Source organism: Paracoccus sp. DMF-8 (genome assembly GCF_029309835.1).
Taxonomy (GTDB): domain Bacteria; phylum Pseudomonadota; class Alphaproteobacteria; order Rhodobacterales; family Rhodobacteraceae; genus Paracoccus.
In genome coordinates this window covers 56,435-279,068 of the sequence record NZ_JARJHL010000014.1, presented here as the reverse complement: position 1 = coordinate 279,068, position 222,634 = coordinate 56,435, and the positions used below count along the sequence as shown (strand labels likewise).

225 protein-coding genes, 1 tRNA gene, 13 pseudogenes and 1 riboswitch (2 of these 240 cut by a window edge) are annotated in these 222,634 nt (G+C 64.4%); of the genes and pseudogenes, 83 read left to right on the top strand and 156 right to left on the bottom strand.

The window, feature by feature from the left end; translation table 11 throughout:
• The 4 genes and pseudogenes from PE067_RS15670 to cobF form a co-directional block, all read left to right on the top strand.
• Window positions 1-25 carry the 3' end of a cobalamin biosynthesis protein gene (locus PE067_RS15670; RefSeq protein ID WP_346429707.1) on the top strand. 374 nt of this gene lie to the left of the window's left edge, so only the last 25 of its 399 coding nucleotides appear in the window; the start codon falls outside the window, past its left edge; the stop codon is at window positions 23-25.
• Window positions 22-813 carry a precorrin-4 C(11)-methyltransferase gene (cobM, locus tag PE067_RS15665; protein WP_276190634.1) on the top strand — a complete coding sequence of 264 codons (792 nt, stop codon included), beginning with the start codon at window positions 22-24 and terminating at the stop codon, window positions 811-813. The genes PE067_RS15670 and cobM overlap by 4 nt, the downstream gene beginning before the upstream one ends.
• A gap of 151 nt (window positions 814-964) precedes the next feature.
• A pseudogene (locus tag PE067_RS15660) lies at window positions 965-2,283 on the top strand (cobyrinate a,c-diamide synthase).
• Window positions 2,280-3,068: a precorrin-6A synthase (deacetylating) gene (gene cobF, locus PE067_RS15655; RefSeq protein ID WP_276190633.1), complete on the top strand. Its 789-nt coding sequence runs from the start codon at window positions 2,280-2,282 to the stop codon at window positions 3,066-3,068. Before PE067_RS15660 ends, cobF begins: the two are co-directional and overlap by 4 nt.
• A gap of 19 nt (window positions 3,069-3,087) precedes the next feature.
• Here the strand turns inward: cobF and PE067_RS15650 are convergent, their stop codons facing one another.
• The 3 genes from PE067_RS15650 to metH all read right to left on the bottom strand — a co-directional run bounded on the left by PE067_RS15650 (window position 3,088) and on the right by metH (window position 7,636).
• On the bottom strand, window positions 3,088-3,558 hold the full coding sequence (locus PE067_RS15650; protein WP_276190632.1) for a hypothetical protein: 471 nt from the start codon (window positions 3,556-3,558) through the stop codon (window positions 3,088-3,090).
• A 129-nt stretch (window positions 3,559-3,687) separates the two neighbouring features.
• A tRNA-Leu gene (locus PE067_RS15645) sits at window positions 3,688-3,774 on the bottom strand.
• Window positions 3,775-3,880: 106 nt separating this feature from the next.
• On the bottom strand, window positions 3,881-7,636 hold the full coding sequence (gene metH / locus PE067_RS15640) for a methionine synthase (RefSeq protein ID WP_276190631.1): 3,756 nt from the start codon (window positions 7,634-7,636) through the stop codon (window positions 3,881-3,883).
• Between the two features lie 148 nt (window positions 7,637-7,784).
• On the opposite strand from metH, the gene lipB reads away from it, so the two are divergent.
• From lipB to PE067_RS15620, 4 genes are all read left to right on the top strand, one after another.
• Window positions 7,785-8,435, top strand: coding sequence for a lipoyl(octanoyl) transferase LipB (lipB, locus tag PE067_RS15635; protein ID WP_276190630.1), 651 nt, complete (start codon window positions 7,785-7,787; stop codon window positions 8,433-8,435).
• A gap of 185 nt (window positions 8,436-8,620) precedes the next feature.
• A complete protein-coding gene (locus PE067_RS15630) occupies window positions 8,621-9,091 on the top strand; it encodes a cytochrome C (protein ID WP_276190629.1) in 471 nt (156 codons plus the stop codon).
• Window positions 9,092-9,399: 308 nt separating this feature from the next.
• A complete protein-coding gene (ctaD, locus tag PE067_RS15625) occupies window positions 9,400-11,076 on the top strand; it encodes a cytochrome c oxidase subunit I (RefSeq protein ID WP_276190628.1) in 1,677 nt (558 codons plus the stop codon).
• Between the two features lie 97 nt (window positions 11,077-11,173).
• Window positions 11,174-11,674 carry a DUF2244 domain-containing protein gene (locus tag PE067_RS15620; protein ID WP_276190627.1) on the top strand — a complete coding sequence of 167 codons (501 nt, stop codon included), beginning with the start codon at window positions 11,174-11,176 and terminating at the stop codon, window positions 11,672-11,674.
• Between the two features lie 62 nt (window positions 11,675-11,736).
• On the opposite strand, the gene PE067_RS15615 is transcribed toward PE067_RS15620, so the two are convergent.
• Both PE067_RS15615 and PE067_RS15610 read right to left on the bottom strand, forming a co-directional pair.
• Window positions 11,737-11,931 carry a DUF3008 family protein gene (locus tag PE067_RS15615; protein WP_276190626.1) on the bottom strand — a complete coding sequence of 65 codons (195 nt, stop codon included), beginning with the start codon at window positions 11,929-11,931 and terminating at the stop codon, window positions 11,737-11,739.
• Window positions 11,928-12,392: a GatB/YqeY domain-containing protein gene (locus tag PE067_RS15610; RefSeq protein WP_276190625.1), complete on the bottom strand. Its 465-nt coding sequence runs from the start codon at window positions 12,390-12,392 to the stop codon at window positions 11,928-11,930. Before PE067_RS15610 ends, PE067_RS15615 begins: the two co-directional genes overlap by 4 nt.
• Before the next feature lie 164 nt (window positions 12,393-12,556).
• Here PE067_RS15610 and carA point away from each other — a divergent pair, with 164 nt between their 5' ends.
• Both carA and PE067_RS21920 read left to right on the top strand, forming a co-directional pair.
• Window positions 12,557-13,705, top strand: coding sequence for a glutamine-hydrolyzing carbamoyl-phosphate synthase small subunit (gene carA / locus PE067_RS15605; protein ID WP_276190624.1), 1,149 nt, complete (start codon window positions 12,557-12,559; stop codon window positions 13,703-13,705).
• 104 nt (window positions 13,706-13,809) lie between these two features.
• Window positions 13,810-14,292: pseudogene (locus tag PE067_RS21920) on the top strand (hypothetical protein); the annotation flags it as partial.
• Here PE067_RS21920 and PE067_RS15595 read toward each other — a convergent pair.
• Complete coding sequence (locus PE067_RS15595) at window positions 14,199-14,555, bottom strand: hypothetical protein (protein ID WP_276190623.1); 357 nt, start codon at window positions 14,553-14,555, stop codon at window positions 14,199-14,201. The pseudogene PE067_RS21920 and the gene PE067_RS15595 sit on opposite strands and share 94 nt — an antisense overlap.
• Window positions 14,556-14,800: 245 nt before the next feature.
• Here PE067_RS15595 and PE067_RS15590 point away from each other — a divergent pair, with 245 nt between their 5' ends.
• Window positions 14,801-15,904, top strand: coding sequence for a glycosyltransferase family 2 protein (locus tag PE067_RS15590; RefSeq protein ID WP_276190622.1), 1,104 nt, complete (start codon window positions 14,801-14,803; stop codon window positions 15,902-15,904).
• Window positions 15,905-15,959: 55 nt separating this feature from the next.
• Here the strand turns inward: PE067_RS15590 and PE067_RS15585 are convergent, their stop codons facing one another.
• Complete coding sequence (locus PE067_RS15585) at window positions 15,960-18,782, bottom strand: glutamine-synthetase adenylyltransferase (protein WP_276190621.1); 2,823 nt, start codon at window positions 18,780-18,782, stop codon at window positions 15,960-15,962.
• 276 nt (window positions 18,783-19,058) lie between these two features.
• On the opposite strand from PE067_RS15585, the gene PE067_RS15580 reads away from it, so the two are divergent.
• The 3 genes from PE067_RS15580 to ilvN all read left to right on the top strand — a co-directional run bounded on the left by PE067_RS15580 (window position 19,059) and on the right by ilvN (window position 22,433).
• The gene (locus PE067_RS15580; protein ID WP_276190620.1) at window positions 19,059-19,868 is read left to right on the top strand and encodes an arginyltransferase; all 810 of its coding nucleotides are present in this window, start codon (window positions 19,059-19,061) and stop codon (window positions 19,866-19,868) included.
• A gap of 190 nt (window positions 19,869-20,058) precedes the next feature.
• Window positions 20,059-21,813, top strand: coding sequence for an acetolactate synthase 3 large subunit (locus PE067_RS15575; RefSeq protein ID WP_276190619.1), 1,755 nt, complete (start codon window positions 20,059-20,061; stop codon window positions 21,811-21,813).
• 59 nt (window positions 21,814-21,872) lie between these two features.
• Complete coding sequence (gene ilvN, locus PE067_RS15570) at window positions 21,873-22,433, top strand: acetolactate synthase small subunit (protein ID WP_276190618.1); 561 nt, start codon at window positions 21,873-21,875, stop codon at window positions 22,431-22,433.
• Window positions 22,434-22,502: 69 nt separating this feature from the next.
• Here the strand turns inward: ilvN and PE067_RS15565 are convergent, their stop codons facing one another.
• The 3 genes from PE067_RS15565 to PE067_RS15555 all read right to left on the bottom strand — a co-directional run bounded on the left by PE067_RS15565 (window position 22,503) and on the right by PE067_RS15555 (window position 24,717).
• Window positions 22,503-22,874, bottom strand: a complete 372-nt coding sequence (locus PE067_RS15565) for a hypothetical protein (protein ID WP_276190617.1) — start codon at window positions 22,872-22,874, stop codon at window positions 22,503-22,505.
• A gap of 258 nt (window positions 22,875-23,132) precedes the next feature.
• Window positions 23,133-23,889, bottom strand: a protein-coding gene (locus PE067_RS15560) for an IS5 family transposase (protein ID WP_276190616.1) whose coding sequence is annotated in 2 segments (ribosomal slippage) — window positions 23,133-23,559 and window positions 23,558-23,889 — 759 coding nt in all. Because the reading frame shifts where the segments join, the coding sequence is not laid out codon by codon here.
• Between the two features lie 63 nt (window positions 23,890-23,952).
• Window positions 23,953-24,717, bottom strand: coding sequence for a M48 family metalloprotease (locus tag PE067_RS15555; protein WP_276190615.1), 765 nt, complete (start codon window positions 24,715-24,717; stop codon window positions 23,953-23,955).
• A 146-nt stretch (window positions 24,718-24,863) separates the two neighbouring features.
• On the opposite strand from PE067_RS15555, the gene PE067_RS15550 reads away from it, so the two are divergent.
• Window positions 24,864-25,106 (top strand): hypothetical protein, encoded by a 243-nt coding sequence (locus PE067_RS15550; protein WP_276190614.1) that lies wholly within the window; start codon window positions 24,864-24,866, stop codon window positions 25,104-25,106.
• On the opposite strand, the gene PE067_RS15545 is transcribed toward PE067_RS15550, so the two are convergent.
• Complete coding sequence (locus PE067_RS15545) at window positions 25,103-25,351, bottom strand: DUF167 domain-containing protein (RefSeq protein WP_276190613.1); 249 nt, start codon at window positions 25,349-25,351, stop codon at window positions 25,103-25,105. The two genes, PE067_RS15550 and PE067_RS15545, sit on opposite strands and share 4 nt — an antisense overlap.
• Before the next feature lie 47 nt (window positions 25,352-25,398).
• Here PE067_RS15545 and PE067_RS15540 point away from each other — a divergent pair, with 47 nt between their 5' ends.
• Genes PE067_RS15540 through PE067_RS15530 form a run of 3 tightly spaced genes read left to right on the top strand, consistent with a single transcriptional unit; the run spans window position 25,399 to window position 27,761 of the window.
• Window positions 25,399-26,493 carry a class II histone deacetylase gene (locus PE067_RS15540; RefSeq protein ID WP_276190612.1) on the top strand — a complete coding sequence of 365 codons (1,095 nt, stop codon included), beginning with the start codon at window positions 25,399-25,401 and terminating at the stop codon, window positions 26,491-26,493.
• On the top strand, window positions 26,494-27,063 hold the full coding sequence (locus PE067_RS15535) for a nitroreductase (RefSeq protein ID WP_276190611.1): 570 nt from the start codon (window positions 26,494-26,496) through the stop codon (window positions 27,061-27,063).
• Complete coding sequence (locus tag PE067_RS15530; RefSeq protein ID WP_276190610.1) at window positions 27,060-27,761, top strand: EI24 domain-containing protein; 702 nt, start codon at window positions 27,060-27,062, stop codon at window positions 27,759-27,761. The genes PE067_RS15535 and PE067_RS15530 overlap by 4 nt, the downstream gene beginning before the upstream one ends.
• On the opposite strand, the gene PE067_RS15525 is transcribed toward PE067_RS15530, so the two are convergent.
• Complete coding sequence (locus PE067_RS15525) at window positions 27,727-27,987, bottom strand: DUF1467 family protein (RefSeq protein ID WP_276190609.1); 261 nt, start codon at window positions 27,985-27,987, stop codon at window positions 27,727-27,729. The two genes, PE067_RS15530 and PE067_RS15525, sit on opposite strands and share 35 nt — an antisense overlap.
• Window positions 27,987-28,391: a methylmalonyl-CoA epimerase gene (gene mce / locus PE067_RS15520; RefSeq protein ID WP_276190608.1), complete on the bottom strand. Its 405-nt coding sequence runs from the start codon at window positions 28,389-28,391 to the stop codon at window positions 27,987-27,989. The genes PE067_RS15525 and mce overlap by 1 nt, the downstream gene beginning before the upstream one ends.
• A 141-nt stretch (window positions 28,392-28,532) precedes the next feature.
• Between mce and PE067_RS15515 the strand changes: the two are divergent.
• Window positions 28,533-29,244 (top strand): annotated as a pseudogene (locus PE067_RS15515) (response regulator); the annotation flags it as partial.
• Here PE067_RS15515 and PE067_RS15510 read toward each other — a convergent pair.
• The 8 genes and pseudogenes from PE067_RS15510 to PE067_RS15475 all read right to left on the bottom strand — a co-directional run bounded on the left by PE067_RS15510 (window position 29,232) and on the right by PE067_RS15475 (window position 38,459).
• The gene (locus tag PE067_RS15510; protein WP_276190607.1) at window positions 29,232-29,948 is read right to left on the bottom strand and encodes a GNAT family protein; all 717 of its coding nucleotides are present in this window, start codon (window positions 29,946-29,948) and stop codon (window positions 29,232-29,234) included. The pseudogene PE067_RS15515 and the gene PE067_RS15510 overlap by 13 nt on opposite strands.
• Before the next feature lie 39 nt (window positions 29,949-29,987).
• A pseudogene (locus PE067_RS15505) lies at window positions 29,988-31,162 on the bottom strand (DUF1501 domain-containing protein).
• Window positions 31,163-31,166: 4 nt separating this feature from the next.
• The gene (locus tag PE067_RS15500) at window positions 31,167-32,537 is read right to left on the bottom strand and encodes a DUF1800 domain-containing protein (protein ID WP_276190606.1); all 1,371 of its coding nucleotides are present in this window, start codon (window positions 32,535-32,537) and stop codon (window positions 31,167-31,169) included.
• 73 nt (window positions 32,538-32,610) lie between these two features.
• On the bottom strand, window positions 32,611-34,386 hold the full coding sequence (aspS, locus tag PE067_RS15495) for an aspartate--tRNA ligase (RefSeq protein ID WP_276190605.1): 1,776 nt from the start codon (window positions 34,384-34,386) through the stop codon (window positions 32,611-32,613).
• A gap of 59 nt (window positions 34,387-34,445) precedes the next feature.
• On the bottom strand, window positions 34,446-35,102 hold the full coding sequence (locus tag PE067_RS15490; RefSeq protein ID WP_276190604.1) for a CPBP family intramembrane glutamic endopeptidase: 657 nt from the start codon (window positions 35,100-35,102) through the stop codon (window positions 34,446-34,448).
• Window positions 35,078-35,866: a GH25 family lysozyme gene (locus PE067_RS15485; RefSeq protein ID WP_276190603.1), complete on the bottom strand. Its 789-nt coding sequence runs from the start codon at window positions 35,864-35,866 to the stop codon at window positions 35,078-35,080. The genes PE067_RS15490 and PE067_RS15485 overlap by 25 nt, the downstream gene beginning before the upstream one ends.
• Before the next feature lie 158 nt (window positions 35,867-36,024).
• The gene (locus PE067_RS15480) at window positions 36,025-37,398 is read right to left on the bottom strand and encodes an FAD-linked oxidase C-terminal domain-containing protein (protein WP_276190602.1); all 1,374 of its coding nucleotides are present in this window, start codon (window positions 37,396-37,398) and stop codon (window positions 36,025-36,027) included.
• Between the two features lie 95 nt (window positions 37,399-37,493).
• Window positions 37,494-38,459 carry a DUF808 domain-containing protein gene (locus tag PE067_RS15475; RefSeq protein WP_276190601.1) on the bottom strand — a complete coding sequence of 322 codons (966 nt, stop codon included), beginning with the start codon at window positions 38,457-38,459 and terminating at the stop codon, window positions 37,494-37,496.
• 288 nt (window positions 38,460-38,747) lie between these two features.
• Between PE067_RS15475 and cobS the strand changes: the two genes are divergently transcribed.
• The 4 genes from cobS to PE067_RS15455 are packed head-to-tail and all read left to right on the top strand — an operon-like array spanning window position 38,748 to window position 43,850.
• A complete protein-coding gene (cobS, locus tag PE067_RS15470) occupies window positions 38,748-39,725 on the top strand; it encodes a cobaltochelatase subunit CobS (protein WP_276190600.1) in 978 nt (325 codons plus the stop codon).
• Window position 39,726: 1 nt separating this feature from the next.
• Window positions 39,727-40,122 (top strand): hypothetical protein, encoded by a 396-nt coding sequence (locus PE067_RS15465; RefSeq protein WP_276190599.1) that lies wholly within the window; start codon window positions 39,727-39,729, stop codon window positions 40,120-40,122.
• Entirely contained in the window at window positions 40,119-41,978 is a 1,860-nt protein-coding gene (cobT, locus tag PE067_RS15460; RefSeq protein ID WP_276190598.1) for a cobaltochelatase subunit CobT, read from the top strand. Before PE067_RS15465 ends, cobT begins: the two co-directional genes overlap by 4 nt.
• Before the next feature lie 51 nt (window positions 41,979-42,029).
• Complete coding sequence (locus PE067_RS15455; RefSeq protein ID WP_276190597.1) at window positions 42,030-43,850, top strand: aminopeptidase P family protein; 1,821 nt, start codon at window positions 42,030-42,032, stop codon at window positions 43,848-43,850.
• A 54-nt stretch (window positions 43,851-43,904) separates the two neighbouring features.
• Here the strand turns inward: PE067_RS15455 and PE067_RS15450 are convergent, their stop codons facing one another.
• The gene (locus PE067_RS15450; protein ID WP_276190596.1) at window positions 43,905-44,969 is read right to left on the bottom strand and encodes a DUF475 domain-containing protein; all 1,065 of its coding nucleotides are present in this window, start codon (window positions 44,967-44,969) and stop codon (window positions 43,905-43,907) included.
• A 109-nt stretch (window positions 44,970-45,078) separates the two neighbouring features.
• On the opposite strand from PE067_RS15450, the gene PE067_RS15445 reads away from it, so the two are divergent.
• The gene (locus PE067_RS15445) at window positions 45,079-45,768 is read left to right on the top strand and encodes a DUF1045 domain-containing protein (RefSeq protein WP_276190595.1); all 690 of its coding nucleotides are present in this window, start codon (window positions 45,079-45,081) and stop codon (window positions 45,766-45,768) included.
• Here PE067_RS15445 and PE067_RS15440 read toward each other — a convergent pair.
• Window positions 45,746-46,702, bottom strand: a complete 957-nt coding sequence (locus PE067_RS15440) for a magnesium transporter CorA family protein (protein ID WP_276190594.1) — start codon at window positions 46,700-46,702, stop codon at window positions 45,746-45,748. The two genes, PE067_RS15445 and PE067_RS15440, sit on opposite strands and share 23 nt — an antisense overlap.
• 159 nt (window positions 46,703-46,861) lie before the next feature.
• Here PE067_RS15440 and PE067_RS15435 point away from each other — a divergent pair, with 159 nt between their 5' ends.
• Entirely contained in the window at window positions 46,862-48,004 is a 1,143-nt protein-coding gene (locus tag PE067_RS15435) for an alkylphosphonate utilization protein (protein ID WP_276190593.1), read from the top strand.
• A 154-nt stretch (window positions 48,005-48,158) separates the two neighbouring features.
• On the opposite strand, the gene PE067_RS15430 is transcribed toward PE067_RS15435, so the two are convergent.
• From PE067_RS15430 to PE067_RS15415, 4 genes are read right to left on the bottom strand one after another with little or no spacing between them, the layout of a single operon-like run.
• The gene (locus PE067_RS15430; RefSeq protein WP_276190592.1) at window positions 48,159-49,112 is read right to left on the bottom strand and encodes a D-glycerate dehydrogenase; all 954 of its coding nucleotides are present in this window, start codon (window positions 49,110-49,112) and stop codon (window positions 48,159-48,161) included.
• Window positions 49,112-49,459 (bottom strand): tRNA-binding protein, encoded by a 348-nt coding sequence (locus tag PE067_RS15425; protein ID WP_276190591.1) that lies wholly within the window; start codon window positions 49,457-49,459, stop codon window positions 49,112-49,114. Before PE067_RS15425 ends, PE067_RS15430 begins: the two co-directional genes overlap by 1 nt.
• On the bottom strand, window positions 49,456-50,271 hold the full coding sequence (proC, locus tag PE067_RS15420) for a pyrroline-5-carboxylate reductase (RefSeq protein WP_276190590.1): 816 nt from the start codon (window positions 50,269-50,271) through the stop codon (window positions 49,456-49,458). The genes PE067_RS15425 and proC overlap by 4 nt, the downstream gene beginning before the upstream one ends.
• A 19-nt stretch (window positions 50,272-50,290) precedes the next feature.
• On the bottom strand, window positions 50,291-50,794 hold the full coding sequence (locus PE067_RS15415) for a YbjN domain-containing protein (protein ID WP_276190589.1): 504 nt from the start codon (window positions 50,792-50,794) through the stop codon (window positions 50,291-50,293).
• Window positions 50,795-51,070: 276 nt separating this feature from the next.
• Here PE067_RS15415 and cobD point away from each other — a divergent pair, with 276 nt between their 5' ends.
• Window positions 51,071-52,039, top strand: coding sequence for a threonine-phosphate decarboxylase CobD (cobD, locus tag PE067_RS15410; RefSeq protein ID WP_276190588.1), 969 nt, complete (start codon window positions 51,071-51,073; stop codon window positions 52,037-52,039).
• Here cobD and PE067_RS15405 read toward each other — a convergent pair.
• The 3 genes from PE067_RS15405 to PE067_RS15395 form a co-directional block, all read right to left on the bottom strand.
• Window positions 52,036-53,097: a 5-(carboxyamino)imidazole ribonucleotide synthase gene (locus PE067_RS15405; protein WP_276190587.1), complete on the bottom strand. Its 1,062-nt coding sequence runs from the start codon at window positions 53,095-53,097 to the stop codon at window positions 52,036-52,038. The genes cobD and PE067_RS15405 overlap by 4 nt on opposite strands.
• Window positions 53,090-53,575, bottom strand: coding sequence for a 5-(carboxyamino)imidazole ribonucleotide mutase (purE, locus tag PE067_RS15400; protein WP_276190586.1), 486 nt, complete (start codon window positions 53,573-53,575; stop codon window positions 53,090-53,092). The genes PE067_RS15405 and purE overlap by 8 nt, the downstream gene beginning before the upstream one ends.
• 116 nt (window positions 53,576-53,691) lie before the next feature.
• Window positions 53,692-53,910: a DUF465 domain-containing protein gene (locus PE067_RS15395; protein WP_276190585.1), complete on the bottom strand. Its 219-nt coding sequence runs from the start codon at window positions 53,908-53,910 to the stop codon at window positions 53,692-53,694.
• A gap of 160 nt (window positions 53,911-54,070) precedes the next feature.
• On the opposite strand from PE067_RS15395, the gene PE067_RS15390 reads away from it, so the two are divergent.
• Both PE067_RS15390 and PE067_RS15385 read left to right on the top strand, forming a co-directional pair.
• Entirely contained in the window at window positions 54,071-54,496 is a 426-nt protein-coding gene (locus tag PE067_RS15390; protein WP_276190584.1) for an Hsp20 family protein, read from the top strand.
• Entirely contained in the window at window positions 54,493-54,720 is a 228-nt protein-coding gene (locus tag PE067_RS15385; RefSeq protein ID WP_276190583.1) for a DUF1150 family protein, read from the top strand. Before PE067_RS15390 ends, PE067_RS15385 begins: the two co-directional genes overlap by 4 nt.
• A gap of 136 nt (window positions 54,721-54,856) precedes the next feature.
• Here PE067_RS15385 and PE067_RS15380 read toward each other — a convergent pair whose 3' ends face one another.
• From PE067_RS15380 to trxB, 3 genes are all read right to left on the bottom strand, one after another.
• Window positions 54,857-55,633, bottom strand: coding sequence for a hypothetical protein (locus PE067_RS15380; protein ID WP_276190582.1), 777 nt, complete (start codon window positions 55,631-55,633; stop codon window positions 54,857-54,859).
• Window positions 55,634-55,736: 103 nt separating this feature from the next.
• A complete protein-coding gene (locus PE067_RS15375) occupies window positions 55,737-57,446 on the bottom strand; it encodes a bifunctional sulfate adenylyltransferase/adenylylsulfate kinase (RefSeq protein WP_276190581.1) in 1,710 nt (569 codons plus the stop codon).
• A 244-nt stretch (window positions 57,447-57,690) separates the two neighbouring features.
• Window positions 57,691-58,701: a thioredoxin-disulfide reductase gene (trxB, locus tag PE067_RS15370; RefSeq protein WP_276190580.1), complete on the bottom strand. Its 1,011-nt coding sequence runs from the start codon at window positions 58,699-58,701 to the stop codon at window positions 57,691-57,693.
• Window positions 58,702-58,897: 196 nt separating this feature from the next.
• Here trxB and PE067_RS15365 point away from each other — a divergent pair, with 196 nt between their 5' ends.
• On the top strand, window positions 58,898-59,395 hold the full coding sequence (locus tag PE067_RS15365) for an Lrp/AsnC family transcriptional regulator (protein ID WP_276190579.1): 498 nt from the start codon (window positions 58,898-58,900) through the stop codon (window positions 59,393-59,395).
• A 27-nt stretch (window positions 59,396-59,422) separates the two neighbouring features.
• Here PE067_RS15365 and PE067_RS15360 read toward each other — a convergent pair whose 3' ends face one another.
• From PE067_RS15360 to lgt, 4 genes are all read right to left on the bottom strand, one after another.
• Window positions 59,423-60,085 carry a TenA family protein gene (locus PE067_RS15360; RefSeq protein ID WP_276190578.1) on the bottom strand — a complete coding sequence of 221 codons (663 nt, stop codon included), beginning with the start codon at window positions 60,083-60,085 and terminating at the stop codon, window positions 59,423-59,425.
• An 80-nt stretch (window positions 60,086-60,165) separates the two neighbouring features.
• A riboswitch (TPP riboswitch) is annotated at window positions 60,166-60,285 on the bottom strand.
• 49 nt (window positions 60,286-60,334) lie between these two features.
• Complete coding sequence (gene pgeF / locus PE067_RS15355) at window positions 60,335-61,090, bottom strand: peptidoglycan editing factor PgeF (RefSeq protein ID WP_276190780.1); 756 nt, start codon at window positions 61,088-61,090, stop codon at window positions 60,335-60,337.
• Window positions 61,083-62,147: an SAM-dependent methyltransferase gene (locus PE067_RS15350; RefSeq protein ID WP_276190577.1), complete on the bottom strand. Its 1,065-nt coding sequence runs from the start codon at window positions 62,145-62,147 to the stop codon at window positions 61,083-61,085. The genes pgeF and PE067_RS15350 overlap by 8 nt, the downstream gene beginning before the upstream one ends.
• A complete protein-coding gene (gene lgt / locus PE067_RS15345; protein ID WP_276190576.1) occupies window positions 62,134-63,024 on the bottom strand; it encodes a prolipoprotein diacylglyceryl transferase in 891 nt (296 codons plus the stop codon). Before lgt ends, PE067_RS15350 begins: the two co-directional genes overlap by 14 nt.
• 96 nt (window positions 63,025-63,120) lie before the next feature.
• Here lgt and PE067_RS15340 point away from each other — a divergent pair, with 96 nt between their 5' ends.
• Entirely contained in the window at window positions 63,121-63,378 is a 258-nt protein-coding gene (locus tag PE067_RS15340) for an accessory factor UbiK family protein (RefSeq protein ID WP_276190575.1), read from the top strand.
• Here PE067_RS15340 and PE067_RS15335 read toward each other — a convergent pair.
• On the bottom strand, window positions 63,375-63,695 hold the full coding sequence (locus PE067_RS15335; RefSeq protein WP_346429706.1) for a DUF6476 family protein: 321 nt from the start codon (window positions 63,693-63,695) through the stop codon (window positions 63,375-63,377). The two genes, PE067_RS15340 and PE067_RS15335, sit on opposite strands and share 4 nt — an antisense overlap.
• Between PE067_RS15335 and PE067_RS15330 the strand changes: the two genes are divergently transcribed.
• From PE067_RS15330 to PE067_RS15320, 3 genes and pseudogenes are all read left to right on the top strand, one after another.
• Complete coding sequence (locus PE067_RS15330) at window positions 63,694-64,713, top strand: pseudouridine synthase (RefSeq protein ID WP_276190574.1); 1,020 nt, start codon at window positions 63,694-63,696, stop codon at window positions 64,711-64,713. The genes PE067_RS15335 and PE067_RS15330 overlap by 2 nt on opposite strands.
• A gap of 102 nt (window positions 64,714-64,815) precedes the next feature.
• Window positions 64,816-65,723 (top strand): annotated as a pseudogene (gene rpoH / locus PE067_RS15325) (RNA polymerase sigma factor RpoH).
• A 227-nt stretch (window positions 65,724-65,950) separates the two neighbouring features.
• Window positions 65,951-66,970, top strand: coding sequence for a hypothetical protein (locus PE067_RS15320; protein ID WP_276190573.1), 1,020 nt, complete (start codon window positions 65,951-65,953; stop codon window positions 66,968-66,970).
• Window positions 66,971-66,974: 4 nt separating this feature from the next.
• On the opposite strand, the gene PE067_RS15315 is transcribed toward PE067_RS15320, so the two are convergent.
• The 6 genes from PE067_RS15315 to PE067_RS15290 all read right to left on the bottom strand — a co-directional run bounded on the left by PE067_RS15315 (window position 66,975) and on the right by PE067_RS15290 (window position 72,689).
• Entirely contained in the window at window positions 66,975-68,117 is a 1,143-nt protein-coding gene (locus PE067_RS15315; RefSeq protein WP_276190572.1) for a hypothetical protein, read from the bottom strand.
• Between the two features lie 85 nt (window positions 68,118-68,202).
• Window positions 68,203-68,835: a uracil phosphoribosyltransferase gene (upp, locus tag PE067_RS15310; RefSeq protein ID WP_276190571.1), complete on the bottom strand. Its 633-nt coding sequence runs from the start codon at window positions 68,833-68,835 to the stop codon at window positions 68,203-68,205.
• Window positions 68,832-69,791, bottom strand: a complete 960-nt coding sequence (locus PE067_RS15305) for an adenosine deaminase (RefSeq protein WP_276190570.1) — start codon at window positions 69,789-69,791, stop codon at window positions 68,832-68,834. The genes upp and PE067_RS15305 overlap by 4 nt, the downstream gene beginning before the upstream one ends.
• Window positions 69,788-71,008 carry a phosphopentomutase gene (locus PE067_RS15300; RefSeq protein WP_276190569.1) on the bottom strand — a complete coding sequence of 407 codons (1,221 nt, stop codon included), beginning with the start codon at window positions 71,006-71,008 and terminating at the stop codon, window positions 69,788-69,790. The genes PE067_RS15305 and PE067_RS15300 overlap by 4 nt, the downstream gene beginning before the upstream one ends.
• Window positions 71,005-72,297 carry a thymidine phosphorylase gene (locus tag PE067_RS15295; protein WP_276190568.1) on the bottom strand — a complete coding sequence of 431 codons (1,293 nt, stop codon included), beginning with the start codon at window positions 72,295-72,297 and terminating at the stop codon, window positions 71,005-71,007. Before PE067_RS15295 ends, PE067_RS15300 begins: the two co-directional genes overlap by 4 nt.
• A complete protein-coding gene (locus tag PE067_RS15290; RefSeq protein WP_276190567.1) occupies window positions 72,294-72,689 on the bottom strand; it encodes a cytidine deaminase in 396 nt (131 codons plus the stop codon). Before PE067_RS15290 ends, PE067_RS15295 begins: the two co-directional genes overlap by 4 nt.
• Before the next feature lie 124 nt (window positions 72,690-72,813).
• Here PE067_RS15290 and PE067_RS15285 point away from each other — a divergent pair, with 124 nt between their 5' ends.
• Together PE067_RS15285 and PE067_RS15280 are read left to right on the top strand one after the other, a co-directional pair.
• Window positions 72,814-75,093 (top strand): NADP-dependent malic enzyme, encoded by a 2,280-nt coding sequence (locus PE067_RS15285; protein ID WP_276190566.1) that lies wholly within the window; start codon window positions 72,814-72,816, stop codon window positions 75,091-75,093.
• 140 nt (window positions 75,094-75,233) lie between these two features.
• Complete coding sequence (locus PE067_RS15280; protein WP_276190565.1) at window positions 75,234-77,123, top strand: propionyl-CoA synthetase; 1,890 nt, start codon at window positions 75,234-75,236, stop codon at window positions 77,121-77,123.
• Between the two features lie 42 nt (window positions 77,124-77,165).
• Here PE067_RS15280 and aroA read toward each other — a convergent pair whose 3' ends face one another.
• From aroA to uvrA, 28 genes and pseudogenes are all read right to left on the bottom strand, one after another.
• The gene (gene aroA, locus PE067_RS15275) at window positions 77,166-78,497 is read right to left on the bottom strand and encodes a 3-phosphoshikimate 1-carboxyvinyltransferase (protein ID WP_276190564.1); all 1,332 of its coding nucleotides are present in this window, start codon (window positions 78,495-78,497) and stop codon (window positions 77,166-77,168) included.
• Window positions 78,498-78,512: 15 nt separating this feature from the next.
• Window positions 78,513-79,211, bottom strand: a complete 699-nt coding sequence (locus PE067_RS15270) for a tRNA (guanine(46)-N(7))-methyltransferase TrmB (RefSeq protein WP_276190778.1) — start codon at window positions 79,209-79,211, stop codon at window positions 78,513-78,515.
• Between the two features lie 45 nt (window positions 79,212-79,256).
• Window positions 79,257-80,933 (bottom strand): ribonuclease J, encoded by a 1,677-nt coding sequence (locus tag PE067_RS15265; RefSeq protein ID WP_276190563.1) that lies wholly within the window; start codon window positions 80,931-80,933, stop codon window positions 79,257-79,259.
• Complete coding sequence (locus PE067_RS15260) at window positions 80,926-81,705, bottom strand: type III pantothenate kinase (protein WP_276190562.1); 780 nt, start codon at window positions 81,703-81,705, stop codon at window positions 80,926-80,928. Before PE067_RS15260 ends, PE067_RS15265 begins: the two co-directional genes overlap by 8 nt.
• Window positions 81,705-82,427: a biotin--[acetyl-CoA-carboxylase] ligase gene (locus tag PE067_RS15255; protein ID WP_276190561.1), complete on the bottom strand. Its 723-nt coding sequence runs from the start codon at window positions 82,425-82,427 to the stop codon at window positions 81,705-81,707. Before PE067_RS15255 ends, PE067_RS15260 begins: the two co-directional genes overlap by 1 nt.
• A gap of 103 nt (window positions 82,428-82,530) precedes the next feature.
• Entirely contained in the window at window positions 82,531-83,997 is a 1,467-nt protein-coding gene (gene nuoN / locus PE067_RS15250; protein WP_276190560.1) for an NADH-quinone oxidoreductase subunit NuoN, read from the bottom strand.
• A 9-nt stretch (window positions 83,998-84,006) separates the two neighbouring features.
• A complete protein-coding gene (locus tag PE067_RS15245) occupies window positions 84,007-85,551 on the bottom strand; it encodes an NADH-quinone oxidoreductase subunit M (protein WP_276190559.1) in 1,545 nt (514 codons plus the stop codon).
• A gap of 1 nt (window position 85,552) precedes the next feature.
• Window positions 85,553-87,667: an NADH-quinone oxidoreductase subunit L gene (gene nuoL, locus PE067_RS15240; RefSeq protein ID WP_276190558.1), complete on the bottom strand. Its 2,115-nt coding sequence runs from the start codon at window positions 87,665-87,667 to the stop codon at window positions 85,553-85,555.
• A 6-nt stretch (window positions 87,668-87,673) separates the two neighbouring features.
• Window positions 87,674-87,979 (bottom strand): NADH-quinone oxidoreductase subunit NuoK, encoded by a 306-nt coding sequence (gene nuoK / locus PE067_RS15235; RefSeq protein ID WP_276190777.1) that lies wholly within the window; start codon window positions 87,977-87,979, stop codon window positions 87,674-87,676.
• Window positions 87,980-88,078: 99 nt separating this feature from the next.
• Window positions 88,079-88,681, bottom strand: a complete 603-nt coding sequence (locus tag PE067_RS15230; RefSeq protein WP_276190557.1) for an NADH-quinone oxidoreductase subunit J — start codon at window positions 88,679-88,681, stop codon at window positions 88,079-88,081.
• Complete coding sequence (locus PE067_RS15225; RefSeq protein ID WP_276190556.1) at window positions 88,678-89,082, bottom strand: carboxymuconolactone decarboxylase family protein; 405 nt, start codon at window positions 89,080-89,082, stop codon at window positions 88,678-88,680. The genes PE067_RS15230 and PE067_RS15225 overlap by 4 nt, the downstream gene beginning before the upstream one ends.
• A complete protein-coding gene (nuoI, locus tag PE067_RS15220; RefSeq protein WP_276190555.1) occupies window positions 89,079-89,570 on the bottom strand; it encodes an NADH-quinone oxidoreductase subunit NuoI in 492 nt (163 codons plus the stop codon). Before nuoI ends, PE067_RS15225 begins: the two co-directional genes overlap by 4 nt.
• Before the next feature lie 66 nt (window positions 89,571-89,636).
• Window positions 89,637-90,671, bottom strand: a complete 1,035-nt coding sequence (gene nuoH / locus PE067_RS15215) for an NADH-quinone oxidoreductase subunit NuoH (protein ID WP_276190554.1) — start codon at window positions 90,669-90,671, stop codon at window positions 89,637-89,639.
• A 21-nt stretch (window positions 90,672-90,692) separates the two neighbouring features.
• On the bottom strand, window positions 90,693-91,469 hold the full coding sequence (locus PE067_RS15210; RefSeq protein WP_276190553.1) for a hypothetical protein: 777 nt from the start codon (window positions 91,467-91,469) through the stop codon (window positions 90,693-90,695).
• A gap of 4 nt (window positions 91,470-91,473) precedes the next feature.
• On the bottom strand, window positions 91,474-93,513 hold the full coding sequence (gene nuoG, locus PE067_RS15205) for an NADH-quinone oxidoreductase subunit NuoG (protein ID WP_276190552.1): 2,040 nt from the start codon (window positions 93,511-93,513) through the stop codon (window positions 91,474-91,476).
• A 16-nt stretch (window positions 93,514-93,529) separates the two neighbouring features.
• Complete coding sequence (locus PE067_RS15200) at window positions 93,530-93,967, bottom strand: hypothetical protein (protein ID WP_276190551.1); 438 nt, start codon at window positions 93,965-93,967, stop codon at window positions 93,530-93,532.
• 8 nt (window positions 93,968-93,975) lie between these two features.
• Window positions 93,976-94,392: a DUF5333 domain-containing protein gene (locus PE067_RS15195; protein ID WP_276190550.1), complete on the bottom strand. Its 417-nt coding sequence runs from the start codon at window positions 94,390-94,392 to the stop codon at window positions 93,976-93,978.
• A 177-nt stretch (window positions 94,393-94,569) separates the two neighbouring features.
• Window positions 94,570-95,864 (bottom strand): annotated as a pseudogene (gene nuoF, locus PE067_RS15190) (NADH-quinone oxidoreductase subunit NuoF).
• 14 nt (window positions 95,865-95,878) lie between these two features.
• A complete protein-coding gene (locus tag PE067_RS15185; protein ID WP_276190549.1) occupies window positions 95,879-96,106 on the bottom strand; it encodes a DUF5337 domain-containing protein in 228 nt (75 codons plus the stop codon).
• Entirely contained in the window at window positions 96,103-96,690 is a 588-nt protein-coding gene (locus PE067_RS15180; RefSeq protein WP_276190548.1) for a hypothetical protein, read from the bottom strand. The genes PE067_RS15185 and PE067_RS15180 overlap by 4 nt, the downstream gene beginning before the upstream one ends.
• Window positions 96,691-96,723: 33 nt before the next feature.
• Entirely contained in the window at window positions 96,724-97,497 is a 774-nt protein-coding gene (gene nuoE, locus PE067_RS15175) for an NADH-quinone oxidoreductase subunit NuoE (protein WP_276190547.1), read from the bottom strand.
• A 115-nt stretch (window positions 97,498-97,612) separates the two neighbouring features.
• Complete coding sequence (locus PE067_RS15170) at window positions 97,613-98,851, bottom strand: NADH-quinone oxidoreductase subunit D (RefSeq protein WP_276190546.1); 1,239 nt, start codon at window positions 98,849-98,851, stop codon at window positions 97,613-97,615.
• Window positions 98,852-98,869: 18 nt separating this feature from the next.
• Window positions 98,870-99,307, bottom strand: coding sequence for a sulfotransferase domain-containing protein (locus PE067_RS15165; protein WP_276190545.1), 438 nt, complete (start codon window positions 99,305-99,307; stop codon window positions 98,870-98,872).
• Window positions 99,308-99,335: 28 nt separating this feature from the next.
• Window positions 99,336-99,956, bottom strand: a complete 621-nt coding sequence (locus PE067_RS15160) for an NADH-quinone oxidoreductase subunit C (protein ID WP_276190544.1) — start codon at window positions 99,954-99,956, stop codon at window positions 99,336-99,338.
• A 3-nt stretch (window positions 99,957-99,959) separates the two neighbouring features.
• Window positions 99,960-100,484: an NADH-quinone oxidoreductase subunit B gene (locus PE067_RS15155; protein ID WP_276190543.1), complete on the bottom strand. Its 525-nt coding sequence runs from the start codon at window positions 100,482-100,484 to the stop codon at window positions 99,960-99,962.
• The gene (locus PE067_RS15150) at window positions 100,484-100,849 is read right to left on the bottom strand and encodes an NADH-quinone oxidoreductase subunit A (protein ID WP_276190542.1); all 366 of its coding nucleotides are present in this window, start codon (window positions 100,847-100,849) and stop codon (window positions 100,484-100,486) included. Before PE067_RS15150 ends, PE067_RS15155 begins: the two co-directional genes overlap by 1 nt.
• A gap of 249 nt (window positions 100,850-101,098) precedes the next feature.
• Window positions 101,099-101,473: a DUF4260 domain-containing protein gene (locus tag PE067_RS15145; RefSeq protein ID WP_276190541.1), complete on the bottom strand. Its 375-nt coding sequence runs from the start codon at window positions 101,471-101,473 to the stop codon at window positions 101,099-101,101.
• Window positions 101,470-104,352 (bottom strand): excinuclease ABC subunit UvrA, encoded by a 2,883-nt coding sequence (gene uvrA, locus PE067_RS15140; protein ID WP_276190540.1) that lies wholly within the window; start codon window positions 104,350-104,352, stop codon window positions 101,470-101,472. Before uvrA ends, PE067_RS15145 begins: the two co-directional genes overlap by 4 nt.
• A 175-nt stretch (window positions 104,353-104,527) precedes the next feature.
• Between uvrA and PE067_RS15135 the strand changes: the two genes are divergently transcribed.
• On the top strand, window positions 104,528-104,881 hold the full coding sequence (locus tag PE067_RS15135) for a GFA family protein (protein WP_276190539.1): 354 nt from the start codon (window positions 104,528-104,530) through the stop codon (window positions 104,879-104,881).
• Here the strand turns inward: PE067_RS15135 and moaA are convergent, their stop codons facing one another.
• Window positions 104,882-105,883, bottom strand: coding sequence for a GTP 3',8-cyclase MoaA (moaA, locus tag PE067_RS15130; RefSeq protein ID WP_276190776.1), 1,002 nt, complete (start codon window positions 105,881-105,883; stop codon window positions 104,882-104,884). It abuts the gene before it with no gap.
• A 122-nt stretch (window positions 105,884-106,005) separates the two neighbouring features.
• Here moaA and PE067_RS15125 point away from each other — a divergent pair, with 122 nt between their 5' ends.
• Window positions 106,006-106,521, top strand: coding sequence for a hypothetical protein (locus PE067_RS15125; protein WP_276190538.1), 516 nt, complete (start codon window positions 106,006-106,008; stop codon window positions 106,519-106,521).
• An 81-nt stretch (window positions 106,522-106,602) separates the two neighbouring features.
• Here the strand turns inward: PE067_RS15125 and PE067_RS15120 are convergent, their stop codons facing one another.
• Together PE067_RS15120 and PE067_RS15115 are read right to left on the bottom strand one after the other, a co-directional pair.
• The gene (locus tag PE067_RS15120) at window positions 106,603-109,092 is read right to left on the bottom strand and encodes an FAD-dependent oxidoreductase (protein ID WP_276190537.1); all 2,490 of its coding nucleotides are present in this window, start codon (window positions 109,090-109,092) and stop codon (window positions 106,603-106,605) included.
• 141 nt (window positions 109,093-109,233) lie between these two features.
• Window positions 109,234-110,245: pseudogene (locus tag PE067_RS15115) on the bottom strand (D-glycerate dehydrogenase).
• A gap of 390 nt (window positions 110,246-110,635) precedes the next feature.
• Here PE067_RS15115 and PE067_RS15110 point away from each other — a divergent pair.
• Window positions 110,636-111,097 carry an SH3 domain-containing protein gene (locus PE067_RS15110; protein WP_276190536.1) on the top strand — a complete coding sequence of 154 codons (462 nt, stop codon included), beginning with the start codon at window positions 110,636-110,638 and terminating at the stop codon, window positions 111,095-111,097.
• Here PE067_RS15110 and PE067_RS15105 read toward each other — a convergent pair.
• The 7 genes and pseudogenes from PE067_RS15105 to infC form a co-directional block, all read right to left on the bottom strand.
• A complete protein-coding gene (locus tag PE067_RS15105) occupies window positions 111,043-111,195 on the bottom strand; it encodes a hypothetical protein (RefSeq protein ID WP_276190513.1) in 153 nt (50 codons plus the stop codon). The genes PE067_RS15110 and PE067_RS15105 overlap by 55 nt on opposite strands.
• Complete coding sequence (locus tag PE067_RS15100) at window positions 111,192-111,464, bottom strand: hypothetical protein (protein WP_276190511.1); 273 nt, start codon at window positions 111,462-111,464, stop codon at window positions 111,192-111,194. Before PE067_RS15100 ends, PE067_RS15105 begins: the two co-directional genes overlap by 4 nt.
• A gap of 17 nt (window positions 111,465-111,481) precedes the next feature.
• Window positions 111,482-113,520: pseudogene (locus PE067_RS15095) on the bottom strand (M3 family metallopeptidase).
• Window positions 113,521-113,601: 81 nt separating this feature from the next.
• The gene (gene moeB / locus PE067_RS15090; RefSeq protein ID WP_276190509.1) at window positions 113,602-114,552 is read right to left on the bottom strand and encodes a molybdopterin-synthase adenylyltransferase MoeB; all 951 of its coding nucleotides are present in this window, start codon (window positions 114,550-114,552) and stop codon (window positions 113,602-113,604) included.
• Window positions 114,522-114,644 (bottom strand): hypothetical protein, encoded by a 123-nt coding sequence (locus PE067_RS15085; protein ID WP_276190507.1) that lies wholly within the window; start codon window positions 114,642-114,644, stop codon window positions 114,522-114,524. Before PE067_RS15085 ends, moeB begins: the two co-directional genes overlap by 31 nt.
• A gap of 18 nt (window positions 114,645-114,662) precedes the next feature.
• Window positions 114,663-115,124: a dUTP diphosphatase gene (dut, locus tag PE067_RS15080; RefSeq protein WP_346429705.1), complete on the bottom strand. Its 462-nt coding sequence runs from the start codon at window positions 115,122-115,124 to the stop codon at window positions 114,663-114,665.
• 57 nt (window positions 115,125-115,181) lie between these two features.
• The gene (infC, locus tag PE067_RS15075) at window positions 115,182-115,721 is read right to left on the bottom strand and encodes a translation initiation factor IF-3 (RefSeq protein WP_346429711.1); all 540 of its coding nucleotides are present in this window, start codon (window positions 115,719-115,721) and stop codon (window positions 115,182-115,184) included.
• 25 nt (window positions 115,722-115,746) lie between these two features.
• Here infC and PE067_RS15070 point away from each other — a divergent pair, with 25 nt between their 5' ends.
• Together PE067_RS15070 and PE067_RS15065 are read left to right on the top strand one after the other, a co-directional pair.
• Entirely contained in the window at window positions 115,747-116,478 is a 732-nt protein-coding gene (locus tag PE067_RS15070; RefSeq protein WP_276190503.1) for a hypothetical protein, read from the top strand.
• Entirely contained in the window at window positions 116,475-117,353 is an 879-nt protein-coding gene (locus PE067_RS15065) for a glycosyltransferase family 2 protein (RefSeq protein WP_276190501.1), read from the top strand. The genes PE067_RS15070 and PE067_RS15065 overlap by 4 nt, the downstream gene beginning before the upstream one ends.
• 211 nt (window positions 117,354-117,564) lie before the next feature.
• On the opposite strand, the pseudogene pheT reads toward PE067_RS15065, so the two are convergent.
• Window positions 117,565-119,917: pseudogene (pheT, locus tag PE067_RS15060) on the bottom strand (phenylalanine--tRNA ligase subunit beta); the annotation flags it as partial.
• Between the two features lie 141 nt (window positions 119,918-120,058).
• On the opposite strand from pheT, the gene PE067_RS15055 reads away from it, so the two are divergent.
• Complete coding sequence (locus tag PE067_RS15055) at window positions 120,059-120,373, top strand: TM2 domain-containing protein (RefSeq protein WP_276190499.1); 315 nt, start codon at window positions 120,059-120,061, stop codon at window positions 120,371-120,373.
• Window positions 120,374-120,467: 94 nt separating this feature from the next.
• On the opposite strand, the gene PE067_RS15050 is transcribed toward PE067_RS15055, so the two are convergent.
• From PE067_RS15050 to pyk, 9 genes are all read right to left on the bottom strand, one after another.
• Entirely contained in the window at window positions 120,468-120,710 is a 243-nt protein-coding gene (locus PE067_RS15050) for a hypothetical protein (protein ID WP_276190497.1), read from the bottom strand.
• A 75-nt stretch (window positions 120,711-120,785) separates the two neighbouring features.
• Window positions 120,786-121,541 carry an IS5 family transposase gene (locus PE067_RS15045; RefSeq protein ID WP_276187255.1) on the bottom strand — a complete coding sequence of 252 codons (756 nt, stop codon included), beginning with the start codon at window positions 121,539-121,541 and terminating at the stop codon, window positions 120,786-120,788.
• Window positions 121,542-121,910: 369 nt separating this feature from the next.
• A complete protein-coding gene (pheS, locus tag PE067_RS15040; protein ID WP_276190774.1) occupies window positions 121,911-122,984 on the bottom strand; it encodes a phenylalanine--tRNA ligase subunit alpha in 1,074 nt (357 codons plus the stop codon).
• A 78-nt stretch (window positions 122,985-123,062) separates the two neighbouring features.
• Window positions 123,063-123,407, bottom strand: a complete 345-nt coding sequence (locus tag PE067_RS15035) for an arsenate reductase family protein (RefSeq protein WP_276190495.1) — start codon at window positions 123,405-123,407, stop codon at window positions 123,063-123,065.
• A gap of 56 nt (window positions 123,408-123,463) precedes the next feature.
• Entirely contained in the window at window positions 123,464-124,825 is a 1,362-nt protein-coding gene (locus PE067_RS15030) for a cytochrome P450 (protein ID WP_276190493.1), read from the bottom strand.
• A 91-nt stretch (window positions 124,826-124,916) separates the two neighbouring features.
• The gene (gene rplT / locus PE067_RS15025) at window positions 124,917-125,276 is read right to left on the bottom strand and encodes a 50S ribosomal protein L20 (RefSeq protein ID WP_276190491.1); all 360 of its coding nucleotides are present in this window, start codon (window positions 125,274-125,276) and stop codon (window positions 124,917-124,919) included.
• Between the two features lie 12 nt (window positions 125,277-125,288).
• On the bottom strand, window positions 125,289-125,489 hold the full coding sequence (rpmI, locus tag PE067_RS15020; protein WP_020949155.1) for a 50S ribosomal protein L35: 201 nt from the start codon (window positions 125,487-125,489) through the stop codon (window positions 125,289-125,291).
• Between the two features lie 109 nt (window positions 125,490-125,598).
• Window positions 125,599-125,919 (bottom strand): hypothetical protein, encoded by a 321-nt coding sequence (locus PE067_RS15015; RefSeq protein ID WP_276190489.1) that lies wholly within the window; start codon window positions 125,917-125,919, stop codon window positions 125,599-125,601.
• Between the two features lie 44 nt (window positions 125,920-125,963).
• Window positions 125,964-127,409: a pyruvate kinase gene (gene pyk / locus PE067_RS15010; RefSeq protein ID WP_276190487.1), complete on the bottom strand. Its 1,446-nt coding sequence runs from the start codon at window positions 127,407-127,409 to the stop codon at window positions 125,964-125,966.
• 137 nt (window positions 127,410-127,546) lie between these two features.
• Between pyk and PE067_RS15005 the strand changes: the two genes are divergently transcribed.
• The 3 genes from PE067_RS15005 (at window position 127,547) to PE067_RS14995 (ending at window position 129,312) form a co-directional block, all read left to right on the top strand.
• Complete coding sequence (locus tag PE067_RS15005) at window positions 127,547-128,299, top strand: N-formylglutamate amidohydrolase (RefSeq protein WP_276190485.1); 753 nt, start codon at window positions 127,547-127,549, stop codon at window positions 128,297-128,299.
• 88 nt (window positions 128,300-128,387) lie between these two features.
• Window positions 128,388-128,741, top strand: a complete 354-nt coding sequence (locus PE067_RS15000) for a cation transporter (protein WP_276190483.1) — start codon at window positions 128,388-128,390, stop codon at window positions 128,739-128,741.
• The gene (locus tag PE067_RS14995) at window positions 128,713-129,312 is read left to right on the top strand and encodes a cation transporter (RefSeq protein WP_276190481.1); all 600 of its coding nucleotides are present in this window, start codon (window positions 128,713-128,715) and stop codon (window positions 129,310-129,312) included. Before PE067_RS15000 ends, PE067_RS14995 begins: the two co-directional genes overlap by 29 nt.
• Here the strand turns inward: PE067_RS14995 and PE067_RS14990 are convergent, their stop codons facing one another.
• The 6 genes and pseudogenes from PE067_RS14990 to PE067_RS14965 form a co-directional block, all read right to left on the bottom strand.
• Window positions 129,313-130,008, bottom strand: coding sequence for a class I SAM-dependent methyltransferase (locus PE067_RS14990; protein WP_276190479.1), 696 nt, complete (start codon window positions 130,006-130,008; stop codon window positions 129,313-129,315). It abuts the gene before it with no gap.
• 157 nt (window positions 130,009-130,165) lie between these two features.
• A complete protein-coding gene (locus PE067_RS14985; RefSeq protein WP_276190477.1) occupies window positions 130,166-130,549 on the bottom strand; it encodes a hypothetical protein in 384 nt (127 codons plus the stop codon).
• A 47-nt stretch (window positions 130,550-130,596) separates the two neighbouring features.
• The gene (locus PE067_RS14980) at window positions 130,597-131,286 is read right to left on the bottom strand and encodes a hypothetical protein (RefSeq protein ID WP_276190476.1); all 690 of its coding nucleotides are present in this window, start codon (window positions 131,284-131,286) and stop codon (window positions 130,597-130,599) included.
• A gap of 132 nt (window positions 131,287-131,418) precedes the next feature.
• Window positions 131,419-133,623: pseudogene (locus PE067_RS14975) on the bottom strand (primosomal protein N').
• Window positions 133,624-133,638: 15 nt separating this feature from the next.
• Window positions 133,639-133,761, bottom strand: a complete 123-nt coding sequence (locus PE067_RS14970; protein WP_276190474.1) for a hypothetical protein — start codon at window positions 133,759-133,761, stop codon at window positions 133,639-133,641.
• A 100-nt stretch (window positions 133,762-133,861) separates the two neighbouring features.
• Entirely contained in the window at window positions 133,862-134,002 is a 141-nt protein-coding gene (locus tag PE067_RS14965; protein WP_276190472.1) for a hypothetical protein, read from the bottom strand.
• 192 nt (window positions 134,003-134,194) lie between these two features.
• Between PE067_RS14965 and fsa the strand changes: the two genes are divergently transcribed.
• Genes fsa through PE067_RS14945 form a run of 4 tightly spaced genes read left to right on the top strand, consistent with a single transcriptional unit; the run spans window position 134,195 to window position 137,371 of the window.
• Window positions 134,195-134,848 (top strand): fructose-6-phosphate aldolase, encoded by a 654-nt coding sequence (gene fsa, locus PE067_RS14960; protein WP_276190470.1) that lies wholly within the window; start codon window positions 134,195-134,197, stop codon window positions 134,846-134,848.
• Entirely contained in the window at window positions 134,848-135,627 is a 780-nt protein-coding gene (locus PE067_RS14955) for a DUF484 family protein (protein ID WP_276190468.1), read from the top strand. Before fsa ends, PE067_RS14955 begins: the two co-directional genes overlap by 1 nt.
• A complete protein-coding gene (locus PE067_RS14950; RefSeq protein WP_276190466.1) occupies window positions 135,624-136,574 on the top strand; it encodes a tyrosine recombinase XerC in 951 nt (316 codons plus the stop codon). The genes PE067_RS14955 and PE067_RS14950 overlap by 4 nt, the downstream gene beginning before the upstream one ends.
• 38 nt (window positions 136,575-136,612) lie before the next feature.
• Window positions 136,613-137,371 (top strand): TSUP family transporter, encoded by a 759-nt coding sequence (locus PE067_RS14945; protein WP_276190464.1) that lies wholly within the window; start codon window positions 136,613-136,615, stop codon window positions 137,369-137,371.
• Window positions 137,372-137,391: 20 nt separating this feature from the next.
• Here PE067_RS14945 and PE067_RS14940 read toward each other — a convergent pair whose 3' ends face one another.
• Window positions 137,392-137,622, bottom strand: a complete 231-nt coding sequence (locus tag PE067_RS14940) for a hypothetical protein (protein ID WP_276190462.1) — start codon at window positions 137,620-137,622, stop codon at window positions 137,392-137,394.
• 131 nt (window positions 137,623-137,753) lie between these two features.
• Window positions 137,754-138,740 carry an asparaginase gene (locus PE067_RS14935; RefSeq protein WP_276190460.1) on the bottom strand — a complete coding sequence of 329 codons (987 nt, stop codon included), beginning with the start codon at window positions 138,738-138,740 and terminating at the stop codon, window positions 137,754-137,756.
• A 148-nt stretch (window positions 138,741-138,888) separates the two neighbouring features.
• On the opposite strand from PE067_RS14935, the gene PE067_RS14930 reads away from it, so the two are divergent.
• The gene (locus PE067_RS14930; protein ID WP_276190458.1) at window positions 138,889-139,416 is read left to right on the top strand and encodes an invasion associated locus B family protein; all 528 of its coding nucleotides are present in this window, start codon (window positions 138,889-138,891) and stop codon (window positions 139,414-139,416) included.
• Window positions 139,417-139,570: 154 nt separating this feature from the next.
• Window positions 139,571-140,773: a 23S rRNA (adenine(2503)-C(2))-methyltransferase RlmN gene (gene rlmN, locus PE067_RS14925; protein ID WP_276190457.1), complete on the top strand. Its 1,203-nt coding sequence runs from the start codon at window positions 139,571-139,573 to the stop codon at window positions 140,771-140,773.
• A 122-nt stretch (window positions 140,774-140,895) separates the two neighbouring features.
• Here rlmN and PE067_RS14920 read toward each other — a convergent pair whose 3' ends face one another.
• Window positions 140,896-141,837 carry a metallophosphoesterase gene (locus PE067_RS14920; protein WP_276190455.1) on the bottom strand — a complete coding sequence of 314 codons (942 nt, stop codon included), beginning with the start codon at window positions 141,835-141,837 and terminating at the stop codon, window positions 140,896-140,898.
• 160 nt (window positions 141,838-141,997) lie between these two features.
• On the opposite strand from PE067_RS14920, the gene gpmI reads away from it, so the two are divergent.
• The 4 genes from gpmI to PE067_RS14900 are packed head-to-tail and all read left to right on the top strand — an operon-like array spanning window position 141,998 to window position 146,614.
• Complete coding sequence (gene gpmI, locus PE067_RS14915) at window positions 141,998-143,521, top strand: 2,3-bisphosphoglycerate-independent phosphoglycerate mutase (protein WP_276190453.1); 1,524 nt, start codon at window positions 141,998-142,000, stop codon at window positions 143,519-143,521.
• Complete coding sequence (locus PE067_RS14910) at window positions 143,518-144,705, top strand: peptidoglycan DD-metalloendopeptidase family protein (RefSeq protein ID WP_276190451.1); 1,188 nt, start codon at window positions 143,518-143,520, stop codon at window positions 144,703-144,705. Before gpmI ends, PE067_RS14910 begins: the two co-directional genes overlap by 4 nt.
• Entirely contained in the window at window positions 144,702-146,120 is a 1,419-nt protein-coding gene (locus PE067_RS14905) for a S41 family peptidase (RefSeq protein WP_276190449.1), read from the top strand. Before PE067_RS14910 ends, PE067_RS14905 begins: the two co-directional genes overlap by 4 nt.
• The gene (locus tag PE067_RS14900) at window positions 146,117-146,614 is read left to right on the top strand and encodes an RNA pyrophosphohydrolase (RefSeq protein WP_276190447.1); all 498 of its coding nucleotides are present in this window, start codon (window positions 146,117-146,119) and stop codon (window positions 146,612-146,614) included. Before PE067_RS14905 ends, PE067_RS14900 begins: the two co-directional genes overlap by 4 nt.
• Before the next feature lie 180 nt (window positions 146,615-146,794).
• Here PE067_RS14900 and PE067_RS14895 read toward each other — a convergent pair whose 3' ends face one another.
• The 3 genes from PE067_RS14895 to PE067_RS14885 all read right to left on the bottom strand — a co-directional run bounded on the left by PE067_RS14895 (window position 146,795) and on the right by PE067_RS14885 (window position 154,266).
• Window positions 146,795-151,309, bottom strand: a complete 4,515-nt coding sequence (locus tag PE067_RS14895) for a translocation/assembly module TamB domain-containing protein (RefSeq protein ID WP_276190445.1) — start codon at window positions 151,307-151,309, stop codon at window positions 146,795-146,797.
• Window positions 151,309-153,174 (bottom strand): autotransporter assembly complex family protein, encoded by a 1,866-nt coding sequence (locus tag PE067_RS14890; RefSeq protein ID WP_276190444.1) that lies wholly within the window; start codon window positions 153,172-153,174, stop codon window positions 151,309-151,311. The genes PE067_RS14895 and PE067_RS14890 overlap by 1 nt, the downstream gene beginning before the upstream one ends.
• Before the next feature lie 168 nt (window positions 153,175-153,342).
• Window positions 153,343-154,266 (bottom strand): glucokinase, encoded by a 924-nt coding sequence (locus PE067_RS14885; RefSeq protein WP_276190442.1) that lies wholly within the window; start codon window positions 154,264-154,266, stop codon window positions 153,343-153,345.
• Window positions 154,267-154,543: 277 nt separating this feature from the next.
• On the opposite strand from PE067_RS14885, the gene ahcY reads away from it, so the two are divergent.
• Both ahcY and PE067_RS14875 read left to right on the top strand, forming a co-directional pair.
• Window positions 154,544-155,947 carry an adenosylhomocysteinase gene (gene ahcY, locus PE067_RS14880; RefSeq protein ID WP_276190440.1) on the top strand — a complete coding sequence of 468 codons (1,404 nt, stop codon included), beginning with the start codon at window positions 154,544-154,546 and terminating at the stop codon, window positions 155,945-155,947.
• A gap of 101 nt (window positions 155,948-156,048) precedes the next feature.
• On the top strand, window positions 156,049-156,390 hold the full coding sequence (locus PE067_RS14875) for a DUF2853 family protein (protein WP_276190438.1): 342 nt from the start codon (window positions 156,049-156,051) through the stop codon (window positions 156,388-156,390).
• Window positions 156,391-156,494: 104 nt separating this feature from the next.
• Here PE067_RS14875 and PE067_RS14870 read toward each other — a convergent pair whose 3' ends face one another.
• Window positions 156,495-157,121 carry an enoyl-CoA hydratase/isomerase family protein gene (locus PE067_RS14870; protein ID WP_276190436.1) on the bottom strand — a complete coding sequence of 209 codons (627 nt, stop codon included), beginning with the start codon at window positions 157,119-157,121 and terminating at the stop codon, window positions 156,495-156,497.
• A gap of 127 nt (window positions 157,122-157,248) precedes the next feature.
• On the opposite strand from PE067_RS14870, the gene PE067_RS14865 reads away from it, so the two are divergent.
• From PE067_RS14865 to PE067_RS14850, 4 genes are all read left to right on the top strand, one after another.
• Entirely contained in the window at window positions 157,249-158,718 is a 1,470-nt protein-coding gene (locus tag PE067_RS14865; RefSeq protein WP_276190433.1) for a DUF2125 domain-containing protein, read from the top strand.
• Window positions 158,719-158,877: 159 nt separating this feature from the next.
• Window positions 158,878-160,230 carry a TldD/PmbA family protein gene (locus PE067_RS14860; protein ID WP_276190431.1) on the top strand — a complete coding sequence of 451 codons (1,353 nt, stop codon included), beginning with the start codon at window positions 158,878-158,880 and terminating at the stop codon, window positions 160,228-160,230.
• Window positions 160,217-160,993: a 3'(2'),5'-bisphosphate nucleotidase CysQ gene (locus tag PE067_RS14855; protein WP_276190429.1), complete on the top strand. Its 777-nt coding sequence runs from the start codon at window positions 160,217-160,219 to the stop codon at window positions 160,991-160,993. Before PE067_RS14860 ends, PE067_RS14855 begins: the two co-directional genes overlap by 14 nt.
• Before the next feature lie 44 nt (window positions 160,994-161,037).
• Window positions 161,038-161,595 carry a flavin reductase family protein gene (locus PE067_RS14850; RefSeq protein WP_276190427.1) on the top strand — a complete coding sequence of 186 codons (558 nt, stop codon included), beginning with the start codon at window positions 161,038-161,040 and terminating at the stop codon, window positions 161,593-161,595.
• A gap of 8 nt (window positions 161,596-161,603) precedes the next feature.
• On the opposite strand, the gene PE067_RS14845 is transcribed toward PE067_RS14850, so the two are convergent.
• From PE067_RS14845 to PE067_RS14820, 6 genes are all read right to left on the bottom strand, one after another.
• Window positions 161,604-161,789: a hypothetical protein gene (locus tag PE067_RS14845; protein ID WP_276190425.1), complete on the bottom strand. Its 186-nt coding sequence runs from the start codon at window positions 161,787-161,789 to the stop codon at window positions 161,604-161,606.
• The gene (locus PE067_RS14840) at window positions 161,786-162,247 is read right to left on the bottom strand and encodes an ABC-type transport auxiliary lipoprotein family protein (RefSeq protein WP_276190424.1); all 462 of its coding nucleotides are present in this window, start codon (window positions 162,245-162,247) and stop codon (window positions 161,786-161,788) included. The genes PE067_RS14845 and PE067_RS14840 overlap by 4 nt, the downstream gene beginning before the upstream one ends.
• A 107-nt stretch (window positions 162,248-162,354) precedes the next feature.
• Window positions 162,355-164,364 (bottom strand): MlaD family protein, encoded by a 2,010-nt coding sequence (locus PE067_RS14835; RefSeq protein ID WP_276190422.1) that lies wholly within the window; start codon window positions 164,362-164,364, stop codon window positions 162,355-162,357.
• A complete protein-coding gene (locus PE067_RS14830; protein ID WP_276190773.1) occupies window positions 164,361-165,056 on the bottom strand; it encodes a paraquat-inducible protein A in 696 nt (231 codons plus the stop codon). The genes PE067_RS14835 and PE067_RS14830 overlap by 4 nt, the downstream gene beginning before the upstream one ends.
• Window positions 165,057-165,133: 77 nt before the next feature.
• Window positions 165,134-165,367 (bottom strand): paraquat-inducible protein A, encoded by a 234-nt coding sequence (locus tag PE067_RS14825; RefSeq protein WP_276190420.1) that lies wholly within the window; start codon window positions 165,365-165,367, stop codon window positions 165,134-165,136.
• The gene (locus tag PE067_RS14820) at window positions 165,265-165,828 is read right to left on the bottom strand and encodes a paraquat-inducible protein A (protein WP_276190419.1); all 564 of its coding nucleotides are present in this window, start codon (window positions 165,826-165,828) and stop codon (window positions 165,265-165,267) included. Before PE067_RS14820 ends, PE067_RS14825 begins: the two co-directional genes overlap by 103 nt.
• 91 nt (window positions 165,829-165,919) lie before the next feature.
• Between PE067_RS14820 and PE067_RS14815 the strand changes: the two genes are divergently transcribed.
• From PE067_RS14815 to PE067_RS14790, 6 genes are all read left to right on the top strand, one after another.
• On the top strand, window positions 165,920-167,512 hold the full coding sequence (locus PE067_RS14815; RefSeq protein ID WP_276190417.1) for a GMC family oxidoreductase N-terminal domain-containing protein: 1,593 nt from the start codon (window positions 165,920-165,922) through the stop codon (window positions 167,510-167,512).
• Window positions 167,513-167,581: 69 nt separating this feature from the next.
• Window positions 167,582-168,382 carry a flagellar motor protein MotB gene (locus tag PE067_RS14810; RefSeq protein ID WP_276190414.1) on the top strand — a complete coding sequence of 267 codons (801 nt, stop codon included), beginning with the start codon at window positions 167,582-167,584 and terminating at the stop codon, window positions 168,380-168,382.
• A gap of 75 nt (window positions 168,383-168,457) precedes the next feature.
• The gene (locus tag PE067_RS14805) at window positions 168,458-169,801 is read left to right on the top strand and encodes a flagellar hook-basal body complex protein (RefSeq protein WP_276190412.1); all 1,344 of its coding nucleotides are present in this window, start codon (window positions 168,458-168,460) and stop codon (window positions 169,799-169,801) included.
• A gap of 39 nt (window positions 169,802-169,840) precedes the next feature.
• Window positions 169,841-171,286 carry a flagellar hook-associated protein FlgK gene (gene flgK, locus PE067_RS14800; RefSeq protein WP_276190411.1) on the top strand — a complete coding sequence of 482 codons (1,446 nt, stop codon included), beginning with the start codon at window positions 169,841-169,843 and terminating at the stop codon, window positions 171,284-171,286.
• A 62-nt stretch (window positions 171,287-171,348) separates the two neighbouring features.
• Entirely contained in the window at window positions 171,349-172,299 is a 951-nt protein-coding gene (locus tag PE067_RS14795) for a flagellar hook protein (RefSeq protein WP_346429704.1), read from the top strand.
• Window positions 172,299-173,399 (top strand): flagellar basal body P-ring protein FlgI, encoded by a 1,101-nt coding sequence (locus PE067_RS14790; protein WP_276190406.1) that lies wholly within the window; start codon window positions 172,299-172,301, stop codon window positions 173,397-173,399. The genes PE067_RS14795 and PE067_RS14790 overlap by 1 nt, the downstream gene beginning before the upstream one ends.
• Here PE067_RS14790 and PE067_RS14785 read toward each other — a convergent pair.
• Entirely contained in the window at window positions 173,313-173,765 is a 453-nt protein-coding gene (locus tag PE067_RS14785; RefSeq protein ID WP_276190404.1) for a hypothetical protein, read from the bottom strand. The genes PE067_RS14790 and PE067_RS14785 overlap by 87 nt on opposite strands.
• Between PE067_RS14785 and PE067_RS14780 the strand changes: the two genes are divergently transcribed.
• Window positions 173,752-174,132, top strand: a complete 381-nt coding sequence (locus PE067_RS14780; RefSeq protein WP_276190402.1) for a hypothetical protein — start codon at window positions 173,752-173,754, stop codon at window positions 174,130-174,132. The two genes, PE067_RS14785 and PE067_RS14780, sit on opposite strands and share 14 nt — an antisense overlap.
• On the opposite strand, the gene PE067_RS14775 is transcribed toward PE067_RS14780, so the two are convergent.
• The 21 genes from PE067_RS14775 to PE067_RS14675 form a co-directional block, all read right to left on the bottom strand.
• Window positions 174,090-174,497, bottom strand: a complete 408-nt coding sequence (locus tag PE067_RS14775; RefSeq protein WP_276190400.1) for a helix-turn-helix domain-containing protein — start codon at window positions 174,495-174,497, stop codon at window positions 174,090-174,092. The two genes, PE067_RS14780 and PE067_RS14775, sit on opposite strands and share 43 nt — an antisense overlap.
• Window positions 174,498-174,662: 165 nt before the next feature.
• Window positions 174,663-175,835 (bottom strand): hypothetical protein, encoded by a 1,173-nt coding sequence (locus PE067_RS14770; RefSeq protein ID WP_276190399.1) that lies wholly within the window; start codon window positions 175,833-175,835, stop codon window positions 174,663-174,665.
• Window positions 175,829-176,440: a hypothetical protein gene (locus PE067_RS14765; RefSeq protein WP_276190397.1), complete on the bottom strand. Its 612-nt coding sequence runs from the start codon at window positions 176,438-176,440 to the stop codon at window positions 175,829-175,831. Before PE067_RS14765 ends, PE067_RS14770 begins: the two co-directional genes overlap by 7 nt.
• Window positions 176,437-177,306, bottom strand: a complete 870-nt coding sequence (locus tag PE067_RS14760) for a vWA domain-containing protein (RefSeq protein ID WP_276190395.1) — start codon at window positions 177,304-177,306, stop codon at window positions 176,437-176,439. The genes PE067_RS14765 and PE067_RS14760 overlap by 4 nt, the downstream gene beginning before the upstream one ends.
• Window positions 177,303-178,229 carry a VWA domain-containing protein gene (locus PE067_RS14755; RefSeq protein WP_276190393.1) on the bottom strand — a complete coding sequence of 309 codons (927 nt, stop codon included), beginning with the start codon at window positions 178,227-178,229 and terminating at the stop codon, window positions 177,303-177,305. Before PE067_RS14755 ends, PE067_RS14760 begins: the two co-directional genes overlap by 4 nt.
• Window positions 178,226-178,555 carry a hypothetical protein gene (locus PE067_RS14750; RefSeq protein WP_276190391.1) on the bottom strand — a complete coding sequence of 110 codons (330 nt, stop codon included), beginning with the start codon at window positions 178,553-178,555 and terminating at the stop codon, window positions 178,226-178,228. The genes PE067_RS14755 and PE067_RS14750 overlap by 4 nt, the downstream gene beginning before the upstream one ends.
• Window positions 178,542-179,393: a DUF58 domain-containing protein gene (locus tag PE067_RS14745; protein WP_276190389.1), complete on the bottom strand. Its 852-nt coding sequence runs from the start codon at window positions 179,391-179,393 to the stop codon at window positions 178,542-178,544. Before PE067_RS14745 ends, PE067_RS14750 begins: the two co-directional genes overlap by 14 nt.
• A complete protein-coding gene (locus tag PE067_RS14740) occupies window positions 179,387-180,349 on the bottom strand; it encodes an AAA family ATPase (protein WP_276190387.1) in 963 nt (320 codons plus the stop codon). The genes PE067_RS14745 and PE067_RS14740 overlap by 7 nt, the downstream gene beginning before the upstream one ends.
• Window positions 180,350-180,469: 120 nt before the next feature.
• Window positions 180,470-181,651: an HPP family protein gene (locus tag PE067_RS14735; RefSeq protein ID WP_276190385.1), complete on the bottom strand. Its 1,182-nt coding sequence runs from the start codon at window positions 181,649-181,651 to the stop codon at window positions 180,470-180,472.
• 29 nt (window positions 181,652-181,680) lie between these two features.
• The gene (locus PE067_RS14730; protein WP_276190383.1) at window positions 181,681-182,793 is read right to left on the bottom strand and encodes a class I SAM-dependent RNA methyltransferase; all 1,113 of its coding nucleotides are present in this window, start codon (window positions 182,791-182,793) and stop codon (window positions 181,681-181,683) included.
• Window positions 182,794-182,953: 160 nt separating this feature from the next.
• Window positions 182,954-183,322 (bottom strand): hypothetical protein, encoded by a 369-nt coding sequence (locus PE067_RS14725; RefSeq protein WP_276190381.1) that lies wholly within the window; start codon window positions 183,320-183,322, stop codon window positions 182,954-182,956.
• Between the two features lie 8 nt (window positions 183,323-183,330).
• Window positions 183,331-184,485 carry a flagellar type III secretion system protein FlhB gene (locus PE067_RS14720; protein ID WP_276190380.1) on the bottom strand — a complete coding sequence of 385 codons (1,155 nt, stop codon included), beginning with the start codon at window positions 184,483-184,485 and terminating at the stop codon, window positions 183,331-183,333.
• Window positions 184,485-185,012, bottom strand: a complete 528-nt coding sequence (locus PE067_RS14715; protein ID WP_276190378.1) for a flagellar biosynthetic protein FliR — start codon at window positions 185,010-185,012, stop codon at window positions 184,485-184,487. Before PE067_RS14715 ends, PE067_RS14720 begins: the two co-directional genes overlap by 1 nt.
• Window positions 185,000-185,197, bottom strand: a complete 198-nt coding sequence (locus PE067_RS14710; RefSeq protein WP_276190772.1) for a flagellar biosynthetic protein FliR — start codon at window positions 185,195-185,197, stop codon at window positions 185,000-185,002. The genes PE067_RS14715 and PE067_RS14710 overlap by 13 nt, the downstream gene beginning before the upstream one ends.
• A gap of 35 nt (window positions 185,198-185,232) precedes the next feature.
• Window positions 185,233-187,314, bottom strand: coding sequence for a flagellar biosynthesis protein FlhA (locus PE067_RS14705; protein ID WP_276190377.1), 2,082 nt, complete (start codon window positions 187,312-187,314; stop codon window positions 185,233-185,235).
• Window positions 187,311-187,580, bottom strand: a complete 270-nt coding sequence (locus tag PE067_RS14700; protein ID WP_276190375.1) for a hypothetical protein — start codon at window positions 187,578-187,580, stop codon at window positions 187,311-187,313. The genes PE067_RS14705 and PE067_RS14700 overlap by 4 nt, the downstream gene beginning before the upstream one ends.
• Window positions 187,577-188,443 (bottom strand): flagellar motor stator protein MotA, encoded by an 867-nt coding sequence (gene motA / locus PE067_RS14695; RefSeq protein ID WP_276190373.1) that lies wholly within the window; start codon window positions 188,441-188,443, stop codon window positions 187,577-187,579. Before motA ends, PE067_RS14700 begins: the two co-directional genes overlap by 4 nt.
• Before the next feature lie 13 nt (window positions 188,444-188,456).
• A complete protein-coding gene (locus PE067_RS14690) occupies window positions 188,457-188,996 on the bottom strand; it encodes a hypothetical protein (RefSeq protein ID WP_276190371.1) in 540 nt (179 codons plus the stop codon).
• Window positions 188,986-189,201 carry a hypothetical protein gene (locus PE067_RS14685; protein ID WP_276190369.1) on the bottom strand — a complete coding sequence of 72 codons (216 nt, stop codon included), beginning with the start codon at window positions 189,199-189,201 and terminating at the stop codon, window positions 188,986-188,988. Before PE067_RS14685 ends, PE067_RS14690 begins: the two co-directional genes overlap by 11 nt.
• Window positions 189,202-189,253: 52 nt before the next feature.
• A protein-coding gene (locus PE067_RS14680; protein WP_276188865.1) for an IS5 family transposase occupies window positions 189,254-190,010 on the bottom strand; the annotation gives its coding sequence in 2 pieces (ribosomal slippage) (window positions 189,254-189,680 and window positions 189,679-190,010; 759 coding nt in all).
• 165 nt (window positions 190,011-190,175) lie between these two features.
• Window positions 190,176-190,652: a flagellar basal body-associated FliL family protein gene (locus PE067_RS14675; protein WP_276190367.1), complete on the bottom strand. Its 477-nt coding sequence runs from the start codon at window positions 190,650-190,652 to the stop codon at window positions 190,176-190,178.
• Between the two features lie 134 nt (window positions 190,653-190,786).
• Between PE067_RS14675 and PE067_RS14670 the strand changes: the two genes are divergently transcribed.
• Genes PE067_RS14670 through fliP form a run of 6 tightly spaced genes read left to right on the top strand, consistent with a single transcriptional unit; the run spans window position 190,787 to window position 193,880 of the window.
• Window positions 190,787-191,434 carry a hypothetical protein gene (locus PE067_RS14670; RefSeq protein WP_346429703.1) on the top strand — a complete coding sequence of 216 codons (648 nt, stop codon included), beginning with the start codon at window positions 190,787-190,789 and terminating at the stop codon, window positions 191,432-191,434.
• The gene (locus PE067_RS14665) at window positions 191,431-192,156 is read left to right on the top strand and encodes a flagellar M-ring protein FliF C-terminal domain-containing protein (protein WP_276190365.1); all 726 of its coding nucleotides are present in this window, start codon (window positions 191,431-191,433) and stop codon (window positions 192,154-192,156) included. The genes PE067_RS14670 and PE067_RS14665 overlap by 4 nt, the downstream gene beginning before the upstream one ends.
• Window positions 192,157-192,166: 10 nt before the next feature.
• Window positions 192,167-192,343 (top strand): hypothetical protein, encoded by a 177-nt coding sequence (locus PE067_RS14660; RefSeq protein ID WP_276190364.1) that lies wholly within the window; start codon window positions 192,167-192,169, stop codon window positions 192,341-192,343.
• Window positions 192,340-192,897 (top strand): hypothetical protein, encoded by a 558-nt coding sequence (locus PE067_RS14655; RefSeq protein WP_276190363.1) that lies wholly within the window; start codon window positions 192,340-192,342, stop codon window positions 192,895-192,897. The genes PE067_RS14660 and PE067_RS14655 overlap by 4 nt, the downstream gene beginning before the upstream one ends.
• 12 nt (window positions 192,898-192,909) lie before the next feature.
• Window positions 192,910-193,167: a FliM/FliN family flagellar motor C-terminal domain-containing protein gene (locus PE067_RS14650; protein WP_276190362.1), complete on the top strand. Its 258-nt coding sequence runs from the start codon at window positions 192,910-192,912 to the stop codon at window positions 193,165-193,167.
• Window positions 193,164-193,880: a flagellar type III secretion system pore protein FliP gene (gene fliP, locus PE067_RS14645; protein ID WP_276190361.1), complete on the top strand. Its 717-nt coding sequence runs from the start codon at window positions 193,164-193,166 to the stop codon at window positions 193,878-193,880. Before PE067_RS14650 ends, fliP begins: the two co-directional genes overlap by 4 nt.
• Before the next feature lie 74 nt (window positions 193,881-193,954).
• Here the strand turns inward: fliP and PE067_RS14640 are convergent, their stop codons facing one another.
• The 11 genes and pseudogenes from PE067_RS14640 to PE067_RS14590 form a co-directional block, all read right to left on the bottom strand.
• Window positions 193,955-194,584 carry a CoA transferase subunit B gene (locus PE067_RS14640; RefSeq protein WP_276190360.1) on the bottom strand — a complete coding sequence of 210 codons (630 nt, stop codon included), beginning with the start codon at window positions 194,582-194,584 and terminating at the stop codon, window positions 193,955-193,957.
• Window positions 194,584-195,288: a CoA transferase subunit A gene (locus PE067_RS14635; protein ID WP_276190358.1), complete on the bottom strand. Its 705-nt coding sequence runs from the start codon at window positions 195,286-195,288 to the stop codon at window positions 194,584-194,586. Before PE067_RS14635 ends, PE067_RS14640 begins: the two co-directional genes overlap by 1 nt.
• A 66-nt stretch (window positions 195,289-195,354) precedes the next feature.
• Complete coding sequence (gene ggt / locus PE067_RS14630) at window positions 195,355-197,073, bottom strand: gamma-glutamyltransferase (protein WP_276190357.1); 1,719 nt, start codon at window positions 197,071-197,073, stop codon at window positions 195,355-195,357.
• 194 nt (window positions 197,074-197,267) lie between these two features.
• Window positions 197,268-198,794 carry a topoisomerase C-terminal repeat-containing protein gene (locus tag PE067_RS14625; protein WP_276190356.1) on the bottom strand — a complete coding sequence of 509 codons (1,527 nt, stop codon included), beginning with the start codon at window positions 198,792-198,794 and terminating at the stop codon, window positions 197,268-197,270.
• A pseudogene (locus tag PE067_RS14620) lies at window positions 198,745-199,475 on the bottom strand (DNA topoisomerase). The gene PE067_RS14625 and the pseudogene PE067_RS14620 overlap by 50 nt, the downstream one beginning before the upstream one ends.
• 259 nt (window positions 199,476-199,734) lie before the next feature.
• Window positions 199,735-200,016, bottom strand: a pseudogene (locus PE067_RS14615) (toprim domain-containing protein); the annotation flags it as partial.
• 144 nt (window positions 200,017-200,160) lie between these two features.
• Window positions 200,161-201,000 (bottom strand): ferredoxin--NADP reductase, encoded by an 840-nt coding sequence (locus tag PE067_RS14610; RefSeq protein ID WP_276190355.1) that lies wholly within the window; start codon window positions 200,998-201,000, stop codon window positions 200,161-200,163.
• Window positions 201,001-201,052: 52 nt separating this feature from the next.
• On the bottom strand, window positions 201,053-201,424 hold the full coding sequence (locus PE067_RS14605) for a DUF934 domain-containing protein (RefSeq protein WP_276190354.1): 372 nt from the start codon (window positions 201,422-201,424) through the stop codon (window positions 201,053-201,055).
• On the bottom strand, window positions 201,421-202,152 hold the full coding sequence (locus PE067_RS14600) for a phosphoadenylyl-sulfate reductase (RefSeq protein ID WP_276190353.1): 732 nt from the start codon (window positions 202,150-202,152) through the stop codon (window positions 201,421-201,423). Before PE067_RS14600 ends, PE067_RS14605 begins: the two co-directional genes overlap by 4 nt.
• Window positions 202,145-203,806 carry a nitrite/sulfite reductase gene (locus PE067_RS14595; protein WP_276190352.1) on the bottom strand — a complete coding sequence of 554 codons (1,662 nt, stop codon included), beginning with the start codon at window positions 203,804-203,806 and terminating at the stop codon, window positions 202,145-202,147. Before PE067_RS14595 ends, PE067_RS14600 begins: the two co-directional genes overlap by 8 nt.
• A complete protein-coding gene (locus PE067_RS14590) occupies window positions 203,799-204,161 on the bottom strand; it encodes a DUF2849 domain-containing protein (protein ID WP_276190351.1) in 363 nt (120 codons plus the stop codon). The genes PE067_RS14595 and PE067_RS14590 overlap by 8 nt, the downstream gene beginning before the upstream one ends.
• A gap of 122 nt (window positions 204,162-204,283) precedes the next feature.
• On the opposite strand from PE067_RS14590, the gene PE067_RS14585 reads away from it, so the two are divergent.
• Complete coding sequence (locus PE067_RS14585; protein ID WP_276190350.1) at window positions 204,284-204,766, top strand: Lrp/AsnC family transcriptional regulator; 483 nt, start codon at window positions 204,284-204,286, stop codon at window positions 204,764-204,766.
• 78 nt (window positions 204,767-204,844) lie between these two features.
• Here PE067_RS14585 and PE067_RS14580 read toward each other — a convergent pair whose 3' ends face one another.
• Window positions 204,845-205,957, bottom strand: coding sequence for a pyridoxal phosphate-dependent aminotransferase (locus tag PE067_RS14580; RefSeq protein ID WP_276190348.1), 1,113 nt, complete (start codon window positions 205,955-205,957; stop codon window positions 204,845-204,847).
• 84 nt (window positions 205,958-206,041) lie between these two features.
• On the opposite strand from PE067_RS14580, the gene PE067_RS14575 reads away from it, so the two are divergent.
• A complete protein-coding gene (locus PE067_RS14575) occupies window positions 206,042-206,614 on the top strand; it encodes a hypothetical protein (RefSeq protein WP_276190347.1) in 573 nt (190 codons plus the stop codon).
• Here the strand turns inward: PE067_RS14575 and cydX are convergent.
• The 9 genes from cydX to PE067_RS14530 all read right to left on the bottom strand — a co-directional run bounded on the left by cydX (window position 206,578) and on the right by PE067_RS14530 (window position 216,717).
• Window positions 206,578-206,715: a cytochrome bd-I oxidase subunit CydX gene (gene cydX, locus PE067_RS14570; RefSeq protein WP_276190771.1), complete on the bottom strand. Its 138-nt coding sequence runs from the start codon at window positions 206,713-206,715 to the stop codon at window positions 206,578-206,580. The two genes, PE067_RS14575 and cydX, sit on opposite strands and share 37 nt — an antisense overlap.
• A 25-nt stretch (window positions 206,716-206,740) precedes the next feature.
• Complete coding sequence (gene cydB, locus PE067_RS14565) at window positions 206,741-207,904, bottom strand: cytochrome d ubiquinol oxidase subunit II (protein ID WP_276190346.1); 1,164 nt, start codon at window positions 207,902-207,904, stop codon at window positions 206,741-206,743.
• A complete protein-coding gene (locus PE067_RS14560) occupies window positions 207,901-209,487 on the bottom strand; it encodes a cytochrome ubiquinol oxidase subunit I (RefSeq protein WP_276190345.1) in 1,587 nt (528 codons plus the stop codon). The genes cydB and PE067_RS14560 overlap by 4 nt, the downstream gene beginning before the upstream one ends.
• A gap of 30 nt (window positions 209,488-209,517) precedes the next feature.
• The gene (locus PE067_RS14555) at window positions 209,518-211,125 is read right to left on the bottom strand and encodes an ATP-binding cassette domain-containing protein (RefSeq protein ID WP_276190344.1); all 1,608 of its coding nucleotides are present in this window, start codon (window positions 211,123-211,125) and stop codon (window positions 209,518-209,520) included.
• Window positions 211,118-212,794: an ATP-binding cassette domain-containing protein gene (locus PE067_RS14550; protein WP_276190343.1), complete on the bottom strand. Its 1,677-nt coding sequence runs from the start codon at window positions 212,792-212,794 to the stop codon at window positions 211,118-211,120. The genes PE067_RS14555 and PE067_RS14550 overlap by 8 nt, the downstream gene beginning before the upstream one ends.
• Window positions 212,795-212,935: 141 nt before the next feature.
• Window positions 212,936-213,172 carry an Lrp/AsnC ligand binding domain-containing protein gene (locus PE067_RS14545; protein ID WP_276190342.1) on the bottom strand — a complete coding sequence of 79 codons (237 nt, stop codon included), beginning with the start codon at window positions 213,170-213,172 and terminating at the stop codon, window positions 212,936-212,938.
• 33 nt (window positions 213,173-213,205) lie between these two features.
• Window positions 213,206-214,579 carry an MATE family efflux transporter gene (locus tag PE067_RS14540; protein ID WP_276190341.1) on the bottom strand — a complete coding sequence of 458 codons (1,374 nt, stop codon included), beginning with the start codon at window positions 214,577-214,579 and terminating at the stop codon, window positions 213,206-213,208.
• Window positions 214,580-214,848: 269 nt separating this feature from the next.
• Window positions 214,849-215,511, bottom strand: a complete 663-nt coding sequence (locus PE067_RS14535; protein WP_276190340.1) for a L,D-transpeptidase family protein — start codon at window positions 215,509-215,511, stop codon at window positions 214,849-214,851.
• Between the two features lie 21 nt (window positions 215,512-215,532).
• Window positions 215,533-216,717 (bottom strand): PatB family C-S lyase, encoded by a 1,185-nt coding sequence (locus PE067_RS14530; protein WP_276190339.1) that lies wholly within the window; start codon window positions 216,715-216,717, stop codon window positions 215,533-215,535.
• A gap of 71 nt (window positions 216,718-216,788) precedes the next feature.
• On the opposite strand from PE067_RS14530, the gene def (PE067_RS14525) reads away from it, so the two are divergent.
• The 4 genes and pseudogenes from def (PE067_RS14525) to fmt all read left to right on the top strand — a co-directional run bounded on the left by def (PE067_RS14525) (window position 216,789) and on the right by fmt (window position 220,462).
• A complete protein-coding gene (gene def / locus PE067_RS14525; RefSeq protein WP_276190338.1) occupies window positions 216,789-217,310 on the top strand; it encodes a peptide deformylase in 522 nt (173 codons plus the stop codon).
• A gap of 255 nt (window positions 217,311-217,565) precedes the next feature.
• Window positions 217,566-218,771, top strand: a complete 1,206-nt coding sequence (locus PE067_RS14520) for an MFS transporter (RefSeq protein ID WP_276190337.1) — start codon at window positions 217,566-217,568, stop codon at window positions 218,769-218,771.
• Window positions 218,772-219,053: 282 nt separating this feature from the next.
• Entirely contained in the window at window positions 219,054-219,554 is a 501-nt protein-coding gene (gene def, locus PE067_RS14515) for a peptide deformylase (RefSeq protein WP_276190336.1), read from the top strand.
• A gap of 9 nt (window positions 219,555-219,563) precedes the next feature.
• A pseudogene (fmt, locus tag PE067_RS14510) lies at window positions 219,564-220,462 on the top strand (methionyl-tRNA formyltransferase).
• Between the two features lie 144 nt (window positions 220,463-220,606).
• Here the strand turns inward: fmt and PE067_RS14505 are convergent.
• A complete protein-coding gene (locus PE067_RS14505) occupies window positions 220,607-221,023 on the bottom strand; it encodes a hypothetical protein (protein ID WP_276190335.1) in 417 nt (138 codons plus the stop codon).
• 238 nt (window positions 221,024-221,261) lie between these two features.
• Between PE067_RS14505 and PE067_RS14500 the strand changes: the two genes are divergently transcribed.
• From PE067_RS14500 to PE067_RS14485, 4 genes are all read left to right on the top strand, one after another.
• A complete protein-coding gene (locus PE067_RS14500; protein WP_276190334.1) occupies window positions 221,262-221,546 on the top strand; it encodes a hypothetical protein in 285 nt (94 codons plus the stop codon).
• Window positions 221,519-221,689: a hypothetical protein gene (locus tag PE067_RS14495; protein ID WP_276190333.1), complete on the top strand. Its 171-nt coding sequence runs from the start codon at window positions 221,519-221,521 to the stop codon at window positions 221,687-221,689. Before PE067_RS14500 ends, PE067_RS14495 begins: the two co-directional genes overlap by 28 nt.
• A 201-nt stretch (window positions 221,690-221,890) precedes the next feature.
• On the top strand, window positions 221,891-222,280 hold the full coding sequence (locus PE067_RS14490) for a DUF308 domain-containing protein (protein ID WP_276190332.1): 390 nt from the start codon (window positions 221,891-221,893) through the stop codon (window positions 222,278-222,280).
• Complete coding sequence (locus tag PE067_RS14485) at window positions 222,168-222,575, top strand: DUF308 domain-containing protein (RefSeq protein ID WP_276190331.1); 408 nt, start codon at window positions 222,168-222,170, stop codon at window positions 222,573-222,575. The genes PE067_RS14490 and PE067_RS14485 overlap by 113 nt, the downstream gene beginning before the upstream one ends.
• On the opposite strand, the gene PE067_RS14480 is transcribed toward PE067_RS14485, so the two are convergent.
• Window positions 222,500-222,634: the final stretch of an ATP-dependent helicase C-terminal domain-containing protein gene (locus PE067_RS14480; RefSeq protein WP_276190330.1), read on the bottom strand. Its footprint extends 363 nt past the window's final position; the window shows 135 of its 498 coding nt (coding positions 364-498); its start codon lies off the right edge, out of view; it ends in the stop codon at window positions 222,500-222,502. The genes PE067_RS14485 and PE067_RS14480 overlap by 76 nt on opposite strands.

Sequence of the window (222,634 nt, the reverse complement as noted above, 5' to 3'; positions counted from 1 at the left end):
CTCGACCATCAAGGGGGAAACGTGACCGTCCATTTCATCGGCGCCGGTCCCGGCGCGCCCGACCTGCTGACCCTGCGCGGGCGCGACCTGATCGCGGCCTCGCCCGTCTGTCTTTACGCGGGCTCGCTGATCCCCGAACAGGTGCTGTCGCATTGCCCGGCGGGCGCGCGGATCGTGAACACCGCGCCGATGTCGCTGGACCAGATCATCGCGGAAATCGCGGATGCCCATGCGGCGGGCCATGATATCGCGCGGCTGCATTCGGGCGACCTGTCGGTGTGGTCGGCGATGGGCGAACAGTTGCGCAGGCTGGATGCGCTTGGCATTCCCTATGACGTGACGCCCGGCGTGCCGTCATTCGCCGCAGCCGCAGCCGCGCTTGGGGCGGAACTGACGCTGCCGGGGCTGGCGCAATCGGTGGTGCTGACCCGCACATCCGGCCGGGCGACGGGGATGCCCGAAACCGAAACGCTCGAAGCCTTTGCCGCCAGCCGCGCGGTTCTGGCGATCCATCTGTCGATCCATGTCGCGGATCAGGTGCAGGCGCGGCTGCTGCCCCATTACGGCCCCGATTGCCCGCTCGCGGTGATCTGGCGCGCAAGCTGGCCCGACCAGCAGATCGAGCGTGGCGCGCTGCGCGACCTGACCGCCCTTGCCGCGCGCGGGGCCGAACGCACGGCGCTGATTCTGGTCGGCGAAACGCTGGCCCGCACGGGTGCCGATTTCGGCGAAAGCCGGTTGTATGCAGGCGATTACGACCGCCGTTTTCGCCCCGTCGGCGCCGCGCCGCGTTTCCCCGAGGGGCAGGAATGACCCGCCCCCTGACAAGCCAATCTGCGCGGCCGGGAACCATCGCCCTCACGCGCGAACACCACGGCCGGATGCCCGGATCGTTCCAACCGGCACCCGTGGCGCGCCCTCTGGCGATGGCGACCCGATGCCACAGACCGCACGAGGGCAACGCATGACGCAAATTGCAGGGAAACCGGGCCTGATGATCGCCGCGCCTGCCTCGGGGACGGGCAAGACGACGGTGATGCTGGGGCTTTTGCGGGCGCTGCGCGACCGGGGTCTGGCGGTGCAGCCGTTCAAATGCGGGCCGGATTACATCGACCCGGCCTTTCACCTTGCGGCCTCGGGGCGGCAGTCCTTCAATCTGGATGGTTGGGCGATGGGGCGCGGGCTGATCGGGCAACTGGCCGGGATCGCGGGCGATGCCGATCTGTCGATCGCCGAGGGCTCGATGGGGCTGTATGACGGGGTGCTGCGCAGTGGCGCCTTCAGCAACGGATCCAGCGCCAGTATCGCGCGGGAATTCGGCTGGCCGGTGGTGCTGGTCATCGACTGTTCGGGACAGGCGCAATCGGCGGCGGCGACGGGCTTGGGCTTTGCGCGGCTCGACCCGGATCTGCCCTTTGCCGGAGTGATCCTGAACCGCGTCGCATCCCCGCGCCATGAAAGCCTGCTGCGCGCCGCATTCGCGGATCTGGGCATGACGGTCTTTGGCTGCCTGCCCCGCCGTCACGATCTGGTGCTGGCCGAGCGTCACCTTGGGCTGGTGCAGGCGGTCGAACATCCCTCGCTGGAGCAGGCGGTGCAGGATTACGCCCGGATGCTGGCCGATCACGTCGATCTGGACGCCCTGCGCGCAGCGGCCGGGGCGCGGGCCGGGGTCCCGGCGCACGGCCGCATCACGCCCCCCGCCCAGCATATCGCGCTGACGCGGGACGAAGCCTTTTCCTTTACCTATCCCCATCTGCTGCAGGGCTGGCGCGACGCCGGGGCACAGATCAGCTTTTCTCGCCCCTCGCCGACGAAGCCCCGGCGCCGGACGCAGATATGGTCTGGCTGGCGGGCGGCTATCCCGAATTGCACGCGGCGCGCATCGCGGCCAACCGGGGCTTTCTGGACGGGCTGCGGCGCTTTGCCGAAACCCGCCCGGTGCATGGCGAATGCGGCGGCTATATGGTGCTGGGCCGCGCATTGACCGATGCGCAGGGCGCGACGCATGAGATGGCGGGTCTGCTGGGGCTGCGCACCTCATTCGCCAAGCGCAAGCTGAACCTTGGCTATCGCCGCGCCGCGCTGCTGACCCCGGTCGGGGCCTATGCGGCAGGCACCTGCCTGCGCGGGCATGAGTTCCACTATTCCTCGATCCTCGACCAGCCCGACGCGCCGCTGGCCGATGTCACCGACGCCAATGGCGAGACGGCGGCACAAAGCGGGTCGCGGCGCGGCCATATCACCGGCAGCTTTTTCCACATGATCGCCGAGGACGCATGACCACCCCCGACCTGACCCTTTCTCTGATCGGCATCGGCTGCGGCAATCCCGATCACCTGACCCTGCAGGCGATTGCCGAAATCAACCGCGCCGACCTGATCCTGATCCCCGACAAGGGCGCGGGTAAGGGCGAGCTGGCGCAACTGCGCGACACGATCCTGTCGCGGCACCTGCACGCCCGGGCAAAGGTCCGGCGCTTTGCCATGCCGGTGCGTCGGGACAGCGGCGATTACCTGTCGGCGGTCAGCGACTGGCACGACGCCATCGCCCGCGCGTGGCTGGAGGCGATTGCCGCCGAACCCGGCACGCGCCGCGTGGCCCTGCTGGTCTGGGGCGATCCCTCGCTTTACGATAGCACCCTGCGCATCGCCGAACGCCTCTCCGGGATCCGGCTGCGCGTGGTGCCGGGCATCACCTCGATCTCGGCGCTTTGCGCGGCGCATGGCATTGCGCTGAACGATCTGTCAGCCCCGGTCGCGATCCTGCCCGCCCGTCACCTGCGCGACCACGGCTGGCCGCAGGGCATCGCGACCATCGCGGTCATGCTGGACGACGGCAGCGCGCTGGCGGGTTGTCCGGGACCGGCGCGGATCCATTGGGGCGCCTATCTGGGCATGGCGCAGCAGGATCTGATCCGGGGCGACCTGGACGATCTGCGCGACACGATCCTGTCGCGCCGCGCTGCGCTGCGGCAGCAACACGGCTGGATCATGGATGCCTATCTGCTGACAAAGCCCCGCGACGGGATCGCGGGGCCAGACAGGATCGCGGAGCCAAAGGAATAAGATCAGCGTTTTCGGGCAGTTATTCGGCTTTTGCGCCTTGGTGCGCACCTTCCCGAACCAGCGCCCTGTTGATCATGCGGCGCACCATCGCCTCGATCACCTCGTTGAACTGCGTGCGCAGTTCGGGCTTGGGGGCGGCGACCTTCTTCAGGCCGAAGGTCACGCAGATCCGGCGCATTTCCAGATCGGTCCAATCGGGCGAGACATTGCGCCGCTCGCGGAATTCCTCGCGCATGCGCATCAGGATGCGTTTTTTGCCGTTCCAGTAGTCGTCGGCGGTCTGGCCCTGCCTGATGATCGGCCAGTTGCTCAGCGTTTCCGAAGACAGCAGCACATCGCCCTCAAGCGCGTTGACGCGGCTGACAAAAGCCCGCGTCGCATCGATGCGCTGTGGTTCGGCCGTGAAAAAGCCGTGCAGGGAGTTGTAATGGCTGACCTTGTTGCGGTCGTCGGCCTCGACCTCGGGGTAGGTCAGACCGGCCTTGAGCAACTATGGGCCAACGCCGCCTGAATCGTGGTCGTTCCGGTTTTCTGGGCGCCGATATGCAGGTAAAGCGTCATGTTCCGCAGAGTCAGATTAAGAAACATCCGACATGGAAACAGCCCTCGTGAGGGCTGATGGTGCGGTCGAAAAGACTCGAACTTTCACTCCGGTTAAGGAACAGCGACCTCAACGCTGCGCGTCTACCAATTCCGCCACGACCGCATCCGTGTCAGCCCGCGTTCTTTAGACGGTTGCGCTGCGCTTGAAAAGGGGCAAACGCAGCGCGTCATCAGAATTTCAGCGGGTTTCCCCGGTGTGTTTCAGCCCCCTATTCGGCAGCCACCGCAGGGGCCGGGATATAGTTCAGGACCGGCGCCAGCCAGCGTTCTGCCTGCGCCAGCGTCATGCCCTTGCGCGATGCGTAATCCAGCACCTGATCGTGTTCGACCTTGGCCACGCCAAAGTAATAGGCGTCGGGATGGCCGATATAGATGCCGCTGACGGATGAGCCCGGCCACATCGCCATGCTTTCGGTCAGTTCGACCCCCGTCGCCGCCGTCGCATCCAGCAGGTCGAACAGCGCGACCTTTTCGGTATGGTCGGGCTGGGCGGGATAGCCGGGCGCGGGGCGGATGCCCTGATAGGGTTCGCCGATCAGTTCGTCGGGGGTAAAGGTTTCCCCCGCCGCATAGCCCCAATAGTCGCGGCGGACCCGTTCATGCATCAGTTCGGCAAGCGCCTCGGCATAGCGGTCGGCAAGCGCCTGAACCATGATCGCGGAAAAATCGTCGTGCTGGGCCTTGAAGCGGTCGGCGATTCCGATTTCCTCGGGGCCTGCGGTGACGACAAAGCCGCCGACGTAATCGACCAGCCCCTCGGGCGCGACGAAATCGGACAGGGCGACATTCGGGCGGTTGTCGCGCTTGGTGACCTGCTGGCGCAGCGTGTGCAGGGTCGCCAGCGCCGCGCTGCGGCTGTCGTCCTTCCACAGGCGGATATCGTCGCCGACGCGATCTGCGGGCCAGAAGCCGATGACCGCGCGCGGGGTGAACCATTTTTCGTCAATGATCCGCTTCAGCATCGCCTGCGCATCGGCAAACAGCGCCCGCGCGGCCTCGCCCTGTTTCGGGTCGTCCAGAATGCGCGGATAGACGCCTTTCAGTTCCCATGTCTGGAAAAACGGCGTCCAGTCGATATAGCGGGCGATTTCGGCCAGATCGAAATCGTCGATAATGCGCGCGCCCAGGAATTGCGGGGTTTTCGCCTGCCAGCCCGTCCAGTCGATTTTCACGGCATTGTCGCGGGCCGTCGCCAGCGGCAGGCGGCGCTTGTCCGCCTCGGCCTTGGCGTGCTTGTTCGCCACGTCCTGATATTCGACGCGGATATCGTCGACATAGGCATTCTTGCGCCCCGACAGCAGGGTCGAAACCACCCCCACTGCGCGGCTGGCATCGGTGACATAGACGGCCTGCCCCTTGGCATAGCGCGGGTGGATTTTCACCGCCGTATGCACACGGCTGGTCGTCGCGCCGCCAATCAGCAGCGGGATGTCGAATCCCTCACGCTCCATTTCGGACGCGACATGGACCATTTCATCCAGCGAAGGCGTGATCAGCCCGGAAAGCCCGATGATATCGACATTCTCGGCCTTGGCGGTTTCCAGGATTTTCGTCGCCGGGACCATCACGCCAAGGTCGATGATTTCGTAATTGTTGCAGGCCAGAACGACGCCGACGATGTTCTTGCCGATGTCATGGACATCGCCCTTGACCGTCGCCATCAGAACCTTGCCCGCCGAATTCGACCCGCCCGTCGCGGCCTTTTCGGCCTCCATATAGGGCAGCAGATGGGCGACGGCCTGTTTCATCACGCGGGCCGATTTCACCACCTGCGGCAGAAACATCTTGCCCGAGCCGAACAGGTCGCCGACGACGTTCATCCCGGCCATCAGGGGGCCTTCGATGACATGCAGCGGGCGTTCGGCGTTCAGCCGCGCCTCTTCGGTGTCGTCGTCGATATATTCGGTGATGCCGTTGACCAGCGCATGTTCCAGACGCTTTTCGACCGGCCATTCACGCCATGTCAGATCCTTTTCGCGGGCCTTGGCACCGCCTTCGCCGCGATAACGCTCGGCCAGTTCCAGCATACGCTCGGTCGAATCGCCACGCCGGTTCAGGACGACATCTTCGCAGGCCTCGCGCAATTCGGGGTCGATCTGGTCATAGACGGCAAGCTGACCGGCATTGACGATACCCATGTCCATGCCCGCCTGAATGGCGTGATACAGGAACACGGCATGCATCGCCTCGCGCACGGGTTCGTTGCCGCGGAAGCTGAACGACAGGTTCGACACCCCGCCCGAGACATGGACATGCGGCAGTTGCTGGGTGATGCGCCGCGTCGCGCCGATGAAATCAAGGCCGTAGTTGTTATGTTCCTCGATCCCCGTCGCCACGGCGAAGATATTCGGGTCGAAAATGATATCCTCGGGCGGGAAGCCGACCTGATTGACCAGAATGTCATAGGCGCGGGCGCAGATTTCGACCTTGCGGTTTTCCGTATCGGCCTGCCCCACCTCGTCAAAGGCCATGACGACGACCGCCGCGCCGTAGCGGCGGCACAGGCGGGCGTGATGCAGGAATTGTTCCTCGCCCTCTTTCAGGCTGATCGAGTTCACGACGGGCTTGCCCTGCACGCATTTCAGGCCGACCTCGATCACCTCCCATTTCGACGAATCGATCATCACCGGAACGCGGGCAATATCGGGCTCGGATGCGATCAGGTTCAGATAGTCGATCATCACCTGTTTCGGATCGATCAGCCCTTCGTCCATGTTGATGTCGATGATCTGCGCGCCGTTTTCGACCTGATCGCGGGCGATATCCAGCGCGGTCGCGTAATCGCCCGCCGTGATCAGTTTGCGGAATTTCGCGGATCCCGTGACGTTGGTGCGCTCGCCGACGTTCATGAATGGGATGTCGTCGGTCTTGGTGAACGGCTCCAGCCCCGACAAGCGCAGGCGGGGTTCGATTTCGGGGATCGGACGCGGCGCGAATTCGGCCACGGCGGCGGCAATCGCGCGGATATGGTCGGGGGTCGAGCCGCAGCAGCCGCCGACGATATTGATCAGCCCTTCAGCCGCGAATTCGCGGATCTGGGCGGCCATCTGGTCGGGGGTTTCGTCATATTGGCCCATTTCATTGGGCAGGCCCGCGTTCGGATAGGCGCAGATCAGTGTATCCGACACGGCGGACAGTTCCGCCAGATGCGGACGCATCGCGGCGGCGCCAAGCGCGCAGTTCAGCCCGATGGACAGGGGCCGGGCGTGGCGCATGGAATACCAGAAGGCGGTCGGCGTCTGGCCGGTCAGGGTGCGGCCCGACAGGTCGGTGATCGTGCCGGAAATCATCACCGGCAGGCGGATGGATTTTTCCTCGAACACTTCCTCGCAGGCGAAGATCGCGGCCTTGGCGTTCAGCGTGTCGAAAATCGTCTCGATCAGGATGATATCGGCGCCGCCATCCATCAGCCCCCGGATCTGTTCGGCATAGGCGATGCGCAGATCGTCAAAGGTAACAGCACGATAGCCGGGGTTGTTCACGTCCGGGCTGATGGATGCGGTGCGGTTGGTCGGCCCAAGCGCGCCCGCGACGAACCGCTCGCGCCCGTCTTCGGCGGTGGCGCGGTCCATCGCCTTGCGGGCGATCCGGGCGCCGTGCAGGTTCAGGTCATAGACCGCTGATTGCATGCCATAATCGGCCTGCGCGATCGAGGTTGACGAAAAGGTGTTGGTTTCCACGATATCGGCGCCCGCCTTGGCATAGCGATAGTGGATTTCCTCGATCGCGGCGGGTTGGGTCAGGGTCAGCAGGTCGTTGTTGCCCTGTTGCGGATGGTTGGTGTCGCCGATGGGATGGCAGCCGCAACCGCAACCCGAACCGTGGCCGGCGAAATCCGCCTCCGACAGGCCAAGCTGCTGGATCTGCGTGCCCATCGCCCCGTCCAGAATCAGGATGCGCTCCGCCGCCGCCTTGCGCAGGCGGTCGAAAGCCGGGGACGGGACGGGATGGCTGGGCTGGGTCATGTGGTCGGTTCCGCGCATATATGGGTCTGGCCTTATAGCCTGCCCTGCCCATTTAGTGAAATTCATCATCTGCACAATGATCTTGCAGAAAACTCATAACATCACCCGCGCCCTTGCAGGGGCGGCGGCTCTGGGGCAAGGAGCCCGCATGCCAGATTGGATTGTCGAGCCAGGACTGACCGATTACGAGACCGCCGTCCGCCGGATGGAGGCGCGCGTCGCCGCGATTTCCGCAGGCACGGCGGATGAGCTGATCTGGCTGGTCGAACACCCGCCGCTGTATACCGCAGGCACCAGCGCACGGGACGAAGACCTGACCGATCCCGGCCGCTTTCCCGTCCATGCCGCAGGGCGCGGCGGGCAATATACCTATCACGGCCCCGGCCAGCGCGTCGTCTATGTCATGCTGGACCTGAACCGGCGCGGACGCGATGTGCGCCAATTCGTCGCGGCGCTGGAAAGCTGGGTGATCGACGCGCTTGCGGAATTCAATCTGAAAGGCGTCATCCGCCCCGGCCGTGTCGGCGTCTGGATCGAACGTCCCGACCTGCCCCCCCTGCCCGATGGGTCGATGCGCGAGGACAAGATCGCGGCCATCGGCGTCAAGCTGCGCAAATGGGTCAGCTTTCACGGGATTTCCATCAATGTCGAACCCGACCTGTCGCATTATGCCGGGATCGTGCCCTGTGGAATCGCGGGCCATGGCGTCACCAGTCTGGTCGATCTGGGCCTGCCGGTGACCTTGCCGGATCTGGATGTGGCGCTGCGCAAACGCTTTTCCGACAGCTTTCCCGGCTGAATCCGGCGCCCCGACCTCTGCCCCGACCGCTGCCACCTCCGCTCACGCGAATTTCAACCGATCTGCGATGAAAGTCGCGATGCAAAAACGTCCCTTGATTTGCTATGCCCGCCCATGGACAGGGAGAGGTCCACTGGTCGCACAGACCTGACCAGCGGAGTCCCGCTACCGGAGGAAAACGAGAAATGAAGACCAGCCCGATTGCCATTCTTGCGGCGCTGCTTGTTGCCGCGCCGTCGCTTGCCCAGGACGCAGCCAATGGGGAAAAAGAGTTCCGCAAATGCAAGGCCTGCCACATGATCCAGTCGCCGGACGGCACGGATGTGGTCAAGGGCGGCAAGACCGGACCGAACCTTTACGGCATCGTCGGCCGCGCGGCAGGCCACGAAGAAGGCTATAAATACTCGGACGCGCTGATCAAGCTGGGCGAAACCGGCGAAATCTGGAATGCCGCCGATCTGGAGGCCTATATCACCGACCCGAACACCTTCGTCGAGGAAAAGGTCGGCGATGCCAGCCTCAAGACCAAGATGACCTTCAAGATGAACCGCAACCAGGCGGATGTCGTGGCCTTCCTGGCCCAGCATTCGCCCGACGCGGGCGGCGAAGCCGCAGCAGAGGCCCCGGCGGAAGCCGCCGAAGCCCCGGCCGAATAAGCCGCCCCGGAAACCCGAGGCCGGGCCCCTGCGCAGCATCTCTGCACAGCATCGAATCGCAGGCAGGCCCGGCCAGATCGTCGCAGGAACGTTTGGGGGATGGCGGTGACCGCGACGGCGCAGGCCCACAGGCCCGGCACCGTCACGGTATTGTCGCCTGCCCGCCCTCAAAGGCATGGAATTCGCCCTTGGACAGCATCAATTCAGCCTTCCGGTGCATTGCCGCGCGCGTTATTGTGATCTAAACAGCACCCTGAGTCCGCCGACCCCTCCGAGGTCGGCCAGCCGAATGTCGAGGGAGATCGCGCATGGCAGACGCAGCCGTCCATGGCACGGATGACCACCACGATACCCGTGGGTTTTTCACCCGCTGGTTCATGTCAACTAACCACAAGGACATCGGGGTCCTTTATCTGTTCACGGCAGGCATCGTCGGCCTGATTTCCGTCTGTTTCACCGTCTATATGCGGATGGAACTGCAGCACCCCGGCGTCCAGTACATGTGCCTTGAAGGCGCGCGCTTCATCGCCGATGCGACACAGGAATGTACCCCGAACGGGCATCTGTGGAACGTGATGATCACCTATCACGGCGTCCTGATGATGTTCTTTGTCGTCATCCCCGCCCTGTTCGGCGGTTTTGGCAACTATTTCATGCCGCTGCAGATCGGCGCGCCGGACATGTCCTTTCCGCGCCTGAACAACCTGTCCTACTGGATGTATGTCTGCGGCGTCGCGCTTGGCCTGGCCTCGCTGTTTGCACCGGGTGGTGCGGATCAGGCGGGTTCGGGCGTGGGCTGGGTCCTGTATCCGCCGCTGTCCACCAACGAAGGCGGCTATTCGATGGATCTGGCGATCTTCGCCGTCCACGTTTCGGGTGCCTCGTCGATTCTGGGTGCGATCAACATCATCGCGACCTTCCTGAACATGCGCGCCCCCGGCATGACCCTGTTCAAGGTGCCGCTGTTCGCCTGGTCGGTGTTCATCACCGCATGGCTGATCCTGCTGTCGCTGCCGGTTCTGGCCGGTGCCATCACCATGCTGCTGATGGATCGCAACTTCGGCACCAACTTCTTCAACCCGGCCGGTGGCGGCGACCCGATCCTGTATCAGCACATCCTGTGGTTCTTCGGCCACCCGGAAGTGTATATCATCATCCTGCCCGGCTTTGGCATCATCAGCCATGTCATCTCGACCTTTGCCAAGAAACCGATCTTCGGCTACCTGCCGATGGTTCTGGCCATGGCCGCGATCGGTGTCCTGGGTTTCGTCGTCTGGGCGCACCACATGTATACCGTCGGCATGTCGCTGACCCAGCAAAGCTATTTCATGCTGGCCACGATGACGATCGCCGTGCCCACGGGCATCAAGGTCTTTTCGTGGATCGCAACGATGTGGGGCGGCTCGATCGAGTTCAAGACGCCGATGCTCTGGGCCTTCGGCTTCCTGTTCCTGTTCACCGTGGGCGGCGTCACCGGCGTCGTCCTGAGCCGTGCACCGCTGGACCGCGTCTATCACGATACCTACTATGTCGTCGCGCACTTCCACTATGTGATGTCGCTTGGCGCGGTGTTCGCGATCTTTGCCGGTGTCTATTACTGGATCGGCAAGATGTCGGGCCGTCAGTATCCGGAATGGGCGGGCAAGCTGCATTTCTGGATGATGTTCATCGGTTCGAACCTGATCTTCTTCCCGCAGCATTTCCTGGGCCGTCAGGGCATGCCGCGCCGCTATATCGACTATCCGGTCGAATATGCGTATTGGAACAATATCTCTTCGCTTGGGGCCTATCTCTCCTTCGCGTCCTTCCTGTTCTTTATCGGCATCGTGTTCTACACGCTGTTCGCCGGGCGCAAGGTTGGTGTTCCGAACTACTGGAACGAACATGCCGACACGCTGGAATGGACCCTGCCTTCGCCCCCGCCGGAGCATACGTTCGAACAGCTTCCGAAACGTGAGGACTGGGATCGCAGCCACGCGCATTGATCCACGAACCGACATGAAAAACGGCCCCGGATTTCCGGGGCCGTTTCCATTTTCGGGACGGGTCCGATAGGATGGGGCGAACATACAATCAGCCGCGATGCCCTATCACTGGTCCAGATCCGAAACCCCGACAGGCCCGCAGGTCGAACTGCATCTGTGGCCCTATCGGTCCCTGCCCCGTCGCGGCTTTGTCTGGGTCATCAGCCTGACGGCCGGGGCGCTGGCCCTGCCGCTGCTGGCGGTGCTGGGAAATCGCGTGCTGTGGGGGCTGCTGCCCTTTGCGCTGGCCGTGATCTGGGCCTTGTGGTTCGCGATCCAGCGCAGCTATGACAGCGCGGCGACGCATGAACATCTGATCCTGACCCGCGACAGCCTGACCGTCACCCGGCAGGATCCCGGCCACGAGGACCGGATCTGGCAGACCAACCCCTATTGGGCGCGCAGCAATCTGCGCGGCAGCGGTCCGGTCGAACATTACCTGACCCTGACCGACGGCAAACGCGAAATCGAACTGGGCGCCTTTCTGTCGCCAGAGGAACGTCAGGACCTGCGCCGCCAACTGGATCGCGAACTGGCCGCGATGCGTCAGACCGAATGAACCACCCATGAAAAAGCCCGCCGGATCACCGGCAGGCCCATATGCGTCAGGGATAAAGGCCCCTATTCCCCGGCCTTGTCGACATGTTCGGGCAGGCCGTCCAGACTGGTCGAGGCCAGATCTTCCAGTTCTGCCTCGCTCATCTGATCGAACATCTCTTTGGACGCGCCAATCAGATCGGCAGGTTTCGTCTCGCCGCGCTTGGCGGATAGCGCGGCACCTGCGGCACGTTGCTGGGCGCGGCTGACGGCTTTCATGACATCAACCTGTCCTTGATCATCGGGCCGACCGCGCCGAAATCCATCTGGCCCGCGAAACGGCCCCGCAATTCGCCCATCACCCGGCCCATGTCGCGGACCGAGGACGCGCCCAGTTCCTTGATGACCTTGTCGATGGCCGCGCGGACTTCATCCTCTGCCAGCTGACGCGGCAGGTAATCCTGGATGATCCCGATTTCCGCGGCCTCTTTTTCGGCCAGTTCCAGCCGCCCGCCCTCTTCATAGGCACGGGCCGATTCCTGACGCTGCTTGACCATCTTGGACAGAATCGCGATCAGGTCGCCATCGTTCAGGCCGGGATGTTCGGGCCGTTCGGAACGCGCGGCAATCTCGCGATCCTTGATCGCGGCACTGATCAGCCGCAGCGTCGACAGCCGCGCCGTGTCCTTGCTTTTCATCGCCTCTTTCGTATCCGCTTGGATGCGTTCGCGAAGTTCCATGGCTTCCTCTCTGACAGATCAGCGCGTCTGTGCCCGCACCGCCGCGATGCGTCAACCCGGACCCGGTCGCAAAGTTCCACATGCAACCCGTCACGCGGCAATCAGAGCCTTGACGCCCCCGCCCCCGACCCCTAGGTTCCGGCCGATTTACCCGGAGAGCGATGATGGCACAGAAACCGACCGCATGTCTTGCACTGGCTGACGGAAGCGTTTTCTATGGCCGGGGCTTCGGCGCCACCGGCGAAGTGGTCGCCGAGCTGGTCTTCAACACCGCGATGACCGGCTATCAGGAAATCATGACCGACCCGTCCTATGCAAGTCAGGTCGTGACCTTTACCTTCCCCCATATCGGCAACACCGGCGTCACGGCGCAGGATGACGAAGCCGCCGAGCCTGTCGCCCCCGGCATCGTGGTGAAATGGGACCCGACCGAGCCGTCGAACTGGCGTGCCAGCGCCGATCTGGTCGCGTGGATGGAAAAGCGCGGCCGCATCGGCATCGGCGGTATCGACACCCGCCGCCTGACCCGCGCGATCCGCCAGCAGGGCGCGCCGCATGTCGTTCTGGCGCATGACCCCTCGGGCAATTTCGACATCGCCGCACTGGTCGCCCGCGCCCGCGAATGGCAGGGTCTGGTCGGTCTGGACCTCGCCAAAGAGGTGACCTGCGCTCAAAGCTATAACTGGACCGAAGGCACCTGGGCATGGCCGGGCACATTCGTGACGCCGGAAACCAGCAGGCCGTTCCGCGTGGTTGCCGTCGATTATGGCGCGAAACGCAATATCCTGCGCTCGCTGGCCGCGACCGGGGCCGAGGTGACGGTCCTGCCCGCCACCGCCACCGCCGATGAGATTCTGGCCCGCGAACCCGAAGGCGTGTTTCTGTCGAACGGCCCCGGCGACCCGGCCGCGACCGGCGTCTATGCCGTGCCGATGATCCGCGAGCTCCTGGACCGCGACCTGCCGATCTTCGGGATTTGCCTTGGCCATCAGATGCTTGCGTTGGCGCTTGGCGCCAGGACGATCAAGATGAACCACGGTCATCACGGCGCGAACCACCCGGTCAAGGATGTCGAAAGCGGCAAGGTCGAAATCACCTCGATGAACCACGGTTTCGCGGTCGATGCCCAGACCCTGCCCGAAGGCGTGATCGAAACCCATGTCAGCCTGTTCGACGGCTCGAACTGCGGGCTGCGCATTGCCGACAAGCCGGTGTTTTCGGTCCAATACCACCCCGAAGCCAGCCCCGGCCCGCAAGACAGCGCCCATCTGTTCACGCGCTTTGCCGACGCGATGCGCGCGCGCCGCGCGTGACGCGACGACGCCAGGCCCCTGGTTTTTCAACACCGGCCCGGCATTAACGCGATTTTAACCCCGACCATGCCAGACAGGGCGAAAGTTCCAGATGGAAATCGCCCATGTCCGCCATCAGCGTTGCCCAGAAATCGACGGAACCCGCTCAGGTCCGGCTGCGGCTGGTCCCTCAGAATCGCGATGATTCGCGACCGGACCAGTCCGCCCCGCTGCCCGATCCGCACCCGGTCATCGACAGCCGTGACCAGCGCCCGCTTGGCCAGATCCTGATCGAAGACGATGCTGTCGAACAGCGCAACCTGCTGAAGGCGCTGGTCATGCGCAAGCGGCAGACCGTGCCGCTTGGGGAAATCCTGCTGGCCCATGGCTGGGTGACCGAAGACGCGCTGACCCGCGCCCTGACCCGGCAGTGGCGCACGACGCGGCTGGATCTGGCCCGCATGCCCCCCGATCCCCGCCTGATCGACAAGGCGGGCGCCGACTTCTGCCTGACTCATGGCATCGTGCCCTGGCGCCGGGTCGGTGGCGTGACATGGGTCGCGACCTCGCGCCCCGAGGAATTCGCCCGGTTACAGCCGCGCCTGCCCGCCGAATTCGGCCATATCCGCATGCTGCTATGTTCCGAAACCGACATGTCCGACGCGATTCTGGGCACGCGACGGACCGCGCTGATCCGCACCGCCGAAACCCGCGTGCCCGCCCGCGAAAGCTGCCGGACGCAAAGCAAGGGGCTGGCGACGCGGCTGGCCTTGCTGGGCATGGCGGCGATGGCTGTGGGGCTGGCGCTGGCCCCGCTCGCGGTCTTCAGCCTGCTGACCTTCTGGGCGGTGCTGACCCTGATCGCGACCATGGGGCTGAAGCTTGCGGCCTTTCTCAAGGTACTGCGCAGTGCCTCGGACCCGGTCCCGGATCATGCCGGTCGCGATATGGCCGCTGCCTTGCCGGTGATTTCGGTGATGGTGCCGCTGTTTGCCGGATCGGATATCGCGGACCGTCTGATCGGCCGTCTGTCACGGCTGACCTATCCGCGCGAATTGACCGATATCCTGCTGGTGGTCGAGGAAACCGACCGCATCACCTGCGAGGCGCTGGAAGATGCCGAGGCTTCCCCGCTGGATCCGCGTCGTCAAGGTGCCCGACGGCCCGATCAAGACCAAGCCGCGCGCCCTGAATTATGCGCTGAATTTCTGCCGTGGCCAGATCGTCGGGGTCTGGGACGCCGAAGACCGGCCCGAACCCGACCAGTTGCACAAGGTCGCCCGGCATTTCCACTTTGCCGCCCCCGATGTCGCCTGCGTGCAGGGGATTCTGGATTATTACAACCCGCGCACGAACTGGCTGGCCCGCTGTTTCACCATCGAATATGCGTCCAGGTTCCGCGCCAACCTGCTGGGCGTGGCGAGGCTTGGGCTGGTCGTGCCGCTTGGGGGCACCACCCTGTTCTTCCGCCGCCACGCGCTGGAAGCCGTGGGGTGCTGGGATGCGTGGAACGTGACCGAGGATGCCGATCTGGGCGTCCGCCTGGCCCGTCGCGGCTGGCGGACCGAGATGATCGACACCATCACCCACGAAGAGGCGAATTGCCGCGCCCTGCCCTGGATCCGGCAACGCTCGCGCTGGCTCAAGGGTTATGCGATGACCTGGGGCGTTCATATGCGCGATCCCGTGGCGCTGTGGCGCGATCTTGGCCCGCGCCGCTTTCTGGCCTTTCAGATCCAGTTTCTGGGCACCATCTCGCAATATCTGCTGGCCCCCGTGTTGTGGAGCTTCTGGCTGCTCAGCCTTGGCCTCTTCCACCCCCTGCGTGAACCCTTGGGCGGCATATGGGAGGGCGCGGCGGTTCCCGCCCTGTTCGGCCTGTTCGTCGCGTCAGAGATCCTGAACATCATCGTCGCGGGTTGGGCGGTGCGCGGGCCGGAACATCGCCACCTGCGCCTGTGGGTGCCCAGCCTGCATTTCTACTTTCCACTGGGCTGTCTGGCTGGATGGAAGGCGATCTATGAGGTGGTGACCCGTCCCTTTTACTGGGACAAGACCGCGCACGGCATCTATGACGCGACCAGCGAGGCCGAGGCTCAGCCCCCTGCCACGGTCCCGGCGCGCTATCAATATATCGCCGCAGATCAGGTCCAGCCCACGCAGCCCGGCCATGTCCAAGGGGACAAGAAACAGATCCCGGTTCTGGGGCATGTCGGCTAGGCAGACCGTGGCTTTATCCACCCCGAACGGTCAACCGCCCTCCGCCACGGCGCCCCTAGGGCTGCCCCGCAGGTTCGGCAACCTGGCCAAGCGCCTTCTCGATGATGGCGGCGGATTTTTCGACGGTATCATCAAAGGCTTTCGCAAGATCCGAAACACTGTCCGCACCGCTTTCGCGCAGCAGAAAGTCACGCCCGGCCTGTCCCAGATCGTCGAAATCCACCCGCTTTTCGCCCAGAAGGCGCCCAGTGCCGTGAATGTTCCACAGCAACCGATGGGCCGATGCAAGGTTGCGGGCATCTTCGGCGGAGATCAGCCCCGCGCGCTGTCCGGCGCGCAGCTGCGCCGCCGCGCCCCGCACCGGCGATGCCGCACGCAGGGCAAGGGATTGGGCGAAAAGCTCGATATCCTGCAGACGTCCGCGACCGGTCCCGGCATCCCATTTCCCGTCCGAGCCCTTGGCGGCAAAGATCCGGGCGCGCATCTCGGCCAGATCGGGCAGGACGCGTTCGTCCTGCCCACGCGCGCCCAGAACCTTGATCCGCAAGGCTTCGACATCACGGGCCAGATCGGCGCCGCCATCGCCGCAGCTTGCGACAATACGGGCGCGGGTCAGGGCCAGATGTTCCCGAGTCCAGGCCTCGGTCATCTGATAATCGCGAAACGACTGGACCGAGGTCGCAACCGGCCCCTGCCGCCCCGAGGGCCGCAGGCGCATATCGACCTCGAACAGCCGCCCCGCGGCCGTCGGCGCCGATACCGCCGTGATCATGGCCTGCGTCAGGCGTGCATAATAAGGACGCGCGGCCAGGGGCTTTTGCCCGTCAGAGCTTTCCTGTCCGGCACTGTCATAGATCACGATCAGGTCCAGATCCGAACCCGCATTCAAAAGCCGCGCCCCCAGCGAGCCCATGCCGATCAGCACGGCACCGCGACCGGGGGCTGCGCCATGTCGCCGCGCGAATTCACCTGCGACCAGCGGAAACAGCGCCCCCAGAACCGCATCGGCGATATCGGCGTATTGCTGACCGGCCTCATCCGCACCGATCAGCGCGCGCAGATGGTGGACGCCGGTGCGGAACTGCCATTCATGCGCCCAGCGCCGCGCCGTATCCAGCGCGCGTTCATATCCGCCATCGGCCGCCGCCATGACGGTATCCAACTGATGCTGCAGCATCTGGCGAAGGCCGTTCGGCCCCGGCCATTCGGCAAAGAAACTACCGCCCAGAACCGCATCCAGCACCTCGGGGTGGCGCGAGGAATAGCTGGCCAGACCGGGCGCGGTGCCGCAGATATCGACGATCAGATCGACCAGCTGGGGGTTCGCCTCGAACAGCGAAAAAAGCTGAACACCGGCAGGCAACCCGGCCAGAAAGGCGTCGAAATGGCTCAGGGCGTTCAGCGGATCGGCGGCGCGGGTCATGCGCGTCAGCAGATCCGATCCGATGCGCCCGAAAATCTGCTGGGCGCGTTGCGAGCGCAGCGCGGGATAATCCGGCCAGCGGGCGGCGATCGCCTCGGCCTCGGGTGGCAGATCGGGGCGCTGCTGACGCTCCGATGGCGCGAAAAAATCGCTGGTCAGGGTTTCGACACGTTCAAGCCGCGCCTGCAGGTCGCCTTGCCAGGCGGCGGTATCCGCAGCGCCCATCAGACGGGCAATCGTATCGATCCCCTCCGGATTTGCCGGAATGCTGTGCGTTTGCGCGTCATTCACCATCTGCACGCGATGTTCGACCTCGCGGTGCAGGCGATAATGTTGGGTCAGCTCGGTCGCGACCTCGGGCGGGATCCAGCCTTTTTCCGCAAGCCGGGCCAAACCTTCGACGGTGCCCCGGACACGCAGGTCGGGATCGCGCCTGCCCGCGATCAGCTGCCGGGTCTGGGTAAAGAATTCGATTTCGCGGATCCCGCCGGGGCCGAGCTTCATGTTATGGCCCGGCACGGTCAACCGCCCCTGCAGGCCCTTGTGTTCGCGGATACGCCTGCGCATGTCATGGGCATCCTCGATGGTGGCGAAATCCAGATGGCGGCGCCAGACAAAGGGGCGCAATTCATCCAGAAACCGCTGCCCCGCCGCCAGATCTCCGGCGCAAGGCCGTGCCTTGATATAGGCGCTGCGTTCCCGGGTGCGGCCCTCGGCTTCGTAATAGCCAAGCGCGGCGCTGGCCGAAATGCAGACCGGCGTGACCGAGGCATCGGGGCGCAGGCGCAGATCCGTGCGGAAAACATAGCCCTGGGCGGTGTTGTCCGACAGCGTCCCGACGGCCTTGCGGACCGCGCGGATCAGGGCAGCGCGGGCCTCGTGCTGGTCGGCGGGATCATAGGCGCTGTCATCGCAAAGGATGATCAGGTCGATGTCGGAACTGTAGTTCAGTTCGGCCGCGCCCATCTTGCCCATGGCCAGCGCAATGATCCCCCCCGCATCCGCCTGCGTGGGCGGCAGTTTGCCGCGCGCGATCTCGGTCCCGATATGGGCGCGCAGCGCCAGATCGGTCGCCCGGTCCGCCAGATCGGTCAGCGCCCCCGTCACTTGTTCGAGCGTCCAGACGCCACCCAGATCGGCCAGCGCGGTGATCAGCGCAACGCGGCCCTTGGCGCGACGCAGCGCCGGCGACAGGGCGTCGGGGGAAAGATCCGCGAAATCAGCCGTTTCGTCCCCGACGATCGCGGCCGGGAACAGGTCGGACCGCATCAGGGTCGCGGCCAGCCATTCGGCCTCGCGTTCGATCAGACCGGCCAGATAGGGGCTGCACCCCGCTGTCCCCCGGATCAGATCGGCCGCCGCACCCGGCGCCAGCCCAAGCGTATCCAGCGCGATCTGGCCACGCTGCGGATCAAGGGGAATCGGAAGGCGGGTGATATCGTCTGCAAGGCTCATGGCGCTACCCTAGTGCGGCATCTGGCGGTTTCAATCATCAAAGGCACCGCATTTCGCACCCCCGACACCGGTTTCCGCGCTTGGCCTGTCACGGATCTGTTGCTACGCTCTGCGCCAAGCCCACAGTTTATTCCGTTCCGCAGCCGGTCAAGACGCAATGAGCGATAATCTGCACCTGTCCCGTTGGCCCGAAGGCGACCTGTCAGCCCAGCGCGGCGCAGGTCTGCGGCGGCGTTGCGCGCGCATGCCGGAACGATCTGAAAGGGACCGGGCCTGATGCGGCACAACCTGCCCAATGCTCCGCAATTCTATGTGACCGCGCCGCAGCCCTGCCCCTATCTGCACGGCCGGGCAGAGCGCAAGCTGTTCACCGCGCTGGTCGGCGACAGCGCGGTCGAGCTGAACAACGTCCTGTCCCGTCAGGGCTTTCGGCGTTCGCAGAATGTCCTGTATCGGCCAAGCTGCGAAAGCTGTGTCGCCTGCATGTCCGCGCGGATCCGGGTCAGCGATTTCGCCCCCTCGCGCACGCAGCGCCGCATCTCGCGCCGGAATGAGGATGTCGAAAGGCTGGCGACATCCGCCTGGGCGACCGAGGAACAATATGAGCTGTTCCGCCGCTATCTGGACCGTCGCCACGCCGATGGCGGCATGGCCGATATGGATATCTTCGAATTCGCCGCCATGATCGAGGAAACGCCCGTCCGCACCCGTGTCATGGAATATCGCGACGCAGGCGACAACCTGCTGGCCGTCTGCCTGACCGATGTGCTGGATGACGGGCTGAGCCTTGTCTACAGCTTCTACGATCCGGATTCGGAAACGCGCAGCCTGGGCAGCCATATGATCCTGGACCATATCGCGCTGGCCCGTTCCGCCCGCCTGCCCTTTGTCTATCTGGGCTATTGGGTGCCCGGCAGCCGCAAGATGGATTACAAGGCCCGCTTCGGCGCGCTGGAAATCTACAAGGGCGGGGTCTGGCAGCCGATCGGCGATCCGGAATCGCATAATGCCGATATCCACCCCCTGTCGATCGACCCGATCATCGAACAGGTCGCGCGCATTTCCCTGCCCCCCGGCAAGAACTGACGCGGCAAGGGTTGATTGCGCAGGCATGGCAATTTTTGAAATATAGTTTCACAAAAATGCCGGTAAGGGTCATTTTTGTCGTCCGACCCCATTGACCCCGCCTGACAAGCCCCATAGCTTGCGGCGTCGCGGCATTTCCCGCTAAGTGCGGTAACGCGAAAAACATCTGCAAGTATAACGGAGATTGGGCATGTCCCGAACCATGACCGGTGCAAGAATGGTGATCGAAGCTCTGCGTGATCAGGGCGTCGACACAGTATTCGGCTATCCGGGTGGTGCGGTCCTGCCGATCTATGACGAACTGTTCCAGCAAAACGATATCCAGCATATTCTGGTCCGCCACGAACAGGGCGCCGTCCACATGGCCGAAGGTTATGCCCGTTCGACCGGCAAACCCGGCGTGGTGCTGGTGACCTCGGGGCCGGGCGCGACCAATGCGGTGACCGGGCTGACCGATGCGCTGATGGATTCGATCCCGCTGGTCGTGCTGTCGGGTCAGGTTCCGACCTTCCTGATCGGCACCGATGGCTTTCAAGAGGCCGACACCGTCGGCATCACGCGCCCCTGCACGAAACACAACTGGCTGGTCAAGGAAACCGACGAACTGGCCCGCACGATCCACCGCGCGTTTCACGTCGCGACCTCGGGTCGTCCGGGGCCGGTTCTGGTCGATATCCCCAAGGACGTGCAATTCGCGACCGGCGAATATGCCGGTCCGAAACAGCTTGACCTGACCTCGTATCAGCCGCCGCGCAAGGGCGATCTGGCCCAGATCACCCGCTTGGTCGAGGCGATGGAAAAGGCCGAGCGTCCGATTTTCTACACCGGCGGCGGCGTCATCAACTCTGGTCCCGCGGCCAGCCAGTTGCTGCGCGAACTGGTCGAGGCGACGGGATTTCCGATCACCTCGACGCTGATGGGGCTTGGCGCCTACCCGGCGACCGGCAAGGCCTGGTTGGGCATGCTGGGGATGCATGGGTTGTATGAGGCGAATATGGCGATGCATGACTGCGATCTGATGATCGCTATCGGCGCCCGTTTCGACGACCGCATCACCGGCCGCGTCGCCGATTTCAGCCCCGGTTCGGTCAAGGCGCAGATCGACATCGACGCCAGCTCGATCAACAAGGTCATCCGGATCGACATCCCGATTCTGGGCGATGTCGGCCATGTGCTGGAAGACATGCTCAAGGTCTGGAAATCGCGCGGCCGCAAGACGAACAGCGCCGCGGTTCAGGCCTGGTGGGCGCAGATCGAACAATGGAAGGCGGTCCAATGCCTGTCCTATCGCAATTCGGACAAGGTCATCAAACCGCAATACGCGCTTCAGCGCCTGCACGAACTGACCAAACACCGCAAACCCTATATCGCGACCGAGGTCGGCCAGCATCAGATGTGGGCCGCGCGGTATCTGCACTTCGATGATCCGAATCACTGGATGACCTCGGGCGGGCTGGGGACGATGGGCTATGGCCTGCCTGCCTCGATCGGGGCGCAGGTGGCCCATCCCGACGCGCTGGTCATCAACGTCGCGGGCGATGCCTCCTGGCTGATGAACATGCAGGAAATGGGCACGGCCGTGCAGTTCCGTGCGCCGGTCAAGCAATTCATCCTGAACAATGAACGGCTTGGTATGGTGCGCCAGTGGCAGCAACTGCTGCATGGCGAACGCTACAGCCAAAGCTGGTCGGACAGCCTGCCCGATTTCGTCAAGCTGGCCGAGGCCTTCGGCTGCAAGGGGCGCGTCGTATCCGACCCTGCGGAACTGGACGCGGCGATTCAGGAAATGCTGGATTACGACGGCCCCTTCATTCTGGATGTGCTGGTCGAAAAGCATGAAAACTGCTTCCCGATGATCCCCTCGGGCAAGCCGCATAACGAAATGTTGCTGGGCGAAGCCTCGACCGAGGGTGCGATCACCGGCGCGGGCGGCGCGCTCGTCTGAACCATGGCGGGGGCGTCAGCCCTCGCGTTTCGACCAATACAGCAAGGAACGGGGCCATCATGGCGGCACTGAAAATCCAAAAAGGCGCATCCAGCCATTCGGCTTATGACCTGCGCGACCCGAATGCCGAGATCATCGAAAGCCACACCCTCGCGGTTCTGGTCGATAACGAGGCCGGGGTTCTGGCCCGTGTCATCGGCCTGTTTTCCGGGCGCGGCTACAACATCGACAGCCTGACCGTGGCCGAGGTCGATCACACCGGCCACCGCTCGCGCATCAATATCGTGACGCGCGGCACGCCTGCGGTCATCGAACAGATCAAGGCGCAGCTTGGCCGGATCGTGCCGGTTCACGAAGTCCATGACCTGACCGTCGAAGGCCCGTCCGTCGAACGCGAACTGGGGCTTTTCAAGGTCAAGGGTCAGGGAGACAAGCGTGTCGAGGCGCTGCGGATCGCCGAAATCTTTCGCGCCAATGTCGTCGATTCGACGCTGGAAAGCTTTGTCTTTGAAATGACCGGCACATCCGAAAAACTGGACGCCTTTGCCGATCTGATGCGCCCGCTTGGCCTGACCGAGGTTGCGCGCACCGGTGTCGCCGCATTGGCGCGCGGGCATTAACACAACACCCGCAAATCACGAATTGACCGGCAACCCGGTCAATTTTCCGTCCCCAATCCGAACGGAAACCTAAAGACGGACCTGACCGGCACCCAGTGCCAGCAGCGTCGGAGCCCTGACGGCGTCTTCGGGCTTGGCCGGCAGCTCCTGCGAGGACACGATCCGCAAGGCAGGGCGCGCAGGTGCCGGGGTCGCACCCAGATCACGCAAAAGTTCGGGCAGTTCGGTAAACTTGCCTTCGGTCAGAATGCGGACGTTGAATGCGTGGCGCAGATCCTTGCGGACCTCGGTTTCCAATTCGACCATATCACCGGCTTCGGGCCAGCCATTGTCGCCGAGGATATTGTCGTTTCCCTGTAAATAAGCCAGTGCGCCCTGATCCTCGCACCAGATCACAGCCTTTAATTTCGCTGCACTGCTCCAAACAATCACGCCAATCATGGACGCTCCTTGAATCAATTTTGTTGGGCCCCAGGCCCCAATAGGCAACAACTTGCCGATGCAAGTTACCAGATGTCCACCTCGGTTAAAGAAGTTTTTTAACCTCGGGCGAATTTAAACTGACAAGATGGCGGAACGTCATCAGATCAAATGCCGCAAACGGCAAAAATCAAGCCATTCCAAAAAAGTATAAACAACCACAGGCTGACGAAGCCGCAAAAAAATCGCACGTTTCCTAGGGTCTGGACTCATTGAGTTTCAAAGCCAGTAGATGACGAGGGCAGCAAGTGCGATTGCTGACAAGAATACCTTGGGGCAACGGTCGTACCGGGTCGCCACACGCCTCCAATCCTTGAGCCTGCCGAACATGATCTCGATCCGGTTGCGCCGTTTGTACCGGCGCTTGTCGTACTTGACGGTTTTCTTCCGCTGCTTCCGGCCTGGGATGCAGGCGCGTATCCCTTTGTCTTTCAACGCTTCTCTGAACCAGTCGGCGTCATAGCCGCGATCCCCGAGCAGCCAATCGACATCCGGCAGGCTGCTCAGCAATGCCCGCGCGCCGATGTAATCGCTGACCTGTCCGGCAGTGACGAACAGGTTGAGGGGGCGCCCCTGGCTGTCGCAGATGGCGTGCAACTTGGTGTTCATGCCGCCCTTGGTGCGACCAATCAGGCGCCCACGCCCCCTTTTTCACGCCCATGCTGGTCGCGGTGCGGTGGGCCTTCAGGTAAGTGGCGTCGATCATCACGGTCTTCTCTTCGCCGTGCCCGGCCGCCAGACCCGCCATCATTTGGGCAAAGATGCCCTTGTCGCTCCACCGCTTCCAACGGTTGTATAGTGTCTTGTGCGGGCCATAGGCTGCCGGGGCATCGCGCCACCGTAAGCCATTGCGATTGATGAAGATAATCCCGCTTAACACGCGTCGATCATCGACGCGAGGCTTGCCGTGGGACTTGGGGAAGAAAGGCTCAAGACGCGCCATCTGCGCGTCCGTCAACAACAAAAGATCAGACATGGTCACCGCTCGCTTTTCGAACCGTGAATCACGCCGCCAGTCGGAAATCAATGGGTCCTGAGCCTAGCGGAATCGCCCAGCCCTGTAATCGCCGACCGCCCGGGTTACCTGCGCCATTCGTGCCGCCCTTGCCGGGTGGGTGCCTAAAATTCGATCACCCGGGTCCGGGATCCTGGCAAAAAACTGCGCGCCATTCTCGGGGTCCAGCCCGGCATTCAGCGTGATGATCGCGCCAAGATAGTCGGCCTCCAGCTCCCAGTCCTTGGAATAATAGCGCGCGCCGAACTGCGCGCCCAGTTCCTGCGCGCTCTGAATGGCGGAATCATTGCCGCCATAGGCGCTGGCCAGCCCGCCCAGAATCACCGCCCCGACCGTCGCAGCCGAGGATTTGCGGTTGATATGGCCCAGAATATGGTGGCTGGCCTCATGCCCGACGACAAAGGCCAGCTCGTCCGCATTGCGCGCCTCGGCGATCAGCGACAGGGTAAAGCCGATGATCGGACGGCCCGCGCTGTCGATGGTCTGAAAGGCGTTCGGCTCTTGCCCCGGACGATCATCGACGACGAACTGGAAATCGCAGTTGATCGGCTGCGTGCGACGCTGGACGCATTCGCGTTCGACGGCCGACTCCATCCGGCAGATCACGGCGGAAAAGGCGCGGGCGGATTCGTTCGGCCCGCCGGAAAAATCCGGCGCCGGCGTGATCGCGGTCTGCTGCGGCGCAGGCGCGATCCCGTCCTGCGGCAGGGGCATCTGGCTGACGGTTGCGCAACCGCCAAGTCCCAACGCCATCGCACATGCAAGGCCCATGCCGGTCGTCTTGCGCATCTTGCCGTCCCTCGTCGCGAACACCGGGACCATGTATCCTGTTGCCATACGACCCGCCAAGCCCGGAGAATGCACAAGCCGGACATTTCACGGGAATGTTGGCGAAAGCGGCACAACCGCACGAACAGGCAGGAAAAGGACAACGGATGTTCACCATCGAGCATGAATTCGACGCCACCGTCATCACCCTGATCGACGAGGCCGGTGACGGCCAGCGTCCGCTTTTAGAGGATATCACCATCCAGACCTTTGACGACCGGGTGGTCGTCGAACAGGCCGATGCCGATGGTCAGGCGGTGGCCAGAATCGTTTTCAGCATCGAACAACTGGACGAATTGCGCGCCGCGCTGGACCTGCCCGAAGGCAATTACCGGCTGGAACGCAGCTAGTCGATCCGAAACAGCTTGTCGCGCCCGGTTGCCCCGCGCAGCAGCACCAGCCGGGTTTTCGCGATGTCAAGCGCCTTTGCCAGATGTTTGACGACCTCGGCATTGGCCTTGCCGTTTTCGGGGACGGTGGTCACGCAGACGCGCACGACCTCACCGTCCAGGGTGACGGAATTGCGCGCGGCGCGGGGCGTGACGCGCACGGCAATCGTCCGGCCGGGTTGCACAAGATGGGACAGATCGGTCATCCTGACCTTGAACCCCGAGACACAGCCGAAATCAATAGACCGACATCATGCAACCCACCGCCTTTTTCCATGACGAGCGTTGCCTTTGGCACGGCGGCGGCGACTATGTCCTGACCGCGCCGGTGGGCGGGCTGGTCCAGCCCGGCGGCGGCCTGCCCGAAAGCCCGGAGACCAAGCGGCGGCTGGTCAATCTGCTGCATATCACCGGGCTGATGGACCGGCTGGCGCTGCAAACCGCCCCTGCGGCAACGCGGGAGGATCTGCTGCGCGTCCATCCCGCCAGCTATCTCGACGCCTTTCAGGCCATGTCCGATGCGGGCGGCGGAGAGCTGGGCCTGCGCACCCCCTTTCTGCGCGGCGGCTATGAGATCGCGGCGCTGTCGGCGGGTCTGGCCCGCGCGGCGCTGTTTGCCGTGTTGCAGGGCCGCGCCGGGGACGCCTATGCGCTGTCGCGTCCGCTCGGACACCACGCCCTGCCCGATTTCCCGAACGGGTTCTGCCTGCTGAACAATATCGCCATCGCGATCCGCGCCGCCCGCGCCGCCGGTCTGGCACGGCGTTTCGCGGTGGTGGATTGGGACGTTCACCACGGCAACGGGACCGAGACGATCTTTCTGGACGACCCCGATGTCCTGACCATCTCGATCCATCAGGACCGCAATTACCCGCTGGATACCGGCAGCGCCGATATTCGCGGCGTGGCGCAGACGAATGTGAACATCCCGCTTCCTGCGGGGGCGGGCCATGCGACCTATATGCAGGTGATGGAACGGATCGTCTCGCCCGCCCTGCGCCGCTTTGCGCCCGATATCATCGTGATCGCCTGCGGTTACGATGCCTCGGCCGTCGATCCGCTTGGGCGGATGGTGCTGGGGGCGGACAGCTTTGACGCGATGACGGCCAGCGTGATGCGCGATGCCGATGATCTGTGTCAGGGCCGTCTGGTCGCCGTCCACGAAGGCGGCTATTCTGAACTGCATGTGCCCTTTTGCGGCCATGCCGTGATATCGCGGCTGTCGGGGGCGGGCATTTCCGCGCCCGATCCGTTGCAAGCGGCCATTCTGGCCCGCCAGCCATCGCCCGCATGGAACAATCACCTGTCGGCCCATGTTTCCGAACTGGCCGGTTTCTTCGAGGTCTGAATGAAATACCTGAATGTCGATGCGCTGGCTTTCCTGCGCCAACGCCGCTCTCATCCGCCGAAGCTGCTGAAAGGCCCGGCACCCGACCGGCAAGAGCTGATGAACCTGCTGGAACTGGCCGCCCGCGTGCCCGACCACGGCAAGCTGGAGCCGTGGCGCTTCATCGTGCTGGAACGCGCGGCGCTGGACCGGCTGGCCCCGGTTCTGGGCGATCACGTCGCGGCCCGGGGCGGGGATGAGGCGGCGGTGACCAAGGCGCGCTCGGGTTTTGCATCGCCCCTGATCGTCGCGGTCGTTTCGGCCCCGGTGGACAGTCCCGAGGTGCCGGAATGGGAACAGTTCCTGTCGGCGGGCGCCGTCTGTCTGGAACTGGTCAATGCCGCGCTGGCGGCAGGTTACGGCGCCGCATGGCTGACCGGCCCGGCGGCGCAGGCGGATTTCGCGGGCGCGCATCTGGGCATCGGCCAGGGCGAAAAAGTCGTCGGCCTGATCCATATCGGCCAGCGCGGCGACACGCCCCCCGACCGCCCGCGCCCCGATATCGCCGCCCGGACGACCTTTCTGGAATGAGCCTGCGCGCCCTGATCTCGGCCTGGCAGGACCTGCTGCGCCCGCGCATCCTGGGCCTCGTGCTGACCGGGGTCGGGCTGACGCTCGTGCTGTTCGTGGCGCTGCAGGCGGTCATCTTCTGGGCGATCCGCTGGTTCGCGCCCGAAGCGATCACCCTGCCCTGGATCGGGCCGGTCAGCGTCAGCGGCTGGCTGTCATGGGGCTCGCTGGCGCTGTTTCCGGTGATGGGCTTTTTCCTGATGGCCCCGGTCGCGGCGGCCTTTTCCGGCCTGTTCGCCGAACGCGTCGCCACCCAGGTCGAGGCCATCCGTAACCCGCACCACCGCGGCCAGCCGCTGGATTTCTGGGACGGCGTGCTGGAATCGCTGGCCCTTCTGGGACTGATCCTGCTGGTCGGGATCGGGTCGCTGCTGCTGACGCCGGTGCTGGGGCCTTTGGCGCCGCTGCTGTTTTACAGCGCGAACGGCTGGTTGCTGGGGCGCGAGTTTTTCCAGATGTCCGCCCGCATGCACCTGGCCGAGGAACGCGCCACCGCGCTGCGCCGCGACCTGTCAATGCAGGTCACGGGCCTTGGCGTGCTGATCGCCTTTCTGCTGACGGTCCCGGTTCTGAATATCGTCGTTCCGGTGCTGGCGGCGGCAGGGTTCACCCACCTTTACCATCTCAGCCGAATATCGCGTTCAGATCGGCGCGGGTGATGATGCCGCCCAGAATGATCCAGGCGATGATCCCCCACAGAACGGTGGTGATCGCCGTGGCCCACCAGGATTTTTTCCTGATCTGGGGCTCATGCGGTGCGCCTGCGGGCGTGCCGGGCGTCACCTCGCCGACATCGGCCTGACTTTTCTGGCCGATCGGCAGCAGCACGAACAGCACCAGAAACCACAATACGGCGTATAGGACGATGCCTCCGGTCAGGTTCATCAGACTTGTTCCAGTTCGATCAGGCAGCCGTTGAAGTCGCCAGGGTGCAGGAACAAGACCGGCTTGCCATGGGCGCCGATCTTGGGCTCGCCTGTGCCCAGGACACGCGCGCCCTCGGCCTTCAGGCGGTCGCGGGCGGCGATGATGTCCTCGACCTCGAAACACATGTGATGGATCCCGCCCGAGGGGTTCTTTTCCAGAAAACCGTTGATCGGGCTGTTTTCGCCCAGCGGATACAGCAGTTCGATCTTGGTATTGGGCAGTTCGATAAAGACGACGGTCACGCCACGATCGGGCTCGTCCTGCGGCGCGCCGACCGTGGCGCCCAATGTGTTGCGATATTGCGCCGAGGCCGCGTTCAGGTCGGGAACGGCGATGGCGACATGGTTCAGGCGTCCGATCATGGTGCTTTCTCCGGGTTTTGTGCCCGATGTTCTAGGCCGCATTGCCGCGCAGGGAAAGGGAAACCGGGGCGTGGTTAACCTGATCTTGAGAAAATGCCCGCAATCTTGGTGAAACAGGCGATTCTTTTAAGAGGTATCAAGATGAATGGATATGGGAAGTCGCTTTCCGGGCCGATTGCCGCGCCTTGCGCCGCAGCCACGCTGCCCGACCGCCCGCTGACCGGCCTGACCGTTCTGGTGGTCGAAGATTCGCGCTTCGCGTCCGAAGCATTGCGGCTGCTGTGCCTGCGTTCCGGCGCGCGCATCCGCCGCGCCGATACGATCAAGGCCGCGATGCGGCATATGCAGACCTATCGGCCGGGCGTGCTGATCGTCGATATGGGCCTGCCCGACGGCAACGGCGCCGAACTCATCCAGGGTTTTGCCCGCATCACGCCGCGCGTTCCGGTGATTCTGGGCATTTCGGCCGAGCCCGACAATGAACAGATCGCCTTTGACGCAGGCGCCGACGACGCTCCTGTCCAAACCCATCGAAAGCCTTGCCGTCTTTCAACAGGCGATCCTGTCCGCCCTGCCCGAAGATGAGCGTCCGCGCGGGCTGCGCCTGCTCAGCGACGAAATCATCTGCCCCGACCGCGCCGCGCTGCGCGACGATCTGGCCCATGTCGCCGATGTGCTGGCAACGTCGCAGGACACCTCGACCATCGACTATATCGCGCGTTTTCTGGCGGGCATCGCCCGTTCCGTCCATGATCGCCAACTAGAGGACGCCGCCGTGTCGCTGTCGCGGACCGAAGGTCAGGCGATGGCCTCGGATCTGGCCCGGATCAGCGGTTTGGTTCAGGACCGCCTGCTGGCGGCGCAGAACAGCTGGGCGATGGCCGTGGTCAGGGACGACAGGCTGGTCCTTTGCCGCCCCTCGGCGTCGAAATTCGCGGGGTCCAGCCAACGCCGATGGGCCTCGCGCAGCCGCTGCCAATCCTGATCCGTGATCGCAAACCAGGCGGTGTCGCGATTGCGCGATTTATAGATCGCATGCTGGCGAAACGTGCCTTCGTAGACGAAGCCAAAGCGTCGCGCGGCGGTCATGGATGCCGCATTCAGCGCATCGCATTTCCATTCGACACGGCGATAGCCCTGTTCGAAGGCCCATGAAATCATCGCCGAAATCGCCTCGGTCGCGGCGGGGGTGCGTTGCAGCCGGGGGGCGATCATGATGAAGCCGATCTCGATCACGCCATGTTTCGGCTCGATCCTCAGATAGGACGCAAAGCCGCCGGCCCGGCCGGTCGCACGGTCGCGGATCGCGTAGAAGAAGGGATCCGTCCCATCCTGAACGCTGCCCAGCCATGCGTCGAAGGCCCGGGCATCGGCAAAGGGGCCGCTGCCCATATAGTCCCAGACCCAGTCGTGCCCCTGCAAGGCGGCGAACAGATCAGCGCCGTGACGCGCCGCCTCCAACCGCTCCAGCTGCATATGCTGCCCGGCAATCAGCGGCGGACCCGGCGGCGGCAGGGCCTGAAAATCGTCCAGCGCAAAACCGATCGGCCGATCCATCCGCCCCCCGTTCAGACCGCGCAGCAAAACCCGCGCCTGTCAGGCAAGGAAACCCGGATCCTCGCCAAGTTCAAGGCCGGGAAAGATCGACCGTTCCAGCGTGCTGCCCTGAACCCCGAACAGATCGCGCAGCGCCCAGGCGGAATAGGCCCGGATGTCGCGCGTCGGCAAAAGGTCGCGCCCGGCGTAAAGCTGGTTATCGGCCAGCCCCGGCCAATCGCCATAGGCGCGCTTGCCCTTGACCGCGCCCCCGGCCATCAGCAGGGCGCCCGCCGTGCCGTGATCCGTGCCGCCCGTGCCATTTTCGCGCACCGTGCGTCCGAATTCCGTCATCGCCAGCACCGTCGTTTTGGCCCAATTCGCGCCCAGCCCCTCTTTCAGGGCAAGGATCGAGGCCGCAAGGCGTTCCAGCGCCCGGCTCAGCACCTGCGCCTGCCGGGCGTGGCTGTCCCAGCCGGCCAGCGAAAACGACGCGATCCGGGTATCGGCGTTCAGCCGCGTCGCCGCGAACAGGCCAAGCGCGCGGGCATCGCCGGTCGGGCCCTTTTCGCGGCCCATGCCTTCGCCCGCCAGATCGCCCGCATCCATCGCCGCATCGCGAAACAGCGGGTCATCGTGGTAAATCTGATCCAGCAGCAGTTGCGCCTGCGCCGACAGCTTCAGATCGGCATCGGGCGACCAGCTTTTCACCCGCGCGCGGCCGCTCAGGATCTTCATCTCATCCGTGCCGACCGCATAGGCGGTTTCGGATGTTGCGCCCGGCATTTCCTGCAGCAGCCGGTTCAGCCAGCCGCCAATCCGGTGGCCTTCGCCGACATCGTCGCCGGTTCCCGCCTCCAGCAGGTCCTGACCATCGAAATGGCTGCGCTTGTCGCGGTAAGGGGTTGAAACGGCCTGGGCAAAGGCCAGTTCCCCGCCCTGCCACAGCGGCATCAGCGATTGCAGGCTGGGGTGCAGCGCATAGAAACCGTCCAGATCCGCCGCGCCGCCTTCGGGACCGACGGAAATCGTCTGGCGCAGCTTGCGCAGCATCGGATCGCCATAGGGCTGGAACACGTCGATCCCGTCCATCGCGCCGCGCAGGATGATCACCACCAGCCGGTTTTCACCGGGGCCGAGGCAAAAGTCATCGTCGTCAGCATGGGATGCGCCGCCGCCGAACAGCCGATCAGGGCGCTGCTTTTCAGGAACATGCGTCGGTTCAGCAAGGACATCGTGTCACCGCCTGTTGAAATCGTTCGAGGCCAGGATCAGCGCGACACCTTCGCGCTGGCTTTCCGCCTTGGGCACGGCCCAGGCCAGCGCATCGGATTGCGTCCCGCCAAGCGCCACATCCAGCAGGTTGCGCGGATCGGGCAGTTCAGGCAGCAGAAGACGCGGCACGGTCATCGCCCAGGTGATCCGCGCGGCCAGAGCGGGCGGGTTGATCCAGGCCTCGGCCTCTTCGGGCCAGCCGTTCGGACCCGAGGGCGTGCCCCATCGCTGCCCCATGCGCTGGATCGGATTGACCAGGAAGCGGTTCTGGTCGCGCTGCTCAAAACCCATGATCTGCTGCCCCGTCACGCCAAGCGCGCGCAAGGACGTTGCAATGTAATCAAATGGTTGACGTGCCTTTTGACGAAAGCTGTCGGCCAGCGCGGGATGGGTGACCAGCACGCGATAGACCTGCGGCAGATCGCCCCCGGTGTCGCGCCAGACCGCCGCCATCGCATCGACCACGCCCTGATCGGGGTCATCCGACAGGAAATGCGCGGCCAGCTTGCGCGCGAGATGTGCCGCCGTTTCGGGCCGCCGCGCAAGGTCGCGGAACACCGCGCGGATGTCGTCAAGGCTGGCCGGCCCGTCGCCGCCATAGCTTTTGCCCAGCACGGTTTCGGCGCCCGGCTCGGCCATGCCGGGGCGAAAGATCTCGAGGTTGCGGGCGTTATAGGCCAGGCCGGTCAGCAACTCGGCCAGTTCGCGCACATCCTGCTGCGAATAGCCCGCGCCGACGCCAAGGCTGTGCAGCTCCAGCGCCTCGCGGGCCAGGTTTTCGTTCAGGCCAAGCGGCCGGTCGGGCCGTCGCTGGCGAAAGGGCGAATTGGGGCCGATGCTGCCGTTCTGGTTCAGATAGATCAGCATCATCGGATGGGTATCGGCCGCGAAAAGCATGTCTTCGAAACGGCCGTTCAGATGCGGGCGGATCGCCTCATCGACAAAGGACAGCACCAGCGGTTGCTGCGCCGCGCCATTCCCCCGGACAGTGAAGTGATCGGCCCAGAATTGCACCAGCCTTTCGCCGAAACCCGAATGCGCATCGACGGCGCGGGCGGTGCGGCGTTGCAGGTCCAGCCAGTTCATGCGCCCGAGTTCACGCCCGAAATCGTCATAGGCCATCTTTTCGGCCTCGCCGCCCGCATCGCGGGCATCGCTCAGGTCCTTGCGTTTCTGCCAGGCGTCGCGGGCGTCCTGAAGCGTATAGGCGTCCGGTCCGGGCGCGGCATCCGCCACCCCTGCCAGCAATTCATCCGCCGTGGCAGGTGGTTTCATATGGGGCGAAAGCCCGTAGCCAAGCCGGATGGCGGCCAGTTCGGGAAAGCCGAATTCCACGTGTCACCTTATCACTGCCGGGACGCTTTGCCGTCCCGGAGAGGTTATCGCATGGAAGCGGATCGGTGTCAGATCACTCTTTTGGCAAGACCCGCAGCCGCAACTCGCGCAGCTGTTCGTTCAGCGGTTCCGAGGGCGCGCCCATCATCAGGTCTTCGGCGCGCTGGTTCATCGGGAACATGATGACCTCGCGGATGTTCTGCTCATCGGCCAGCAGCATGACGATACGGTCGATGCCCGCAGCACAACCGCCATGCGGCGGCGCGCCATAGCGGAAGGCCTTGACCATGCCGCCAAAGCGTTTTTCGACCTCGTCATGGCCATACCCCGCCAGTTCGAATGCCTTGAACATGATTTCAGGGCTATGGTTGCGTATCGCGCCGGAAATCAGTTCATAGCCGTTGCAGGCAAGGTCATACTGGTAACCCTTGATCGCCAGCGGATCGCCGTTCAGCGCCTCCAGCCCGCCCTGCGGCATGGAAAACGGGTTGTGGCTGAAGTCGATCTTGCCGTCGTCGCCGCGTTCATACATCGGGAAATCGACGATCCAGGCGAATTTGAACTGGTTTTCATCGGTCAGACCCAGTGCGCGGCCGATTTCGTTGCGGGCGCGACCGGCCACGGCTTCGAAGGTTTCGGGCTTGCCGCCCAGGAAAAAGGCGGCGTCGCCTTCGCCCAGACCCAGTTGCAGGCGGATCGCCTCGGTCTTTTCAGGGCCAAGCGCCTTGGCGATGGGACCGGCGGCCTCGGTCGAGCCATCCTCGGCCTTGCGCCAGAAGATATAGCCCATCCCCGGCAGCCCCTGCTGTTGGGCAAAGGCGTTCATGCGGTCGGCGAATTTGCGCGAGCCGCCGGTGGGGGCGGGAATGGCGCGGATCTCGGTCCCGTCCTGTTCCAAGAGTTTCGCGAAAATGCCAAAGCCGGAACCGCGGAAGTGGTCGCTGACCACCTGCATTTCGATCGGGTTGCGCAGGTCGGGCTTGTCGCTGCCGTATTTCAGCATCGCTTCCGCATAGGGGATCAGCGGCCATTCCGCATCGACGCGGCGGCCGCCCCCGAATTTCTCGAACAGCCCCTGAATGACCGGCTGGACGGCGTCAAAGACGTCCTGCTGTTCGACAAAGCTCATTTCCAGATCAAGCTGGTAGAAATCGGTGGGGCTGCGGTCGGCGCGCGGGTCTTCGTCGCGAAAACAGGGCGCGATCTGGAAATAGCGGTCGAAACCGGCGACCATGATCAGCTGCTTGAACTGCTGCGGCGCCTGCGGCAGGGCATAGAATTTGCCCGGATGCAGCCGCGAAGGCACCAGAAAGTCGCGCGCGCCTTCGGGCGAGGACGCCGTGATGATCGGCGTCTGGAATTCGGTGAAACCCTGATTCCACATCGCGTCCCGCAGCCATTTGATGACGCGCGAACGCAGCATGATGTTGTTGTGCAGGCTGTCGCGGCGCAGGTCGAGGAAACGATAGGCCAGCCGGGTTTCCTCGGGGTAGTCCTGATCGCCAAAGACCGGCAGGGGCAGGTCCTCCGCAGGGCCAAGGATTTCGGTGTCGGTGGCGTAAACCTCGATCTCGCCGGTGGGCAGCTTGGGGTTGATCAGGCTGGCGTCGCGCAGCTTGACCCGGCCGTCGATGCGGATGACGGTTTCGGCGCGCAGCCTTTCCAGCGCGGCAAAGGCGGGGCTGTCGCTGTCGGCGATGACCTGCGTGATGCCGTAATGGTCGCGCAGGTCGATGAACAGCACCCCGCCGTGGTCCCTGACGCGATGGACCCAGCCCGAAAGGCGGATGGTTTCACCGGCATTCTTGGCGGTCAGCTGGCCGCAGGTATGGCTGCGATAGGCGCTCATCATCATTCCCCTTGTGTCGCGTCCGCATGAACCGCGACAGTGCCGGGAAGTCAAGCGTGTCAGAAGGGCCGAACCACGTTGCCCGAGTAAAAATAGGCCCCCATGCCCATCGCGAACAGCATGTTTCCGGCAATGCCATGCAGCACCCAGGCCGAGGGAAAGCCCTGACGCAGATAGGCGCGGGCAAAGATCCAGCCGCCCACAAAGGTCATGACCGCCACCACCCATGACCAATACATCAGATGGGCGAATGAAAAGACCAGGGCATTGACCAGCAGGGCCGTGCGTTCATCGCGAAACAGGCTGCCATAGCGGTGAAAGAACAGCGGGCGAAAGATCAGTTCCTGCGGCAGCGCCGACAGCAGCGGATACAGCGTCCAGACCATCACCAGAAAGCGCAGCCTTTCGACGGTCAGGGGACGGATATAACCGGGGCGGGTCAGTTGCATGATGACCCATGCGATCACACCGACGGACAGGGCAAAGACCAGCACCTTCAGCCAGGGCACATTGCCCCAGCCCCGGATCAGGCTGCGCCAGTCGAAACCGCCGGTGAACCACAGCAGGATCAGCCCCGCGACCATCAACAGGCCAAGCGCCGGAAACAGCAGGCGACCGGGCATGAACAGCGCAATCAGCAGCGGCGCTGCAAGATACAGCGCCGCGAATTCGATGCTCAGGCGCCAGCGCCTTATTGCATCCGTCTGGTCAACCATTGCCGCCATTGCTGCGGGCTCCCGGCAAAGACGTTGAGATCGACGTTCCCCTGAACGCCCGGAACGATGCCCGTGCCGGTATATTGCCAGAACGTCCAGCGCTGGCCCGGATAGACATATTGCGGATGGCCCGCGACGCTGCGCAGCCAGAATTCCTCGGGCCAGGAACCCAGATTGTTGTCACGGTAGAAATCGACCGTGGTGTAGATGATCGGACGCTGGCCGTAATGGCGGTGCAGGATGTCCTTGAAGATCTTGGCCTCGCGCAGGACCTCGTGGCTGGGCGGGCGGCGCGGACAGGTTTTCGACGCGGTCCATTCCAGATCCAGCACCGGCGGCGGCGCGCCGCGTTCGCGCGGGACATTGGCGATGAACCATGCCGCTTGCTGCGCGCCCGAACGGCAGAAGTAGAAATAGTGATAGGCGCCACGCGGGATCTGCGCCTGCCCGGTTTCCGCCCAATAGCGGCGGAAATTCGGATCGGCATGGTCGCCGCCCTCGGTCGCCTTGATAAAGACAAAGCTGACGCCGGATGTGCGGACCGCGTTCCAGTTGATGCTGCCTTGCCAGCGCGAAATGTCGATACCATGGACCGGGTGATTATAGGGATGGCCGCCAACCCATTGATGTGGCGCGGAATCGCCAAACCTTGGGCCGGTCCCCTGCCCGGCCACCACCGCCGGCCCACGCGGCGCGGGCGCGCCGCCGCAGGCCGCCAGCGCGACCAGCATGACAGCCGCCACAATCTTGCTGAGATATCTCATTTTCGGTTTACCGCCCCAGTTGCCCCTTTGCGCCCTTGCCCGGCGCTTTGGTTTCTTATCGCAAAGGGCCGCGACAAAGTCACGACGCCGTGACTCACGAATGTGTCAGGCCAGGTGGCAAATTGCTGCGGTTTTCGCGGGTGCGCGGGGCTGGCGTGTCAGTCGGGGATCAGCTTGCCCGGATTCATGATGCCATTGGGGTCCAGCGCGGATTTGATCGCGGCCATGACCTCGATCGCGTCGCCATGCTGGTCGCGCATCAGCGGGCGCTTGCCCAGACCCACGCCATGTTCGCCGGTGATCGTGCCGCCGACGGCAATGGCGCGTTCGGCCATGCGGTGCGCGATCCGCTTGGCACTGGCGATTTCGGCGTCATTGCCCGATTCGACCAGCAGGGTGGCGTGGAAATTGCCGTCGCCGACATGGCCAAGGATCGGGCCCAGCATCCCTTCGGCGCGGATATCGTCGCGCGCCGCCGCAACCGCTGCCGCCAGTTCCGACATCGGCACGCAGATATCGGTCACGACCGCCGTCGCGCCCGGACGCAGCGACAGGCAGGCGGGATAGGCACCGTGCCGCATCTTCCACAGGCGGGTGCGATCCTCGGCCGTGGTCGCCCAGTCAAAGCCGTGGCCGCCGAAATCGCCCGCGATATCGCCGAACCGCGCCGCATCGGCCCGCACGCTTTCCGCCGAGCCGTGGAATTCGATCAGCAGATGCGGCTTTTCGGGCAGCTCCGCGCCCGCGTAATGGTTAAAGGCCCGCGCGGTATCATCGTCGATGAATTCGATCCGCGCCATCGGAATGCCCGACTGGATCGTGGCGGTGACACATTCGACCGCATCCTCCAGCGTATCAAAGGCGCAGACGGCGGCCGCCACGTCATCGGGCTGGCCGTGCAGGCGCAGGGTCAGTTCGGTGATGATCGCCAGCGTGCCCTCGGACCCGACCAGCAGCCCGGTCAGGTCATAACCCGCGCTGGATTTCGCGGCGCGCGTGCCGGTGCGGATGACGCGGCCATCGGCCAGCACGGCCTCCAGCGCCAGGACATTGTCGCGCATCGTGCCATAGCGCACCGCCGTCGTGCCGCTGGCCCGGGTCGAGGCCATGCCGCCCAGACTGGCATTCGCGCCGGGATCGACCGGAAAGAACAGGCCGGTGGCGCGCAGATCGGCGTTCAGCGCCTCGCGCGTGACGCCGGGCTGGACGACGGCCAGCATGTCTTCGGGGCGCAACTCGACCACGCGGTCCATGCGGGACAGGTCCAGCGTGATCCCGCCCTGCGGGGCCAGCGCCTGCGCCTCCAGCGAGGTGCCGGTGCCCCAGCCGATGACCGGGATGTCGTTCGAATTGCACAGCGACAGGATAAAGCTGACCTCGGCCGTGGTTTCGGGCCAGACCACCGCATCGGGGGGCGGGGCGCGATGAAAGCTTTCCGATTGCGCATGCAGGTTGCGTTCGGCCAGCGCCACCGAAAAGCGGTCGCCAAGACGCGCGGCAAGTTCGTCTGTCACATGTTCCGGTATCGTCATGGCACTCTCCCTGTATTCGGCCCCTGTATTCGGCCCCTGATGTCTGGCCCGGATATCTGGTGATGGCAGGGTTGCTACACCTTGCCACCCTGACGTCAACCCGCCTTGCCCTCGCGCGTGAACAGCCCGAACAGCGGCGTCACGATATGGGTCGCGACCGGGATCAGGATCAGCCCCCAGATCAGGCCAAAGATCCCATCGAACAGCGCCGTGACGAACCATTCGACCGCAGCGGCGGCCTGCGGCACGGCGGCGGCAGCCGCCCCGGCCGTGTGCTTGATCCATTCATAGGGCTGGTGCTGGCCCAGTTCGTGCAGCCCGTGGATGACGATATTGCCACCGACCCAGATCATCGCGGCGGTGCCGACGATGGTCAGCGTCTTCATGAAACCCGGCATGACCCGCACGATGCCGCGCCCGAGCGGCCCGGTCACCGGCCCGTCGCGCCGTGCCAGCCGCAGGCCGAAATCATCCGCCTTGACGATCAGCGCGACGAAACCATAGACCGCCGCCGTGATCAGGATGGCGACGACGATCAGGATCATCGCCTTCATCCAGATCGTGTCGGCGGCCGGGATCGCGGCCAGCGCAATCGTCATGATCTCGGCCGACAGGATGAAATCGGTCTTGACGGCCCCCTTCACCCGCGCCTCCTCCAGCGCGGCGCCGTCGCCTTCGGGATGGATATGGCTTTCGGCATGTTCCTGGGGATGCAGCGCGTGCCAGATCTTTTCCGCGCCTTCGAAACACAGATAGCTGCCGCCCAGCATCAGCAGGGGTGAAATCAGCCAGGGCGCAAAAGCCGACAGCAGCAGCGCCGCGGGCAGCAGGATGACCAGCTTGTTGAACAGCGAGCCCACGGCGATCTTCCAGACGATGGGCAACTCGCGTTCCGCCTTGAAGCCATGGACATATTTCGGCGTCACGGCGGCATCGTCGATGACCGCCCCCGCGGCCTTGGCGCTGACCTTGACGGCCTGTCCGGTCACGTCGTCGATGGATGCCGCCGCGACCTTGGAAATCGCCGCCACATCGTCCAGCAAGGCTAGAAGTCCACTCATCCCCGTTTCCTTTTCAAGGCACGGGGTTCGCCCCCGGTGCCGGTCTGTTCAGCAATACGATACCGAATTCCGGCCATCGTCACGCCCATGATCAACAGGATACAACCCGCCCGGGTTGCCGCCCACCCCGATTGCGGCGCATGACTCTGGCGGCGATCGGCCGGAAACTGCCGATCCGGAACCCCGCCGCCAATCCCGGCCTGACCCTGGGTCAATGCGCGATGTCTTGCGCAACACGGCAGAATGCGCGACAGAGAACAGCAACATTTCCGACGAAAGAGGCGGGCCATGGCCAATCTGGATCCGAACGCGAAACCGACCGAGGATATCGACCTGCGCGAGGTCTTTGGCCTTGACAGCGACATGAAGGTCAAGGGTTTCGCCGAACGAACCGATCGCGTTCCCGACCTTGACCCGACCTACAAGTTCGACCCCGACACGACGCTGGCGATTTTGGCGGGCTTTGCCTACAACCGCCGCGTCATGATCCAGGGCTATCACGGCACCGGCAAATCGACCCATATCGAACAGATCGCGGCGCGGCTGAACTGGCCCTGCGTGCGGGTGAACCTGGACAGCCACGTTTCCCGCATCGACCTGATCGGCAAGGATGCGATCAAGCTGGTCGACGGCAAGCAGGTCACCGTTTTCCACGAAGGCATCCTGCCCTGGGCGCTGCGCAACCCGACCGCCATCGTCTTTGACGAATATGACGCGGGCCGGGCGGATGTGATGTTCGTCATCCAGCGCGTGCTGGAGGCCGATGGCAAGCTGACCCTGCTGGACCAGAACGAGGTCATCACGCCGAACCCGTATTTCCGCCTGTTCGCGACGGCGAACACCGTAGGTCTGGGCGACACGACGGGCCTGTATCACGGCACGCAACAGATCAACCAGGGCCAGATGGACCGCTGGTCGCTGGTCAGCACGCTGAATTATCTGTCGCATGACGCCGAAACCAATATCGTTCTGGCGAAAAACCCGACCTACAACACCGAAAAGGGCCGCAAGCAGATCAGCCAGATGGTCGCGCTGGCCGACCTGACCCGCACCGCCTTCATGCAGGGCGACCTGTCCACGGTCATGTCGCCCCGGACGGTGATTTCATGGGCGCAGAACGCGCGGATTTTCGACAACGTGGGCTACGCCTTCCGCCTGACCTTCCTGAACAAATGCGACGAGCTGGAACGCCAGACCGTGGCCGAGTTCTATCAGCGCCTGTTCGACGAGGAACTGCCGGAAAGCGCGGCGGCAAAGGCGGGGTAAGATGTCGCACATCAACCCAACAGAACCACCCGATTGGTATCTAGAAGGTTTGATGCGGCGCTATCAGCACCTTGTCGATGAATTGGAATCCTTGACTGTCCGGGGGGCATTGCGTCGGACCCGTTGGGATGGCGCAGCTTTCGGGGCAGTCTTGCTGTATATGGCAATCGGAAACCTTTGGGCGGCCATGCTTGCGCCGCTTGTGGCATTTTACTTAGCTCAGGCGGATAAACGGCAGCGTGTGTTCATTGTCTGCTTGGAAATGATGCAGATCTCTGCCGAGTTCCCAAATGTCTGTGCGAACGTCGCTTGGCCAGAATCCCTAAAAGGATTCAATAAAATGGCGCTCAATCGGGTAGAAATCTCGCCAACTCGTGCGACAGGTCAAACATCATGAAAAAATCCGACAACCCCGCCGATCCGTTCAAGAAAGCCCTGACCGAGGCGACCCGCGCGCTGGCCGAGGAACGCGAGCTGAACGTGACCTTTACGGCCGACCCTTCGGGGGTGGCCGGGGATACGATGCGGCTGCCTCAGGTCAGTCGCCGGATGACGCGCGATGAAATCCTGCTGGCGCGGGGCACGGCGGATGCCTTGGCGATGCGCCTGCGCCACCACGACGCGCCCACCCATGCGAAATACGTCCCCGCTGGCCCGATGGCCCGCGAGTTGTATGAGGCGATGGAAACCGCGCGTTGCGAGGCGCTTGGCGCGCGCGACATGCCCGGCGCCCTGTCCAACATCGACGCGAAAATCAACGCCGATGCTGAGCGCAAGGGCTATGGCCAGATCAAATCCGCGACCGAGGCGCCGCTGGCCGCCGCCGCCGGTTACATCGTCCGCGAAATGGCCACCGGCCGCAACCTGCCCGCCGCCGCCCATCACGTCGCCGATCTGTGGCGCCCCTTCGTCGAGGAACAGGCGGGCGCCACGCTGGAAAACATCAATGACCTGATCGCCGATCAGGCGGCTTCTGCGCGGCACTCGCGGCAGGTGATTTCCGATCTGGGCTATGGCGACCAGCTTGGCGAAGACCCCGACCAGCCCGAAGACGACGCCGAGGACAGTGCCGAACAGGACGAAGAGGCAGGCGACAACCAGTCCCGCGACCAATCCCAAGAAGACGAGGCCGAAGCCAGCCCCGAACGCGCGCAGGAACAGCAGCAGGACGAGCGTCAGGCGCAGGTCAGTATGGACGACATGTCCGACGAGGAAATGGCCGATGAGGCAGAGGCGTCAGAGGCCGACACCCCCGACGACCTGCCCCCTCCGGTCAGCGATGCCAGCGCGGATTACAAGGTCTATACGCAGGAATTCGACGAAGAAACCCGCGCCGAGGATCTGGCCGACCCCGATGAGCTGGAACGGCTGCGCGCCTATCTGGACAAGCAGCTTGAACCCCTGCGCGGCGCCGTCAGCCGTCTGGCGAACAAGCTGCAGCGCCGTCTGCTGGCGCAACAGAACCGTTCACGGGAATTCGACAAGGAAGAAGGCGTCTTGGACGCGGGCCGTCTGGCGCGCGTGGTGGCGAACCTGACGACGCCCCTGTCCTTCAAGATCGAAAAGGACACGGAATTCCGCGACACGGTCGTGACCCTGCTGATCGACAATTCCGGGTCGATGCGGGGGCGCCCGATTTCCATCGCCGCGATCTGCGCCGATGTTCTGGCCCGCACGCTGGAACGCAGCCAGGTCAAGGTCGAGATCCTGGGCTTTACCACCCGCGCCTGGAAAGGCGGGCAAAGCCGCGAAAAATGGCTGGCGAACGGCCGCCCCGCCGCGCCCGGCCGTCTGAACGATCTGCGCCATATCATCTACAAAGGGGCCGATGCGCCCTGGCGCCGCGTGCGTCCGAACCTTGGCCTGATGATGAAGGAAGGTCTGCTCAAGGAAAACATCGACGGCGAGGCGCTGGAATGGGCGCATCGCCGCATGGTCAGGCGCCCCGAGGCGCGCAAGATCCTGATGGTGATTTCCGATGGCGCGCCGGTCGATGATTCGACGCTGTCGGTCAACCCGGCGAACTATCTGGAAAAGCATCTGCGCGACGTGATCGCCATGGTCGAAAAGCGCAAGCAGGTCGAACTGCTGGCCATCGGCATCGGCCATGACGTGACGCGCTATTACGAACGCGCGGTGACGATCACCGATGTCGATCAACTGGCCGGTGCGATGACCGAACAGCTTGCCGCGCTGTTTGACGCCGACCCGCGAAAACGCGCCCGCGCCCTTGGTGGCCGCCGGGCCGGTTGACGGCTGGACATGGGCGACCGGCGGGCAGATAGTCCCCGCCGGAGGTGCCCCATGGCCGCAGATACAGCATTTCAGGACTTCACCGTTCAGACCCGCCCGCAGGACGGCCTGCCCCGCTCGGCGGCGCTGCGCGCCCTGCTGCGCGACCGGGGTCTTGACGCCGTCATCGTGCCGCGCACCGATGCCCATCAGGGCGAATATGTCACCGACCGCGACGCGCGGCTGCGCTGGCTGACCGGCTTTTCCGGCAGCGCCGGTTTTGCCGTGGTGACACAGGACCGCGCGGGCGTCTTTGTCGATGGCCGTTACCGGGTGCAGGTGAAATCCGAAATCGCGCTGGACCATTTCACCCCCGTCGACTGGCCCGAAACCACGCTGGCGGCATGGCTGCGTCAGGCCCTGCCCTGGGGCGGGCGCGTGGCCTATGACCCCTGGCTGCACACGCGCCACGAAACCCTGCAACTGGAAAAGGCGCTGGAAGGGGCGAATATCGCGCTGGTCCCCGGCGACAATCTGGTCGACACGATCTGGACCGACCGCCCCGAGACCGCGCCCGGCCCCGTGCGCCTGCATGACGACGCGCTGGCCGGCCGCACCGCCGCCGAAAAGCGCGCGGCGCTGGCTGCCGAACTGACGGCTGCGGGACAGGCCGCGACGGTGCTGACGCTGGCCGATTCCATTGCGTGGCTGCTGAACATCCGCGGCGCCGACCTGCCCCGCAACCCGGTGGTGCAGGGCTTTGCCGTCGTCGATCATCACGGGCAGGTGCAGCTTTTCTCGGACCCCGGCAAATTCGGCCCCGAGGTGCGCGAGAAACTGAGCAACGAGGTCTCGATCATCCATGCCGAGGCCCTGCCCGCCGCGCTGACGACCATCGCGGGGCCGGTGCGGCTGGACCCGGAAACCGCGCCCGACCAGATCTTTCGCCTGATCGAGACCAGCGGGGCCACGATCATACAGGCCCGCGACCCGGTCATCCTGCCCAAGGCGATCAAGACCGAGGCCGAGATCCAGGGCATGCGCGACGCCCATCTGCGCGACGCGGTCGCCATGGTCGAAATGCTGGCATGGCTGGAGGACCAGCCCATCGGCAGCCTTGATGAAATCGCCGTGGTGCGCAAACTGGAAAGCCTGCGCCGGGCGCAGGGCGCGCATGACATCAGCTTCGACACGATCAGTTCGACCGGCCCGAATGCGGCGATCAACCATTACCATGTGAATGAACAGACCAACCTGCCGATCCGCGACGGCGATCTGCTGTTGCTGGATTCCGGCGGGCAATACCGCGACGGCACCACCGACATCACCCGCACCATCCCGATCGGCGCGGTCCCTGCCGGGCGCAGGACCTATTACACGCTGGTCCTGAAAGGCATGATCGACCTGTCCCGCCTGCGCTTTCCGCGCGGGCGCGCGGGCCGCGATCTGGACCCGGTGGCGCAGGCGCCCCTGTGGACGGCGGGGCTGGATTTCGACCACGGCACCGGCCACGGCGTCGGGGCGGCGCTGTGCGTTCACGAAGGCCCCGCGCGGATTTCCCGCATCTCGGAAATCCCGCTGGAGCCGGGGATGATCCTGTCCAACGAACCCGGCTATTACCGCGAGGGCGCATTCGGCATCCGCATCGAAAACCTGATCGTGGTGAGCAGGGCGGACAGCCCCGACGGGCGCGACATGCTGGGGTTCGAAACCCTGACGCTGGTTCCCATCGACACAAGGCTGATCGACACCGACCTGCTGTCGCGCGATGAAATCGACTGGCTGGACAGCTATCACGCCCGCGTCAGGGCCGAGGTCGGCCCGCTGCTGCCGGCCGGGCTGCGCGACTGGCTGGATCAGGCGACCCGGCCCCTGACCCGCCCCCTGTCCTGACATCAAAAAGCCCCGCCAAGGCGGGGCTTTTCAACTCCGGGGGCCGGTCTTGCCCTAGTGCAGATGGGCGCTGTCTTCGTCCGGGTGGCGGCGGCGCCGAGCCAGCGAATTGGCGAATGCCACACCGATGAACACCGCGCCCAGCAGGCCGGTGATGACTTCGGGGATGTGATACAGCGTCTGCACGAACATGATGATCGACAGGGTAAAGATCGACCAGAAGGCGCCATGTTCCAGATAGCGGAACTGCGCCAGCGTGCCGCGCTCGACCAGCATGACGGTCATCGAACGCACATACATCGCGCCGATGCCCAGACCGATGGCGATCAGGAACAGGTTCTGCGTCAGCGCGAATGCCCCGATCACGCCGTCGAAACTGAAGGATGCGTCCAGAACCTCCAGATACAGGAAGCCGCCCAGACCGGCCTTGGCCAGATCCCCGTCCGAGGATTTGCCGCCCCATTTGTCCAGCACATGGCCAAGCGCATCGACCAGCAGATAGGTCACGACACCCCAGATCGCGGCGATGATGAAGGTGTGTTCCTTGTCGGCGGGCAGGAAATGGATGACGATCAGCATGCAGATCAGGACAAAGCCGACCTCGGTGCCGCGCACGGAACCGACCTTGCGCAACCCTTCCTCTATGACGCGGATCCAGTCCACGTCCTTGCCCTGATCAAAGAAATAGCGCAGCGCGACCAGCATCAGGAACGACCCGCCAAAGGCCGCAATCGGCAGATGCGCGTCGGAAATGATATCCGAATAGCGTTCGGGCTGGGTCGCGGCCAGAACCACCGCATCCCAGGGCGACAGGCTGGCGGCGACCACGACGATCAGCAGCGGAAAGACGACCCGCATGCCGAACACGGCAATGACGATCCCCCAGGTCAGAAAGCGGTGCTGCCATTCGGGGGTCATCGTCTTCAGCTTTTGCGCATTGACGATGGAATTGTCGAAGCTGAGCGAGATTTCCAGCACCGCCAGCACGGCGGCGATCAGGAAAAAGGACATGACACCCGAAGCCGTGCCAGTGTATTCCCAGCCGATAAAGGCGGCAAGCGCCAGTCCGGCGGCCGTGACGATGAACGGCCATTTCATGTAGCTGAGCGTTGTGCGCATCATGTCCCTCTGGTGTTCGGCGATGGCGCGAGACATAGGATTGTCGCCCCATGCTCACAAGTGCGTAAACGCCGGGACCGGCCAGATTCCGCCCCAGTCAGAGGTCAGAATGCATTTTTTCCGCTATGCGATCTATCATCTGCCCGATGGCGCGCTTGGACGATGGGGGGCCGAATGGCTGGGTTGGGATGCCCGGCGCGGGCGCGCCCTGCCCCATCCCGACATCGCCGGGCTGGATCCGGCGACCCTGACCGCAACGCCCCGCCGCTATGGTTTTCACGCGACGATGAAAGCGCCCTTTCACCTGGCCGAAGGGGTCGGCCCCGATGATCTGGCCGACGCATTGCAGGTGCTGGCAGGCCGACATGCGCCCTTCGATATGGCGCTGCACCTGTCGCAGGACTGGGGCTTTCTGGCGCTGCGCCCCGCCGCGACGCCGCCAACGGCACTGGCCGCGCTGGAATCGGCGCTGGTGCGCGGGCTGGACCGTTTTCGCGCGCCGCTGACCGCCCGCGACATCGCCCGCCGCCGCCCCGAGGCCCTGCCGCCACAGGCGCGCGCGCATCTGGGGGATTGGGGCTATCCCTTTGTGCTGGACCTGTTTCACTACCACCTGACGCTGACCGGCGCCCTGCCCGCCGCCGATCTGACGCGTATCAGCGCGGCGCTGGCCCCGCAGTTGCCCGGATTGCTGGCCCGGCCGATGCCCGTCGCGGCAATGGCGCTGGCGGGCGAAGATCAGGACGGCTTCTTTCACCGGATCGCGGAATTCCCGCTTACAGCCAGTTCCGCCATCTGAACAGCAGATAGGTCACGACCGACGACAGCACCATGCAGGCCAGCACCGCCGGATAGCCCCATGCCGAGGTCAGTTCCGGCATCGACTGGAAATTCATCCCATAGGTGCTGGCGATCAGCGTCGGCGGCAGGAACAGCGCGGCGACGACCGACAGCGCCTTGGACGTGGTGTTCTGCTGCAGGTTGATCATGCCAAGCGTCGCATCGACCGACAGGCTGACGCGCGAAGACAGGAAATCCGAATGCACCTCCAGCGCATGGATATCGCGGTGGATCGCCTCGACCGTGCCGCGCAGGCGGGCGGCATTCGAATGTTTCGGGGTCAGCGACTGGTGATAGGCCAGCATCCGTTCCAGCGTCATCAGGCACAGGCGGACACGGCTGTTCTTTTCCGCGGCCTGTCCGATGCGGACCAGCAGGGCGCGCAGCTTGGCGGCGGTGCTTTCATCCGGTCCCAGCACCTCGGCCGAGGCCTGATCCAGAATCGCGCCCACGGTTTCCAGCATGTCGGCCAGTCGCCCGACGATTTCCTCGACCAGACCCAGAAAGATCCGTTCGGGGTCCGAGGCGCCGCAACTGCTGCGGTCGGCGCGGGCGGGAAAGGTCTCGAACGGGCGGGGGGAATGGTGGCGCACGGTGACCAGCCGGTTTTCGTCCAGAATAAAGGCGACGGGGCTGGTGTTCACGCGCCCCGCACCATCCGGCACCGGCAGGACGCCGGTCATATAGGCCATGCCGTTTTCGGTATAAAGGCGGTTGGAAACCTCGATCTCCTCCATATCGGCAAGGGTCGGCACATCCACCCCCAACCGGGCCAGCGCGGCGATGTCATCGGGCGAAGGCTGCAAGGCGTCGATCCAGGCGGCGGTCCGCAACCTCGCGCCTTCGGGCAAAAGGCTCAGCCCATGGTCCGAGGCCAGATAGGCGGTCAGCATCGCAAGGCTCCTGCGCCGGTGGTCAGCCGCAGCCTGCCCATGCCGCCCCTTTCCCGTCAAGCGGGTGGTGGGTGTGGCGCGTCTTTTGCCCGTAATGTCACGCTTGTTTCACAGATTGCGGCCAATATCCCTGAAAGAACCAAGGAAAGAGTCGGCCCGATGCGGCAGCTTCCCCCCCTGCGGCTGACCGGAGCCACGATCCTGCGCGACAACGAATTGCGCCAGCGCTCGGTTGCGATCGTGCGGGGGCGCATCAGCAAGGGGCCGCTGCCCGCCATCGACCTGTCGGGCTATCTGATCCTGCCCGGCATCATCGACCTGATGGCCGAAATCCCCTTTGCCCCCGGCCCCGAAGGGATTTCGCCTTCGGTCCGCATCAAGCTGGCGCAATCGCGCGCGGCGGCCTCGGGCGTCACCACCGCCTGGATGGTCGCGCCCTGGTCATGGGCGCGCGGCTTTGGCGATCCAGCCATCGCCTGCCTGCTGCTGTCGGCGCTGGCGCGCAACAATGGCGCGACCGACCTGCGCCCCGCCATGCGGATCGAGGTGTCGCGCATCGACAATCAGGCCGAATTGCTGGACACGATCCGCCGCTTTCAGCCCGGCATCGTCTATCTGGAAAACCGCAATGAGCGCCTGTTCGAACTGCTGAACCGCGACCCGGACGGCTTTGTCCGGCAGGCGCGGCTGTTCGGTCTGGGCGCGGATGCGCTGGCCGCCTCGATCCGGCAGGAACGCGAACGCCAGCGCGAAGTCCCGCGCCACCTGTGCCGCATCGCCGAAACGCTGGACGAGGTCGGCGCGATCTATGCCAGCCTTGACGACAGCGGCGGCGATGTGCGCGAAACCTATTCGATGCTGGGCGCCAGCATCGCCGCCTGCCCCGAGGTCTATTCCGCCGCCGCCGCCGCCCGCGCCATGGGCGGGCCGGTGCTGTTGCCCCTCAATGCCTCGCCTCTGGCCGAGGATGTGCTGCGCGCCGGGATCTGCGATGCGATGGTGTCGCGCGGGCTGCAACGCGCAATCGTGCCGCGCCTGATGTCGCTGGCCGGGCCGGGGTTGCGCGACCTGCCGAAACTGTGGCGCATCGTGTCGTCGCGCCCCGCCGATATCGCGGGGCTGGCCGATCGCGGCACGCTGGATTATGGCCGCCGCGCCGATCTGGTCGTCATCCGCCGCGACACATTGCAGATCGAGGCGACGATCTGTGCCGGCCGCCTGACCCATCTGACCGGCGAGGCGGCCAATCGTTTCCGCAAGGCGGGCGACGACCTGCCGACGATGGCCGTTGCCGCCGAATGATCCGCGCAACTGCGCGTGAGATGGCAACCCACGCCCGGCCCTGCGGGTTGACCCGTCAGGAGCGCGTCGACGGTTCAAACAGCAGTTGTGAACAATCGGTCGTCAGGGATGCGCCAAAGACGCATCCCTTTGTCATTTCGTGATCTTGCGGGGCTCAGGCGATTTCGTCAGGCGCCGCGCGGCCTTCGGAAACGGCGATCAGGTTGTCCAGCGCGCGCATGGCCATGGCGGTCCGCGCCTCTTCCGTGGCGGTGCCCAGATGGGGCAGCAGCGTCACATTGTCCAGCGCGGTCAGTTCGTCAGGGACCAGCGGCTCGCGTTCATAGACATCCAGCCCCGCGCCCGCGATGCGGTTGTCGCGCAGGGCGTCGATCAGCGCGGCTTCGTCGATGACATCGCCCCGCGCGATATTGATGATGAAACCCTGCGCGCCAAGCCGGTTCAGCTCCTCGGCCCCGATCAGGTGGCGGGTTCCGGCACCGCCCGGCACGGCGACCACGACGAAATCGCTTTGCCCCAGCATGTCATGCAGCGTGTCGATCTGTTCCGCCGGGAAATCCAGCGCGGAAACCGGCGAGCGGTTGAAGAACACCACCCGCATGTCGAAACCGAAATGACAGCGCCGCGCGATGGCCTTGCCGATGCGGCCCATGCCGATGATGCCGACGGTCTTGCCGCTGACATGGCTGCCCAACAGCTGCGTCGGCTGCCAGCCCCGCCATTCGCCCGCGCGCAGGATGCGTTCGCCCAGGCTGGCGCGGCGCGCGGTCATCAGGATCAGCGTCAGCGCAATGTCTGCGGTCGGGTCGGTCACCACATCCGGCGTGTTCGACACGGTGACGCCCGCCGCCCGGGCCGCCGCAACGTCGATGTGATTGTAGCCCGCCCCGAAATTGCCCAGCATCCGGCAGCGCAGCGGCGCGCCCTGAAAGGCCTCGGCCGTGAAACGGTCGCCAAGCGTCGGCATGATATAGTCATATTCGCGCAGCGCCGCCGCCGCCTGATCCGGGGTCAGGCCGGCGGTTTCATCGCGAAACTCCGCCTCGAACCGGCTGGAGATGGCGCGTTCGGCGCGTGGCGTCATCCGTCGTGTGACCAGCAGTTTCATCAAAACATCCTTCCGCCAAGGGGGACGGTGCGGTCGGGCGACAGCAGCACGACCTCGCCCTGTTCATCGGGAACGCCCAGCACCAGCACCTCGGACCGGACGGGGCCGATCTGGCGCGGGGGGAAATTCACCACCGCGACGACCTGCTGGCCGATCAGCGATTCCGAGTCATAGTGATGGGTGATCTGGGCCGAGGATTTGCGTTCGCCCAGTTCGGGGCCAAAGTCGATCCACAGGCGAAACGCCGGTTTGCGCGCCTCGGGGAACGGCTCGACGCGGGTGATGCGGCCGGTGCGGATATCGACGCGGGCGAAATCGTCATAGGTGATCTGTTCGCTGACGCTCATTTGCCCAACTCTCTGCCGCGCGCGGCGGCGGCGGCGACGGTGCGGTTCATCAGCGGGCCAAGGCCCGACTGATCGTCCATCAACTGTTTCAGCCCGGCCTCGGTCGTGCCTGCGGGCGATGTCACCTGACGGCGCAGAACCGAGGGGTGATCGTCGCGCGCCATCGCCAGCGCGCCCGCGCCCGCGACGGTCGCGCGTGCCAGATCCAGCGCCATGTCGCGCGGCAGGCCCTGCGCCTCGCCCGCGGCGGCCATCGCCTCGATCATGTAAAAGACATAGCCGGGACCGGAACCGGACAGCGCGGTCACGGCATCCATCTGATCCTCGGAGGTCAGGCGCACGACCGGACCGACCGCGCCCATCAGCATTGCCGCCAGATCGACCTGCGCGGGCCCCGCCTTGGCATTGCCGATGATCGCGGAAATCCCCTGACCGATGGCGGCGGGGGTGTTCGGCATCGCGCGGACCACCGGGGCATTCGGGAAAGCGGCTTCATAGGCGGCGATGGTGACGCCTGCGGCAACGGTCAGGACCAGCGTATCGCCCCGGTCATGGGCCTGCAGGGTCGGCAGCACATCGGCCATCATCTGCGGCTTGACCGCGATGACCAGAACCGCCGGATCGGTCGGCAGATCGCCATTCACACGAACGCCCGCTGCCGCCAGTTCGGCGCGGGGATTGGGGTCGATGACGCCGACCGACGCGGGCGCCAAACCGCCCTTCAGCCAGCCCTGCAACAAGGCCCAGCCCATCGCACCACAGCCGACCAGCACAAGGCCACGTTCGTTCAGCGCCGCCAGTTCCTGCCCCATCGCATCCCCCTTAAATGGCTCAGGCCCGTCCGTAGGCCTGGCCAAGCGCGATGTCCAGCGCCCGCGCAGGCACCGCGTCGCCCCAGCACACCATCTGGAACGAAGGATAGAACCTTTCGCTGCAATCAACCGCGCTGCGGATCATCTGGTCGATCTGTTCGGGCACGGCCATCGCCTCGCCCCCGAGGATCAGCCCGTAGCGCCAGACCATCAGCCGCTGTTCGGTCCAATAGGTGAAACCGCCGTTCCAGACCTCGTCGTTCACGAGGTTCAGGGTTTCATACAGAACCGGCAGCCGCGCGGACGGCGGGTCCATGTCGAAGGTGCAGATCAGCCGCAGCACCTCTTCGCGCGGGGCCCAGGCCAGCGTGATCGAATAGGCGCGCCATTGGCCCTCTATCGTCATGGAAATCTGGTCGTCGGTCAGACGGTCGAATTCCCATGCGTGATGCGTCGCCACGTTTTCGGCGACGTCGATCGGATGGATCTCGTCGCTGTGGATATACTGCTCGAGCGGTGCCATCTCGCCCCTCCTTGGCTTGGCCGGTTAACCCCGGCCTGTTCTTGCCTCAATGCCTTGCCTCAATATGTGGTCGCCTGAACTACCACCGGCGGTTTCCGCCTTTTTGTCACACAAGATATCGTGTTCCCAATACCCTGAGGTGTAAAGCGAATTTTCCGTGACGGCATCCGCTTATTCTTTTTCATCCACAACTTTCTTGTGTTGCAGCCTGGTTTTGCGCGCCGTTCTTGACGTAGGGCGGTCCGACGCTTCTAAAGGCGAAAACCGGAGGGGACAATGCGCGATCACGGCGGGGATATCGACCGGGCGAAAGCCCGCTTTGGCGGCGCGGACTGGATCGACCTGTCGACGGGCATCAACCGCGCGCCCTGGCCCGTCCCCGGATTCTCGCCGGATGCGCTGCAGGCGCTGCCGACGCAGGCCGCGGTGGACCGGCTGCGCCATGTCGCGGCGGGCTGGTTCGGCTGTGCGCCGCAGATGGTCCTGCCGCTGGCCGGGGCATCCGCCGCGATCCAGTTGTTGCCGCAGATCCTGCCGCGCCCCCATCAGCCGGGCCGCGCCGCCGTGCTGTCGCCGACCTATAACGAACATGCCGCCAGCCTGCGCGCGGCGGGCTGGCAGGTGACCGAGCCGGTGACGCTGCAAGCCCTGCATGGCGCCGATCTGGCCGTGGTCGTGAACCCCAACAACCCCGATGGCCGGACCCTGTGGCCGTCCGAGATCGCGGAGCTGGCCACCTATGTCGGCCATCTGGTCGTCGATGAAAGCTTTGCCGACCCCCGCCCGGAACTGTCGGTGGCCGATGCCCCGCCCGCGAATGTCACGGTGCTGCGGTCATTCGGGAAATACTGGGGGCTGGCCGGGCTGCGCCTTGGCTTTGCCGTCGCGCATGAAGGGATCATCCGCGCGCTGGCCGAACGCGCCGGTCCCTCGGCGGTCAGCGGGCCTGCGCTGGAAATTGGCGCCTTGGCCATGGCAGATCACGACTGGTCGCGCCACGCCAACACCTGGCTGGCCGAGGCCGCGCTGCATCTGGACCAGATCATGCTGGACGAAGGCTGCGAACTGGTCGGCGGCACCCATCTGTTCCGGTTGTATGACACGCGCGACGCGGCGGGTCTGCGCGACCGGCTGGCGCGGGGCGGGATCTGGGGACGGGTCTTTCCCTATAACCCGCGCTGGCTGCGCCTTGGCCTGCCCGGAAGCAGCGCCGAATTCGACCGGCTGAAATCGGCGCTGGCCTAAAGCACCCGGTTGACGTGGCCCATCTTGCGGCCGGGGCGGGCGTCGCCCTTGCCATACAGATGGATCTGGGTGCGCGGCTGCGCCAGCAGTTCGGGGAAGCGGTCGATATCGTCGCCGATCAGGTTCTGCATTTCGACATCGGCATAACGCTGACCATCGCCAAGCGGCAGCCCCGCAACCGCGCGGATATGCTGTTCAAACTGGTCGACCACGCAACCCGCCTGCGTCCAATGGCCGGAATTATGCACGCGCGGGGCGATTTCATTGACGACCAGCCCGGCGGGCGTCACGAACAGTTCGACCCCCATGACGCCGATGTAATCCAGCGCATTGACGATTTTCGCGGCCAGCAGCACCGCATCGGTCAGCAGCGCCCCGGACAGGCCGCAAGGCACGGTCGTCGTGCGCAGGATCCCCTGCTGGTGGACGTTCAGGCCCGGATCATAGGCCGCAACCTGACCATCCGCCCCCCGCGCCACGATCACGCTGATTTCGGCCGAAAAATCCACGAAACCCTCCAGCACGGAAGGCGCGCCGGTCCATTCGGCGCTGGCGGCATCGGTGATGCGCACCTGCCCCTTGCCGTCATAGCCCAGACGCCGGGTCTTGAGGATCGCGGGGGCGCCGATCCCGGCAATCGCGCCCGCCAGATCGGATTCGGTTTCGACATTGCGATAGGGCGCGGTGGTCAGGCCGATCCCGGTCAGGAAATCCTTTTCCGTCAACCTGTCCTGCGACACCGCCAGAGTGCGGCGGTTCGGGCGGATCGGGCGCAGGCTTTCGATCAGGTCAAGCGCATGGGTCGGGACGTTTTCGAATTCATAGGTCACGACATCGACGGATTCGGCGAATGCGCGCAGCGCGGCCTGATCCTCATAAGGGGCGTTGGTGACGCGATGGGCGACATCGCCAGCGGGGGCCGCGCCTGGTTCATAGATATGGCTGCGATAGCCAAGCCGGCTGGCCGCGACCGACAGCATCCGGCCCAGCTGGCCACCGCCCAGAATGCCGATCACGGCACCGGCTTTCAGGGGCGCGAGATTTTGGGGTTCATTCATCTTGCGGCTCCTCGGCGATGGATGCGGACAGGGCGTCGCGCCAGGCGTCAAGGCGCACGGCCAGCACGGGGTCGGTGATGGCCAGGATCGCCGCCGCCATCAGCCCGGCATTGGCAGCACCCGCCGCGCCGATGGCCATGGTCGCGACCGGAAAGCCCTTGGGCATCTGCAGGATGGAATAGAGCGAATCGACCCCGTTCAGCGCGCGGGTCTGGATCGGCACGCCGATCACCGGCACGCGGGTCTTGGACGCCATCATGCCGGGCAGATGCGCCGCCCCGCCCGCACCCGCGATGATCACCTTCAGCCCGCGGTCCACGGCGCTCTTGCCGTAATCCCACAGCCGGTCAGGGGTGCGATGGGCGCTGACGATTTTCTTTTCGTAAGCGATGCCCAGCTCGTCCAGAATGGCCGCCGCCTCGCGCATGGTCGACCAGTCGGACTGGCTGCCCATGATGATGCCCACGGGTTTTTCCATCGCTTTTCCCCCATTCGCGCCGCGTATTTCCGGCGGTTTCCACGGTAGATGCACGGGCCGGGGACCGGCCCCCGCGACTGAGATGCCGCATTAGCGCGCGCGGCAGACCGGCGCAATCACGCGATGATGTCGGGGGTCAGGTCGTCCTCGATCCGGGCGATGCGGTCTTTCAGCACGAGTTTCTGCTTTTTCAGGCGCTGCAGGGTCAGGGACGAGGTCAGGCTCTGCCCCGACAGGGCGGCGATCGCCTCGTCCATATCGCGATGCTCGCGGCGCAGGACCTCCAGCCTGGCGCGGGCGATTTCTTCGTGGGACATTTCGTGTTGCGAGGTCATCTGGCTGGCCTTGGCTGAACTTACGCCTTTATAGCGCCCTGTTTACGGCCTGTTAACACCCCTGCCCCATCTTGTGCAAAGCCAATTGCGTTCACATATTGGTCCTGTCGGTCCGCCATGATGGGGGCCGATGCGCAGTCGCTTATCAAGGGCTAGAGCAATGTCGAAAATCAGTCTGGCCGCCCATCCCTTCCTGCTGGGCTTCGATCAGCTGGAACGTCTGGCCGAACGTGCGGCCAAGGGCGCCGAGGGGTATCCCCCCTATAATATCGAACATGTGGGGGCGAACGGCTTTCGCATCACGCTGGCCGTCGCCGGTTTCGCCGAAACCGATCTGGCGATCACGCTGGAAGAGCGCCAGTTGGTGATTCGCGGCCGTCAGGCCGAAATCGACGAATCCCGCGTCTTTCTGCACCGGGGCATCGCCGCCCGCGCCTTTCAGCGCAGTTTCGTGCTGGCCGACGGGGTCGAGGTGCTGGCAGCCAGCATGGAAAACGGGTTGCTGAACATCGACCTGCACCGCTCTGCCCCCGACAGCATTGTCCAAACCATCCCGATCAGCCGCTCAGAAAGGGGATCGCAATGAATACCAAATATGATTTCGGCTCTGAACCCGCCGACAACACCGTCTATATCCGTCAGGTCCCGGTCGAAACCCTGCCGCAGGAACTGCGCGATCAGGTTTCCGGCAGCGACGGTCTTTATGCCGTCCACGGCGCCGATGGCGCGCGTCTGGCACTGGTGCAGGGGCGCGGCCTGGCCTTCATGCTGGCGCGCGAACATGAAATGACGCCGGTCAGCGTCCATTGATGCAGATGTCAGGCGGCCCGCGCAAGTTCGTGCGGGCTGCCAGATTCATCGCCGCGCTTGCTGTGCCGCCGGACAGGCCAGCACCATCACGCCCGAAACGGAATTGTCGTCCAAGGCGGTGGTGACAGGCATGGCGTCACCCCATCCACGCGCGGCGCAGCCAGTCGATATTGCCGATGCGCCGATACCATGTGTTGCCACCCCCGGAAAAGACTTCGGACATCTTGGGGTTTCCCGCGAACAGGACGATCCGCGCGCCCGCTGGCAGCGAGGGCGCGCGCAGATAGCTGGCCAGATGGCGCGGCACGCAGTCATTCTTGAAACTGACGCACAACCCGCGCGGCCAATAGGCCAGCAAGCCACGCTTTTCCAGTTCCGCGCTTAGAAATTGCTGTTCGTGTTCATAGGCTTGCGCGGCGGCAGCGGGATCGGCAAGGTAATTGTCCAGCACATGGCCATGCGCCCCGACCTGATAGCGGAACACCGAAGAATTGCCGACCATATGCAGAAACCGGTCGCGTTCCGGGTTGATGCGGCGCAGCGGTTTCGGGCGGAACAGATCGTCATCGCGGATGATCAGGAAATCGCCCGGCAGCTCGAAAAACGGCGCCAGATCGTCGACCACCACCAGATCCAGATCCAGAAACAGCGCGGTCCCCGACAGCCCGGCCAGATCATGGCGAAACAACGCCAGCTTGCGCCAGCGCGTGTCGTGATTGCCGGGCGGCAGGCCCAGTTCGGGCAAGGGCAGCGCCTCGATCCCGGCGTCCAGCCCGGCGGCATCATCGGTGAAACAGATGAAGCGATGCGGGCGGTGCAGGTGGCGGCGCACGCCAGCCGCCAGCCGGTTCACATCCTGCGCGTCATACAGCGTGCCCCATTTCATGCACAGGATCAGCACGGGATCTGTCATTGGCCCTACCTTCAAATTGTCGCGGCATCCGAAAAGGGGCCGCACCGGAAATGCCGGTGCGGCCCCTGTTGTTCCATCACATCATGCACAAGGCGCAGATTTCTTACTCCAGCCCGATCAGGCCCATCGATTCCAGCTTCAGCAGAACCTGATGGGCGACGTGATCGACATCGACGCCTTCGGTCTGGACGCGCAGTTCCGCATTTTCGGGCGCCTCATAGGGATCGGAAATTCCGGTGAATTCCTTGATTTTCCCTTCGCGGGCCAGCTTGTACAGGCCCTTGCGGTCGCGGCGTTCGCATTCCTCCAGCGTGGTCGCGACATGGACCTCGATAAAGGCGCCGCCGGCCTCGACCATTTCACGCACGGCACGGCGGGTCGAGGTATAGGGCGCGATGGGCGCACAGATCGCGATGCCGCCGTTCTTGGTGATTTCCGACGCGACATAGCCGATGCGCTTGATGTTGATATCGCGATGTTCCTTGGAAAAACCCAGTTCCGACGACAGATGCTTGCGCACGACATCGCCGTCCAGCAGCGTGACCGGACGCCCGCCCAGTTCCATCAGCTTGACCATCAGCGCATTGGCAACCGTCGATTTGCCCGACCCCGACAGGCCGGTAAAGAACACGGTAAAGCCCTGACGGTCACGCGGCGGAGAGGTGCGGCGCAACTGCCTGACCACCTCGGGAAAACTGAACCATTCCGGGATTTCCAGACCTTCGCGCAACCGGCGGCGCAGTTCCGTGCCCGAGATGTCCAGGATGGTCGCGCCCTCCTCGACCTCATCCAGCGGTTCGTATTGGGCGCGTTCCTGCACATAGACCATCTGTTTGAAATCGACCATTTCGATGCCGATTTCGTCCTGAAACTCGCGGAACAGTTCCTGCGCGGCATAGGGATCGTAGAAATTTTCCCCGTTGGAATTCTTGCCGGGGCCGGCGTGGTCGCGGCCGACGATCATATGGGTCAGGCCGTGGTTGCGGCGGATGATCCCGTGCCAGACCGCCTCGCGCGGGCCGGCCATGCGCATCGCCAGATTCAGCAACGACAGATGGGTGGTCGCGGCGGGGTATTTGTCCAGCACCGCCTCGTAGCAGCGGACGCGGGTAAAATGATCGACATCGCCCGGTTTGGTCATGCCGACGACCGGGTGGATCAGCAGGTTGGCCTGTGCCTCGCGCGCGGCGCGGAAGGTCAGTTCCTGATGCGCGCGGTGCAGCGGGTTGCGGGTCTGGAACGCGACGATGCGGCGCCAGCCCAGCTTGCGGAAATGGGCGCGGAGTTCGTTCGGCGTGTCGCGGCGGCCCCGGAAATCGTAATGGGTCGGCGCCTGCAACCCGGTGACCGGCCCGCCCAGATAGACCGGCCCGGCGACATTGTGCAGGTAGTTGACGGCCGGATGGGCCGGATCATCGGCGCCAAAGACCTTTTCAGCCTCGCGCCTTTTGTCCGGCACCCATTTGTCGGTGACCGACATGATCGCCAGAATGACGCCTTCGGGGTCGCGCAGGGCGATGTCGGTGCCGGGCTCGACCCCCTCGGCAAAAGTCGCGCCGACGTCCAGCGTGATCGGCATCGGCCACAGATCGCCCGTGGTCAGGTGCATCGTCTCGACGACCGCATTGTAATCCGTCTCGGTCAGGAACCCGCGCAGAGGGTAAAAACCGCGATTCATCAACAGTTCAAGGTCGCAGATCTGGCGCGCGGTCAGATCCCACGAGGGCATGTGACCGGCTTCGTCCTTGAGACGCTCGGCGGTTTCGGGGGAAACGTAAAGCTCCGGGATCGGGGCAAGGTTCGGTTCGGTCATGCAAATACACTCGCGGTCACTGAGGCGCGCGGGGGGCGGCGCGGGGGCAATCTCGACGCCGTGCCGGGGCGATCGCACAGCAGCTATGGCAGGGCCATTAGCGGTCAGGCGCGGGATGATCAACCAAGGCCTGCGCCCGCCCGCGGGATTCTGCCGGGGCTGACAGCTCGCCGCAGCGCAGCAAAAACCCCGGCGCGGCTCAAGGCCGGGCCGGGGTGAATTCAGGGGCATCTGTCCGGGCAGATCAGACGGTTTCGGCAGGTTCCATCGCCGCCGCCGGATCGGGCAGGCCCGCGTCCGAATGTTCGGCCAGCCAGCGTTCGGCATCCAGCGCCGCCATGCAGCCCATGCCCGCGCTGGTCACGGCCTGACGGTAAACGTGATCGGTCAGGTCGCCCGCCGCGAAGACGCCGGGGATCGAGGTGCGGGTGGTGCCCGGTTCGACCTTCACATAGCCGCCGTTGTGCAGTTCCAGCTGATCCTTGACCAGTTCGTTCGCGGGCGCATGGCCGATGGCAACGAAAACGCCCGCCACATCCAGTTCACGGATCGCGCCGGTTTTCACATGGCGCAGGACCAGCCGCTCGACGCTCAGGGGTTTGTCGCTGCCCTGAACCTCCTGCAGGTCGTGGTCCCAGATCACCTCGATCTTGGGGTGGCGCAACAGGCGGGCCTGCAGGATCTTTTCGGCGCGCAGGCTGTCGCGGCGATGGATCAGCGTCACCTTGTCGGCGAAATTGGTCAGATACAGCGCCTCTTCGACGGCGGTATTGCCGCCACCGATCACGGCGACGCGCTTGCCGCGATAGAAAAAGCCGTCGCAGGTCGCACAGGCCGAAACGCCGAAGCCCTTGAATTTTTCCTCGGTCGGCAGGCCAAGCCACCGCGCCTGCGCGCCGGTCGCCAGCACCACGGCATCGGCGGTCATGCGCGCGCCGCTGTCCAGTTCGGCGACGAAGGGGCGCACCGACAGGTCAAGCCGCGTCACGGTATCGGTGACGATCGTCGCGCCCATCGCGCGGGCATGGGCTTCCATGTTGACCATCAGGTCGGGGCCCTGCACCTCGGTCAGGCCGGGCCAGTTTTCGACATCGGTGGTGATGGTCAGCTGGCCGCCGGGCTGCATGCCCTGGATCAGCACGGGTTCCAGCATCGCGCGCGAGGCATAGACGGCGGCGGTATAGCCCGCCGGGCCAGAGCCGATGATCAGCAGGCGGGTATGGGTCGGATGGGTTTCTGAATTGCTTGCGGACATGGCAGCACCCCCTTGATGTGATCGTTTCGCGCTGGTCGGCGCCTTGCCTTTCACCTAAACACGCCGGACCCGGCTTGCAATGAGACAACGAACGCGACGGCGTTTCTGCCATGCGGCAGAAAGAATATTGCGCATTCCGGCCCGCCACGATAGTTTCCGGCAAGATTTTCAGCCCCGAAAGGGCGGTGAGGGACGAATGAGCGCAGCCAGACTTGACGATATCGACCGCAAGATACTGGCAGAGCTGCAGGCCGACGGGCGCATGACCAACGTCGAACTGGCCCGGCGCGTCGGCATTTCCGCCCCGCCCTGCCTGCGGCGCGTCCGCGCGCTGGAGGAATCGGGTTTCATCCGCGGCTATCACGCCGATGTCGATCCGCGCGAACTGGGGCTGGAGGTTCAGGTCTTTGCCATGGTCCGGCTGAAAAGCCAGTCCGAACGCGATCTGTCGGCATTCGAGGGTCAGGCGCGCAGTTGGCCGCTGGTCCGCGAATGCCACATGCTGAACGGCGAGATTGATTTCATCCTGAAATGCGTCTCGCCCGATCTGCCGACCTTTCAGCGGTTCCTGACGGAAAGCCTGACGGCGGCGGATAACGTGGCCTCGGTCAAGACCAGCCTGGTGATCCGCTGCGCCAAGGACGAACCGGCGATTCCCTTTGAAATCGTCGATGCCCGCGTGAACGAGGGCTAGGCGCCCCTTTCGGGACGCCCCTGCCCGTCAGGCCGGTGCCAGATGGAACGCCGGGTCATAGGCGGCATCGAAAAAGTCACGCTCCAGCCCGACGGCGCGCAGAAAGAACTCGCGCGCGATGGCCGCGTCACCCGGCCCGACACGATCCAGTTCCGCCCGCAGAAAGCCCACGAAATCGCGGAAATCCGGGTTGTCGTGCAGCGTGATCCATTCGGCATGGATGAAATTCCGCGGCAAGGGCCGTGGCGCGCGGGCGGCCCAGTCCAGATACAGCCCTTCGGCCACGTTCAGCACGGCCAGCACGGCGGGATAGGACAGCGAAACCGCCGCCTCGCGCATGATCGCCTTGAAACCGGCGGTCGCGGCGGTATCGGGCACCTGCTCGCGCGCGGCACGGTCCAGACCAAGCGCCTGAAAGCTGCGCTCGAAATAGGAGTTTTCCTCGCCCGCGACCATCCCGGCAAAGCGGCCAAAGCGCAGCCGCGCCGGGGCCGTATCGGCGCTGGCCATCGCCCCGCCCAGCAGCATCAGGAAGGCGTCCAGAAAGCGGCTGTCCTGCACCAGATAGGCGCCCATCACCGCGTCCGGCACGCTGCCGTCGCAGAGTTCGCGAATGAAACGATGCTGGACGGCATCCGACCATGTCGGCTCGGCCTCGGCACGCAGATTGTCGGTAAAGCTGTGGGTCATCCATGGCCCCTTTCAGGCAAGGGCGGGGCCGCGATGTCGTTCGTGTGCATTTCAGGCCCCGCGTGTGGGCCAGCGTCAGGCAGGTGTTCATGTCCCATCCCTTCGCCGGCATGATCCGGATCAGGTTCAAAGGGTCACCGCGCCGCCCCACAGGGCCATCGGTTTCTCAGCCCCTTGCCGGGGCTCCCCTTGGAAGTGAGGGGAAGATAGCCGGTCGTCAGGCGGCTGTCATCGCGGATAATGATAAAATTACAGAACGATGGCCGAAATCAGCCGCCCGTAATCCGCCGCGCCTTCATGGGTGGTGCGGCGATAGGAAAAGAAGCGGTCCGGGTCGGAATAGGTGCAATGGCGGTTCCAGAAGGCATTCACCCCCGCCTCGCGCAAGCGCATCAGCCCATAGCCCGGCAGGTCGAACATCGGCCGCCCGTTCGGACCGCCGGAAAAGAAACGGCCATAGGACGGGTCTTCGACCAGGAAATTTTCCATGAAATCATCGCCGACCTCATAGGCGCGCTGGCTGATGGTCGGGCCGATGACGGCGGTGATATGGCGCGCACCCAGATCCTGCATCGCGCCGACGGTCGCCTCGATCACGCCGTTCAGCGCGCCTTTCCACCCCGCATGAGCGGCACCGATCACGCCCGCCCGGGCATCGGCCAGCAGGATCGGCTGGCAATCGGCGGTCAGGACCGCAATCGCCTGACCGGGAATATTCGTCACGATGGCATCGGCGCGGCGCTCGGAAATCGCCGCCGGATCATCGCCCTGCGCCAGCACCACCACATCGGCCGAATGGACCTGATTGACGGTGAACAGCGCGTTGATGCCGACGCCCATCGCCTCGGCCACGCGGCTGCGGTTGATTTCCACGATCTCGCTTTGATCGCTTGATCCCCGCCCGCAGTTCAGCCCGGCGAACAGCCCGGAACTGGCGCCGCCCTTGCGTGTGAAAAAGCCGTGCCGCAGCGGCGACAGAAGGTCTTCGGTCAGGATTTCAAGCATCGTCTGCATGAGCTTCCAAAGTTGTGAAACCGGGAACGGCAGGCGCGCCGGGCGACCAGAGGGCAAGCACCTTGAACAACTGTCCCATTTCGCCCGCATCGGTCAAGCGATGAAGCGCAGGCCCCGCCTGTTTGTCGCCCGCCGCCTGCAATCTGCGCGCGCGTTCGACAATGCCAAGCGACAACAGCCACGCCCCCTGTTCCAGCAGGCGCGATGCCCGCGCCCCCGCCGCCATCGCCGCGCGGGCAAGGGGGGCGAAATCGACATGAGCGGTCAGATCGGCTTCGCCCGGATGGCCCAGCGGATCCTCGGGACGGTGGCGGCGCAGGGCCTGAAAGGTGTCGCCGGAACCGTCCCATCCGCCATAGTCGATGAATATGGCCGCCCCGCCCTGCCGCGCGATCAGCCCGGCGATGGTCGCCGCGATCGGGGCGGCTGCCGGGCAGCTCTCGCGGATCAGGCCCATAGGCGCCGCATCTCTGGCAGGTTCGGGCGCGGCAAGGCCCATGGTCAGGCGGCCCGCGTCATCCAGCGCAATGATGCGTTCGGCCCAGCCCTGCGGCATGCGTTGGAACTGGCGGATCGGCAGCGCGTCGAAAAATTCGTTGGCGACCAGAAACAGGGGCTGTTCGGGCAGATCGGCGACCGTATCCAGATGGCGGATGCCATGTCCAAGCCGGTCGCGCTGGACGCCGCGCAGATGGGCCGAGGCCTCGATCAGCGTGACCTGCGCCGCATCCGCCATGCCCGGAACGATGCGGATCGCGCGCAGGATATCGGCCATCAGCGTGCCGCGCCCCGGCCCGATTTCGGCCAGCGTAAAGGGCGCGGGCGCGCCCTGATCCAGCCATGCCTGCGCCAGCGCCAGCCCCACCATTTCCCCGAACATCTGGCTGATTTCCGGCGCGGTGGTGAAATCCCCCGCCGCGCCAAAGGGATCGCGGGTCGCGTAATAGCCATGCTGCGGGTGCAGCAGGCAGATCTGCATGTATTCGTCCAGCCGCATCGCGCCGCCTGCGCGGATGCGGGCGGCGATCAGGCGCTCAAGCGGTGTCATCACCCACCTTTGGCCGCGAAAGCGCATAGGCGACAAAGGCCAGCCCGACGACGATCATCGGCAAGGACAGTTGCTGGCCGCGCGTGATCCCCCAGACCGGACCGCCCATCACATGGCCAAGCGGATTGTCGGGGGTGATGAAACGCGCATCGGCCTGACGAAAGAATTCGACGATGAAACGGCTGATGCCATAGCCCGCAACGAACACCCCAAGCGCCAGACCGGGGCGGCGCAACCCGCCCGCGCGGACCAGAACCAGCAGGATCAGGCCCAGAAACAGCCCTTCCAGCCCCGCCTCATACAACTGGCTGGGGTGGCGGGCGCAAAGCCCCTCGACGCCGGGGCAGTTCTGCGCGGCCGCGCCCGGAAAGATCACGCCCCAGGGCAGTTCCGTCGGACGGCCCCACAGCTCGGCATTGATGAAATTCGCGATCCGGCCAAGGCCAAGACCCACCGGCGTCGCGACCGCCAGCGCATCGGCCAGCCGCAGGGGGGCAATCCCGTTGCGGCGGCAGAAAATCCACGCGGCGACGACGACCCCGACAAACCCGCCGTGAAAGGACATGCCGCCTTCGTCGATGCGCAGGATCTGCAGCGGATTGGCCAGGTAATAGGCGGGTTCGTAAAACAGCACGAAACCCAGCCTGCCGCCCAGAATCACGCCAAAGATCACCCAGGTCAGCAATTCCTCGGCCTTGCCGGGCGCCATCGGCGCCGTGCCACCCCACAGCCGGGACCGCCGCATCAGCGCCGCGATGATCCACCAGCCGATCAGCAGGCCGACCAGATAGGCCAGCGCATACCAGCGCAGCGAAAACGCCTGTCCGAACAGGTGAATCGTAAAAATCTCGGGTGAAATGTCGGGGAAAGGGATCATGCGCGCGTCTTTGTCCTGTTTCCGGTTCGGCAGGGACATTGAACCCGGCCACCCTTGGGGCCATATAGGAGCGGAGCAAAATCCGAAAGGCCGCCCATGTCTGCGCAGAACCGTATGTTCGATGATCTCTCGAAATTGATGACCAATGCGATGGGCGTGGCGCAAGGCGCGCGCAACGAGGCGGAAACCGCCTTCAACAGCATGATCGACCGCTGGCTGGCCGACCGCAACTTCGTCACCCGCGAGGAATTCGAGGCGGTGCGCGACATGGCCATCAAGGCCCGCACCGAAAACGCCGAACTGCGCAGCCGGATCGAGGCGCTGGAAGGCAAGAAAGCCGCGAAAAAACCCTAAGGGACCACGCGGTTCACCAGCAGGCCCGTCGTGTCATACAGCAGGATTTCCCCGGAACCGGTGACGACGACGATCCAGTTGCGGGCGAATGTGACGGCCTCGGCGGTGGCGCCTGCGGGCAATGCGATATTCGCGGGCAGTTCCGGCAGCGGCGCCTGACCCAGCCTGATCCACAGGATCGCCACGATGGCCACGATCCCCAGACCCATCACCACGGCAAGCGAGGTGACAAGCGCCCGCAGATAGCGCAGCATCGGCAGCGCCGCCTGCTCTGCCGCCGCGTCCTTTGTCCGATCTTCAGACCCGTTGCCTTCCATGCCCGACCTCATCATCACCCTGCCAGACGAAAGCCCGCCCGAGCGGCTTGATAAGGCGCTTGCCGCCGCCGCGCCAGAGCAAGCCTCGCTGTCGCGTTCCCGTCTGGCGCGGCTGATCGCCGATGGCGCGGTGCTGGGGCCGGACGGGCCGGTGACGGATATCCGCGCCGCGGTCAGTGGCGGGACATGGCGGATCATCATGGGCGAACCCGCCCTGATCGAGGCGCAGCCGCAGGCGATCCCGCTGGCCGTGGTCTACGAAGACGATGAGCTGATCGTCATCGACAAGCCTGCGGGCATGGTCGTCCACCCCGCCCCCGGCACGCCGGACGGCACGCTGGTCAACGCGCTGCTGGCCCATTGCGCGGGCAGCCTGTCGGGGATTGGCGGCGCCGCGCGGCCGGGCATCGTGCATCGCATCGACAAGGACACATCCGGGCTGCTGGTCGTCGCGAAAACCGACCGCGCCCATCACGGCCTTGCCAGGCAGTTCGAGGAACACAGCGCCAACCGCCGCTATCTGGCGCTGGCCCATGGCGTGATCGACCCCGCCGATCCGCGCCTGCGCGGCCTGCCGGGCATCGCGTTCGAGCCGGGCGGCGTCTTGCGCATCACCACGATGCTGGGCCGCCACCCGACCGACCGGCAGCGTCAGGCGGTCAGTTTCGACCGCGGCCGCCATGCCGTGACCCGGGCCCGGCTGGTCGAATCCTTCGGCGTGCCGCCCTCGGCCATGCTGGTCGAATGCCGGCTGGAAACCGGGCGGACCCATCAGATCCGCGTCCATATGGCCCATGCGGGGCTGGGGTTGATCGGCGATCCGACCTATGGCGGGTCGCGCAAACCCTCGGCCGTGGCGCTTGGCGCGGATGCGGCGGCGGCGATCAGCGCCTTTTCCCGGCAGGCGCTTCATGCGGCCCATCTGGGTTTTCTGCATCCGCTCAACGGAGCGTTACTGGAATTCGACAGCGCCTTGCCCGAAGATATGGAAAACCTTCTGCAACATCTGCGCCGCTGACCCCTTGGTCATGCGGCTTCACCGACGGAACCCCGGCGTCCGGCGCGCGTATGACTGGCTAACGATTTCCCGTCGGACCCGACGGGCAGCAGGAACAGATTGATGGCAAATTACACGAACCTTCCGGCCCCCAGCCCCGAACAGGGGCTTAACCGCTACCTGCAGGAAATCCGCAAATTCCCCCTGCTGGAACCGGAAGAGGAATACATGCTGGCCAAGCGCTGGCGTCGAGCATGGCGACCGCGACGCGGCGCACAAGCTCGTCACCTCGCACCTGCGCCTCGTCGCCAAGATCGCCATGGGCTATCGCGGCTACGGCCTGCCGATCGGCCGAGGTGATTTCCGAGGCGCAACGTCGGCCTGATGCAGGCGGTCAAGCGCTTCGAGCCCGACAAGCGGCTTCCGGCTCGCGACCTATGCGATGTGGTGGATCAAGCGCCTCGATCCAGGAATATATCCTGCGGTCCTGGTCGCTGGTGAAGATGGGCACCACCTCGGCCCAGAAAAAGCTGTTCTTCAACCTGCGCAAGGCCAAGGCGAAACTGGGCGCGCTGGAGGAAGGCGACCTGCGCCCCGAAAACGTCGCCCAGATCGCCCGGGACCTGAACGTCACCGAGCAGGAAGTCATCGACATGAATCGGCGCCTGTCGGGTTCGGATGCCTCGCTGAATGCCACCGTGGGTTCGGCGGATGGCGATTCGACCGCGCAATGGCAGGACTGGCTGGAAGACGAGACCGCCGATCAGGCCGGCGCCTTCGCCGAGGAAGACGAGCTTTCGACCCGCCGCGACATGCTGATCCAGGCGATGGACGTGCTGAACGACCGTGAAAAGGACGTGCTGATGGAACGTCGCCTGCGCGATGATCCGATGACGCTCGAAGATCTGTCGGCGCGCTACAACGTCTCTCGCGAACGCATTCGCCAGATCGAGGTCCGCGCCTTTGAAAAGCTGCAGGACCGCATGCGGGTTCTGGCGCGCGAAAAGGGCATGGCGATCGTCAGTAACTGATCGCGGCAACACGACATCAACGGCATGTTGATCCCTGCCGATCCGTCCGGCAGGGGTCGCGTCTGCATCAAGGGCTGAATGGGCGCGGTGCCGGTGACGAAAGGGGGCCGGTGACGAAAGGGGGCCGGTGACGAAAAATGGCGCGTCGTGGCGCAAGACGGCTGGTTGACCGGCGTTGCACAGCGCATATGGTCGGAAATGGTTAATCAGGAACTGTTCGCCCGGCAATGACGGCTTTGAATCAATATGATCGGCTGGAAGCCACCGGGGTCTGGCGCGAGATGCCAAAGGCCCGGCGACGCGATGTCATCGTCTCATTCGGGGATGCGACGCTGACCATTTCCGATCCGCGATCCGAGATTCCTCTCGCCCATTGGTCGCTGCCCGCCGTCACCCGGATCAACCCCGGCCAGATGCCCGCGCGCTATTCCCCCGGCGGCACCGATAGCGACGAAGAGCTGGAAATCGACGATGAACTGCTGATTTCAGCGATGGAAAAGGTGCATCGCGTCATCGAAGCGCGCCGCCCCCATCCGGGGCGTCTGCGTGGCGGCATGACGCTGATGGGTGCCTTCGTGATGTTTCTGCTTGCCTTTTTCTGGCTGCCCCCCGCCATGACCCGCCATGCCGTCCAGATTTCCCCGCCCGCCCAGCAAGAGGCCATCGGCCGGATCATCCTGCAGAAAATCGAACAGACGACCGGCCCGGCCTGCACCCGCCCTTCGGCCGATCCGGTTCTGACACGGATGGCCACGCGCCTGCTGGGGGCCGGGCACCGGATCGTCATCCTGCCCGCGACGCTGAATGGCGCGATCCGCCTGCCCGGACCGATCACCGTCATCGGCAATGATCTGATCGCGCAGCAGCAATCGCCCGAGGTTGCCGCCGGTCATATCCTCGCCGCCGAGGCCAGCGCCACCCGATCCGATCCGCTGCTGGCCGCGCTGCAATTCGTCGGGCCGCGCGCGGTCTTTCACCTGCTGACCTCGGGCGAGATGACGCCGCAGACGCTGGACGGCTACGGCGAAAGGCTGTTGACCCGCCCCGGTCCGAAACCGGATGACGAGGCGCTGCTGGCCCTGTTCATCAAGGCCGGCATTTCAAGCGAACCCTATGCGCGTTCCCTTGACCCGACCGGAGAGGCGACGCTCGGCCTGATCGAGGCCGACCCCTTCCGCACCGATCCGCCGGTCCCGGTGATGGACGACCGCAGCTGGATCACCTTGCAGCAGATCTGCGCCGAGTAACCCGTCAACGCGGCGAAGCGGGCAATCCGGCGCGACGCAGCCGGTCGAATGCGCGGACAATCGACTGGCGGCTGTCGAAAGGCCCGACCAGAATGACCTGCGTGCTGCCCTGCACGGGCGCGGGTGAGATCTGGCGCATGATCGGCATGTTCAGCCCCGACAGTCGGCGCAGGATGCCATCGACCTCTGGCCCGTTTTGATAGGTGCCGATCAGGATGAACCTTGTGCCCGCCGGAATGCCGGTGATCCACGGCCCCGTGGGCGGGGTCCTTGCCGCCTGCCCCCCGGCACCCGCTGAACGGGGCACAGCCGTTCCCGGCTTTGGCGCCGCCGCCGGGCTGCGCAGCTGCGAGCGGATGGTCGTGGAAACATCGGCATCCGTCGACGCCGGAGCCTTCGATGCCGCCGCCCCGCTTTTGGCAGCCCGCGCCACGGAACCTGCCCGAACCGGGACCCGGGCGGCAAGCGTTTCAGAGGCGGCGGCCACTGCCTCTGTCCCTGCCGGAACGGGCAGATTGGCGGGGCGCGCAAAGGCCAGTCGCGCCAGATCGTTGCGCGGAATGCTGTCGCAAAAACCCTGCGTCGGGTCGGCGCCGGGCATCATCCCGGTCCCGCCCGGCTTTTGCGTATCCAGCCCAAGCAACTGGCACAGCGCCCGATTCGGCTGCAACATGCCGTTCATCTGCGCCCTGACCTGCCCCTGCCCTTCGATCTCGGCCCGCAATTCGCGCAAGGGCGCGGTCAAGGACGGCTCTGGCCCCATATCGGGACGGGGCTGAAAGGCCGTGCGATCCCCGACCAGTTCCCCGGCTTGCAGGTTCGGGATGACCAGCCCTGCCAAAGCCGCTTCGATCTGATGGGCGCGGGCGGGCTCGGGTCGGGCCGCAGAAAACAACCCGGTCGCATCATCGGGCGACGGCCTGCGCGCTGAAAGCGTCGGCGGATAGCCACAGACCGGCGTATCGTCACTGTTCATCCGGGGCGCCCAGCGCCCCATGTCATCGCGGCGAAAAACGCAGCCCTTGCTGTCGATATATTGCTGCGACGCGAAACCGGGCGGCGGCAGTTCCGCCGGACCATCACCGGCCAGCACCACGCCACCCCAAAAAAGCAGCGCAATCACCAGCGCGACAAGCCGATTGACCATAACCTTCCCCGATTGACGCATCGCCGCTGGCCAAGCCATATGCGCAAATCCCTAAAGATCCGGTTAACGCCGCGACGTTTTTTGGCTATTTCGTCCCGAACATGCAGTCACCCGCATCCCCCAGGCCGGGGATGATATAGCCGTGATCGTCCAGCCCCTGATCCAGCGATGCGGTGATGATCGGCACATCCGGATGCGCATCTTTCATGCGGGCGACGCCTTCGGGCGTGGCCAAAAGACACAGGAAACGGATGTTCCTAGCCCCCTCGCGCTTCAGCAGGTCGATCGCCGCGACCGAGGAATTGCCGGTCGCCAGCATCGGATCGACGGCAATCGTCATGCGCGCATCCAGCTGGCTGGGCACTTTACGATAATATTGCACGGGCTTCAGCGTCGCGGGATCGCGATACAGCCCGACAAACCCCACACGCGCGGCGGGAATCAGTTCCAGAATCCCGTCCATCAGCCCGTTCCCCGCGCGCAGGATCGAAATCAGCGCCAGCTTTTTTCCTTCCAGAATCGGGGCCTGCATCGGACACATCGGCGTTTCGATCTCCGTCGTGGTCAGTTCCGGTTCGCGAGTCACCTCATAGGCCAGCAACAGGCTGATTTCGCGCAACAATCTGCGAAAACTGGCCGTTGACGTGTCCTTTTTGCGCATCAGGGTCAGCTTGTGCTGGACCAGCGGATGCGTGACCACGGTCAGATGCTGGGTCATGTCAGTTCCTTTCGCAGGCGGTTTCGGGTGTCGTCGTCGCAGAAGGCCGCTTCGACGGCCCAGAGGTTCATCCTGCCAAAATCCGCTTCGGTCCAGCCAAAAACGTCAGCGAGGCGCTGATATTCCTGTCGCAGATCGGTGTGGAAAAACGGCGGATCGTCGGTCGAGATGGTGACGCGCACCCCCGCATCCGCCAGCCGGGCAATCGGATGCGCCTGCCAGTCGGGATAGATCCCAAGCGCGATATTCGAACCGGGGCAACATTCCAGCGTGATATTGCTCTGGGCCAGTTCGCGCATCAATGCAGGATCCTCGACCGCGCGGACACCGTGGCCGATGCGGCTCACGCCCAGGGACAGGGCGTCACGGATGCTGTCGGGGCCGGCAAATTCGCCGGCATGACAGGTCAGGCCCAGCCCCGCCTCGCGCGCGCAATCAAAGGACCAGGCGAAATCGCGGGCCGAACCGAAGCTTTCATCCCCGCCCATGCCCAGCCCGGTCACCCATGACCCCGCCGTTTCCGCCGCACAGATCGCCGAGCGTTTCGCCCGTTCGGGACCGAAATGACGGATGGGCGTCACGATGGCGCGGCTGTCGATGCCCTGCGCCCGCATCCGGTCCCCGGCATCGGACATCGCCGCCAGATAATCGCGCCAGGCGATCGGATCGGCGCCGCCGCAAAACTCGGGCGAGACGAACAGTTCGACATGGATCGCGCCGTTTTCGCCGCATTCGGCCAGCACGCATTCCACCAGATGCGCGTAATCGTCGGGCGTGGTGATGACCGAGGTCGCGGCCTCGTAAACCCGCAGGAAATCACGGAAATCGGTATAGCTGTAATTGCCCTGCCGATCAAAGATCGGCGGCAGGTCAACGCGCTTTTGTCCGGCCAGCCCCCGGATGAACCCGGGCGGTGCGGCGCCTTCCAGATGCAGGTGCAGCTCGACCTTCTTCATCGCCGCGCGCCCAGAAAGGACGTGCCATGCGCAGGTGCATCAAGGCCCAGATGATCGCAGATCGAGGCCCCGACATCGGCAAACGACACCATCCCGATCGCCCTTTCGCCAAGGCCCCAGCCCAGCACCGGCACGGTTTCGCGCGTGTGATCGGTGCCGTGCCAAGTGGGGTCATTGCCGTGATCGGCGGTAAAGATCGCCAGATCGCCCGGCCGCAGCAGGGGCAGCATCCGGCCGACCACGGTATCGAACCATTCCAGCGCCCGACCGTAACCCTCGACATCGCGGCGATGGCCATACAGGCTGTCGAATTCGACGAAATTCGCGAATGTCAGCGAACCGTCCGCCGCGTCGCGGGTCAGACGGATCAGATGCCCGGCAAGATCCGCATCGGATTTGCCCTTGTGCAGATGATCGATGCCGCGATGCGAAAAAATATCGCCGATCTTGCCGATGGCATGGGTCGTGCGCCCCGCCGCCTGCGCCAGATCCAGAATGGTCCGGCCCGGCACCTGCAGCGCGTAATCGCGGCGGTTGGGGGTGCGCCGGAAATCACCCGGCCGGCCGACAAAGGGGCGCGCGATGACCCGCCCGACGCGCATCGGATGGACAATTTCGGCCACATCGCGGCACAGTTGCAGCAGGCGGTCCAGGCCAAAGGCCTCCTCATGCGCGGCGATCTGCAACACGCTGTCGACCGACGTATGGCAGATCGGCCAGCCTGTCCGCAGATGCTCCGCCCCAAGGGTTTCGATGATCGCGGTCCCCGAGGCGTGGCAATCGCCCAGAATCCCCCCGGTCCCGGCAAGGGCGGCGATGCGCCGCGACAGGTCGGGCGGAAAGGCGGGGCGGCTGTCGGGAAAGACATGCCAGTCCCAGGGCACCGGCACGCCCGCCAGTTCCCAATGTCCCGACGGCGTGTCCTTGCCGCGCGACACCTCGACCGCCGCGCCCCACAGGCCCTGTGGATTTTGGCCCTGTGGATTTTGGCCCTGCGGTGGCTGGCCCAGACCGGGCGCCTCCAGCCCGCTTGCCAGCCGGATCGCCGCACCCAGCCCAAGCCGGTCGAGGTTGGGCATATCCAGCCCCCGCGCCATGGCGATATGGCCGATGGTATTGGCGCCGGTGTCGGGGCGACCATCGTTGAAATATTGCGCAGCATCGGGCGCCCCGCCGATGCCCGCGCTGTCCATCACGACCAGAAAGGCGCGGCTCATGCGGTGATCCTTTCGCGCAGCAACGGCGCCGCTGCAGGTGCCTCGCCCAGATGATAGGCGGCGCGGATGGTCACGGCAGCCGCCTCGGCACTGGCCTGATCGGCGGCATGGACCAGGCACAGCGGCCGGTCGGGCCCCGCCGCTTCGCCGATCCGCAACAGACCCGACAGCCCGACCGCAGGGTCGATGCGGTCGCCCGCATGGACGCGCCCGCCGCCAAGCGCCACGACCGCATGGCCAAGCCGGGCCGTGTCGATCCGCGCCACGATCCCGCTGGCCGTCACGGGGACAACCACCGGAATGACCACCGGCGCGGGGGGCAACAGCGCATCCGCCCGTTCCAGCAGATCGGCGGGACCACCCTGCGCCGCGACCATCCGCGCGAAACGCTCGGCCGCAGCGCCCGAGGCGAAAGCCTCGCTGGCCCGCGCCGGGTCGATCCCGGCAAGGGACAGACATTCGCCAGCCAGCAACAGCGACAATTCCAGCAACGCCCCCTGACCGGAGCGAAAGGCATCGACCACCGCCCTGATCTCCAGCGCGTTCCCGGCAGCGCGGGCCAGCGGCTGGTCCATATCGGTGATGCAGGCCATGGTCCGGCACCCCGCGCCATTCGCGGTTTCGACCAAGGCCCGCGCCAAAGCCCGCGCGGTTTCCATATCCGGCGAAAACGCGCCCGAGCCGCATTTCACATCCAGAACCAGCCCATCCAGCCCCGCCGCCAGCTTTTTCGACAGGATCGAGGCACAGATCAGATCAATGCTCTCGACGGATGCCGCCTCGTCCCGGACCGCGTAAAGCCTGCGGTCGGCGGGCGCCAGATCGGCGCTGGCCGCAACGATGGCGCAACCGACATCCGCGGTGACGCGGCGAAACCCGGCCTCGGACAGATCGACGCGAAACCCCGGGATCGCTTCCAGCTTGTCCAGCGTCCCGCCGGTATGCCCCAGCCCCCGGCCGGAAATCATCGGGACGTAAACGCCGCAGGCCGCCAGCACCGGCGCAAGGATCAGGCTGACGCTGTCGCCGATCCCGCCCGTCGAATGCTTGTCCAGGACCGGCCCCGGCAAATCCCATGCCAGCACCCGCCCCGAATCGCGCATCGCCTGCGTCAGGGCGACCCGGCCCGGCTGGCCGATGCCGCGCGCCAGAACCGCCATGGCAAAGGCCCCGGCCTGCGCATCGCTGACCGAACCATCCGCCAGACCGCGCGCGATCAGGGCAGCGTCCGGCGCGCTCAGCCCGCGCCCGTCGCGCACCGCCGCGATGGCGGGCCTTGGGTCGCTCATGGCCGGTCCGCCATATGGTCCAGCCCGAAACGGCCGGGCAGCAATTCCCCGATCGTCGTCGCCAGCGTCTTGCCATCCGTCGTCGCCAGCAGCACCGGCGTATCCGTCCGGCCGAACTCCGCCAGCTTTTGCCGACAGCCCCCGCAGGGCGGCGTCGGCGTCGGGCTGGAACCGATGACGCAGACCTCGACCAGTTCCGTCTCGCCCGCGGCGACCATCGCGGCGATGGCGCCCGCCTCGGCGCAGGTGCCCTCGGGATAGGCCACGTTCTCGACATTGCAGCCGCTGTAGATCCGGCCCGAGGCACCGCGCACCGCCGCGCCGACCTTGAACCGGGAATAAGGCGCATAGGCCATTTCGCGCACCGCGCGCGCCGCATCCAGAAGCGTCATGTTCACCTCATGTCATCGGCCCGATTGTGCGCGTCACGCAAAAGCGATGCAAGCCGGCGATGCCCCCCTGTTCGTCGCGCAAAAAATAGTTTAACGCTGAACCATCTTTCAAGGAGGTGGGGACATGGAAGAACGCAGACAGGACAGCGTCAAGCAGGCGGCATTGGATTATCACGAATTTCCGCGCCCCGGTAAGCTGGAAATCCGCGCGACGAAACCCTTGGCCAATGGCCGCGACCTGTCGCGCGCCTATTCGCCGGGCGTTGCCGAAGCCTGTCTGGAAATCCAGAAAGCCCTCGCCGACGCCGCCCGCTATACCGCGCGCGGCAATCTGGTCGCGGTCGTGTCCAACGGGACGGCGGTCCTGGGCCTTGGCAATATCGGCGCGCTGGCCTCGAAACCGGTGATGGAGGGCAAGGCCGTCCTGTTCAAGAAATTCGCCGATATCGACTGTTTCGACATCGAGGTGAACGAATCCGACCCTGAAAAGCTGGCCGATATCGTCTGTGCGCTGGAACCGACCTTTGGCGCGATCAACCTGGAAGACATCAAGGCCCCCGATTGCTTCATCGTCGAAAAGCTGTGCCGCGAACGGATGAACATCCCGGTCTTTCACGACGACCAGCACGGCACCGCCATCGTCGTGGGCGCGGCGGCGACCAATGCCCTGCATGTCAGCGGCAAGCGGTTCGAAGATATCAAGCTGGTGTCAACCGGCGGCGGCGCGGCGGGGATCGCCTGCCTGAACATGCTGCTGAAACTGGGCGTCAAACGCGAAAACGTCTGGCTCTGCGATATCGAAGGCGTGGTTTATGAAGGCCGCACCGAACAGATGACCCCGCAAAAGGCGGAATATGCGCAGAAAACCGACCTGCGCACGCTGGATCAGGTGATCGAAGGTGCCGACATGTTCCTGGGCCTGTCCGGCCCCGGCGTGCTGACGCCCGACATGGTCGGCAAGATGGCCAAACGCCCGATCATCTTTGCGCTGGCCAACCCCAATCCCGAAATCCAGCCCGAGGACGCCCGCGCCGTCGCCCCCGACGCGATCATCGCGACGGGCCGCAGCGATTATCCCAATCAGGTCAACAACGTCCTGTGTTTCCCCTTCATCTTCCGGGGCGCGCTGGATGTCGGCGCAACGACGATCAACGATGACATGCAGATCGCCTGCATCAAGGCCATCGCCGCACTTGCCCGCGCCACCACCAGCGCCGAAGCCGCCGCCGCCTATCGCGGCGAACGGCTGTCCTTTGGCGCCGATTACCTGATCCCGAAACCCTTCGATCCCCGGCTGATCGGCATCGTCGCATCGGCCGTTGCCCGCGCCGCGATGGAAAGCGGCGTCGCGACCCGGCCCCTGCCCGATCTGGCGGCCTACAAGCAAAAGCTGGACGGCTCGGTCTTCCGCTCGGCGCTGATCATGCGCCCGGTGTTCGAGGCCGCGGCATCGGCCAGCCGCCGCATCGTCTTTGCCGAGGGCGAGGATGAGCGCGTGCTGCGCGCGGCCAATGCCATGCTGGAAGAAATGACCGATGTGCCGATCCTGATCGGCCGTCCCGAAGTCATTGAAATGCGGGCCGAACGCGCGGGCCTGCCCATCCGGCCGAATGTCGATTTCGAAATCGTGAACCCCGAAAACGACCCCCGCTACCGTGATTATTGGAGCACCTATCACGATCTGATGGCGCGGCGCGGCGTCACGCCCGACATCGCCCGCGCGGTGATGCGCACGAATACCACCGCGATCGGCGCCGTCATGGTCCATCGCAATGAGGCCGACAGCCTGATCTGCGGCACCTTCGGGCAATATTCCTGGCACCTGAACTATGTCAGCCAGATCCTCGCCCATGACGGGCTGCGCCCGGTCGGCGCCCTGTCCCTGCTGATTCTGGAAGACGGCCCGCTGTTCGTCGCCGATACCCAGGTCAACCACGCGCCGACGCCCGAACAGATCGCGGAAACCGCCATCGGCGCCGCCCGCCACGTCCGCCGCTTTGGCGTGACGCCCCAGGTGGCGCTGTGCAGCCATTCGCAATTCGGCAATCTGGACACGCAGTCCGGGCGCAAGATGCGCGAGGCGCTGGCGATCCTGCAAGACAAGAATGTCGATTTCATCTTTGACGGTGAAATGCATGTCGATTCGGCGCTGGACCCGCAGATCCGCGAAAGGCTGCTGCCGAATTCGCGGATCGAAGGCGCGGCCAATGTGCTGGTCTTTTCCGGCACGGATTCCGCATCCGGCGTCCGCAACGCCCTGAAAATGAAGGCAAACGGGCTGGAGGTCGGGCCGATCCTGATGGGCATGGGCAACCGCGCCCATATCGTTACCCCGTCGATCACGACGCGCGGCCTGCTGAACGTCAGCGCCATCGCGGGCACGCCCGTCAAGCATTACGGCTGATCCCGCATACCCCGGCCGGTCCCTTGCTCTCGGCTTTGGGTTGCGCCAACATCTTTCTGTTGGCGCAACCATCTGCGCAGGATTATTGCGCCCCCCATACTTCTGGCGTAACTAAACTGCCACGAGGTTAAGGGGGAACCATGTCTTACCAGGATATTTATCAAGGCTGGAAATCCGATCCGGAACAGTTCTGGATGCAGGCCGCCCAGGAAATCGATTGGTTTCGCCCGCCCTCCAAGGCGCTTTTCGACGACAAGGCGCCCGTTTACGAATGGTTTTCCGATGCGCTGGTCAACACCTGCTGGAACGCCGTCGACCGCCATGTTCAGGCCGGCCGGGGCGATCAGCTGGCGATCATCCACGACTCGCCCATCACCCGTTCGACCAAGGGGCTGACCTATAGCGAATTGCGCGACCGCGTCGCCAGCCTTGCCGGGGCGCTGCGCGCCAAGGGCATCGAAAAGGGCGACCGCGTCATCATCTACATGCCGATGATCCCCGAGGCGGTCGAGGCGATGCTGGCCTGCGCCCGCCTTGGCGCGGTGCATTCCGTGGTCTTTGGCGGTTTTGCCGCGAACGAACTGGCCGTGCGCATCGACGACTGCCAGCCCAAGGCGATCATCGCGGCATCCTGCGGGCTGGAACCGGGCCGCGTCGTCCATTACAAGCCGCTGCTGGACAAGGCCATCGACCTTGCCGGACACAAACCCGATTTCTGCGTGATCTTTCAGCGCGAACAAGAGGTCTGCAGCCTGATCCCCGGCCGCGATTTCGCCTGGCATTCGTTCCAATACGGGGTCGAGCCTGCCGAATGCGTCCCGGTCGAAGGCAACCATCCCGCCTATATCCTGTATACTTCGGGCACCACGGGCCAGCCCAAGGGCGTCGTGCGCCATACCGCGGGCCAGCTGGTCGCGCTGAACTGGACGATGAAAAATATCTACGGCATCGACGCCGGTGATGTGTTTTGGGCGGCCTCGGACGTGGGTTGGGTCGTCGGCCACAGCTATATCTGCTATGGCCCGCTGATCGCCGGCGCGACGACGCTGGTGTTCGAAGGCAAGCCGGTCGGCACGCCCGATGCCGGAACCTTCTGGCGGGTGATCCAGAACCACAAGGTCAAGTCCTTTTTCACCGCCCCCACCGCCATCCGCGCCGTCAAGCGCGAGGATCCGGATGGCGAATTGATCGGCGATTACAACCTGCGCAGCCTGCAGGCCGTGTTCCTCGCCGGTGAACGCGCCGACCCCGACACGATCCAATGGCTGGAAGACAAGCTGAACCTGCCGGTGATCGACCACTGGTGGCAGACCGAAACCGGTTGGGCCATCGCGGCCAGCCCCTTCGGGATCGAACAGATGCCGATCAAAAAGGGCAGCCCCTCGGTTCCCATGCCGGGCTATGACGTGCAGGTGCTGGACGAAGGCGGCAACCCCGTCCCCGCAGGCACGCTTGGCGCCATCGTCATCAAGCTGCCCCTGCCCCCCGGCACCCTGCCGACCCTGTGGAATGCCGAAGCGCGTTTCCGCAAAAGCTATCTGGACCATTTCCCCGGCTTTTACGAAACCGGCGATGCGGGCTATATCGACGATGACGGCTACCTTTACATCATGGCGCGCACCGATGACGTGATCAACGTCGCGGGCCACCGCCTGTCCACCGGCGCGATGGAGGAGGTCCTGTCGAGCCACCCCGCCGTTGCCGAATGCGCGGTGATCGGGGTTGCCGACAAGCTGAAAGGCCAGATGCCGCTTGGCTTCCTGTGCCTGAAAAAGGGCGTCGAAACCAGCCATGACACCGTCGTCAAGGAAGTCGTCGGCATGGTCCGCGACCGTATCGGCCCGGTTGCCGCCTTCAAATCGGCGCTGGTCGTGGACCGCCTGCCCAAGACGCGCTCGGGCAAGATCCTGCGCGCCACCATGGCCAGGATTGCCGATGGCGAGGATTACAAGATGCCCGCCACCATCGACGATCCGGTGATTCTGGAGGAAATCACCGGGGCGCTGAAAGGCATCGGTCTGGGAAAATAGATCCCGGCGACATGAAAAGGGCGGCCATCCGGCCGCCCGATTTTATGCGATATCTGCGCCAAGCCCTTGCATCAGCGGCAGGAAATCCGGGAAAGATGTCATGATCGGCGCGCCGTCATCGACCCCGATCGGCTGATCCGAGGCAAGGCCCCCGATCAGGAAGGACATGGCGATGCGGTGATCCAGATGGGTCGCCGCCACCGCGCCCCCTTTCAGCCCGCCGGTGCCGTGGACCGTCATGCTGTCGGGCGTATCCTCGACCCGCGCCCCATTGGCGCGCAGGCCCACGGCCATGGCGTCGATGCGGTCGCTTTCCTTGACGCGCAGTTCCGCCACGCCATTCATCACGGTCGCGCCTTCGGCAAAGCAGGCGATGACCGACAGGATCGGGAATTCGTCGATCATGCTGGCGGCGCGATCCGCCGGGACGCTGACGCCTTTCAGCGCGGAATGGCGCACGATCAGGTCGGCCACCGGCTCGCCACCCTCATCTCTCTGATTTTCAAAGGTAATATCCGCGCCCATTTCCAGAAGCGTGACATATAGCCCGTCCCGCGTCGGGTTGCGGCTGACCCCCGGCACGCGGATTTCCGACCCCGGCACCAGCAGCGCCGCCGCGACCGGAAAGGCCGCGCTGGACGGGTCGCGCGGCACGGCAACGGTCTGCGCGACCAGTTCGGGACGGCCGGTCAGGGTGATGACGCGGCCATCGGGGGTGATCTCGGTGGTGATTTCGGCACCAAATCCGGTCAGCATCCGTTCGGTATGGTCGCGCGTCGCCTCTGCCTCGGTCACGACGGTCTGGCCGGGCGCGTTCAGACCGGCCAGCAGAACCGCCGATTTGATCTGCGCGCTGGCGACCGGCGTGCGATAGCTGACCGGCATCGGATCGGCCGCGCCGGTGATGGTCACGGGCAGGCGACCGCCTTCGCGCGCGGTGACGTGACAGCCGAAAAGCTGCAGGGGGTCGGTGATCCGCGCCATCGGGCGGCGCGACAGGCTGGCGTCGCCAGTAAAGGTCGCAGTGATCGGGCTGGTGGCCATCGTGCCCATGATCAGGCGGACGCCGGTGCCCGAGTTGCCGCAGTCGATCACGCCCTCGGGTTCGGCAAAGCCGCCGACGCCGACGCCGTTCACGCTCCACGCCCCTTCTCCCGTGCGGGTCACGGTCGCGCCGAATGCCCGCATGGCCTTGGCCGTGTCCAGCACATCCTCGCCCTCGAGCAGGCCGGTGATGCGGGTTTCGCCAATCGCCATGGCGCCCAGAATCAGCGCGCGGTGGCTGATCGACTTGTCGCCGGGAACCGCCGCCACGCCCCGCAGAGCGGGCGATTTGCGGGCCGTCATGGGTTTGGGATCACCGGAATGGGACATGGCGCGGCCTTTCGTTCAGTTGCGGCGGAAGGTGACGTAATGGGGCGCGCGACCTTCGCGCAGCGCCTTTTGTTCGTAGCGGGTGGACAGCCAGTCATCCCGGGGCGTGCCGCCTTCGCTGACCAAGGTGAACCCGGCGGGCGGAACCTCTTCCAGCGTCTGGCGGACGTAATCGGGGATATCCGTCGCAACCCGGAATTCCGCACCGGGCTTCATCAGCCGGGCCAGCGGGATCAGATGTTCGGGCGTGACAAAGCGGCGGCGGTGGTGGCGTGCCTTGGGCCAGGGATCGGGATAGTTCAGGAACGCCCGATCAATCGAAGCATCGGGAAACACATCCATCAGATCGCGTGCATCGCCGGGATGAACGCTGACATTTTCGACGCCCGCCGCGCGGATCTTGCCCAGAAGCATGGCGACCCCGTTGATGAAGGGTTCGCAACCGATGATGCCGATACCGGGGTAGCGCGCGGCCATATGGACCATATGCTCGCCCCCGCCGAAGCCGACCTCCAGCCAGATCGGGCGGTCGTCGCCAAAGATCTGCGCGGGATCGACCGGCTTGCGGTCGGGATTGTCCTGCACGGTGATGCCGCGCGGGCGCAGATCGCCCAGATCCTCGGACAGATAGCCCTTTTGGCTTTGACGCAGGGTCTTGCCATGACGGCGGCCGTAAAAGTTCCGGCGCGGGGGATTGGGGTCGAATTCGCTCATGCCCGCGCTTTGCCCGCGCGGGCAGGAAAGGTCAAGCAATCGCGGTCATTCCGCCGCAAGACGGCTGATGATGACCGTGACTTCGGGCTTTTTGCCGATTTCGTCCATCGCGATCTGGCGGGTCAGCTTGCGGATCGCCTCTTCCAGCTTGTCGTCGTTGGACAGGGTGGCGTCATTGGCGCGTTCCAGAAAATCGGCCAGTTCTTCCTCGATGCTGCCGGCCAGCGGCACACCGGCGCGACCGCGTTCGGGCAGGCCCATCAGCTCGACCCAGGCATCGGGCAGCGGGCGGTCGTCTTCGTCCACGATCACCGAAACCAGCGCGTGACCGTTCAACGCCATGCGGATGCGGTCGCGGACGATGCCATCCATCGCGCCGATCAACACATTGCCATCCAGATAGACGCGGCCCGTGTCGATCCGGTCCACCTCGCGCGGGAGTTCGGCGGTCAGGTCGATGACCGCGCCATTGGTCGCGATGATCGAGGCAATGCCCTTGCTGCTGGCGAGCTGCGCATGTTCGCGCAGATGCATATGTTCGCCATGCATCGGAATGACGATCTGCGGTTTCAGCAGGTCATGCACCGCCTCGATATCGGGGCGGTTGGCGTGGCCCGAGACGTGATAGGTGCCATCATCCGCGTCAAAGACATCGACGCCGATCTGCGACAGCGCATTCATGATGCGGATCACCGGGCGTTCATTGCCCGGAATGGTGCGCGAACTGAACAGAAAGCTGTCGCCCTCTTTCAACTGCAACCCCAGATAGCGCCCGCGCGACAGTTGCGCAGATGCCGCGCGCCGTTCGCCCTGCGACCCCGTGACGACCAGCATGACCTGATTGCGGGGCAGTTCGGCCGCCTCATCGGCGGTGATGACGGGCGGGAAACTGGTCAGCACGCCGGTTTCGATCGCCGCTCTCACCATCTTGTTCATGGCACGGCCCAGCAGGCAGACCTTGCGGCCCGCAGCCACGCCCGCCTCGGTCAGGGTTTTCAGCCGCGCGACGTTCGATGCAAAGGTCGTGGCCACGACCAGATTTTTCTGGGCGACGACGAAATCCAGCAAGGGATTGGCCAGAACGGCCTCGGACCGGCCGGCATGCGGGCTGAAGATATTGGTCGAATCGCAGGCCAGCACCTTGATGCCGCCGTTTTCCTGCGCGATCTCGTGCCAGATGATCGGATCAAAAGGCTCGCCCACGATGGGGGTGCCGTCCAGTTTGAAATCGCCGGTATGGACGATGCGGCCCGCAGGCGTGTCGATGATCAGCGCGGCGCTTTCCGGGATGGAATGGCTGATCGGCACGAATTGCACGGCAAAGGGACCGGCCTGAATCACCTCGGGGCGCGGGGCGTGGATCTGGATGACATCGGCAGGCTGGCCCGCCTCTTCCATCTTCATCGCGGCCAGCGCGCCGGTGAAGCGGCGGCAGTGGACGGGCGCGCGCAGGCGCGACCACAGCAGGCCCAGGGCGCCGACGTGATCCTCGTGACCGTGGGTGATGAAAATCCCCTCGATCCGGTCGCGGTTCTGTTCCAGCCAGGCGACATCGGCCATGATCAGGTCGATCCCCGGTGCAGAATCCATGTCGCCGAAGGTCACGCCCAGATCGACGACGATCAGCCGCTCCTTGCCGGGCTGGCCATGGCCATAGACATAGGCGTTCATGCCGATTTCGCCGGCGCCGCCAAGCGGCACATAGATCAGGCGGTCAGACATTACCGGCCTCCTTGTTGAAGTCATGGATGAGACGCAGACCGTGCATGGTCAGATCGTCTTCGAGAAAGTCGAACAGATCAAAGCCCTGATCGAACAGCGGGGCAAGCCCGCCCGTCGCGATAATTTTCATCGCGACGCCACGCTCGGCCCGGATCTTGTTCACGATGCCGGCAGTCAGCCCGATATATCCCCAGTAAATCCCGGATTGCAGGCAGGCCACGGTATTCGTGCCGATCACCTTGGCGGGCATGGTCACATCGACATGGGGCAGCGAGGCCGCGCCCATATGCAGCGCCTCCAGCGACAGGTTCACGCCGGGCGCGATGACGCCGCCGACATAGGCGCCGTCTTCGGCGACCACGTCGAATGTCGTCGCCGTGCCGAAATCGACGACGACAAGATTGGGTCCATGGCGGTCAAAGGCGCCAAGCGCATTGACCAGCCGGTCGGGGCCGACCACCGTGCCCTCGTCCACGCGGGGCGCGACGGGCAGCAGGCAGTCGGGCTTGCCGACAACCAGCGGGCGGCTGTCGAAATAGCGGTTGCACAGCACCCGCAGGTTGAACACCACGCGCGGCACGGTCGAGCTGATGATGCAGGCGTTGATCCGCAGCTCCAGCCTGTTCAGCGTCAGCAGGGTCGACAGCCAGACGTAATATTCATCCGCGGTGCGGCGGTGATCGGTCGAAATCCGCCACTGGCCGATGAACTGCTCACCGTCCCAGATCGCGAAAACCGTATTGGTGTTGCCGGTGTCGATACACAGCAGCATCACGTCTCTCCCTGAAAGAACACATCGGCGGCGGGAATCGCCTGACGCCCCTGTGGGGTCACCAGAACCAGCGCACCGCTGTCGTCAATGCCTTCGAACACGCCCTGCACCTGATGGGAACCGAACCGCGCGATGATGACCTGCCCGATCCGCGCCGCGCGCGACAGCCAGGCGTTGCGGATCGGGGCAAAGCCATAGGTCTCGAACTGGTTCAGCCAGCTTGCGAAGGCAGGGGCTAGCAGGTCCAGAAATTCCTCGGGGGCAAGGCGATGGCCGGTTTCGGTCAGGATCGAGACGGGCGGCACGGCCCCGGCCTCGACCTCGGCCGGTTGCGGGGCGGCGGCCAGGTTGACGCCGATGCCGATGGCCAGAACCGGTGCCTCGCGGCCGCTGCCCGCGCTTTCCAGCAGGATCCCCGCGACCTTGCCGCCGTTCAGCAGCACATCATTCGGCCATTTGATCGCCAGCCGCGCATTGGGGCCACAGGCCGCCGTCAGCGCATCATGCAGCGCCAGCGCCGCGACAAAGGAAAGCTGCGCGGCTTCGGCAATGCCGCCTTTCGGGCGCATCCCCAGACTGGCCGCGAAATTGCCGGGCGGCATCGCCCAGCCCCGCCCGCGCCTGCCGCGACCGGCGGTCTGCTCATGCGTCAGGATCCATGCCGGACCGGACAGCGAGGGCGCCAGACGCAGCGCCTCGGCATTGGTGCTGGGGCTGCGCATCAGCACATGCCGCCCGACCCCCGGGGCCGGTATCAGTCACGCCGATTTCTCCGACAGGGCTGACCCGAAGCGGCCAGCCTGCGGTTGCGGGCCGAGGGGCCGCTCACTCGACCCCGGCACTGATTTGCGCGACCGAGGTCAGCGATTCCGCAGCACGACCCGCGACATCGTCGATCCCGAACATCGAAATCGCCCCCAGCACCGTCAGCGCCGCCGCGCCGATGAAGGCGACATATTGCACCGCCCCGGTGCGGCTGGTGACGCCCTGCCCCGCTTCGCCGAAATACATGTAATAGACGATGCGCAGATAATAGAAGGCGCCGATCACCGAGGCGATCACGCCCAGCACGGCCAGCCATGTCATCCCCGCCGCAACCGCGGCCTGCAGCACGCCGAATTTCGCGAAAAAGCCCAGCATCGGCGGCACACCCGCCAGGCTGAACATCAGGACCAGCACGGCCATGGCCTTGGTCGGCTCGGACCGGGCGAACTGTTTCAGCGAATTCAGGTCTGTGACCGGCACGCCATCGCGTTCCATCGACAGGATGAAGGCAAAGGTGCCGACATTCATCAGCGTATAGATCGCCATATACAGCAGCATCGCCTGCACGCCCTGCGGCGTGCCCGCCGCCAGACCCAGCAGGGCAAAGCCCATATGCGCGATCGAGGAATAAGCCATCAGCCGCTTGATATTGCGCTGCCCGATACCCGCGATCGACCCCCAGAACATCGACAACACCGCAAGAAAGGCGATGATCTGGCCCCAGTCATCCGTGACATGACCAAAGGCCGAGAACATCAGCCGCGCCAGCAGCGCCATCGCCGCGACCTTGGGCGCGGTCGCAAAGAAGGCCGTCACCGGCGTCGGCGCACCTTCGTAGACATCGGGCGTCCACATGTGGAAGGGCACCGCCGAAACCTTGAAGGCCAGACCGACCAGCATGAAGACCAGACCGAACAGCAGGCCAAGCGGCAGGTGGCCGTCCTGAATCGTGCCGATGATGCCGGCAAAGGTCGTCGTCCCGGCAAAGCCGTAGACCAGCGAGGCGCCATACAGCAACAGCCCCGAGCTGAACGCGCCAAGCACAAAGTATTTCAGCCCCGCCTCGGACGATTTTTCGCTGTCGCGGCGGAAGGCCGCGATGACGTAAAGCGCCAGCGATTGCAGCTCCAGCCCCATATACAGCGTCAAGAGGTCGCCTGCCGAAATCATCACCATCATGCCGACGACCGACAGGACGATCAGCACCGGGAATTCAAAGCGCATCATGCCCTGACGGCCCAGATAATCCGCGCTCATCCCCAAAACGCAGGCGGCGCCGATCAGCACGATGACCTTGGCGAAACGCGCGAACTGGTCATCTATGAACATGTTGAAAAAGGCCGTCGAAGGCGTGCTGTCGTTCAGCCCGACCAGCATCGCAACCACCAGCAGGGCCGCCACCGTCACCCACAGGATCGGACGCGCGATCTTGTCCTTGCCGAAATAGGCCCCGGCCATCAGGGCCGCCATCGCGTAAACCGCCAGCAGGAATTCGGGCAGGATGGTCGAAAAATCGAGCGATGTCATATCCGCCCCCTAGTGGCTTGCTTCTGCCGCGGCCGTCTCGGTCGGCGCAGGCTGGCTGTCATTGTAGTGTTGCAGAAGATTGGCGACCGCCGGTCCGGTGATATCCGTCACCAGACGCGGATAGACGCCCAGGATCAGTGTCATGGCGATCAGCGGCACGAACAGCCAGCGTTCGCGGCTGCTCATGTCGTTGATGGTTTTCAGGCTTTCCTTGATCAGTTGACCAAAGGTTACCCGGCGATACAGCCACAGCGCATAGGATGCCGACAGGATCACCCCCGAGGTCGCGACCAGCGCGACCCAGGTATTGACGCGGAACGCCCCCAGCAGGGTCAGGAACTCACCGACAAAGCCCGAGGTCCCCGGCAGGCCGACGTTCGCCATGGTAAAGAACATGAAGACCAGCGCATAGACCGGCATCCGGTTGACCAGCCCGCCATAGGCGTCGATTTCGCGCGTGTGCATGCGGTCATAGATCACGCCGACGCACAAAAACAGCGCGCCCGAGATAAAGCCGTGCGACAGCATCTGGAAAATCGCGCCATCCGTGCCGGGCTGGTTCGCGGCAAAAATGCCAAGCGTCACATAGCCCATATGCGCGACGGACGAATAGGCGATCAGCTTTTTCATGTCGCTTTGCGCCAGCGCCACCATCGAGGTGTAGACGATGGCAATCGCCGACAGCCAGAAGATGTAGGGCTGCGCGATGCCGCTGGCGACCGGGAACATCGGCAGCGAAAAGCGCAGAAAGCCGTAGCCGCCCATCTTCAACAGCACCGCCGCCAGCACGACAGAACCCGCAGTCGGTGCCTGGACGTGTGCGTCGGGCAGCCAGGTATGGACCGGCCACATCGGCATCTTGACCGCAAAGCTGGCAAAGAACGCAAGGAACAGCAGCATCTGCACGCCGCCCGCGATGTTCAGCCCCAGAACCACCATCGGGTCGGATGCGAAATCATAGGTCAACAGCGTCACGATATCGGTCGTGCCGGACATCCGGAACATCGACACCATCGCGACCAGCATCAGGACCGAGCCGAGGAAGGTATAGAGAAAGAACTTGAACGCCGCATAGATGCGGTTCGCGCCGCCCCAGATCCCGATGATCAGGAACATCGGGATCAGCCCGGCTTCAAAGAACAGGTAGAACAGCACCAGATCCAGCGCGGTGAACACGCCGATCATCAGCCCTTCCAGCACCAGAAAGGCGATCATGTATTCCTTGACGCGGGTCTTGACCTCCCACGCGGACAGGATGGTGATCGGCATCAGGAAGGTGGTCAGCATCACGAACAGGATCGAAATGCCGTCGACGCCCATCTTGTATTTCAGGCCCATGATCCATTCGCGATCCTCGACGAACTGAAAGCCCGTGTTCGCGGGATCAAAGCCGATCAGCACGATCAGCGAGATCAGGAAGGTGGCCGTTGTCGTGATCAGCGCCAGCCATTTGGCATTGCGGGCCGCAGCTCCGTCATCGCCCCGCAAAAGCAGGGCCATGATGGCAGCCGCGACGATCGGCAGAAAGGTGATAATCGAAAGAAGGTGCGTCATATCAGTGCGTGCCCCGCATCATCACCCAGATCAGCAAGCCCACGATGCCCAGAACCATCGCGAAGGCGTAGTGGAAAAGATAACCCGTCTGGACCCGCCCGGCCGCGCGGGTCAGCCGCGGAATCAGGCCCATCGCAACCCCGTTGATGGAACCGTCGATGATCTTGCCATCGCCCTTTTGCCACAGCACGCGGCCCAGCCACAGGGTCGGACGGACAAAGACAAAGTCATAGATCTCGTCGAAATACCATTTGTTCAGCAGGAACCGATACAGTTGCGGCTGGATCTCGGCCAGGCGCTTGGGCGCTTCGGGTTTGCGGATATAGAAGACCCAGGCCATGAACAGACCAAGCAGCATGGCGATGAAGGGTGAAACCTTGACCCATTTCGGCGTGTAATGCGCGTCATGCAGGACATGGTTGTCCGGGTGCATATAGATCGCCCCGCCAACCGGCGCCGGAACGTCAGTGGTCAGGCCCTGATCCCCCGCACCCTCGGCATGAGCGGCATCGGCGGCAGGCGTCTCGTGCCCCGCTTCGGTGCCGGGTGCGGCGTCCGTCGCGACCTCACCATGCCCCTCTGCCGTTTCGGCCTTCTGGATGTGGAAGAAGGTATCGAGCTTTTCTTCATTGCCGAAGAAGGGTCCGTAGAACACCATCCCCGAAAAGATCGCGCCAATCGCCAGAACGCCAAGCGGAATGGTCATGACCGGCGGGCTTTCATGGGCGTGGTCATGCGCATGATGGTCGCCGCGCGGCTTGCCCCAGAAGGTCAAAAACATCAGCCGCCACGAATAGAAGCTGGTGAAACAGGCCGCGATGACCAGCATCCAGAACGCATAGCCGCTGCCGACAAAGGCGCTTTCGATGATCGCATCCTTGGACAGGAAACCCGCGAAACCGATGGTGGTCAGCGGAATGCCGACGCCGGTGATGGCCAGCGTGCCGATGAACATCGCCCAGAAGGTCAGCGGGATCTTTTTGCGCAAACCGCCATAGTTGCGCATGTCCTGTTCGTGGTGCATCGCATGGATGACGGAACCCGCGCCCAGAAACAGCATGGCCTTGAAAAAGGCATGGGTCAGCAGGTGGAACATCGCGACCGAATAGACGCCGACGCCCGCCGCCACGAACATATAGCCCAGTTGCGAACAGGTCGAATAGGCGATGACGCGCTTGATGTCGTTCTGCACCAGACCGACCGTCGCGGCAAAGAAAGCCGTGGTCGCGCCGATGATGACGATGAAATTCTTGGTGTCGGGCGCGAATTCGATCAGCGGCGACATCCGGCAGACCAGAAACACCCCGGCGGTGACCATGGTGGCGGCGTGGATCAGCGCCGACACCGGGGTCGGGCCTTCCATCGCGTCGGGCAGCCAGGTGTGCAGGAATAGCTGCGCCGATTTGCCCATCGCGCCGACGAACAGCAGGAAGGCCAGCAGGTTCGCGGCATTCCAGTCACGCCAGAGAAAGCTGATTTCGGTCTGCGCAATCGTCGGGACCTGCGCAAAGATCGCATCGAACTGGATCGAGCCGGTCAGCCAGAACAGCCCGAAGATCCCCAGCAGAAAGCCGAAGTCGCCGACGCGGTTGACGATGAAAGCCTTCATCGAGGCCGCATTCGCGCTGTCTTTCTTGTAGTAAAAGCCGATCAGCAGATAAGAGGCGACCCCCACCCCTTCCCAGCCAAAGAACATCTGCAAGAGGTTGTCCGCCGTCACCAGCATCAGCATGGTAAAGGTGAAAAAGGACAGATAGGCAAAGAACCGTGCCTTGTAATGTTCGTCATGGGTCCAGTTGTCGTCGTGGGCCATGTAGCCCATCGAATACATATGGACGAGCGCCGACACCGTCGTCACCACGATCAGCATGATCGCGGTCAGGCGGTCCAGGCGGATCGCCCATTGGCTGACGAAATCGCCGGTGACGATCCAGTCCAGAACCGGAACCGTGCGCGGCACGCCGTCAAAGGACAGAAAGATCACCCAGGACAGGATGCAGGCCAGAAACAGAATCCCGGTCGTCAGGTATTGCGCGGCCTTTTCGCCGATCACCCGCCAGCCGAAACCCGCAATCAATGACCCGACCAGCGGCGCGAAGAGAACGAACTTTTCCATCTTCGCTTATCCCTTCATCACGTTGACGTCTTCCACCTCGATCGAGCCGCGGTTGCGGAAGAAGACGACAAGAATAGCCGGGCCGATGGCAGCCTCGGCGGCGGCGACGGTCAGCACGAACAGGGTAAAGACCTGCCCGGCGAGATCCCCCAGATGGGTCGAAAAGGCGACGAAGTTGATGTTGACCGCCAGAAGCATCAGCTCGATCGACATCAGGATGACGATCACGTTCTTGCGGTTTACAAAGATGCCGAAGATGCCGGTGACGAAAAGTATCGCCCCCACCACCAGATAGTGTCCCAAACCGATCATCGTCTCTTGTCCCTCCGGGCGCGTCACCCGTTGAAATATTCTTTCGCTACAAGGACCGCGGGTGCGGTCCCGATGGCTCGCGGGGCCAAAGCCCCGCGTTCACAGGCCCTGGCCGGGCTTCACGTCCTTCATTTCCATCGACTTGGCCGGGTCGCGCCACATCTGTTCCAGCACGTTCTGGCGTTTCACATCCTTGCGGTGGCGCATGGTCAGGACGATGGCCCCGATCATCGCGACCAGCAGGACCAGTCCCGAAAGCTGGAAGATCAGCAGGTAGCGGTCATAGATCAGCATCCCCAGACCGTGGGTGTTCTGGACCGAATCGATGATCGGCGCAGAGCGCAGGCTTGCCGCCTGATCCGAGCTTTCCCAGCCCGAAAAGGCGATGCCCAGTTGCGCCAGCATGACGCCCGCAATCACCAGACCAAGCGGCAGGTAGCGGGCCAGTTCGCCCTTCAGCTCGGCAAAGTTCACGTCCAGCATCATCACGACAAAGACGAACAGCACCGCGACCGCGCCGACATAGACGACGATCAGCAGCATCGCGACGAATTCCGCGCCCTGCAAGACGAACAGACCCGAGGCCGACAGAAAGGTCAGGATCAGCCACAGCACCGAATGGACCGGGTTGCGGGAGATCACCACCATGAAGCCCGACACGCAGACCAGCACGGCAAAAAGATAGAAGGCAAAGACCATCATGCCTCGTCCTCCTGAGAGAAAACTTCCTGAGCGATTTCAAGCGCCTTCTGCATGGCGGGCAGGCCCGCGAAAACGCTCGTCTGATAGATGACCTCGGCCACTTCGCGCTTGGTCGCGCCTGCCTCCAGCGCGTGGCGGATGGTCAGGCGGATCTGCGGTTCGGCGAATGATCCCTGCACGACCAGCGCGGTCAGCGTGACCAGAAACCGGGTGCGCGCGTCCAGACCTTCGCGGTTGAAGGTCTTGCCGAACCACATTTCCAGCAGATCGGCCGGCATCACCGGCATCATCTTTTCAAAGGCCCGCGTGTCGATGTTTTCCAGCGCGGGATTGAAGGCGCGCGCCATTTCCTGACCCTGCTGGATCATCTGCGCGAACAGCTTTGAGAATACATCCGTCATCTGTAGGGCGCATCCATGGCAAGGTTGCGGGCGATTTCAGCTTCCCACCGCGCGCCGTTGTCCAGCAGTTTCTGCTTGTCGTAGAACAGCTCTTCACGGGTTTCGGTGGCATATTCGAAATTCGGACCTTCGACGATGGCATCGACCGGGCAGGCCTCCTGACAGAAACCGCAATAGATGCATTTCGTCATGTCGATGTCGTAGCGCGTCGTCCGGCGCGAGCCGTCCTCGCGCGGTTCCGCGTCGATGGTAATGGCCTGCGCCGGGCAGATCGCCTCGCACAGCTTGCAGGCGATGCAGCGTTCTTCGCCGTTGGGATAGCGGCGCAGCGCGTGTTCGCCGCGGAAACGCGGGCTCAGCGGGCCTTTTTCATGCGGGTAGTTCAGCGTCGGCTTGGGCGCAAAGAAATAGCGCATGCCAAGGCCGAAGCCCTTCAGGAAATCCCACATCAGGAAATATTTGGTCGCGCGGGCAAGATCGAAGGCCATCAGGAACGCCCCCCGATCCGGTTGGAAACATGGGCGAGCATTTCGGCTAGCTTGTTGGAATACATCTCAGACTCCTGCCCAACGGGCCCAGAAACCGCCCAGGACTTCGTAACGTGCAAGGAAGGCGACGATCACGACCTGTGCCAGCGACAGCGGCAGGAAAACCTTCCAGCCGATGCGCATCAACTGGTCGTAGCGATACCGTGGAACCAGCGCCTTCGCCATCGAGAACATGAAGAACCACATCCACATCTTGATCACCATCCACCACCAGCCATCGGCGATGAACGGGACCGGCGACAGCCAGCCGCCAAAGAACAGCAGCGAAAGCAGCGCGCACATCAGATACATGGCGATATATTCGCCCGCCATGAACAGCAGATAGGGGGTCGAGGAATATTCGGTCATGAAGCCCGCGACCAGTTCCGATTCCGCCTCGACAAGGTCGAAGGGCGGGCGGTTGGTTTCGGCCAGCGCCGAGACATAGAACAGCACGACCATCGGCAGATGCGGCAGGAAATACCAGTTCAGCAGGCCCCAGTCACCGCGCTGCGCCTCGACAATGGCGGTCAGGTTCATCGAGCCGGTCGAGATGATGACCCCGATGATGATCAGGCCAAGGCTGACCTCATAGGAAATCATCTGCGCGGCCGACCGCAGCGAGGCAAGAAACGGATATTTCGAGTTCGAGGCCCAGCCACCCATGATCACGCCGTAAACCTCCAGTGAGGACACGGCAAAGATGAACAGGATGGCGACATTGATGTCGGCCATGACCCAACCCTCGTCAAAGGGCACGACGACAAAGGCGATCAGGGCCAGCGTCATCGACAGGAAGGGCGCCAGGAAAAAGACGAACTTGTCGGAACCCGCCGGGATGACGATTTCCTTCAGCACATATTTCAACGCATCGGCAAAGGTTTGCAGCAGGCCCCAGGGACCGACGACGTTCGGGCCACGGCGCATCTGCACGGCCGCCCAGATCTTGCGGTCGCCATAGACCATATAGATCAGCGACCCCATGACGAAGCCGATGATCGCCAGCCCCTGCGCAAGCAGGATGATCGCGTGACCCAGGGTCGATGACCAGAATTCCGCCATGCTATCCGTCCCTCTTCTTCCTTACGCCGCGGGAATGCCGCGTGCCTTGCATTCCTGCAAGGTCTGGTCAGTATCCATCACCTTCAGCCCCATCGGCTGAGAGTTCGAGAGCGTGAAAACCGCCCCCAATCGCAACTCGCCGCTTCGCCGGGTCTGTTCGGTCCAGACATGGCGCGCAAAGCCCGTTCCGTGCTTCTCTGCCCAATCCGCCAACGCGCATGTGGCATAGGCGAAGGCCGTGTCGGCGTCCACCCCCCGACGCAGGTTGGCGCGCACCGTGACCATGCCGCTGTCCCCGTCCCGGTCGGCCCGTGGATCGCGCATCGGTTCGATGGTGACGCCGCGAAACATTTCCGGTTCGGCTTTGAAGCTGGCGGGCAGTTGCGGCAGCATCGGCCGCGTGCGCGCGGCAAAGGCCGCCAGTGCCATTTCCTGCGCGGTCATCGGCTTGACCGTTCCGCTCGACAGTCCACGCACCCCGGACAGGTCCAGATCCAGATTGGCGTTCAGCAGCATCAGATCGGCTTCGGAAATCGCGAAGGGATCGGGGCTGCTGCCCTCCAGCGCGAATTCGGTGACCGAGCCATCCGGCTCCAGAATCTGGATATCGCCCGATTTGGTCGAAATCCTTGCCTGGCCCAGCCTGGCCATTCCCGGCTTGTCCGAGGGCTGGACCACGTTCACCACCAGTTCGTCCGGTTTGGAACGCGGACGGGGGTCATTGGCTGTGTCCGCGCAAGCGGCCAGAAGGCCGGTCAGCGCGGTCATGGCAAGGAAGATGCGACCGTTCAGACGCATGTGTTCACTCCGCTGCAATCGGCTGCGCCTGATTGCGCGCGGCCGCCATCGCGGACAGTTCCCCCATCAGGGGAGAACTGCGCGCGATCGGGTTGGTCAGATAGAAATCCTTGATTGCGTAGCGGAAGCTGGCGTTGTCCATGTCACGGGTTGCGAGCGGCTGCCATTCGTTTTCGGGAACCTGATCGATTCGGCCCAGATGGGGATGCGCCTCGACCAGTTTGCGACGCAGCGCGGCCAGGCTGTCCCAGGGCTGGGTCTTGCCCAGCTCTGCCGACAGCGCGCGCAGGATCGCCCAGTTTTCCTTGCCCTCGCCCGGCGCGAAATTGGCGCGTTGGGCCAGTTGCGGGCGGCCTTCGGTATTGACGAACAGCCCGCTTTCCTCGGTATAGCAGGCGCCCGGCAGGATGATATCGGCGCGATGCGCACCGCGATCCCCGTGGCTGCCCTGATAGATCACGAATGCGCCGCCATTTTCATTTCGAGGGGCAATATCGACCTCGTCGGCGCCAAGGTTATAGATCACCTCGGCCCCGTCGATGGCGGCATTCAGGCCCCCTTCGGTGACGGCACCGACATCCATCGCGCCGACGCGCGACGCGGCGCTGTGCAGGATCAGCAGTTTCGAATTGCTGTTTTCGCACAGCTTCATGGCATGGGCCAGAACCGCCTCGCCATCGGCTTCGCGGATCGCGCCCTGACCGACGATGACCAGCGTCGGCTTGTCGCGCGTCTCATCGCTGATCTTCATCGAGGACAGGCTTTCCAGCGCCGCACGATCATTGCCGACATGGGCGTAATCATAGGTCAGATCGACCGGCTCGCCGACCAGCCCGATCCGCGCGCCCCGCGCCCATGCCTTGCGGATGCGGGCGTTCAGGACGGGCGCTTCCTCGCGCGGGTTGGTGCCGATCAGCTGGATCATTTCGGCGCTGTCGATATCCTCGATCCGCGCGGTGCCGACATAGGCCGAGCGGTTGCCCGCAGGCAGGCGCGCGCCATCGGTGCGGCATTCGACCGTGCCGCCGATCCCTTCGACCAGCTGTTTCAGGCTGAAAGCGGCCTCGACCGGGACCAGATCGCCGATCAGACCGGCGACCTTCCTGCCCCGCATGGCATGGGCCGCCGCCTCCAGCGCCTCGGGCCAGCTGGCGGCGCGCAGCCGGCCGTTTTCGCGGATATAGGGCTTGTCCAGACGCTGACGACGCAACCCGTCCCAGACAAAGCGCGACTTGTCGTTGATCCATTCCTCGTTCACGCCGTCATGGTTGCGCGGCAGGATGCGCATGACTTCGCGGCCCTTGGTATCGACGCGGATATTGCTGCCAAGCGCGTCCATCACGTCGATGGTTTCGGTCTTGGTCAGTTCCCACGGACGGGCGGTAAAGGCATAGGGTTTGCTGACCAGCGCCCCGACCGGGCACAGGTCGATGATATTGCCCTGCATGTTCGAATCCAGCGTCTGGTTCAGATAGCTGGTGATCTCGCTGTCTTCGCCCCGGCCGGTCTGGCCCATCTGGGTGATGCCCGCGACTTCGGTCGTGAAGCGCACGCAGCGGGTGCAGGAAATGCAGCGGGTCATATGGGTTTCGACCAGCGGACCCAGATTCAGGTCCTCGGTCGCGCGCTTGGGTTCGCGATAGCGGCTGAAATCGACGCCGTAAGCCATCGCCTGATCCTGCAGGTCGCATTCGCCGCCCTGATCGCAGATCGGGCAATCCAGCGGGTGGTTGATCAGCAGGAACTCCATCACCCCCTCGCGCGCCTTGCGCACCATCGGGCTGTTCGTGCGGATTTCCGAAGGCGCGCCTTCGGGCCCCGGACGCAGATCCTTGACCTGCATGGCGCAGGATGCGGCGGGTTTCGGCGGGCCGCCCACGACCTCGACCAGACACATGCGGCAGTTGCCCGCGATCGACAGGCGTTCGTGGTAACAGAAGCGCGGAACCTCGATCCCGGCCTGTTCGCAGGCCTGAATCAGGGTCATGTTGGGATCGACCTCGATGATCTTGTCGTCGATCTTGAGTTTGCGAAGTTCGCTCATCTGCCTGTCCTTTGCCTTAGTCCACGCGGACGAAGGATTTGAAATCATACGCATCCCGTTTGCCGTCGATGCGCAGGACGGTGGTCATCGCGGGCATGCCCCGCGCAAAAGTCACGGTCGCCCGGGTCGGCGACGAAGGGGTGTATTCCGCGGTCCGGTTCGCAATCGCCCGCCAGACCGTCCCGTCCGGGCGCGAACACAGGATCTCGGCGCCCGCCGCATTGCCGGTCACGCGCAGCACCGGTTTTCCGGCAAGGTCGCGGCTGGCATAGGTCACGACACCCGGCCCGCTGGCCTCGCAACTCAGGTCTGCGGGGGCGAACATGTCAAAGCTCAGGATGAAGCGCTGGCTGGTCGGCAGGCGGTCGCCCCCGGCCAATTCCCGCGCCATCAGGTCGCCCGCGACCATCGCAAAGGCGGCAAGGGCCAGCAGCACGGCACCAATGATCCGCATCGCCCCCCTCATCGCGCCACCAGAAATGTGGCGATATAGGAATTGTTCGCGAATTCCTGCGCGCCGACGCGGCAGAAGCTTTGCGCATTGCCTTTGACCGCGCCATTGCGGGTCAGATAATCCTCGGCCACGGCATAGATGCGGCGCTTGTCTTCCTTGCTGTCCAGAAACGCCTCGATTTGGGCTTCGGAATAGCCCTGATTGCGGGCATAGGCCTTCAGCGCGCGGGCCTGACCATAGGCATAGATCATCCGCGCATTGTAGCTGGGACATTCGCGACGGATGCGGTCGGCGATCCGCGCGGCGATCAGGCGGTCGTTGACGTATTTTTCCTGGGCCAGCGGCACCTGCTGCGCCGCGACCGGCAGGGCCTGCAGTGAAACTGCGGCAACCGCCGCGGCAACCAGGGTTTTCAGATGTTTCATGGCTGTTGCCTCCTTCGGGTGAAGGGGTGTTTTACCATGCGCGGGCGCCCGCGACCCGACACCTTGGGGTGACCCGGTCGTGAACCGGCCCAAGATCCCGCCAGCGCATGACGCGGCAGAGGCCGCCGGCCCCCTGCCCTTTGTCATGTCACATGCGGGATGCTGCGCCATTGCCGATCACTCCGCCGCCATGGCGCCCATGCGCCCGGTGCGTTTCGCCTTGATACGATCCTCGATTTCCTCGCGGAAGTTGCGGATCAGGCCCTGAATCGGCCATGCGGCGGCATCGCCAAGCGCACAGATCGTGTGGCCTTCGACCTGTTTCGTCACGTCAAACAGCATGTCGATTTCCTCGACCTCTGCCTCGCCCCGGACCAGACGGTCCATGACGCGCATCATCCAGCCGGTGCCTTCGCGGCAGGGCGTGCATTGCCCGCAGCTTTCGTGCTTGAAAAAGGCCGAGAGCCGCCAGATCGCCTTGATGATATCGGTGGACTGATCCATCACGATCATGCAGGCCGTGCCGAATGACGAGCGCAGCTCGCGCATGCCGTCGTAATCCATGATCGCCGTTTCGCACATTTCGGCGGTCAGCACGGGACAGGACGCGCCGCCGGGAATCACGGCCTTCAGGTTTTTCCAGCCACCGCGCACGCCGCCGCCATGACGCTCGATCAGTTCCTTCATCGGAATCGACATGGTTTCTTCGATGACGCAGGGCGTGTTGACGTGGCCGGTCAGGCCGAACAGCTTCAGCCCGGCATTGTTCGGACGGCCGAAGCCCGCGAACCATTCCGGGCCGCGACGCAGGATCGTCGGCACCACGGCAATCGATCTGACGTTGTTCACCGTGGTCGGGCAGCCATACAGCCCCGCCCCCGCCGGGAAGGGCGGCTTCATCCGGGGCATGCCCTTTTGCCTTCCAGCGATTCGAGCAGCGCGGTTTCCTCGCCGCAGATATAAGCGCCGGCGCCGTGGTGGACATAGAGGTCGAAATCCCAGCCCGAACCCGCCGCGTTCCGGCCCAGCAGACCCGCGTCATAGCATTCGTCGATGGCCGATTGCAGCGCCTCGCGTTCGCGGATGAATTCGCCGCGCAGATAGATATAGGAGGCATGCGCCCCCATCGCGAAACTGGCGATCAGCGCACCTTCGATCAGCGTATGCGGATCGTGACGCATGATCTCGCGGTCCTTGCAGGTCGCGGGTTCGGATTCGTCGCCGTTGATGACCAGATAGGCCGGGCGGCCATCCGATTCCTTGGGCATGAAGGACCATTTCAGACCGGTCGGGAAACCCGCCCCGCCCCGGCCACGCAGGCCCGAGGCCTTCATCTCCTCGACGATCTTGTCACGGCCGCGCGCGATGATCGCGGCGGTCCCATCCCAGCAGCCACGCTTTTTCGCGCCCGCCAGCGAACGGTCGCCCATGCCGTAGAGATTGGTAAAGATCCGGTCCTTGTCGTCCAGCATCTGCGTCATCATCCTTATCGTTGCGTGGGCGTCTTGCGCCTGCGCCAGATCCGCCAGGTCACGGCCAGTGACCAGATCATCGCCGCTATCGCCACCAGATCGGCGAGAAAGGCATATTTGGCAGGCAGGCCAAACTGCCCGCCAAGCCATTGAAATCCCAGCCAGAGCAGCATGGTCAGGGCAATCACCGCCCCGGCGATGCGCATCTGGCGCGTGTCAGCCTGCAGCTGCGGGTCAGTCATTGCCGCCCCCCCGCAGTTATTTCGTCCGACGCCATCAGATCGCGGGCCTGGGCAATCCAGTTGTCCGACGCGATCCGTCCGCCAAACCGTCCAAGGCTGGCCGCGATCTTCTGTTCGTCCTCGGCGCCCCACCCTGCGATCTGTTCGAAACGGGTGATGCCCAGATCGTTCAGCAATTCCTCGATCTTGGGTCCGATGCCGTTGATCCGCTTGAGGTCCTGTTTTTCCGCCTTTTCCACACGCGGCGCCGCAGGTTCGGCCTCGGGCTGCGGGGTCGTATCGGTTTCGGGCGCATCGGTGGTCGCGGCATCCGGCGACACGACAGCCTTGGCCACTGTCACACCCGCTTGAGCCGCCATCGCCGGCGCGGGTCGGCTGGGGCGCAACCCGTGATCGTAGGGCCGGGGTTGCCCTTGCGCGACCAGCAGCACCAGCAAGCCGCCCAGCAGCACACAGGTCAGCGCCCCCAGGAAAATCCCGCCAAGCCAGTCCGTCTCGCCAATGCCCGAGACGAACAGCATCACCGCGAGGCCGGCAATGGCCCCGGTGATCCAGCAGTTCCGCGTGCATTCAGCCTGTTGCATCTGGCCTGTCACTCCCGGCGGTTCGCGGCGCCGTCAGCCCTTGTTACCATCATTTGATGCCGAAGACGAAGCCTCGGCGTGATTTCCCTGCGCGGCCCGGTCTTTCAGCCACGGCGTCAGGATCGGCACCTCGGTCCCGTCGATCCGCTTGAGCGTTTCGCCCAGATCGACGGCACGCTGGACCGAGCCGTTGTATTGCGTTCCGCTGCCCTGCAACCCGGCCAGAGCGGTCGGCCCGCCAAGCGCCTCGGACGAAAAGCGGCCGTTTTGCGGGCCCGGCACGGGAACCGCGCCCGACGACATCTGATCAATCAGGGCGGCCAGTTTCTCGGCGGTCAGATCTTCGTAGAAATCCTTGCCGATCTGGGCCATCGGCGCATTGGTGCAGGCCCCAAGGCATTCGACCTCTTCCCAGGAAAACTTGCCGTCAGCGGACAGGGTATGCGGCGTCGGCGCGATTTTTTCGCGGCAGACGCGAATCAGGTCCTCGGCCCCGCAGATCATGCAGGTGGTGGTGCCACAAATCTGGATATTCGCAATCGAACCAACCGGATATAGCTGGAACATGAAATAGAATGTCGCCACCTCAAGGGCCCGCATATAGGCCATGCCCAACAGGTTCGCGCAATATTCGATGGCGGGACGGCTCAGCCAGCCTTCCTGTTCCTGGGCGCGCCACAGGACCGGGATGATCGCCGATTGCTGGCGGCCTTCCGGGTATTTCGTCATCTGGGCTTGGGCCCATTCGAGGTTCGCCGGGGTGAACTCGAAGGACTCGGGCTGGATGGGGGAAAGGCGGCGCAACATCAGCGACAATTCTCCGTCAAAAGGATCGGCGATCCCGATTCATTGCGGGCGGCAAGCGCCCCTGCCAACAAGGTCGGGGTCGTGATTGGGACGAGCATGGCGAAACGGTCGGGCATCAGCGGTCAACCTCGCCGAACACGATATCCAGCGTCGCGATGATCGCGGGCACATCGGCCAGCAGATGGCCACGCGACATCCAGTCGATGGATTGCAGATGCGCGAAACCCGGCGCGCGCAATTTCGCGCGATAGGGTTTGTTGGTGCCGTCGGCGACCAGATAGACGCCGAACTCGCCCTTGGGCGCCTCGACCGCGGCATAAACCTCGCCCGCCGGGACCTTGAAGCCTTCGGTGTAAAGCTTGAAGTGGTGGATCAGGCTTTCCATGTTGGTCTTCATGTCGGTGCGCTTGGGCGGCGTCAGCTTGCCGCGCGCCAGAACGTCGCCTGCGGGTTCCGCACGCAGTTTCTGAACCGCCTGCTTCATGATCCGGGTCGATTCGCGCATTTCCTGCATGCGGATCAGGTAACGGTCGTAGCAGTCACCGTTCTTGCCCACCGGGATCTGAAAATCGAATTCATCATAGCATTCATAGGGTTGCGCGCGGCGCAAATCCCAGGCCAGACCCGAGCCACGGACCATCACGCCGGTATAGCCCCAGTCCAGACAGTCCTGTTCGGTGACGATGCCGATATCGACCAGACGCTGCTTGAAGATGCGGTTTTCGGTCAGCAGCGTGTCCAGATCGTCAACGACCTTGGGGAAATGCTCGCACCATTCCTCGATATCGTCGAGCAGCGCGGGCGGCAGATCCTGATGGACACCGCCGGGACGGAAATAGGCGGCGTGCAGACGCGCGCCACAGGCGCGTTCGTAGAACACCATCAACTGCTCGCGCGCCTCGAACCCCCAGAGCGGCGGGGTCAGCGCACCGACGTCCATCGCGCCGGTCGTCAGCCCCATCAGGTGGTTCAGGATGCGGCCGATTTCGGAAAACAGCACGCGGATCAGGCTGGCGCGGCGCGGGATCCCCGTGCCGGTCAGCTTTTCGATCGCCAGGCACCAGGCATGTTCCTGATTCATCGGCGCGACGTAATCCAGCCGGTCCAGATAGGGCAGGTTCTGCAGATAGGTGCGGCTTTCCATCAGCTTTTCGGTGCCGCGATGCAGCAGGCCGATATGCGGGTCAGCGCGTTCGACAACCTCGCCGTCCAGTTCCAGCACCATGCGCAGCACGCCATGGGCGGCCGGGTGCTGAGGCCCGAAGTTGATGTTGAAATTGCGAATGCTCTGTTCGCCCGCAAGCGCGTCAAAGGAGCCGTCGTCGTAGCTGTTCTTGCGAATATCGCCGTCCATTTGCTCAACCTAGCCTTTTCAACACGTTGGGATGGATTTTGGAGGGGTCAAGGAATCTTCGGTCGCATCCGGGTTGACGTTGCTGCGCATCCATTGCCTGCGCATCCGGATCTGCGACCACATGCGCTGGATCGGGTCACGCATCAGATACAGGAATTTCGAGTCCGGAAAGGCGCTTTGCATCTGCAGATAGCGTTCGCCGCCACGCACGCTGTCGGTCGGGGCGATATCGCCCGCTTCGGCCAGTGCCGGTTCTTTCGCGAAGCTGGCCAGATGCTCCTCGCGCATCTCGCGAAAGCCGATCTGCTTGGGGTCCCAAAGCACGTTGAAGTAGTGGATTTCCTTGACCGGCTGGACATGCACCTGCGGATGCGCAGCGAAATAGCTGTACAGCCAGGTCGTCCCGGCCTTTTGCGCGCCAACGCAAAACAGGAAATTTGCTTCAGCCGAACTCATTCAACCGACACCCTGACACGACTGCACATCACTTGCTCTCCGGAGCCTTTTCATCACCGGGCAGCACATATTTCGCCCCTTCCCAGGGCGACAGAAAATCGAATTGGCGGTATTCCTGAACCAGACGGACGGGTTCGTAGACGACGCGCTTTTCAACGTCGTTCCAGCGCACCTCGACATAGCCGGTGGTCGGGAAATCCTTGCGCAGCGGATGGCCGCGGAAACCGTAATCGGTCACGATCCGGCGGAGGTCGGGATGGCCCGAAAACAGGATGCCGAACAGATCGAAGATCTCGCGCTCATACCAGTTCGCACCGGGGAAGACATCGACCAGCGAAGGCACGATTTCATCCTCGCGGACGGCCAGCCGGACGCGGATCCGCTGGTTCCGGCGCATCGACAGCAGGTGATAGACCACATCGAAACGCGCCGCGCGTTCGGGATGGTCGACCGCCGTGATGTCGATCAGGGTCGAGAACATCAGGTTCGGGTCGCTGCGCAGGTATTCGATCAGATTGACCGCACCCGAAAGCGTGCTGGTCACGTTCAACTCGCCAAAGGCGATCTCGGTCGAAAGCACTTCGTTCTCGCGCGCCAGCGCGATGCGTTCGGCCATGCTCTCCAGCAATTCAGTGTCGACGCTTGTCATGGCCTACCTCACCAGCGTGCCCGTGCGCCGGATGCGGCGCTGAAGTTGCAAGATGCCGTAAAGCAGCGCCTCGGCCGTGGGCGGGCAGCCGGGGACATAGATATCGACCGGCACGATGCGGTCGCAACCGCGCACCACCGAATAGGAATAATGGTAATAGCCGCCGCCATTGGCGCAGCTGCCCATGGAGATCACATAGCGCGGTTCCGGCATCTGGTCATAGACCTTGCGCAGCGCGGGCGCCATCTTGTTGGTCAGCGTGCCCGCGACGATCATCAGGTCCGACTGGCGCGGGGACGCGCGCGGCGCCGTGCCGAAGCGTTCAAGGTCATAGCGCGGCATCGAGGCCTGCATCATCTCGACCGCGCAACAGGCCAGACCAAAGGTCATCCAGTGCAGCGAACCGTTGCGCGCCCAGTTGATGATGTCCTCGGTCGTGGTCAGCAGGAAACCCTTGTCCTGCAGTTCGCGGTTCAGTTCGGCCGTGGCAACCTCGCGATCGGCGCCTGCGGTGTTCAGTCCGGTCATCACGCCCATTCCAGCGCCCCCTTCTTCCACTCATAGGCAAAGCCCACGGTCAGCACGCCCAGAAACACCATCATCGACCAGAATGCGACATCGCTCAGCGCGCCGAAGCTGACGGACCAGGGAAACAGGAAGGCGACCTCAAGGTCGAAGATGATGAAGAGAATCGACACAAGGTAGAAACGCACGTCGAACTTCATCCGCGCATCGTCGAATGCGTTGAAACCGCATTCATAGGCGCTGACCTTTTCGGGGTCGGGGTTGCGCACGGCGACCACCGCTGCGGCGAGGATAAGCACGATCGCCAGAGCCGATGCCATACCGACGAAAACGAGAATCGGCAGGTATTCGTTTAGCAGATAATCCACGGAGTAAGGCTCCCTCTCGCGCGCAGGAACCCGGATGGCGTCCCCACGATGGGTTTGGCTCCCGCTCGTTTAGCCCTGCCTGCGGGCAGGGTCAACGGGCGCAGGTATTTTCCGTCGTCATTCCAGCCATGTTCACTGAACCATGCGACAGTTAAAACGCAAAGGTTAATTCCGATTGAACGCAGCCCGTCCCTGCATTGATGAAATCAGGCCATGCGGGCATGCAGCGCATGCGATTCCCCGCCCGGTTCAGGCGCCCCCATCGTGGCCGATGCGACCCAGATGCGTATCGCCGAATCCCGTCGCGGCCTTCAGGCCCAGGCCAAGCGCCCGGTCGATGCCGATATGCGCCAGCCACAGCCCGCCGACCGCGATCAGCACAGGCAGGCCCAGCCCCACCCCCGCGATCATCAGCAAAAAGGGCAAGGCGTAAAGATGCGCCAGATTATAGCTCGCGGCGCCGATGCGCGGCCCGGCCAGATAGCCCGCCATGCCCAGATCCGGGGCCAGCAGCGCGATGACCCAGCCCAGCCAGCCCAGTTCGGCGGGAACCATCGCCGCGATGACCAGCCCGCCAAGCGCGATGCCCGCGCCCTCGGCCTTTTGCCAGGCGATGGCGGTCATTCGGCGGCTTCGGTCTTGCGGGCGCGGGCCAGCAGCGGGCCGAGATAATGGCCGGTGTGGCTTTCGGGCGTGGCGGCGACATCTTCGGGGGTGCCGGTCGCGACGATGCGCCCGCCGCCGTCACCGCCTTCGGGGCCGATGTCGATGATCCAGTCGGCGGTCTTGATGACGTCCAGATTATGTTCGATCACCACAACCGTATTGCCCTGATCGACAAGGGAATGCAGCACTTCCAACAGCTTGCGGACATCTTCGAAATGCAGGCCGGTGGTGGGTTCATCCGGGATATACAGGGTCCGGCCGGTCGCCCGGCGGCTGAGTTCCTTGGCCAGCTTGACCCGCTGCGCCTCGCCGCCCGACAGCGTCGTCGCCTGTTGCCCGACCTTGATATAGCCAAGGCCGACCTCCATCAGCGCATCCATTTTCTCGCGGATCGAGGGCACGGCGCGGAAAAATTCCTGCGCATCCTCGACCGTCATGTCCAGCACATCGGCGATGGATTTGCCCTTGAACACGACCTCCAGCGTTTCGCGGTTGTAGCGCTTGCCCTTGCAGGTTTCGCATTCGACATAGACGTCGGGCAGGAAATGCATCTCGATCTTGATGACGCCGTCGCCCTGACAGGCCTCGCACCTGCCGCCCTTGACGTTGAAGCTGAAACGGCCGGGTTTGTAGCCGCGCGCCTTGGATTCGGGCAGGCCCGCGAACCAGTCGCGGATCGGGGTAAAGGCGCCGGTATAGGTCGCCGGGTTCGACCGCGGCGTGCGCCCGATGGGGCGCTGGTCGATGTCGATGACCTTGTCCAGATGTTCCAGCCCCTTGATGGTTTCGCAGGGCGCGGGGGTCTGTTTCGCGCCGTTCAGCCGCATGCTGGCGGTCTTGAACAGGGTTTCAATCGTCAGGGTCGATTTGCCGCCGCCCGACACCCCGGACACGCAGACGAATTTGCCCAAGGGGAATTCCGCCGTGACGTCTTTCAGGTTGTTGCCGGTCGCGCCGACCACCACGACCTTCTTGCCGTTCCCCTTGCGCCGCGTCGCGGATACCGGAATTTCCCGCGCGCCGGACAGATATTGCCCGGTCAGGCTGGCCGGATCGGCGGCGATTTCGGCGGGCGTGCCCTGTGCAATGACCTGCCCGCCATGCACCCCGGCCCCCGGCCCGATGTCGAAAACGTAATCGGCATGGCGGATCGCGTCTTCGTCATGTTCGACCACCAGCACCGAATTGCCCTGATCGCGCAGGTTCATCAGGGTTTGCAGCAGCCGGTCATTGTCGCGCTGATGCAGGCCGATGGATGGCTCGTCCAGCACATACAACACCCCTGTCAGCCCCGAACCGATCTGGCTGGCCAGCCGGATCCGCTGACTTTCGCCGCCCGACAAGGTGCCCGCCGCGCGCGACAGCGTCAGATAATCCAGCCCGACATTCACAAGAAACCCAAGCCTTTCCCGGATTTCCTTGACGATCGGCCCGGCGATTTCGGCCTTTTGCCGGGTCAGCTGATCGGGCGCGGCGATGATCCAGTCCAGCGCCTCGCGGATGGATTTTTCGACCACCTGACCGATGTGATCGCCGGCGATCCTGACGGCCAGCGCCTCGGGTTTCAGGCGGTAGCCGTGGCAGGCGCCGCAGGGGCGGTTGTTCTGATAACGCTCGAATTCCTCGCGGACCCAGGCACTGTCGGTTTCGCGCAGGCGCCGTTCCATATTCGGAATGATACCTTCAAAGGTGCGGGTGATTTCATAGATCCGGCCCGCGTCGTCAAAGCGAAACGGGATTTCCTCGGCCCCCGAACCATAGAGGAACAGCTTTTGAATCGGTTCCGGCAGGTCCTTCCACGCGGTTTTCTTGTCGAAACCGTAATGTTTCGCCAGCGCGTTGATGGTCTGGGTCAGATAGGCCGATTTCGACTTGGCCCAAGGGGCCAGCGCACCCTGCGCGACCGACAGGCTGCTGTCGGGCACGACCAGACGGTCGTCAAAGAACAGTTCGACCCCTGAGCCGTCGCAGACCGGACAGGCACCAAAGGGCGCGTTGAAGGAAAACAGCCGCGGCTCGATTTCGGGAATGGTGAAGCCCGACACCGGGCAGGCGAAATTCTCGGAAAAGGTGATGCGTTCGGGATCACCCGAGCCATTTTCGTCTCCTGCCCCGCCCCCCGCGGTTTCCAGAACCGCGATGCCATCGGCCAGATCCAGCGCGGTGCGGAAACTGTCGGCCAGCCGGGTCTGCATGCCATCGCGCACGACGATGCGGTCCACGACCACGTCGATATTGTGGCGGAATTTCTTGTCCAGAACAGGCGGCTCATCCAACTCGTGAAAGGCGCCATTCACCTTGACGCGCTGGAAGCCCTGTTTGCGCAGTTCAAGGAATTCCTTTTTATATTCGCCCTTGCGGTCGCGCACGATGGGGGCCAGCAGATAGGCGCGCGTGCCCTCGGGCAGTTCCATCACGCGGTCGACCATGTCCTGAACCTGCTGCGCCTCGATCGGCAGGCCGGTCGCGGGGCTATAGGGCGTGCCGGACCGCGCGAACAGCAGACGCAGATAGTCATAGATTTCCGTCACCGTCCCGACGGTCGAGCGCGGGTTTTTCGACGTGGTTTTCTGCTCGATCGAAATTGCGGGGGACAGCCCGCTGATGCGGTCGACGTCGGGCTTGCCCGCCATGTCCAGGAACTGCCGCGCATAGGCCGACAGGCTTTCGACATAGCGCCGCTGCCCCTCGGCATAGATCGTGTCAAAGGCCAGACTGGATTTACCCGATCCCGACAGGCCGGTAATCACCACCAGCCTGTCGCGCGGAATATCCATATCCACGTTCTTGAGATTATGCTCGCGCGCGCCGCGCACCTCGATGAACTTCTGTTCCATCGTCGCCTTTCGATCCCGGCCCGAGATTCCGACAGACCGGACTTGCCGAGTCCCTGCCAAGCGCATCACATAGGCAGAGAACACGAAAACGCAACCGTTAACTTGGAACATAACGCGAACAAATGCCGATGACATGGCGGCGCAGCAACGCCGCGCAGATCACAGGGGGAACGAAATGGCCACGCAACATTACACCGGCGGATGCCAATGCGGCGCCATCACCTATCAGGTCGATGCCGATCTGGACACGACCTTCACCTGCAACTGTTCACGCTGCAAAAGGACCGGCATCGTGCTGGCCTTCGTGCCGCAAGACCGGTTCCTGCTGACCCGCGACGGGCCGGTGACGGAATATCTGTTCAACAAGATGGCCGTGCATCACCGCTTTTGCCCGACCTGCGGCATCGAATCCTATGCGACGGGCACGGGGCCTGACGGGACGCAGATGGTCGCGGTCAATGTGAACTGTCTGGACGGCGTCGATCCGCGCGCCCTGAAAAGCCGCCATATCGACGGCGCCTCGTTCTGATCAGCCGCCCGTATGGCTCATATGGCGGGTCATCTGCCCGCCGATCCCGCGCGAGTAATCGAAATCATGGCCCTTGGGCTTGCGGGCAATCGCCGCGCGGATCGCATCGGCCACGATGGCATCGTCATCCGAGGCCCGCAGCGCCGCGCGCAGATCGGCCCGGTCCTCCTGCCCCAGACACATGAACAGCTCGCCCGTGCAGGTCAGCCGCACGCGGTTGCAGCTTTCGCAGAAATTATGGGTCAGGGGCGTGATAAAGCCCAGCTTTTGCCCGGTTTCCTCAATGCGGAAATAGCGCGCAGGCCCGCCCGTCCGCTCGGTCAGGGGCGTCAGTTCGACCCGTTCCTGCAAACGGCGACGCAGATCCGACAGCGGCCAATACTGGTCCAGACGATCCTCGCCCTCGATCTCGCCCATGGGCATGACCTCGATAAAGGTCATGTCGTGGTCGTTTTCGGCGCACCAATCGACCAGCCGGAACAGCTCATCCTCGTTGAACCCCTTCAGCGCGACGGTGTTGATCTTGACGCGCAACCCCGCAGCCTTGGCCGCAGCAATCCCCCCCAGAACCTGAGGCAGACGCCCCCACCGGGTCACGGCCGCGAATTTATCCGCATCCAGCGTATCCAGCGACACATTCACCCGCCGCACGCCGATTTCGGCCAGTTCCTCCGCGAAACGCGCAAGCTGACTGCCGTTGGTGGTCAGGGTCAGCTCATCCAGCCCCTGCCCCAGATGACGCGACATCGCCCGGAAAAAGCTCATGATATTGCGCCGCACCAGAGGCTCGCCCCCGGTCACGCGCAGCTTGCGCACCCCCAGACCGACAAAGGCCGAACACAAACGGTCCAGCTCCTCCAGCGTCAGCAGATCCGCCTTGGGCAGGAATTGCATATGCTCGGCCATGCAATAGGTGCAGCGGAAATCGCAGCGATCCGTCACCGATACCCGCAGGTAGGTGATCGGTCGATTGAAACCGTCTATGATGGGCGCGTTTTCCATAGCCATCAACATAGTGCCGCACAGCCCGACAGACAAGCAGCCTGCGCATCATCCCGATTGCCGCCGGTGGACAGCCAAAGCCGGTAAGGCTAGCCTTCCCCAAGCAGCGAGACGAGGCCCGCATGACATTTTCCACCAGGCATTTCCTGATCACCCTTCCCTTCCTGGCTCTGGCCGGTTGCCAGACCGCCACGACAACCGCAAACACCCCCAACCAGTCCCAGGCGACGACCAAAGCCGCAACCCAGGCCGCCACAACCGTCGCCGCAACGGTCGCGCCCGCCCGCACCGCGCCGACCCCACGCCCGACCGCCCGCACCGCCGAGGAATTCAATACCACCACCCCCGAACAGCGCAGCGAGGCGGCGAAACCGACCGCGACCGGCGAACGCAAACTCGGCAATACCATCGCCTCGCTTGGCGACCCGACCCAGCCCGGTTTCTGGATCAAGACGCCCCTTGTCACCGACCCCGGCAAGGGCCGCATCCGCAACCCCGCCAACGGCAGATCGGCGCGGGTCGAACTCGTCCCCCTTGCCGGCCCGGCCAGCGGCGGCAGCCAGGTTTCCCTGCCCGCGCTGCAACTGATCGGCGTCAGCCTGACCGACCTGCCTTCGATCGAGGTCTTTCAGGAATAAACCACGAAAACCTTTCCAGATCGCAAAAGGGCCCCGAAAAGGCCCCTTTCTTCATCATGAAAATACCCAAACCGCGGCGGTTCAACCGTCGATGCGGATGCGCGCGTTCTCGGGGTCATAGGGGCTGTCGACCGTCACCTCGGCATCATACAGATCGCCCAGCATCCGGACCTTCAGCTTTGTGCCGGGTTCCGCCAGATCGGGGCGGACATAGCCCATGCCGATCTGCTTGCCAAAGCCCACCGAATACCCGCCCGAGGTCAGGCGCCCGATCCGTTCGCCCGCGTGGAAAATCCCCTCGCGGCCCCAGGGATCGGCATCGGCGGGACCGTCGATCAGCAGCGTCACGCAGAGCGACCGGATCCCCTTGTCCAGCATCGCCTGCTTGCCGTTGAACTCCTTGCCCAGATCGACAAAGCGGTCCAGCGCGGCCTCCAGCGGGGTTGCATCGCGGCCCAGTTCGGTGCCGAAGGCGCGATAGGATTTTTCCTGACGCAGCCAGTTCTGCGCCCGCGCGCCGACCAGTTTCAGCCCGTGCTTTTCGCCCGCCGCAACCAGTTGGTCCCACAGATAGCGGCCGAATTCGATGGGATAGTGCAATTCCCAACCCAATTCGCCGGTATAGGCGACGCGGATGGCGCGGACCGGGCACATGCCCAGTTCGATATTGCGCATCGACAGCCAGGGGAAACGCTTGTTCGACAGCGCGGTTTCGGGATTCGCGTCGCGGATCAGTTCGGCTAGAATGGCGCGGCTGTTCGGGCCCGCGATGGCATAGACGCCCCATTGCGTGGTGATGTCCTGCACGGTGATCGCGCCGAATTCGGGCGCCTTGTCCTCGGCCGATTTGACCAGATAATCGCCGTCGTAATCCGTCCATGCCCCGGCCGAGATGACATAGTAATCATCTTCGGCCAGCCGCACGATGGTATATTCGGTGCGGGTCGTCCCGGTAGAGGTCAGCGCATAGGTCAGGTTGATGCGGCCGACCTTGGGCAGCTTGTTCGTCGTGAACCAGTCCAGGAAAGCCGTCGCGCCGGGGCCGGACACGCGATGCTTGGTGAATGCCGATGCGTCGATCAGACCGGCGGTGCTGCGCAGCGCCTCGGCCTCGGCCCTGGCATATTCCCACCAGCCGCCCCGGCGAAAGCTGCGGCTGGCGTGGTCGTCGAAACCGGCGGGGGCGTAATAGTTCGGACGCTCCCACCCGTTGACCTGCCCCATCTGGGCGCCCGCCGCGATCTGGCGATCATAGGCGGGGGCGGTGCGCAGCGGGCGGGCGGCTTCGCGCTCTTCGTCCGGGTGGTGCAGGATAAAGACATGCTCATAGCATTCTTCGTTTTTCTGCCTGGCATATTCGGTGGTCATCCAGCGGCCGTAGCGGCGCGGATCAAGGGCTGCCATGTCGATCTCGGCCTCGCCCTCGACCATCATCTGGGCAAGGTAATGGCCGACGCCACCGGCGGCGGTGATGCCAAAGCTGAAACCCTCGGCCAGCCACATGTTGCGCAGGCCGGGCGCCGGGCCGACCAGCGGGTTGCCGTCCGGCGTGTAGCAGATCGGGCCGTTGAAGTCGTCTTTCAGACCCACGGTTTCCGAACTGGGCAGCCGGTGGATCATCGACATGTATTCTTCCTCGATCCGTTCCAGATCCAGCGGGAACAGATCGGCGCGGAAGGTTTCGGGCACGTCATACAGGAACCGCGCAGGCGCCCCCGCCTCATAGGGGCCAAGGATCCAGCCGCCGCGTTCCTCGCGGACATACCATTTCGCATCGGCATCGCGCAGGACGGGGTGTTCGGGGTTGCCATCGGCACGCCATTTCAGCAGCGCCGGGTCGGGTTCGGTGACGATGAACTGGTGTTCGACCGGAATCGCGGGGATCTTGATGCCCAGAAGCCGCGCGGTGCGCTGTGCGTGGTTGCCGGTCGCGGTCACGACATGTTCGGCATGGATGTCGAACAATTCGCCCGAGCCGACCAGGTTGCCGCCCTTTTCCACCATCTTTTCGCAGGTGACGATCCATTCCGATCCGGTCCATTTGTAACCGTTGACCTGAATCTTGCGTTCGATTTTCGCGCCCGCCATGCGCGCGCCCTTGGCCATGGCCTGCGTCACGTCGGCGGGGTTGATATAGCCATCGGTCGGGTGGAACAGCGCGCCTTTCAGCCCGTCGATATTGACCAGCGGCCAGCGTTCCTTGATCTGCGCAGGCGTCAGGAATTCATGTTCGACATTCACCGTTTCCGCGATGGATGAATACAGCCTGTATTCGTCCATCCGCGCATCGGTCTGCGCCATGCGCAGGTTGCCGCAGCGGGTGAACCCGGCGTTCAGCCCGGTTTCAGCCTCCAGCCCGGCATAGAGCTTGACGGAATAATCGTGGATGTGGCTGGTCGCGTAACCCATGTTGAACAGCGGCAGCAGACCCGCCGCGTGCCAGGTCGAACCTGCCGTCAGCTCGTCGCGTTCGACCAGCAGCGTGTCCCAACCCGCGCGGGCAAGGTGCAGGGCAATGCCGCAGCCAACCGCGCCGCCACCGACGACCAGGGCTTTTACATGGGTGTTCATCGAAATCTCCGTAATAGGGCTTGCGGCGATTTTGCCAAAGCCGGGGCGGAACAGCCGAATGGCGACGACGCATTATGCGTCAAATGCGACACGGATAAAAAATGCCCCGGCGCGGGCCGGGGCAGAGGCGAAACGGCAGGCCTAATGGCTGGACGGCAGCACCTGATCCGGCGGCCGGTGGCCATCGGCAAAGGTCTTGATGTTGATGATGACCTTTTCGCCCATCTCGGCCCGGCCTTCGTTCGTCGCGGACCCCATATGCGGCAGCAACACGACATTGGGCAGTTCGCGCAGGCGCGGGTTGATTTCATGGCCATGTTCGAACACGTCCAGCCCCGCCCCCGCGATTTCGCCGGTGCGCAGCATCCGCGTCAGGGCGTTTTCGTCGATGATTTCCCCGCGCGAGGTGTTGACGATCACCGCCGAGGGTTTCAGCAGCTTCAGCCGCCGCGCATTCAGCAGGTGAAAGGTCGACGGCGTATGCGGCGCATTGACGGTGATGATATCCATCCGCGCCAGCATCTGATCGACGCTTTCCCAGTAATGGGCCTGCAATTCGTCCTCGATTTCCGGGCGCAGGCGGCGGCGGTTGTGGTAATGGACCTGCATGCCGAATGCGTTGGCGCGGCGCGCGACGGCCTGCCCGATCCGCCCCATGCCCAGAATCCCCAGACGACGCCCGCCGACCCGGCTGCCCAGATGAGTCGTCGGCGCCCAGCCCTGCCAGCGCCCGGCCTGCATTTCCGCCATGCCTTCGGGGATGCGGCGGTCGCGCGACAGAATCAGGGCGAGTGACCATGTCGGCGGTGTCTTCGGTCACGACATCGGGGGTGTTGGTGACCAGAATGCCGCGCTGCCGGGCCGAGTGAACATCACTGTGATCGACGCCCGCGCTGAACCTCGCGATCAGCTTCAGCCGTTCGCCCGCGCGGGCCAGCATGCTGGCGTCGATGACATCGGTCAGGGTCGGCACGATCACGTCGGATTGCTGCATCAGCGTGACCAGCGCCTCGCGGTCAAGCTTGGTGTCATCATCCCGCAAGGTGACGTCGAACAGCTCGGACATGCGGGTTTCGACCGCCTCGGGCAGGCGGCGCGTGACCGAGACCTTCAGTCGTGGCCGGGCATTCGTGGTCGCGTAACTTGCAGGCATGGTTGCTCCTCTCTTCCAAAGCCGGGCGGCTTTTGGCAAACTGACGGTGATCATGGGCAGTGACAAGACCCGGACAGGGCCAGAGATGAAAATCAATATGCGACGCGCGCCGCTTTTCGCGGCTTTTCTTATCCTGTGCGACCTTGGGCTGGGGGGCGTGGTCGTTCCCGCCCATGCACAGGCCGATTCCGCCACGGCGGACCCAACGGTCGAACTGATCGAGCAAGGCGGGGTTTCCGCCGATGCGATGATCAGCCGCCACCAGAACGGAACAGCGCGACCCGAACCGGGGCGCGGTGACGAATCTGCCGGCTGCCGCGCTATGTCAGCCTCAAGGGCGGTCAGGGCAACGCAAGGCGCGGCCCCAGCCTGTCGCACCGGATTGACTGGGTGTTCCGCCATTCCGGCATGCCCTTGCGCGTCGTCGCCGAATTCGGCCATTGGCGCCGGGTCGAGGATCAGGACGGCGCCGGCGGATGGGTGCATTACGCGCCGCTGTCGGGCGTGCGCACGGCCATCGTGCAAAAGGACATGATCGAACTGAAATCGCGCGCCGACGACCAGTCCAGCACCGTCGCGCGGGCCGAGGCCGGGGCGATCGTGCGTCTGCACGAATGCAACACCGACTGGTGCCGGGCATCCGGCGGCGGCGAAAAGGGCTGGGTGCGCAAGACCGATATCTGGGGTGTCGATGCCGATGAGATCCGCGACCGACGCCTGTTCAACCCATTGAAAAGGCCGCCAATGAAAAGGGCCGGGAATATCCCGGCCCTTTTGTCATCCACGACCTGCCCGCCTTACAGCGTGCCGACCAGCGCATCGCTGGATGCCGGGGCGCGTTCGCACTGGTAATAGGTCAGCGTTGTCTGATCCTCGGTCACGCGCAGAACGTTTTCACGGGTCTGCAACTGGATGACGCGGTTGCCGACATTGTCGCAGTTCAGCGTCACCTCGGTCGCGCTGACCTTGGACCCTGAACTGGCGACCACGCAGCTTGACGCCGGAAGTTGAAGCGGTTGCCGTCGATGGTCAGCCCGGTTCGGTTGCCCGCAGCCCCGCAATCCGAGGCGCGCAGGTTATGGACACCATTCAGCGCATTGGACGAGGCGATGGGACCGGGGGTCGGTTCGGGCGTCGCCGGCGGCGTGGTTTCACAGGCGGCAATGGCCAGCAGGGCAGCAACGGCAAGGCCGGGTGCGATCAGTCTGGTCGTCTTCATCTAAGTCCTCCTTGTTCTCAGGAACTTGCGGCTTGCAGGCCGCGTCCTTTCAACAAAGCGTGAACCCCCGGTTTTCGTCCCTGAATTTCAGCCATAATTCATCGGCAGGCAATGAACCGCCCTTGGACAGGATCCATTCTTCCAGTTTTTCGGCGGTTTCGCGGTCAAAAGCGTCACCTTTTTCCGCGAAGGCCTCGAAAGCGTCGGCATCCATCACCTCGGACCACATGTAGCTGTAATAGCCCGAGGAATAGCCGTCGCCGGAAAAGACATGGGCGAAATGCGGCGTCGCGTGTCGCATCGGAATGGCGCGCGGCGCGTCCAGCGCGGCCAGCACCTCGGCCTGACGGGCCATCGGATCGGCGGGCGGCGTGCCACGGTGAAAGGCCAGATCGACCAGCGCGCTTTCCAGATATTCGACCGTGGCAAAACCCTGGTCGGCATTTCCGGCGGCAATGATGCGGTCGCGCAGATCGGCGGGCAGGGCCGCGCCGGTCTCGGCATGTTTCGCGTGACGGTCCAGCACCTCGGGCTGTTCCAGCCAATGCTCGAACAACTGGCTTGGCAATCCGGGACGAAATCGCGCGCCGACCGCCGTGCCCGACATCGAGGGCCAGTGTCACCTCGGACAGGATATGGTGCAGGGCATGGCCGAATTCGTGAAACAGCGCATGCGCGTCATCCCAGGACAGATAGGCGGGCGCCTCCGCGCTTTCAGGCGGGGTGAAGTTGCAGACATTGACGACGATCGGGCGCTGCCCCTGTTCGATCTGGTGCTGCTGTTGCAGCGACGAACACCACGCCCCCGAGCGTTTGCCGGGACGGGCATAGTAATCGCCCAGAAAAATCGCCATCGGCGTATCGCCGCGCGTGATTTCCCGTGCCCGACCCTGGGCGCCCATAACGGCGCGTCAAAGGGTCGGAATTCCAGCCCGAACAGGCGGTTGGCGGTGTCGAACACCGCGCCGATCATGGCCTCCAGTGTCAGATAGGGCTTGACCTCGGCCTCATCCAACTGGTGTTCGGCGGCGCGGCGGCGTTCGGCATAGAAACGCCAGTCCCAGGGTTCCAGCGCGCCATTGACACCGTCGCCATGCAGCATCCCGGCCAGCTTTTCGGCATCGGCTTCGGCGCGGGCTTTCGCGGGGCGCCAGACCTCCATCAGCAAGGCCTCGACCGTTTCGGCATTGCGCGCCATTTCCGGTTCCAGCTTGTAGGACGCGAAATCGGCATAGCCCAGAAGCTGCGCGCGCTCATGGCGCAGTTGCAGGATTTCAGCGGCGATGGGGCGGTTGTCGGTTTCCGCACCGCCCGCCCCCTGCCCCGAGCCGCGCGCCGTCCATGCCCGCCACGCCAGTTCGCGCAGGGCCCGGTCATCGGCATATTCCAGAAAGGGCACGATCAGCGAACGATTCAGCGTCACCACCTGCCCCGTCATGCCGCGTTCGCGCGCCGCCGCGCGCATCGCCCGCAGCAGCCAGTCCGGCAGGCCGCCCAACTGGTCATCGCCGACAGCCATGACAAAATCGCGTTCGTCGCGCAGCACATTCTGGGAAAAAGCGGTTGTGCTCACAGCCAGCCGCTGCCGGATTTCGGCCATGCGATCCCGCGCCGCGCCGGTCAGGGCCGCCCCCGAACGGCGCAGCCCGCGCAGGGTCAGTTCGACCAGCCGCGCGTCCTGTGCAGGCAGGTCCGACGCCGTTTCGGCGACCGCCTGCACGCGCGCGAACAGGCGCGGGTCCATGCTGATCCTTGCCCCATGCGCCGCCAGTTTCGGGGCCAGATCCCGTTCCAGATCCTGCCTCGCCGGGTCCGAATCGACGCCGCTGAGGGTAAAGAATACCGCGCAAAGCCGGTTCAGCGCATCTTCGGCCGTTTCCAGCGCGGCGACGGTATTGGCGAAACTGGCGGGTTCGGGATTTGCGGCAATCGCCTCGACCGCAGCGGCCGCATCGGCAAGGCATTGGTCAAAGGCGGGGGCGAAATCGCTGTCCTGGATCAGATCGAAACGCGGCAGCCCGTGCGGGCCGCTCCACTGGGTCAGTTCGGGGTTCATCGCATTCCTTTCGCCTGGACGCCATCACGGGCCACCTTGGACAGGATGTAACCCGCGCCACGCCCGACGCAAGGGTGGCCGTCAGCCGCGACTGCCGCAGACCGGGCAATCAGGGTTGCGGCGGATCGCGATGCTGCGGGTTTCGCCCCACAAGCCATCAAGGATCAGCAGCCGCCCACGCGCGACCGATCCGGCGCCGGTAATCAGCTTGATCGCCTCCAGCGCCATCAGGCTGCCGATGACGCCGGGCAAGGCGCCGACGACCCCCGCCTCGGCACAGGACGGGGCCAGGCCCGGCGCGGGTTCGTCGGGAAAGATGCAGGCCGTGCAGGGCGCGTCATGGACCGGATCCCAGACCGACAACTGCCCTTCCCATTGCGCGATCGAGCCGCCGACCAGCGCCACCCCTGCCCCCGTGCAGGCCCGGTTGACGGCCTGACGCGAACGAAAACTGTCGGTGCCGTCCAGCACCAGATCAAAGCCACGAATCAGCGCGACATCATCCGCCGTGATGCGGCGCGGCAGCGGCGTCACCTGCACATGCGGGTTCAGATCGGCCAGACGGCGGGCGGCGGCGTGAACCTTGGGCTGGCCGATATCGCCGCCCCCATAGATCACCTGCCGCTGCAGGTTCGACAGCGACACGCGGTCATCATCGGCAATCGTGATCCGCCCGACACCTGCCGCCGCCAGATACAGCGCCACCGGCGCGCCAAGCGCCCCCGCGCCGACGATCAGCACCCGCGCATTGCGCAGCTTTTGCTGCCCCGGCCCACCGATTTCGCGCAGCACGATATGGCGGGCATAGCGGTCAAGCTCGTCATCCGAAATCGCGTTGCCCACAGGTTCCGGCACCGCAACCGCGCCGACCATGCCGGGCGCAGGCCCCGAAACCGCCCTGCGGGACAGCCGCGACAGGACGCCCCGATAGCCCATGACCAACGCGGCAATCACGCCCAGGATCAGCCAGTGCCGCATGTCGCCCAGAGCACCGCCGGGCATCAGCGCGGCACCCAGACCCCGGCCAGCCACAGCGCGGCCAGCACGGCAAACCGCCGCATCGGCCCGACCCCGAAAAAGACCAGACCGGCCCATAACGCCATGAACAGAAGGATAAAGATCATGGCCCGACCCGCATCGGCCTAGCTGCCGGTCGAGCCAAAGCTGCCGCCGCCCCGGTCGGTTTCGCCTGAAAACGCCTGCACCAGCGCAAATTCGGGATGCAGGACCGGGACGAACATCATCTGGGCGATGCGTTCGCCCGAACGGATCAGGATCGGATCAGAGCCCGGAGGGTTGCGGTTCCATGCGCTGATCTGGATCTGGCCGGTGTAATCCGAATCGATCAGCCCGACCGAATTGCCCATCACCAGCCCCTTCTTATGGCCCAGACCGGAACGCGGCAGCACCAGCCCCGCAATCCCCGCCGTGTCGCAAAACAGCGCGATCCCCGACGGGATCAGCACGGCGGGCGCCTGTGGCCGGATCAGCAGATCGCCGTCGATACAGGCGATCAGGTCGATCGCGGACGCTCCCGCCGTCTGATAGGACGGCAGGCCCCATTCATGCAGACGGGGATCGAGAACCTTGATTTCAACGCGCAAGACCGGACGCCCCCCTTGCGGACCGCGGATCCGGCCCGCCATGCCCGTCACGCCCCCTTATTTGGGGGCGATCATCATGACCATCTGCCGGCCTTCCAGCTTGGGCATGGATTCGACCTTGCCCGCCTCGCCGACATCTGCGGCGACACGGTGCAAAAGCTCGATCCCCAACTGCTGGTGGGCCATTTCACGACCACGGAAACGCAGGGTCACCTTGACCTTGTCGCCTTCGCCCAGGAATTTCATCACCGAACGCATTTTCACATCGTAATCATGGCTATCCGTGCCGGGACGGAACTTGATTTCCTTGATTTCGATGATCTTCTGCTTCTTGCGGGCCTCGGCTTCGCGCTTTTGCTGTTCATATTTGAACTTGCCAAGATCCATGATCTTGCAGACCGGGGGCACGGCATTGGGCGAGATCTCGACCAGGTCGAGCCTCGCGGCAAGCGCCAGTTCGATCCCTTTTGCGGGGGTCACGACACCGATATTTTCGCCATCTGCGCCGATCAGCCGGATTTCCGGGACCCTGATCCCGTCGTTGACACGCGGTCCGGTATCACGGACGGGCGGGGCGTTGTGCGGTCTGCGAGCTATGGTGGTCTTCCTTCGATTGTCTGGATTGTCGTGGCTAGATAAACGCGGATACGCCTTATTTCAACCGGATCTGCGGGGCTGGTGCCCCGGGACAGGCGGCTTTTGCGGCGATCCGGCGCGAATTGGGCGGGCCGCCTATGGTCTTTTCCGCCCCCGCCCCCTGTGGCATACAGATGCCATCCGGTTCACCATTCCATCCAGTCGCGGAGCCTCAGATGCGCAAAATCCTGTTGGTCATCGTCATTCTTGCCATCGCCTGTGCCGGCGTTCTGGCTGTGGTCCGGCGGGCGATCTGGCGCGCCTGACCGGTGGGCCGTCCGGCGGGCAGACCGCCAGCGACCCGGCGCCAGCGTCCGAAACGGCTGCGCCCGAAGCCGCGACCACCCCCGCCACAGAAGCAGCGGATGCCGCCGCAGACGCGGCCGCCATCGCGGCCGATGCCGCAGCCGCCGCCAGCGTCGCCGCCCCGCAAAGCGATGCCGCCCGCGAGGCGCAGGCGGCCGCCGAGCAGGCCATCGACGCCGCCGACCGCGCAGCCGAGGCCGCCGCCCCCACAGCCCCTGCCGAAACGCCCGAATCCATCGCGATCCTGCTGACCGCCGAAGGCTACGACCCGGTTCGCGTCGCAGCCCTGATCGACGCCGCGCGGATCGCCCCGGAACAGAAAGCCTCGCTCAAGGCGCTGCTGAACAGCGCCTCCAGCAGCCCGGCGATGCTGGGCGCCGCGCTGAACCGTGTCCGGGCCGTCGTGGAATGAGCGCGTTTCCCGATTTCGAAAGCCATCTGCGCGACGGCGAGCTGTCCGAAGCCAAAGGCCCGATCGCCGTCATTCTGGTCGAGGACGGGGCCGCCGTCGGCGCAACCCCGACCCATCATCTGCGCGGCGGTTTCAAGACGCTGCTGGTGCTGTCCGCCCAGCCCATCCCCGACGGCGCCGTGCCGCCCGAAAGCGCCGAGCGCGTCGTCAACCTGCGCTACAACGCCCGTCAGGCGGGGGCGCATGTCGCGGTGGTCAATGCGCTGATCGAAACCGTGCCGGAAGATACCTGGCTGTATCACTGCTACAATGCGGAATTCCTGTTCTTTCCGTTTTCGGAAACCCGCACCATCAGCGAAATGCTGGCCTTTCATGCCGAGGAACGCCGCCGCGCGCTGCTGACCTATGTCATCGACCTCTATGCGCCCGACCTGCAGCGTTTCTCCGATGCCGTCAGCCTGTCCGAAGCGATGTTCGACCGCAACGGCTATTACGCGCTTGGCCGCAAGGACCGTCAGGGCGGCTTTCTGGACCGACAGCTCGATTTCTTCGGCGGTCTGCGCTGGCGGTTCGAGGAACACCTGCCCGAGGACCGCCGCCGCATCGACCGTATCGCGATCTTCCGCACCAGACCGGGGCTGAAACTGCTGCCCGATCACCGCTTCAATATCGAGGAATACAACACCTATTCCTGCCCTCGGCACAACAACCTGACCGCCGCGATCACCTCGTTCCGGGTGGCCAAGGCGCTGGCCAGCAATCCCGGCTCGCGGCAGGTGATCCGCGACATGACCTGGCGCAACTCGCACCCCTTCCGCTGGAATTCGCAGCAGTTGATGGATCTGGGGCTGATGGAGCCGGGACAGTGGTTCTAGCCGCCGCACCCGTTTCGGCCTGAAAAGCCGCGATACTGACCCGTGCCCAGATCCGCCCGGCAGCCAGCCCCCCCCCCGGCAAACTACCCGACAGCAAAAAAGCCCCCGCCAGACCCGATGGTCCGGCGGGGTGTCTTTTGCAGGTGACGGCCGGGGTTTGCCCGGCTGCCCGTCTTATGCGCGAGCGTGCCGCCCGCTCGCCTCGGACACCTTTTTCGACGATCCTTGCCGAAACAGCCTCGATATCGGCGTCGGTCAGGGTCTTGTCGCGCGGTTGCAGGCGGGCGGTGATGGCGATGGATTTCTTTCCGCCCTCCAGCCCGGTGAACTGGTCGAATACGGTCACGCGCTCGATCAGCGTCTTGTCGGCACCGGCGGCGGCATTGACCAGCGTCAGCGCCTCGACCCCCGCATCGACGACAAAGGCGAAATCGCGCTCGACCGCCTGCAGATCGGACAGGACCAGCGCGGGGCGCGAAGGATCCTTGGCCTTGGGCAGGGGCACATTGGCGATGCGGATGGTGAATGCGACCGCCGCGCCCTTGATGCCGTAATGGCGCGACACGCGGGGATGGATTTCACCGAAAGTCGCCAGAACATTCGGACCAAGCGCGATATTTCCCGCGCGGCCCGGATGCCACCAGCCGTCCAGCTTGCGGTTGATCTGGGCCTTGGCGGGGGCGCCGATGGTCTGCAGGATCGCCTCGGCATCGGCCTTGGCGTCGTAGATATCGACCTTGCGGCGGCTGGCAAAGGGATCGCGCGGCGCGGTATTGCCGACCAGCAACCCGGTCAGCACCTGCGCCTGTTCGCCCGGCTCGCCGCCCGCGAAAACCGGCCCGCATTCGAACAGCGCCAGATCGGCAAAGCCGCGCGCCTGATTGCGCGCCGCCGCCGCCAGCAGACCGGGCAGCAGGTCGGGGCGCAGATGCGTCATCTCGCTGGAGATGGGGTTTTCGACGCGCACCGCATCCGTGCCGCCGCCGAACAACTCCGCCGCAGGCTGGTCGATGAAGCTGTAGGTGACGCATTCGTTATAGCCAAGCGCCGCCGCCATGCGCCGCGCCGCGCCTTCGCGGCGCTGCTGCGGGGTCAGGACGGGTTTGGGCACACCGGCCTGCGGGACGCGGCAGGGGCTGGCCCTGCAACTTGGTCAGGCTGGCGATGCGGGCGACTTCTTCGATCAGGTCGGCGCTGCCCAGAACATCGGGGCGCCAGCTTGGCACAAAGGCCTGATCACCTTCCAGCCGAAAGCCAAGCGCCTGCAAAGTGCGGCGCTGTTCGGATTCGGCAATCTCCATCCCGACAAGGCTGATGACGCGGGCCGGGTCCAGCGTATAGCTGCGGGTGGTGTCGGGCACCGCGCCTGCGGTCACGACCTCGGACGGGGTGCCGCCGCACAGGTCCAGGATCATCTGCGTCGCCAGTTCCAGCCCCGGTTCGGTAAAGGCCGGGTCGGCACCGCGTTCGAACCGATAGCGCGCATCCGAGCTGATTTTCAGCGCGCGCCCCACCGTCGCGATCGCGATCGGATCCCAATAGGCGCTTTCCAGAAAGACATCGGTGGTGTCGTCGGTGCAGCCCGAATGCTCGCCGCCCATGATGCCCGCGATGCTTTCCGGGCCATTGTCATCGGCGATGATCATCGTGCCGGGGCCAAAGCCATAGGTCTTGCCATCCAGCGCCAGCAACTCTTCGCCATCGCGCGCGTCACGGACGGTCAGGTTTCCGGAAACCTTCGCCGTATCAAAGACATGAAGCGGCCTATTCAAGTCGAATGTGAAGTAATTCGTGACATCGACCAGCGCATTGATCGGGCGCAGGCCAATCGCGCGCAGCCGCTTTTGCAGCCATTCCGGCGAAGGGCCATTTTTCACGCCCCGGATCACCCGGCCGCTGAAGAACGGCGCCTTGCCCGCGACCGCCGCGTCGATCACCACCTTGATGGGCGAGACAAACTGCCCCGGCACCTTCACTGGCGCGACCGGCTTCAGCACACCCAGGCCCCGCGCTGCCAGATCGCGGGCGATGCCGTGGATGCCAAGCGCATCGGGGCGGTTCGGGGTGATCTTGATTTCGATGACCGGGTCCACCGCCTCGGGGCGGTTCGCGGCCAGCCAGTCGATGAAACGGTCGCCGACCTGACCCGAGGGCAGTTCGATGATGCCGTCATGTTCGTCCGACAGTTCAAGTTCGCGTTCGGATGCCATCATGCCGTGGCTTTCGATGCCGCGGATCTTGCCCACGCCAAGCGTCACATCCAGCCCCGGCACATAATCGCCGGGCTTGGCCAGCACGACGGTGATGCCTTCGCGCGCGTTCGGCGCGCCGCAGACGATCTGCTTTTCGCCCTCATCCGTCATCACGCGGCAGACGCGCAAGCGGTCAGCATCGGGATGCTGTTCGGCATGGGTGACCTCCGCCAGCGTGAACGAGGCCAGCCGCGCGGCGGGGTTCGCGACCTCTTCGACCTCAAGGCCAAGATCGGTCAGCGCCTCGGTGATCTGGTCCAGCGTGGCGTCGGTATCAAGATGCTCTTTGAGCCAGGAGAGGGTGAATTTCATGGATTGGCTCCGTCAGGTTTGGAAGGGTTCCTAAACCATGGCGCGCGGGATTGGTAGGGTGCGCGGCTTGTTCCCGCGCGCCTTCGCCCTATGTGAATCAAGGGGCGGTTTCGCGCCCCGGCACGCATGAGGGACACCGGATTGATCGACACGAACAAGGAATTGCTGATCGAACAACGCGTCACGAATGAAACCCGTTCGGCGCTGGTTGCCTATGTCCTGCTGTTCCTGCTGTGGGGCTGCGGCGTGCATCGCATGTATCTGGGCCGCTGGCTGAGCGGTTTCCTGATGCTGGCGATGTGGGGCCTGGGCTGGCTGACCGCGCCGATCCTGATCGGCTGGCCGCTGGTCGCGCTGGTGACGGTCTGGGTCGTGATCGACATTTTCCTGATCCCCGGCATGATCCGCGACGATCAGGACGAAATCCGCCGCAGGTTGGGGTCGGATTTGCGGTAGGAATCGGCGTCTTCGGCAGGTTCAGGCGCAGTGTGCAAAGCCGCACCCCCAGGAACTGCGGCTAGCGATGTGTTGTGATTGCTCAACCAAAGCCTCAAGCCTCTGATGCTTCATATCGGACAAAAAGGCGCAGCTTTTTTTTGATTTGCTCGACGGCTTTGGCCTGACGTAGCCCAACGGTGTCGTCTTCCGAATATGACCCTACATAAATCATCCGACATTCCGGACCGAAGTCCTCTGGCGCAGCAAAGTCTGACTGCAGAGCGTCGACAATTTGTCTGCGAATATCAAAAATTTCATCAAATGCTCGATCCAGATCGGTATCGTTGACGAACAAGGACACCATCACCTGGCACTCGTGAAACTCATCAAATAGCGCATTACTGTCCCTAGGGTCTGGACTCATTGAGTTTCAAAGCCAGTAGATGACGAGGGCAGCAAGTGCGATTGCTGACAAGAATACCTTGGGGCAACGGTCGTACCGGGTCGCCACACGCCTCCAATCCTTGAGCCTGCCGAACATGATCTCGATCCGGTTGCGCCGTTTGTACCGGCGCTTGTCGTACTTGACGGTTTTCTTCCGCTGCTTCCGGCCTGGGATGCAGGCGCGTATCCCTTTGTCTTTCAACGCTTCTCTGAACCAGTCGGCGTCATAGCCGCGATCCCCGAGCAGCCAATCGACATCCGGCAGGCTGCTCAGCAATGCCCGCGCGCCGATGTAATCGCTGACCTGTCCGGCAGTGACGAACAGGTTGAGGGGGCGCCCTGGCTGTCGCAGATGGCGTGCAACTTGGTGTTCATGCCGCCCTTGGTGCGACCAATCAGGCGCCCACGCCCCCTTTTTCACGCCCATGCTGGTCGCGGTGCGGTGGGCCTTCAGGTAAGTGGCGTCGATCATCACGGTCTTCTCTTCGCCGTGCCCGGCCGCCAGACCCGCCATCATTTGGGCAAAGATGCCCTTGTCGCTCCACCGCTTCCAACGGTTGTATAGTGTCTTGTGCGGGCCATAGGCTGCCGGGGCATCGCGCCACCGTAAGCCATTGCGATTGATGAAGATAATCCCGCTTAACACGCGTCGATCATCGACGCGAGGCTTGCCGTGGGACTTGGGGAAGAAAGGCTCAAGACGCGCCATCTGCGCGTCCGTCAACCAAAAAAGATCAGACATGGTCACCGCTCGCTTTTCGAACCGTGAATCACGCCGCCAGTCGGAAATCAATGGGTCCTGAGCCTAAGTCGGTCATAGCGTCTTTGGAGGATGGTGCGCTCCATTTCCGCAACGCCCTGGCCCTGATTTGCGATACGATCGTGACGGCTTCTGACTGATCGCAAGGCATCATCCACCTTGACCAATACGATAAGCGCTCGCTCGGACACCTCTGAGCGTCTCCGATAAACCGCCTGCTGCTTCCAAGACCTAAGTTGGCTCCATGCGATCCAGGCGCTGACCCCAAGCAAAAGAAACGAGCCAACATTGGCGACGGCCGACAAGACCCCTGCGACCTCCGTTACGGTCGGGTGTGCCAATTCGCCGCCGCTACCTGCTCAACCCACCCGCCACGCCCGGCACATCGCCCGCCGCAAAGCCGTAATGACGCAGCCAGCGCAGATCGCTTTCAAAGAAGGCGCGCAGGTCGGGGATGCCGTATTTCAGCATGGCCACCCGGTCGATGCCCATGCCGAAGGCAAAGCCCTGCCATGTGTCGGGGTCGATGCCTCCGGCGCGCAGGACCTTGGGGTGGACCATGCCGGAGCCCAGGATTTCCAGCCAGCTGTCGCCCTGCCCGATCGACAGCTTGCCGCCTTCCCAGGAACAGCGGATATCGACCTCGGCGGACGGCTCGGTGAACGGGAAATGGCTGGCGCGGAAACGCAGTTCGACGTCGTCCACCTCGAAAAAGGCGCGGCAGAATTCTTCCAGCGTCCATTTCAGGTTCGCCATGGAAATGTCCTTGCCGATGGCCAGCCCCTCGACCTGATGGAACATCGGGGTGTGGGTCTGGTCCATGTCCATGCGATAGACGCGGCCCGGACAGATCACGCGGATCGGCGCGCCGGTGGTTTCCATCGCGCGGACCTGCACCGGCGAGGTATGGGTGCGCAACACATGCGGCGGGCGGGTGTCACCATCCGCGCGGGCCATGAAGAAGGTGTCATGTTCCTGACGCGCCGGGTGTTCCGGCGGGATGTTCAGCGCGTCGAAATTATACCAGTCGCTTTCGACCTGCGGGCCTTCGGCCACGGCAAAGCCCATATCGGCGAAGATCGCGGTGATTTCCTCGGTCACCTGGCTGACGGGGTGGATGGACTCTCGCCCGCGCGGACGGCCCGGCAGGGTCACGTCCAGCCATTCCTCGCGCAGGCGGGCGTCCAGCGCCGCGTCCTCCATCCCCTGTTTACGGGCGCGCAGGGCGGCGTCGATTTCGTCCTTGAGCCGGTTCAGGGCGGCGCCGGTGGTCTGGCGCTCCTCGGGGGTCATGCGGCCCAACTCCTTCATCCTGCCGCTGATTTCGCCCTTTTTGCCAAGCGCGGCCGTGCGCACCTGTTCCAGCGCGTCGCCGTCGGCGGCGGTCGCGATGCGGTCAAGATAGGTCGAGCGGAGGGTATCGATATCGGACATGGGCGGGCTTCCTTGCGGTTCTGGCGCGGGAATTAGCACGCAGGGGGGCGACAGGGAAGCCTTTGGGGCTCAGCGGGTCAGAACCTGCAAGGCCAGTTCGACCGGCCGGCACAGCCGCACGCCCCCCGGCCCCGCGACAAAGGGGCGTTCGACCAGAGCCGGGTTTTCGACCATCGCCGCCAGAATCGCGTCATCATCGGCGCCGACCAGCCCGCGTTCGGCGGCGTCGGTGCCCTCGACGCGCAGCGCCTGTGTGGGCGTCACATCGGCGGCGGCGAACAGGCCCAGCAGTTGCGCGCGGCTCCAGCCTGCGCGGGCATAATCGATGACGATAGGGTCCGCACCCTGATCGCGCAGCAGTTCCAATACCTTGCGCGAGGTCGAGCAGGTCGGTTTGTGATAGATGACGATCATGTCTGGCCTCTGGTTGATGTCCGCACAACCCGACCCGTCGCGCGCAAAATGGCAACTCAGCGCGGCGAAACGGTCAGCCAGACCCCGCCATGCGGGCGCAGGGTGACGATCATGCGCGGCTGCGGGTGCCGGTCGGTCGTCGCGAAACGGTAGCGCGCCAGCAGCGATGCCAGAATGATCACCGCCTCTTGCACGGCGAAACCGGCGCCGATGCAGATGCGCGGCCCCGCACCAAAGGGCAGGAAGGCAAAGCGGTCGCGGGTGATCCCCGGCGCGAAGCGGTCGGGGTCGAAACGGTCGGGGTCGTCCCACAGCACATGATTGCGGTGCAGCGCATAGAAGGGGATCATCACCGTATCGCCCTTGCGGATGTCGCGCCCCGCCAGCCGGTCAGGGGCGCGGGCGGTGCGGGTGACCATCCCCGCCGGGGGATAGAGGCGCAGGGATTCGTCAATGATCTGGCGGATATAGGGCAGTTTGGCCACATCCCCCGCCCCGGCGATACGGTCGCCCAGAACCGCGCGCGCCTCGGCTGCGGCGCGGTCCTGAACGGCGGGGTCGAAGGCGCACAGATACAGCGCCCATGCCATCGACAGCGCCGTGGTTTCATGGCCCGCGACGATGAAGGTCAGCAGGTTGTCGCGCAATTCCGCCGTGGTCATGGTCCGGCCGGTTTCGGGGTCCACGCCCGCCTGCAACAGGTCCAGCAGATCGGGCACGGGATGCGGGCCGGTGCGGCGGCGGTCGTCGATGATCGCGTCCGAGATGGATTTCAGGTCGCGGATCTGGCGCCCCGAAAACATCCTGACCGGGCGCGGCACCCATCTGGGCGCGCCCAGCACATCCAGCACCGACAGCTTCGCCGTCCCGGCCGTATAGGTTTCAATCGCGCGGTGGACCGATCTGCGTTCCAGCCCCGCACCGCCGGAAAAGGTCACATCGGAAATCACCTCGAATGTCGCGGCGATCATTTCATCCAGCGCATTGATCGGCCCGGTCGCAGCTTCCAGCCGGCGCACGCCCGCCGCAGCCGCCGCCGACATGACCGGGGCCAGCGCCTGAATGTTGCGCTGCGCAAAGGCGGGCGCGGCGGCCAGACGCTGCCAGCGCCAGTTCGCGCCTTCGGCCACGAACATCGACTGGCCGATGGCAGGCTCCAGAATCAGCCGCGTCACCTCGGATCGGGGGTAGTTCTGCAGATTGTCCTTGAAGATCCGGCGCAGCGCGGCGGGGTCCATGACCATATGCCAGCGCAAGCCCGTCCGCCCCGACACCATCAACTGCCGCGTGGCGATTTCGGGCAGCAATTCCAGAATGTTGCGCCGCGCCGTGCGGGCGCTGCCGATGACGCCCATGACGCGCGTGTTCAGCGCCACGCGCGGCGGATAGGCGGAAATGGGGTTCTGGTCCAAAGGCATAATGAAAAACCCGCGCCAAGGGGGCGCGGGTTTCATTGTTCCGGACTTGCCGCCCCGGATCAAGCCTTCCGGCGATCCGGGTGCCCCGCGATCAGGCGGCGGCTTTCGCCTTTTCGACGACGGCGGCAAAGGCTTCGGGTTCGTGGATGGCCAGATCGGCCAGAACCTTGCGGTCAACCTCGATCCCGGCTTTGGTCAGCGCGGCGATGAAACGCGAATAGGTCAGCGCCGGGTCGATGGCGCGGACCGCCGCGTTGATCCGCTGGATCCACAGCGCGCGGAAATTGCGCTTGCGCGTCTTGCGGTCGCGGGTTGCATATTGGTTCGCCTTGTCAACGGCTTGCGTTGCAGTGCGGAAGTTACGCGAGCGGGCGCCGTAATAGCCTTTCGCCGCGTCGATGACCTTCTTGTGGCGGGCGTGGGTCACCTTACCCGATTTGACTCGTGCCATGTCCGGTTCTCCTTAGCGGTTATAAGGCATGTATTTCTTGACGATCTTCGCGTCCGCATCGGACAGGATCATGGTCCCGGTCACGTCGCGGATGAATTTCGTCGAGCGCTTGATCATGCCGTGGCGCTTGCCTGCGGGGCCAGCCTTGACCTTGCCCGAGGCCGTGAAAGAGAACCGCTTTTTCGCGGCCGCTTTGGTCTTCATCTTCGGCATTTTACTCTCCTTGCGGTCAGAGTGAACGCGCGACTCGGCAATGCCATTGGCCGGACGCGCGGGAATTGAGACGCTGCCTGTAAACGGGGCCGCGCGGGAATGCAAGCGGTTACTGCGCCGCCCCGCCATCCGCCGGGGTCGCATGCGGCTGCGACGACACCGGGTCCACAGGCACCGGGTCCACAGGGGTCGGGTCGATCGGGCCGCGCAGGGTCAGTTCGCCCCGGATCATGCGCTGCCAGGTGTTCAGGACATTGTCGGGATTGACCGCTGCCGGATCGGTTTTCGCGGCGACCGCCAGCGCGATAATGCCCAGCATCAGTGCAATGGCCGCACCGCGCGGCGCGCGCGTCTGCGCGACGGCGACCACCGCCATGATGACGGAAATCACGCAAAGGGCGGACCCGCCCAACAGCAGCAGCTCGATCATATGCCTCTCCTGATCTGGCCCAATCCGGCCCTTGTGCGCGCTGTTTATTCCGGGTCGGAGCGGTAGATCAAGCGTTCGTCGCAGGGCGCCACCCGCAGGATGTTGGTCGACCCCGAGGTCTTGAAGGGCACGCCCGCGATGACCGCGATCTGCTGCGTTTCATTGGCGAAACCGAATTTGCGCGCCGCCGCGGTCGCATTGACCACGGCCTGCTTGAACCGGTCCAGTTCCGGGGTGCGCACGCAATGGGCGCCCCAGATCAGGCACAGCTGGCGCAGGATGGTTTCCTCGTGGCACATGGCGATGATCGGCACGCGGGGGCGTTCGCGCGCGGTCAGGCGCACGGTCGTTCCCGATTGGGTAAAGGCGCAGATCGCGGTGATATCGGTGGTTTCGGCGACCTCGCGCGCGGCGCCGACGATGGCATCGGCGACGGTTTCGCGTTTGACGATGCGCGACGCCTCGATCACCTCGCGGTAGGTGGGATCGCTTTCGACGGAACGGGCGACACTGTCCATGGTCGCCACCGCCTCGACTGGCCGGGCCCCGGCGGCGCTTTCGGCCGACAGCATGACGGCATCGGTGCCTTCGTAGATCGCGGTTGCGACGTCGGACACCTCGGCGCGGGTCGGCATCGGGCTTTCGATCATCGATTCCAGCATCTGGGTCGCGACGATCACCGGCTTGGCCGCCGCGCGGCAGCCCCGGACCAGACGTTTCTGGATCGGCGGCACCGAATGGACGGGCAGTTCCACGCCCAGATCGCCCCGCGCCACCATGATCCCGTCCGAGACTTTCAGGATTTCGGCAAAGGCGCGCACGGCGGCGGGCTTTTCGATTTTCGACAGGATCGCGGCCCGGCCGCGCGCCAGTTCGCGCGCCTCGGTCACGTCCTCGGGGCGCTGGACAAAGGACAGGGCCAGCCAGTCGACACCCAGTTGGCAGGCGAATTCCAGATCGCCGCGGTCCTTGTCGGACAGCGCGGCCAGCGGCAACACCACATCGGGGACGTTCACGCCCTTGCGGTTGGAAATCGTGCCGCCGACGGTCACGGTGCAATTCGCGAAATCGGGGCCGCATTCATCCACCCGCAGGCGGATCTTGCCGTCATTGACCAGCAGGTTCGCGCCCGCTTCCAGCGCGGCAAAGATTTCGGGATGGGGCAGTTGCACCCGCCCCGCATCGCCGGGCGCCGGGTCCAGATCGAAGCGGAAGGCATCGCCTTCCTTCAGGTCATGGGCGTCACCGTCAAAGACACCGACGCGCAGTTTCGGCCCCTGAAGATCGGCCAGAACCGCGATGGGGCGGTCCAGTTCGGCCTCGATCCGGCGGATGATGTCGAAACGGGCGCGCTGTTCGTCATGGGTGCCGTGGCTCATGTTCAGGCGAAAGACATCCGCGCCGGCCTCGAACAGGGCCTTGATCGTTTCGTAATCGCTTGAGGCGGGTCCAAGTGTCGCCACGATCTTGACCTTGCGGTGCCGTCTCATCTGTCAGAACCTCCTGCTTTCCGGTATCGGGGCATGTTTGCGCTATCACGTCGTCTCTATGGCCCATTGCAACGCCTGCGGCAACTGGTGCATCAGAGCCCCGGGGGTAAAAGTTGCCAGCAAGTCGCGAAAGGATCATGACAGACCGTCCCTTCTTTATCCATGGCGAGGATCGGCCGTCGCGCTGGCTGGTCACCTGCGACCATGCCGCGAACCATGTGCCCGCCTTTGTCACGACCGGGCAATCCGCGGGCGATCTGGGCATCGCGCCCGAGGATATGGCCCGCCATATCGCCTATGATGTCGGTGCGGCGGGGCTGTCGGTCAGGCTGGCCGAAAGGCTGGATGCCCCGGCGATCCTGTCGAATTTCTCGCGCCTCGTCATCGACCCGAACCGGGGCGAGGATGACCCGACCCTGCTGATGCGCATCTATGACGGCACCGTCATCCCGGCCAATCGCGCGCTGGACGATGCCGGGCGGCAGCAGCGGCTGGACCTGCTTTACCACCCCTATCACGCCGCGCTGGCGCGGCTGGCGGGTGCCCGGCCCGACCGGGCGATCTGCGCCATCCACAGCTTTACCCCGCAGTTGCGCGGACGCCCGCCCTGGCCCCGGCAGGTCGGCATCCTGTATTCGCATCGCGACGAAAGGCTAGGGCCGCCGGTCGTGCAGGCCTGCCGCGACCGGGGTTGGATCACCGGCGACAACGAACCCTATTCCGGCCATCTCGACGGCGATTCCATCGACCGGCATGCGCTGGCGCAGGGCCGGCCGAATGTCCTGATCGAGATCCGCAACGACCTGATCCGCGACGAATCCGGGCAAGAGGAATGGGCCGGACGTCTGGCCGGTCTGCTGGGCGATCTGCTGGACAGGCAGGGGCTGTAGCGGGCATCCTGCGCGGGTGGCTGGCGACGCCCCGGACCCGTGTCGCGGCCCCATGGCGCGGACCAGCACGTCGCGGAAAGGAACCATCATGCGCAGCGAACAGGACATCCTGCGGATTTCGATCATCGTGACCTTTGTGCTGGCCGGGGTCGGCGTGGGTTTCGGTCTGCTGGCGGGGTCGGCCTCGATCGTCTTTGACGGGGTCTATTCGCTGATGGATGCCTCGATGACGGTGCTGGCGCTGATCGTGTCGCGGCTGATCACCTCATCCATGGCCGAGGCCAGCCGGGCCAAGCTGGCGCGGCATTTCACCATGGGCTTCTGGCATCTGGAGCCGATGGTGCTGGGCCTCAGCGGCGTGATGCTGATGGGGGCGGCGATCTATGCGCTGATCACCGCCATCGGCAGCCTGGATGTCGGGGGGGCGGGTGCTGTCCTTTGATCTGGCCATCGCCTATGCAGCGGTCACGCTGGTCGCAGCGGTCGGCATGGCGACCTATGACACGCAACAGAACCGGCGGATCAAATCGGGCTTTCTGGCGCTGGATGCCAAGGCTTGGATGGTTTCGGCGGCGCTGACCGGGGCGCTGCTGGTCGCCTTTGTCTTTGGCTGGGCGATTCAGGGGACACGACTGGAATGGCTGTCGCCCTATGTCGACCCCGCCGCGCTGGCCATCGTCTGCATCGCGGTCCTGCCCATGCCGGTCCCGACCGTGCGTCAGGCGCTGGCCGATATCCTGCTGGTGACCCCCGCAGGGCTGAAGGCGCAGGTCGACGAGGTCGCGGCGCAGGTCGTCGCCCGCTATGGTTTCATGGGATATCGCGCCTATGTCGCCCGCGTCGGGCGCGGCCGCCAGATCGAGCTGTTCTTTATCGTCCCGCGCGGCCAGTCCCCCCGCCCGCTGGAGGACTGGGACCGCATCCGCGACGAAATCGGCCTGCTGATCGGCGGCGAAGGCCCCGACCGCTGGCTGACCATCGCCTTCACCACGGATATCGAATGGGCCGAATGATCAATCGGCGCAGGCGATCCAGCCGCGCAGGCTGAAAGCCGCGTAAAACAAGCTGACATCGCGAAACCCCGCCGCGCGCAGATGCGCCTCTTCCTGTTCGGGGGGCAGGATCGTCAGGCGCGCGGCGATGGCCTGTCGCGACTGTTCCAGCCGCGCCGGATCGGCATCATCCGCCGCGCCAAAGGCGACATGCCGGGCGATCCACTGCGACCGCGCAGGTTCGTCCTGCGGGAAACTGATGTGGACCAGCACCAGCGGCGCGCCGGGTTTCAGCCGCCGGTGCAACTGGCGCAGGGTCGCGACCCGTTGCGCCAGCGGGATGAAATGAAAGGTCAGCAGCGCCGTCGCCGCGTCGAAGGGACCAGCGGGCGCGTCCTGAACATAACCCTGATGAAAGCCCATCCGTCCGGCCAGCGGCCCGACGGTCTGGCGCGCGATCTGCAACATATCCGCCGAAGGATCGACGCCGTCGAAATGCCAGCCCGGCTGCGCCTCGGCCAGCGATTTCATCTCCAGCCCGCCGCCCGCGCCAAGGATCAACAACCGCGCATCGGGCGGCAGCGTTTCGGCCAGCAGCAGCCGGATCATCCGGTGCAGATCGTGAAACCCCGGCACCTGCCGGGGCGGCGCATCGGCATAGCGGGTCGCGGCGGCGCCGGAAAAGGCCGTGGAAGAAAAGGCGGGTGAACTGGTCATGCGCGTCCTTTCCTGCTGCGTGACGATACGGCCGCCAGAGGGGCGTATGCCGGACCGGAAGGGGCCAGCATCCGGGGCCGGAACAGCGGAACCGAAAACCGCAGCGCGCTATCCGGGACCGGTTCGTCCCCCTGCCGACCCGTTTGCGAACTTACAATCAGGTCGGCCGCAAGGAAACCCGGACCCCGACCGGGATCGGCCAGGCGCCGCCCAGATGGGCCGCCAGCGCGCGGTCGAGCAGCCCTTTTTCCTTCATGTATTGCGCAATCGCATGGGTGGTCGTGTCATGCGGGCACAGCCGCACATGGCCTTGCAGCCGTTCGGCTGCCGCCCTGTCGGCGGGATTGCCCTTGCCGTAATGGATGGCGATATCGGGAAGCCGCCCGCCCGCCTGTTCCAGAAACAGCCGCAGGTCCAGCCCGCCCGCGGCCGTGTCGAATTCCGACACACGGGTATCCGGCGACTTGAACCGCGCCACCACCTCATCCGTGATATCGGTCTGCGGCGAAAAGGCCGTGACCTTTCTGGCCCCCAGTGCCACGCCAAAGCGGATCGCCGCATAGCCCCCGGCGGATGTGCCCAGACAGGTCAGGTGCGGGTGCTGGCCGGGATGCGGGAACGCAGGTGGTCCACCGTATCGTCAAGCCCCGAAGTCAGGCCCATCAGCCCGTTCAGATACCAGCATTGCTGGAAATCCTTGACGAAGATGACATTGGCCCCGCGCCGGACCAGAGAGCCAAAGAATTCCTTGGTCGGCATCGACAGCCGCGTCAGCATCCCGCCAAAAGCCAGGACCGTATCGGGGGACCCGCGATCCATCACCTCGACCGGGCTGACCCGGCCCGCCGGATCGTCGATTTCCCGCACCCTGAAGACGTCGGAATAACACAGCGCCTTGTGAATCTCGTTCAGCTTGGCGCGCAGGATATCGTTCTGGGCGCGCAATTCGTTCAGGGTCTGGGCGATCCCGGCAACCAGTCCGAATTTGCGCTCGAACCGATCCGCCACGGCGGGGTCGGCGACCAGTTTGCGCGCGACGGGCAGGAATTTCGACAACGCCGCCATGTCGCCGCGCAACATCTGCGCCGCGCCGAAGCAGGCCGTGCCGATATCCGGGGCCGCCAGTTTCCGCTGCCGGTATTCCTGCATCTTGCGCGAAATCACCGGCCCCTGGGGACGATGTGCATGGGCGACCGACATCAGCGCCCGGGCGACGGCGGCATCGCGTTTTTCCAGCGCGATCGCGATTTCGCACAGAACATTCACGTCGGGCTGCAAAATCCGGTCCTGGGGCATTCGCTCTTGAGGCATTGGGGGCCAATCAGTCAGACAAAACGCCGGGACGGCAATGCAGCGCCGCCCCCACGACAAGGGCCCGCAATCAGGGTCGGAACCCGCGCCCCTTTCGCGTCAAAGGAAACTTTGCGGGTCGATATCGACCGACAGCCGCAGGTTTGCCGGCAGTTTCGGCCATTGCGCCAGCCATGCCGAAATCGCCCCCTGCATCGGCGCCTGACGCGGCGCCTTCAGCAGCATGCGGATACGGAAACGGCCCCGGACGCGGGCGATGGGGGCGGGGGCGGGGCCGAAAAGCTCGATCCCCGCATGGCGCAGGGGATCGGTGCGCCGCGCCATGTTGCGGGCGTGATCCTCGACCACGGGCAGGTCGGGATGGGACAGGATGATCCCGGCCAGACGGCCATAGGGCGGCATGCCCGCACCGCGCCGCATCAAGGCCTCGGCATCCCAGAATTCTTCGTCATCGCCCGACAGGATGGCGCGGATCACCGGATGTTCGGGCTGGTGGGTCTGCAACAGCGCCACCCCGCGCGCGCCGTCGCCTTCGCGCCCCGCGCGTCCCGCGACCTGCCGCATCAGCTGGAAACTGCGCTCGGCGGCGCGCAGGTCGGCGCCTTGCAGCCCAAGGTCTGCGTCGATCACCCCGACCAGCGTCAGGCGCGGAAAGTTGTGACCCTTGGCGACCAGTTGCGTGCCGATGATGATATCGGTTTCGCCCGCGCCGATTTCGGCAATCGCCTCTTTCAGCGCGCGGGCAGAGTTGAACAGATCGGATGACAACACGCTGGCGCGGGCATCCGGGAAACGCGCCGCGACCTCTTCGGCCAGACGCTCGACGCCGGGTCCGACGGCGGCCAGCCTGTCCTCGACCCCGCAGGAGGGGCAGGCCTTGGGGATGGGCTTCGTCTCGCCGCATTGGTGACAGACCAGACGGTTCTGGAAACGGTGTTCGACCATGCGCGCGTCGCAATGATCGCAACCGATCTGCTAGCCGCAGGCGCGGCAGACGGTGACGGGCGCATAGCCGCGCCGGTTCAGAAACAGCAGCGATTGCTCGCCCCGTTCCAGCCGCGCCTGCACCGCCTGCGCCAGACGCGGCGAGATCCACCGACCTGATGGCAGGTCCTGCGTGCGCAGGTCGATCGCCGCCATGTCGGGCAGTTCCGCCCCGCCGTAACGCGCGCGCAGGTCGATGCGGGCGTATTTGCCCGCCTGCGCATTCACCCATGTCTCGACCGAGGGCGTGGCCGAAGCCAGCACCACCTGCGCCTGCGCGATATGGGCGCGCAGCACCGCCATGTCGCGGGCCGAATAAAAGACGCCGTCTTCCTGTTTATAGGATCCGTCATGTTCCTCATCGACGACGATCAGCCCCAGATCGCGGAACGGCAGGAACAGGGCCGAGCGCGCGCCGACCACCAGTTGCACGCCCCCCTGCCCCGCCATCTGCCACAAGCGGCGGCGTTCCGTGCGGCTGATGCCGGAATGCCATTCGCCGGGGCGCGCGCCGAAACGCACCTCGACCCGGTCCAGAAACTCGGTGGACAGCGCGATTTCCGGCAGCAGCACCAGCGCCTGACGGCCCCGGCGCAGGCATTCGGCGACGGCCTCCAGATAGACCTCGGTCTTGCCCGATCCGGTGACGCCGCGCAGCATGGTCGTACCATAGCCGGGCCGCGACAGGGCGGCGCGCAAGGCTTGGGCGGCCTCCGACTGATCATGTGCCAGGGGTTTTCCCGGCAGATGGGGGTCCAGCCGGGGATAAGGCGCATCGCGGGGCGCCAACGACTCCGCCAGCGTGCCCGCCTTGACCAGCCCCGCGACGACGCCGGTCCCGACGCCCGCCAGTTGCGCCAGTTCGGATGGCGCGAAACCCGCCCCGCCGTGATCGTCCAGCACGCGCAGGACGGCCGCGCGCGGTTCGGTCATGCGGGTCGGCGGCGGACCTGCGCGATGGATGACGCGGCGCGCGGCGGGCGGCTGATCCAGATCGGGCGCGCGCGTCGCCATGCGCAGCATCAGCGGCAGCGGCGTCAGCGTATATTCCCCCATCCGGGTCAGGAATTCGATCATTTCCGGGGTCAGCGGCTCTGCCTCGACCAGCCGGGCGACGGGGCGCAGCCGCGCCGCGTCAAAGCCGCCCAGCCCCTCGCCCCAGACCGCGCCCATCACCCGGCGCGGGCCAAGCGGCACGATGACAAGCTGGCCCAGCCTGACGCCGCCCTCGGGGACCAGATAGTCCAGCATGCCGACGGGTTCGCCGGTCAGGACCGCGATCCGGGCGCCGTGGGAATAGAAAAGCGGCGGTTGCGTCATTCAAAGACCTGCCATTCAGGGCAAGGTCGCGCCAAACATGCCATGCGCCAGCGCCGCAAGCCCAAAGGTGCCAAAGACAGCAGCAGGCTGCGACAGAAATCCAATGGCGAACAGGCCCGGGATCAGGCTGACAAGCATGGCGGCGATATCCTTAATGACGGGGCAAAAAATGACAGTGCAAAATATAACGGGGCAAAAATTTCTGTCACCGCAGGGTCAGGAACCGCGGGACATGCCATCAAAACGGCGCGGATGTCAGCAGCAGATAAGGGCTGACACCCAGCACGATCAAGGGAAAGGGCACATAAAGCGACAGGAATCCCGCACCGACGAAGGCCGTCAACGCGTCCAGCATGTCGGGCGCCGCCATCTGTTCCATTGTCCATCCCCCTTTTCAGCGGGCAGCCTTGGCCACCTTTTGATCGCGCATCAGGCTATCTGTCGCGCTGGCCATCGGCAAGTCTCGCCCGTTGCCCCGCCTCTGCGGGCCTTCACCCGCGCGCTGTTATGCGCTAAAGCTGTCGCAAATCCCGCAAACACGCATTTTCTGCAAACACGAAGGCGATCCAGCATGAAATTCTTTGTCGATTCCGCCGATGTCGACGCCATCCGCGAGCTGAACGATCTGGGCATGGTGGACGGGGTGACGACGAACCCGTCGCTGATCCTGAAATCGGGCCGCAACATCGAGGAAGTCACCCGCGAGATCTGCGAGATGGTCGCAGGCCCGGTCAGCGCCGAGGTCGTCGCCAATGACGCCGAAGGCATGATCACCGAAGGCCGCCACCTGGCAAAGATCGCCGACAACATCACGGTCAAGGTGCCGCTGACCTGGGACGGGCTGAAAGCCTGCAAGGTCCTGTCGGGCGAGGGCCATATGGTCAATGTGACGCTGTGTTTTTCGGCTGCTCAGGCGATTCTGGCGGCCAAGGCGGGCGCGACCTTCATCAGCCCCTTCATCGGGCGTCTGGACGACATCAATCTGGACGGGATGGAACTGATCGCCCAGATCCGCGAAATCTACGACAATTACGACTGGAACACCGAAATCCTCGCGGCCTCGATCCGGTCGGTGAACCATATCACGGACGCCGCCCGCATCGGTGCGGACGTCATCACCGCACCTCCCGCCGTCATCAAGTCGATGGTGAACCATGTCCTGACCGACAAGGGGCTGGACCAGTTCAACAAGGACTGGGCCAAGACCGGCCAGAAGATCGTCTGATGTCCGGGCCGAAGGCGCCTGCCGACCAGACCGAAGGCGCGGCGACCACCGCCGCGACCACCGCCGCGCCCGACGGGGCACCCGATGGCGCGCTGGATGGCGCCACCCGCGCGGCGCTGCTGGCGCGGCCGGAACTGATTCTGGGCGACCGCGACCTGATGCGCGCCCTGATCGGCGCCCGCGACACCGAGGTCGGCGACAATGTCATCGACATCCGGGGCCGTGCCATGCAGGCGCTGGAAGATCGGCTGAACCGGCTGGAAAGCGCGCATGAATCGGTGATCTCGGCGGCCTATGACAACCAGTCGGGCATGAACACCGTCCATCGTGCCGTGCTGGCGCTGCTGGAACCGGATGATTTCCCGTCCTTTGTCGAAGGGCTTCAGGCCAGTGTCGCGCCGATCCTGCGGGTCGAAACCCTGCGGCTGCTGTTTGAAACCGGCACCGCCGCCACGCCCGAAGGTCTGGGCAACGGCTTGCAGGTCGTCCCCGAAGGGACCATTGCCGAAATGCTGTCGGGCGGTCGTCGCGCGCCGCGCGGCGATGACATCATCCTGCGCCGCGCCGCGCCGATCACCGAAAGGGTCCACGGCGGCGACCCTCGCCAGATCCGGTCCGAGGCGCTGATCCCGCTGAACCTCGGCCCCGGCCGCTGGCCCGCGCTGATCATCATGGGCTCGACCGATGAACAGCGGTTCTCGGCCAGTCAGGGCACCGACCTGCTGCGCTTTTTCGCGCAGGTCTTTCGGCTGGTCCTGCTGGGCTGGCTGCGCGAATGACACGCAACGCGACAGGTGGCGGGCCAGAGCTTGCGCTGGCCCCCGCCATGTCCGATGCCCTGTCGCGCTGGCTGGACAGCGAAGGCGCGACCCGCGACCGATCCGACCACACCCTGCGCGCCTATCAGGCCGATCTGCTGGGTTTTCTGGCCTTTGTCGGCCAGCACCGCGCCGAACCCGCCCTGCCCGGCAACCTGCACCAGCTTGACCAGACCGACATGCGCGCCTTCGCCGCCAGCGAAAGGGCGCGGGGCCTTGGCGCGCGGTCGCTGGCGCGCAAGCTGTCGGCGGTGCGCAGCTTCATCCGCTGGATGGCGGATCGCGAAGGGTTCGAGCCCTCGAAACTGCTGAACGCGCGCGGGCCGCGCTATCGCCGGTCCCTGCCCCGCCCGCTGCAGCCCGATCAGGCCCGCGAATTGCTGGACATGACCGCCGGGGGCCACCCGACGCCCTGGGTCGCCGCCCGCGATCTGGCCGTGCTGACCCTGCTGTATGGCTGCGGGCTGCGGATATCCGAGGCGCTGCAGATGAACGGCAGCGACTGGCCCATGGGCGAATCGCTGATCATCCGGGGCAAGGGCGGACGCGAAAGACAGGTGCCGGTGCTGCCCGTCGCCCGCGCCGCGATTGCCGATTACCTGCGCCAATGCCCCTGGCCGCTGGAGCCGCAGGCGCCGCTGTTTCGCGGCGTGCGCGGCGCGCGGGTCCAGCCCGCGATCATCGCGGGCGTGATGCGGCTGGCGCGCGAAAGGCTGGGCCTGCCGCCCACCGCCACCCCCCATGCGCTGCGCCATTCCTTTGCCACCCATCTGCTGGCGGCGGGGGGCGACCTGCGCACCATTCAGGAATTGCTGGGCCATGCCAGCCTGTCGACAACGCAGGTCTATACCGGGGTCGACGACGCGCATCTGCTGGCCGTCTATCGCGCCGCGCATCCGCGTTCCTGACCCTTTACAATGCCGCAAACCCGGCGCATGGGGTCCGCATGTTCGACCTGTCCCTTGAGCTGTTGCTGCTGCTGATCGCTGCCGGTTTCGCGGCCGGTTTCGTCGATGCCATCGCGGGCGGCGGCGGGCTGATCACCGTCCCCGCGCTGCTGCTGGCCGGCATTCCGCCCGCGCAGGCGCTGGCCACGAACAAGGTGCAGGGCGCATTCGGCGCGGCCACCGCCGCGCTCAGCTATGCGCGCAGCGGTCTGGTCGATCTGCGAACCCAGACCGGCACCGCGCTGATCGCCTTTGCCGCGGGCCTTGCCGGGGCGCTTCTGGTCACCGCCATCCCGACCGAGGCGCTGCGCTATATCCTGCCCGTCCTGCTGATCGGTATCGCGGCATTCTTTGCGCTGAAACCGGGCCTGAACGACGCCGACCGCGCCCGCCGCATCTCTCCCGCGCTGTTTGCCGCGACCGCCGTGCCGCTGATCGCCTTTTACGACGGGTTGCTGGGGCCGGGGACGGGCGCGTTCTTCATGCTCAGCTTCGTGATGCTGGCGGGGCAAGGCATGCTGAAGGCTACGGCGCATACGAAACTGCTGAATTTCGCCTCGAATCTGGGGGCGCTGATCGCCTTTTCGCTGGTCGGAGAGCCGTTGTGGTTGCTGGGCCTTGCCATGGCCGCCGCGCAGATCGCGGGCGCGATGATGGGCGCGCGTCTGGCCATGCGGATCGGGGCGCGGGTGATCAAGCCGCTGCTGGTCGCGACCTCGACCGCGCTGGCGTTGCGGCTGATCTGGCAGTTGCTGTAACCCGCCAAGGCCTGCGGCGGTCAGAATAAAAACACATCCAATCCGGGCGGCAGGGCCGTTGGCGCCAGCCAGTCATCCGCCCAAATCCCGTTCGCGCCATCCGTCAAATCCGCAGCCGGAATCGGGTCGACCCCGTCCAGCAACTGACCTGAGAATCCGGGATCAGGGGTGAAATCGGGACAATAGTCGCGTTCGGCATCACCAACCTGATGGGTCGGCGATGCGGGAAAATGGAAAGGCTGGGCTGTCATCCGCACGCTCCTTTTTTCAATGCAATCATACAGACATATTGCGCCGATGTCGTCCGTTTCCTTGCACCTCGGGGCCAGAGGCGGCGGCTCCGCCGGTCATTCCCGCCTTCCAGCCGTCAAGAAATCGGGCGTCAGGGGAAACCGGCGGCGCAGCGCAATTCGCCGGTGATCCGCCCGCGCCAGTTCACCTGCGGCCCGCCAAGATATTTCGCGACGACCGGGTGGCCCGCGTCCAGCACGCCCAGATGAACCAGCAGGCGGGTGATCGCGGCTTCGGACCCGCGAGTGCCGCCATCGACGATCTTCAGCGCGACGCCCAGACCCTGTTCGGGCAGGATGGCGACGAAAACCGCCTCTGCCCCGGTTTTCACGACGGCCTTGCCATTCGTGGCGCGCATCAGTTCGGTGCAGGCGCGGCCTTCGCCGGCGACCAGTTCGGGATGGGCCAGCATCGCCTGAACCAACATGCGCTGCGCATCGCCGCGCAGGCCGGGGGCGGGATCGGCGAAACCCGCCATCGCATGGGCCAGCCCTTCGACGGTGCAGGTGAAATTCGGGGCGGAACAGCCGTCGATCCCCCAGTGACGCGCGGTTTCGCCGGTCGATTCCTCGAATGCCTGACGCACGGCGCGCTGCACCGGATGGGCCAGTTCGACATATTCGGGATCGCCCTTGATGTGGCGGTTCAGGGTCAGGAACCCCGCATGCTTGCCCGAACAGTTGTTGTGCAACTGACATGGCGCGCTGTCGGAACAGGTCAGGCGCTTGCGCTCCGCCGGGTCATTGGGCAGATGCGCGCCGCAACGCAGGTCGGATTCGTCCAGCCCGATATGCGCCAGCCATTCGGCCACCGCCGAGCTATGGATCTGCGCGCCCTGATGGCTGGCGCAGGCCAGCGCCAGATGGCGCGAGCCCAGACCATAGGCCGCCGCCGCGCCGCTTTCGATCAGCGGCAGCGCCTGAATCATCTTGCATGACGATCGGGGAAAGATTTCCTGACCCGGACTGCCCCAGGCTTCGACGATGCCTTGTCGGTCCGAGACGACGACATGACCTGCATGCACGCTTTCGCACATGTCGTTGCGCCACAATTCGATGAGTTCAGCTGCACTGTGCAAGAGTTTTCCTCTGACATTTGCGCGATTTTCCGCGATCGGGGGTTTTTCGCATCCGATGTTTCGCATTATTCTGCCGACAGCCGGTTGAAAAGACCACCGTATTCAGAAACAAGTCCGGACAACCGGATAATTGGCAGGAGGCCTGAGCATGTTTATCCCCTCGCTGCGCCCCGCAGCGGCTGCAACCCTGATCGCGATTGCCGCGTCATCCGTTCCGGTTTTCGCACAGGATTCCACGAATGTCGTGGCAACCGAAGGCGACTGGACGGTGTTCGCGGCCAACAGCCCCAAGGAATGCTGGGCTGTATCGGCGCCGAAATCGACGCAGAACACCCGTGACGGCAAGGCGGTCGAGGTGAATCGCGGCGATATTCGCCTGTATATCTCGTATCGTCCCGGTCAGGCTGGTGAAGTCTCGTTCTCGGGCGGCTATCCCTTTGCGGGCGATTCCACGGTCGAGATGAACGTCGGCGGCAACAAGTTCAACCTGTTCACCGAAGGCGAAAATGCCTGGGCAGGTTCGCCGGCCGAGGATGCGCGTCTGGTCGCGGCCCTGCGTGGCGGTTCCTCGGTGGTCGTGACGGGTCGCTCGTCGCGCGGCACGACGACCGCAGACACGTTTTCGCTGTCGGGCGTGACGGCGGCGACCAACGCCGCGCAGAACGCCTGCAAATAAGCGCATCCCCTGCGGTCAGGCCCGCAAGCGCGCCCCAGATGGGTGGCGGCAATGCCACCAAAGCCACCGCCCCGGCATCGTGCCGGGGCTTTCAGCATTGAAAATCTGCCAAAGACCCCATATCTGGCAGGCTTTCCCAGTTCCGGTTCAAGCCATGACCCAAGCCGCAACCAATGCCGCCCCCGCCTCTGCGCCGATCACGCAGGATGTGCTGACGATCCCGCGCAAGCTGCCCGAAACCGGGCGGGTGAATATCATCGGCCTGACGCGCGAGGAACTGCGCGAGGCGCTGATCGCGGCGGGCACGCCCGAAAAGCAGGCCAGAATGCGGGTCGGACAGATCTGGCAATGGGTCTATCACTGGGGCCTGCGCGATTTTGCGCAGATGACCAATCTGGCCAAGGATTACCGCGCGCTGCTGGCCCAAGCCTTTGACATCAGCCTGCCGGAAATCGTGACGCGTCAGGTTTCCGCCGACGGAACGCGCAAATACCTGCTGCGCATCGCAGGCGGGCATGAGGTCGAAACCGTCTATATCCCCGAGGAAACGCGGGGAACGCTGTGCATCTCGTCCCAGGTCGGTTGCACGCTGACCTGTTCCTTCTGCCACACCGGCACGCAGAAACTGGTGCGCAACCTGACGGCCGGGGAAATCGTCGGGCAGGTCATGGTCGCCCGCGACGATCTGGGCGAATGGCCCCAGCCCGGCGCACCCAGGGACGAAACCCGGCTGGTCAGCAATGTCGTGCTGATGGGCATGGGCGAACCCTTGTATAACTTCGACAATGTCCGCAACGCGATGAAGGTCGTGATGGATGGCGAAGGCATCAGCCTGTCGCGCCGCCGCATCACCCTGTCGACCAGCGGCATCGTCCCCGAAATCGCCAAGACCGCCGAGGAAATCGGCTGTCTTCTGGCCGTGTCCTTCCACGCCACCACCGACGAGACCCGCGACCGCTTGGTGCCGGTCAACAAGAAGTGGAACATCGAAAAGCTGTTGGGCGCGCTGCGGGAATATCCGCGCCTGTCGAACTCGGAACGCATCACGTTCGAATATGTGATGCTGGACGGGGTGAATGACAGCGACGACGACGCGCGCCGTCTGCTCCGGCTGATCCGGGGGATCCCGGCCAAGATCAACCTGATCCCGTTCAACGAATGGCCCGGTGCCCCCTACAAGCGGTCGAGCTGGGAACGGATCGAGTCATTCGCCGATATCGTTCACAAGGCCGGTTACGCCAGCCCGATCCGCACCCCGCGCGGCGAGGATATCATGGCCGCCTGTGGTCAGTTAAAATCCGCGACCGAGCGCGGGCGCAAATCCCGCGCCGAAATCGCGGCAGAGGCCCGCGCCTGATTTTCGCCGCCATGCCCGACCTGCATCGCCATGGCGGTGGCGCGGGCGTTTTTGGGTATTTGGGTGATGAAGAAATCGCAATCGCGGCGCGGCTGATCGGTCAGCCGCGCCGTTTTGCATGATCAGACTTCGAGGGTGCGGGATTCTTCGCGGCCGAAGCCCTGAATCTCGATCCGGTCCTCGTGGACCGACACGATGGCGAAACAGGATGTGTCGGGTGTGTCGACCATGCCGCGGAAGTTGACGAAATGCTGTTTGCCGATGGCGCCGTAGTTTCCGGCGTGGTTGTGGCCGTTGAACCAGGCCATGCAGGTCGGGTGTTTTCCGATCAGTTCGACAATGCGTTCACTGTCCCAGAGGTTGTGTTCATTGGCCGGGTAGATCGGGTAGTGGCAGAGCAGGATGGTGCGTTCTCCGGCCTGTTCGGCGGCGGTCAGCCGGCTTTCCAGCCAGGCGAATTGTTCGTCCGACAGCGAGCCGTTCCAGCTTTGGGCGTTTTCGGCGCCTGCCTCTTGCAGTTTCGCAAGGCGTTCCTGCGCGATCGCGTGGCGCGGATCGTCGGGGGGCAGCGCGAAGGTCGAGATTTCGTTGCCGTCCAGCGCGATGAAGCGCACGCCCTTGACCGCGAAGTCGTAATAGGGCGCGGGCAGGCCGACCGTGCGCAGGACCGAGGGAAACCATTCACCGGGGTAATCGTAATCATGGTTGCCCAGCAGGAAGTGGCGCGGGTGTTTCAGCCGGTCATAGACGGGCATGATATAGGAATAGCTGTCCCAGTGGCGGTCGATGACATCGCCCAGGGTGACGACGAATTCGAGATCGTCATGGCTGTTCAGTTCGGTGATCGCCTCATCGAGCTTCCACAGCGAATTGGCGTAAAAGCGCGTGCCGGTGGCATTGGGAACGGTCGGGGCGAATTGCGGATCGCTGATCACGCCAAAGCGGAACGGGGTGAAGCCCTGGGGCGTGGTGGTCTCTGCGGCCCCCTGGGCAAGCGCGCCGGTCGCTGCGGTGGCAAGTGCCGCCGCCGGGACGGAGGCAAGAATATCGCGGCGAGAAAACATGGATCTACTCCGGATGGTGCTGAATGCGCGTTGTCTAGCCGAGCGGTTTGACGGAAAGGTGACGGGCTGCCGGCCGGTCGTGGCAGGCCGCCGTTTCGGACCATCCTTGCCCGCGGGGGTTTCCCGGCGTAGAAACGTCCGGCGATCCTCAGAGGCTTAGATGACCCGTCCCAAACCTGTTGTCCTGTGCATTCTTGATGGCTGGGGCATTTCCAGCCGCCCCGAACAAAGCGCCCCCGATCAGGCCCTGACGCCGAATTTCGACCGGCTGATGCAGACCGACCCGCATGCCACGCTGATCACCTTCGGCCCCGATGTCGGGCTGCCGCGTGGCCAGATGGGCAATTCCGAGGTCGGCCATACCAATATCGGCGCGGGCCGGGTCGTGGCGATGGATCTGGGCCAGATCGACCTGGCGATCGAGGACGGATCATTCTACGCCAACACCGGCCTGGGCGAATTCATCGCGAAACTGCAGGCCAGCGGCGGGGTGGCGCATCTGATGGGCGTGGTTTCGGACGGTGGGGTGCATGGTCACATCCAGCATGTTATCGCGGCCGCCCGTGCGGTTGCGGAAACGGGCGTGCCGGTCGTCTTGCACGCGATCACCGACGGGCGCGACGTGCCGCCGAAATCGGCGATGGGCTTCGTGACCGAGCTGATGGGCGCCCTGCCCGAAGACGTGACGATCGGCTCTGTCGTCGGGCGCTATTACGCGATGGATCGCGATAACCGTTGGGAACGTGTCGGCCTGGCCTATCAGGCGATGGTGAACGCGCAGGGGCTGGTCGCGGGTCACGCCGATCAGGCCGTGGCCCTGGCCTATGGGCGGGGCGAATCCGACGAATTCATCCAGCCGACTGTGATCAAGGGTTGTCGCGGCGCGGCAGATGGCGACGGCTTTTTCTGCCTGAATTTCCGCGCCGACCGGGCGCGCGAGATCCTGGCCGCCATTGGCCAGCCCGATTTCGACGCCTTTGACACGGTGCGTCGTCCGGTCTGGGCTGCACTGTTGGGCATGGTCGATTATTCGGCCCGCCATGACGAATATATGGGCGCTGCCTATCCCAAGCGGCAGGTGGTGAACACGCTTGGCGCATGGGTCGCCGCGCAGGGTCTGCGCCAGTTCCGGCTGGCCGAGACCGAGAAATACCCACATGTGACCTTTTTCCTGAACGGCGGCAAGGAAACCCCCGAACCCGGCGAAGACCGTTACATGCCGCAAAGCCCCAAGGTCGCGACCTATGACCTGCAGCCCGAAATGGCCGCGCCAGAGGTCAGCGCCCGGCTGGTTCAGGCGATCGAGACGGGCTATGACCTGATCGTCGTCAATTACGCCAATCCCGACATGGTCGGCCATACCGGCAGCCTGCCCGCCGCCGCCCGCGCCTGCGAGGCCGTGGACAAGGGGCTGGGCATGATGATCGACGCGCTGGACCGCGTTGGCGGGGCCGCCGTGGTGATTGCCGATCACGGGAATTGCGAAACCATGATCGACCCCGAAACCGGCGGACCGCATACCGCGCATACGATCAACCCGGTCCCGGTGATCGTCCACAACGGCCCGGCGGGCGCCACGTTGAAGGATGGCAGGCTGGCCGATGTCGCGCCGACCGTGCTGGACCTGATGGGGCTGGACAAACCGGCCGAGATGACCGGAAACAGCCTGATCTGCCGCACATGAAACGCTTTCTTCCCCTTGCCGCGCTGACATTTTCGCTGGCTGTTGCGCCGCTTTTGGCGGCATCGCCGGTCAATCAGGCATCCGAGGAGGCGGCAGCGGCGGCCGAGGAATTGCGCAGCGCCGCCGCCCTGCTGGATCAGGCGCTGACGGCTGACGATCAGGTCATGGCGCTTGGCGAAATGATCCGTGCCTATGAACGCGGCATGGGGGCGCTGCGCTCCGGCCTGCGGCGCGCAGGCATGCGCGAGCAGGAAATCATGGCCCAGTTCGAGACCCGCCGCACCCGGCTTGGCCGCGTGCTGGGCGTGATGACCGCGATGCAGAAATCACCCGAAACCGCGCTGCTGCTGCACCCTGCCGGGCCCGAGGCAACGGCGCGTTCGGCGATGATCCTGTCGGCCGTCGCCCCCGCGCTGAGCGCCGAGGCCGATGAGCTGCGCGATGCCTTGCAGGAAATCCAGACCGTCCGCGCGCTGGAGGAAGGCGCCGCCAACACGCTGGCGCAAGGTCTGGGCGAGGTCCGCGAGGCGCGCCGCCTGCTGGCCAGCGCCGTCACCGACCGGTCGTCCATGCCCGTGCGCTTTGGCGAAAACCCCGAGGAACTGACCAGGCTGGTGCAAAGCTCGGACACGTTGCAGGCCTTTGCCGATGGCGTGATTTCCATGGAAAGCGATGTCGGCGCGCCGCTGGCGGATTTCGAAGGGCAGCAGGGCAGCCTGCCCCTGCCCGCCGTCGGCACGATCCTGCGCCATTACGACGAACCCGACGCGGCGGGCGTGCGTCGTCCCGGATTTGTGATCGCGACCAGCCCGGCGGCGCTGATCACCGCGCCGACCCCCGCGACGATCCGCTATCGCGGCCCGCTGCTGGATTACGGCAATGTCGTCATTCTGGAACCCGCGCAGGGTTATCTGATTGTGCTGGCTGGACTTTCCCAGGTTTTCGGCGAGGTGGGCGATGTCCTGCTGGCGGGCGAGCCGGTGGGACTTATGGGTGGCAAGGAAGGATCCGCACAGGAATTCGGCATCGAATTCGTGCAAAATGCCGCCACTGGTGGACGTGCGGACCAGTCCGAGACACTTTATGTTGAACTCCGCAAAGGCAAGGATACGCTGGACCCCGCACATTGGTTCGTGATGAATCCAATTGTCGGCGACACAGGGCAGGACGGGACGACCGAATGAAACAATATCTTCTAGCCGGGGCCATCGGCACCTTGGCCGGCGCACTGGCAACGACCCAGATTGCCGCGCCCCTGATCGCACAAGAGGCGGGCAAGAACGCATCCGTCTATGAACAGCTTGATCTGTTCGGCAATGTGTTCGAACGCGTGCGCGCCGATTACGTCGAACAGGTCGACGACAAAAAGCTGATCGAGGCGGCCATCAACGGCATGCTGACCTCGCTTGACCCGCATTCCTCGTTCCTGCCCGCCAAGGAATACGAGGATATGCAGACCCAGACCCGCGGCACCTTTGGCGGCCTCGGGATCGAGGTCGGGCAGGAAGACGGGCTGGTCAAGGTGATTTCCCCCATCGACGACACGCCGGCGGCCGAAGCAGGCGTCAAGGCAGGCGATTTCATCACCCATGTGAACGGCGAATCGCTGATGGGCCTGTCGCTGGACCAGTCGGTCGAAAAGATGCGCGGTCCGGTCGGCAGCGAAATCACCATCACCATCCTGCGCGAAGGCGAAAACGAACCCTTCGACCTGAAAATCACCCGCGACACGATCAAGCTGACCGTGGTGCGCACCCGCGTTTTGGATCATTCCATCGTGCTGCGGGTTTCGACCTTCAACGACGAAACCATGTCCACGCTGCAAACCGAACTGGCCAAAGCGGTCGAGGAAGCGGGCGGCATGGACAAGGTGCGCGGCATCGTTCTGGACCTGCGCAACAACCCCGGCGGGCTGCTGAATCAGGCGATCGAGGTTTCGGATGCCTTCCTCGACAAGGGAGAGATCGTTTCGACCCGTGGCCGCAAACCCGAGGAAAGCGAACGCTGGAATGCCAAACAGGGCGATCTGGCCGAGGGCAAGCCCATCGTCGTGCTGATCAATGGCGGTTCAGCCAGCGCCTCGGAAATCGTCACCGGCGCGTTGCAGGACCATCGCCGCGCGATTGTCGTGGGGACGAAATCCTTTGGCAAAGGCTCGGTCCAGACGGTGATGCCGGTGACCAGCGACAGCGCCATCCGCCTGACCACGGCGCGTTATTACACGCCCTCGGGCCGGTCGATCCAAGCGCTTGGCATCAACCCCGACATCATCGTCGAACAGCCCCGCACCCCCGCTCCGACCGACGAGGAAGAGGACCAGCCGCGCACGCAGTCCAGCTTCCTGAATTCCGAAGCGGATCTGCGCGGCGCGCTTGGCAATGACGCGATTTCCGATGAAGAGCGCGAGCAGATGGAGGAAGAGGCCCAGCAGGTCGAAGCCACCGCCAAGCTGCGGGTCGAGGATTATCAGCTGGCCTATGCCGTCGATATCCTGAAAGGTCTGTCGGCCGTCGAATACCGCGCCAGTGCCGTTCCCGATGCCGCCAAACCCGCCGTCACCGGCGAAGGCAATGCAGAAGGCGGGGCTGCGGCGCAATGACTCGCGACACCGAACGGCTTGGCCCTGCGGGCCTGCCCTATCGCCCCTGCGCGGGTGTCGTTCTGGTCAATGCGGTCGGGCTGATCTTTGCCGGGCACCGCATCGACAGCAGCGCCGAGGCATGGCAGATGCCGCAGGGCGGGATCGACAAGGGCGAAACCCCGCGCGAGGCCGCGCTGCGCGAGTTGGTCGAGGAAACCGGCGTCACCGCCAATCTGGTCACGATCATCGACGAAAGCCCGGAATGGCTGTATTACGACCTGCCCCCCGAACTGGTCGGCAAGGTCTGGAAAGGCAAATATGGCGGCCAGCGTCAACGCTGGTTCCTGATGCGTTTCGACGGCAGCGACGACGATATCCGCATCGACACCGACCATCCCGAATTCGACCGCTGGCAATGGACCACGTCGGAGGAGCTGATCGAAAAGATCGTGCCCTTCAAGCGCGATGTCTATCAACACATCGTCGCGGATTTCCGCGATCAGATCGCCTGAACCTTTCGGGATATGACCGCCGCCGGAACCTGACCGCCGCCAGCCCGACACTGGCGGCGTTTTCCCATGCGCCCCACAGGACGCGCATCCCCCGTCCCGGCGACACGGGCTAGGGTCATCGAAAAAGCCCCGCCTTCCTTGCGAAAGGCGGAGCTATTGCATCCCCGGCCGTGACGCGGATCAGTAATCGCGTTCGTAATAGATGCCGATGGTGCTTTTCCCGTCCGAGGCGACCGATCCGCGCGCCGTCAGCGTGTCGGAAATGTCCAGGTTCAGGTTCAGCCGCGTGGTGCCGTCGCCGCCCACCTGCACATCGGTATAGAGGTTCTTGGACAGGTATTTCCCGGCCCGGACGGACACATTGCCTTCGTCATCCGTGGCCAGATCCAGATCGTCCAGACCCGTGGCGGAACGCAGCCTGCCGACGATGCCCTCGCCGCCGCGCCCGGCCAGAACGGCGATGGCATTGGCCAGTTGCGCGGCCTGCAGCGGGCTGATCGTGTCCAGACCGCGACCGAACAGCAGATGGGACAGGACTTCTTCCTCGGGCATGCCGGGGTCGGATTCGAAATGGATTTCCGGGTCCTGCGCCTCGCCGTCGATGATGATGCGGGTGGTGATGCCGTCCTGACTGGTCTGGGCGACCAGACGGATGACCGGGATCAGGCTGCCCTGCATCTCGATCAGCCCCTCGGTCAGGTCGAACCGCTTGCCCAGCAGATCGACGCGGCCCCGGATCAGTTCAAGCTGGCCGACGGGGATCGGCTGGCGGGCATTGCCGCCGACATGGATTTCCCCGCCCAGTTCCGCATCGACCCCGCGCCCGCGGACAAAGACCTGACGCGGCGCCGAAATGGTCAGGTCGAACCGCGCCGGGTTGGCGGGGGGCGTCGCGGGCGGGCTGTTCATGCCCGCAAAGCGCGAATCCTGACTGGGAAATTCCGACAGCCCGGCCTTGGCGCGGGTCGCGCGGACCGGCGGGCGGTCATAAAGATGCTTGATTTCGGGGATCGAGGCCGCCCCCCCGAACCCGGTCGAGGGGATGCGCAATTCGGCCTCGCGCACGTCGATGCGGCCAGCGACCAGCGGGCCCTGGGCCGCCGATCCCGTGACCGAAACCTGACCGTCGACCAGCACCTCGTAAAGATCCGGGTCGCGCAGCACGACACGACGCAGGTTGCCGGTCAGGTTCATCGCGCGGTCGCCGGTCAGCGCAATCGGACCCGAGACGGAAAGCGTCCCGCCCGATTCCAGCTGCCCCTGCACATCCACCTGCACCCGGCCGCCCGCGAAATCGGCGCTGGCATTCAGGCTTTCGACGCTGAGGCCAAGGCGCGGTTCGGCCAGACGGGCATTGCTGAGCCGCAACTGCCCGGTCAGCGCCTCGATCGAGGGGCGCCCGTTCACACGCAGGTCGAACGTCACCGGCCCTTCGACGCTGCGCGTGCGCAGGAAGGGGTTGGCGACGGCCGCGTCGGCATTGCCGCGTATGCCCAGATTTGCGGTCGCGAAATCGCGCGCGACCGTGCCCTCGATGGTTGAACGCAGGTTGCCCGGCGCGGTCACATCCAGATCCATCTGGAAATTCTGGGGCTGCTGGCCGATCGTGCCGCGCACTTGCAGCGGGCCGGGAAAGCCCGGCACGACGCTGCCCAGATCGTTCAGCCGCGCATCCAGATTGATCAGTTCCGGGTTGCCATCGGCATTGACGCGGAAATTGCCATTGCCCGCATTGACGCGCTGAATGGTCAGCCGGTTCTGCGCGTCAAGGCTAACGGCCGCGTCGATGGTGGTCCGCCCGGCCAGAACCGTATCGGCCTGCGCGACGCCGACCGCCAGACCGTCCGCCGTGCCGTTCAGCGTCACATTGCGCGCGCCGTCGGCTTCGGTGACCTGCGCCGTCGCATCGACCGCGCCGCGAAAGCCCCGGCCCAGAAAACGCAGATCCGCCGCATTCATCCGCGCGGTCAGGTCGGTCTGCCCGCCGCCAACTTTGCCCGTCGCATCAAGGTTCAGCCGGGGGTTCGCGACCGTGGCGCTGTCGATTTCAAAGACGCCGCCCCTTTCCGTGCCGCTCAACCGCAGACGGGTTTCGCCGGCCAGCGCGCCATCGACCTGCGCCTGCCCAAAGGACAGATCGCGCCCGGTGCCGGTCACGTCCAGCCGCCGCCCGCCCTGACCGTCATCGGCAAAGCTGCCCTGCGCATCGACCGCGCCACGCCATCCCTTACCAAAGGAGGCCAGCGAACGGATGCTGACATCGCCGCGCAGGTCGGTCCTGTCGCTGCCCACCACGCCCGAGGCCTGCGCGCGCATCTGGTCATTGGCCAGATTGAATTCCTTGACCGTGACATTGCCGCCCTGTTCTTCGGCAAGCAGGCTCAGCCGGGTTTCGCCGGTCAGCGCGCCATCGGTGCTTTCCTGACCAAGCCGCAGATCGGTGCCCGTGCCGGTGACGGAAATGCTGCGCACGCCGTCCTTTTCGCTGGCGCGGGCCTGTGCCTTCAGCCCGCCGGAAAAGCCGCGCTGCAACACGGCCAGATCGGCCATGTCGAAATCGACCGTCGCATCCAGCGCCCCCTGGGCAAAGCTGCCCTGGCCGTCTATGGTCAGTTGCGGATTGTCCAGCTTCAGCCCGCTGAGTTCATAGCTGTCGCCGTTCTGGATCAGTTCGGCGCTCAACCGGCTTTCCCCGGCCAGCGCGCCGTCCAGTTCGGCGATCCCCGTCACCAGATCGACCGCATCGCCATCGACGACCAGCCTGCGCGCGCCATCCGGCCCCGAGACCTGCGCCCGCGCCGTCACCGACCCCGACATGGCCGGGTCCGCGACCGACAGGTCGGGCATCGCGATCACGGCCTTCACATCCGAACCGTCGCTGTTCAGATAGCCCGCCGCCTCGGCGGTCAGGTTCTGGGCGTTGACGTTCAGCTTGCGCAGGTTGATGCCGGTTTCATCGCGCCGGGCGGACAGTTCGATGGTGGATTTGCCCGCCAGAAGGCGGTCGGCATGGTCCTGATCGACGGTGATATCGGTGCCGTTGATCGTCGCATCGACGTCGAAGGCCTTGCTCAGCAGGACATAGCGGCCGTCGAAACGCGCCTCGGCCTGACCCGACAGATCGCGGCCCGCCAGACCCGAGAACCGGGCCAGATCACGATGCGACATCGTCAGATCGCCCGACAGCGCCAGACCCGAGGACAGGCCGCTGACGGTGGTGTCCCCGGTCAGCCGGAAATCGGCGCCGTTGATGTTCATGCCGAACAGGTTCAGCGCATTGCCGGGGCGGAAATGGAAATTCAGACCGCCGTTCATATTGTCGCCCGTGGCCTGCGCCAGCGCCGGATCGGTCGGCGCCATGCCGGTCAGGCCAAAGGCGATCCAGCCGCGCAGCAGATCAAGGCCCCCATCGGTCATTTCGACATGACCACGGCCGCCGATCTTCAGTTCCGTCAGGGTGCCTTCGGCGCGGGCGACATCGCCGACGCGCCCCCTCAGCGTCCAGACAGAATCCTGCGCCGCGTCATAGGACAGTTGCAGGCTGCCCGACCGCACGGTCGTCGGCTTGTCGGCCCAGGGCAGGCGGACCGGCACGGTCGACGCATCCGCATCCTCGCCCAGATTCAGCAGCAGGACGGCGCTTTGCGGGGCGCCCTTGTCCGTCGTGGTGACCGAGCCGGACAGGTTCAGCGCATCGGTATCGACCATCAGGGCGGGGATGTTCAGCTTGCCGCTTTGGCCCCGCCAGCCCTCGGCCAGAAGCTGAGAACTGGCGCCAAAGAAATCCTTGTGTTCTGCGGGGACAAGGGCGGCAATATCGCCGCTCATCTCGACGCGGAAACTGGTGCCGGGCTGGCCGTCCTGTTCGGCGGCGTTCAGCGCAACGCGGCCGGTCACCCGGTCCTGTCCGTCGGTCGCCATGCGCAGATCGGCGGCGAACTGGCTGAGCGGCCCCTGCCCCTTGATTTCCGCCTTGACGGCCGGGCGCCCTTCGATGCCGACCAGATTGGCGAAAATACCGTCCGCATCCTCATCCAGATCAAGATTCAGGTCCAGAACGCGGGTTTCATTGGAAAAAGATGCGCCAAGGTCAAAGACGCCGCGCGGCCCGTCCAGCCGGTTGATGGTCAGGTCGGCCTGCCCCTCGCCCCCGGCCAGCTTCATCGAGCCGGACACCGATGCCACGGCGGCAAGGCCGATCACCGGCTCTCCCAACTCCAGCCGGCCGATGGCGATCTTGTCGATATTGATGCCCACCGGCAGGACCGGCAGCGAGAATTCGGGGATTTCGGCCGATTGTGCCGATGCATCGCCCCCACCCGGCAGACGCGGCAGGATCACGGTTTCCGCCGAGAGTTCCTGAATCTCCACCCGCCGCAGGAACAGCGCCGAACGGGTCCACTGGATCGCGCCGTTCTGCAGGGTGATCCATGTGCCGTCATCGTCGGAAATGGTCAGTTCGCGAAAGGTCGCGCGCGATGACAGCGCCCCCTGAAAGCCCGAAATATGGACCTGACGCCCGGCGCCAGACAGTTTTTCCTGAAGCAGCCGCGTGATGAAACCCTGATCGTCACCCTGGGTTTCTTCGGCGATTTCGGCAACGGTCTGCTGGGCCTGAACCGGCGCGGCAAGCGTCAGGACCGCCGCAAGGACCAGCCATGTCAGCGCCCGGAAGGATGTCAGAAAACGTGCCATCAGAATGCCTGCCCCAGTCCCAGATAGGCCTGAACGCCGCTGCCGGTGTCGCCGCTGGTCGGCCCGGCCAGATCGAACCGCAAGGGGCCGATCGGCGTCTTGTAGCGCACGCCGATGCCTGCGCCCGAATGCGATCCGCTGTCGCCGCCAAAGCCGTCTTCGGCCCAGACCTGCCCCCAATCGGCAAAGACCGCCAGACCGATCTTTTCGCGCAGTTGATAGCGCACCTCGGCGGACATGTTGGCGACGCTCATGCCGCCGGTCTTGATCAGACCCTCGGGGCCACGGATGACCTCGACCCCCAGTGATTCATAGGGCTGCCCCCGGACAGAGCCGCCGCCGCCCGAATAAAACAGGTAATCGCGGGGCGTCTGCGCCAGATCGGCGCCAAGGATCGTGCCAAGCCGCGCCCGGCCCGCAAAGGTCAGCCGCCCTTCGGTGCCGGGGGTGAAATAGGCCCGCCCCTCGCCCAGAACGCGCGCGCCGCTGTCGGTATCGTCCATGCCCAGAAACGGCGTCAGATTGCCGCTCAGCCAATAGCCCCGCGTCGGATCGGTCTGGTCATCGCGGCGGTCCCAGGTGACCGACATGGGCAGGGAAACAAAGCGGAAATCCGTTTTCTCGCCTTCGTCATTCACGCGCTGCGCATTGTAAAGCAGGGCGATATCGGCGGTCAGCCAGTCGCTTGGCAGATAGGTGAAGCCCAGACCGACGGTCGCGCTGTCCAGATCGTAATCCTCGTCGCGGGTGCGCGCGACCTGAAACAGCAGATAGCCGGTGACATCGGGATGCAGGGTCGCCGGGCGGTCCAGACGCACGCCCGCGCTGTAATCCTCGCCCGAGGTCTCGGCCCCGATATCGGAGATCGCCGCGTCAAAGCGCAGTCTTTCGCCGCCGCCCAGCAGGTTGCGGTGCATCCAGTAGCCGGTCAGCGCCAGACCGTTTTCGTTCGACAGTTCGAACCCGCCGCCGATGCGCCGGGTTTTCTGTTCGATCACCAGCAGATCGACATCCTGCGTATTGCCGGGGCCGACACCATCGGTTTCGGTGATGGTGATGGCCGAAAACACCCCGGAACGGCGCAGGCGCTTGCGCATGTCCTCGATCTTTTCGGGGTCGAAACGCTCACCTTCGGGGAAGCCCGCCATCTTGCGCAACCGGCGCGGGTCCATGCGTTCATAGCCGCGAATGGTCAACTGGCCAAAGGTCAGCGCCGGGCCGGGCGCCAGCACGACGCGGCTGTCCACCGTATCCGAACGGTGGTCGGCGATGATATCGGTCGAGGCGACATCCGCCTTGGCATGGCCGACGTTGCGCCAGCCATCGACGCCCGCGACGGCCGCGCTTTTCATCACGCCGGTCCCCGCCGGTTCGCCCTGCCGATAGTCCGAAGGCAGTTCGGTCCCCGGCGCGACCGGCGCGATATCGGCGCGGCTGAACCGGAACTGCGGCCCCGGCTGCACCGCGATGGTGACGCTTTGCACCGCGCCGGGCGCGTCCAGCGGCGCGATCTGCGCGGCCTCGATCCCGTCCAGCGTGATATTGATGACCGCGTCGTAATAGCCTGAATCGTAAAGCGTTCCCAGAATACGCGCATAATCGCCACGGGCGGCGGCCAGAATATCCTGCGCGGTGATGCGGCCTTCGGCACGGGCGCCCTGCACCAGCGAGGCCGCGCGGATGCTGCGTTCCAGCGAACCGTCATCGCCCTCAATGTCGAATTTCAGCTCCAGCGGGGATCCCGGTTCCCCGTCGAACCAGCCCGAGATCCCGGAAAAGGGCGACGAGGATTGCGCCAGCGCGGCGCCACCCTTGCCCGGACCCGATCCGACCAGCCCGGACCCGACCAGAACGGCCCCCATCATCAGGGCCCCTGTCGCCCCTGTCGCCACTACGCGCTTCATCGCCCCGCCCTGCCTTGCCTGCTGTCCTGCTGCTGCCCTGTCCGCGCCGCGACGGCCCAGAGGTTTTGGGGCGATTTTGCACAAGTCAGGTCAGGATTCCAACCCGCAGGCGTGCGCAGGGCGCAATTCTCAGAGGATTGCGGCAAGACAGCCATGAAGTGCGGCCATATCGTCACGGATCACCCGCACCGGCACCGCCTGCGGAATGTCGCGCATCAGCCCATCGGCCAGCAGATTGCGCTCGAACAGATCGAACCGCGCGGCGGCGGTGCGCGCCACGCTGCCCGCCAGATACATGCCGTCCAGCGGCAGATAGCGCAGGGCGAACTCGCGGCAGGCCAGCCCCAGCATGGCGGTATACAGGTCCAGCGTCGCGCCGGCACGGGCGTCACCTTCGGCGGCGGCGGTGGTCACGTCTTCGGCGCGGGCGACGGGATGGCCCGACAGGCGGCCATGCAGCCGGGCAAGGCCACGGCCCGCAAACAGTTCCTCAAGCGAGGAAAAATCCGCGATATCGTCGCCCATCGCCTGTTTCAGCATCCGCAACACCGGTTCGGGCAGCCGGGTATGGCCCTCTTCCGATTCCATGCAGACGGCGCGGCCCTGACGCGGCTGGCAGACGACGCAGATGTTGAAGCCGGTCCCGGCATTGACCACCACCGACTGCCCGTTGCGCGCCCGCAGCCCCGAAGTGTCGCGCAGCAATTCGGTCGCCCGGCCCTGCGGCCCGGCCATCGCATGGCCAAGCGCGACCAGATCGTTGATGATCAGCGCGCGGCCCGCGCCGGTCAGCGCGATCAGCCGGTCTTCGGAAAAATCCCAGTCCCGGTTGGTCAGTTGCGCGGCCCCGCTGGCCACCGGCCCCGCGACCGCGATGCAGACCGCCTCGATCCGGGGGCTGCCCTGTTCGTCCAGATAGCGCCGGATCACGTCATCATAGCTGGCGAAATCATCACCCCGATAGCGCGAGACCGTCGCCGCGTCGATGCTGCCGGATCGTGACAGCGCCAGGCGCGCATTGGTGCCGCCAACATCGGACAACAGGATCGCCATGATTTCCTCCACCTTACGCGGGCGGGTTTAGAACATGACCACGCCCAGAGCGAGCGCGATTTCATCACGCATGCCCCCACCCCTTCAAGCCCAACCCCGACACGTCCCGCCCCGACACCTCCCACCGGAACCGCCCGACAAGGCCGCATCCCTGCGGGCCCGTCGGTTTCGCCCCGCAAACCGCCCCTGCCCGGAAGGCCGCGCTTGATTGTATCCGCGGCCGCCCGATGATAAGGCGCGCGCAGGATTTTCTGACAGCCTGGGGCGCGCGCGACACATGACCGACCATATCATCCGTGACATTTCACTGGCCGATTTCGGCCGCAAGGAACTTGACATCGCGGAAACGGAAATGCCGGGCCTGATGGCCTTGCGTGCCGAATACGATCAGGCCCGGCCGCTTTCGGGCGCGCGGATCGCGGGCAGCCTGCACATGACCGTGCAGACCGCCGTGCTGATCGAAACCCTGACCGCGCTTGGCGCCGATGTGCGTTGGGCATCGTGCAACATCTATTCGACGCAGGATCATGCGGCGGCGGCGATTGCCGCGACGGGCGTGCCGGTCTTTGCGATCAAGGGCGAAACGCTGGAAGAATACTGGTCCTATACCGACCAGATTTTCCAGTTCGCCGAAGATGGCCGCCCCGGCCACGCCAACATGATCCTGGACGATGGCGGCGATGCGACCATGTATGTCCTGATGGGCGCACGGGTCGAGGCGGGCGAAACCGACCTGATCGCCACCCCCACCAGCGAGGAGGAAGAGGCGCTGTTTGCCCAGATCCGCAAGCGTCTGGCACAGTCTCCGGGCTGGTTCACGCAGCAGCGCGCGGCGATCAAGGGCGTCAGCGAGGAAACCACCACCGGCGTCCACCGTCTGTATGACCTGCACAAGCAGGGCCTGCTGCCCTTCCCGGCGATCAACGTCAACGACAGCGTCACCAAGTCGAAATTCGACAACAAATACGGCTGCAAGGAATCGCTGGTCGACGGCATCCGCCGTGCGACCGATGTGATGATGGCGGGCAAGGTCGCCGTGGTCTGCGGCTATGGCGATGTCGGCACGGGCTGCGCGGCATCGCTGCAAGGCGCCGGCGCGCGCGTCAAGGTGACCGAGGTCGATCCGATCTGCGCCCTGCAGGCCGCCATGGACGGGTTCGAGGTCGTGCTGCTGGAAGACGTCGCAGACAGCGCCGATATCTTCGTCACCACCACCGGCAACCGCGATGTCATCCGCATCGAACATATGCGCGTGATGAAGGACATGGCCATCGTCGGCAATATCGGCCATTTCGACAATGAAATTCAGGTCGCGGCGCTGAAGAACCACAAATGGACCAATATCAAGGACCAGGTGGACATGATCGAAATGCCATCCGGCAATCGCATCATCCTGCTGTCGCAGGGCCGCCTGCTGAACCTTGGCAATGCGACCGGCCACCCCAGTTTCGTGATGTCGGCCAGCTTTACCAATCAGGTGCTGGCGCAGATCGAGCTGTGGACCAAGGGCGCGGAATACCAGCCCGGCGTCTATATCCTGCCCAAGGAACTGGATGAAAAGGTCGCCCGCCTGCATCTGGACAAGATCGGGGTCAAGCTGACGAAACTGTCCGGCGAACAGGCCGCCTATATCGGCGTCACGCCGGAAGGCCCGTTCAAATCGGATCATTACCGCTACTGAACCGGGCGGCCCTGTCGCCGGGTCATTCCAGTAATCTGTTGATATCGGGGCGGGGATGGTCAATCCTTTGCCCCGGTTCCCATTTTCTGGAAGACGGACAGATGAGCAAACGTGACGACCTGATTGCGAAATATGCGGCTGACCTGAAAGACAAGGTCGGCGTGACGCCTGACATGGACCTGCTGACCAAGGTGGTGATCGGCTGCGGCCCCTCGATCTACAATGCCGATGCCGAAACCGTCGCCGCCTCGGATCCCGACGAACTGGGGCGGGTGCGTCAGAACTATCTGGTCAAGAAGCTGGGGCTGGCCGAAGGGCCGGAACTGGATGCCGCGATCAAGGCGGTGATCGACCAATATGGCAGCGCGAACCGCAACAAATACCGCGCGGTATTCTATTACCTGCTGTGCCTGCATTTCAAGAAGCAGTCGGTTTACGCCTGACGGGCCTCGGCTGACAGGCCCCGACGGACAGCCCGCGACTGACAGCCCGGTTGCGGCGGGACATCCCCCGCCGCAACCGGCCATCAACCGGGCATCAAACGGGGTCAGATACCCGCCGGGATCAGGCCCTTGATGCCTTTGACATGGTCAAGACTGGCGCCCATCGCATCGGCGCCCAGTTCCCGCGCCGCCGCCATCAGCTCGCCCGGCTCGACCAGCCGATCCACCAGCCCCCGTGCCAAGGCTTCGGGCGCGGGGATCTTTTGCCCCGCCATCAGGATCATCCTGGCCCGCGCCGGACCGATCAGCGCCGACATCCGCACCGCATCGCTTGGCTGCGGCAGAAAGCCCAGTTTCATCACCGGATAAAAGATCTTGGCCGAAGGCACCGCGATGCGCAGATCGCAGGCCAGCACCATGCCAAGCGCCCCGCCCGCGACCGTCCCGTTCAGCGCCGCAATCGTCAGACAGGGCAGCGCGGCGATGCGGGCGGAAAGCTGTTCCCACAGCGGCGACAGCGCCAGCCCCGCCCGCGCCTCGTCCAGATCGGCGCCCGCCGAAAACACGCCCCCCTGCCCGGTCAGGGTCAGGACGCGCAGGTCCGGATCCTGCGCGACACGGTCCACCGCATCGCATAATTCCTGCAGCATCCGTCCGGTCAGCGAATTCGCCTTTTCCGGACGTGCCAGCGTGAACGTCGCGAAACCTTGCGCAATTTCAGTTGAAATCATCTTTAACTCCTTGGACAGGGTCGCCCGGTATGGCACAAACCGCGCGAACGCAAATTCCAGACGCCCGAAAGGTATGACCATGTCCCTGAGACTGACAAGCTCCGCCCTTGCGCTCGCGGCCTTCACGATGCCAGCCTTCGCAGATGTCACCCCGGAACAGGTCTGGCAGAACTGGCTGGATTACTATAAAAGCGCCGGCTATGACGTCACCGAAGGCAACCGTGAACTGGCGGGCGACACGCTGACGCTGAAGGACGTGGCCTTTGCGGTCGAAAGCGAAGGCTCGAATGTGTCCTTTGTCGTCCCGCAGGTCGAATTGCAGGCGACCGGCGACGGCAAGGTGCGTTCGGTCTATTCCGACGAATTCCCGGTCCTGATTTCGGGCAAGACGGCCGAGGACAAAGATTTCGAACTGACCGCGAACCTGTCGCTGCCCGGCAACGAGATGACCAGTTCGGGCGAGGTCGGCGACCTGACCCATGAATACGACTATCCCTCGATCGTGGTGTCGCTGGACAAGATCCGGACCGGCAGCGAAGAAGTGGCGATCCCGACCAACCCGACCTTTATCGGCAACACCGGTTCGCTGCGTTCGACCAGCGGTGACGAATCCAGCTGGGACTACACCCACAAGACCGAAGACATGACATTCAAGCTGAATGTCCAGGCCGAAAACCCCAAGGTCAACCTCGATGGCTCGATCAAGGGGGTCGAGATCGCGGGCAAGATGGCCGGGGCCAAGGCGGACGTGAACATGCAAGACAACCTGAGCGCCGCGCTCAAGGAAGGTCTGAACATGGACGGCAAGCTGAACATGGGCGATCTGGCCCTGACCTTCGACTTTGCCGGCACCGATGAAAACGGCGCGCCGCAATCGGGCAGTGGCACGGTGTCGGCGGCGCCGTCGGATCTGTTCTTCGCGATGTCTTCGGAAGGGCTGACCTATCAGGGCAATGGCGGCAAGGTCGCCGCAGAGGTCACCATGATGCCGCTGCCCTTCCCGATCAGCTACGGCATGGAATCCAGCACCTTTGACATGCAGTTCCCGGTCAGCGCCTCGGATGATGCGCAGCCGTTCAAATTCGGCTATTCGCTGGCGGGTCTGACCATCGGCGACCAGATCTGGGATATGTTCGACCCGACGAAACAACTGTCGCGCGATCCGGCCAATCTGGAAATCGACCTGACCGGCCAGTTGAAAGTGCTGCGGGACCTTCTGGACCCGGCTACCAGCGCCGCCGCCACGGATCCGACCGCCCCCGACGCGGCCCCGTTCGAGCCGGTCGAGATCGTCATCAACCAGCTTGCGCTGAAAGCCATTGGCGCCAATATCGAGGCGAATGGCAAGCTGGAGCCGTCCGAAGCCGCAGGCATGGACCAGCCGCAGGGCAACCTGCATGTCCGTTTCTCGGGCGTGGCCGAAGTCGTGCAGAAGCTGGCGCAGATGGGTCTGCTGCCGCCGGATCAGGTGATGGCCGTCAATGCGATGATCGGCGCCTTCGGCAAGGAAGATCCCAGCAATCCGGGCACCCGCACCATTGATATCGAAATGCGGGATGACGGTTCGGTCTTCGCAAACGGCCAGCAGGTCCAGTAAGCTGATGACCCGACAGCCGGGACCCCTGCCAAATGGCGGATCCTGACAGCGGGCGCCCTGATCGACCGGATTCCTGATCGACGGGACTCCTGATCGACGGGGCGCCCTGACATGCGGGGGTCGGGTTCCGTCCCGGCCCCCTTTGCATATGAGGTGGTGATGAACGGCTCCGACGACCTGCAAAGACTGACCGGCGCACTTCTGGACATGGCGCGCCGCGCCGGGGCCGATCAGGCCGATGCCGTCGCCGTGCGCGGCGCCGCGCTGTCGGTCGATGTCCGCGAGGGGCGGCTGGAACATGCCGAACGCGCCGAGGCGGTCGATATCGGTCTGCGCGTGCTGGTCAGTGGCAGGCAGGCCAGCGTGTCCGCATCAGACCATTCCGACCGCGCCATCGCCGAAATGGCCGAGCGCGCCGTCGCCATGGCCCGCGAGGCGCCGGTCGACGACAATCTGGGCCTTGCGGATCCCGGTCAGCTGGCCCGCGACACCGACAGCCGCCCGCTGGAACTGCGCGACGACAGCCCCGCCCCCACGGCCGAGGATCTGCGCGACATCGCCCTGCGCGCCGAGACGGCGGCCCTGTCCGTGCAGGGCATCACCCGGATCGAAAGCGCCAGCGCCAGCGCCTCGTCGCGGATGATGTGGCTGCAGGCCAGCAACGGATTTTCGGCGGGCTATGCGCGGTCGGGCCATGCGATTTCGACCATCGCCATCGGCGGCGAAGGTCTGGGGATGGAACGGGACTGGTCGGGTGAGTCTCGCAGCCACCGCAGCGACCTGCCCAGCCCCGAATTCATCGGTCGTCAGGCGGCGGAACGCACGCTGCAACGGCTTGGCGCGAAAAAGCCGCCGACCGGCAGTTTTCCGATCCTGTATGACCAGCGCGTGTCCTCGGGGTTGATCGGGCATCTGCTGTCGGCGGTCAACGGCAGCGCGATTGCACGCGGCGCAAGCTGGCTGCGCAATGATCTGGGCCAGCAGGTGCTGCCCGCAGGCATCGACCTGCGCGAAGATCCGCACCTGCTGCGCATGTCATCGTCGCGCATCTTTGACGGCGAAGGGCTGCCGACCGCGCCGCGCCTGATCGTCGGGGACGGCGTGCTGATGGGCTGGACGCTGGATCTGGCGACCGGGCGCAAGCTGGGCATGGCTTCGACGGCCAATGCGGCGCGGGGCACCTCTGCGCCGCCTTCGCCCGCGGTGACGAATATCACGATGACGGCGGGCACCGCCACGCCGCAGGAGCTGATCGCGCAGATGGGGCGCGGGCTGGTCGTGACCTCGATGCTGGGGGCCTCGATCAACGCCAACACGGGCGATTGGTCGCGCGGCGCGGCGGGGTTCTGGGTCGAAAACGGCGAAATCGCATGGCCGGTGAACGAATGCACCATCGCGGGCAACCTGCGCGACATGCTGATGCGGGTGACGGTGGTCAGCGACACGCCGGAATGGCGTGCCCATGCCGTGCCAAGCCTGCTTGTCGAAGGGATGACCGTTGCCGGAAACTGATCTGCAACTGCTGGAACGCGCCGCCCGCGAGGCGGGCGAGATCGCCCTGCGCTGTTGGCGCCGCGAACCGCGTTTCTGGGACAAGGGCGGCGATGCCGGTCCGGTCAGCGAGGCGGATCTGGCCGTCAACGATCATCTGGAAAACCTGCTGCGCAAGGCCCGGCGCGACTATGGCTGGCTGTCCGAGGAAAGCTCGGACAGTCCCGAAAGGCTGGGGGACGGGCCGGTCTTCGTGCTGGACCCGATCGACGGCACCCGCGCCTTTCTGGATGGTCAGCAGGGGTTTTCGCATTCGCTGGCCGTGGTGCGGGATGGCAGGCCGGTGGCGGGCGTCGTCCATCTGCCCGCGATGAAGCTGACCTATGCCGCGACGGCGGATGGCGATGCGACGCTGAACGGCCGGAAGATCGGGGCCGCCGCTCACGATATCGACGGCGCGACGGCGCTGGCCAGCAAGATCACCTTTGCCCCGGCCTTGTGGCGCGACGCGGAACTGCCGCCCCTGAAACGCGAATTCCGCCCGTCGCTGGCATGGCGGCTGAGCCTCGGTGGCGAAGGCCGCTTCAACGCGGCCCTGTCCCTGCGCGGCACCTGGGAATGGGATGTGGCGGCGGGTTGCCTGATCGCCGAACGCGCGGGCTGCGTGATCACCGATTGCCGGGGGCAGCGCCCGGTTTTCAACGCCACCCATCCTAAGCTGGACGGTTTCATCGCCGCGCCGCCCCGTCTTCACCAACAGATCATGGGGCGGCTTGCCCCATGAGACTTGTGGCGGGTCCAGTGATCGGGCTAAGGCTTCACCCTGAGATGAGCAGCGCGTCGAACACCCCTTTTCCCCCTGCGGCCAAGCTGGACCGGCTTGCCGATGCGATCACCTTTCTGCCCGCCACGACCGAGGCCAAGGTGCTTCGCGATGCGCTTGGCCGTTTTGCGACCGGCGTCACCGTCATCACCACCGCAGGCCCGCACGGCCATCAGGGCATGACGGTCAACAGCTTTGCCAGCGTCTCGCTGGAGCCGCCGCTGGTCATGTGGTGCCCGGCCCGCGCCTCGACCCGCCACGGGCTGTTCACCGGCGCGCGGCACTGGTCGGTGCATGTGCTGGGGGTCGAACAGCTGGAGGTTTCGCAGCGGTTCACGCGCGGCGGCGGGGGGTTCGACGGTTTGCGGATCGAACTGACGCCCGAAGGCATCCCGGTCCTGCCCGGCACCTCGGCGCGGTTCGATTGCGCGACCTATGCCTGCCATGAGGCGGGCGACCATTCGGTGATGATCGGGCAGGTTCTGCGCGCGACCACGGGCGGTCCGGGCGATCACCTGCTGGTCTTTGCCGCCGTGGAAATTCGGCAGCTTTCAGCGGGCTAAGGCCCGCCCTACAGCCCCTCGAAACCCGGCAGCGGCCCGCCGAACAGCGCGTCCCCGCGCGTCGCGGTGGTGGCGATCACCTGCCCCGGCCCGCCCAGAACCGCGATCTGGCGGGCAAGCTGGGCAATCGCCTGCGACTGCGCCCGCGCGATGGCGGCGGGTTCCTCGGACGCCAAAGGGATCGAGATAATCAAAGCTGCGCGCCTGATTGGCCCCGCCTCGCCCGGTCATCCGACACGAAATAGCGCCCCGTCATGCGATAGCTGCCACCGGCCTGCGCCAGCGCCTTTTCGACCCGCACCTCGATCCTGCGGCGCGGCGGTTCGGACAGGGGCCGTGGTTCCGCTATCACCGTCGCGCCCGAGATATCCGAAATCGCCCGCGCCAGCGAATTGGTGATCGCGCGCTGCGGATCGTCGGCCCAGAGCTTCTTGCTGTCCAGCCGCACCGCCCCGTCGCCGCTTTGCCACGCAACCTCATCGCCCGAGGCATATTCGGGCAGGGACACGTCCTTCAACTCCGCCGTGCCGATGCGGTCGGGCACCCGTTCGCCCGTCGCGGGCGGGTCGATCAGATAGCGCCCCGTGCTCATCGGGTTTGAACAGGCCGCAAGAACAGCCAGCGAGGCAAGGGATATCAGGCTTAGACGCATGGCTTACCGTCCCAGAATAAAGGCGCGCGGATTGCGTTCCATCATGCGGGCAAGGCTTCCAAAGGAACTTGCCGCACGACGCATTTCCCGCATCATAGTCGAGCATTTCACTGTTGAAATCCGACCGCGCGCCATAGGCCGCGACCGCCGTATCGGCGCGCGCGACCAGCCTCTTCCAGCCGCCGCATCAGGTCGGGCAGGTTCTGGACCGAGGCCGAGACATTCTCGGTCGCCTGTTTGGCCGAAACCAGCAATTCGTTCAGGCTGCCCGCCGCATTGCCGTCGCGCAGATCGTTCAGCAGCCCCGAAGCCGCCTTGAGCGTGTCCGAGAGATTCTTGGGCAGTTGTTCGGCATCTTCGGTGCCCAGCATGGCGCGGATGTCCTGCAGGATGCCCTTGGCTTCGTCGCTGATGCCGGGGAAATCGAATTCCTCGACCGATTCGGCGGCAATGTCGATCTTTTCGACCATTTCGGGGACATCCGCGGCGGCCAGCTTGACCGCCTCGGCCGCCGCCGTCGCCTCATCGACAAAGGGGCGGACCTGGGTCAGCACACCGCTTTCGCGCAGTTCCGCCGTGGCCTGCCGCAATTCGTCCGCTGTGGCCTGCACCTCGTCGATCGCGGCTTTCAGCGAGGCGGGCACCGCCCGCGTGTCTTCGTTGCTGGCGATGGCGGTGATCGAATTCATCATGTCGGTCGCGGATTTCAGGACCTCCTCGACGGGCAGATTGCCGACGCGGGCCAGAAAGCCCTGCGCGGTATCGCTGAAATCGCTGATCTGTCCGGGGGCCGAAGGCATGACGGGATAGGGCTGCGCCGCCGTGTCGATCTGTGCCGGTTCGGCATCGGGGATCTCGACCAGTTCGACGACCAGCGAGGTGCCAAAGAAACCCGCGCTGGCCACGCGGGCGCGCAACCCGCGTTCGACCTGCCCCGACAGGAATTCAAGCGCCTGTTCGGCACTGGTTTCGGGCGGCATGCCAAGCCGCGACGGCGTGACCGCGATGGTCAGGACCTGATGCAACGCGGGTTCCGTGCCGGTCGCTTCAGGATCCGCCTCGACCGCCAGTTCGGTGACGCGCCCGACGGTCAGCCCCTGATATTGCACATCCGCGCCCTGCTGCAGCCCCTTGACCGTGCCATCAACGCGGACGGTCATGCGCACCAGTTGTTCGTCGTCGATGAACAGCGATCCGCGCGCCGTCGCCTCATCGGCCTGCAGGCGAAAGACCTGCCCCGGCGAAACCGCCCTGCCGCCGCTGGTCAGGGTCGCGAATTCGACGCCCCCCTGCAACAGCGAGGCGACCGAACTGACATTCAGCGCCACCCCGTTCGGCCCAAGCGAAACCGAAAACCCCGAGGTGTCCCAGAACACCGTCGCCGTCGTCAGCTTTTCGTCATGAGGCGCGGCGATGAAGACATCGACCAGCACGGTTTCGTCATCCGCCGCCAGCCGCAGGTTCTGCATCGTGCCGACCTGCACGCCGCGATAGGTGACGGGGGTGCCTTCGACCATGCCCTTGGCATTGTCCGACGACAGCACGATCCAGGTCCCCTTTTCCCCCGAACGGGTCAGGGGAATTCGGTCCATGCCAATGAAATGACGCTGGTTTTCATCTGGCGAATCGTCCCAGAACCCTTCGATGAAGGCCCCGGTCAGCACCGTATCCAGCCGCGAAATGCCCTGCGTCGAAACCTGCGGGCGGACGATCCAGAACTCTGCCCCGGAATCGACATAGCGCGCGATGTCCTGATCGACGCGGATATTCACCACGACCCGCGCCAGATCGGAGGTAAAGCGCACGCTTTCGACCTTGCCCACGGTGATTTCGCGGAATTTCAGCGTGGTTTCCCCCGGCGTCACCCCTGTCGCATCGGCGAATTCGACGCTGATCAGCGTGCCCCGCCCACTATAGGCGTTCCAGGCCAGCGCAAGCGTCACGATCAGCGCCAGAATCGGCACCAGCCAGATCAGCGACGCCCCTGCCCCCGAGGCACGCGCCATGGTCTTTCGGACCGGGGATGCCGGTTTCAGCGCGTCCGGATTCATCTTGGCCGGTTTCACCTCGGCGGGGTCCGCGCTGGCGGGGGTCTGGTCTGGGGGTGTGTCCGTCATTCGGTCCTGGTCGTTTGGCCGGTTCTTCTCGTTGGGCGGCGGCTGCGCAGGGGCAGGCCGCGCCAGATCAGTCTGGGATCGAAACTCTGCGCGGAAAGCATGGTAAAGGCAACAGACAAGGCAAAGCAGACCGCCGCCGGGCCGGGATGGATCGAGGCGACGAAACCCAATTGCACCAGCGCCGACAGGATCGCCACGACAAAGACGTCGATCATCGACCAGCGCCCGATGAATTCGACGAATTCAAAGATCATCAGCCGGCGGTGGGCGTTTTCGACCGTGGCCGGGCGCCCGGCGACCAGCGCCAGCCATGCAATCGCCACGAATTTCCCGATCGGCACGATGATCGAGGCGACAAAGACGATCAGCGCCACGCCCCAGTTGCCATAGCGGATCAGTTCCAGCACGCCGCCGAAAATCGTCGCCTCGCTGTTGCCGTGCAGCCCGCCAAGCGTCTGCGTGCGCAGCATCGGAAACAGGTTTGCCGGGATGTAGAAAATCATCCCCGCGATCATCCATGCCCAGACCGCCTGCAGGCAGCGCCGGTCGGGCGGCACCAGATCGGAATTGCAGCGGCGGCAGGTGGTTTCGGTTTGCGGCCAGACCCGCCCGCAGCCCCGGCAGCCGACCAGCCCGGCGCGATGGGCGGTCAGCACGGGGAGGTTGTGACCCTGCGGCCTGTCGCCCGTCATCGCGGCGGGGGTCATCGCGGCGGGGGCCAGATCGGGGGTCAGATCGGGGGTCGGGTCCGCTGTCCGGGTGCTGCGGCTCATGCCTGCTGCCCCTGTTTCGGGTGCGCCGGGGTCTGTTCGCGGCCGTCTGTCTTGCCGCCGCCGTCCTCGATCGCGTCCCAGATCGTCGTGACGCTGGTAAAGGCATGGCTGGCGACATTGACCAGGATCAGCGCGCAGAACGCCCAGAAGGCCGGGCCAAAGCTGACGCTGGCCAGTCCCGCGACCTTGACCAGCGCGACCGAGGTTCCGATGATAAAGATCTCGGCCATCGACCACGGCCGCATCGCCTCGGACAGGCGCAGGGCGGGGACGGCATGGTGCCGGGCGCCCGCCCCATCGCCAGCGGCAGCAGCGTATAGACCAGCAGCACCGCCCGCAATGCGGGCAGCGCGACGATCAGGACCAGCACCGCGACCGTCAGCGGCATCAGCCAGCCCTGCGAAAAGGCCAGCGCCACCCCGAACAGCGATGTCGCATTGCCGATCCCCATGCGCGAGATTTCCAGAAAGGGGAAAAAGATCGCGCCGACGATCAGCACCAGCGAGGTGAACGACAGCGCGATGATGCGCGAAAACGCCCCCGCGCGGGGCCGCGCCAGAATGGCATTGCAGCGGATGCAGCGGGCGGTTTCACCCGGTTCCAGCTCTTCCTCGACATGCAGGGCATCGCAGCTTGGGCAGGCGATCAGGCCCGCGCCGGTGGTCAGGTCATATGGGGTCGGATCGCTCATGCGATGCACAATAGCAGGAACCGCGCGCCCGCCAAGGTCAGGCTTGCACACGCCCTGCCAGCGGCTGGCATGACGCCATTCCGGAGGGTTCATGGATTACGATTTCATCATTGTCGGCGCGGGCAGCGCCGGGTGCGTGCTGGCAAACCGGCTGTCCGCCGACCCCGGCACCCGCGTTCTGCTGATCGAGGCCGGGGGCCGCGACAATTACCACTGGATCCATGTGCCCATCGGCTACCTGTATTGCATCGGCAGCCCGCGCACCGATTGGGGTTTTCGCACCGAGGCAGAGCCGGGCACTGGCGGGCGGTCGCTGATCTATCCGCGCGGGCGGGTGCTGGGCGGCAGTTCCTCGATCAACGGGATGCTGTATCTGCGCGGGCAAAAGGCCGATTACGATCGTTGGCGCCAGCTTGGCTGCACGGGCTGGGGCGCCGATGATGTCTGGCCGCTGTTCCTGAAATCCGAGGATTATTTTGGCGGCGCATCCGAAAACCACGGCGCGGGCGGGGAATGGCGGGTCGAACGCCAGCGCCTGCGGTGGGACATCCTGGACGACTTCATCCGCGCGGCCGAAGCCACCGGCATCCCCGCCAGCGACGATTTCAACACCGGCGACAACGAAGGCGTCGGCTATTTCAAGGTCAACCAGCGCGGCGGCTGGCGCGTCTCGACCGCCAAGGCCTTTCTGAAACCGGCGCTGAAGCGGCCGAACCTGACCGTCCTGACCGGTCGCCACACCCGCCGCGTCCTGTTCGACGGCAACCGCGCCACCGGGGTCGAGGTCGGCCATGCCGGCGGCGTTGAGGCCATCCGAGGCCGCGAAATCATCCTGTCGGCGGGGGCCATCGGCTCGCCCCAGATCCTGCAACTGTCGGGGATCGGTCCCGCGGATCTGCTGCAATCCACGGGGATCGAGGTGCGGCGCGACGCCCCGGTCGGCGAAAACCTGCAAGACCACCTGCAGATCCGCTGCGCCTATCGGATTTCGGGCGGCAAGACGCTGAACCAGATGGCGCGGCGCTGGTGGGGCAAGGGGATGATCGGGGCGCAATATCTGCTGAACCGCTCTGGCCCGATGAGCATGGCGCCAAGCCAGCTTGGGGCCTTTACGCGGTCCTCGCCCGATGTCGCGACGGCGGATCTGGAATACCATGTCCAGCCCCTGAGCCTTGAGGCGTTTGGCGAAAACCTGCATCCTTTCCCGGCGATTACGGCCAGTGTCTGCCACCTGCGCCCCGAAAGCCGGGGCCATGTCCGCATCACCTCGACCGATCCGCTGGCCCATCCGCTGATTGCGCCGAATTACCTCTCGACGCCCGGCGACCGGCTGGTGGCGGCGCGGGCGATTCGCCTGACCCGCCGCATCATGGCCCAGCAACCAATGGCCCGCTATGCCCCCGAGGAATTCAAGCCGGGCGGCGATGATGACAGCGACGCGGCGCTGGCCGAGGCGGCGGGCCGCGTCGCCTCGACGATCTTTCATCCGGTCGGCACGGCGCGGATGGGGGCCGATGCGGGCTCGGTCGTCGATCCGGCGCTGCGTGTGCGCGGGTTCGGCGGGCTGCGAGTGATCGACGCCTCGATCATGCCGAGGATCACATCGGGCAACACCAACTCGCCGACGATCATGATCGCCGAAAAGGGCGCGCAGATGATCCTGCAGGAAATACATGGCATTTGAGCCGTTAACTGGACGTTGACACCCTGCTGATAGACCCTTTCCAGCGCATCCATGTTGGAAAGGGACGCCATGCCAGCCGACCGGGGAAATTCCCCCATCATCATCAAACGCATCACCCAGGAAGGTGGCGGCGGACATCATGGCGGCGCGTGGAAAGTCGCCTATGCCGATTTCGTCACGGCCATGATGGCGTTTTTCCTGCTGATGTGGCTGCTGAACGCCACAACGGAAAAGCAGCGAAAGGGGCTGGCGGATTACTTCAACCCGACCGTCGTGCACAGCACGGCGGGCGGCGCCGATGGCGCGCTTGGCGGCCATGAACAGAATTCCGAAGAAACCGGCGGTCAGGGGATGGGCGCCTCTCGCGATCAGCGCATGGCCCGCGCCGTCGAAGGCGCGCAATCGGGTTTCGAAGACATGGCCCGCCAGATTCAGGACGAACTGACCGGCAGCGGCGCCGAATCGATGCAGATGACCAATCTGCTGCGCCATGTCGTGACCCGGATGACCGACGAAGGTCTGGTGATCGAACTGACCGACCTGACCGACCAGCCCCTGTTCGAAGGGGACACCGCACAGGCGACCCCGGTGATGCGCGAACTGTCGGCCATCCTGTCTCGGGTGCTGGGGCGGGTGCGCAACGATGTGGCGATTTCCGGCCATGTCCGGGGCTATCCCGAAATGCTGATCCATTCCCCGGTCTGGGCCCTGTCGGACGCCCGCGCCCATATGGTCCGCAACCTGATGTCAGAGGCGGGATTTGATGAACGTCGCGTCCAGCGCGTGACCAGCCACGCCGACCGCCGCAACCGCTCGGTCAACCCGATGGACCCCGGCAACAATCGGGTCGAGCTGATTTTACTTAGATAACCGGGCGCCATTAGCGGCATTTTAACCCCTTCACTGCAGATTTGGCGCATCACAGTCACGAAAGGCTTTCTTCGAATGTCCATTTCCTCCGCTCTCAATTCCGGTGTGGCCGGACTCGCGGCCAACTCGACCCGGCTTGCGACGATTTCGGATAACATCGCGAACTCCAGCACCTATGGCTACAAGCGGGTCGAGACTGATTTTGACTCCATGGTTCTGAACCGGACCCATGGCGCGGGCCTGTATTCGTCGAACGGCGGCATTTATGCGGCGGGCGGTGTCCGGGCCTCGACCAGCCGCCTGATCGACGAAAGGGGCGCACTGGTTCCGACCTCGAACCCGATGGATATCGCGATTTCGGGGCGCGGCATGCTGCCCGTGATCAGTTCGGTCACGCTGAACGCCATGGGACCGAATGAACAACTGCCCCTGATGATGACCACGACCGGCTCTTTCCGGGCCGATGCAGCAGGGGTGATGCGGACGGAATCGGGCCTTGTCCTGATGGGCTGGCCCGCCAATGCCGATGGTTCGATCCCGGTGATGCCGCGCGACAGCACGGCGGGTCTGGTTCCGGTGGTGATCAACGCCGCCCAGAACTCGGCCGATCCGACGCGCAACATCAACCTGGGCGTCAACCTGCCCGCGACGGATACGCTGAACGGCGCAACCGGCACGACCTGGCCGCTGACCATCGAATATTTCGGCAATCTCGGCACGTCAGAGGCGCTGAGCGTGACCTTCACCCCGGTCGTCAACCCGACGCCCGGCATGTCGAACACCTGGACCATGACGGTGCGCGACTCTGCCATGGACCCCGCCAGCAATATCGTGGGCGAATATACGCTGGTCTTTGACGATGGCCCGACCTCGGGCGGCCGCCTTTCGTCGGTGACCCCGATTTCGGGCGGGGCCTATGATCCGGTGACCGGCAACCTGAACCTGACCGTCCAGGGCGGCCCGATGAACGTCAATATCGGTCGCCTGAATGAAGCGAACGGCCTGACCCAGCTCAGTTCGAACTTCGCCCAGACCAATATCAGCAAGGACGGCTCGCCGGTCGGCGGTCTCGCCGGGGTGGAAATCGACGAATACGGCTATGTCCGCGCGACCTATGATACGGGCTTTGTGCGCACCCTGTATCAGATCCCGCTGGCCGACGTGCCGAACCAGAACGGGCTGCTCGCGCTGGATCATCAGACCTACATGATCTCTCCGACCTCGGGGTCGTTCTTTCTGTGGAACGCGGGCGACGGCCCGACCGGCGCCGTCGTCGGCTATGCCCGGGAAGCCTCGACAACCGATGTCGCGGCCGAGCTGACCGATCTGATCCAGACCCAACGCGCCTATTCCTCGAACGCCAAGGTCATCCAGACGGTCGATGAAATGCTGCAGGAAACCACCAATCTGAAACGCTGATCCGCCTGACCCGGTCGGCCCCAGCCAAGGACACAGAAAATGAGCATCACGGCTGCCATTTCCAACGCCATATCCGGCCTGACTGCGGTTTCGCGCGGAACCGAGGTGGTGTCATCGAACATCGCCAACGCCCAGACCCCCGGCTCTGCGGCCCGGGACCTGAACATCTCCTCGCGTTCGCTTTATGCGAATGGTGGCGGCGTCCATATCAACGGCGTGACGCGGGCCGTCCCGGCCGCGATTCTTGCGGACAACCGGGTGGCACAGGCCAGTTTCGGCAAATCGAACACCACCTACGAATTTTTCCGCACGATCGAATCAAGCATCGGCACCGCCGATCAGACGACCTCACTGAACGGATTGCTGACCGCGTTCGACACTGCGCTTGCCGCGGCAACGGCCAGCCCTGATGCCCCGGTTCGGCTGCTGGATGTCGCGAACAGCGCAAAGGGGCTTGCCGAAAAACTCAACAGCATCTCCGGGGATATTTCAACGGCACGGGCCGCCGCCGATACGACCATTGCCAACGACGTTCAGCGCCTGAACGAATCGCTGGCCGAAGTTGCCCGCCTCAATCGCCAGATCACCATCGCCCAATCCAAGGGCCAGGATGCTTCTTCCCTGATGGACATGCGGCAATCCGCCGTCGACGCCATATCCGATATCGTGCCCGTGCAAGAGGTGTCGCGCGGTGCGGGTCAAATTGCGCTTTTCACCAAATCCGGGGCGGCATTGCTTGACGGAACGACGCCATCGACCATCGGCTTTACAGCCGCCCCGATCATCGGGCCGGAAATGTCGGTGGCAAATGGCCAGCTCAGCCTGCTCACGCTCAACGGTGAGCCATTGTCGTCGGGCCAGATGGCATTGTTCAAGGGCGGCAGCCTCGAAGCGAATTTCAAGATCCGCGATGAGCTTGCGCCGGAATACCAGTCCCGCATCGATGCTTATGCCGTCGACCTTTACCAGCGCTTTGCCGATCCTGCCGTCGATCCGACAATCTCAGCAGGGCTGCCCGGTCTTTTCACCGACAGGCAGACCGCATTGGACCCTGCCGCGCAGGTCGGCTTTGCCAATCGCATCCAGATGAACGCATTGGTGGACGAAAGCGCCGGGGGCCAACTCTGGCGCATCCGCGACGGGATCCATGCCGCAAGCGCCGGCGATGTCGGCAATAGCAGCCTGCTCAACAACGCGCGCGCGGCCCTGACGGACCGGGCCGGGCTGGCGACATCCGGGCAAACGGCGTTCATCCTTGCGACCCAGTTGATGTCCTTTGCCGCAGCAAATCGCCTGAACAGCGAAACGTCTTCTCAGCACGACAAAAGCTATCTCAACAGCATGACTGCAAGCCTGCTCTCGTATGGGGTCGACAGCGACAAGGAATTCGAAACGCTGCTGCAGCTTGAAAACGCCTATACCGCCAACGCCAAGGTGCTGCAGGCGGCCCATGACATGATCGACACCATCCTGAGGCTGACATGACCAACTTTTCTTCGATCGGCGACCTGTCTCGCTCTTTCCACACGCGTCTGGCCAATGTGACCATGAAAAGCCGCGTCGATACGCTCACCCAAGAGGTTTCCTCGGGCCTGAAATCGGACATCGCACGTTCGCTGTCGGGCGATCTGTCGCGGATCAACCATCTTCAGACAAGGCTTGCCCAGCTTGACACCTATGACCAGAACATCGCAACGGTCGAAGGTCGGCTAAGTGGCATGCAGGCCGCGACCGAGACGATCCAGAACCTGCTGTCATCGCTCGCACCGACTTTCCTTTCCGAGGCGAATTCCGCTTCGCCCGAAACACTTGCACTGCGTGTTTCTGCGGCGAATGAGGATTTCAATACGGTGATCCGGGCCCTCAATACCGAGGTCGCGGGCAAATTCGTCTTCGCGGGCGCCCGCACCGATGTCAAACCGCTGTCATCGCGTGACGACATTCAATCCGCGCTGCTTACAGAGGTCGCAGGGCTGACCACGATGGACGACATTCTTGCGGCCGTCGACAACTGGTTCGACGGCCCTGCCGGCAGCGGCGGTTTCATGGATACGGCATATCACGGCTCTGCCAGTCCCATCGGTCAGGTGCCCGTCACAGACACCCAACTCGCCGGAAATGGCGCAACATCCAGCAGCGCCGCATTCCGCGATGTGTTGAAAGGATTTGCGATCATCTCGCTCGTCGCAGCAGCGCCGGGAACCTACAGTATCGATGAAACGCGCGACCTGCTGCAAGGCGCCGCTGAACGCCTGCACAGCGGAAACTTTGCGCTCACCAACCTTCGCGCCGATATCGGCGTTTCCGAACAGGCAGTTGCACGCGCAAAGACACAGAACACCTCTGAACGCGCGACCCTGACGATCAATCGCGGCGCCATCATCTCGGCCGACCCATATGAGACGGCACTCGCCTTGAAAGAGGCGGAAACCGGGATGCAAAACATCTTTGCCCTGACCGCGCGGCTGTCGAAACTCAAACTGACGGACTACCTGTAATGCGTCAATGGATCCTGGCCGCTTTTCTGCTCATCCTGCCCTTGACCTCATTTGCCGCCCCCGTCCGGATCAAGGATCTCGCGAACTTTGACGGTGTGCGTGGAAACGATCTGATCGGCTACGGGCTTGTGGTCGGCCTGAATGGAACGGGCGACAGCCTGCGCAATGCGCCCTTTACCGAAGATATCATGGCGGGGCTGCTTGAAAGGCTGGGCGTAAATGTCACGGATGAGGCGTTCCGCCCCAAGAACGTAGCAGCCGTGATCGTGACGGCAGCGCTACCGCCCTTTGCGCGCAGCGGTTCCCAAATTGATGTCAGTGTCGCGGCAATCGGCGATGCCAAGAGCCTTCTGGGCGGCACGCTTGTCATGACGCCCTTGAACGCCGCAGATGGCGAAATCTATGCCGTCGCCCAAGGGGCCGTCCTTTCGGGCGGTGCCGAAGCATCTGGCGATGCGGCAAAGGTGGTGCTCGGCGTTCCCACGACCGGAACCATCCCCTCGGGTGCGCGTGTCGAACGCGAAGTGAATTTCGATTTTTCGTCGATGACGACAATGCGGATCGCCTTGCGCAATCCCGATTTCACCACCGCGGCAAGGATGGAGGCCGCAATCAATAACGATCTGGGCTCCGGTGTCGCCGAACTGCTTGACGCAGGCACGATCACGATCGATTCGACCCGCTTGGGCCGCGTCAACCCCGCGCGTCTGGTCGGACGTATCGAAAACATCACCGTTCAGCCAGAGGCCCCGGCCCGGGTGGTCGTCGACCACAAATCCGGCACGATCGTCATGGGGGATAATGTGCGGGTATCGCGCGTCGCGGTGTCACAGGGCAATCTGACCATCCGTGTTCGCGAAGCGCCTGCCGTATCCCAGCCAAACCCCTTTTCTTTCGGTGAGACGGTTGTCGTGCCACGCACCCAGGCTGAAATCACGCAAGAGCCGGGCATTGGCTTTGCAGAGATCAGTGGTGAGACCTCTCTTTCGGATGTGGTCGAGGGGTTGAATGCGTTAGGGGTCAAGCCGCGCGATCTCATCGACATCCTGAAGGCTGTCCATGCCGCTGGCGCTTTGCATGCAGAATTCATCGTCCGGTAGATCAGCAAAGCCGCTTGCAGATATCATCAGCCGCTGAAACCGGCGATCACAACGCGATTGATAAAAGAAGTAAAGACGGATCCCGGCCAGCGCCGACACCCGGACAACACGGTTGATCTGTAACCGGTGCAAAGGCCCCGGAAACGCCTCTTTGCCGAGATTATTTTTGACGAGCGCCTGGTGTAGGAGGTGCGAGCCATACGTGCCGTGATGGCCGATCTGACGAAAAGGAAGTGGCCTGCACAGGTTCGGTATCCCAAACGGCCACTGGCTTTCCAGTGACGCGAAGAGCCGATTGCGGGCGGTCAGTATCCAGCCGAGGATGCAAGCGGAAACAGAGGCAGAGGCGGCAATGACGCAGCTCAACCTTGGGATCGCGGCAGTTCTGGCCTTTGCCGGCATGTCGGTCGCCGCGCAGGCGGACCCGCTTTCGGCAGGGCAGCGAATGGCAGAGCGGTTCCTGCATGGGGATGTCGAAGCCATCTGGTCGGCATCGACGCCCGAGATGCAGCAGGCATTCGGATCTGCCGGAAACCTGGCGGCATTGCACGACGACCTTCTGGCCGATTTCGGCACGGAAGACACCATCCTGTCCGAGCGCATGGACGCGCAGGCAGGCCACGACGTTACCCTTGCGGAAATCGATCGGTTCGGAGGCAAGAAAGATGCGGAAACCGCCGGCGGGGGAGATCACTGCGAAGCCCTCACCGCGCGCAGCACCTCGACCAAGTGATCGGTCGGGTAGCCGGGCGGTATCGCGATATCGGCATCGCCGATGCAGATCCGGCAGGTCGGGGCCGTATCTTCCGGGGAAATGGCCATGCTCTGCTTAGAGCCCGGCTTCACCGCGGTCGGCGGCACGACCTCGAAGAACGCCGGCGCGGGATCTTCGCGATGCGCATTCTTCACCCAGACCGCGACCAGAGACTTGTTGGCGCCGATTTCCTCGGCGATTTCCCGGATTCCCTCGCCGGCCGCGATCCGCTCGACCGCCATGGCGCGAAGTGCTGCGGGCCATTGCCGCCGTCCGCCGCTGCGGGTCGGGACCGCAAAGCCCCAGACCTCGTCCACCTTCTCCGAGACCTCTCCGTCCAGCATCTGTCACCTCCTTCATCAGGTGGGGACAGTATCGCTAAACCCTTGATTCATTGAAACATGGGGTCTTTGCACCGGTTACGTTGATCTTTCGTTTCGGCGCCCCGCAACGATCAAGGCGTGATCAGAAAAGGAAAAGCCTATGGCACTACGACAGGCCTGGAACGCTCAGAGAGCACGATTCTCCTGTTCGGTCGCCTTTCCCGACAGCCTTTGCACGAATTCGTGACGATCAAAATTTTTGGGCGGATCGGCAGAAAAAAGCGCCCGATCCAGCTCCGCCAACGATCCGCGGGCCGGGTTGCGGCCAAGGCGCAGCTCCTCTTGCAGATAGGCTTCGGCGGCAGCGCGCAAAGACATCAGGTCGCCTTGATCTGCGGCCATGCGCAGCGCCTGGATTTTCGCATTTCGACGCAAGCGGCGCAGATGATCCGCCAGGCGGCGCGGGGCGGGCATCCTTCCGAACACGGCCACAGCGAGCCCAATGATCAATCCCACGACACCCAGCCCAGCCATCTGCAATCGGTCACGTCGCGTCGCTGCATCGATTCCGCCGATGTTATCGCCAAAGCCTGCAATGCCGATTTCGACCGGCAAGGTCACGGCGCCGCGCATCTCCCGGATCTGCGTGTTGAACCATGGGAATTGAATCGGCATCAGCGATCCGACCTCTCCGGTATGGGGGCGCAGGCTCCATTCCCAGATGGCGACGGCAACTGGTCCCTGCGCGGTCAGGCGGGTTTCGCGGATCTCGGGGGCGGCGAAGCTGATCAGCCACGGTTCGCGGATCAAGGGGCGCGGCGGAAGCAGATGGGCCATGCTGTTGTCGGCGGTCAGTGTAATGCGTCGCGTTATGGTATCGGCGGGGCCAAGCCGGGACGGATCCGCCGAAAACTCATCCGACACCCTGACCTGGTTCGAGGCCAGCGCACGTCCAGACCCGGGATAGGGCGTCACAGCCAGCGTCATGGGACGGGCAACCACGTCAAAGACCGGCCGGGTTGTGCCGCTGGCCTTGGTCAGGTGATGCGTGACCGGGCCGATGGTCAGCGTGCCTGGCTGGCGCGGGAAAACCGCAATTCGCCGTTCGAATATGCGATACATCCTGCCGTCGATCCGCTCATCCGCCCAACGGTCGCGCGCCACCTGAATCCAGTCATAACCCGCCGAATCCGGAAAGGTCATTTTTTCCAGAGAGATATTGCCCGTATATTCGCCCCGGATGGTCACGGGGATCATTTCACCGACCACCGGCCGCATGTCGGGAACGATCAGGCGCAGGCTGTCGGCATGGGCGGGCGATACCGCCAGCAGCAGAAAAATCAGAAGCCGGATCACCATGGCTCGGCCTCTCTGGGGCGGATCAGGCCCTGCCCGGCGCGCCGGTCATGTTCGGCCTTCAACCGCATTCGCAGGAATTCGCCGGGATCGTCAGAAATCGTGCTCAGCCATTCATCGCTGGCGACCACCCCCCGCGCCTCGATCTTGCGATGCATCTCGGGGTCCTGAATGCCTGCCGTCGTCTCTGCTGTTTCCTCGGCCGGGCCAAGGCCACCATGCCCTTCGATCCGGCCGGGAACGATGCTGTCGCCCTGCGTCGGCGGATACATGCTGCGGACCAGATCGCGATTGCGCCGCGCATCGGCATCGGCGGGATTGGCGAACAGAACCGCATCGAAATAGGCGACGGACAGCGGGTATTCACCCGTCGCGGCCAGGCTGAGGCCACGATTATAGGTCTGGCTGCGGCCCGAACCGGCGAAGGCGGCATCCGCCGCAGCATATTCGCCCGCGCGATACAGCGCGACGCCCTTTTCCAGCGGGTCCGTCAGCAGGGCCGCAGCGGATTGAGGCAGGCCCGCGATCAGCGCCAATCGGCCCAGTGCCTGTGGTCCCGCCAAAATCAGGCAGGCCGCACCGAATGCCAGCAGAATTGCGGTTTTCATGACTGTCTCCGAAATTGCGGCAACAGTGTGAGGACCGCGATCAGCGCAAGCCACGGCCCGAGATCGCGATATTGCACCGCCAGCATCGCCGCATCACGATCCAGCCCGGAACCGGCCAGGGCGCGCGTCACCGGCGCGGGCGCATCAAAGCTGGTGACGGGTCCGTTCGCCAGGTTTTTCAAGGCATTGACATCTGACGGCGGGTCCCCGGGCAGGATCAGGGCCAGAATGCGGATGCCCGCGTTCTGCAGGCGCAAACCCTCTGACCGGGCGGCATCATCGACGCCGCCACCATCCGAAATCAGGACCAGATCCGCGCGTTTCAGCCCGGTCAGCATCTGCCCCGCCAACGCAATCGCCGCGGCAGGCCGGGAGCCTTCGTCCGGCATGGTTTCAGCGTCCAGAACCGAGATCTGGGTTTCCAGCGTCGCGGGATCGTCCGTCGGGGCGGCGACGGCATAGGCCTCGCCGGCGTAAAGGATCAGCCCGACCGGACGACCGGCAAGCTGCGCCAGCAGACCCGCAGCGGCGGCCTTGGCATGTTCCAGCGCGGCGCCCTTTGCAACCGACGGCGACATGTCGATGGCGATGACCACCGCATCGCTTTGCGCAAAAACCGGGGCGTCGGCGCGGCGAACCGCTGGCCCGGCCAGACCCGCGATCAGCGCCGCTGCCCCAAGGATCGGCAAAAAACGCAGCCAGCCCGCCCCACAGCCAAGCTGGCCAAGCACCGCCAGACCGGCCAGCATATGTGGCGGCAGCAGGGCGTTCCAACCGCCCGCATCGCGGGGGCGGTGCCAGATGGCGAGCGCCAGGACAGCCAGCACCGGCAAGGCCCAAAGCCACAGGGGACGCAGCAGGATCATCCGCGCCTCCATGCGATCAGGGCCATCAGGACCAGCGCCAAGGCGCCCGGCCAGACCCACAGCGCATGCCAGTAGCGCATCGGCGGGCGCTCGGTCGGGTTGGGTTCAAGGCGGTCAAGCGTCGCGGCCATGGCCTGCAGATCCTCGACCCCGCGCACCCGAAAGCTGGTCCCGCCGGAAAGTTCGGCAACCTCGCGCAGGGTCCTGGTATCGACCGCATCACGGGATTTCGGCTGGTTTTCCAGGTCTTCGGGGCCAAGCGCGATCGTGTGGATCCGGATACCATGCTGCGCCGCCAGCCGCGCCGCATCGACCGATTGCACATTGCCCGAGGTATCGACCCCATCCGACAGCAGCACTGCGACCCGCGTCGGGGCATCGCTGGTGGCCAGCCGCTTCATCGCCAGCCCCAGACCGTCCGAAATCGCCGTGGCCCGGCCGGAAATGCCGATCTGCGCCTCGTCTATCGCGCGGGCAACGGCATTCACGTCAAAGGTCAGGGGCTGGGCGAAATAGGCGCGGTCGCCAAAGATCACCAGCCCGATCCGGTCGCCGCGCCGCGCCGCGACAAAGCGCGAGGCCGTACGTTTCACCGCATCCAGCCGCGAAATCGGCTGCCCGTCCAGACGGAAATCCTCTTTCTGCATACTGCCCGACAGGTCGATGACCAGCACGATATCGCGCCCCGAGGCGGGCAGCATGTCGCTGGTCCGGCTGATCTGCGGTCCGGCAATCGCCGTGATCAGCGCCGCCCAGGCGATGACTGCCAGCACCATTCCGCGCCCGGCCCCCTGCTGCGCCGCGACCCCGGCGAAAACATGGGCGGGCACGCGCAGCCCACCCCGCGCGGCCGCGGGCGGCAGCAGGCGCATCAGGAACGGCAGTGGCAGAAGCAAAAAGGCCAGCGGCCAGGAAAAGCTCATTTCCGCCCCCGCGCCAGACGCTCGATCCGGTCCTGGGGCGGCAGGGGTGCCGCGCCATAGGCGGCCGGGCGCAGCGCCTTGGGCAAAAAGCCCCGGATGCGCGCGATGGCCAGCAGGCGTTCCTGCCCCTGCATGCCCCGCGTGGCCCGGATGCGGGCGCGGGTCGATGTTCTGCGGACAAGCAGCGGCGACAGCAGCCAGACCAACAGCGTGCACGCCAGCAGGCCAAGGCCAAAGACCGCCAGCCCCTCGCGCCAGCCCAGATCGAGCATCGAGGGCGGCAGGCGGCTTGGCGAAAGCGCGGCGATCAGCTCAGTCGGTGTCATCGGGCAGGACCGTCGCGGGTTCGGCACCAAATCCGCGCAAATGGGCCAGCAGCGGCAGCGGATCATAGGCGGTCAGCCGACCGTGGCGGGCGGTCTGGCCGTGGCTGACCGACACCGCCATCTCAGGCGGCTGCGTTTCGAGCGGATCAAGGATCAGGTGCAGATGCAACCGCCGCCCACGCGCCAGTTGCGACAGGGCGGCATCGGCATCGGTCAGCCCGTCGGGGCCGGTCGCCAGATGGATCTGCCCGCCGGGCGGCACCATCCTGCGCGCCTGCGCAAGCGCGGGGCCCAGCCCCGTCGGATGCGGTTTGCGGATCAGCGCCGCATCATGGCCATGCGCCATCGCCATCGCGACCGCCTGCATCTGCATCGCCCCAAGCCCCGCATGCACCAGCGCCGGACCGTCATCGCCGACCACCATCAGGGCAACCGATCCGCCCCGCGCCACCGCCTGCCAGCCGATCTGGGCCAGCCAGCGCGCGCCCCGGACCGAGCGCAGCGCCGCCCCCGTCCCCCACAGCATCAGGTGACGGAAATCGGCGATCAGCAGGGTGGTGTCGTCGCGATCCTCGTGAAAGCTGCGGATATGAAGCTGGCCGGTCCGGGCCGTCGCGCCGGGGTCGATGCGGCGCAGGTCGTCGCCTTCGGTAAAGGCGCGGATTTCGCGCAGATCCATGCCCTGCCCCGCGACGCGCGCCGGGACCGCCCCCGCGCGCCGGCTGGCCGGCCGGTGGCGGCTGGCATGGGGGGCGGGGCGGCGGGCGATCAGCTCGGCCGCCGTCAGGCGCAGGCCGGGATGATCCAGCGTCGCAAGATTGCGGGCGGCAGCTACCACGGGCGGATCTCGCGCAGGATATCGGCGATCAGGCTGCGGCCCGTGCGCCCTTCGCTGATCGCCTGCCAGTTCGGGACAAGGCGATGGGCCAGCGCGTCCTGGGCCAGTTCCTCGACATCCTCGGGCAGGGCATGGTCGCGGCCATGCAGCCGGGCCCGCGCCCGCGCGGCGGCGGCCAGCGCCAAGGTTCCGCGCGGCGAAACCGGATGCTCAACCCTGTCGGCGACGATCCCCCCGGCCCGCGTCGCCATCACCAGACGCACGATGAAATCCTTCAACGCGGGCGCGACATGCACCTGCGCGACCGCGCGGCGGGCGGCATGGATATCTTCTTCGGGGATCACCGATCCGATCCCGGGCGGGGCAGAAACGGTTTCCGCCTCGACCAGATCCAGAATGGCGCGTTCGGCATCGGCATCCGGCAGGTCCAGAAAAAGATGCAGCAAAAACCGGTCCATCTGGGCCTCGGGCAGCGGAAACGTGCCTTCGTGCTCGATCGGGTTCTGGGTCGCAACGACCATGAAGGGATCGGGCAGCGGGCGGGTCGTGCCGCCGGTCGTGACCTGATGTTCGGCCATTGCTTCGAGCAGCGCGGACTGGACCTTGGGCGGGGCACGGTTGATTTCATCGACCAGCACCAGCGAATGAAACAACGGCCCCGGCACGAAATCGAAACTGCCGCTGTCGGCGCGAAAGACCTGCGTCCCGGTCAGATCCGAGGGCAGCAGATCGGGCGTGCATTGGATGCGCGCATCTTTCCCCGGCAGATGGGCGGCCAGTCGCTTGACCGCCCGCGTCTTGGCAATGCCCGGCGGCCCTTCAAGCAGCACATGCCCCCCGGCCAGCAGCGCGATGATCAGCCGTTCGACCATACGCTCATGCCCGATCAGCCCCGCCGCAACCTGTCGCGTCAGCAAGGCGACCGGGTTGTCGGGGAAATTGTCCAGTTGATACATGCTCTTTCTCCCTGCGCGAGGCTCACATGCGGCAAGGCGTTCGGGAAAGCGGGAAATTCAACTCTAACACTAAGGGACCAGAAGCCCCCCCATGGAACGGCGCGGCTAGGCCCCGACCGGCTAGGCCTCGGGGTCCTGTTCGTTCGAGCGGCGGACCAGAGCCTGCGCCAGCGTGGCGACCAGATCGGTGCGGGTGATGATGCCGACGGCGCGATTGCCCTCGACGATCGCGACGGCATCGGTGCGGCCGTGGGACAGGATCGGCAGCAGGTCGATGACCGGCGATTGCGGGGTCAGGACCGGGCCATCGACCTCCATCACCGAAGCGGCGCGGACGGTGCGGCCCACCGCCGGATCAAGGATCGCGACGACCCCATCCAGAAAGCGCGCGCGCAGGCGCACCGCCTCTTCGCTGGCACGGCGGATCAGATGCCACTGGAAAATCATGCCCGCATAATCGCCATCATCGCGCACGACCGGCAGCGCGGTGAAACCATAGCGGTTGAACAGGGTCGCGACCCGCACCAAGGGCGCCTCGGTCGTGACATAGACCAGATCCGTGGACATGATATCGCCGCAGGTCTTGCTGCCAAGGCGCATGCTGGCCGAACGATCTTCGGCGCCTGCGATGATCCGCGCAAGATCCTCGACCCCGATGTTCGAGGATTGGCGGAAATCGCTGAGCAGGTCGGCCAGTTGTTCGCGCGTCAGGCCCAGAGGGTTGCGTTCAGGCGGATCGGTCGGCCGATGCGCCGCATCATGGATCTGCCGGAACGGATAATGACGTCCAGTCAAGGGGTTATATATCGCCGCGACGACAACCAGAACCAAGGTCCCCAAAAGAACCGGCGACAGGACATAAAGCAGCGCCGGATCGGGAATGGCATCCGCGGCCAGCACCGTGCTCAGCGCGACCGCCCCGCCCGGCGGATGCAGCGCCCGCGCCAGATGCATCAGGACAACCGCCGCACCGACCGCAACCGTCGCCAGCAAGAACGGATCCGCGACCCATCTGATCGCGGCAAGCGCAGCCAGCGCGGAAACGGTATTGCCGACGGTCGCGGACCAGGGCTGGGCAAGCGGCGCGTTCGGGACGGCAAAAAGCAGGAAGGCCGTGGCACCGAAGGGGGCGATCAGAAACAGCGACAACCGCCCATCGGTGCCGATCAGCTGCCCGACCAGTTCCAGCGCGACAAGGCCGAAAAAGACACCAAACCCCGCGCGGAGCATTTCGACCGGGCGCGCATGGGACATCGCCGGTCCGATCTGCCGCCAGGAATAGCCTTCGTCATCGACCTTCATCTGTATCCTCGCCCCCTGCCCGTCTTTCCCTAAGGCAAGCGTCCGGTCTGAAACAGCCGGACTTTCAGACCACCATGCGCCACATAGGGTCCCGGCGGCTGAAACGGCAAGCCGGTCGCGCGGGCCAGGCCGGGTTCGCTGGTGACCAGACCGACGCGCCAGCCTGAAAAGCGTTCGCGCAGAACCTGACCTAGCGAGTGGTGCAGCGCCATCAGCGGTTTCTTGTTGCCGATCCGCGCGCCATAGGGCGGATTCACGATCACCAGACCGGAAGGGCCTTCGGGGCGGGTCAGGTCGCTGATGGTGCAGTTGCGGAAATCGGCGATCCGGGACACGCCCGCGCGTTCGGCGTTCTTGCGGCTCATATTGACGGCGCCGGTATCGCGGTCGCTGCCGTAAAAACGCGCCGGGGCGGCACGGGCCGGCCCCGTCCGTTTCAGCGCCTGAAAGGCTTGCGCGTCAAATGTCGCCAGGCTTTCGAACGCGAAACCACGGCTGCGACCCGGCTGCAGGTCAAGCGCGATTTCCGCCGCCTCGATCACGAAACTGCCCGAGCCGCACATCGGGTCCAGCACCGGCTCATCGCCCTGAAAGCCGCATTCGCGCAGGAACATCGCGGCCATCGTCTCGCGCATCGGAGCCTTGCCGACGGCTTCTTTATGGCCGCGTTTGTGCAGGGATTCGCCGGTCGTATCGAGACTGAAGGTGCAAAGGTCATCCTCGATCCGCGCCTTGACGACCAGTTCCGCCCTGGGATCCAGCCGGGCGCCGATAACCTCGGTCAGCGCCCGTTCGATCCGCTGGCTGGCCGCGCCCGCGTGATAGATGCGCGACTGGCGGCAGGTGGTTTCGACGCGCAAGACCGGCTGTGGCGGCAGAACGGAAAGCCAGGGAAATTTACGCGCCCGCTTGTCCAGCTGGGCCAGATGCATCGCGCGGAACGCACCGATCCGGGCCAGCACGCGCGTCGCCCCGCGCAGTTCAAGATTGGCCCGCCAGACATCCACCCAGGTTCCCGGAAAACTTATCCCGCCATCGGTGATTTGCGCCGGGAACCCGGCTGCAATCGCTTCGTCCAGCAGCGGAGCTTCCAGCCCGGGGGTGGCGACGAGAAAGATTTCAAACTGATCGGTCGTGTCCATTGCGTCTGTCTAATGCCGTGCCGCGTGGACAACCAGCCGAGATTTCGGCCTCCGGGCACAAGATCACAAAGGCCCGCGCAAGATAGCGGCAGCCCGGAAAGCCCCGGCCAAGCCGCGTCGACCAAAGGGATTTCGGGTTCGGGGCACGCATGATCAGGGCTTACATCCTGCGGCGCGCGATCAGATCGCGCTGGTGATCCAGATCTTCGCCCAACTGGCGCAAGACCTGAACCCGCCCGAATTCCTTGGTCGCCGCCGCCCGTGCCATTTCAAATGCCGGCAACATGCGCTGCAAATGTGCCTCTTCCCGGGCGATCGACTGCAATGTTTCCACCGTGAGCGCATTGGTCAGCCTTGCCTCATCCAGCGAAAAGGCGGCGGGCACGTCGTAATATCCCCGAAGCTGGTCCTGTAATTGCGAAAGCCGGGCCTGAACGGCCACGACCTTGGCGCGAAAGATCGAAAATTTCTTCATCTCGATATCAGAGCGCAGCCTGGCGACCTGTTCCAGACCGGTCAGTGCTTTCATCTGTTTTGTCATTTCCCACCCCCTTTCCGGGTGCTGCGGTTGCCCGCGCCATCTGTGGCCGGGGTGTTGCCGCGCAGCCAGGTGCCGCCCCAGCCCGAACGCGCCTTTTTCCGCATGGCTTCGGCAAAGCGGATCGCGGCGGCGACGGCGGCGAAATGTTCGGTGCGGATCTCTTCGCCGATGCCGATCATCGCGTGGATCGCGCGGGCCGATGGCGGATCCGAAAAGATCGGCACGCCATTTTCCTTTGCCCTTTCGCGAATACGCCGCGCGACCTCGTCAACGCCCTTGGCCAGACAGACCGGCGCGCGGCCGCTGCCGCGTTTCCATTCCAGCGCCACGGCATAATGGGTCGGGTTGACGATCACCACATCGGCCTTGGCAACATCGTCAAGCATTCGATTCATGACGATATCGAAACCCTTCTGGCGGCGGCTTGCCTTCATATGCGGGTCGCCTTCGCTTTCCTTATACTCGTCCGTCATTTCCTTGCGCGACATGCGGTTGCGGCGCTGATGCTCAAACCGCTTCCACATGAAATCGATACCGCCGAACACCACAGAGACCCCAATCGCCAACAGGATGACGCGGTTCAGGATCAGATCCAGACCCGCGATCCATTGCAGATCGCCCATGATATCCGCATTCATCAGCATCACGATCAGCGAACGAAACAGCAGCCAACCGCCAAGCGCGACCAATGCGGCCTTGCCGGCGGAAATCGCAAAGGTCACCAGCCCGCTTTTGCCAAATTTCTGCCTGGCATTCTTGAAGGGATTGATGCGGTTGATATCCGGCGCCAGTTTCTTGGGCGTAAAGATGATCGAGCGCTGAACGATCAGCCCGACCAGGGTGCAAGTGCCCATCAATGCGATCCCGGCCAGCGTCATCAGTGCCGACGCGCCAGCCGTCGATGTCGCAAGATCGAAAACCGAATGCCCCCGCGCCTCGGGCCAAGGCTCTGCCCCGATCGCCCGCGATGCCTGTCTGAGCCATGCCGGAACCGCAACCGCCCCCATCAGCGCGATCGCAATCCAGAACCCCAGATACATCAGCGCCGAGTTCACCTCGGTCGAGCGCGGGATATCGCCTTGCTCGCGCGCCTTGCGCAGCTTTTGTTCGCTGGCGTCATATTGCTTGTCGGTATCGTCTTCCTCGGACATCAGGACCCCGGCAAGGAAATCGACAAGACGGCATCCGCCCAGACTGCAAGGATCGGCGGGGCGAGCAATGCCAGACCGATCAGCGCCAGCAAGATCGCGGCGGGGGCGCCGATGAACACGATGGGCAGGGCTGGCATGACCTTGCTGATGACACCGGACAACGCCTGAAACAGGAAACCGCCCAGAATGAATGGCGCCGAAAGAATCAGCGCAAGAACGAAACTGCGGCCGATCAACGCGATTGCCGCAGGCGCCAGTTGCGCGACCTGCGGCCATGATCCGACAGGTTTCAGCGCAAAACTTTCGCGCAAAAGATCGGCGACCAGCATCGGAAAGCCAAGCGCCAGCAAAAGCGCGATTCCGGCAAGGTGCAGCAGGTTCCCGATCGGATGCGGCGCGAATTCATTCGGCACACCGACGATCTGGGACAGCGACGCCGTCATCGCAATCACGCTGGATGCGATATCCAGGGCAAGGGCCAGCAACCGGACCAAGCTGCCCAAAAGCAGCCCGGTCAGCGTTTCCACCAAGACCAAAGCCGCGACATGCCCGAGCGACGGCGCCGCAAGCCCCCCCGCCAGCTCTGCAAAAGAGGCGTCATGGCCATGGCAAGGCTGATCTTGATGCGCGGGGGCAGAAGTCGTTCGGAAAACACGGGCAGGGTCAGCAAGCAGCCCTGCACGCGACAGTAAGCCAGAAGATAAGGCAGCATCCAGGGTTGCAGCCAGTTTTCAGACAACAGCGGAATCATGCGGCGACCGTTGCAACAAGCCGGACAGTGGCCGCAGGATCGACTTCGTCCAGCGCCATCACGGGGACATGGACGCCGGTTGCCTCAAACATGGACCGGATCAGGCGACGGCGATGCTCTGCCACGGCAACGACGGGATGGATGTCTGTCTCGATACCTTCCAGGGTCTTTTTGACGGCTTCCGACAACCGTCCCTGCAACTGCAGGATCGAGCTTTGGATGTTGCGATCTGCATCTGCCTCGGATCGGGAAAGCTCTGCCTCCCACTGGGGATGAAGCTGGACCAGATCAAGCTTGCCCTTGTCGCCCGCATATTGTTCGGTGATCTGGGCGCGCAACCGCTTGCGGACCTGTTCATAGACCGCGGCAGGCCCATCCGTATTCCGCGCTTCGCAAATCGCATCGACGATCAGCGTGAGATTTCGGATAGAAAGGCGCTCGGCCAACATCGCGCGCAGAACGGAAAGCAGGAGTTCGGGCGAAACCTTGTCGGGGATCATGCTGTCAAAGAACCGCTGATTTGCCTGCGCGCGCTGTTCATCCGACACGGTGCGCAACTCCTGAATAAGCCGTTGCAAGCCCGACATGGTTAATAGAGCAGGCAGGTTCGACCGCACCACTTCAAGAAGATGGGTGGACAGAACCTCCATCGGGGTGACGACCGTCGCCCCGGACACCGCAGCGCTATCCTGCTGGTCGACATCAATCCATCGGCCCGGCGTCCCGTAAACCGGTTCGCGCACCGCCTCGCCGACCAGATGGCTGACCACGTCTTCGGCCCCCAGGGCAAGAACAGCCTGCGGTCGCAGCAATCCGCGACCGCGCACGACCCCTTGCAGCCGGATGACATATTCATCGGGCGCGAAATCCTTGCCGTCGGTGATGCGGACGTCAGGCAAAATCAGACCATAGGCCTTTGCAATATGGTTGCGCAGATTGTTGATCCGCGCGCCCAGACCACGCCCCTCATCCAGGGCACTGGAAATCAGCGAGGCGCTGATCTCGACCCCGATTTCATCGGTATCGAGCAGATCGCCAATCCGCGGTGCCGCGATCACGACATCCTCCGCCAAAGAGGCGTCCAGCTGCTCTTCCGGCGGCGACTTTGTCTTGCGATATGTCATGTATCCCAGCCCGAACAGCAAGGCGGCCAAAGCGACGAACACCAGCACCGGCATGCCCGGCACAAGCGCCAGGATCAGCATGCCCGCACCCACGATCGCGGGTGCATGCCAGTTTCTGGTGAATTGGGCCGAGATCAGTTCAGAGGTCGCCTCTGTCGCCCCGCCGCGCGACAGAAGCAGAGCGGCCGCCATCGAGGTAATCAGCGCGGGGATCTGGGTGACAAGCCCGTCGCCGATCGTCAGATGGGAATAGGTGCTCAGGGCCTCGGAAACGGGCATATCATGGATCAACAGGCCGACCGAAAGCCCGACCAACAGGTTGATCATGGTGATCACCAGACCGGCGATGGCATCGCCTTTGACAAATTTCGACGCACCATCCAAAGAGCCGTAAAAGCTGATCTCTCTTTGCTCGTTGATCCTGCGTTGCTTCGCCTCTTCATGGGTGATGGCGCCAGAGTTCAGATCGCCATCAATGGCCAGCTGTTTGCCCGGCAGCGAATCCAGGGCGAAACGCGCCGAAACCTCGGCCATGCGGCCTGCGCCCTTGGTGATCACCATGAAGTTCACGACAGAAATCACGGCAAAGACCGTCAGCCCGATCAGCAGCGATCCCCCGGCAACGAATTCGGCAAAGCCACTGATCACATGACCGGCGGCCTCTTTTCCCTTGTCACCTTCCGTCAGGATCAATCGGGTGGACGAAACGGTCAGCGCCAGCCTGATCACCAGCGTTACAAGAAGAAGCACCGGAAACGCCTGAAAATCAGTAGGCTTTTCGACCAGAGACGCCATAACCAGAATCAGCATGGCACTGGCAATCGACAGCGCAATGCCGACATCCAGCAGGCTCGCAGGTATCGGCACGACCATCGACACGACGATCAGCACCAGAATACCCGTGATGATCAGGGGCCGCAGAGACGCCCCGGCAGTCATACCAAGTGCGTTCAATGCCGGACCTCCGTATCGGATCCCATGGTGAGCAGTCGATCAACCGACAGGCTTTTCCCCGTGAGAAGCCCGGACCTGCGCAAAAACATGATCACTTCAAAGCGTTCGGCAGGTGCCAGCGCCATCAGGCGGGTCTCGATATTTCCCGGAGCCATCTGGCCATCCAGCAACCTTCTGGTCATCTCGTCGAGGATATCGGTCTTGGTCGCCACGGGTTCATTCGCCAGCGCCATCGACATCGCAAACATAAAAGACAGTGCGATCATGCGGCTTTCTTGAGCTCCTTGAGAGTCGCCTCGAACTCATCGAACGAAGGCCTGACGTGGCTGGGCGCTGCCTGCCGGCCGACTTCGACGCAAAGGTTGGTCGCATGCTGATGCAATCCGGCAATCAGGGTCGCTTTGATCACATCGAAGAAGGATTGATCCTGCTTTGTCACCGCGCCAAGGCGTTGCGCCAGAGGCGCCACCAGACCATAGGCCAGAAACACCCCGAGAAACGTCCCGACCAGCGCCCCGCCGATCATTTTTCCCAGAACTTCAGGAGGCTGGTCGATCGACGACATGGTTTTGATGACACCCAGAACCGCGGCGACGATGCCCAGTGCGGGCAAGGCGTCGGCAACATTCTGCAACGCGTGCGGAACATGTGACTCTTCTTCTTTCAGAAGGCTGATGCGTCGCGTCAGGATGTCTTCCACCTGAAAAGGATCGTCGTAGTTGAGACTTGCGGATCGCAGGGTGTCCGTAATCAATGTGACCACATCATTATCGGCGAGGATTTTCGGATATGTTTGAAATATCGGGGAATCTGCTGGATTTTCGATATGCTCCTCCAGTTCCACCGGATTGCTGCGCGCGATCCGCAGCAACTGAAAAAGCAGGGACAGAACATCCTGGTAATCCTGTTCTTGCCACTTCGGCCCTTTGAAGGCGCGCATAATTCCGGAAACGGTATGTTTGATCGTTCCCATATCATTCGAAAGCAGATATGCACCTGTGGCCGCCCCGCCGATCATCATCAATTCGAAGGGAAGCGAGTGCATGATGACGGACATTTTCCCACCGGCGAGAATATATCCACCAAATACCATCGCGAAGGTTACGACAATTCCGACTATCCCGAACATTATTCAACCCTTGCTATTGACGCGCGCGGCGCGAACCCATGTATGAGGTCAGCACGGCGGCTTGATTCGGATCGACGGAGGCCATGATTCTGGCGCTGTTTTCCGGCTGGACGCGCATCAGGATTTCCGCAGCAAAATCAGGCGGAAGATTCGAGATAACCACCGCGGCCTGTTCGGGTTTCATCTGATCATAAACCGCAACAAGCCTTGCGACATCCTCGTTAACCTCATCCTGCTTCGCCGCTTTTGATTTGGGCGTCGCCGGGCTTTCCGCGACAAGTCTGGCCAGTGTCTCGGACAGTGCAGCCCTGGACGTGTCTACCTCGGCCTTCTTCCGGTCGAGTTCGGCAAGATAACGTTCAATGCGCAAGGCACGATCGTTCAAGCGGATGGCCAGTTCGACGGCTTCGGGAACATCAGTGCATCCCTTCAGCAGATCCGCCGTTTCAGCATGGGCCTGCAACCGTATCCAACCGGTAAGCTGAATGGCGCTGCCAGCCGCCACGATCATGAAAACGCCACCCATCCAGGTCAGGACCGATCTAGACTTCATTGACAGTATCTTTCCTGCGCTGACGTTTTCGGATTAATGTTTTTCCATCTGATCCCGAGGCGTTTGCGAATTTCTGCTGCATTGCCCAAAAGGCGCGCTCTTGCTTCGCCCGCTCTATCTCGGCGGCAAGAGAGCTGGTTGCATTGGCCGCCTCGGATCTCGCATCCTGAACCGCACGCTCCAGCCTTTCTACTTCGCTGATCATGACAGCGATGGCACCGCCAAGACCCGTTTCTAGGGTCTGGACTCATTGAGTTTCAAAGCCAGTAGATGACGAGGGCAGCAAGTGCGATTGCTGACAAGAATACCTTGGGGCAACGGTCGTACCGGGTCGCCACACGCCTCCAATCCTTGAGCCTGCCGAACATGATCTCGATCCGGTTGCGCCGTTTGTACCGGCGCTTGTCGTACTTGACGGTTTTCTTCCGCTGCTTCCGGCCTGGGATGCAGGCGCGTATCCCTTTGTCTTTCAACGCTTCTCTGAACCAGTCGGCGTCATAGCCGCGATCCCCGAGCAGCCAATCGACATCCGGCAGGCTGCTCAGCAATGCCCGCGCGCCGATGTAATCGCTGACCTGTCCGGCAGTGACGAACAGGTTGAGGGGGCGCCCCTGGCTGTCGCAGATGGCGTGCAACTTGGTGTTCATGCCGCCCTTGGTGCGACCAATCAGGCGCCCACGCCCCCTTTTTCACGCCCATGCTGGTCGCGGTGCGGTGGGCCTTCAGGTAAGTGGCGTCGATCATCACGGTCTTCTCTTCGCCGTGCCCGGCCGCCAGACCCGCCATCATTTGGGCAAAGATGCCCTTGTCGCTCCACCGCTTCCAACGGTTGTATAGTGTCTTGTGCGGGCCATAGGCTGCCGGGGCATCGCGCCACCGTAAGCCATTGCGATTGATGAAGATAATCCCGCTTAACACGCGTCGATCATCGACGCGAGGCTTGCCGTGGGACTTGGGGAAGAAAGGCTCAAGACGCGCCATCTGCGCGTCCGTCAACCAAAAAAGATCAGACATGGTCACCGCTCGCTTTTCGAACCGTGAATCACGCCGCCAGTCGGAAATCAATGGGTCCTGAGCCTAGATTGTTGAGGTTTTTCAACTTCCTCGCCAGGGAAAAGCAAAACCAGGACAGACCGACGGAAAAAGCCATCAAGGCCACTTCATAAAATTGATGCATGTTCATTGAATACGAAACTCCGTAATCAAAAGATCGCGAAACAGATCCGGCCCTAGGATATAGGAAAGGCGAGTCGCAAGCTCGGAACGGATGATATCCAGAATACCTCGTCGCTCAAAAGCAGCAGGATCAATATCCGAAAGGAACAGATTGAAGGAATCAGAGACCCTCGGCAGCAGATATTCGATATCCTGCACCTGATCTGCGTCGGCTTCTATCTTCGCCGAAAGCACCAGAGTTCTCGGTCGGGCGCCGGGCAAAGCCAGAACCACCTGCGGCACATCCACAAACACGAAATCGGGCCCCTCGCTGGCGACATCGTCCGCCGTGGGTTTGAAGATCTCGTCAGGATCGATCACGCCAAGATAGGTGCTGGCAAAGCCCGCCCCGCCGACCATCAGAATCAGAGCGGCCGCCAATATCTTTGCCCTCGGCGTCATACCTGCGGGTTTTTTATCTGGTTCGGCGATTTCGCTCATCATGATTCTCCATCTGGATGAACCAGCAATAACACCCTAGGGCTAACCAAATCTTAATCCCGGGCATGCAATGAATGCCCATATCGAGCCAATCATGATTCGGAGATTCGGTTTTGCGGAAACTGCAGGACTACATGCGCGAAAGAAGCGCCAGGCAGCGGCTGATACTGGGCGGAGCATTTCTGGTCACTTTCCTGGGAATCATGGGATTTTCGTGGCTTGCGAACCAGCCGACGATGGCACTTCACTATGCCGGTCTGGAACCCGGTCAGGCGGGATCGGTCATCGCTTCCGTGGAAAAATCAGGTGTTCCCTATCAGGTCCGGGGCGATTCGATCTGGGTCCGGCAAGCTGATCGCGACCAGTTGCGCATGTCACTGGCCGGCGAGGGGCTGCCCGCATCCGGCAACGCAGGTTATGAAATTCTGGATGGAATGTCCGGCATTGGCACGACATCCCAGATGTTCGACGCCGCCTATTGGCGCGCCAAAGAAGGAGAGCTGGCCCGCACCATTCTTGCGCTGCCGAATGTCAAATCCGCACGCGTCCATCTGGCCGTCCCTGCGGGACGCGGATATCGCCGGGAGGCGAAGGCCTCGGCGTCGGTTACGCTGACAACAAACGGTTCTGCGATTTCCCAGGCTCAGGCCAGCGCCCTGCGCTATCTGGTTTCTTCCGGTGTTCCGGGCATGTCGGCTGACCGCGTAACGGTTATCGACAGCGAACGCGGTGTGGTGGCACCCGACGAAGGCCCGGCTGGAAAGCCCGCACCGCCGAAATGAAGCGCAATGTCGAACGCATTCTTGAACCCCATGTTGGCATCGGCAATGCGATTGTCGAACTGAATCTCGACATCGTCACCGAGGCGGAATTGATGACGGAACAGCGCTTTGATCCGCAAGAGCGCGCCCTGATTTCGCAGGAAAGCGAAGAAAGCTCGGACCAGAGTTCGAACTCTCTGGCGGGCGCCGTGTCGGCAGCATCGAACCTGCCCGAAGGCCAGGGCGACAGCAGCGGTGAAAGCCGGTCATCGCGGTCGGAAACCCGTCAGCGCTCGAACTTCGAGGTCAGCCGGGTGACCCGCGAAGTGCGCAAGCAGCCCGGTGACGTCAAGCGCCTGACGGTGGCGGTCCTGGTCAACGGCACGATGGCAGCCAATGACGCCGGCGAGATGGTGCCCGCGCCCAGATCCGAAGCGGAGCTTGGATCTATCCGCGAGCTGGTCGCATCCGCCGTCGGCTTCGACGAAACACGGGGGGATCAGATCACCGTCAAATCAATGCCCTTTGTCGCGCTGGCGGAATCGGGAACATCTGCCTCCGGCGGCCTTTTCGACCGGTTGGAAATGAACAGCCTGGCGAGAATTGCCCTGATCGGTCTCTTTGCTTTGGCGCTGGCGTTCCTTGTTCTGCGCCCCCTGCTGCGTGCCCGAAACGGCTCTGGCGCGGACTACGGCATTGCTGGACGGCTCGGCTCCACCGCCCCACCTGCCCGGCGCCGGTAACGGCAGACCCGTGGTGACGGCTGAACCTGTTCCCACACCGGTCATCGAGCCCGAGATCGACTTCGTCCCGCTGAACCCGAAGAGCCCGGACCCGGTCGCACGCCTGAAAGAGTTGATGCGCGAACGGCAGGACGAAAGCCTCAAGATCCTGTCGGGATGGATCGAAAAACGTGAGGATGCCGTATGAACGCCGCCATCGTCCGACTGGAATGTTTTGGTCAGTCCCCGTCTGCCGCGCGCCAGCAGGAGTTGACGGAAAGCTCATTGCAAGAGGCGTATATGCGCGGGCTGAAAGAAGGCACCGAGGCGGCGAATACCTCGGCCCTGGATGCCGCGCTGGAAGGGCTTCGGGCGCTGTCCGCGCATCTTCAGCAAGCGGGGGCAGAGCGGGATCATGGAATTGACGCGCTGATCAGCCAGGGCCTGTCGCTAATGCTGGACGCGCTGATGGAACATGTCGCCCTGTTGGGGATGAAGCAACGTCTTTCGCAATTCGTCTCGACCGAGTTGCTGCGGATTGGCAGGGTATCGTCAGCGCCCCAAGCGATGATCAAATGTCCGTCGCATCTGCTGGGCGAAATGACCCGGCTTGTCACGGCCACCGGCACATCAAACATCAAGATCGAAGAAACCCCGCCCGGCGTATCGGGCATCGACATCATCGTCGAAGAAAGCGTGCTGACCTTCGATCCGCAGCAATTCACCGCCGATTTGCGCGACCTCATCAAAGATATTTCATAGGAGCGTGACAGAATGACCGACTTCGCAAATCTCATTGCAACCGATCAGATCCAGGTCGAACTCAGCGTCCGCATCGGCGCCACACGGCTGTCCGTGGCCGAAATTTCGCGGCTGCGGCCCGACGATGTCCTGACGCTTGATCAGGACATGTCCGACGAGGTTGAACTCTGCGTGGGTGACAAGGTCATCGCCCGCGGCGAACTGACCACCACCGAGGGCGCCGAAAGCCGCCTGTGTGTTCGCATCACCGGAGCTGCGCAGGTCGGATGAGACAAAGGCTCGTGATCGCCATTCTGGCCGCATCAATGCTGCCGACCATGGGGTTTGCGCAGGCGCTCCCCGACATGGGCGCGATGTCGAACGGGGTCGGCAAAAACGCGATCTCCCTGATGGTTCTGCTGACCGCACTGTCGCTGGCACCGGCCCTGGCGATCATGGTCACATGCTTTCCATTCGTCGTCACGGTCCTGTCGATCCTGCGTCAATCCATCGGATTGCAGCAATCGCCGCCAAACATGCTGATCGTCAGCCTGGCGATGTTCCTGACATGGTTCGTCATGCAGCCCGTTCTGGATGATTTCTGGCGCGTCGCCGGGCAACCGCTTTGGAATGGGGAAATGCCGATCGAAGATGCGCTGAGCCTTGGCATCCCTCCGTTTCGCGCCTTCATGGAATTGCGCGTCGATCCCGAAACGCTTGCCCGCTTTGCCGAGATTGCCCCGGGGCCCGACGCGGCCCCCGACCGCCTGTCGGTTCTGATCCCGGCTTTCATGGTCAGCGAAATCCAGCGCGCCTTCGAGATCGGTTTTCTCGTCGCCCTGCCGTTTCTTATCATCGACCTGGTCGTTTCGGCAGTCCTGATGTCCATGGGCATGATGATGCTGCCCCCGGCGGTCGTCGCCTTGCCGTTCAAGCTGGCTTTCTTCGCGGTTGTCGATGGCTGGACATTGATATCGACCGCGCTGGTCAGAGGCTATCAATAGCTGCAAGGCCTGCGCCACTTTCAGGGCCTGCGTCGTGGGGCAGCCGCAAAAACCGCAGCCGCCCCGGACAAAGCTCACGCGACGATTGTCGCCTCGGTCGATGCGCGCATGTCCTCCTCGGTCACGCCATCCGCCAGTTCGACGATCTTCAGGCCACCCTCGACAACATCCAGCACCCCGAGGTTCGTGATGATGCGATTGACGACCCCCTTGCCGGTCAAGGGCAAGGTGCAGGCCTTCAGCACCTTGAATTCGCCTGCCTTGTTCGTGTGATCCATGACCACGACGACGCGACGCACACCGGCGACCAGATCCATCGCCCCGCCCATGCCCTTGACAAGCTTGCCGGGGATCATCCAGTTGGCAAGATCGCCGTTTTCGGCCACCTCCATCGCACCAAGGATCGCCATCGCGATCTTGCCGCCACGGATCATCGCAAAGCTTTCCGAGCTGTCGAAATACGCCGTTCGGGGCAATTCGGTGATGGTCTGCTTGCCGGCATTGATCAGATCGGGATCCTCTTCGCCCTCGAACGGAAAGGGGCCAATCCCAAGCATGCCGTTTTCGGACTGCAAGGTCACCTCGACACCCTCGGGGATATAATTGGCGACCAGGGTCGGGATACCGATGCCCAGGTTCACATACCAGCCATCCTGCAGTTCCTGCGCGGCCCGTGCCGCCATCTGATTACGGTCCCAGGGCATCAGACGGTCTCCTTCTTGCGGGTCGTGCGCTGTTCGATGCGCTTTTCATGCGTGCCCTGAATCAGCCGGTGCACATAGATGCCCGGCAAATGGATCGCATCGGGATCAAGACTGCCCGTCGGCACGATTTCCTCGACTTCGCAAACGCAGACCCGCCCGCATTTCGCCGCCGGCACGTTGAAGTTCCGGGCCGTCTTGCGGAAAATCACATTGCCCGATTCATCGGCTTTCCAGCCCTTGACGATCGGAAGATCGGCAAAGATCCCCCGTTCAAGGATATAGGTCTCGCCGTCGAAATCCTTGTGTTCCTTGCCCTCGGCGATCACGGTTCCGACGCCGGTCCGGGTGTAGAACCCCGGAATACCCGCACCGCCCGCGCGCATCCGTTCGGCAAGCGTGCCCTGCGGGTTGAATTCCAGTTCAAGTTCGCCCGACAGATACTGGCGCATGAATTCGGCGTTCTCACCGACATAGGACGACATCATTTTCCGGATCTGCTTGCTGTCCAGCAAGATCCCCAGACCAAAGCCGTCCACCCCGCAATTGTTCGAGGCGATCGTCAGATCCTTCGTCCCCGCCTTGTGGATCGCATCGATCAGCAATTCCGGGATGCCGCTCCAGGCAAAGCCGCCCGCCGCAATCAGAATCCCGTCGCGCAACAGTCCGTCAAGCGCCTCTGCCGCGCTACCATACACCTTCTTCATGAGCACCTCCGCCATGGATGCAGATGTTGTGACCAGCTTGCACAGCAGAGTCAACGCGCACCCCGCTCAATAGCCCACCGTCGCTGCATCGGGCCTGCGCGGATCCGAGGCGCCATAGAACGTCCCGCTGTCCAGATCGCGCATGATCGTCTGCGCAGACCCCATGACCTCCTTCGGCGCGACGACATGGCCCCTGGATTGCAGGATGCGGATCGTATCCAGACTGATCCCGTCCTCGATCCGCAGCTCATCGGGCAGCCATTGATGGTGAATGCGCGGCGCGGTCGAGGCTTCGGCGACATTCATCCCGTGATCGACCGCGTTCAGGATCACCTGCAGAACCGTCGTGATGATCCGTGCGCCACCGGGCGACCCGGTCACCAGCCAGACCTGCCCGTCCTTCAGCACCATGGTCGGCGTCATCGAGGACAGAGGCCGCTTTCCCGCCTGCACCGCATTGGCATCACCGCCGACCAGACCGAAGGCATTCGGGACCCCCGGTTTCGCTGAAAAATCATCCATCTCATTGTTCATCAAAACCCCGGTGCCATCGGCCACCAGCCCCGAGCCATAATTCAGATTGATCGTGTAAGTATTTGAAACCGCATTGCCATCGCGATCCATGATGGAAAAATGCGTGGTCTCGTCGGATTCGTAAGGCGCCAGATCCGCAGGCCGGACATCGACCGAAGGCCGCGCAAGATCGGGGCTGATCCGGTCACGCATCGCGGCGGCATATTCCTTGCTGGTCAGCGCCGAAACCGGCACATCGACGAAATCGGGATCGCCCAGATATTCGGACCGGTCGGCATAGGCCTGCTTCATGGCCTCGGCCATCAGATGGATGGTCATGCCCGAATTATGGCCAAGCGCGCCAATGGGATAGCCCTCCAGCGCATTCAGGATCTGGATCAGATGCACCCCGCCCGAGGACGGCGGCGGCATCGAAACCACCTCATGGCCGCGATAGTGACCCCGCACCGGCTCACGCAGAACCGCCCTGTAACCCGCCATATCCTCCATCGAGATCAGCCCGCCCGCAGCCTGCACCGCAGCCACGATCCTTTCGGCCACCTCTCCCCGATAGAACCCATCCGGCCCCTCATCGGAAATCGCCTGCAAGGTCCGCGCCAGATCGGCCTGAACCAGGCGCTCACCCGGCCGATACCCCGCCCCCTCCGGCTTCAGAAAAATCCGCGCGGTCGCCGGATACCGCTCCAACGCATTGCGCGAGGCCTCAAGACTGTCGGCCAGATCGGGAGTCACCACGATCCCCTCGGCCGCCAAGCGGATCGCAGGGGCAATCACCTCGGCCCAATCCATGCTGCCGAATTCGTCCAGCGCCAATCGCATCCCCGCTACCGTCCCCGGCACCCCCGAGGCCGCGCCGCTGAACAGCGAAAGCCCGCTATCCGCATTGCCCTGCCCATCCAGAAACATGTCGCGATCCGCACCCGAGGGCGCCATCTCGCGATAATCGATGGCCACCGTCCGCCCGGTTTCGGCCTCATGGACAATCATGAAACCACCGCCGCCGATATTGCCCGCACGCGGCAAGGTCACCGCAAGGGCAAGGGCAACCGCAACCCCGGCATCAACCGCATTGCCACCGCGCGCCAGAATGTCGCGCCCGACCTCCGCCGCCAGCCGCTCCTGCGCCGAGACCATGCCATTCTCGGCCCAGACCGGATGAATCCGGTCCATCGGATCGAAAATCGTAGCCTCGTCAGCAACCGCCACATCCGCCAGAAAAACAACCGCCGCCAGAACACCCGCCACCCGCATGATGAAATCCCTTCGTCAAACCAATCGGGGAAAGCCTAGCACCACCTTCCCACCGATCAACGAAAAGACCGGGCACAGGGAATCCTTTGCGCCTTTCTTCATCATCCAAATACCCATGTCGCGGCACGGCAACCCACGAAACGCCCAAGAAAAAACCGGCGCCGAAACGCCGGTTGCATCCTGGCTGGAACAGATCACTCCGCGCCAGGCTCGGGCTTTGCGACCTTTTTCGCTGCCGGCTTCTTCGCCGTGGCCTTCTTGGATGCGGCTTTCGGGGCGGCGGTTTTCGGGGCGGCGGGCTTTTTCGCGGCCGCTTTCCGGGCCGCCGGTTCCTTCTTGGCCGCGGCTTTTTTCGTCGCCGGTTTTTTCCCGCCTTTCGCCGCCTTGGCCGCGATCAGTTCCAACGCGCGCTCCAGCGTGATGGCGTCGGGTTCCAGATCGCGCGGCAGGGTCGCGTTGACCTTGGCCCATTTTACATAGGGGCCGTAGCGACCCGCCATGACCTGAACCGGGCCGCCGTCGGGATGCTCGCCCAGCTCTTTCAGGGGCGCTGCTGCGGCAGCGCGACCACGGGTCTGCTTGGCCGCCAGCACCTCGACCGCGCGGTTCATGCCGATGGTGAACACCTCGTCCACATCGGGCAGGTTCGCGTATTTCGCGCCATGTTTGACAAAAGGCCCGAACCGCCCGATCCCGGCCTCGACCGGGGCGCCATCTTCGGGGTGATTGCCGACCAGACGCGGCAGGGACAGCAGGCGGACCGCCTTTTCCAGATCCATCGCCGCCACATCCCAGCCCTTGGGGATAGAGGCGCGGGCGGGTTTCGGCACCTCTTCGGTCGCTTCGCCACGCTGGACATAGGGGCCGAAGCGGCCGTTTTTCAGGCTGATCGCCTCGCCCTCGTCATGGCCCAGAACGACGTCGCCCACGAGCTCGCCCTCGGGAACCGACAGCGGGCGCGTATAACGGCATTCGGGATAATTCCCGCAACCGATAAAGGCGCCGCCCGAACGCGCGGTTTTCAGATGCAACTGACCTTGCCCGCAGGTCGGACAGATGCGCGGGTCGCTGCCATCGGCGCGCGGCGGGTACAGATGCGGGGCCAGCGCGTCGTCGATCGCATCCAGGACCTCGGTGATGCGCAGCTCACTCGTGCCTTCCAGCGCGGCAGAAAAATCGCGCCAGAACCGCCGCAGCACCTCGCGATAGGCGCGCGAGCCGGACGAGATATCATCCAGTTCCCCCTCCATGTCGGCGGTGAAATCATAGCTGACATAGCGCGGAAAATATTTCAGGAGAAAGATCGTGACCAGCCGCCCCTTGTCCTCGGGGATCAGGCGGTTCTTGTCCTTGCGCACATAATCGCGGTCCTGAATGGTCGTGACCACGCTCGCATAGGTCGAGGGGCGGCCGATGCCCAGCTCTTCCATCCGCTTGACCAGAGTCGCCTCGGTATAGCGCAGGGGGGCCTGGGTGAAATGCTGGCGGGCCAGAACGGCGGCCTCGCCCCCCATCACGGCCTTGTCGATCACTGCCAGCGCGGCACCCGCGTCCTCGGTCAGGTCACCGTCTTCGGCCAGTCGCGCGAATTCCGGCGCGAAATGACCGCGCAGGAACCCTGTCGTCTCGCCCTCGGACATCGCCGGCAGGCGAGCGCTGTCTTCGTCATCGTCATCGTCGCGGCCCTGATCGTAAACCTTCAGAAAGCCGTCGAACAGCATGACCCTGACCGATTGGCGCGCAAGCCCACCCTGAGGCGTCGGCGCTGCCGATTTCGACCGTGGTGCGTTCCATCCGCGCCGCTTCCATCTGCGACGCAATGGTGCGTTTCCAGATCAGATCATACAGCGCCTTTTGATCGCGATCCGCGACCGGCAGGCGGTCGGGCGACATCATCATGTCGGTCGGGCGGATACATTCATGTGCCTCTTGGGCGTTCTTGGCCTTGTTTTTATGCATGCGCGGCGATTTCGGCAGGTATGTGTCGCCGAACCGCGCCTTGATCGCATCGCGTGCGGCCATCACGGCCTCGGGCGCCATGTCGATGCCATCGGTCCGCATATAGTGATATGGCCCGCCTCATACAGGCGCTGCGCCGCCGACATGCAGGCCTTGGCGCCCATGCCCAGCTTGCGGCTGGCTTCCTGTTGCAGTGTCGAGGTCATGAAGGGCGGCCAGGGGTTGCGGCTGGCGGGCTTGGCCGTGACGCTGGTCACGGTCAGGTCGCGGCTTTCGACGGCGCGCACGGCCAGTTTCGCGGCCTCGGCATTGTCCAGATCGTAGCGGTCCAGCTTCTTGCCCGCATAGCTGACCAGTTGGGCGTCGAATTCGTCGCCGCGCGGGGTCGCCAGACGGGCATGGACCGACCAGTATTCGCGCGGCTTGAAGGCCTCGATTTCCATCTCGCGGTCGACGATGATGCGCAGGGCGACCGAGTCGCACGCGGCCCGCCGATTTCGCGCCCGGCAGCTTGCGCCACAGCACCGGCGACAGCTTGAAGCCGACCAGATAATCCAGCGCGCGGCGGGCCAGATAGGCATCGACCAGCGGCTGGTCGATCTGGCGCGGCTTGGCCATCGCCTCGGTCACGGCATTCTTGGTGATCGCGTTGAAGGTCACGCGGCTGACCTGCGCGCCCTTTTTCAGCGAGGATTGCAGGGCTTCCAGCAGGTGCCACGAAATCGCCTCGCCTTCGCGATCGGGGTCGGTCGCCAGGATCAGGTTCGGGTCGGATGCCAGCGCGTCCCTGATCGCCTTGACGTGCTTTTTGCTGTCGGATGCGATTTCCCATTTCATGGCGAAATCATCATCGGGATCGACGCTGCCATCCTTGGGCGGCAGGTCGCGGACATGCCCGAAGGAAGCCAGGACAGTATAGTCGTCGCCAAGGTATTTGTTGATCGTCTTGGCCTTGGCCGGAGATTCTACGACGACGACTGCCATGAAAATTCCTCAAATGATTCGACCCGGCAAAATGGGCATGAGACCCGCATCTGTCAACGCCGGGCAATGTCGCGGGCCTGCGCCCCGGAATGCGAAACGGGGGCCGAAAGCCCCCGCAAGATCTGCAAAAGACGCGACGACAGGTCAGATACCGTCGCCGACAAAGGCCTTTTCGACAACGAATTCCTTGGGTTCGCTGTTGGCGCCTTCGCGCAGGCCGAAACCTTCCAGCACCTCTTTCACATCCACGTTGAAGGCCAGGCTGCCGCAGATCATCGCACGGTCGGTTTCCGCGCTGATCGGCGGCAGGCCCAGATCCTGAAACACCTTGCCCGAGGTCATGTTGTCGGTGATCCGGCCCATCAGCGGCGATTCCTCGCGCGTGGTGGTCGGGTAATACAGCAGGCGGTTGGCGAAATCCTCGCCAGCGCATTCGCCCAGCAGGGGATCGTGGCGCAGGTTTTCGACCAGTTCGCGGCCATAGTTCAACTCATCCGCCGTGCGGCAGGTGTGCATCATGATGACCTGCTCATAGCGTTCATAGGTTTCGGGGTCGCGCATCAGGCTGGCAAAGGGCGCAAGGCCCGTGCCGGTGGCCAGAAACCACAGCCGTTTGCCCGGCAGCAGCGCATCCAGCACCAGCGTGCCCACGGGTTTGGGGCGCAGGATGATGTCATCGCCCGGCTTGATATGTTGCAGCTTCGAGGTCAGCGGCCCGTCCGGCACCTTGATCGAATAGAATTCCAGCTCTTCGTCCCAGTTGGGCGAGGCGATGGAATAGGCGCGCAGCAAGGGTTTGCCATTGTCGCCCATCAACCCGATCATGACGAATTCGCCCGAACGGAACCGCAGGCTGGCAGGCCGCGTCACGCGAAAGGAAAACAGCCGGTCGTTCCAATGCTTGACCGATGTCACGGTCTGCGCATCGGGCAGCGTCTTGACGGGTTTTGCGGCAATGTCTTCCACGGGCAGATCCAGTGTCATGTCGAATTCCTGAATTATCTAGTTAGTTGTCAGGCCGATGAAGAAGACCGGCTCAGCCGGCAAGGCGCGACCGGTGGTCCCAGTCCTGCCAGTCGGCGCGGAACAGCCATTGATCCTCGGGCTGGCGTTTGGCCAGTTCGGCGGGGATCAGCACCTCGTCGAAACCGACGCGGCGGGCCATGGCATATTGGTCGGCGATCAGCTTGCCCACCGCGCGCAACCGGCCCTGATAGCCGATTTCGCGCAACCGGCGGGCCAGCGAAAAGCCGCGCCCGTCGGTCATGGCGGGAAAGTCGATGGCGATCAGGTCGTGGTGCAGGTGGTCGACCAGTTCCTCGGTCTGGGTGTCCGGGGCAAGGATGACAGGTTCGGCGCCGTCGAACGGGTGGAAACCGTCGTCACGGACGATGATCGGGTCGCTCATGCGTTTACTCCTGGGCGGACGGCTTTTCCGCCGATGAAATGAATGCCGCATTCGGTCTTGGCCGAGCCGCGCCAGCGGCCCGCGCGGGGGTCTTCGCCGGGTTTGATCGGCGAGGTGCAGGGCGCGCAACCGATCGAGGCATAGCCCTTGGCGACCAGCGGGTGGCGCGGCAGGTTGTTCTCGGCCATGTAGTCCTGCACGTCGCTTGAACGCCAATGCGCCAGCGGGTTGATGCGCAGCCGCGCGGGCGGTTCAGCCTCGAAGAATTCCAGCGTGTCGCGTTCGCCACCCTGAAAGCGTTTGCGGCCGGTGATCCAGGCATCGAATTTCGACAGCTCGCGTTCCAGCGGGACGGTCTTGCGGAAATTGCAGCAGGCATCGGTGTTGAACTGGTGCAGCGTGCCGTCGGGATCGTTCAGCGCGACTTCGGGGTCGGTTGCGCGGATCACCCGCACATCCGTCAGCTTCAGCTTTTCGGTGACCGCCAGTTGATAGTCCAGCGTTTCCTGAAACAGCATCATCGTGTCGATGAACAGCACCGGCGTCCCCGGCGCCACGACCGAAACCATGTGCAGCAGCACCACCGATTCCGCCCCGAAGGACGACACCAGCGTCACCTTGCCCAGATCCGGGTCGTTGAGGGCGCGACGCAGGACCTCTGTGGCGGCGTGATGGCGATAACGCTCATTCAGCACCACGGCCCTGTCGTCAAGGCTGCCGTCAAGCATGCGCGGGTTCCGGATAGAGCGCCGCCTTGAAGGGCGCCGGGCCAAGACGGCGGTAGGCGTCAATGAAACGCTCTTCCTCGTTCTCGCGGACCTCCAGATAGGCGTCGATCAGGCGGTCGATGGCGGGCACGACTTCCTCGCCCGGGAAACCCGCACCGGCGCGCTGGCCGATGGCCGGGATTTCATAGCCGTCGCCGCCAAGCGTGATCTGGTAGTTTTCGACGCCCGCACGATCCAGCCCCAGAATGCCGATATGGCCCAGATGGTGGTGGCCGCAGGCGTTGATGCAGCCGGAAATGCGGATGTCGATCTTGCCGATTTCCTCTTCCAGATCGCGGGCGCGGAAATGCGCGGCGATGTCCTGCGCAATCGGGATCGAGCGCGCCGTCGCCAGCGTGCAGTAATCCATGCCGGGGCAGGCAACGATATCGCTGACCAGACCGGCATTGGCGGTGGCCAGACCGGCGGCCTTCAGTTCCTGATACAGCGCGAACAGGTCCGATTTATGGACATGCGGCAGGACGATGTTCTGGTCATGCGCGATACGGATATCGGAATGGCCAAAGCGTTCCGCCAGATCGGCAACCAGACGCATCTGCGCATCGCTGGCGTCACCCGGCGTCGTCCCGGCCGATTTCAGCGTGATCGTCGCGCTGGCATAGCCGTCGATGCGATGCGCCGACAGGTTGGTGTCGGTCCAACTGCGGAAACCCGCCGATTGCGTGCGCGCCTGTTCGTAATCCCCGATTTCCTCGTTGCGGAACGCCGGGGCGGCGTATTGGCGTTTCAGATCGTCCAGAAGCTGCTGGTCCACGCCCTTGAAGGCGGCACGGCGGGCGGTGAATTCCGCCTCGATCTCGTCGCGCATGACGTCAAGGCCGCGTTCGGCCACGGTGATCTTGATGCGGGCCTTGTATTTGTTGTCGCGGCGACCGGCGAGATTGTAGGTCATCAGGATCGCTTCGACATAGGGCAGCAGATCCGCCTCGGGCAGGAAGTCGCGGACGACCTGACCCAGCAAGGGCGTGCGGCCCAGACCACCGCCGATCCACACCTGAAAGCCCTGCTCGCCCGCCTCGTTGCGGACGATGCGCAGCCCGATGTCATGGGCGGCGATGACGGCGCGGTCTTTTTTACCGCCGGAAACCGCGATCTTGAACTTGCGCGGCAGGAACTGGAATTCACCGTGGTCGGTCGACCACATGCGCAGCAGTTCCGCATAGGGGCGCGGATCGGTCACCTCATCGGCGGCGGCACCGGCAAAGGCGTCGGTCGTGACGTTGCGGATCGTGTTCCCCGAGGTCTGGATGGCGTGCAGGCCGGCCTCGGCCAGCGCGTCCAGCATGTCGGGGATATCGACCAGCGTCGGCCAGTTATACTGGATGTTCTGGCGCGTGGTGAAATGGCCATAGCCCTTGTCCCATTTCTGGGCCAGCAGCGCCAGCGTGCGCATCTGGTCGGGGCTGATCGTGCCGTAGGGAATGGCCACGCGCAGCATATAGGCATGCAGTTGCAGATAGACGCCGTTCATCAGGCGCAGGGGCCGGAATTCATCCTCGGTCAGGCTGCCGTCCAGACGACGCGCGACCTGCGAACGGAACTGCTGCGCGCGGTGACGGTAATAGTCGATATTGCTGGGACGCGCATCAAACATGGCTGGCCTCGCGGAGTTCCTGAGTGGCGGGAAGGTTGTCGTTGGCGGTTTCCGCCTGCTTGCCGTGGAAATAGTTCGACGGGCCAAGGCGGCGGAATTCCTCGCGGAAATGGGTGGCTTCGGGACCGTTCGGGCCGCGGCGGACCTCGGCGACATAGGGGCCGACGACGATATGGCCCTGCGCCTCGGCATCCAGCAGCGCCAGATCGGCATGGCCCTTGTCCTCGAACAGGCGGGCCTCGCGCGGGTCGGCGGTCCAGCCGTCTTCGGTCATCCACACGCAATGCCCCATGCGCAGGTCATTCGCGGTGATGACGGCGGGGGTTTCGGGCGAGGGCGTGAATGCTTTCGACATGATTTTGGGACCTTTCGGAATACCTGACGCAATATAGGAAAAAATTCCTTGTTTTGGCGATAGCCAGCGCAAAATAAGGACGATATACTGCATCAATCGCCAACATGGGACAGATTTCCGCGATGCAGCCTGATATCCAAACGCCCGTCCGGCTGGACGATACTGACCGCAAAATCCTGTCCCTTTTGCAGCAGGACGCGACCCTGTCACTGGACGAGGTGGCGACCCGTGTGGGGGCCTCGAAAACCCCGGTCTGGAACCGGATCCGCAAGCTGCGCGAGGCCGGTGTCATCCGCGCCGAGGTCGCGGTTCTGGACCCCGATTCGCTTGGGCTGGAGGCCTGTTTCTTCGTCCTGATCCGCACCGCAGAACACGATCCGGACTGGGCGCGGCGTTTCCTGTCCGCCGTCCGCGCCCGCCCCGAGGTGCTGGAGGCGCATCGTCTGGCGGGCGACATCGACTATATCCTCAAGGTCCGCGTCCGCAATGCCCGCGCCTATGACCGGTTCTATCAGGCGCTGATTTCCGAGGTCCGCATCCACAACGTCACGGCCCTGCTGTCGATGGAGGAGATCAAGGCCACGACCGCCCTGCCGCTGGAATAGCGTGACGACCCAAGCCGCGCGGCAACCCGCGTGGCGTTTGTCATCCGGGCAAAGTCACGGCAAGATCTGCCAGCCTCGTCAGGCCTGTCGCGCGATGTGCAAAGCCTTGGGCAGCGCCGCGCCGAACAGGTCCAGTTCGGCCTTGGGGCCGCAACTGACGCGGATGCAGCGGTCCAGCGGCGTCACGCCCGGCATGCGGACAAAGATGCCCTGCGCGGCCAGGCTCTCCAGCACGCGGCGGGCGAAGGCGCCATCCTGACCGCAATCCACCGCGACGAAATTCGTGGCCGAGGGCAAGGCAACCAGCCCGTTCGCCGCCGCAATCGCGCCGATCTGTTCGCGCGCGCCGCGCACGCGGGCCACGGTTTCGCGCAGCCAGTCCTGATCCGTCAGCGCGGCCAAGGCGCCGATCTGGGCGCTGCGGTTCATGCCGAAATGGTTGCGGATACGGTCGAAACCGGCGATCAGCCGGGCCGGGCCGATGGCATAGCCCACACGCGCGCCCGCCATGCCACAAGCCTTGGAAAAGGTGCGGAAACGGATCACGCGATCGTCTTCGGGGTCGATCTCGGGGATGGCTTCGGGCGGGGCGAAATCGGCATAGGCTTCGTCCAGCACCAGAAGCGCGCCGGGCGGCAGCGCCGCGATCATCGCCTGAATGCGCGCGGCGGGGTGCCAGCTGCCCATCGGGTTGTCGGGATTGGCCAGATAGACCAGCCGCGCGCCGGTTTCCGTGGCGCGGTCGACCAGCGCATCGACATCCTCGGCATCGTTCAGATAGGGCACCCGGGACAGCAGCCCGCCATAACCCGCGACGTGGAAATTGAAGGTCGGATAGGCGCCTTCGGATGTCACGACGCTGTCGCCCGGCGTCACCGCCAGCCGCACCAGCAGGCCCAGCAGCCCGTCGATCCCTTCGCCGATCATGATGTTTTCGGGCGCAATACCGTGATGGGCGGCCAGCGCCTGCCGCAGATCATGGCTGTCGGGATCGGCGTATTTCCAGATCTGCGCCGCCGCGTCCGCCATCGCCCGAACCGCACGGGGCGAGGGGCCAAAGCCGTTTTCATTGGCGCCAAGCCGCGCGGCAAAGGCGCGACCGGTCCGACGCTCCAGCGTCTCGGGGCCGGTAAAGGGCACGGTCGGCGGCAGCCGGTCGGGGATCGGGGCAAAGCGCAAACGGTCGGTCATGCGCGCAGGATTGGCGAAAACCGCAGCCCTGGGCAAGCGGGGATCTGCGTTTACAAGCCCGCCCTGCCCCGTCATCCTGCCGCGATGACCCATGACGCGCCGAAAACCGCAACCGCGCTGCATCCCGCCGAACAGGGGGCCTATGATTACCTGTGTTCGATCTACACGATCATCAACGCCCGGCGCTGGCTGGATGGGATGGCGGGCGATCCCGACAGCGTCTTTGCCGCACCGGTGCTGGATCTGTATCGCCAGCTTGTCACTGCGGCGACCGCGATGATGCCCGCCCCCGACCTGCTGACCGCAGGCCCCGGCCCGGAACAGGTGGCCCGGCTGATCGCCACCTCTGGCCTGACCAGCCGCGAAGCGACCCATCCCGCCGAACTGGACAGCCACATGCAGGCGGATGGCTCCTGTGCCATCATCCATTTCACCTATCTGTATGAGACCCGCCGCCCGGATCACTACAGCCTGCTGATCCGCCATGCCGGGGCACAGGCGCTGTTGGACAGCTATCAATTCGCGCTGCAAGGCCGCGATGGCTGGTCGCTGCGCTTTACCCCGGAAACAGGGCTGCCGCAGGGCGCAGAGATCCGGCGGTGCTGGCTGATCGACAAGGGTCAACCCTGCCGGGGGTTATCTTCGGGTTCGGAATAGCCCAGCAGGCGCTGATCCTCTTTCAGTTCAAGCCACATGGCGTTCAGCACGGCAAATCCGGCGGCCAGCGGCAGGCCCAGCATCCAGGCGAAATACCACATCATCGGCTCCTTTTCGGTGGCGTGGTCAATAGGAATGGGTGTGGGGGTCTTCGACATCATCGGCCGAAACCTTGCCCCACAAGACGCGATAGACCCAGGCCGTATAGGCCGGGATCAGCGGCAGAAAGATCGCCGAGGCGACCAGCATCACGAACAGGGTCAGATGCGAGGCCGAGGCGTTCCACACCGACAGCGACGACCCCGGCGCGGTGGACGAGGGCAGGATGACCGGAAACATCACCAGCCCGACCGAGGAAATCATCCCGAAGATCGCCATTTTCGACCACAGCAGCGGTGCCAGATCCGACCCTTCGCGCAGGGCGCGCCAGCACATCGCCGTGCCGGCGAAGCCCATGACCGGCGCGATCCAGATCCACGGACGCTCGGCATAGGCGGCCATCCAGCTGGCCTGACGGGTGATTTCATGCAGCAGCGGGTTCGACGGCCCGTCATGGGGCGGCGGGGTGGCGTAGCCATAGCCCTGGATGCCCAGCCACAGCCACAGCCCGGCCAGCGCATAGCCCGCCAGCACGATCAGCGCCGCGCTGCGGCCGAAACCGCGGGCGCGGCGCTGGACCAGGCCATCGGTTTTCAGGACCAGCCAGCCCGCGCCATGCATGACCAGCATGGCAATCGACACCACCCCGCACAGCAGCGCAAAGGGCCGCAGCAGGCCAAAGAACCGCGCCCCGGCCCCGGCATCGGGGATGGCGTGAAGGCTGGGGGTCAGATGGAACGGCACGCCCAGCAAGACGTTGCCGACCGCCACGCCGAACAGCAGCGCGGGCACCGCGCCGCCGAAAAACAGCGCCCAGTCCCAACGGCTGCGCCAGCGCGGATCCTCGCGTTTGCTGCGATATTTGAAGGCCACGGGCCGCACGATCAGCGCCGCAAGGATCAGGAACATCGCAGGGTAGAACCCTGAAAAGCTGATCGCATAAAGCGGCGGCCATGCGGCAAAGATCGCACCGCCGCCAAGGATCAGCCAGACCTGGTTGCCTTCCCAGACCGGGCCCACGGTGTTGATGACCACCCGCCGTTCCGTGTCGGTTTTCGCGACAAAGGGCAGCAGCGCCGCCACCCCCATGTCGAAACCGTCGGTCAGCGCGAAACCGATCAGCAGGACCCCCAGCAGCACCCACCAGATCAGGCGCAGGATTTCAAAGGACAGCAGTTCATGCAGGATCATTTCGTCACCTCTGCCGCCAGCCGGGCGCGGTGGCGGGCCATCCAGCGTTCGGTTTCCTCGACCTCTTCATGGGGGCCTTTGCGGATGTATTTCAGCATCAGCGAGATTTCGATCACGAACAGCACCGAATAGAAGATGCAAAAGCCCGCCAGCGTCAGCGCGACTTCGGTGATGCCCAGGGCGCTGACCGACATGGCGGTGGGCAGGACGCCATCGACGGTCCAGGGCTGACGGCCCAGTTCGGCCACGATCCAGCCCATTTCGATGGCGATCCACGGTGCCGGGATCACGATCACCGCCAGCCACAGCGCCCATCGCGGGAAATCCATCTGGCGGAATGACGCGCGCCAGAAAAAATAACCCGTGACGAGGATAAGGCTCATCCCCAGGCCGACCATGATGCGAAACGCCCAGAAAACCGGCCAGACCGGCGGGATCGTATCCGCCGCCGCCTGCAGGATCTGCTGTTCGCTGGCCTGTCGCGGATCATCGACATAGCGCATCAGCAGCAGCGCATAGCCCAGATCCTGGCTGTGCTGGTGGAATTCGGCCAGCAGCACGGGATCGACCTGCGGCTTGCTGTCCTGAATCCGCATCAGCAGGTCATAGGCGATCAGCCCGTCGCGGATGCGCCGCTCGCCCTCTTTCTCCAGATCGGCGATGCCGGGGATTTCCTGCTGAAGCGAGCGCGTGCCGATCAGGCCCATGGCATAGGGAATGTGGATCGCATAATGGGTTTCGCGCGCCTCCTTGTCGGGGATGCCCAACAGGGTAAAGCTGGCGGGGGCGGGTTCGGTTTCCCACATCGCCTCGATCGCGGCCATTTTCATCTTTTGGTTCAGGCCGGTATCGTAGCCCGATTCGTCGCCCAGAACGACCACCGACAAGGTCGAGGCCAGCCCGAAGGCCGAGGCGATGGCGATCGAGCGCCGCGCCAGTTCGACATGCCGCCGCTTCAGCAGATACCAGGCAGAGACCCCCAGCACAAAGACCGAGGCCGTGACATAGCCCGCACTGACGGTATGGACGAATTTCGCCTGCGCGACGGGGTTGAAGATGACTTCGGCAAAGCTGACCAGTTCCATCCGCATGGTGACCGGGTTGAATTCCGCGCCCACCGGATATTGCATCCAGCCATTCGCGATCAGGATCCACAGGGCCGAGAAATTGGTGCCGATGGCGACCAGCCATGCGACCAGCAAATGCGCACGCGCCGACAGCTTGTCCCAGCCAAAGAACCACAGCCCGACGAATGTCGCCTCCATGAAGAAGGCCATCAGCCCCTCCAGCGCCAGGGGGGCGCCAAAGATGTCGCCGACGTAATGCGAATAATAGGACCAGTTCATACCGAACTGGAACTCCATCGTCACGCCGGTCGCGACGCCAATGGCAAAGTTGATGCCGAACAGCGCGCCCCAGAATTTCGTCATCTGCCGCCAGATCGGACGTTCGGTCATGACATAGACCGTTTCCATGATCGCGACGATGATCGACAACCCAAGGGTCAGCGGAACGAACAGAAAATGAAACAGGGCTGTGGCGGCGAATTGCAGTCGCGACAGCTCCAGCACGCCGATTTCCATATCAGCCTCATCAATGTTGCTGGGTGTATGCTAATCCAGATTGATGTGGAAATCATTACCGCCGGCTGTCGCGCGGCGATGTGTCGCCATGACAATCGCAGCCTGTGGCAAGGATGCGCGGATCCCGCGCAAAACAGCGGCGGCGGTCGGGTCGTCCAGCCCCTCGGTCGGTTCGTCCAGCAGCAGCAGCGCGGGACGACGCAGCAGGGCGCGGGCCAAGGCAAGGCGGCGGCGCTCGCCGCCCGACAGGCCATCGCCGCTGGGACCGATCCGCAGGTCCAGCCCGTCGCGCAGATGGTCCAGACACACGGCGGTCAGGGCCTGCAGCATCCGGGCGTCGCTCGCATCGGGCGCGGCCAGCGTCAGGTTTTCGCGCAGGCTGCCCGCGATCAGGGCCAGGCGTTGCGCGACCAGCGTGAGGTGATCGCGCAGCGCCGCCTCGGGCCAGTCGGTCGGCGGGGTGCCGTTCAGGGTGATGCCGTGGCCAGCCGCCGGGACAAGGCCCGCCAGCGCATTCAGCAGCGTGGTCTTGCCCGCGCCGCTTGCGCCGGTCGGGACCAGCATCTGCCCGGCACCGATCCGCAGCCCGTCCAGCACCAGCGGCAGCGGACCTGCAGGGGCCGGGCGCGCTGCGTCATGGCAGGGCGGCACGGGCCGCACCGGATCCGGCGCTGCCGGGGTCAGCAGCAGGGCGATCCGGGTCGCGGCCTCGGCGATGCGGCCGTAATCGGCGATGGCGCGGCGCAGGGGAGCGGTGACCTCGGCCAGGGCCAGCGCCAGAAAGAAACACATCGCGGCGATGGCAGGCCCGATCCGGCCAAGCGCCACCGCCTGCCCCGCCAGCGCCAGCGCCCCGATGGCCGAAGCGGCGCGGGTCAGATCCAGCGCCAGCGCGACGCCACGCTCGACCCCGTCCAGACGGGTTTGCAGGGCGCGGGCGGTGACGTCATGGCTCAGCGCGATCCGCACCGCATCGGGCAGCCGGCCATGAACGGCCAGATCGTCGCGGGCGGTCATCATGTCGATCACCGCCGCCGCATGGGCGCGCCCGGCCTGCGCCGCCGCTGCAGACAGGCGGCGCGCGGGCGGCAGCGCCCAGATCATCGCCGCCGCAACGCCCAGCAGGTGGCTGCCGCAGATCCACAGCGCAATCTGCCAGCCCGCCAGCGCGCCCACCAGCACCCCCGCCCCGGCCAGAACCACGGCCCCGCCGATCAGCGGCAGCACCAGCCGCAGGGGCAGCCCGTCCTGCGCATCGCAATCGGCCACGACCCGGTTCACCGCCGTTCCGCGCCGCAGCCGCGTCGGCCGGTCCCAGTCCAGCGCGGCCAGCCCGCCCAGCACGGCGCGGCGCAGGTCCACGACGCCGCGCAGCGTCGCATCATGGCCGCTGTATCTTTCGCCATAGCGCGTCGCCGTGCGCAGGATCGCCAGCGCCCGGACCGAGGCCGCCGGGCGAAAGACGTCGAAAACCGCCCCCGCCCCGATCAGCCCCGCAAGTGCCGCGGCAGAGATGAACCAGCCCGACAGCGCCAGCAGCCCGGCACCGGCCAGCAGCACGGCGGCAGTCGCGACCATCGCGCGGCGCATCCCGCCCGCGCGGGCCATGACCCGCCAGATGCGGCGCAGATCAGTCATGGCGCGCCCCCTTTGGGTCGGCGTCGTCATGCGGCCCGATTGATGGCCCGCCGCCCAGATCGATGCGCAGCGCCATCCGCGCCGCCAGCGCCGGGTCATGGGTCGCGACAATCAGCCCGGCGCCACCCCGATGCGCGGCCATCAGCCCCTGCGTGACCAGATCGGCGGTCCGGTCATCCAGATCGGCGGTCGGCTCATCCGCCAGAATCAGGCGCGGGCGGCCCAGAATGGCGCGGGCCAGCATCAGGCGCCGCGCCTCGCCCCCAGAGACCCCGGCGCCGTTTTCGCCAAGGCGGGTGTCCAGCCCCGAGGGCAAACCCGCGACAATGTGCTGTGCCACAGCCTGTTGCAAGGCGCCGTCGATATCGCCCGGGCGCCCCATGCGCAGGTTCTCCGCAACCGAGGCATCGACGAAATGCGGCGCCTGCGCCATCCAGCCCAGCCCAGCCCGCCAAGCGTCGGCGCTGTCCCTGTCCAGCACCTGCCCGCCGATGATGATCTGGCCGGTATCGGGCGCCTCCAGCCCCGCGATCAGGCGCAGCAGCGTCGTCTTGCCCGCGCCGCTTGGCCCGGTCAGCGCGACCGTGACACCCTCGGGCAGGTCGATATCGGGGTAAACGATGCCATTCCGCGACAGGCCGCGCAGGGTGATCCCCCCCTGCGGCAGCGGCGTCGCAGCCGCGCCCGCGCCGATCATCGCGGCCTGATCCTGCTGCCGTTCGGCCCATGCCTGCGCCAGCGCATCGGCGGCGGCACGGTCGTGCCAGACGGCGGCGAAATCGCGCATCGGCTGATAGAATTCCGGCGCCATCAGCAGCAGGAACAGCGCCCCCTGCGCCGACAGCCCGCCCGGCCATGTGCCCATGCCGATCTGCCCCAGCAGCGTGAACCCGCAAAACACCGCGACCAGCGCAATGCCAAGCGAGGCGAACAATTCCAGCACGGCCGAAGACAGAAAGGCGATCGACAGGACCCGCATGGTGCGGCGGCGCAATTCATCGGCGCTGCGGGTAAAGCCCGCGATCAGCCGCCCGCCCGCGCCAAGCAGCCGGATATCGGCCAGCGCCGCCGCGCGGTCGGCCAGCAGCGCCCCCATTGTCCCCATCTGTTGCAGTTGCGCGCGGCTGGCCCGCCCCGCCGCCTGACCGATCAGCGCCATGAAGACCGGAATCGCGGGACCTGTCACCAGCAGGATCAGCCCGGCCGCCCATGCCACCCACAGGCTGACCAGCCAGATCGCCAGCGGCAGGACCACCGCCCGCAGCCGCGCCGACAGATAGCGGGCGGCATAGGGCTGCAACATCTCGGCCTGTTCCGAGAGCAGCGAGGCGACCTGCCCCGCAGGCGCCGGGCGGGCACGGCTGGTTTCATGGCGCAGGATATCATGCCGCAGGCGGCCCACGGCCACACGGGCGGCGGTCTGGGCCTGCCCCTCCGCCCGAAAGCTCAGCCCCGCGCGCAACGCCGCCAGGGCCAGAAAGCCCAGCAGATGCAGGGTTTGCGGCATGACGCCATGAATCAGCGCGGCAATCGCGGATGCGGCCAGCCAGGCCTGCGGGATCCACAGCAGCCCCGACAGGGCCGAAATCCGCGCGGCACGGCGCAGCGCCCCCGTCTCTGGCGCAAGCAGCGCCATGGCGCCGGGGGGTCTGGCTGATTGCTGCGTCATGCCCGGATACATCCTTCCGGCGCGCAGATTAGGTCCGACGGGGCCGGGATGACATGCGACAGTTGCGCCCGTTGAAACAGGGGGGCAACGGCCCGGCACGGGCGGCCTGCCCCGTGAAAGAGTCGCGTCGGCAGGGCGATCCTAGAACGCCTTGAATGTCATGGTCGTCAGCGTGCGGCTGATGCCGTCGATATCGAACAGGTTTTCCGACAGGTAATGGCCGATATCCTTGTCCTCGGGGACATAGACCTTGGCCAGCAGATCGTAATCGCCCGAGGTCGAATAAAGCTCGCTGACGATTTCGCGGTCGTAAATCGCATCGGCGACCTCATAGGTGCGGCCGGGAATGCAGCGGATCTGGACGAATACGGGACGCATGGCTTGGCCTTTCGATGCTGGTCGGGCGGGAACTTAGCGCGGGCCGGGCGTGTCGGTCCAGCCCCTCGCCTGACCGCGCCAGAACCGCGTCAGCAAAAGCACGGCGGCACAGGCCAGACCGCTGAGCAGCCCCAGCCACAGCCCGCCCGGCCCCACGCCCACGCGAAAGGCCAGCAGATAGGCACAGGGCAGGCCGATCAGCCAATAGCTGAAGATCGCAAAGAACATCGGCGCCCGCGTATCCTGCAAGCCGCGCAACATGCCCAGCGCGATGACCTGCATCCCGTCGGCGAACTGGAACATCGCGGCATAGATCATCAGCCCGCCGACCAGCGCGATGATCGCGGGCGCCTGCGGGTCCGTCAGGTCCAGATATTGCGAGGCCAGCCATTCCGATGCGGTCAGGAAAACCACGATGGTGATGGTCGAGAACATCAGGGACAGCGCGATTGCAGCCCGCCCCGCATCGCCCATCGCGGGCACATCATGTCGGCCCCAGGCGGTGCCGACACGGATCGTCACGGCATTGGCCAGCCCCAGATGCACCATGAACGCCAGCGAGGCCAGTTGCAGCGCGATACCATGCGCCGCCAGTTCACGCGGACCGAACCAGCCCATCATCACATTCGTGCCCACGAACATCCCGGTTTCCGCGACCAGCGTCAGCCCGATCGGCGCGCCCAGAATCAGAATGGCGCGCAGTGCCGCCCAATCGGGGTTCCAGAAACGGCGGAACAGGTTATAGGGCCGCGCGATTTTCAACGATGCGGCGCAGGCGACCAACATCAGGCATTGCGCGACGTTGACGATCAGGCTGGCCAGTGCCGAGCCCACCACACCCAGTTCTGGCGCGCCCAGATTGCCGAAAATCAAGGCCCAGTTCAGCACCATGTTCAGCGGAATGCCCGCCACCGTGATCAGCATCACGATATTCGGCCTGCCAAGCGAGGCAAGGAATGAATTGATCGTCAGCCCCCATAGCGCGGGCGCCATGGCAAAGCACATGATGCGCAGATATTCCTGCGCAAAACCGGCGACTTCGGGTCTTTGTCCCAAAAACAGCAGAATGGTTTCCGAAAACCACAGAACCGGCAGGATCAGCACCGCGTAAAGCGTCGACAGCCACAGCGCCATGCGCGTGGCGCGCCGCGTTTCGGTGTCATCGCCCCGCGCCACGGCCGTCGCGATCACCCCCATCACGCCGATCCCAAAGCCCGAGCCCAGCATGAACAGCACGAACCACATCGAGGTCGCCAGCACGACCGAGGCGAGTTCGTCCACGCCATACCAGCCGATCATCACCGTATCGGTGACGCCGATCGCCATGCGCGCGACATGCGACCCGGTCAGGGGCAGCGCAAGCGCCAGCGTGGCGGTCAGATGGGGGCGAAGCCGGGCGATGGTCATGCCATCTGCCTTATCCCTGGGCAGTGCGGGCGGCAAGCCGTCATTCCGCGCAAACGCCTGGCGACAGTTTCAAAAATCCAGCGATAATTTCCCTTACCTGTCCATATCCGCCCCGCCTTTCCGACCAGCCTCTCTCTGGAAACCCTATCCCGCAAAAGTTTCCGCGGGGTTAAGATCCGGCCGGGGCGCGGCGAAAAATCGGGGCGGCCGGTCGGGATGGGTCGTGGCCCATGCGGAACGCGGCTTTCGGACAATCGCGATATCGGGGATCAGGGCCGGATCTCGACCTGCGTGCCGATGCGGGTCAGGGCAAAGATTTCCTCGATCTCGTCATCGGTGACGGCGATGCAGCCCTCGGTCCAGTCGCCTTTCACGCGATAGCCGTCGGGGATCGAGTTCGGCTGACCGTGGATCATGATGTCGCCGCCGGGATGGACGCCGGCACGTCGCGCCGCCTCGCGGTGATGTTTTTGCGGGTAATCCAGCCCAAGCGACAGATGAAAGCGGCTTCGCGGGTTCAGGCGGTCGATACGAAAAACGCCCTCGGGGGTGCGACCATCACCCTGGCGCGACTTGTCGCCCTTGGGCGCGCCGCCCAGTTGGATCGTGAATGTTCTGGGCGCGCCCTGCCGTTGCCAGACCGTCATGCGCCGCGCCGATTTCTCGATCAGGATGCGATCCACGGGCGAGGTCAGGCGCGGCGTTTCGGATTGCGGGCGGTAGATGTCGGGGGCGTAGCGGTCCAGCAGTTCGGGCAGCCGTTCCAGCCCGAAGGGGCCGCGCGGAACGGCTTCGGGCTGCTGCGGGGTCCGCTCGATTCCGGGTGGCGGGGCAATCGCCACCCGATCCGGTTCGGCATTCAGGATCAGCCAGACGGCATAGCCGAAAAAGGCAACCGCGATGACAGAGAACAGTTGTGCAAGCCGTTTCATTCGTCGTTTTCCATCCAATGGTTACTGGAGGTCGGAAAACGCCTCTTGCAACCGTTTCACCGCCGCTTCGACCCGCGCCCTTGGCGTGGCGAGGTTGAAGCGCATGAAGCCCTCTCCCCCCAGCCCGAAGGTCGGGCCATGGTTCGCGGCGATCCCGGCGCCCGCGGCGACGCGGGTCTCGATCTCGGGGCGCGCCATGCCGGTGCCCGCGAAATCGACCCATGCCAGATAGGTCGCCTGCAGGGGCATCGAGCGCAGGCCCCGGATCCGCGCAATCCCCTGATCGAAGATCCGCCGGTTTCCATCCAGATAACGCACGAGGGCATCGACCCATTCCGCACCTTCTGAAGAATATGCGGCAGCGACCATGTTCAGCCCGAAAAGCCCCGGCGAAATCCCCAATGCGGCCATCCGCTGGCTGATCGCGGCGCGCAGTTTCTCATCGCCGACGATGATATTGCCCAGATGCGCGCCCGCGATGTTGAAGGTCTTGGTCGCGGATGTCAGCGTCACCAGCCGGTCCGAAATATCGGGCGCGGCATTCGCCATGACGATGTGGCGGGGGCTGTCTGGCATGACCAGATCGTGGTGGATTTCATCCGAGATCAGGATCAGGTCATGGGCCTTGCAGAAATCCGCGATCTCGCGCAGTTCGCGCTGCGACCAGACGCGGCCGCCGGGGTTGTGCGGCGAACACAGGATCAGCATCCGTTCGCGGCCGTTCAGCAGGCCGGACCAACTATCCCAGTCCAGATGATATTGTCCCGCGCGACTGGCCAGCGGAAATTCCACGACCTCGCGCCCCGCCGCGCGGGTGACGCGGGCAAAGGCGTGGTAAACCGGCGTCATCAGGATCACCCCGTCGCCCGGCTGCGTCAGCGCGTCGATGCACAGCGCCGTGCCATTGACCAGCCCGTGGACGTTCAGGATCCAGTCCTGTTCCACCTGCCAGCCGTGGCGGGTATCCATCCACCAGCGAATCGCGTCCAGATAGGGCTGATGCGCGCCCGGATAGCCGTAGATGCCGTGATTCGCGATATCCTGAACCGCGCGCTGGACGGCTGCGGGCGGACGGAAATCCATGTCGGCCACCCACATCGAAATGCCGCTGGCCGGATCGACGCCATAGATCTTCTGCATATCGTCCCATTTGGAACAATTCGTTCCGATGCGGTCGATGTCTTCGTCGAAATTCACTGATGCCATGGCCGTCCTCCTGTTTCGGGGCAGCATAGCGGGTTGTTGCGCGGCTGAAAGCCTTGCCCTAGATGGAAGGCATGACATTGCTGAACATTCTTCTTCATCCCGATCCGCGCCTGAAAAAGCTGTGCGACCCCGTGGCCCGCATCACGCCGGATATCGAGACGCTGGCCGCGGACATGCTGGCCACCATGTATGATGCGCCGGGCGTCGGTCTGGCCGCGCCGCAGGTCGGCGTGATGTCGCGGCTGTTCGTCATGGATTGCAACAAGGACCCCGAGGCCGCGCCCGATCCCGTCGTGATGCTGAACCCGGAAATCACCTGGCGGTCCGAGGCCCTGAACACCTATGAGGAAGGCTGCCTGTCGATCCCCGACCAATATGCCGACGTGACCCGCCCGGCCGAGGTCCGCGTATCATGGCTGGGTCTGGACGGCAAAAGCCACGAACGCGATTTTGAGGGGCTGTGGGCGACCTGCGCGCAGCATGAAATCGACCATCTGGATGGCAAGCTGTTCATCGACTACCTGTCCGCGATGAAACGCCAGATGATCACCCGCCGCATGGTCAAGCTCAAGCGCGAAAAGGCCCGCGCCTGAGCCGCGCATACCGTCGCGCCAAAGCGATTGGCGCAAAAGCCGGAAGCGCCGCATCGCGTCAGCGGGACAAGATCCGCAGCACAGGCGCTATTGGCACCAACCTGCCCGCGCCGCCCCCGACCCTTCTGAACATGCGGCGCTTTTGCCGGCACCGTGATGCGCGCGGGGGGCGGCGCGGCTTGGCTTGTCGCTGGCGACAGGATAGTCCGGCGACAAGGCCCCTGCCCACGCCCCTTTTCGTTTCTGGATGTGACAATGGACACCGCTCTGGCGCGCCGCAGGCTGGCGCTGATCGCCTTTTTCTTTCTGCCCGGCTTTGCGCTGGCGTCATGGGTGACGCGGACGCCCGCGATCCGCGACAGCGTGCAGGCCTCGATTGCGGAAATGGGGTTGATCCTGCTGGGCCTGTCCTTTGGGTCGATGGTGGGCGTCCTGCTGTCGGGGGCGATCGTCGCGCGCCACGGGGCGCGGCCCGCGACGAAATACGGGCTGTCGCTGATCGTCCTGTCCATGGCGACGCTCGGCCTGGGGGCGGCGGCGGGATCGCAAGGGATCGTCGCGCTTGGGCTGGCGTTCTTCGGCCTTGGCGCGGGCACGGCGGAAATCGCGCTGAATGTCGATGGCGCGGATGTCGAGCGCCGGATGGGCCGCCCCTTCCTGCATTCGCTGCACGGTTTTTTCAGCTTCGGCACGGTCTGCGGGGCGCTGGCCGGGCTTGGCATGACGGCGCTGCATGTGCCCGTCGCATGGCATCTTGGCGGGGTCGCGGCGATCTGCGCCGCGTTGATACTGGTCTATCTGCCCCATCTGCCCGAGGGGATCGGGCAGGAAAAGCCCCACCACTCCGACCAGCCCGAGGCCATGGCCAGCCTGTGGCGCGACCGCAGGCTGTTGCTGATCGGCCTGATCGTGCTGGCCATGGCGCTGGCCGAAGGTTCCGCGAATGACTGGCTGCCGATCCTGATGGTCGATGAATACGGGTTCAGCCAGGCATCGGGGTCGCTGGTGTTTCTGGCCTTTGCCAGCGCCATGACCCTGGGCCGCTTTTGCGGCGGCTGGTTCCTGCGCCGCTTTGGGCGGGCGCGGGTGATGCGGGCTTGCGCGGTTCTGGGCGCGACCGGCATCGCGCTGGTGATCTTTTCCAGCAGCGCCATTCTGGCCGGTTCGGCGGTGGTGCTGTGGGGGCTGGGCGCCTCGCTTGGCTTTCCGGTCGCGATCTCGGCAGCGGGCGACAGCGGGTCCAACCCGGCGGGCCGGGTGCGGGTCGTGGCGATTGCGGGCTATATCGCCTTTCTGGTCGGCCCGCCGCTTCTGGGTTTCATCGGCGAACATTACGGGCTGCGTTCCGCGCTGATCGTCGTGCTGTGCCTTGTCGCCACCGCCGCCGTCGCCGCCCCCGCCGTTGCTTCGCCCGCTGTCGCTTCCCCCGCCGTATCCGGCCGGGGCGGGCATGCGCACTGACCCGCGCCGATGGCGCAGGGGGATTTATCTGCCCGGCGATCATGTTACCGCAGACGGGCAAAGGGCAGAGCAGGATTGGCCGGACATCCCCATGGCGCGGCGCAAGGCCAAGCGCGTCGTCGCAATGACCGCCATGGGGACCGGGGCTGCGCGCAAACCGATCCGCCAGCCTGGCGGGCCACCCGCTTACGGACAACAGGGCAATCGCCATTTCACCTCGGCGCGATCCGGTGCTAGGACAGCGCCAAAGCCACCATTGCCAAAACCCGTGCCGAAAAGCCCATGACCGTCCGCGCCTTCATCCCCTTTTCCGACCCGCGCCTGCACCGCCCGGCGGAAACCGTGCCTGCGATCACCGAGACCGTGCGGATGATCTGGGACGACATGATCCAGACCATGGATGCGATGCCCGGCGTCGGTCTGGCCGCGCCGCAGATCGGCATCATGCAGCGTCTTGCGGTCGTCGATGCATCCGACAGGCGCGGCCAAGGGATCCGCATGGCCAACCCCGAGGTTCTGCACGCCAGCACCCAGATGCGCGCCCATGACGAGGCCAGCCCCAACCTGCCCGGCGTCTTTGCCCGGATCGAGCGTCCCCGCGCCGTGACCGTCCGTTTCCTGAACGATCAGGGCGAAGTCGAGGATCGCGATTTCGTCGGTCTCTGGGCGACCTCAGTCCAGCATCAGATCGACCATCTGAACGGGCTGACCTATGTCGATCACCTGTCGCCGCTGCGCCGCAGGATGCTGGTCGCGAAATCGGCGAAACTGAACAGGACGTAGAGGGCGGATATGCGCGTGATTTTCATGGGAACGCCGGAATTCTCGACCCATGCGCTGCGGGCGATTGCGGCGCGGCACGATGTCGTCGCGGTCTATTCCCAGCCCCCGCGCGCGGCGGGGCGCGGGCAAAGGCCCCGCCCCTCGCCCGTGCAGAAACTGGCGCAGGAACTGGGCCTGCCCGTGCGCTGTCCCGAACGGCTGTCATCCGCGCAGGATCAGGCCGATTTCGCGGCGCTGGATGCCGATGTCGCGGTCGTCGTGGCCTACGGCCTGATCCTGCCGCAGGCCATTCTGGACGCGCCGCGCCTTGGCTGCCTGAACATCCACATCCCTGCTGCGCGCCGCGCGGACCGCGCCGATCACCGCGCGATCTGTCGGGCGATGCGGAAACCGGCGTCGCGATCATGCAGATGGAGGCGGGTCTGGACACCGGCCCGGTGCTGGCGGAACGCCGCACCCCCATCGGTGCCACGGACACCACCGCCGATCTGCATGACCGGCTGGCCGGAATGGGCGCCGATCTGATCCTGCGCGTGCTGGACCGGCTGGACGGCCCGACCACGCAACTGCCCGTACCGCAACTGGAAAGCGGCGTCACCTATGCCCACAAGATCGACAAGGCCGAGGCCCGCATCGACTGGCGCCTGCCCGCCGAACAGATCGACCGTCAGATCCGCGGGCTGTCGCCCTTTCCGGGGGCATGGACCATGGCAGGCGGCGAAGAGCTGAAGCTGCTGCGTTCTCAGGTGGTTGCGAGGACGGGCGCCCCCGGTCAGGTGCTGGACGGCTTCACCATCGCCTGCGGCACCGGCGCGGTCGAAATCCTGTCCGCCCAACGCGAGGGCAAACGCCCGATGCCGGCCAGCGACATCCTGCGCAGGCTGACGCTGCCCGAAAGGCTGGGCTGACAATCCGGATCGAATGACAGCTCGGACCTGCGCTTTCAGGGCGGCCCGGTGTGGCAAAAGGCTTGCAGGCACCGAAACAACGATGACATATCAACCGACGCCAGCCCGATTTCGCCAGCCTGACGATCTGAACCCCCACCCCCGTCACAACCCCGGCCCCAATCGCAGGGCAGATACGCCATACCACGCGCGCCCCTGCCACCGCTGAACCCACACGAACGGATCCTGCTGACCCGCGAAACCGAATTCAAGAAACGTCACCTGTGGTTGCTGCTTGTGGTCGTGCCGGTGTCGCGGCTGCTTGGGTTCGTCACGTTGCGCATCGTCGGAGCCGTCCGGGGGTTCGGTCTGCCTCCGCTTGCCGACGCGTTGTTCAGCGGCGCACTTGTTCTGATCGCCGTCATGGTGAGCGTGCCTCTTGATTGGCTGATGCAGCGCGGGCGGGTCTGGGCGGTCACGAACCAGCGCATCATCGACAACAAGGGTCTGGACCTGCAAGGGTCTGGACCTGCCCATCGCGCGCATCGACCGGGTGTCGCGCCGGGGCGTGATCTTTTGCAAGACCATCATCGCCGCGCCCTGCGGGCGTCAAACCGGCCGATATGCGCGCCGTTCTGCTGCCGCTTCTGGGCACCATGGTCGAACAGTTACCCTCAGTTCTGCCCAAAGGGTTGCCGCATCCTCGGCCAGCCGGGGCGCCGCGTTCTGGTCGCCCCGCCTGTGACCCGGTGAAATCCTGCTGTGCTCGGGGCAAGAGCGCGCGTTTCTGCCCGGCCTGCTGGCCCTGATTTTCGCCCCGATGACGGCTGTTTCCCTGTTCGCGGCGGCGCAAGGCGTCGGGCTGCTGGAATATGGCCGGACCTGCCGCTCTGCACTGTTCTATGTGCCGGGCAGCGCCCTGCTTGTGGCGATCATGGCGGGTCTGCTGATCTGGCTGCGCCACCCCGCGCGCTACGCCGTCACGGACCGCCGCGCGCTGTCCTCGGCCAGCAGGATACAGCGCAGCACCCGCGTCGGAACAGGCGTGACAGAACTGCCCTGTCCGGCGCGACCTTCATGGTTCTGCCGACCGAGGTCTGGATAACGGAAAGCGAACGCGGCAGCGTGACGCGGTTCGTCGCCATGCCGGGCCTGTCGCGGTCGGGGGCCAAGGCGCTGGAACGCCTGTTGTTCCCGCTGATCCGGCGCAGCGCGGTGCAGGCCTTCCTGCCGCCGCCGCAGCCCTGACCCCAAGCGCCGGGTTGCCCCGCTGCGATGCAGGCGACGACCATTGATGCCGCCGGGCACCCTGCGTTTCCAGCAAAGGGAGCGTATGGTCCCGGGCATCACGCCCATTGCATAAGGTCGTCACAGCCGCAAACATCGGAGTGCCGGAACCCCGGTCGATCTGCCGGGCACCGGATATATTTCACAAGGAAGGCAATTCGCATGCAACATTCGGAATTTTCCCAAACCGGGCTTGCGGTCTTGCGCGCCGGCTGGTGGATGCTGCTGGTCCGGGGGATCGCGGCGGTTCTGTTCGGCCTGATCGCGCTGCTGTGGCCGGGGCTGACCGCCTATGCGCTGCTGATCGCCTTTGGCGCATTCGCGCTGGTTGACGGGGTGTTCAGCATCGTCGCCGTGACCTCGCACGCAAGGGGTCCGGACGGTCAGTGGATGAGATCTACGGCTGGCCGAAGGCGCGCTGTCGATCATCATCGGGTTGATGGCGTTTTTCTGGCCCGTGGCGACGGCGCTGGCCTTTGTCTTCTGGATCGCGGCATGGGCGATTGTCGCGGGCCTGTTGCGCATCATCGCCGCCATCCGCCTGCGCCATGAAGTCGAGGGCGAATGGGCGCCGGGGCTCAGCGGGGCGTTGCTGGTGGTCTGGGGCGGGTTGCTGGCCTTTATGCCCGGCGGCGGGGATCCTTGGCCTGACATGGCTGTTTGGCGTGTTCACGCTGGCCATCGGGGTCGTGCTGATCGTGCTGGCCTTCCGGGTCCGCAAGCTGCCGGGCTGAGGCGCTTTCGTTGGCGCCGTTCGCGTTCCAAGCCCGTTCACGTTCCCCGGGGCTTGGCGCGCAGGGTCGGGTCGGCCTCGGTCGGGTCTTCGGGCCAGGGGTGGCGGGGATAGCGGCCGCGCATGTCGCGCCGCGCATCCGCGTAGCCACCGGCCCAGAAACCGGGCAGGTC

What these genes read in the sequence shown, in the direction of transcription:
- PE067_RS14640 (WP_276190360.1), bottom strand. Translation starts at nt 194,584, where the DNA reads ATGCCCTGGGACCGTAATCAGATGGCGGCACGGGCCGCGCAGGAACTG.
- PE067_RS15315 (WP_276190572.1), bottom strand. Translation starts at nt 68,117, where the DNA reads ATGGTCAATCGGCTTGTCGCGCTGGTGATTGCGCTGCTTTTTTGGGGT.
- PE067_RS15280 (WP_276190565.1), top strand. Translation starts at nt 75,234, where the DNA reads ATGTCTTACCAGGATATTTATCAAGGCTGGAAATCCGATCCGGAACAG.
- rpmI (WP_020949155.1), bottom strand. Translation starts at nt 125,489, where the DNA reads ATGCCGAAGATGAAGACCAAAGCGGCCGCGAAAAAGCGGTTCTCTTTC.
- pyk (WP_276190487.1), bottom strand. Translation starts at nt 127,409, where the DNA reads ATGAGACGGCACCGCAAGGTCAAGATCGTGGCGACACTTGGACCCGCC.
- PE067_RS15195 (WP_276190550.1), bottom strand. Translation starts at nt 94,392, where the DNA reads ATGAAACATCTGAAAACCCTGGTTGCCGCGGCGGTTGCCGCAGTTTCA.
- PE067_RS14775 (WP_276190400.1), bottom strand. Translation starts at nt 174,497, where the DNA reads ATGCTGGACGGAGAGGTCTCGGAGAAGGTGGACGAGGTCTGGGGCTTT.
- PE067_RS14690 (WP_276190371.1), bottom strand. Translation starts at nt 188,996, where the DNA reads ATGAAGTCTAGATCGGTCCTGACCTGGATGGGTGGCGTTTTCATGATC.
- PE067_RS14740 (WP_276190387.1), bottom strand. Translation starts at nt 180,349, where the DNA reads ATGTATCAACTGGACAATTTCCCCGACAACCCGGTCGCCTTGCTGACG.
- PE067_RS15610 (WP_276190625.1), bottom strand. Translation starts at nt 12,392, where the DNA reads ATGGAACTTCGCGAACGCATCCAAGCGGATACGAAAGAGGCGATGAAA.
- moaA (WP_276190776.1), bottom strand. Translation starts at nt 105,883, where the DNA reads ATGGAAAACGCGCCCATCATAGACGGTTTCAATCGACCGATCACCTAC.
- PE067_RS15030 (WP_276190493.1), bottom strand. Translation starts at nt 124,825, where the DNA reads ATGCCTTTGGACCAGAACCCCATTTCCGCCTATCCGCCGCGCGTGGCG.
- PE067_RS14940 (WP_276190462.1), bottom strand. Translation starts at nt 137,622, where the DNA reads ATGACAGCCCAGCCTTTCCATTTTCCCGCATCGCCGACCCATCAGGTT.
- PE067_RS14655 (WP_276190363.1), top strand. Translation starts at nt 192,340, where the DNA reads ATGAACGCCGCCATCGTCCGACTGGAATGTTTTGGTCAGTCCCCGTCT.
- PE067_RS15120 (WP_276190537.1), bottom strand. Translation starts at nt 109,092, where the DNA reads ATGAACACCCATGTAAAAGCCCTGGTCGTCGGTGGCGGCGCGGTTGGC.
- nuoH (WP_276190554.1), bottom strand. Translation starts at nt 90,671, where the DNA reads ATGGCGGAATTCTGGTCATCGACCCTGGGTCACGCGATCATCCTGCTT.
- PE067_RS15270 (WP_276190778.1), bottom strand. Translation starts at nt 79,211, where the DNA reads ATGAGCGAATTCGACCCCAATCCCCCGCGCCGGAACTTTTACGGCCGC.
- PE067_RS14730 (WP_276190383.1), bottom strand. Translation starts at nt 182,793, where the DNA reads ATGGACACGACCGATCAGTTTGAAATCTTTCTCGTCGCCACCCCCGGG.
- PE067_RS14895 (WP_276190445.1), bottom strand. Translation starts at nt 151,309, where the DNA reads ATGGCACGTTTTCTGACATCCTTCCGGGCGCTGACATGGCTGGTCCTT.
- PE067_RS14825 (WP_276190420.1), bottom strand. Translation starts at nt 165,367, where the DNA reads ATGGCCGAGATCTTTATCATCGGAACCTCGGTCGCGCTGGTCAAGGTC.
- PE067_RS14780 (WP_276190402.1), top strand. Translation starts at nt 173,752, where the DNA reads ATGACGCAGCTCAACCTTGGGATCGCGGCAGTTCTGGCCTTTGCCGGC.
- PE067_RS14750 (WP_276190391.1), bottom strand. Translation starts at nt 178,555, where the DNA reads ATGACACCGACTGAGCTGATCGCCGCGCTTTCGCCAAGCCGCCTGCCG.
- uvrA (WP_276190540.1), bottom strand. Translation starts at nt 104,352, where the DNA reads ATGGAACAGAAGTTCATCGAGGTGCGCGGCGCGCGCGAGCATAATCTC.
- PE067_RS15540 (WP_276190612.1), top strand. Translation starts at nt 25,399, where the DNA reads ATGCAACCCACCGCCTTTTTCCATGACGAGCGTTGCCTTTGGCACGGC.
- PE067_RS14760 (WP_276190395.1), bottom strand. Translation starts at nt 177,306, where the DNA reads ATGATCCTGCTGCGTCCCCTGTGGCTTTGGGCCTTGCCGGTGCTGGCT.
- PE067_RS15475 (WP_276190601.1), bottom strand. Translation starts at nt 38,459, where the DNA reads ATGAGTGGACTTCTAGCCTTGCTGGACGATGTGGCGGCGATTTCCAAG.
- pgeF (WP_276190780.1), bottom strand. Translation starts at nt 61,090, where the DNA reads ATGCTTGAAATCCTGACCGAAGACCTTCTGTCGCCGCTGCGGCACGGC.
- PE067_RS15135 (WP_276190539.1), top strand. Translation starts at nt 104,528, where the DNA reads ATGGCCACGCAACATTACACCGGCGGATGCCAATGCGGCGCCATCACC.
- PE067_RS14805 (WP_276190412.1), top strand. Translation starts at nt 168,458, where the DNA reads ATGTCCATTTCCTCCGCTCTCAATTCCGGTGTGGCCGGACTCGCGGCC.
- cobS (WP_276190600.1), top strand. Translation starts at nt 38,748, where the DNA reads ATGGCCAATCTGGATCCGAACGCGAAACCGACCGAGGATATCGACCTG.
- PE067_RS15380 (WP_276190582.1), bottom strand. Translation starts at nt 55,633, where the DNA reads ATGACAGATCCCGTGCTGATCCTGTGCATGAAATGGGGCACGCTGTAT.
- PE067_RS15595 (WP_276190623.1), bottom strand. Translation starts at nt 14,555, where the DNA reads ATGGTCGCGATCAGGGTCAGCACCGCCCAGAAGGTCAGCAGGCTGAAG.
- PE067_RS14700 (WP_276190375.1), bottom strand. Translation starts at nt 187,580, where the DNA reads ATGATCGCACTGTCTTTTATGTTTGCGATGTCGATGGCGCTGGCGAAT.
- PE067_RS14860 (WP_276190431.1), top strand. Translation starts at nt 158,878, where the DNA reads ATGAACGGCTCCGACGACCTGCAAAGACTGACCGGCGCACTTCTGGAC.
- PE067_RS15330 (WP_276190574.1), top strand. Translation starts at nt 63,694, where the DNA reads ATGCCCGACCTCATCATCACCCTGCCAGACGAAAGCCCGCCCGAGCGG.
- PE067_RS15200 (WP_276190551.1), bottom strand. Translation starts at nt 93,967, where the DNA reads ATGCGGATCATTGGTGCCGTGCTGCTGGCCCTTGCCGCCTTTGCGATG.
- PE067_RS15480 (WP_276190602.1), bottom strand. Translation starts at nt 37,398, where the DNA reads ATGACGATACCGGAACATGTGACAGACGAACTTGCCGCGCGTCTTGGC.
- PE067_RS15350 (WP_276190577.1), bottom strand. Translation starts at nt 62,147, where the DNA reads ATGACACCGCTTGAGCGCCTGATCGCCGCCCGCATCCGCGCAGGCGGC.
- PE067_RS15590 (WP_276190622.1), top strand. Translation starts at nt 14,801, where the DNA reads ATGCCGAGGCTTCCCCGCTGGATCCGCGTCGTCAAGGTGCCCGACGGC.
- PE067_RS14965 (WP_276190472.1), bottom strand. Translation starts at nt 134,002, where the DNA reads ATGGAACAGATGGCGGCGCCCGACATGCTGGACGCGTTGACGGCCTTC.
- PE067_RS15255 (WP_276190561.1), bottom strand. Translation starts at nt 82,427, where the DNA reads ATGCGCAGCCCCAGCACCAATGCCGAGGCGCTGCGTCTGGCGCCCTCG.
- PE067_RS14995 (WP_276190481.1), top strand. Translation starts at nt 128,713, where the DNA reads ATGTCGGGGGGGCGGGTGCTGTCCTTTGATCTGGCCATCGCCTATGCA.
- PE067_RS15450 (WP_276190596.1), bottom strand. Translation starts at nt 44,969, where the DNA reads ATGCGCACAACGCTCAGCTACATGAAATGGCCGTTCATCGTCACGGCC.
- PE067_RS15035 (WP_276190495.1), bottom strand. Translation starts at nt 123,407, where the DNA reads ATGATCGTCATCTATCACAAACCGACCTGCTCGACCTCGCGCAAGGTA.
- carA (WP_276190624.1), top strand. Translation starts at nt 12,557, where the DNA reads ATGGCACAGAAACCGACCGCATGTCTTGCACTGGCTGACGGAAGCGTT.
- PE067_RS14600 (WP_276190353.1), bottom strand. Translation starts at nt 202,152, where the DNA reads ATGCTTGACGGCAGCCTTGACGACAGGGCCGTGGTGCTGAATGAGCGT.
- def (WP_276190336.1), top strand. Translation starts at nt 219,054, where the DNA reads ATGACCGTCCGCGCCTTCATCCCCTTTTCCGACCCGCGCCTGCACCGC.
- PE067_RS15510 (WP_276190607.1), bottom strand. Translation starts at nt 29,948, where the DNA reads ATGGATCGGCCGATCGGTTTTGCGCTGGACGATTTTCAGGCCCTGCCG.
- PE067_RS15340 (WP_276190575.1), top strand. Translation starts at nt 63,121, where the DNA reads ATGTCTGCGCAGAACCGTATGTTCGATGATCTCTCGAAATTGATGACC.
- cobD (WP_276190588.1), top strand. Translation starts at nt 51,071, where the DNA reads ATGCGCGATCACGGCGGGGATATCGACCGGGCGAAAGCCCGCTTTGGC.
- PE067_RS15000 (WP_276190483.1), top strand. Translation starts at nt 128,388, where the DNA reads ATGCGCAGCGAACAGGACATCCTGCGGATTTCGATCATCGTGACCTTT.
- PE067_RS15430 (WP_276190592.1), bottom strand. Translation starts at nt 49,112, where the DNA reads ATGAAACTGCTGGTCACACGACGGATGACGCCACGCGCCGAACGCGCC.
- PE067_RS15435 (WP_276190593.1), top strand. Translation starts at nt 46,862, where the DNA reads ATGCGGCAGCTTCCCCCCCTGCGGCTGACCGGAGCCACGATCCTGCGC.
- PE067_RS15230 (WP_276190557.1), bottom strand. Translation starts at nt 88,681, where the DNA reads ATGATGGTCTTTGCCTTCTATCTTTTTGCCGTGCTGGTCTGCGTGTCG.
- proC (WP_276190590.1), bottom strand. Translation starts at nt 50,271, where the DNA reads ATGGGGCAGGAACTGGCGGCGCTGAACGAACGTGGCCTTGTGCTGGTC.
- PE067_RS14735 (WP_276190385.1), bottom strand. Translation starts at nt 181,651, where the DNA reads ATGAAGGTCGATGACGAAGGCTATTCCTGGCGGCAGATCGGACCGGCG.
- PE067_RS15360 (WP_276190578.1), bottom strand. Translation starts at nt 60,085, where the DNA reads ATGACCCACAGCTTTACCGACAATCTGCGTGCCGAGGCCGAGCCGACA.
- PE067_RS14710 (WP_276190772.1), bottom strand. Translation starts at nt 185,197, where the DNA reads ATGCTGCCTTATCTTCTGGCTTACTGTCGCGTGCAGGGCTGCTTGCTG.
- PE067_RS14885 (WP_276190442.1), bottom strand. Translation starts at nt 154,266, where the DNA reads ATGGCGATCCTGTTGTCCGATGTTGGCGGCACCAATGCGCGCCTGGCG.
- PE067_RS14920 (WP_276190455.1), bottom strand. Translation starts at nt 141,837, where the DNA reads ATGTTTTCTCGCCGCGATATTCTTGCCTCCGTCCCGGCGGCGGCACTT.
- PE067_RS14670 (WP_346429703.1), top strand. Translation starts at nt 190,787, where the DNA reads ATGCGCGAAAGAAGCGCCAGGCAGCGGCTGATACTGGGCGGAGCATTT.
- PE067_RS15490 (WP_276190604.1), bottom strand. Translation starts at nt 35,102, where the DNA reads ATGGTTGACCAGACGGATGCAATAAGGCGCTGGCGCCTGAGCATCGAA.
- PE067_RS14720 (WP_276190380.1), bottom strand. Translation starts at nt 184,485, where the DNA reads ATGTCCGAGGAAGACGATACCGACAAGCAATATGACGCCAGCGAACAA.
- ahcY (WP_276190440.1), top strand. Translation starts at nt 154,544, where the DNA reads ATGACCGACCATATCATCCGTGACATTTCACTGGCCGATTTCGGCCGC.
- PE067_RS14755 (WP_276190393.1), bottom strand. Translation starts at nt 178,229, where the DNA reads ATGAGCTTTTCCTGGCCGCTGGCCTTTTTGCTTCTGCCACTGCCGTTC.
- fliP (WP_276190361.1), top strand. Translation starts at nt 193,164, where the DNA reads ATGAGACAAAGGCTCGTGATCGCCATTCTGGCCGCATCAATGCTGCCG.
- PE067_RS15100 (WP_276190511.1), bottom strand. Translation starts at nt 111,464, where the DNA reads ATGAAGACGACCAGACTGATCGCACCCGGCCTTGCCGTTGCTGCCCTG.
- upp (WP_276190571.1), bottom strand. Translation starts at nt 68,835, where the DNA reads ATGACCCAGCATCTGACCGTGGTCACGCATCCGCTGGTCCAGCACAAG.
- PE067_RS14685 (WP_276190369.1), bottom strand. Translation starts at nt 189,201, where the DNA reads ATGATCAGCGAAGTAGAAAGGCTGGAGCGTGCGGTTCAGGATGCGAGA.
- PE067_RS14905 (WP_276190449.1), top strand. Translation starts at nt 144,702, where the DNA reads ATGAAACAATATCTTCTAGCCGGGGCCATCGGCACCTTGGCCGGCGCA.
- PE067_RS15465 (WP_276190599.1), top strand. Translation starts at nt 39,727, where the DNA reads ATGTCGCACATCAACCCAACAGAACCACCCGATTGGTATCTAGAAGGT.
- PE067_RS14585 (WP_276190350.1), top strand. Translation starts at nt 204,284, where the DNA reads ATGCAGCCTGATATCCAAACGCCCGTCCGGCTGGACGATACTGACCGC.
- PE067_RS15585 (WP_276190621.1), bottom strand. Translation starts at nt 18,782, where the DNA reads ATGAGCCTTGCAGACGATATCACCCGCCTTCCGATTCCCCTTGATCCG.
- PE067_RS15245 (WP_276190559.1), bottom strand. Translation starts at nt 85,551, where the DNA reads ATGACGCACCTTCTTTCGATTATCACCTTTCTGCCGATCGTCGCGGCT.
- PE067_RS15335 (WP_346429706.1), bottom strand. Translation starts at nt 63,695, where the DNA reads ATGGAAGGCAACGGGTCTGAAGATCGGACAAAGGACGCGGCGGCAGAG.
- PE067_RS14990 (WP_276190479.1), bottom strand. Translation starts at nt 130,008, where the DNA reads ATGACCAGTTCACCCGCCTTTTCTTCCACGGCCTTTTCCGGCGCCGCC.
- PE067_RS15530 (WP_276190610.1), top strand. Translation starts at nt 27,060, where the DNA reads ATGAGCCTGCGCGCCCTGATCTCGGCCTGGCAGGACCTGCTGCGCCCG.
- PE067_RS14555 (WP_276190344.1), bottom strand. Translation starts at nt 211,125, where the DNA reads ATGACTGATCTGCGCCGCATCTGGCGGGTCATGGCCCGCGCGGGCGGG.
- PE067_RS15565 (WP_276190617.1), bottom strand. Translation starts at nt 22,874, where the DNA reads ATGATTGGCGTGATTGTTTGGAGCAGTGCAGCGAAATTAAAGGCTGTG.
- PE067_RS15180 (WP_276190548.1), bottom strand. Translation starts at nt 96,690, where the DNA reads ATGCAACAGGCTGAATGCACGCGGAACTGCTGGATCACCGGGGCCATT.
- PE067_RS15550 (WP_276190614.1), top strand. Translation starts at nt 24,864, where the DNA reads ATGTTCACCATCGAGCATGAATTCGACGCCACCGTCATCACCCTGATC.
- PE067_RS15545 (WP_276190613.1), bottom strand. Translation starts at nt 25,351, where the DNA reads ATGACCGATCTGTCCCATCTTGTGCAACCCGGCCGGACGATTGCCGTG.
- ggt (WP_276190357.1), bottom strand. Translation starts at nt 197,073, where the DNA reads ATGCGGGTGGCGGGTGTTCTGGCGGCGGTTGTTTTTCTGGCGGATGTG.
- PE067_RS15575 (WP_276190619.1), top strand. Translation starts at nt 20,059, where the DNA reads ATGTCCCGAACCATGACCGGTGCAAGAATGGTGATCGAAGCTCTGCGT.
- PE067_RS15365 (WP_276190579.1), top strand. Translation starts at nt 58,898, where the DNA reads ATGAGCGCAGCCAGACTTGACGATATCGACCGCAAGATACTGGCAGAG.
- PE067_RS14595 (WP_276190352.1), bottom strand. Translation starts at nt 203,806, where the DNA reads ATGTTTGATGCGCGTCCCAGCAATATCGACTATTACCGTCACCGCGCG.
- PE067_RS15155 (WP_276190543.1), bottom strand. Translation starts at nt 100,484, where the DNA reads ATGACCGGACTGAACACCGCAGGCGCCGATCGCGAGGTTGCCACGGCC.
- PE067_RS14875 (WP_276190438.1), top strand. Translation starts at nt 156,049, where the DNA reads ATGAGCAAACGTGACGACCTGATTGCGAAATATGCGGCTGACCTGAAA.
- gpmI (WP_276190453.1), top strand. Translation starts at nt 141,998, where the DNA reads ATGACCCGTCCCAAACCTGTTGTCCTGTGCATTCTTGATGGCTGGGGC.
- PE067_RS15580 (WP_276190620.1), top strand. Translation starts at nt 19,059, where the DNA reads ATGCGGCACAACCTGCCCAATGCTCCGCAATTCTATGTGACCGCGCCG.
- PE067_RS15295 (WP_276190568.1), bottom strand. Translation starts at nt 72,297, where the DNA reads ATGAGCGACCCAAGGCCCGCCATCGCGGCGGTGCGCGACGGGCGCGGG.
- PE067_RS14910 (WP_276190451.1), top strand. Translation starts at nt 143,518, where the DNA reads ATGAAACGCTTTCTTCCCCTTGCCGCGCTGACATTTTCGCTGGCTGTT.
- PE067_RS14560 (WP_276190345.1), bottom strand. Translation starts at nt 209,487, where the DNA reads ATGGAAATCGGCGTGCTGGAGCTGTCGCGACTGCAATTCGCCGCCACA.
- PE067_RS14550 (WP_276190343.1), bottom strand. Translation starts at nt 212,794, where the DNA reads ATGACGCAGCAATCAGCCAGACCCCCCGGCGCCATGGCGCTGCTTGCG.
- PE067_RS15185 (WP_276190549.1), bottom strand. Translation starts at nt 96,106, where the DNA reads ATGACTGACCCGCAGCTGCAGGCTGACACGCGCCAGATGCGCATCGCC.
- PE067_RS15045 (WP_276187255.1), bottom strand. Translation starts at nt 121,541, where the DNA reads ATGTCTGATCTTTTTTGGTTGACGGACGCGCAGATGGCGCGTCTTGAG.
- PE067_RS14535 (WP_276190340.1), bottom strand. Translation starts at nt 215,511, where the DNA reads ATGAAACGGCTTGCACAACTGTTCTCTGTCATCGCGGTTGCCTTTTTC.
- cydX (WP_276190771.1), bottom strand. Translation starts at nt 206,715, where the DNA reads ATGTGGTATTTCGCCTGGATGCTGGGCCTGCCGCTGGCCGCCGGATTT.
- PE067_RS15265 (WP_276190563.1), bottom strand. Translation starts at nt 80,933, where the DNA reads ATGTCTGACCGCCTGATCTATGTGCCGCTTGGCGGCGCCGGCGAAATC.
- PE067_RS14485 (WP_276190331.1), top strand. Translation starts at nt 222,168, where the DNA reads ATGGCGTTTTTCTGGCCCGTGGCGACGGCGCTGGCCTTTGTCTTCTGG.
- PE067_RS14635 (WP_276190358.1), bottom strand. Translation starts at nt 195,288, where the DNA reads ATGAAGAAGGTGTATGGTAGCGCGGCAGAGGCGCTTGACGGACTGTTG.
- lgt (WP_276190576.1), bottom strand. Translation starts at nt 63,024, where the DNA reads ATGATCCCTTTCCCCGACATTTCACCCGAGATTTTTACGATTCACCTG.
- PE067_RS14890 (WP_276190444.1), bottom strand. Translation starts at nt 153,174, where the DNA reads ATGATGGGGGCCGTTCTGGTCGGGTCCGGGCTGGTCGGATCGGGTCCG.
- PE067_RS15525 (WP_276190609.1), bottom strand. Translation starts at nt 27,987, where the DNA reads ATGAACCTGACCGGAGGCATCGTCCTATACGCCGTATTGTGGTTTCTG.
- PE067_RS14815 (WP_276190417.1), top strand. Translation starts at nt 165,920, where the DNA reads ATGGATTACGATTTCATCATTGTCGGCGCGGGCAGCGCCGGGTGCGTG.
- PE067_RS14945 (WP_276190464.1), top strand. Translation starts at nt 136,613, where the DNA reads ATGTTCGACCTGTCCCTTGAGCTGTTGCTGCTGCTGATCGCTGCCGGT.
- PE067_RS15445 (WP_276190595.1), top strand. Translation starts at nt 45,079, where the DNA reads ATGCATTTTTTCCGCTATGCGATCTATCATCTGCCCGATGGCGCGCTT.
- PE067_RS14955 (WP_276190468.1), top strand. Translation starts at nt 134,848, where the DNA reads ATGTCCGGGCCGAAGGCGCCTGCCGACCAGACCGAAGGCGCGGCGACC.
- PE067_RS14520 (WP_276190337.1), top strand. Translation starts at nt 217,566, where the DNA reads ATGGACACCGCTCTGGCGCGCCGCAGGCTGGCGCTGATCGCCTTTTTC.
- ctaD (WP_276190628.1), top strand. Translation starts at nt 9,400, where the DNA reads ATGGCAGACGCAGCCGTCCATGGCACGGATGACCACCACGATACCCGT.
- PE067_RS15555 (WP_276190615.1), bottom strand. Translation starts at nt 24,717, where the DNA reads ATGCGCAAGACGACCGGCATGGGCCTTGCATGTGCGATGGCGTTGGGA.
- PE067_RS14870 (WP_276190436.1), bottom strand. Translation starts at nt 157,121, where the DNA reads ATGATTTCAACTGAAATTGCGCAAGGTTTCGCGACGTTCACGCTGGCA.
- PE067_RS15440 (WP_276190594.1), bottom strand. Translation starts at nt 46,702, where the DNA reads ATGCTGACCGCCTATCTGGCCTCGGACCATGGGCTGAGCCTTTTGCCC.
- cobT (WP_276190598.1), top strand. Translation starts at nt 40,119, where the DNA reads ATGAAAAAATCCGACAACCCCGCCGATCCGTTCAAGAAAGCCCTGACC.
- PE067_RS14970 (WP_276190474.1), bottom strand. Translation starts at nt 133,761, where the DNA reads ATGCTTGTCAGCCTGATCCCGGGCCTGTTCGCCATTGGATTTCTGTCG.
- PE067_RS15385 (WP_276190583.1), top strand. Translation starts at nt 54,493, where the DNA reads ATGAATACCAAATATGATTTCGGCTCTGAACCCGCCGACAACACCGTC.
- PE067_RS15425 (WP_276190591.1), bottom strand. Translation starts at nt 49,459, where the DNA reads ATGAGCGTCAGCGAACAGATCACCTATGACGATTTCGCCCGCGTCGAT.
- PE067_RS14530 (WP_276190339.1), bottom strand. Translation starts at nt 216,717, where the DNA reads ATGGCATCAGTGAATTTCGACGAAGACATCGACCGCATCGGAACGAAT.
- PE067_RS14665 (WP_276190365.1), top strand. Translation starts at nt 191,431, where the DNA reads ATGAAGCGCAATGTCGAACGCATTCTTGAACCCCATGTTGGCATCGGC.
- PE067_RS15405 (WP_276190587.1), bottom strand. Translation starts at nt 53,097, where the DNA reads ATGAATGAACCCCAAAATCTCGCGCCCCTGAAAGCCGGTGCCGTGATC.
- PE067_RS14605 (WP_276190354.1), bottom strand. Translation starts at nt 201,424, where the DNA reads ATGAGCGACCCGATCATCGTCCGTGACGACGGTTTCCACCCGTTCGAC.
- PE067_RS15260 (WP_276190562.1), bottom strand. Translation starts at nt 81,705, where the DNA reads ATGCTGCTGTGTATCGACACCGGCAACACCAATACGGTTTTCGCGATC.
- PE067_RS14830 (WP_276190773.1), bottom strand. Translation starts at nt 165,056, where the DNA reads ATGACGGGCGACAGGCCGCAGGGTCACAACCTCCCCGTGCTGACCGCC.
- PE067_RS15015 (WP_276190489.1), bottom strand. Translation starts at nt 125,919, where the DNA reads ATGATCGAGCTGCTGCTGTTGGGCGGGTCCGCCCTTTGCGTGATTTCC.
- PE067_RS14900 (WP_276190447.1), top strand. Translation starts at nt 146,117, where the DNA reads ATGACTCGCGACACCGAACGGCTTGGCCCTGCGGGCCTGCCCTATCGC.
- PE067_RS14810 (WP_276190414.1), top strand. Translation starts at nt 167,582, where the DNA reads ATGCCAGCCGACCGGGGAAATTCCCCCATCATCATCAAACGCATCACC.
- nuoK (WP_276190777.1), bottom strand. Translation starts at nt 87,979, where the DNA reads ATGATCGGTTTGGGACACTATCTGGTGGTGGGGGCGATACTTTTCGTC.
- fsa (WP_276190470.1), top strand. Translation starts at nt 134,195, where the DNA reads ATGAAATTCTTTGTCGATTCCGCCGATGTCGACGCCATCCGCGAGCTG.
- motA (WP_276190373.1), bottom strand. Translation starts at nt 188,443, where the DNA reads ATGTTCGGGATAGTCGGAATTGTCGTAACCTTCGCGATGGTATTTGGT.
- PE067_RS15455 (WP_276190597.1), top strand. Translation starts at nt 42,030, where the DNA reads ATGGCCGCAGATACAGCATTTCAGGACTTCACCGTTCAGACCCGCCCG.
- PE067_RS14840 (WP_276190424.1), bottom strand. Translation starts at nt 162,247, where the DNA reads ATGCGTCTAAGCCTGATATCCCTTGCCTCGCTGGCTGTTCTTGCGGCC.
- PE067_RS15535 (WP_276190611.1), top strand. Translation starts at nt 26,494, where the DNA reads ATGAAATACCTGAATGTCGATGCGCTGGCTTTCCTGCGCCAACGCCGC.
- PE067_RS15615 (WP_276190626.1), bottom strand. Translation starts at nt 11,931, where the DNA reads ATGAAAGCCGTCAGCCGCGCCCAGCAACGTGCCGCAGGTGCCGCGCTA.
- PE067_RS15375 (WP_276190581.1), bottom strand. Translation starts at nt 57,446, where the DNA reads ATGACCGAACCGAACCTTGCCCCGATCCCGGAGCTTTACGTTTCCCCC.
- PE067_RS14495 (WP_276190333.1), top strand. Translation starts at nt 221,519, where the DNA reads ATGGTTCTGCCGACCGAGGTCTGGATAACGGAAAGCGAACGCGGCAGC.
- PE067_RS14625 (WP_276190356.1), bottom strand. Translation starts at nt 198,794, where the DNA reads ATGCTGTTCGACGGCTTTCTGAAGGTTTACGATCAGGGCCGCGACGAT.
- PE067_RS15065 (WP_276190501.1), top strand. Translation starts at nt 116,475, where the DNA reads ATGAGCGCGTTTCCCGATTTCGAAAGCCATCTGCGCGACGGCGAGCTG.
- PE067_RS15225 (WP_276190556.1), bottom strand. Translation starts at nt 89,082, where the DNA reads ATGACGGATGTATTCTCAAAGCTGTTCGCGCAGATGATCCAGCAGGGT.
- PE067_RS14500 (WP_276190334.1), top strand. Translation starts at nt 221,262, where the DNA reads ATGACGGCTGTTTCCCTGTTCGCGGCGGCGCAAGGCGTCGGGCTGCTG.
- cobF (WP_276190633.1), top strand. Translation starts at nt 2,280, where the DNA reads ATGACCACCCCCGACCTGACCCTTTCTCTGATCGGCATCGGCTGCGGC.
- PE067_RS14540 (WP_276190341.1), bottom strand. Translation starts at nt 214,579, where the DNA reads ATGACCATCGCCCGGCTTCGCCCCCATCTGACCGCCACGCTGGCGCTT.
- PE067_RS15210 (WP_276190553.1), bottom strand. Translation starts at nt 91,469, where the DNA reads ATGCGTCTGAACGGTCGCATCTTCCTTGCCATGACCGCGCTGACCGGC.
- purE (WP_276190586.1), bottom strand. Translation starts at nt 53,575, where the DNA reads ATGGAAAAACCCGTGGGCATCATCATGGGCAGCCAGTCCGACTGGTCG.
- PE067_RS15125 (WP_276190538.1), top strand. Translation starts at nt 106,006, where the DNA reads ATGACATTTTCCACCAGGCATTTCCTGATCACCCTTCCCTTCCTGGCT.
- aspS (WP_276190605.1), bottom strand. Translation starts at nt 34,386, where the DNA reads ATGAGCGCCTATCGCAGCCATACCTGCGGCCAGCTGACCGCCAAGAAT.
- PE067_RS14650 (WP_276190362.1), top strand. Translation starts at nt 192,910, where the DNA reads ATGACCGACTTCGCAAATCTCATTGCAACCGATCAGATCCAGGTCGAA.
- metH (WP_276190631.1), bottom strand. Translation starts at nt 7,636, where the DNA reads ATGACCCAGCCCAGCCATCCCGTCCCGTCCCCGGCTTTCGACCGCCTG.
- PE067_RS14610 (WP_276190355.1), bottom strand. Translation starts at nt 201,000, where the DNA reads ATGACACTGGATCTGCCCGTGGAAGACATTGCCGCAAAACCCGTCAAG.
- PE067_RS15305 (WP_276190570.1), bottom strand. Translation starts at nt 69,791, where the DNA reads ATGAAGAAGGTCGAGCTGCACCTGCATCTGGAAGGCGCCGCACCGCCC.
- flgK (WP_276190411.1), top strand. Translation starts at nt 169,841, where the DNA reads ATGAGCATCACGGCTGCCATTTCCAACGCCATATCCGGCCTGACTGCG.
- nuoG (WP_276190552.1), bottom strand. Translation starts at nt 93,513, where the DNA reads ATGAGCGAACTTCGCAAACTCAAGATCGACGACAAGATCATCGAGGTC.
- ilvN (WP_276190618.1), top strand. Translation starts at nt 21,873, where the DNA reads ATGGCGGCACTGAAAATCCAAAAAGGCGCATCCAGCCATTCGGCTTAT.
- PE067_RS14575 (WP_276190347.1), top strand. Translation starts at nt 206,042, where the DNA reads ATGACCCATGACGCGCCGAAAACCGCAACCGCGCTGCATCCCGCCGAA.
- PE067_RS15620 (WP_276190627.1), top strand. Translation starts at nt 11,174, where the DNA reads ATGCCCTATCACTGGTCCAGATCCGAAACCCCGACAGGCCCGCAGGTC.
- cydB (WP_276190346.1), bottom strand. Translation starts at nt 207,904, where the DNA reads ATGATCCTGCATGAACTGCTGTCCTTTGAAATCCTGCGCCTGATCTGG.
- PE067_RS14590 (WP_276190351.1), bottom strand. Translation starts at nt 204,161, where the DNA reads ATGTCGAAAGCATTCACGCCCTCGCCCGAAACCCCCGCCGTCATCACC.
- mce (WP_276190608.1), bottom strand. Translation starts at nt 28,391, where the DNA reads ATGATCGGACGCCTGAACCATGTCGCCATCGCCGTTCCCGACCTGAAC.
- trxB (WP_276190580.1), bottom strand. Translation starts at nt 58,701, where the DNA reads ATGTCCGCAAGCAATTCAGAAACCCATCCGACCCATACCCGCCTGCTG.
- PE067_RS14765 (WP_276190397.1), bottom strand. Translation starts at nt 176,440, where the DNA reads ATGAAAACCGCAATTCTGCTGGCATTCGGTGCGGCCTGCCTGATTTTG.
- PE067_RS14865 (WP_276190433.1), top strand. Translation starts at nt 157,249, where the DNA reads ATGCCAGCCTTCGCAGATGTCACCCCGGAACAGGTCTGGCAGAACTGG.
- PE067_RS14790 (WP_276190406.1), top strand. Translation starts at nt 172,299, where the DNA reads ATGCGTCAATGGATCCTGGCCGCTTTTCTGCTCATCCTGCCCTTGACC.
- PE067_RS15170 (WP_276190546.1), bottom strand. Translation starts at nt 98,851, where the DNA reads ATGGACGGCGATATTCGCAAGAACAGCTACGACGACGGCTCCTTTGAC.
- aroA (WP_276190564.1), bottom strand. Translation starts at nt 78,497, where the DNA reads ATGTCCCATTCCGGTGATCCCAAACCCATGACGGCCCGCAAATCGCCC.
- PE067_RS15320 (WP_276190573.1), top strand. Translation starts at nt 65,951, where the DNA reads ATGACGGCTTTGAATCAATATGATCGGCTGGAAGCCACCGGGGTCTGG.
- rlmN (WP_276190457.1), top strand. Translation starts at nt 139,571, where the DNA reads ATGACCCAAGCCGCAACCAATGCCGCCCCCGCCTCTGCGCCGATCACG.
- lipB (WP_276190630.1), top strand. Translation starts at nt 7,785, where the DNA reads ATGCCAGATTGGATTGTCGAGCCAGGACTGACCGATTACGAGACCGCC.
- PE067_RS14725 (WP_276190381.1), bottom strand. Translation starts at nt 183,322, where the DNA reads ATGAAAGCACTGACCGGTCTGGAACAGGTCGCCAGGCTGCGCTCTGAT.
- PE067_RS15300 (WP_276190569.1), bottom strand. Translation starts at nt 71,008, where the DNA reads ATGAGCCGCGCCTTTCTGGTCGTGATGGACAGCGCGGGCATCGGCGGG.
- PE067_RS15165 (WP_276190545.1), bottom strand. Translation starts at nt 99,307, where the DNA reads ATGAGTTCGGCTGAAGCAAATTTCCTGTTTTGCGTTGGCGCGCAAAAG.
- PE067_RS15630 (WP_276190629.1), top strand. Translation starts at nt 8,621, where the DNA reads ATGAAGACCAGCCCGATTGCCATTCTTGCGGCGCTGCTTGTTGCCGCG.
- PE067_RS15290 (WP_276190567.1), bottom strand. Translation starts at nt 72,689, where the DNA reads ATGACGCTTCTGGATGCGGCGCGCGCGGTGCGCGAAATGGCCTATGCG.
- PE067_RS15145 (WP_276190541.1), bottom strand. Translation starts at nt 101,473, where the DNA reads ATGACCGCCATCGCCTGGCAAAAGGCCGAGGGCGCGGGCATCGCGCTT.
- nuoI (WP_276190555.1), bottom strand. Translation starts at nt 89,570, where the DNA reads ATGGCCTTCGATCTTGCCCGCGCGACCAAATATTTCCTGATGTGGGAT.
- PE067_RS14850 (WP_276190427.1), top strand. Translation starts at nt 161,038, where the DNA reads ATGAGCAGCGCGTCGAACACCCCTTTTCCCCCTGCGGCCAAGCTGGAC.
- PE067_RS14770 (WP_276190399.1), bottom strand. Translation starts at nt 175,835, where the DNA reads ATGGTGATCCGGCTTCTGATTTTTCTGCTGCTGGCGGTATCGCCCGCC.
- nuoL (WP_276190558.1), bottom strand. Translation starts at nt 87,667, where the DNA reads ATGGAAAAGTTCGTTCTCTTCGCGCCGCTGGTCGGGTCATTGATTGCG.
- PE067_RS15085 (WP_276190507.1), bottom strand. Translation starts at nt 114,644, where the DNA reads ATGATCTTTATCCTTCTGTTCATGGCGTTATGGGCCGGTCTGGTCTTT.
- def (WP_276190338.1), top strand. Translation starts at nt 216,789, where the DNA reads ATGACATTGCTGAACATTCTTCTTCATCCCGATCCGCGCCTGAAAAAG.
- PE067_RS14930 (WP_276190458.1), top strand. Translation starts at nt 138,889, where the DNA reads ATGTTTATCCCCTCGCTGCGCCCCGCAGCGGCTGCAACCCTGATCGCG.
- nuoE (WP_276190547.1), bottom strand. Translation starts at nt 97,497, where the DNA reads ATGTTGCGCCGCCTTTCCCCCATCCAGCCCGAGTCCTTCGAGTTCACC.
- PE067_RS15485 (WP_276190603.1), bottom strand. Translation starts at nt 35,866, where the DNA reads ATGAGATATCTCAGCAAGATTGTGGCGGCTGTCATGCTGGTCGCGCTG.
- PE067_RS15005 (WP_276190485.1), top strand. Translation starts at nt 127,547, where the DNA reads ATGACAGACCGTCCCTTCTTTATCCATGGCGAGGATCGGCCGTCGCGC.
- rplT (WP_276190491.1), bottom strand. Translation starts at nt 125,276, where the DNA reads ATGGCACGAGTCAAATCGGGTAAGGTGACCCACGCCCGCCACAAGAAG.
- PE067_RS14835 (WP_276190422.1), bottom strand. Translation starts at nt 164,364, where the DNA reads ATGACGGACACACCCCCAGACCAGACCCCCGCCAGCGCGGACCCCGCC.
- PE067_RS14490 (WP_276190332.1), top strand. Translation starts at nt 221,891, where the DNA reads ATGCAACATTCGGAATTTTCCCAAACCGGGCTTGCGGTCTTGCGCGCC.
- PE067_RS15160 (WP_276190544.1), bottom strand. Translation starts at nt 99,956, where the DNA reads ATGACAAGCGTCGACACTGAATTGCTGGAGAGCATGGCCGAACGCATC.
- PE067_RS14675 (WP_276190367.1), bottom strand. Translation starts at nt 190,652, where the DNA reads ATGAGCGAAATCGCCGAACCAGATAAAAAACCCGCAGGTATGACGCCG.
- PE067_RS14795 (WP_346429704.1), top strand. Translation starts at nt 171,349, where the DNA reads ATGAAAAGCCGCGTCGATACGCTCACCCAAGAGGTTTCCTCGGGCCTG.
- PE067_RS14950 (WP_276190466.1), top strand. Translation starts at nt 135,624, where the DNA reads ATGACACGCAACGCGACAGGTGGCGGGCCAGAGCTTGCGCTGGCCCCC.
- PE067_RS15285 (WP_276190566.1), top strand. Translation starts at nt 72,814, where the DNA reads ATGGAAGAACGCAGACAGGACAGCGTCAAGCAGGCGGCATTGGATTAT.
- nuoN (WP_276190560.1), bottom strand. Translation starts at nt 83,997, where the DNA reads ATGACATCGCTCGATTTTTCGACCATCCTGCCCGAATTCCTGCTGGCG.
- PE067_RS15395 (WP_276190585.1), bottom strand. Translation starts at nt 53,910, where the DNA reads ATGACCTCGCAACACGAAATGTCCCACGAAGAAATCGCCCGCGCCAGG.
- PE067_RS15415 (WP_276190589.1), bottom strand. Translation starts at nt 50,794, where the DNA reads ATGGCACCGCTCGAGCAGTATATCCACAGCGACGAGATCCATCCGATC.
- PE067_RS14580 (WP_276190348.1), bottom strand. Translation starts at nt 205,957, where the DNA reads ATGACCGACCGTTTGCGCTTTGCCCCGATCCCCGACCGGCTGCCGCCG.
- PE067_RS15390 (WP_276190584.1), top strand. Translation starts at nt 54,071, where the DNA reads ATGTCGAAAATCAGTCTGGCCGCCCATCCCTTCCTGCTGGGCTTCGAT.
- PE067_RS14820 (WP_276190419.1), bottom strand. Translation starts at nt 165,828, where the DNA reads ATGAGCGATCCGACCCCATATGACCTGACCACCGGCGCGGGCCTGATC.
- PE067_RS14545 (WP_276190342.1), bottom strand. Translation starts at nt 213,172, where the DNA reads ATGCGTCCCGTATTCGTCCAGATCCGCTGCATTCCCGGCCGCACCTAT.